The organism is Lewinella cohaerens DSM 23179 (genome assembly GCF_000379805.1).
In the GTDB taxonomy this organism is placed as follows: domain Bacteria; phylum Bacteroidota; class Bacteroidia; order Chitinophagales; family Saprospiraceae; genus Lewinella; species Lewinella cohaerens.
Map to the genome: position 1 here is coordinate 57672 of NZ_KB903536.1, position 162702 is coordinate 220373.

General features: G+C 45.6%; 97 protein-coding genes (1 of these 97 cut by a window edge). 51 read left to right on the forward strand and 46 right to left on the reverse strand.

Annotated elements, in window-relative coordinates; translation table 11 throughout:
- Both A3EU_RS0106930 and A3EU_RS0106935 read right to left on the reverse strand, forming a co-directional pair.
- Positions 1 to 389, reverse strand: partial view of a 30S ribosomal protein S16 gene (locus tag A3EU_RS0106930; RefSeq protein WP_020535410.1) — the 5' portion only. 187 nt of this gene lie to the left of the window's left edge; 389 of the gene's 576 nt are visible here — the first part of the coding sequence; its start codon is at positions 387 to 389; its stop codon lies beyond the left edge, outside the window.
- Positions 390 to 616: 227 nt separating this feature from the next.
- Complete coding sequence (locus A3EU_RS0106935; protein ID WP_169433324.1) at positions 617 to 1699, reverse strand: SH3 domain-containing protein; 1083 nt, start codon at positions 1697 to 1699, stop codon at positions 617 to 619.
- Positions 1700 to 1871: 172 nt separating this feature from the next.
- Between A3EU_RS0106935 and trmD the strand changes: the two genes are divergently transcribed.
- A complete protein-coding gene (gene trmD / locus A3EU_RS0106940) occupies positions 1872 to 2552 on the forward strand; it encodes a tRNA (guanosine(37)-N1)-methyltransferase TrmD (RefSeq protein WP_026211263.1) in 681 nt (226 codons plus the stop codon).
- 149 nt (positions 2553 to 2701) lie between these two features.
- On the opposite strand, the gene A3EU_RS0106945 is transcribed toward trmD, so the two are convergent.
- Positions 2702 to 3184 carry a DUF6495 family protein gene (locus A3EU_RS0106945; protein WP_020535413.1) on the reverse strand — a complete coding sequence of 161 codons (483 nt, stop codon included), beginning with the start codon at positions 3182 to 3184 and terminating at the stop codon, positions 2702 to 2704.
- Between the two features lie 798 nt (positions 3185 to 3982).
- On the opposite strand from A3EU_RS0106945, the gene A3EU_RS0106950 reads away from it, so the two are divergent.
- From A3EU_RS0106950 to A3EU_RS0107000, 11 genes are all read left to right on the forward strand, one after another.
- On the forward strand, positions 3983 to 4822 hold the full coding sequence (locus tag A3EU_RS0106950) for a TerC family protein (RefSeq protein ID WP_063824169.1): 840 nt from the start codon (positions 3983 to 3985) through the stop codon (positions 4820 to 4822).
- Positions 4822 to 6258: an ArnT family glycosyltransferase gene (locus A3EU_RS0106955; RefSeq protein WP_020535415.1), complete on the forward strand. Its 1437-nt coding sequence runs from the start codon at positions 4822 to 4824 to the stop codon at positions 6256 to 6258. Before A3EU_RS0106950 ends, A3EU_RS0106955 begins: the two co-directional genes overlap by 1 nt.
- Positions 6255 to 6662 carry a DoxX family protein gene (locus A3EU_RS0106960; RefSeq protein ID WP_245569339.1) on the forward strand — a complete coding sequence of 136 codons (408 nt, stop codon included), beginning with the start codon at positions 6255 to 6257 and terminating at the stop codon, positions 6660 to 6662. Before A3EU_RS0106955 ends, A3EU_RS0106960 begins: the two co-directional genes overlap by 4 nt.
- A gap of 30 nt (positions 6663 to 6692) precedes the next feature.
- Entirely contained in the window at positions 6693 to 7766 is a 1074-nt protein-coding gene (locus tag A3EU_RS0106965) for an FAD:protein FMN transferase (RefSeq protein ID WP_020535417.1), read from the forward strand.
- An 80-nt stretch (positions 7767 to 7846) separates the two neighbouring features.
- Complete coding sequence (locus tag A3EU_RS0106970) at positions 7847 to 8659, forward strand: 3'-5' exonuclease (RefSeq protein ID WP_020535418.1); 813 nt, start codon at positions 7847 to 7849, stop codon at positions 8657 to 8659.
- 9 nt (positions 8660 to 8668) lie between these two features.
- Positions 8669 to 9523, forward strand: coding sequence for an MbnP family protein (locus A3EU_RS35350; protein WP_020535419.1), 855 nt, complete (start codon positions 8669 to 8671; stop codon positions 9521 to 9523).
- Positions 9524 to 9624: 101 nt separating this feature from the next.
- Positions 9625 to 10386, forward strand: coding sequence for an MbnP family protein (locus A3EU_RS0106980; protein ID WP_020535420.1), 762 nt, complete (start codon positions 9625 to 9627; stop codon positions 10384 to 10386).
- Positions 10387 to 10866: 480 nt separating this feature from the next.
- Positions 10867 to 11805 carry a cytochrome-c peroxidase gene (locus tag A3EU_RS29645; protein ID WP_044085553.1) on the forward strand — a complete coding sequence of 313 codons (939 nt, stop codon included), beginning with the start codon at positions 10867 to 10869 and terminating at the stop codon, positions 11803 to 11805.
- Positions 11806 to 11812: 7 nt separating this feature from the next.
- A complete protein-coding gene (locus A3EU_RS0106990) occupies positions 11813 to 12940 on the forward strand; it encodes a cytochrome-c peroxidase (RefSeq protein WP_020535422.1) in 1128 nt (375 codons plus the stop codon).
- Between the two features lie 984 nt (positions 12941 to 13924).
- Entirely contained in the window at positions 13925 to 20680 is a 6756-nt protein-coding gene (locus tag A3EU_RS34190; protein WP_020535423.1) for an SdrD B-like domain-containing protein, read from the forward strand.
- A 192-nt stretch (positions 20681 to 20872) separates the two neighbouring features.
- Positions 20873 to 21877 carry an NAD(P)/FAD-dependent oxidoreductase gene (locus A3EU_RS0107000; protein WP_026211264.1) on the forward strand — a complete coding sequence of 335 codons (1005 nt, stop codon included), beginning with the start codon at positions 20873 to 20875 and terminating at the stop codon, positions 21875 to 21877.
- Positions 21878 to 22092: 215 nt separating this feature from the next.
- Here the strand turns inward: A3EU_RS0107000 and A3EU_RS0107005 are convergent, their stop codons facing one another.
- Together A3EU_RS0107005 and A3EU_RS0107010 are read right to left on the reverse strand one after the other, a co-directional pair.
- On the reverse strand, positions 22093 to 23319 hold the full coding sequence (locus A3EU_RS0107005) for a M20/M25/M40 family metallo-hydrolase (RefSeq protein WP_020535425.1): 1227 nt from the start codon (positions 23317 to 23319) through the stop codon (positions 22093 to 22095).
- Between the two features lie 88 nt (positions 23320 to 23407).
- Complete coding sequence (locus A3EU_RS0107010) at positions 23408 to 24154, reverse strand: LytR/AlgR family response regulator transcription factor (protein WP_020535426.1); 747 nt, start codon at positions 24152 to 24154, stop codon at positions 23408 to 23410.
- Between the two features lie 323 nt (positions 24155 to 24477).
- On the opposite strand from A3EU_RS0107010, the gene A3EU_RS32585 reads away from it, so the two are divergent.
- The 3 genes from A3EU_RS32585 (at position 24478) to A3EU_RS0107025 (ending at position 28329) form a co-directional block, all read left to right on the forward strand.
- Positions 24478 to 26340, forward strand: coding sequence for a sensor histidine kinase (locus A3EU_RS32585; protein ID WP_020535427.1), 1863 nt, complete (start codon positions 24478 to 24480; stop codon positions 26338 to 26340).
- 121 nt (positions 26341 to 26461) lie between these two features.
- Positions 26462 to 27808, forward strand: coding sequence for a WG repeat-containing protein (locus A3EU_RS0107020; RefSeq protein WP_083937296.1), 1347 nt, complete (start codon positions 26462 to 26464; stop codon positions 27806 to 27808).
- Positions 27809 to 27858: 50 nt separating this feature from the next.
- A complete protein-coding gene (locus A3EU_RS0107025; RefSeq protein ID WP_020535429.1) occupies positions 27859 to 28329 on the forward strand; it encodes a DinB family protein in 471 nt (156 codons plus the stop codon).
- 299 nt (positions 28330 to 28628) lie between these two features.
- Here A3EU_RS0107025 and A3EU_RS0107030 read toward each other — a convergent pair whose 3' ends face one another.
- The 3 genes from A3EU_RS0107030 to A3EU_RS0107040 form a co-directional block, all read right to left on the reverse strand.
- Entirely contained in the window at positions 28629 to 31946 is a 3318-nt protein-coding gene (locus tag A3EU_RS0107030; RefSeq protein WP_020535430.1) for a T9SS type A sorting domain-containing protein, read from the reverse strand.
- Positions 31947 to 32524: 578 nt separating this feature from the next.
- The gene (locus A3EU_RS0107035; protein WP_020535431.1) at positions 32525 to 35572 is read right to left on the reverse strand and encodes an aminotransferase class III-fold pyridoxal phosphate-dependent enzyme; all 3048 of its coding nucleotides are present in this window, start codon (positions 35570 to 35572) and stop codon (positions 32525 to 32527) included.
- Between the two features lie 133 nt (positions 35573 to 35705).
- The gene (locus tag A3EU_RS0107040) at positions 35706 to 36209 is read right to left on the reverse strand and encodes a hypothetical protein (RefSeq protein WP_020535432.1); all 504 of its coding nucleotides are present in this window, start codon (positions 36207 to 36209) and stop codon (positions 35706 to 35708) included.
- 639 nt (positions 36210 to 36848) lie between these two features.
- Here A3EU_RS0107040 and crtD point away from each other — a divergent pair.
- Complete coding sequence (crtD, locus tag A3EU_RS0107045; protein WP_020535433.1) at positions 36849 to 38312, forward strand: 1-hydroxycarotenoid 3,4-desaturase CrtD; 1464 nt, start codon at positions 36849 to 36851, stop codon at positions 38310 to 38312.
- Positions 38313 to 38715: 403 nt separating this feature from the next.
- On the opposite strand, the gene A3EU_RS0107055 is transcribed toward crtD, so the two are convergent.
- From A3EU_RS0107055 to A3EU_RS0107065, 3 genes are all read right to left on the reverse strand, one after another.
- Positions 38716 to 39225 (reverse strand): DOMON domain-containing protein, encoded by a 510-nt coding sequence (locus A3EU_RS0107055; RefSeq protein WP_020535435.1) that lies wholly within the window; start codon positions 39223 to 39225, stop codon positions 38716 to 38718.
- A 78-nt stretch (positions 39226 to 39303) separates the two neighbouring features.
- Complete coding sequence (locus A3EU_RS0107060) at positions 39304 to 41736, reverse strand: T9SS type A sorting domain-containing protein (protein ID WP_020535436.1); 2433 nt, start codon at positions 41734 to 41736, stop codon at positions 39304 to 39306.
- A gap of 200 nt (positions 41737 to 41936) precedes the next feature.
- Complete coding sequence (locus A3EU_RS0107065; RefSeq protein WP_020535437.1) at positions 41937 to 44792, reverse strand: T9SS type A sorting domain-containing protein; 2856 nt, start codon at positions 44790 to 44792, stop codon at positions 41937 to 41939.
- A gap of 164 nt (positions 44793 to 44956) precedes the next feature.
- On the opposite strand from A3EU_RS0107065, the gene A3EU_RS0107070 reads away from it, so the two are divergent.
- Positions 44957 to 46357, forward strand: coding sequence for a hypothetical protein (locus tag A3EU_RS0107070; RefSeq protein WP_020535438.1), 1401 nt, complete (start codon positions 44957 to 44959; stop codon positions 46355 to 46357).
- A gap of 10 nt (positions 46358 to 46367) precedes the next feature.
- Here the strand turns inward: A3EU_RS0107070 and A3EU_RS0107075 are convergent, their stop codons facing one another.
- A complete protein-coding gene (locus A3EU_RS0107075) occupies positions 46368 to 46961 on the reverse strand; it encodes a GNAT family N-acetyltransferase (protein WP_020535439.1) in 594 nt (197 codons plus the stop codon).
- 96 nt (positions 46962 to 47057) lie between these two features.
- On the opposite strand from A3EU_RS0107075, the gene A3EU_RS0107080 reads away from it, so the two are divergent.
- Together A3EU_RS0107080 and A3EU_RS0107085 are read left to right on the forward strand one after the other, a co-directional pair.
- Positions 47058 to 47735 carry an outer membrane beta-barrel protein gene (locus A3EU_RS0107080; protein WP_020535440.1) on the forward strand — a complete coding sequence of 226 codons (678 nt, stop codon included), beginning with the start codon at positions 47058 to 47060 and terminating at the stop codon, positions 47733 to 47735.
- Between the two features lie 390 nt (positions 47736 to 48125).
- Entirely contained in the window at positions 48126 to 50573 is a 2448-nt protein-coding gene (locus tag A3EU_RS0107085) for a TonB-dependent receptor (protein ID WP_020535441.1), read from the forward strand.
- Between the two features lie 47 nt (positions 50574 to 50620).
- On the opposite strand, the gene A3EU_RS0107090 is transcribed toward A3EU_RS0107085, so the two are convergent.
- Genes A3EU_RS0107090 through A3EU_RS0107105 form a run of 4 tightly spaced genes read right to left on the reverse strand, consistent with a single transcriptional unit; the run spans position 50621 to position 55151 of the window.
- Positions 50621 to 51418: a hypothetical protein gene (locus tag A3EU_RS0107090; protein WP_020535442.1), complete on the reverse strand. Its 798-nt coding sequence runs from the start codon at positions 51416 to 51418 to the stop codon at positions 50621 to 50623.
- A 43-nt stretch (positions 51419 to 51461) separates the two neighbouring features.
- Complete coding sequence (locus A3EU_RS0107095) at positions 51462 to 52010, reverse strand: hypothetical protein (protein ID WP_020535443.1); 549 nt, start codon at positions 52008 to 52010, stop codon at positions 51462 to 51464.
- Positions 52011 to 52012: 2 nt separating this feature from the next.
- Positions 52013 to 52918: a glycosyltransferase family 2 protein gene (locus A3EU_RS29660; RefSeq protein WP_020535444.1), complete on the reverse strand. Its 906-nt coding sequence runs from the start codon at positions 52916 to 52918 to the stop codon at positions 52013 to 52015.
- Between the two features lies 1 nt (position 52919).
- Positions 52920 to 55151: an ATP-binding protein gene (locus A3EU_RS0107105; protein WP_156825688.1), complete on the reverse strand. Its 2232-nt coding sequence runs from the start codon at positions 55149 to 55151 to the stop codon at positions 52920 to 52922.
- A 291-nt stretch (positions 55152 to 55442) separates the two neighbouring features.
- Here A3EU_RS0107105 and mqnE point away from each other — a divergent pair, with 291 nt between their 5' ends.
- Genes mqnE through msrA form a run of 4 tightly spaced genes read left to right on the forward strand, consistent with a single transcriptional unit; the run spans position 55443 to position 58727 of the window.
- Entirely contained in the window at positions 55443 to 56642 is a 1200-nt protein-coding gene (gene mqnE / locus A3EU_RS0107110; protein WP_020535446.1) for an aminofutalosine synthase MqnE, read from the forward strand.
- Positions 56643 to 56673: 31 nt separating this feature from the next.
- Positions 56674 to 57318, forward strand: a complete 645-nt coding sequence (locus tag A3EU_RS0107115; RefSeq protein ID WP_020535447.1) for a histidine phosphatase family protein — start codon at positions 56674 to 56676, stop codon at positions 57316 to 57318.
- Positions 57319 to 57353: 35 nt separating this feature from the next.
- Positions 57354 to 58142: a menaquinone biosynthetic enzyme MqnA/MqnD family protein gene (locus A3EU_RS29665; RefSeq protein ID WP_020535448.1), complete on the forward strand. Its 789-nt coding sequence runs from the start codon at positions 57354 to 57356 to the stop codon at positions 58140 to 58142.
- Between the two features lie 36 nt (positions 58143 to 58178).
- The gene (msrA, locus tag A3EU_RS0107125) at positions 58179 to 58727 is read left to right on the forward strand and encodes a peptide-methionine (S)-S-oxide reductase MsrA (protein ID WP_020535449.1); all 549 of its coding nucleotides are present in this window, start codon (positions 58179 to 58181) and stop codon (positions 58725 to 58727) included.
- Positions 58728 to 58803: 76 nt separating this feature from the next.
- Here msrA and A3EU_RS0107130 read toward each other — a convergent pair whose 3' ends face one another.
- Entirely contained in the window at positions 58804 to 60042 is a 1239-nt protein-coding gene (locus A3EU_RS0107130; RefSeq protein ID WP_020535450.1) for a serpin family protein, read from the reverse strand.
- A 600-nt stretch (positions 60043 to 60642) separates the two neighbouring features.
- On the opposite strand from A3EU_RS0107130, the gene A3EU_RS0107135 reads away from it, so the two are divergent.
- The 7 genes from A3EU_RS0107135 to cysN all read left to right on the forward strand — a co-directional run bounded on the left by A3EU_RS0107135 (position 60643) and on the right by cysN (position 72240).
- Positions 60643 to 61194, forward strand: coding sequence for a hypothetical protein (locus A3EU_RS0107135; RefSeq protein ID WP_020535451.1), 552 nt, complete (start codon positions 60643 to 60645; stop codon positions 61192 to 61194).
- Positions 61195 to 61342: 148 nt separating this feature from the next.
- Positions 61343 to 62293, forward strand: a complete 951-nt coding sequence (locus tag A3EU_RS0107140) for an SPFH domain-containing protein (protein WP_020535452.1) — start codon at positions 61343 to 61345, stop codon at positions 62291 to 62293.
- A 5540-nt stretch (positions 62294 to 67833) separates the two neighbouring features.
- Positions 67834 to 68895, forward strand: coding sequence for an isoaspartyl peptidase/L-asparaginase family protein (locus tag A3EU_RS0107150; protein ID WP_020535454.1), 1062 nt, complete (start codon positions 67834 to 67836; stop codon positions 68893 to 68895).
- Positions 68896 to 68975: 80 nt separating this feature from the next.
- Complete coding sequence (locus tag A3EU_RS29670; protein WP_020535455.1) at positions 68976 to 69233, forward strand: DUF2061 domain-containing protein; 258 nt, start codon at positions 68976 to 68978, stop codon at positions 69231 to 69233.
- Positions 69234 to 69839, forward strand: coding sequence for an adenylyl-sulfate kinase (gene cysC / locus A3EU_RS0107160; RefSeq protein ID WP_020535456.1), 606 nt, complete (start codon positions 69234 to 69236; stop codon positions 69837 to 69839).
- Between the two features lie 26 nt (positions 69840 to 69865).
- Entirely contained in the window at positions 69866 to 70774 is a 909-nt protein-coding gene (cysD, locus tag A3EU_RS0107165; RefSeq protein WP_020535457.1) for a sulfate adenylyltransferase subunit CysD, read from the forward strand.
- Positions 70775 to 70983: 209 nt separating this feature from the next.
- The gene (gene cysN, locus A3EU_RS0107170; protein ID WP_020535458.1) at positions 70984 to 72240 is read left to right on the forward strand and encodes a sulfate adenylyltransferase subunit CysN; all 1257 of its coding nucleotides are present in this window, start codon (positions 70984 to 70986) and stop codon (positions 72238 to 72240) included.
- 97 nt (positions 72241 to 72337) lie between these two features.
- Here the strand turns inward: cysN and A3EU_RS29675 are convergent, their stop codons facing one another.
- From A3EU_RS29675 to A3EU_RS0107190, 4 genes are all read right to left on the reverse strand, one after another.
- Complete coding sequence (locus A3EU_RS29675) at positions 72338 to 73675, reverse strand: Fic family protein (RefSeq protein WP_020535459.1); 1338 nt, start codon at positions 73673 to 73675, stop codon at positions 72338 to 72340.
- Between the two features lie 199 nt (positions 73676 to 73874).
- Positions 73875 to 75170, reverse strand: a complete 1296-nt coding sequence (locus tag A3EU_RS0107180; protein WP_020535460.1) for a cation:proton antiporter domain-containing protein — start codon at positions 75168 to 75170, stop codon at positions 73875 to 73877.
- Between the two features lie 10 nt (positions 75171 to 75180).
- Positions 75181 to 75918, reverse strand: a complete 738-nt coding sequence (locus A3EU_RS0107185; protein WP_020535461.1) for a hypothetical protein — start codon at positions 75916 to 75918, stop codon at positions 75181 to 75183.
- Positions 75919 to 75924: 6 nt separating this feature from the next.
- Positions 75925 to 78297 carry a P-loop NTPase family protein gene (locus tag A3EU_RS0107190; protein ID WP_020535462.1) on the reverse strand — a complete coding sequence of 791 codons (2373 nt, stop codon included), beginning with the start codon at positions 78295 to 78297 and terminating at the stop codon, positions 75925 to 75927.
- A 430-nt stretch (positions 78298 to 78727) separates the two neighbouring features.
- Here A3EU_RS0107190 and A3EU_RS29680 point away from each other — a divergent pair, with 430 nt between their 5' ends.
- The 3 genes from A3EU_RS29680 to A3EU_RS0107205 all read left to right on the forward strand — a co-directional run bounded on the left by A3EU_RS29680 (position 78728) and on the right by A3EU_RS0107205 (position 88523).
- Positions 78728 to 80311 carry an FMN-binding glutamate synthase family protein gene (locus A3EU_RS29680; RefSeq protein ID WP_020535463.1) on the forward strand — a complete coding sequence of 528 codons (1584 nt, stop codon included), beginning with the start codon at positions 78728 to 78730 and terminating at the stop codon, positions 80309 to 80311.
- A 1325-nt stretch (positions 80312 to 81636) separates the two neighbouring features.
- Positions 81637 to 87681 (forward strand): Ig-like domain-containing protein, encoded by a 6045-nt coding sequence (locus A3EU_RS0107200; RefSeq protein WP_425412657.1) that lies wholly within the window; start codon positions 81637 to 81639, stop codon positions 87679 to 87681.
- 278 nt (positions 87682 to 87959) lie between these two features.
- Complete coding sequence (locus A3EU_RS0107205) at positions 87960 to 88523, forward strand: hypothetical protein (protein WP_020535465.1); 564 nt, start codon at positions 87960 to 87962, stop codon at positions 88521 to 88523.
- A 42-nt stretch (positions 88524 to 88565) separates the two neighbouring features.
- On the opposite strand, the gene A3EU_RS0107210 is transcribed toward A3EU_RS0107205, so the two are convergent.
- The 8 genes from A3EU_RS0107210 to A3EU_RS0107245 all read right to left on the reverse strand — a co-directional run bounded on the left by A3EU_RS0107210 (position 88566) and on the right by A3EU_RS0107245 (position 95434).
- Positions 88566 to 89060, reverse strand: a complete 495-nt coding sequence (locus A3EU_RS0107210) for a hypothetical protein (RefSeq protein ID WP_020535466.1) — start codon at positions 89058 to 89060, stop codon at positions 88566 to 88568.
- Between the two features lie 81 nt (positions 89061 to 89141).
- Positions 89142 to 89363, reverse strand: coding sequence for an RNA-binding S4 domain-containing protein (locus A3EU_RS0107215; protein ID WP_020535467.1), 222 nt, complete (start codon positions 89361 to 89363; stop codon positions 89142 to 89144).
- A gap of 75 nt (positions 89364 to 89438) precedes the next feature.
- Entirely contained in the window at positions 89439 to 90485 is a 1047-nt protein-coding gene (locus tag A3EU_RS0107220) for a T9SS type A sorting domain-containing protein (RefSeq protein ID WP_020535468.1), read from the reverse strand.
- A gap of 44 nt (positions 90486 to 90529) precedes the next feature.
- Complete coding sequence (locus tag A3EU_RS0107225; RefSeq protein ID WP_020535469.1) at positions 90530 to 92008, reverse strand: zinc metalloprotease; 1479 nt, start codon at positions 92006 to 92008, stop codon at positions 90530 to 90532.
- A 116-nt stretch (positions 92009 to 92124) separates the two neighbouring features.
- Positions 92125 to 92691, reverse strand: a complete 567-nt coding sequence (locus A3EU_RS0107230) for a hypothetical protein (protein WP_020535470.1) — start codon at positions 92689 to 92691, stop codon at positions 92125 to 92127.
- 75 nt (positions 92692 to 92766) lie between these two features.
- A complete protein-coding gene (locus tag A3EU_RS0107235; protein WP_020535471.1) occupies positions 92767 to 94065 on the reverse strand; it encodes a serine hydrolase domain-containing protein in 1299 nt (432 codons plus the stop codon).
- A 63-nt stretch (positions 94066 to 94128) separates the two neighbouring features.
- Positions 94129 to 95175 carry a serine hydrolase domain-containing protein gene (locus A3EU_RS0107240; protein ID WP_020535472.1) on the reverse strand — a complete coding sequence of 349 codons (1047 nt, stop codon included), beginning with the start codon at positions 95173 to 95175 and terminating at the stop codon, positions 94129 to 94131.
- A gap of 49 nt (positions 95176 to 95224) precedes the next feature.
- A complete protein-coding gene (locus A3EU_RS0107245; protein ID WP_020535473.1) occupies positions 95225 to 95434 on the reverse strand; it encodes a hypothetical protein in 210 nt (69 codons plus the stop codon).
- Between the two features lie 613 nt (positions 95435 to 96047).
- Between A3EU_RS0107245 and A3EU_RS0107250 the strand changes: the two genes are divergently transcribed.
- The 8 genes from A3EU_RS0107250 (at position 96048) to A3EU_RS0107285 (ending at position 110711) form a co-directional block, all read left to right on the forward strand.
- Positions 96048 to 98435 carry a 3-hydroxyacyl-CoA dehydrogenase/enoyl-CoA hydratase family protein gene (locus A3EU_RS0107250; RefSeq protein ID WP_020535474.1) on the forward strand — a complete coding sequence of 796 codons (2388 nt, stop codon included), beginning with the start codon at positions 96048 to 96050 and terminating at the stop codon, positions 98433 to 98435.
- A 105-nt stretch (positions 98436 to 98540) separates the two neighbouring features.
- Positions 98541 to 98894 (forward strand): four helix bundle protein, encoded by a 354-nt coding sequence (locus A3EU_RS0107255; RefSeq protein ID WP_026211272.1) that lies wholly within the window; start codon positions 98541 to 98543, stop codon positions 98892 to 98894.
- 69 nt (positions 98895 to 98963) lie between these two features.
- Positions 98964 to 100136, forward strand: a complete 1173-nt coding sequence (locus A3EU_RS0107260) for a thiolase family protein (RefSeq protein WP_020535476.1) — start codon at positions 98964 to 98966, stop codon at positions 100134 to 100136.
- Positions 100137 to 100666: 530 nt separating this feature from the next.
- Positions 100667 to 101368: a sulfotransferase family protein gene (locus A3EU_RS0107265; protein ID WP_020535477.1), complete on the forward strand. Its 702-nt coding sequence runs from the start codon at positions 100667 to 100669 to the stop codon at positions 101366 to 101368.
- Between the two features lie 508 nt (positions 101369 to 101876).
- On the forward strand, positions 101877 to 105350 hold the full coding sequence (locus tag A3EU_RS0107270; RefSeq protein ID WP_020535478.1) for a T9SS type B sorting domain-containing protein: 3474 nt from the start codon (positions 101877 to 101879) through the stop codon (positions 105348 to 105350).
- Between the two features lie 373 nt (positions 105351 to 105723).
- Entirely contained in the window at positions 105724 to 106389 is a 666-nt protein-coding gene (locus tag A3EU_RS0107275) for a hypothetical protein (RefSeq protein ID WP_020535479.1), read from the forward strand.
- A 145-nt stretch (positions 106390 to 106534) separates the two neighbouring features.
- Positions 106535 to 107419 carry a mechanosensitive ion channel family protein gene (locus A3EU_RS29685; RefSeq protein WP_020535480.1) on the forward strand — a complete coding sequence of 295 codons (885 nt, stop codon included), beginning with the start codon at positions 106535 to 106537 and terminating at the stop codon, positions 107417 to 107419.
- 22 nt (positions 107420 to 107441) lie between these two features.
- Complete coding sequence (locus A3EU_RS0107285) at positions 107442 to 110711, forward strand: AsmA family protein (RefSeq protein ID WP_020535481.1); 3270 nt, start codon at positions 107442 to 107444, stop codon at positions 110709 to 110711.
- Positions 110712 to 111216: 505 nt separating this feature from the next.
- On the opposite strand, the gene A3EU_RS0107290 is transcribed toward A3EU_RS0107285, so the two are convergent.
- From A3EU_RS0107290 to A3EU_RS0107320, 6 genes are all read right to left on the reverse strand, one after another.
- Entirely contained in the window at positions 111217 to 113160 is a 1944-nt protein-coding gene (locus A3EU_RS0107290; RefSeq protein WP_020535482.1) for a glycoside hydrolase family 3 protein, read from the reverse strand.
- Positions 113161 to 113307: 147 nt separating this feature from the next.
- Positions 113308 to 119538, reverse strand: a complete 6231-nt coding sequence (locus tag A3EU_RS0107295; RefSeq protein ID WP_083937298.1) for a T9SS type B sorting domain-containing protein — start codon at positions 119536 to 119538, stop codon at positions 113308 to 113310.
- 12 nt (positions 119539 to 119550) lie between these two features.
- A complete protein-coding gene (locus A3EU_RS0107300) occupies positions 119551 to 120510 on the reverse strand; it encodes a PorP/SprF family type IX secretion system membrane protein (protein ID WP_020535484.1) in 960 nt (319 codons plus the stop codon).
- Between the two features lie 945 nt (positions 120511 to 121455).
- Positions 121456 to 123591: a T9SS type A sorting domain-containing protein gene (locus A3EU_RS0107310; RefSeq protein WP_020535486.1), complete on the reverse strand. Its 2136-nt coding sequence runs from the start codon at positions 123589 to 123591 to the stop codon at positions 121456 to 121458.
- Positions 123592 to 123780: 189 nt separating this feature from the next.
- Entirely contained in the window at positions 123781 to 127167 is a 3387-nt protein-coding gene (locus A3EU_RS32590) for a beta strand repeat-containing protein (protein WP_020535487.1), read from the reverse strand.
- Positions 127168 to 127206: 39 nt separating this feature from the next.
- A complete protein-coding gene (locus A3EU_RS0107320; protein WP_020535488.1) occupies positions 127207 to 127692 on the reverse strand; it encodes a T9SS type A sorting domain-containing protein in 486 nt (161 codons plus the stop codon).
- Positions 127693 to 128123: 431 nt separating this feature from the next.
- On the opposite strand from A3EU_RS0107320, the gene A3EU_RS0107325 reads away from it, so the two are divergent.
- Complete coding sequence (locus A3EU_RS0107325; RefSeq protein ID WP_169433326.1) at positions 128124 to 129992, forward strand: tetratricopeptide repeat protein; 1869 nt, start codon at positions 128124 to 128126, stop codon at positions 129990 to 129992.
- 258 nt (positions 129993 to 130250) lie between these two features.
- Here A3EU_RS0107325 and A3EU_RS0107330 read toward each other — a convergent pair whose 3' ends face one another.
- The 4 genes from A3EU_RS0107330 to A3EU_RS0107355 all read right to left on the reverse strand — a co-directional run bounded on the left by A3EU_RS0107330 (position 130251) and on the right by A3EU_RS0107355 (position 135237).
- The gene (locus tag A3EU_RS0107330) at positions 130251 to 130892 is read right to left on the reverse strand and encodes a DUF2202 domain-containing protein (RefSeq protein ID WP_020535490.1); all 642 of its coding nucleotides are present in this window, start codon (positions 130890 to 130892) and stop codon (positions 130251 to 130253) included.
- A gap of 242 nt (positions 130893 to 131134) precedes the next feature.
- Complete coding sequence (locus A3EU_RS0107335; RefSeq protein ID WP_020535491.1) at positions 131135 to 132766, reverse strand: S26 family signal peptidase; 1632 nt, start codon at positions 132764 to 132766, stop codon at positions 131135 to 131137.
- A 501-nt stretch (positions 132767 to 133267) separates the two neighbouring features.
- Entirely contained in the window at positions 133268 to 134296 is a 1029-nt protein-coding gene (locus A3EU_RS29700; protein WP_020535494.1) for a hypothetical protein, read from the reverse strand.
- 29 nt (positions 134297 to 134325) lie between these two features.
- A complete protein-coding gene (locus A3EU_RS0107355) occupies positions 134326 to 135237 on the reverse strand; it encodes a DUF5777 family beta-barrel protein (protein ID WP_020535495.1) in 912 nt (303 codons plus the stop codon).
- A 690-nt stretch (positions 135238 to 135927) separates the two neighbouring features.
- Here A3EU_RS0107355 and A3EU_RS0107365 point away from each other — a divergent pair.
- Together A3EU_RS0107365 and A3EU_RS0107370 are read left to right on the forward strand one after the other, a co-directional pair.
- A complete protein-coding gene (locus tag A3EU_RS0107365) occupies positions 135928 to 136341 on the forward strand; it encodes a BrxA/BrxB family bacilliredoxin (protein WP_026211273.1) in 414 nt (137 codons plus the stop codon).
- Positions 136342 to 136667: 326 nt separating this feature from the next.
- Positions 136668 to 137174: a GNAT family N-acetyltransferase gene (locus tag A3EU_RS0107370; protein ID WP_020535498.1), complete on the forward strand. Its 507-nt coding sequence runs from the start codon at positions 136668 to 136670 to the stop codon at positions 137172 to 137174.
- A gap of 74 nt (positions 137175 to 137248) precedes the next feature.
- On the opposite strand, the gene A3EU_RS0107375 is transcribed toward A3EU_RS0107370, so the two are convergent.
- From A3EU_RS0107375 to A3EU_RS0107385, 3 genes are read right to left on the reverse strand one after another with little or no spacing between them, the layout of a single operon-like run.
- Complete coding sequence (locus A3EU_RS0107375) at positions 137249 to 138175, reverse strand: bestrophin family protein (protein ID WP_020535499.1); 927 nt, start codon at positions 138173 to 138175, stop codon at positions 137249 to 137251.
- Positions 138176 to 138188: 13 nt separating this feature from the next.
- The gene (locus tag A3EU_RS0107380) at positions 138189 to 139859 is read right to left on the reverse strand and encodes a response regulator (protein WP_020535500.1); all 1671 of its coding nucleotides are present in this window, start codon (positions 139857 to 139859) and stop codon (positions 138189 to 138191) included.
- A gap of 31 nt (positions 139860 to 139890) precedes the next feature.
- Entirely contained in the window at positions 139891 to 141303 is a 1413-nt protein-coding gene (locus tag A3EU_RS0107385; RefSeq protein ID WP_020535501.1) for an ATP-binding protein, read from the reverse strand.
- A 298-nt stretch (positions 141304 to 141601) separates the two neighbouring features.
- On the opposite strand from A3EU_RS0107385, the gene A3EU_RS0107390 reads away from it, so the two are divergent.
- The 4 genes from A3EU_RS0107390 to A3EU_RS0107405 all read left to right on the forward strand — a co-directional run bounded on the left by A3EU_RS0107390 (position 141602) and on the right by A3EU_RS0107405 (position 145558).
- Complete coding sequence (locus A3EU_RS0107390; RefSeq protein WP_020535502.1) at positions 141602 to 142174, forward strand: phage tail protein; 573 nt, start codon at positions 141602 to 141604, stop codon at positions 142172 to 142174.
- Positions 142175 to 142247: 73 nt separating this feature from the next.
- The gene (locus A3EU_RS0107395) at positions 142248 to 142826 is read left to right on the forward strand and encodes a phage tail protein (RefSeq protein WP_020535503.1); all 579 of its coding nucleotides are present in this window, start codon (positions 142248 to 142250) and stop codon (positions 142824 to 142826) included.
- Positions 142827 to 143076: 250 nt separating this feature from the next.
- The gene (locus A3EU_RS0107400) at positions 143077 to 144330 is read left to right on the forward strand and encodes a T9SS type A sorting domain-containing protein (protein WP_020535504.1); all 1254 of its coding nucleotides are present in this window, start codon (positions 143077 to 143079) and stop codon (positions 144328 to 144330) included.
- A 55-nt stretch (positions 144331 to 144385) separates the two neighbouring features.
- Positions 144386 to 145558 (forward strand): trans-sulfuration enzyme family protein, encoded by a 1173-nt coding sequence (locus A3EU_RS0107405; RefSeq protein WP_020535505.1) that lies wholly within the window; start codon positions 144386 to 144388, stop codon positions 145556 to 145558.
- Here A3EU_RS0107405 and A3EU_RS29705 read toward each other — a convergent pair whose 3' ends face one another.
- Together A3EU_RS29705 and A3EU_RS29710 are read right to left on the reverse strand one after the other, a co-directional pair.
- A complete protein-coding gene (locus tag A3EU_RS29705) occupies positions 145559 to 147211 on the reverse strand; it encodes an aryl-sulfate sulfotransferase (protein WP_020535506.1) in 1653 nt (550 codons plus the stop codon).
- A gap of 400 nt (positions 147212 to 147611) precedes the next feature.
- Entirely contained in the window at positions 147612 to 148787 is a 1176-nt protein-coding gene (locus A3EU_RS29710; protein WP_020535507.1) for an exo-beta-N-acetylmuramidase NamZ family protein, read from the reverse strand.
- Positions 148788 to 148975: 188 nt separating this feature from the next.
- On the opposite strand from A3EU_RS29710, the gene A3EU_RS0107420 reads away from it, so the two are divergent.
- From A3EU_RS0107420 to A3EU_RS0107430, 3 genes are all read left to right on the forward strand, one after another.
- A complete protein-coding gene (locus A3EU_RS0107420) occupies positions 148976 to 149728 on the forward strand; it encodes a hypothetical protein (RefSeq protein WP_026211274.1) in 753 nt (250 codons plus the stop codon).
- 20 nt (positions 149729 to 149748) lie between these two features.
- Positions 149749 to 150231: a hypothetical protein gene (locus tag A3EU_RS0107425; RefSeq protein WP_020535509.1), complete on the forward strand. Its 483-nt coding sequence runs from the start codon at positions 149749 to 149751 to the stop codon at positions 150229 to 150231.
- Positions 150232 to 150302: 71 nt separating this feature from the next.
- Positions 150303 to 150899 (forward strand): LURP-one-related family protein, encoded by a 597-nt coding sequence (locus A3EU_RS0107430; RefSeq protein ID WP_020535510.1) that lies wholly within the window; start codon positions 150303 to 150305, stop codon positions 150897 to 150899.
- 334 nt (positions 150900 to 151233) lie between these two features.
- Here the strand turns inward: A3EU_RS0107430 and A3EU_RS0107435 are convergent, their stop codons facing one another.
- Together A3EU_RS0107435 and A3EU_RS0107440 are read right to left on the reverse strand one after the other, a co-directional pair.
- A complete protein-coding gene (locus tag A3EU_RS0107435) occupies positions 151234 to 152172 on the reverse strand; it encodes a dockerin type I domain-containing protein (RefSeq protein WP_020535511.1) in 939 nt (312 codons plus the stop codon).
- Positions 152173 to 152287: 115 nt separating this feature from the next.
- Positions 152288 to 162592, reverse strand: a complete 10305-nt coding sequence (locus tag A3EU_RS0107440; RefSeq protein WP_211213908.1) for an HYR domain-containing protein — start codon at positions 162590 to 162592, stop codon at positions 152288 to 152290.
- Positions 162593 to 162702: the final 110 nt, after the last annotated feature.

The following is a 162702-nucleotide window of genomic DNA, read 5'->3' on the forward strand; positions in this document are numbered from 1 at the left end:
GCGTGGAAGTTCTCGATTTCTGCAAGAGAAGCATCGCGGCGAGCAGCCACTTTTTCTTCTTTAGCGTCAATCCATTCTTGCCATTTCTTATCGGCTTCCTCTTGGGTAAGCGCACCTTTTTGTACACCACGCATCAAGTGCTTGCGGTACATTACACCTTTGAAACGAAGGATAGCGCGAACGGTATCCGTAGGCTGTGCACCCTTCATCAACCATTCGTAAGCCTCTTCACGATCGATATCGATGGTAGCAGGCTTAGTCATAGGGTTGTAAGTACCCAACTTAGAGATAAAACGGCCATCACGTGGTGAACGTGCGTCGGCAACTACGATGTGGTAGAAAGGGCGTTTTTTACGACCCTTACGCTGTAAGCGAATTTTAACTGGCATATTTAAATGTCCTGTTTTGTTGAATGATCCCCGTTTACCTTGTCCAGCAAGCTACGGGATTGCCAAATTTCCCACCCTTTTCCGAGCGGAGCCGCAAAGATACGCTTATTTCGTTACCCTGGTAACTTTTGCTTAGATTTATTCGTTCTCGCTGCGCTTGTAGAAGTGCTCGTTACACTCGCGAGGATGCAATTTCGATAAACGGGAATTGCGAGGCGATCACTAAGCTAACACCCGCCCCAACTTTCAAGAGTATCATCGGCTACGCGGTGCCACTCCCAGTTTCCCTCCTTTTGTTCAGACATTAAAAGGAAAAAACTTTCTGAACCGCCACAACATTCACTCGTGTTGGGCTGGTAGAAAATCAGGTCTGGCATCAAGTCGCCATTAAGATCCCCTTGCCAGAAGATTCGTGGATAATGATGAAAATAAGTTATTAATTCTTCATCAGGATAAGTAACAAACTCTGATGTAAATGATTGATCAGGATTTACCCGATAGTAATTTGAATTCTGATAATAACTTATTCCAAGAGAATAATCGATTTCATCCTCAGACGCATAAGTTCTTTTTGTCGGCTGGGCATGGCCGGAAAGTACGTATTTCCCACCGTCATTGGTATCAAAGATATTGAGTTGTTGGTAAGGATATATTTGTTGTCCCCACTCAGGGTAATTGCTTGATTCACTATGATAAGTCTTTTGAACTAATTCTTCTACCGCTGCAACGGGTTGATGAGTGCCAATGAAAAGAAACACATAGTCGTCAGATACTTCTAGGTCCATACTTACCAGCCCCTCTTCATCGTCCCAGTTGTAGTGTTCCTCCATTGTCATTGGCTCAAAATCTACTTGAGGGTTCACTTTCTTTAGGCGAAAGCCCCATTGCTCCTCCCCTGCCTTGGCAATGAGTGCATACCAATGAAGATCATTGTCATAATTGAGTGAACTGACTCGCATTCCAGGAATAACGATACGAAAATCACTATTTATCCCGTCTTCTGATGGTCTAAACAAATGGCCCCTTTTCAGATAAGGCGAGAATAAGTACCCTTGTTTTTGTTCATATCGAACAGGTAGCCAGTACCCGCTGATGTCTCCAATGGTATCCCTTTGTTCGTAATTGATTTCATCTTCCAACGCAGTGACCTGGGTATTAAAAGGAATCGCAGTTAAACGATCATACTCAAGTCCGGGGCCTTCCCGGAGCGTAAGTCCTGAAGTCGCCGTGACTGTAAAAAAAGCCTCGTCGTACTGTCCGAATAAAGAATGAGTGCTGATAATGATTATTGCCAATAGTGTGGTGCGCATGTTCTTGTGATTTAGTTGATGCACCAAAAATAGAGGCACATCTACCGCCAAACTACCCTTGATGAGTAAGTGTCGTAACTGGCTGAGCATTTGTAAACGCGTATTAGAAATTGACTGTCAAAAATTGTGAGTAAGAGAAAAAATGGTCAGCTTTGCGAAAAATCAGCCGTCCATGCGTATTGATATTATTTCCGTGATGCCCGAGTTATTGCGCAGTCCGTTTGAGCATTCGATCATGAAGCGTGCGCAAGACAAGGGCTTATTAGAAGTTGTCACCCATAATTTACGTGACTATGGCTTGGGCAAACACAAGCAAATTGACGACTACCAATTCGGGGGCGGCGCCGGAATGGTCATGATGTGTGAGCCATTGGCCAACTGCATTGATGACCTCATGAAGGAACGTACCTACGATGACATCATTTTTCTTACGCCTGATGGAGAACGGTATCGGCAGGCTATTGCCAATCACCTTTCTCTTAAAGAAAACCTCCTATTCATCTGTGGGCATTATAAAGGGATTGATGAACGTATCCGTGAACATTATGTGACCAGGGAAATAAGTATTGGTGACTACGTATTAAGTGGTGGCGAATTGGCTGCGGCAGTAGTGGTAGATTCTATAGGCCGGCTGCTCCCCGGAGTTTTAGGAGATGAGCAATCAGCACTGACCGATTCCTTTCAGGACGATCTACTAGCGCCCCCTGTATATACCCGTCCAGCTTCTTTTCGGGGGCAAGACATTCCAGATATCCTCCGCTCGGGAAACACCCCAAAAATTGAAGAGTGGCGCTATGAACAGGCATTGGCCCGTACCCAAGCCAGGCGGCCTGATTTACTGGATGAGGATTAGTTAGATGGTTTGTTTGTTAGATGGTTGACCTTTGACCTTTGAGCTTCCCTAAATCACGTTGACAGCGTTTTTTTTAACAAGACTAGGCGATACTAATTTGTCTGCTGAATTGATTTCTTAACAAGCCATCAACATGGTACAACACAATATTAGGCCTTTAGCGCCTCGATGGTTTGGAACCATTGTCCTTGGGGAGCAATAAGGGCACCGGTTTCCAGCATGCGGAAGATTTCCTTTTCTCTATCAGGTAGATAGGCTTTTTCGGCTGTATAAATTTTCAGTTGAACATCCGCTTTTTTAAAACTTTCCATAAGCTCTGCTGCGGGAAGGTCGCTCGTCAGATCATGGCTCGCCTGCCCTTCCATGTGTAAGCCATTGAGGATAATTTTGTCTTCGAGGCAATGAAAAGTCTTTAAATCATTGGGCGTCCGAAACTCAAGGTAGACGACCTGTTTGATAATTTTCTCAAAAACGATATCACTAAAAAGATTGAGAAGGTCTTCTGCTTTCGTTACCTCTTCTATTTTGAGTTTTTCCCAGTCTTGAGCAGTAATGGTGTTAGCAGCCAAAAACTGTACAAATTCACCCTCAAGGCCTTGTAATTCCTCCTTAGTAAGACGTCTAAACTTCATGCGTTTTTTTGCTTTTGGAGGGCAAAGATAAGGAAGAGGATGTTTAAATATGCTGAGTAAACAAACATGTTTGACATAGGTGCATAGCCCGCAAGGCGGGACCCACCCTATATCTGGTGAGTTCCAGTCCGAACACCGCACATCTTCTGCTAACCTTAGCGAAAGACACGCTTTCACACCCTCTCCTCAGTGAACTGAGAAGAGGCCTACAATGCGTTAAAAAAAACCGCTGATTTTCTCGCTGACCATGCGAGGGTAGATTCCTATGATTGGTAAACAGCATTGGTCGTGCTGCTTGTTGCAAAGATACGAAAACAAAACAATAATTGTCATTTTTTTAATTAAAAAACTTTTCAACGCTAAACAAGCATTCCTTCCACCTTTCTACAACTAGTACTTGCTCTTCAAAGAGATTCATCAACAGGATCATAAGCTCCTACTGCATTAACACCTGTCTCTGTCTGTGAGACAAAAGCTAATCATAGGTCAAATTAAACACTTTTTACTGGCAATATTCCCATCACCTAAATTGCACCAGGGGTGGTAGCCAGGCACGCTTTAGCGGGCAGACCGACGCCAGGAGGGCCGAGCGAGCAGCGAGTGGCGCACGACCCGACCCGGAGCGTTAGCGGAGGGGGTGCCCAAATAAACATTCCTCTTTTCCGAAAGTGTGTAACCAATTTCATGGTTCGTATTGAATTATCCCTGGCCTGATTCCAGAAACTCTTCAGAATATCGTAAACTTGCAGCTTTGTGCTGTTCTTAATCATTAATGACTACATTGCTATGGAACTCGTAATGCCCAATTTGGGAGATGCCAGTGTCTGGATGAGCTTTATCACACTGACTTTTCTAGAGATTGTACTTGGTATTGACAACATCATTTTCATTACTATTGCTGCCAATAAGCTTCCGGAAGAGGAACGCCCCAGGGCTACCAATATAGGCCTTGTTTTGGCTATGGTGATGAGAATTGTTTTATTGTTTGGCATTTCAGCCCTTGTAGCAATGAGTGCCTCGCTGTTTAGTATCCACACTGGCCTGATTGAAGCAGGTTTCACTGGCCAGAGCTTGATTTTAATTGCGGGTGGTGTATTTCTGTTGTATAAATCGACCAGTGAAATTCACCATAAACTGGAAGGGCACGAAGAGGAAAGTAGCGCTAAATCGGGCAAGTCAAACCTCACAAATGTAATCGTGCAGATTACCATCATCAATATTGTCTTCAGCTTTGACTCGATTCTTACTGCTGTAGGGATGACTAACGGGCTGTTTGGTGCGCTTGCAATTATGATTGCAGCCGTTGTGGTTTCCGTTCTTATTATGATGCTTTTTGCTACACCTGTGGGTAATTTCGTTAATCGCAACCCGACTATACAGATGCTTGGGCTCGCCTTTTTGATCCTTATTGGCTTTATGCTGATCGTGGAAGGCGCTCACCTGGCACACCTTTCTATTGCAGGTTCAGTGGTAGGAACGGTCCCTAAGGGATATCTCTACTTTGCAATTGCGTTCTCACTACTTGTAGAGTTTCTAAACATACGTTTGCGCAAAACAGGCGTAGACACGGTGCAACTCCACGGTGTAGAGGAGGATGCCGTCAAAGAAGGTATTCTCGAAGGCAAGGCCAAAGGATAATGCGACAAATTGATTGGTCTAAATGGGCGTTACCGGCATTGTTGCTTCTCGCTATTTTATTACGCTGGGGAACGTTCTTCCCTAGTGTGATCAATCATGATGAGACCACTTATTTCTTGATTGGCAAGGGGCTTTTAGAGGGCCAAACCTATTTGGTCGACAGCTATGACACCAAGCCTATTGGTATTTTTCTGGTTTACGCACTGATGAGTTTCCTGGGAGGAGGATCTATCTTTTTCTTGCGTTTGTTTACGGCCTTGGTGATAGGGTTGACCGCTTATTTGCTCTATCGCTTAGGAAAAAAAGCCAGTGGAAGTACAAAAGTGGCTTGGGCTGCGGGTATTAGCTACCTTTTACTCAGTTCCATTTTTAAATTCTACGGGATTTCGCCCAACACGGAATTGTTTTTCAATCCTTTCACCATAGGTGCTCTTCTCTTGGTTTGGGGAGAAGAAAGGAAAGTTTATCATTTTTTATTGGCGGGCTTATTGCTGGGTGTAGGTTTTATGATCAAGTATGTCATTGCAGCTGACGCTATGGCCATTGGACTATTTTTACTTTGGCAGGGTTGGCGAAAAGAACGCCTCTTCAAGAGTGTTTTCCAAGAATGCTTACCACTTACCTTAGTGTTCTTTCTTCCTTTAGTATTGACTTATGGCTACTATGCAAACCTTGGCCAAACGAAAGCCTTCTTGTTTTACACATTCGATGTAACCAGTCGGTACCCAGTAGAAGCTAGCTGGGGGGACCGGTTTGTATTTGCACTCGCATTTTTAGGTCGCTTTTTCCCGTTTACACTGCTGGCCATTTTTGCACTAAGGGAACCTCTTGCTAAAGATCGTATTTGGCAAGGTTTCTTAATGCTATGGCTAGCTTGCGTAACCGTTATGACCTTATTGCCAGGCAAAACGTTTGGGCATTACCAAATTCAAATGATGCCACCACTGGCTCTGTTGGCGGCTAGCTGGTTTGATCCAGAACGCAAACAACAAGCTTGGCTTCGGAAAATCCCTGCACTGTGGTCACGAGGTTTTCTCATCGCGACCTTCTTGGGCATCTCTGTTGGCCTATTTTCTTATTTCCAAAACAAGCTAGACGGCCCACGATTGGTAGCCGATATATTAAAGGAGCGGCTCGCTCCCGGAGAACTTGTTTATACGGGCAATTACCATCATATCGTTTACCATTTGTTAGGTCAAAAAAGCCTCACTCCTTATGTGCACTCTTCTCTACTATTTTATGAGCACCATGTTAATGCACTAGAGATTGACCTCTCCGAGGAAACACAGCATATTTTAGCTCAACAACCACGCTACATCTTATTAAGAACCGACCACCCTCATAATGTTTTAACTAATTCTATTTATAAACGTTATGAAATTACAGATACCCTACCGGATAAGGTCTGGTTGCTGGAACCACAAAATCACGAATGATGTCTAAAAGTCAAGCTACTGATATTTCTCTTCTTTTACTCCGCCTTGTTTTTGGTGGTTTTATGATAATCAATCATGGATGGGGTAAATTGATGAAATTATTGTCCGAAGGGCCCATCAAGTTTGGAGACCCCTTAGGAGTAGGAACTGAACTTTCACTCAGTCTTGCTGTTTTTTCAGAAGTAGCTTGCTCGGTTTTAATAATCATTGGCTTATTTACGCGTTGGGCATCTATCCCTGCTTTGTTTACCATGCTGGTAGCAGCCTTTGTTGTGCATGGTGGCGACACGATCCGTGACAAAGAATCTGCACTACTATTTGGCACTGCATATCTGGTCATTTTGCTTATGGGCCCTGGCCGATATTCACTAGATGGCTGGTGGGATCGTCGTCGAATGGTTTAGATTGAAACTCCCCCTAAGTTCTCCCCCTCTATGAAAACGATTAGCTACTTTTTTCTCATTCCTCTTGCCGTCTTGTTTGCCTGTCGCACTGACGACTCAATGCCTCTGACCAGTATACAGGTGATTCAAGGGGAAACTATGGGTACTTATTATAAAGTAAGTTACCTAGGCTCTGAAATTACAGGTTTAAAAACAAGTGTCGATTCTTTATTAGTGGCACTTAACATGGAAGTATCCACTTATATTCCAGACGCACTCATCTCTCGATTCAACCACGGAGATTTACATGCTATTGATGCTGAAACCCTACAGGGTGCTCCGCATTTTCTTGCTAACTTAGAGTTGGCACTAAAAATTGCAGAAGCTACCTCCGAGAATTTTAATCCAACGATTATGCCACTGGTCAATTACTGGGGCTTTGGATACACCTCTAAACATCCGGTGACAGCGATAGACAGTGCAAAGGTAGATTCCTTGATGACCTTTGTTGGCTTGGATAAAATTGATTACGACTCCATTATTGTCGCTCCTTCAGCCATCCAATTAGACAAAGAATATCCGGGAACTCAACTAGATTTTTCAGCCATTGCCAAAGGGTACGGTGTAGATTTAGTTGCTGCTTATCTTCGTCAACTTGGAATCAATAATTACTTTGTAGATATCGGCGGTGAAGTTGTGGCCAAAGGCAACAAGGGCAGCAATGACACCCCTTGGCGAGTAGGAATTGCAATACCTAAAGAAGATGCTGCCCCAACCGAAATGGATGTCGCAATACCTTTGATAGACCGTGCAGTCGCTACCTCAGGTAACTACCGAAATTACTATGAGGTAAATGGTCAAAAATTCAGCCACACAATCAATCCATTCACAGGCTACCCGGAACGCAGCAACCTGCTAAGTGCTTCTATTTTGGCAAAAGACTGCGCCACTGCTGACGGATTTGCTACGGCCTGTATGGTCTTAGGACTAGATGCCGCCTTTGAGTTGATCAACACGCAACCTGATTTAGAAGGTTATTTTATTTATAGCGACGATGAAGGCCTGTTGCATACTAAAGCGACAAAAGGTTTCACCTCCTTACTCCCGGAACAAGAGGCCTTTTAACTCGTGAATATATAGCCGTGACAGGCTCGCGGTATTCTTTCCAATTCTTTCTCTACCTTTGCCGGAAATCAAGCCCCTAAATGGATCTCCAACTCAGTAAAGACCTTGTTTTTTTTGATATTGAATCGACAGGTTTACACGTCATACGTGACCGCATTATTCAAATTGCGCTCATTAAATACTCCGGCAAAGGCAAACCACCTGAAGAAAGAACCTACCTGGTGAATCCGGGTATTCCTATTTCAGAAGAAGCGATGAATGTTCATGGCATCACTCCCAAGGACGTCGCACGCAAACCAAACTTCCCACAATTAGCTCAGGAGATTTTTGATTTTATCGGCAATGCTGACTTGGCAGGATACAACTCCAATCGCTTCGATGTGCCGATGCTGATGGAAGAATTTGACCGTGCAGGTTTGGAATTCAGTTTAGATCACCGTCGGTTGATCGACGTGCAACGCATTTTTTATAAAATGGAGCCACGTACACTATCTGCCGCGCTCCGTTTTTATTGCCAAAAAGAAATGGAGAACGCCCACGATGCTATGGCTGATGTTAAAGCCACCATTGATGTATTAATGGGGCAGCTTAGTATGTACGAAGGCAAAGATTATATTGACGGCGATGGTAATGTGACCCCCAACGCAATAGTTCCAGATATTAAGTCACTACACGACTTCACCAACGATACTCGTTTTGTCGACGCCACCCAAAAAATGAAGTACGATCAGCACGGAAATATCGTTTTTTCTTTTGGGAAATACAACGGACAAGTGGTAGCCGATGTCCTAAGGAAGGATAAAAATTACTACAACTGGATTGTTAATAAGGAATTCTCCAGCCAAGTAAAACAAATTGTAAAAAAAATCATGCGGGAAACGCAGCACAAATAGGCCTCACACATGCGGATCGTCCTCTTTCTTTTGATAGTGTTTTGTTTTACCGGATGTTATGAACCTACTCCGGGTTGTTTAGATACTCGTGCTACTAACTTCGACCTGGACGCCGATGAAGCTTGCCCTGATTGTTGCACCTTTCCCCAACTCCGAGTTCGTTTCAACAATGTTTGGACTTACCAAGACACCGTCATATCGTTGCGGCTTGACACTTTTTTCCATGATGTAAACGGCAACCCTTTCCGTCTCCAGAGAATTCGCTTTTATTGGTCTGATTTGCAATTAAATCTGAGTGATGGAACAGCATTAGAAATTACCGACTCCCTAGATATCAGTATTGCCAATGGCTCGGATACCAGCATGATCTACGTTCGGGACGACTACTTACTTGCGGATATTGATCGTGCTACCCGTAATATAACACTAGAATCTATCGAGACCAGTGGAGTGCTAGCAAGTTTAAGCGCCACCTTTGGCATTAAAGAGCCTGTCAATAGTGCAGTAACCACTTCTGTTTCCACCAGCCACCCTTTAGCCCCTCAATCAGGCCAGATGAACCTAGGCGCTACAGCTGGGTACATCTTTGCCAAGATTGAATATTTTCAGGATACGACCTCTATTGATACTATTCCACGAATCATCAATATCTTCGGTTCTGATTTTCTTAAGGAGCTTCAGCTAGACCTTCCAACCCCAACTACTTTCATTGAAGGCTTTGATCCTATACTTGTTATCGAAAACGATGTCTCTCGCTGGTTTNCAGGAATTGACGTCAGGCAAACAGACACCATTGCNCTAAAAAATCAATTTGTCGATAACCTTACACAATCCTTCACCTTTTTAGAAGTTTTAGCGCAGTAGCACCCTTAACTTTGATGGACTTTATTTGTTATAGTATATAGGAAGAATTCTAAATAATTCCTTCTCAATACTATTTATTGATTCCCTCAAAAGCCTTTACCATGCGTCAACTATTCTTACTTCTTTTATCAGCAAGCCTTGTTTTCTCTGCCTGTGACCCTGATGAAGAAGAAGCCCGCGGAAGCCTCGATTTAACCTTTAAAGCCACCTACCAGGATGAACCACTGGTAATGTTTGATCAGGTGTACACCTATCCCGATGGAAGCCCTTTAAAGTTTCAGCTTTTTAATTACTACGTTTCCGATATTACCTTGATCAAGGACGATAATTCCGAAGGGGTACTTTTATCTGAAGTTGAGCTTATTAATTATGAAGAGGTGTACGATAACGCTACAGCTGAACAAGGTATCCAGCTCAATTTTGACGATTTAGAACCCGGTGTATATACGGGTATCAAAATCGGCTTAGGCCTAACTGGAGAACTTAATGCCACCCAGCCTGGTGATTATGCAGCTGACCATCCATTAAGTCAAAATTTTTGGTCCTGGGCAAGAGGGTATGTTTTTGCCAAGATCGAAGCTCGTGCTGACCGTGATGGTGACGGCCAATTTTCTGACCCACTTACCTATCATATCGGGGAAGACGAATTGTTTACGACCCTAACCATGAGTAAGCCATTAATTATCCAGAAAGATAATCCGGCGAACATGACTTTTTCTGTAGATGTATACGACATCCTATCCCGAGACGGCAACTATTTGGATATCAGCGCCCAGGAAAATACACAGGACCACACCAACAATATTGCTATCTATGGTTGGTTATGGGAAAACCTCAACAACTCCTTCAAATTAAATAATTAATTTTATTTAATTTTGAAAACAAACAAAAAAAACTTAGTTTTGTTTCGTCTTGGTAGTTTGACAAACTACCAAGACGATCATAGGCAAGTAACTCCTCCTGTCAGAGGAACATTCATCGGAGTTTTTTTAGCGTATTGCATGGCTGTTCTGTTTCACAGAACAGATGATGACGCCTGCCCTTTTGCGAAGGATGCAGAAGGAGCAGTTCTGGCGGTCCGGTCAGCTGGGTGGGTCCCTCCCACAAGAGGGTGCTACGCCCCCTCCACTCCTGCCACTACAAACGCCCCCTCTCCAGGATTCCTTAAAGTTTTGTTTAGCTTACTTCAAATCAAGTGGCGTTTTTCTTCCCCGCATCTACATTTCCAATTTCAAACGCCGAGCTTTTCCTTGTTGTTAGGTGTTCTGATCGTTGGACTATTTAACGCTTGCACGTCAAAGCCTACTCCTTTTCCCACGCCTTCCCCTGAAGGCTTCGTTGAAATGGAAATCCCATCTGACAATCCACTTACCTACGAGGGGGTAACCTTAGGTAGAGCGCTCTTTTTCGACCCCATCCTTTCCCTCGATAGCACTATTAGTTGTGCCAGTTGTCATAACCCCGCATTGGCTTTTACCGACGGGAGAGCCATTAGCAATGGTATTGCCGGAAGAACTGGACAACGCTCAGCTCCCAGCCTCCTTAACATAGGCTATCATTACAAAGGCGTTTTTTGGGACGGCCGAAGCCCTAGCCTTGAAGAACAAGCACTTCATCCATTAAATGACAGCCTGGAGATGGGCAATCACTGGGAGATAATACAAGAGCGTCTACTGCTACACCCTGATTATTCGAAACTTTTCAGGCTTGCTTTTCCAGACGCCAGCATGAACAAAGCAACCACGGCTAAGGCACTCGCACAATTTCAGCGTACCCTAATTAGTACAGATAGTAAGTTTGACCGAGTACAAAGAGGTGAAACACAGTTTACACCACAAGAACAGAGAGGATGGACCATCTTCTTCGATGCAGGCTATCCCGATGTTCCAATGGCAGAATGTAGCCACTGCCATACTGACCCCCTGTTTACCAACCTTAATTTTGCAAACAATGGCTTGAATGAAAGCCTTTCTCTTGATGATTTCCCAGATGAAGGCCTTGGTCGAATTAGCGGAAACAAGTTTGATAATGGGAAATTCCGGGTTCCAACCTTAAGAAATATTCTCCTAACTGCTCCTTATATGCACGATGGAAGGCTCGAGTCCATCGAAGAGGTTATCCAACATTATAATGAAGGAGGTCTATATGCTGAAAATCTAGATCCTAATGTTAGACCTTTGCACCTTAGTGACAAAGATCAGCAAGATTTAATCGCATTTTTACAAACTTTGACCGACTCCTCTGCCTTAACTAATCCAATGTACTATCCTGCTAAAAAATAGCCCAACCATGAATCATACCTTTAAATTCCTTGTGCTAAGTGCCTTTTTCGCCTGCTGTTCTCTTATGGCTTCTTGCGATGATGACGAAATGCCTGATTGTGATGATTGTACCGACGAACTAATCACTGGTCCATACGCACCTACTTCTTATGAACTCGATTTCCCTTCTTTTCTTGGGCAACCTAATATTCCTTCCGACAATCCAATGACCGAGCAAGGTATCCTTCTTGGGAGAATGTTGTTCTTTGACCCTATCCTTTCTGCCGATAGCACAATGGGGTGTTTTAGTTGCCATTTCCCAGAGCAAAGCTTTACTGATGGGTTGGCTAAAAGCGTAGGTATCCAAGGCATTCCTACTCCGCGTAGTTCAATGAGCTTGGCCAATTTGGTATTTATGGAAAAAGATTTTTTCTGGGATGGCCGTTCTGCCAGCTTGGAAGATCAAGCATTCCTTCCCATCGAAGCACACGATGAATTAAACGACAGCTGGGAAAATGTTGAATTAAAACTACAACGCCACAATGATTACCCCTCTCTCTTTAGAGCTGCCTTTGGTATTGAACGTAAATCCGAAATCACACGTGACTTGGCCGTAAAAGCCTTAGCCCAATTTGAACGGACACTGATCAGCGGTAATAGTAAATACGACAAGGTTGTTTGGTTCAATGACCTTTCACAAGAATTTACCGAAGAAGAACAACAAGGTCTAGAGCTTTTTGAAGTAGAGACTGCGATAACTTTAGAACACCCAGGTTGTACACACTGCCACAGTGGGCCTAATTTCACCGATAATAAATTCCACAATAATGGATTGGATGATGTACCATCTTTAGCAGACTTTACAGATTTGGGAAGAGGAGCTGTTAATGGAGTTTTTTTTGATAACGGCACATTCCGCACCCCCTCCTTAAGAAACATTGCCCTCACTGCTCCTTATATGCATGATGGAAGGTTCGAAACCCTGGAACAAGTCTTAGATCACTATGCTCAAGGCGGACATGGTGTAGAAAACGAAGATCCCAACATCAGGCCTTTTGACCTCACCGAGGAAGAGAAACAAGCTTTAATAGCCTTTTTACACACCCTCACAGACACCTCGTTTATCAATAATCCAAATCACCAAAACCCATTTTAATACCTGACAAAAGCAAGGCCATTCTTTTTCTTAACAAAAAACGAGTTTTTTTCATTCAGAAACAGCGCCTCAAGAGGTTAAAATAGTTCACAATCAATCAATATAAAAACCTAACCAACAACAAGTTAAAACCCAAAATAGCATTAAAAAAAATCACAAATAACGTTTTTTGTCTTTGTCCTAGGCGTTATTTATCCTCATTATTGTAATGTCAAACAAAGGAAACGTTGATAAACGAATCAACTTTCAAACTTGGAAAAGTATTTGGGATATTAATTTGTGAGTAGTAAGTCAGATGAAAGGGATTAAATCTGACTTACTACACCAAATTCCAAATCAGACACCCACACTAAGAGAATACCAAAGATAAAAAACAGTTTCGACTGTTATATATTCGCAAATGTTCATGGGATTATAAGTATTTGAGTCGTATCACCTGGGGAGAGTGATGCGACTCACTTTTTCCCTCGCGAAACTTTTCTCCCCTTGATTTTGTTTGTTTTGTAGAGATCACAATAAAATAGATCTTTTTGCAGTTTTAATACTGCTTTCAGCAACTATTCCACACACTACATTATCTACTAAAAAACGCTCTTTGCTAAAAAAGCAAGGATGACACGAAACTATTTCGTGCGCTAAAATATATGGCTGCCAAGCCTTAAAAATCATGGGATTATAATTTGTTATTAGCAGGTCGTGTTGTCTTTGACAGCACGACTCTTTTGTTTTAATCCATATTATAATTTTTTTTATTGTGACAAATACGTTGAATAGTCGTCAAATTTTTTGTTAATTTGTGGCTACATGGAACAGCGTGAGTTGTCTCATCTTCCCCACCGTTATTTTTCCCTTACCTACTTGCCTCCGGCTTAGTCGGAGTTTTTGTGCTTACATTTTTAACTGGCAGTTGCGAACAGCTGCCCTTATCACTGATGTTACTCATCAGAAGGTTGGAGTATTTAAAAAATAAATCATTAATCTACCATGACTAAACAGCTACCCTGGAAACAAGCTTCATCAAGCTTACTGCCCATCTGGATGCTTCTTTTAGCGCTTTGCCTGGGCGGAAGCACTTCCCTGCACGCACAATTGCAAGTATCTTTTTCTGTTACCGACGCTTATTGTTTCGGGCTGCCCAACGGCAGTGTAACCGCTACTGCTAGTGGCGGAGTTCCCGAATACTCCTATCAATGGAGTAACGGCGATACTGGTGCTACTATTAATGGCCTTGCAGCTGGCACTTACTTTGTAACCGTAACAGACGCCGCTGCTCAATCTATCGTTAACAGTGTAGTTGTAAATCAGCCTACTCAGGTGACAGCAACACTCACCGCTGACGATCTTTGTAGTGATCCCTTTACAATTACTGCCAACCCCGTAGGAGGTATTCCACCTTATACTTACAATTGGAGTACTGGTGCCATGACTCAAACGATCACGAATGTGACCAGTGGGCAATATTGTGTAACCATCGTAGACAGTCACTTATGTGGCCCGGTTACTTGTATTACCGTCGACGTCAACCCGCCATCAGTAAGTGTTAATACTGGCAGTGTTACCTGTCCAGGAGGAAACGATGGCTCTCTTACTGCATTTCCATCCAATGGTCAACCTCCATATACTTATGCTTGGAGCAATGGTGCTAGCGGACAAACTATTTTCGGCCTAAGTGGTGGCTCGTACACTGTTACTCTTACAGATGCCAATGGGTGTACAGACACTGCAAGTGGTTTTGTCAATCAACCGCCTCCTATCGTTATTAACCTTACGGGTAATAACCCCAACTGTCTTGGAGATACCAATGGTAGCGTTACCTCTTCCATCAGTGGAGGCACTCCCCCTTATAGCCTTTCATGGAATACAGGAGCAAATACGCCAAACCTATTCAACCTAAGTGCTGGCACTTATATCCTAACTGTTGTTGATAACAATGGCTGTGTACAAACTGCCGCCATTAATTTAACCAACAACTCAAATCTTACCCTGGGAGGCCTTGGAACACCAGAAACCTGTCCAGATGCCGATGATGGATTTGCTACTGCCAATCCGCAAGGTGGAGTAATGCCTTACGTTTACCAATGGAGTAACGGTGCTACCCAACAAGTAGTAATGAATGCCGCTCCTGGTAATTACACAGTTACAGTTACTGATGCTGCTGGCTGTGTAGCTACAACCGTTGTGAATGTACCTGAAGCGCCTGCTTTTACAGTAGTTGCCGCAGGTAACAATCCTAATACTTGTGGTGTGAACAATGGTTCTGCTACAGCTATTATAACTCAAGGTACTGGCCCTTTCACTTTTATCTGGAATACAGGAGCTAACACTCAAACGATTAGCAACCTCGGAGCTGGCACTTATTCCGTAACAGTAAGCAACGGAAACGGCTGTCTTACATCGGCAAGTACCACCCTGGTAGCTCCTCCCGATGTATTTGTAAATATAACAGGTACGCAAATTTTATGTCCAGGCAGTACGGCTGGCACAGCCACGGCTTTTGTCACTGGCGGCACCGCTCCTTTCAACTTCAACTGGAGTACTGGCGCGACTGGCCCTACTGTTAGCGGACTAAGCGCTGGCAGTTATTCTGTCATCGTTACCGACGCTAATGGCTGTACGGATATTGCTTCTATTACCATCCTACAATCACCAGGTGTAACTTTCACCTTAACAGGAACAAATACTGTTTGTGGAGCTGGTAACACTGGCTCTGCTTTTGCTACACCTACCAGTGGTACGCCTCCCTTCTCTTTCCTTTGGAGTACTGGCGCAACTTCTGCTGGTATCAGCGGACTAACAGAAGGAACTTATACCGTTACGGTAACAGATGCTACTGGCTGTTCTGATACCCAATCTATTTTCATCAACGTTATTGATGATCTTGCTGTAACTGTTACCGGATCAGGCGTGCTTTGTGCAGGAGAGAATACAGGATCAGCTACTGCTATACCTACTGGAGGCGATGCACCTTATTCTTTTGCCTGGAGCAATGGTGCCAATACGCAAATGATCAATGACCTTACTGCTGGTCTTTACACCGTTGTCATTACGGATGCCAACGGATGTACAGCACAAAACTCTTTCACCGTTACTGCACCACCTGCGCTACAGGTTAGCATTCAGGCGACTAACCCGGAAAACTGTTTCGGAGCATCTGACGCTTCCCTTACTGCTACAGCAACGGGCGGTACTCCTGGCTATAGCTACGCATGGAGCACTGGTGAAACTGGTGCAACCATCACCGGGCTTCCAGCAGGAACTTATACCGTTACAGCTACAGATGTCAATGAATGTGAAGCTGTCGCAAGCATTACCATCACCGAGGCCCAGGAAATCGACGTTCTCATCACTGGTGAGACAATTGTTTGTGGAGCGGAAGATTCCGGTTTTGCCGGAACCATCGTTACCGGTGGTGTTGGCCCATTCACTTATAACTGGAGTACTGGTGCAACTACCGAAAACGTCACTAACCTTGTTAGTGGCACCTATTCTGTTACCGTAACAGACGCTAATGGTTGTACCGGAGAAGCAAGCATTACAATCACCGTTATCAGTGACTTTGGTGTCAACTTGATTCCTCGTGATGCGCTTTGCTTTGGAGATAACAACGGGAGTGTTTTAGCAATTACTTCTGGTGGTTCTATGCCATATACTTACCTATGGAGCAACGGACAAACATCAGACGAGATTACTGGTCTTGTTGCTGGCACCTACAGCGTAACTGTTACAGAAGCCAACGGCTGTGTAGTAGAAACGAATGTTACTGTAGGTCAACCTCAAGTACTCACTGCTGTAGCCAATGGCAATGACCCTGCCTGTCCTGGTGACAGCAATGGATCAGCTACTGTTACGGGCAATGGAGGTACTCCTCCTTATCTATACAATTGGAGTAATGGTGGTATCACAAGTACTATCAATAATTTAGCTGCTGGAGCCTATACGGTAACCGTCACCGACGCAAACCTTTGTACAACGGTAGCTAGTGTCACCCTTAGTGACCCACCAGCCCTCAACGTAAACGTTACAGCTCCTACCATTACTTGTGGCGGTACAGCTACCGGTACAGCTACCGCAATTGTAGCTGGAGGAACTGGCATGTACACTTATTTGTGGAGTGACGGTCAAACGACACAGTCGGCAGTCAACTTAATTGCTGGCTCCTATAGTTTAACCGTTACGGATGCCAATGGCTGTTCAGAAGTGGTTTCTGCTATCATCGTAAGTGAACTTCCTGCCATTAACATTGACTTCAATGTAACTAACCTTGAATGTACAACTGCCCCTGTAGGTGCAGTTACGGCAAGTGCGAGTAACGGCACAGCTCCTTATACTTTTACATGGAGTAACGGCCAGAATGGCCCTACCATTACCAACCTTACGGCAGGTACGTACACTGTGACCGTAACTGACGCCAGTGGCTGTGAGGCCATTCGCAGTGCTGAAGTTACCCAAACAGCAGGCTTTACGGCAGACGTCATTGGCACAATGGTAACTTGTTTTGGTGATAATGACGGCACAGCCAATGTTGTTACCACCGGGGGACAAGCTCCTTTCGCCTACAACTGGGACAATGGTGGAACAACACAAATGATCACCGATTTGGCTCCAGGCACATATTCTGTAACCGTGATTGATGCTAACGAATGTTCTGCAACAGCTAGTATCATCATTACAGAGCCTACTCTATTGGTAGCTAACGTCAACGGCGTAAACCTAGACTGTGCTGGTGATGCCGACGGTAGCGCAACAGCTACACCAAGTGGTGGAACAGCTCCTTACATTTACGCATGGAGTAATGGCCAAACCAGCCAAACCATCAGTGGTCTTTCTGGTGGCAATTACGATGTTACGGTTACTGATGCCAATGGCTGTCAGGCGACCAATAGCATCATGATCACAGAACCAACACCTTTGGTGGTAAATGTGACCCAAAACAGTGGAACCTGTAGCAATGTTAACCAAGGAATTTTGGTAGCGAATGTTTCTGGTGGCACAACTGCTTACACCTACCTATGGAGTAATGGTGCAACAACCGCTACTGTTTCCAACCTAGCCCCTGGCACCTACGGCGTAACCGTCACCGATGCTAATGGCTGTGAGCAAACAGCTTTTGCGGCTGTAACAACCTTCCCTGCACCTTCTTGTTCTGTGACGGAAGTACAAGCTTCTACGCTCGGAGACAATGGTATTTTGATGGTAGATGTTTCTAGTGGTACGGCTCCTTTTACCTATAGCTGGAGTAACGGTGCAACGACACAAACGATCACTGATCTGGCTCCTGGCACCTACGACGTAACCGTCACCGATGCCAATGGTTGTCAAACGACTTGTTCTGCTACGCTAGAAGCCCTAGCTGGTATAGGTAACTACGTATGGGAAGACATTGACCACGACGGTCAGCAAGACGATAACGAACCTGCTGTTCCCGGAGTAACAGTTAACCTTAAAGATGAAAACGGTGTAGTCATTGCTACGACTGTTACCAACGACGATGGCGAGTATTACTTCCTTGGTCTTGACCCAGGTAGCTACTCTATCCAATTCGTTATTCCTGACGGTTTCGACTATACGGCTTCTGACCAAGGAGATGACGCGCTAGACAGCGACATCGTGCCTGGCATGAACGGCATGACTGGTGTCTACGTTCTTGATCCCGGAGAGATTGACCTTACTGTTGATGGCGGTATCTACGTTCCACCTAATGGTGTAATTGGTGATCCTTGTCAGTGTCTTAACAACTCTACGAACGAAGATAATGGTCAATTTACAGAGACCTTTACCGTTTATAGTTACCCGAATGAAACCTGGACCATTATTGATGGTGCGGGGATGTACGAAGCAATCAATGGAGAACCTCCAGTAGCTCCTGTACTCATTACCTACCCACAGGTGATGACCGAAGTAGAGCCAGGTGTTTATGAATTCACCTTCCGTTTGGTAGATGAGATCACTTACTCTGTGGTTACCACTAATGACTTCGATACGCTATCTATCACCAATACTTGTGAGTACCCGACCCTAAACATCAACGAGTTGCCACCAACTACTTTGTGTTTGGCAGACCCTCCAATTGAGTTGGGAGCGAATCCGAATGTTCCGGGCAATATGATCTTTACCATTAATGGTGTAATCAGTACAACGATCGACCCTATCGCTCTCAGTACTGGAAGCTACGAATTGATATCCACCTTGATCCCGCTTGACCCAGAGGAATGTGAAGCTACTGTGATTACTCAGTTTGACATTACCGAAGACTGTTTGGCAACTGTTGGTGATCGCGTTTGGCTTGACCTCGACTGTGACGGTATTCAAGGCGGTGGAGAACCAGGTGTTCCTGGCGTAGAAGTGACTATCACTGGTACTGCCGAATTCCTGGATCCTAACGTAAACATGACCACCTTTACTGATGCTAATGGTAACTACAGCTTTACGGTGCCTCCTGGTAACTACAAGATTACCTTTGGTGCTGTACCTGGCTATGAGCCAACAGCTCCTAATCAAGGTGGTAACGACGAAGTGGACAGCGATGTGAATCCGGCAACTTTAATGACCGAATTTTTCCATCTCGATCCGTACGAAACGAACCTCAGCTTTGACTTTGGCCTTTGTCCTGAGTGTGTGAACATCACTCACCCTGGTGCAATTGGTTACGACCAGTACCTCTGTGCTCCTGGTAATGACCCTGAAGCTTTTGTTTCCCTATCAGAAGCTACTGGTGGTGATGGACCTATTGAGTATATGTGGATGTATACCAATGGTTTACCTGGTACTCCAATCCAGTATTGGACACCAATTGACAACTCCAACTCGCCAACCTACGATCCAGGACCGGTATTTTATACAACGTATTTTGCTCGTTGTGCACGAACAGAGAATTGTGGTCCTTTCCTTGAATCTAACATTCTTGTCGTTGAAGTTGGTGACGAAACAGAAGCCATCATCAATGGTCCTGGTTTAGTATGTTGGAATGAGCCAACAACTTTCGTTGCGGAAGACTTGGAGACGGGTTCTCAAGTTACCTGGAACTTCACCGGAGGTGCAACACCTGCAACCGTAAATGGCCCAAGTGCTACGGTTACCTGGAGCAATGTTGGTATTTTCCAAGTAGAGCTTATTGTAACCCACGAAGGTTGTACAGCCTACGCTTACAAGACCATTACCATCACTACTTCGCCTACAACTTGTAGCCAAGGATTAGTGATTGATACGGAAATAATGAACCCTGATGCAGGTGATGTTATGGTATCATGGGAAATGAACGCCAATATTCCTGGTTTGCAATACCACATAGAGCACTCCAATAATGGTGTAGATTTTGAACGGATTTCTACAGTTACAGAGCCTATGCGTCAGCTCAATGGCGTCCTGTTCTTCGAACATTACAGCCAAGCTCCTAAGCGTGGAATTAACTACTACCGCGTAGAAGTAGAAGACGAATTCAGTAATACGGTTTATTCCAATACGGAAGAAGTTGTTCTATTTACAGATTCCAAAATTGCCATGCTCTACCCTAACCCTGTAGAGGATGTACTGAATTTGGAAATCTTTGAAACATTCGATGCACAAGATGTTCTACTGGAAATCTTTGCCGTAAGCGGTAAGAAGATGGCAAGTATTGAAGTAACGAATGGTCAGCAACAACTGCAACTCGACTTCAGCGACTACCCAGCCGGTGCGTACCTTGTACGCCTGCGTCTTGGAGAAACAGATATCCGTACCATGAAAGTCATTAAGCGGAAATAATACCCTCTCTTCTTAGAAAGGAAAAGTGATTAAGCCGCCTCTGTAATTACGGAGGCGGCTTTTTTTATTACTAAACAGTAACAAAGATCACTCTAAAAGAAGAAGCTGACTATTAATTTTGCGCAATACTTACCGCTTCATTACAAAGAAAGGTCAAGTACTATGTACCTTTGCACCCCCAAAGTAGAAGGAATGATTAAGACAGACATACTTATTATTGGCGCTGGCCCCGTAGGTTTATTTACCGTATTTGAAGCTGGGCTACTGAAACTTAAATGCCATCTCGTTGATGCTTTACCTCAGGTAGGCGGGCAATTATCGGAGATTTATCCGAAAAAACCGATCTACGACATACCCGGCTTCCCCTCTATTTTAGCAGGTGAACTGGTGGACAATCTGATGGAGCAAATCGCTCCCTTCAAGCCAGGTTTCACCTTAGGCGAACGCGCCGAAAAGATTGAAAAAGTAGGCGATAAGATGTATCGGGTCACTACCAGCAGAGGTACACAAATCGAAGCACCAGTCATCACCATCGCTGGTGGGCTTGGCTCCTTTGAGCCCCGCAAGCCGCCTATGGACAACTTGGAACTGTTTGAAGACAAAGGTGTGGAATACATCATTCGTGACCCAGAACTTTACCGCGACAAGCGAGTAGTGATTGCCGGAGGTGGTGATTCTGCCCTAGATTGGACCATCTTTCTGGCAGATCTCGCGGAAGAAGTCACACTGATTCATCGCCGCACAGAATTTCGTGGAGCACTGGACAGTGTAGAGAAAGTACATGACCTTGCACAAGCAGGAAAAATTTCATTGCTCACCAATGCACAGGCAATAGGGTTACGTGGTAATGGTCAATTGACGGATGTGGTCATCAAGCATAAAGAGCAAGGAGAGTTGGTCAAAGCTACCGATCACTTTATCCCTTTATTTGGTTTATCACCAAAAATTGGCCCCATTGGAGACTGGGGGCTCACTGTTGAAAAGAATGCTATCGTCGTCAATACAGAGGACTACAGCACCGGGGTTCCGGGCATTTATGCCGTAGGTGATATCAATACTTATACGGGGAAATTGAAATTAATCCTTTGTGGTTTTCACGAAGGAACCCTCGCTGTACAATCAGCTTTTAAATACATTTACCCTGATCAGAAGCTGAGCTTTAAATACACGACGGTAAATGGCGTGAATGGGTTTTAGGAACGGTTCACAAATAAACCTACTCTCTTGAGTAATTCTTTTGCAGCTACTCTGCGTTACCAAAATACTCATTATGCTATGGCATAACTCCGTTTTTGGCACCTTCAATTAGCAACAAAATAACCGACTCTAGAAAGCAGGTTTATTTATGTACAGTTCCTTAGTTTTCTGATTACATCATTTTTTTACCACATAGGTGCTGTGGTAAAAAACGCTTAAAACGTTACTTCTACTTCCATTTCTTCCTCGCCTCGCAAGATTTTCACGTTCGTAGACTCGCCTTTTTTGAACTTGGCGAGGCCTTCCATGTAGTCGTAAATATCCTTTACTTCTACATCTCCGATTTGCATAATAACATCACCGCCTTTCAAGCCTGCTACCTGACCTGGGCGGCCCTCAATAGCGCTATCGATGCGCATTCCGGTGCCTCCGTAGACATAGTCAGGCATTACTCCCAGCGTTACCTTGAAACTAGCTGCAGAACGCCCATTGGCTTCATTTTTCGTTTCCGTAAACTCAAGGCGACCTTCGCTATCCAGTTTTTCGATCAAGGCTAGCATGTAATCACTGATAGACAATATCCCCGAATAATTGATTGTAGCAGGGTCATCAGCAGGTTTATGGTAGTCGCTGTGCTGACCAGAAAAGAAGTGCAGTACGGGAATATTTTGTAAGTAAAAAGAGGTATGATCAGAAGCACCTACTCCCGATTCAGTAGTCTTGATACTGATACCTCCCACTTTTACTTTCTCCAAAGCAGGGGTAAGCGATGGAGACGTTCCCACACCATTAACTACCATAACTTTCTCTTCATTCAACCGGCCCACCATATCCATATTCAGCATATAGTTGACCGTACCAAGATCAATGGTAGGAGAAGCTACCCACTTTTTGGAGCCTACCAGCCCCAGCTCTTCCCCGGAAAAGCCCATAAAAAGGTAATTATTATTTTCTGCGGCGCTGTTATCTTTCAAGCTACTTGCAATGTAAAGAAGGGCAGCAATCCCGCTAGCGTTATCATCAGCACCATTATGAATGGCAGGCTCACCAGCATGTAGAGAACCAAATTCCCCATACCCTAGGTGATCATAATGCGCTCCGATAACAACAGTATTTTCAGCACCATTATCAAGATATGCGACTACGTTGCGGCCAATTCTTTCTTCCCCGGTTTCTGCGTGAGGGTTAGACTTGTAGGTCAACTCAAACTCGTGGTACCAACTGCCGTTATCCCCTTTAGGCTCCAAACCTATTTGTGCAAACCGCCAGGCAATGTATTCGGCTGCCATAATCTCGCCTTTTAATCCTGTCTCCCGGCCTTCTAGGTAATCAGAAGCGAGGTAAACAACATCGACCTGAGCTTGCTGTAGTGGGATATTAACCTGAGCAGCAGCAGTCACCGCAATGGACATCGTAATTGTCCAAAAAATACCTTTAAGCATAGTTTCCTGTTTTTGTGGCCACAAAGATCAACCTTTCGTACAAAAAATGGAAATACGCTTAGTAATAATAGTTTCAAAAACTATTGAGCTAGCCCAGCTTAGAAATATATTCCATCACCAGGGCTTTACGTCGGACACTCACAGGAACCTTTGTTCCTTCACTCAAAAGCAGGTAGCCACCGTCCGTTTTGATAAAATCAGTAATAAACAATGGATTTACTAAATGAGACTGGTGTACCCGGAGAAAGCCATGTTCCTCCAATAAATCGGTGAAACTTTTTAAGGTTTTACCGACCAGAATAGGCTTTTGTTTGGAGAGGTGAAAATTGGTATAATTGCTTTCAGCTTCCAATCGAATAATCTCTTTGATTTCTACTAGCTGAATGCGATCTTGGGCATGCAGGGCCAACCTTTGAGGTAAAGAAGGGCCAGTTTTACCTGCCAGCTGCAATAATTGCCGTTGAGGTTGCTGCCTACCTAATTGCTGTTCGGCCTTCATTACCGCCTCTTTTAATAATTCAGGGTCTATAGGTTTCAATAAGTAGTCTATCGCTGCATACCGGAAGGCACGAATCGCTTGATCATTTAAGCCCGTAGTAAAAATGACATTCCCCGGCCATTCGCCCATAATATCCAGGAGGTCGAATCCGGTACCATCGGGGAGTTCAATGTCTAGAAAAAGAAGGTCGGGCTGTAGTTGCCTGAGGAGCTTAGCCCCCTGAACAACGGTATCGGCCGAAGCTAACACCTCCACTTCCGGACAGTGGGCTTGTAAATATTGCCGCAATTGCTTTTCTGCTGCTGGCTGGTCTTCAATTATTATTGCTGTCAACATAAGCGAAAGATAACAACTTTGAAAGTTAAGAAAGCCGTCTTTTCCCTAATATATGTGAGTAATTCCAACAAAATTAGCTTTCTTTCGTACACCATCATAATCAATCCATTTCCTTTATGGGCCTTCCTTTGAGGTCGTCATTAAATCGGCAAATTCTATCCTGGCTATTAATTGCGCTTGGCGCGCTCGGAAGTTATCTCCTTGCACGGCAATACTTGCCTGTCCTATTTTGGTTTTCAGGTCATTTACTTAGCCTCCTTAGTATACCTCTACTCGACAAGCCTCTTAAGGGCGAGGAGAAAAAATGGAAAAAAACAATCCCTGTGTTTATTGCTGGAGGCGCACTACTGGCCCTTCTTGTTGCAACACAATGGGTCACTCGGGCGTCTACAGGGTGGCGGGGCTTTCTCCACCTCACGGATTTACCGCTCACCGTATGGGGTAATATCCTATCCCTGATTCCTTTGACCCTCGGCATTTGGCTATTGAGCTTACGAAAAATCCAACTATTACAAGGGTATTTTCCAGATCGGCGGGTACGATTATTATTGTTGATAGGTGCTAGTTTGTCGATAGCTCTGGTGGCTTACCTTCTTCCATTAGAGATGCAATTCCTGCCTCTTTTCCTAAGCCTGATCATCTACCTTATCACACTCGACATTTACCTGGAAAACGACCGTACCAGTATGACCTGGTTATTGGTTTGGCTATTACTCATCAGTTTATTACTGGCTGCGTTTTCTTATCAACGCAGTCTTAGTATTGATCAACAAACCCATGAAGCTATTGCCCATGATATTGTTCGAACAGGAGCGCCTGATTCCACCCGACAATATCATCTAGAATTTCAATGGGATACCCTCTCCCCTACTTCTGCACCAGCCTTATTGCCCAATGAATTACGGAATATCCCCACAGGAACCGGCCAATTACACAGTACCAAAGAAAGAAATGACTGGGTTTACCGCCAGCAAAATGGACAAGACTATGTCATTGTGGGAAGGAAAGCAGCAGGTTTTCGCCCTCCCTTGGCTTTAACTTCAGTGCTCTTCCTGTTCGGGCTCACTTACTGCCTCTGTTTACGTGGTTTTACCTGGTGGTTGGGATATCCTTTTAAAAAATGGCTATTACCTCTTTTTGGGCCAAGCTCTCTCAAGGTAAGAGTACAGTTGTCTTTCTTTGTAATAGCACTGGTCGCACTCGTTCTCGTAGCTTGGTTTACCATTGACTTTTTCAAAGACCAACCAGAGTTTTTGAGCAGTTGGTTAGAACAGCTGCTGAGCTTGTATATTTTTCTTCTATTAATTGCGGGTGCGCTGGGAATAATTCTGGCCAACAGCATCAGTGACCCTATCGTACAAATAGGCAAAAAATTAGGAGATACCAGGCTGCAAAACAATGAACCTCTACAGTGGCCTCGCGAAGATGAAATAGGGAAATTGGTAGCTAATTACAATCAAATGATTGTCGATCTCGACAAGAGCGCTGCTAAATTGGCGGCAACAGAGAGAGAAAGCGCCTGGCGAGAGATGGCCAAGCAAGTTGCCCATGAAATAAAGAACCCGCTTACGCCAATGAAGCTTCAGTTGCAGCAGCTTTTACGCTTGGAGAAAGAAGATCCCGAAAGAGCACGGGAATGGAGTAAAAGGATTGCCGGTTCGATCATTGAACAGATCGACGGTCTGGCGCTTATCGCTACGGAATTTAGCAGCTTTGCCCGTCTTCCCGAAGCCAACGCTACCACTTTTGATCTCTCCACACTGGTGCAATCGGCCTACGATCTTCACTCGGCAGGTAAAACCAGCGGCCAACTTTCGCTAAACCTGCCTGAAGCACCAGCCATGATACATGCAGATAGAGATCAATTACTGAGGGTCCTCAACAACTTGATCAGAAATGCAGATCAGGCCCTTCACGACCAGCAAGCACCACATATTGATATCCGGTTGGAAGCTTTGGGTGATTTCCACCAATTAACGATAACAGATAACGGGACGGGGATCCCTCTACATATCCAATCAAAAATATTCCAACCCAACTTCACCACCAAATCGTCAGGTATGGGATTAGGACTAGCCATGTGCAAAGCCATCGTTGAGCAAGCCGAAGGGATGATTGATTTTGATACAAAAATTGGCGAAGGGACCGTTTTCAAAGTAACTTTACCTAAGGTTATTAATAGCTAAACTTCTACACTACCACATAGCATTCACTCCCCTATTCGGTGGCCGAAAACGGTGGTTGATAGAGATAAAGAAACAAAATCTTCTTTTCTATCTTTGAGACATCTTTGGTTAATTATTTGCTATGCACAATCTATATTTCCTAGCGGAAATGTTCTTATTCAGCCTATTATTACAACCAATAGTAGCGCTTTCTCAAGCAGGGAACTTCGGTCTCATTGATACAACAGGCCAAGTCGTTATTCCATTTGAGTATACTTCTCTCAGCCATCCATTCGATAACAGGGTCGTTGCTTATAAAGATGGTCTTACAGGTGTTTTTGATACGCAAGGAACACTCATCATTCCTTTCGACACTCCCCATATCTCCAGCTTTGACCAAAGCATGGCAATCTATTCTATTGGGCAAGAATGTGGCTACATAGACACCATTGGTACCATTAAAGTTCCGGTGGCCTATGATCGCTGCAACCCTTTTCTTGACAGCCTGGCCTGGGTAGGAAAAAACACGGACAAAGGCCTACGATATGGCGTAGTAAACAACCAAGGACAACTCGTCATCCCTTGCGTTTATGAGCAGGCTGGTTCACACTTATACATGAATGGGTTATTTAAGGTAAGCCAACAAAACAAGTATGGTCTAATTGATCGGAAAGGAAACCCAATAACGCCTATCAAGTATAGTGAAATAGGGACTTTCTCGGAAGGGCTACTTCGTGTACGAGAAAACGGCTTATTTGGTTTTATAGATAGTACAGGAGCAGAAGTCATCGCCTGTCAATTTCAGCGTGCAGGATATTTTAATCATGGTTTGGTCTATACACGCAACCAACAAGAGGAAGTGTATCGCAACCGACAACTAGAACCTGTAATAGATATTACGGGATGGAACCTCTTAACTGGTTTTTCCAAAAATGGGTTGGCCCAATTCAAAGAAAACGAGCTTATCGGTTTTCGCAATCGTGCAGGTGATGTGGTTATAGAGCCACAATATGATGTTGTTAGCATATTAGAAAACGGGCGCTCAAGGGTCGTAAAGAACGGTTATAACGGAGTGATCGACGCCAATAAAGATGTCGTCATTCCCATTGTCTACCATTCCATAAATTCCGATAGTGATGGCATTATCATCGCCCGTAAAGGTGATCATTATGGCGCATTGGATACCGTCGGGAAAGTAGTTATTCCGTTTACATTTGAGTATATCGAGAGGTTTCGAAATGGCCAAACATATTCCTTGGCTAAAAACAATGGTACATACGGTGTTATCAATAAACAAGGAGAAACTCTCATTTCATTTAGTTACAAAAACGTTCCCGACTTACGCTTTCCTCATGGACTCTGCCCTTTTGAAAAAGAGGGTAAAATGGGCTACCTTAATTTGCAAGGCGATGTCGTTATTCCTTTTGAATACCTTACAGCAAGGGCCTTTTCTGACTCTGGTGTAGCGGTTTGTAAAAAGGCTGATTAGCACCAACGTCCGTTAAACAATGATTACCTAACTAGATATTCCCGACAACAATGGCTTCACCAACCCAGCTTGCAAAACAATTTCGCGAAGTATACCTCAACGGCGACTGGATCGCAAGAACGAACCTAAAAGCCGAGGTGGAAGATATAGACTGGAAACTAGCTACTACTCCTGTGAAGAAGCTAAACACCATTGCTCTCCTTGTTTTTCACATGGATTATTATGTAGCAGGCCTGCTTCAGGTACTCGAAGGAGGTTCCCTCGATATTAGAGATAAATACAGTTTTGATGCCCCACCCATCCAATCCCAAAGCGAATGGGAGGCACTACTCAATAAGGTTTGGGAAAATGCCGAACAGTTTGCCACCAAAGTTGAGCAACTGACTGAGCAACAACTCCAAGCTCCGTTCGTGAAAGAAGAATACGGCACCTACGAACGTAATATAGATGCCATGATTGAACATGGGTATTATCATCTGGGGCAGATTGTGTTGCAGAAGAAGATGTTGTTGGATAAATGACAGTGGCCTTAAAATAAAGGAATTGGAAATCTCTATAAAATCACTTTGGACACACCAAGGAATTCAGAAGAGGTAAAGTCTATTTTTTGGGAGAAGAGAGCTTTAGTGAATTAAAAAACAACATTTACCCCCACCTTAAATCAAAATCTTCCTCACACCCAAATCCCCATACAAAAGCCGCTGAAGAACAATGATTCTTCAGCGGCTTTATTAAAAGTACACCCTGTAGCTTTTGCGGGCTTTAGTCCGCACAGACAGGAGTGTTCTAGCGGGCTAAAGCCCGCGAAACCTATATCCCTTTACTGCTTCACAATACGTACCAACCGCGCTACGCGGTCATCGAGGAAGCGTACAAAGTACACACCATCAGGGTAAGCATAAAGCGAAAGAGAACCAATATAGCGGCTATCGTACTGAGTCAGCTGTGACTGGTACAAGAGGCTACCTTTTCCGTCATACACCTGCACAGGTAAGAAAACGGTATTGGTCTCCAATCCAGGAAGTTCAATCTGGAAAACGCCCTCCGTTGGGTTCGGGTAAACCAAGATCGGAGTTCCTGAGATGGTGGTTAGATTATCGGTAGAGATAATCACATCTAGCATAATGTTTACATCCACAGAACAACCCAGTGCATCCTCAATCGTCAGCATGTAGTCACCAGCGCTCAGGTTGTCAAATAATGGCTGCCCCTGGGTATTATTACCCAATTGGTAGGTATAAGGTGGTACACCGTTCACAACCAATACTTCAATTTGCCCATCACTTGCACCTACTTCTGACTCTCCCATTACGGTAGCGGTAGAAAACTCTAGTGTACAGCTGGCAATAGTTGCCATTTCGGTGTAAGTACAGTCACCTGCCCCCAAGATTACGATCTCGTAATCACCAGCAGCTAAGCCTGTAAAGAAGTTCTCCTCTTGAAAAGTCATGCCACCATCGACACTGTATTCAAAAGGACCTACACCGCTAGAAGCGATAATCAAGATGGTACCATCTTCAACCCCTGGTGCCGAAGTTGGTGCTACTTCCACATCACCCGCAAGGGTACACGTGTAAGTGGCACAGAAATTATTGGTTTCGCTGAAGCCAAAATCACCATCACTGGTCAATAAGGGTAAGCCTTCTTCGTCGGTAATTTCGTAATTACCTTCTCCGTACTGACAGCAAATACCATCACCATAGGAATCATACATCGTAAAGACGTAACAGGCCTCGGGGTCAAGGCATAATCTTTCTATCTCCAGCGTAGACTCCTCATCATAAGGGCCGCCTTCGTAAAGGATTTCACCATTTTCGTTGGCCAATTCCCAGGTAGTTTCTTCGGGGTATTCATCCGTAAGAATATTCAACGTGGCCTGAACGCCATTCAGGAGTACCTCAAAATCACGGCTAAAGCCATCATTTTCTGGTCGCTGATCTGGCGAACCGTTAGGCATTGTGGCCGCTACATTCAGGGTGTTGACCCCATCAGCAGCAGTGGTAACCGTAAGGTTGATAATGGTGAACTCACCACTAGCCAGTACTCCTTCCCACATAATAGGGTCGAGTGCCGTGCCATTTAAAACTGGCGTAACCAACGAGTTCATTAAAGTATCGGTGCCCAGATTGGTAAGCACAAGCGTAACGGTAGTCTCGCTACCACAAGTAATTCCAGCATTGGTATTAATACCCGTTATAGCTGCATCAAGGCGTGGCAAATGGCTCACTACAACATCAAGTGTGTCATTCCGAGGTTGGTCATCACCTTCGGTATGTACAAATATTGTAAAAGGATAATCACCAATTACGGATAAGTCTTCGGTGGTAGCGAAGGTATGAGTATAGGTACTGTCAGGAAAAAGGGTGTACATCAGGGTATCAATCACAGCAGTATTGCCATTAAAAACATAGCCTACGCTAAAGTTCTCTAAAGTATCCAAGCCCTGATTGATGACCTCCATCTGGATAGCCTCCGTAGCCGTAAGTTCTGGAGCCGTTAGTGGGCTGCGCAACGCCAACGGGGTAAGGTCCGTCGTATCCTTGCGTAAATCAAAAGCGACAATACGGGTACGTGAACCATTGGGGCCAGCATATTCGGTGGTATACCAAAAGGTACGATCATTAATAGGATCAATCGACATGTGCGCATAATCACCAAAGCGAGTTCCTGAATTAATGGTGCTTTGCCCGTCTACGACATTATATTCCTCAAAGGTCATTTCTCCTAACGGGTCGTTTGCACGGCGGCCAGTAAAGCGGACGCCTACGTAAGTGTCTTCGCTACTCACGTTGTACGCCAAGCCAATATTACCGTCGCTATCCATGGCTATACCTCCCATAAAGCGGTGCAGACCATCATCTGGTGCCCAGGTCCCTTCCTGGTAAACGGCCCAATCTTCGCCTGGGTAACGACGAATTTCTGTCCAACGAATACCTGAAAGCTCATTACCATCAACATCAGTCATAAAATTCATCACCATGGTTTCGTAATCGCCGAAATTGCGGTAGATGGTCTGATTCATAATAACTTCCGGAATGCCGTCCAAGCCATTGCCACCCAACTGTGGGATACAGGCAAAACCACCACCTGCGGCAGCACAAGCGTAGGCGTCATAAGGAGCTGTCACAACACTGGTATTGGTAACCTCTGTCAGGTCAGGATCATCCCAATTGAGTTTGATGCTATACACCTCAATCGCGTCCTCCTCATTACCACTCCATGAAGAATCGTTAAGGGTAACAATCAATGGCTCATCACTAGGTTGATCTGGCCCCGTCCAATCAACAGGCGTAGCAACGGTAAATCCGGATTCTGTATTTCCGGTACCGGGTAATCCTATCCGCTGAATAGGAACCATAGCGGCACCATCCAGGATTGCTTGGCGATCAATAAAGTAAGCATGCAGCGTATTCGTTCCACCTTCATTGGTTGTTACCGAATAAGCGTTGCCCCAAATACCATACTTCGGGTAATCTGGAAAACTGGGGGTAGAAAAACTATAAGCATCCCACTCTCCTAGTGGATCATCCGTAGCAGAAATAGCCACTAAAAGGCGATTACCATTGGGAAATTCTGTAATCAACCAACGCTCTGCCTCTTGATCGTAAAGAACGATAGGGTCACCTGCCGATGAGAAACCAATACTGCTCCAAATGGTATTGGCAGCAAAAGAAGTGATAATATTCCCTTCCTTATCGTAAACACCTAACTGGGTGGCATTTACAGCCTGAAGGTAGTGGTTGCGCCCCACATCACCAGAAGGATCATGTGGCGAAGACCCTGTAACAAGGCCATTAATATTTACCAAAGGCTCTGCGAAGTTACCTCCTCCGGTAATACCGGTTTGCCGGACAAGGTCAGGCCCAATGTACTGTCTCTCCGGAAAGAGAACGGCTTGCTTGCCGCGCCCTTGAAAGTTCTTGGGTACCGAACGAGGCTTCTTACCCATTTTTCGACGTTCCGGGTCGGTTGCAGGCACCGGAATCAGCGTCCTGACTGCCGGGATATGCCCTAGATATTCCGCATAGGTCTGCTCTACAGTAGCGTCAATTTTTTGAGCAGAAGTGTTGTTTTGAGCGAGGGCTAAATTAGCCCACAAAAGTCCTGCCATCAGCAAGACCATACTAGTCTTAGTCATATAGTGAATAGTTGATAATATGTTGGCGTCGGGAGGTAACTGGCAATAGCTGGTTACAAACGCGAATCTAAAACAATTGTGCCGGGTCTTCGATATTCAAAAGAGCATTTGTCTTTTAGGGAACGGAATTTAAGGAGATTAGCACGTTTAAATGTATGAATATTGATTCTATTTGCGAATGAGCAGTGGCTCGTTAGGAGCTTCATACGCTGGGGATCGGTGCTCCTGATGAGAGCTGATCATACCAATGCGATCATACGGTTGAGCCAAAATTGCTGAATAGATAGGGCGTCCAAGACAGACTACAACCCGGGCTTTACGAACATATTATTTAAGTGGAGAACCCACCTCCTACCCTGAGAGCCGACCCCGCCAGCGGGAATTCCACCCCCGGCTCTGCGAGCCGACCCCGCCAGCGGGGTACATGGGCGGGCCGTGGCCCGTGAAGATTTGGAGCGCAAGGCGGAGCCTAAAGCTCGGCGGACGGAGGAGCAGGACCAAGGATGGGCGGACCGCAGGGACAGACAGCCTGGTGCCCAGGACCGAAAGGGACGAAGGCAGGGCCCATAACTGGCATTTTACACCTTCATTTTGTTCTCTTGAAGTACGACGCGCATATTCTCTAAAAGGAAATCTGCATTTTCTTGAGAAAAACACATGGGCGGTTTAATTTTCAACACATTATGTAAGGGACCATCGGTACTCATGAGGATACCTCGTTGGCGCATACGGTTGGCCAGGTAGCTCGCTTGGTGGGCTGCGGGAGCCTGTGTTTCCGGGTCTGTGATCAGCTCGATACCTTGAAAAAAGCCGGGACCGCGAACATCGCCAATGATCGGAAAGTCCTGCTGCAGCGCGAGTAAACCTTGCCGTAGATGAGTGCCCACCTGTTCTGCGTTGGTTTGGAGATTCTCTGTCTTGATGACCTCCAAGACGGCGCGACCGATAGCACAGGAAACGGGGTTGCCGCCGAAGGTGTTGAAAAATTCCATGCCATTGGCGAAAGCGGCCGCTACTGCTGGTGTGGTGACCACCGCCGCCAGCGGATGACCATTGCCAATGGGTTTGCCCAAGGTGACGATGTCTGGCACGACGCCTTGCAGCTGAAAGCCCCAGAAGTGCTGCCCTACCCTACCGAAACCTACCTGAACTTCGTCGGCTATACACAAGCCTCCGGCGGCGCGCACCATTTGGTAAGCTGCGGAGAGATAGCCTTGCGGCAAAACGATCTGCCCTCCACAACTGAGAATGCTTTCGGCGATGAAGCCGGCAATGTTACGCCCTTTCGATTGTACCTGCTGAATGGCTTCCTGAATATGATTGGCGTACAGCTGGCCCGCCGTGCGTGGATCACGATAGCGACCGCGAAAAGTATCTGGCATGGGTACGATATGCGTATGCGGAGGAGCCCCCTGGCCGCCTTGTCCATCAAATTTATAGCTACTGATATCGATACAAGCCCCAGTGTTGCCGTGGTAGCCGACCTCTACGGCGATCATATCCTGCTGCTGTGACCATATTTTGGCCATGCGCAGCGCCAACTCATTGGCTTCGCTACCAGAGTTGACGAAATGCACCACCGATAACCCTTCGGGCATCGTAGCGGCTAATTCTTGGGCAAACTGCACCAAATTGGGGTGTAAATAGCGGGTATTGGTATTCAGAACCGCTTGTTGGCGCTGCGCAGCACGTACGACCGTGGGATGCTCATGCCCTACATGGGCCACATTGTTGACGGTGTCGAGGTAACGGCGGGCATCGGTATCGTAGAGGTAAGTCCCAAAGCCGCGGACGATATGCAATGGTTGCTGATAGGAGATACTCAGGCTACGGCCCAACTTCTGCTGGCGAAGGGGTAATATTTCGTTGGCGGTCAAGGTCGTTTGTGGCCATTGTGGCAAATCTGGATAGAACAACTGTGGATCGGGGCAATTGCTCAGCCAGGTAGCCCTTTCGTCGGGGTAAGCGACGCCGGGAAAATCTTGTTCATTACCTAGCAAGTCGAGAATAATTTGAAAATGGAGATGCGGTGGCCAGTTGCCGTTTTCAGGGGCAGGGCCGATGGTAGCGATTTGTTGGCCAGCGACTACTGTTTGTCCGGTCTTGATATTTGCCAATGACGAACGGCTGAGGTGACCATAAAGGGTATAAAACGTGAGTGAATTACTGACTTTGTGTTCGAGGATAATGGTAGGGCCATAATCGCGTTCGCCAGCATTGTCGGCAGCACTAAAAACAGTGCCCGCTAAGGGCGCAAAGACGGGCGTTTCTGCATTACCCCAAACATCCAGGCCGAGATGAACGGTTCGCCACTGAGCGCCGCTGTTGCCCATGACTTGGTAAGCATCAGTCGTATAAAAAGGGCGAATTTCCGCATAGCCTCCAACTCCCAAATCGGCTTCGGCTTCCGCCAGCATCCGGTCTACTGTTTTAGCAAAAGGCTTGATGGTGAGGAAATTTTCGTTGTTGCCCAAATCCAGGCTGCCCACGCTTAAATCTAAAGGAATTGTAGACTTTCCTGCCCAGGTCATGACGGGAGCAAAGGAAGGAGAGGTGGCTAACCATTCATTGAATTTTTCCCTTTGCGGAACGGGCTCCCAGCCGCAAGCTTCCCGCAGACGATAATGGGCCAAGGCTGGCGGGATCTTTCGCCATTTTTGCAACACGTCCCAAGCGGGTTGGGCACTGACTTGCAAGTAGCTATTGTCTGGTTCTGCTTGCTGATTGTGGGCCGCCGAAGCGACGGTTATGAGCAAGCGGGCGGCAATCATATCGAAGAGCACCTCTACTTCTTCCTCCGAAAGCGGCTGTATATCGTGAAAGCCTTTGGTGAGTTGGCAGGCCGCTGTGAGTGGATCGGGCAGGCCCATCGCGCCGTAGGCGCAGGCGATAGCCAATTCGTTGACGAGGTGCGTATGGAGTGTATCCCCAAAGTCGATCACGCCACAGATGGCTGGATGCTCGCCGGCGTCATTGACCAAGAGGTTCTGCTCATGAGCATCATTGTAATTGACCGTAGTACGGAGTGATGCCAACTTGGGCTGGGTGATTTCTTCAAACCTGTCCCAAAAATAGCTGGCGATTTCTTGCTGTGCCGCTGTCGCAAAAAGGGGTAGGTATTGTTGAGAGAACAGCGTCTGGCTGGGGTCCCATTTATAAAAACGGTGTGCCTCGGTGTGATCGAAATCGGAGAGGGCGCGATTGAGCAGCCCGCAGGTAGCTCCCCATTGGTGGAGCAGTTCTGGGCTGCGAGGATTGATATCATCCAGTAAGCGCCCGCTCACCCAAGATTGAAGTCGGATAAAGTGAAGGTTGCCTTCCTCGCTCGTCACCTCCAGCAAGTGCTCACCTGATAGGCTGGGAATCATGTGTGGTACAGACCAAGGGAGCGGCTGTTTGTTGAGGTGCTCCAATATAGCGACCTGAAACTCTAGGGTCGCCCGTGCCGCTACGCTACGACTGATTTTGAGGGTATACTCCTCCCCCGCCGGAGTTTGCAGGTAGAAGTTGAGGTCGACCTCGCCGGCGAGGGGGCGGGTGGTGACGGTGAGACCGTAATGGGTTTTGACCAGGGAGGTGACTTCATCAAGATCACGAAAAGAATCGGAGGGCAGGTTCTTNGCCATAGGTTACTAGACATTCGTTGGAGAAGAAGAAGGGCAAAGGTAGGTAATGTGAAGAAAGCTATTCCATTGCGATCACATGATAACTACTTCAAGGGTCTTTTCCTTTTTATCCAGCGTGAGAATCGTAATCTTCCTATCTGTATTGGGCCAAATAAAATATTTCCGCTCGCCGTGAGGAAGAGTGATTTCCTGCAGTATGCTGATGAACGACGAAACCACCCATAACTCCCGCAATTGGAGGTTGTTCCGTAAGATGGTGATCTTCAGGGATTTTCTTTTCGTGATAATTAGGGAATACAAGTTCAGCGGATCTTAGCTTCTTACCCGACTCATCAAGGATTTCCAACCATTGTCGCTCTTCCTCATCGTCGGCAAAAACGACTCCAAAATGACCATCCTGTAGGGCAATGCCTTTGATGAACGATTTTTCACCAAGTCGAATACGATAGGTTAACATCGGTTGGAGGTTCACATCCACAATCGTGAGCAAGTGATCCATCAGCTTATCGTCCTTGCTCGTACGCTCTCCAGTTACGGACAAAAAGTAATAAGCTTCAGTTTTATTCTCTTTCTGGACATAGCCGACATTACCACTTGTAATTTCGGGAATGCCAGGAATGGTGAGGGTTTGTGTCAAGGCTAAAAAATTGGTTGCTGCCCAAAAAAATAGTGTGTAGAGAATTGGTAATATTTTTTCATCGCGAGCGCTTTTTCTTAGGTTAAAATTAAGTAAAACCTATTTGTCATTGGTTATCTATCTGAGGGTAAATTAAACAATATGCTGTGAAAAGAAAAGCTTCCAAAGAACCTATATCATAATTGGCCAAGCAACATTTCGATGACAAAAAACCGGATAACACACTGAAATACAACCAGATAAACCAACAACACTCAAGATCCCCTTGGGAGGGGACCCACCCGTTGCCTGAACGCCAGCCCAATTCACTACCGATAGGTAGCACAGAGCAAACCACCACCATTTACTCGCCAGACGAGTAACCTAATAATAAAAACAAAAAACCGCTGAAATTCCTATCTGACCTCGTAGCAAAAAGAAGTCTAAAAGACTACGGATAGGGATAAGTACCTTCGAGTATTAACTGACAATGGTCTATCAAGCCAGGAAATACCAATCAAAAGTATCAAAATAAAAAATAAAACACAAATAAATTTACACAAGTTTTTATTCCACTCCAAACTACTTATCCCAACTTCCCCTTAAACCACTCTCTCTTACTTTTGTTAGGCTATACATCATTCATCAAAAACAAAGCTTTTGCGTACTGTCATTATTGGAGCCGGTATTGCCGGACTCGCCGCCGCCGTCAGGCTTGCTGCTCAGGGACATGAAGTAGTTGTTTTTGAGTCGGAGGAAGGCCCTGGCGGGAAGCTCTCAGAGTTTCCCCTAGGCGATTACCGTTTTGACCTTGGGCCTTCTTTGTTTACTATGCCTCAGTATGTCGACGAGCTTTTTGAACTTGCGGGGGAAAAACCCAGAGATCATTTCTCCTACCAGCGTTTACCGATTGTTTGTAATTATTTCTGGGAAGATGGTACACGCATTCATGCTCATGCCGCAAAAGAAGACTTTGCAAAAGAAGTAGAAGAAGTACTTGATGTACCCGCAAACAGGATCACCAGAATATTAGCCGATGCTGAGAAGAAATACCATGTCTCAGGACGTACCTTTTTGGAAAAGAGCCTTCATAAACTGAGCACCTGGACCAACCTGGAGGTGTTGAAAGCCTTGTTCAAAATTCCTCAGCTGGATTTGTTCAGGTCGATGGATGCGGTGCACCGGCGACAACTTCAGCACCCTAAGTTGGTGCAGCTGTTCAATCGCTTTGCGACCTACAATGGCTCCAATCCCTACAAAGCGCCCGGATTATTGACGATCATCCCGCATTTTGAGCATCACTTTGGGGCTTACTTGCCCGATGGGGGGATGTATAGCATCAGTCAATCTGTCTATGATTTGGCTTGCCGTCAAGGGGTGAAGTTTCATTTTAATACCAAAGTAGACGAGATTTTAGTCTCGAATGGTTCAGCTAATGGTGTCCGCACTGGCAACGAAACGCATGCTTTCGATCAGGTTGTCAGTAATATGGATGTGTTCTTTACTTATCGGAAATTACTTCCGCAGCAGCGGCAACCTGAGCGTATCCTAGCGCAGCAAAAATCGACTTCGGCCCTAATTTTTTACTGGGGTATCAAAAAGACCTTTCCAGCGCTCAACTGTCACAACATCCTCTTTAGCGAAGATTATCCCGCCGAATTTGCGGCCATGGAAAGAGGAGAAATGTCTAATGATCCAACGGTTTATATCAATAAAACCAGCCACCTTGTTCCCGGTGATGCCCCAGAGGGTTGTGAAAACTGGTTTGTCATGATCAACGCGCCCTGTGATGCGGGCCAGGATTGGCAGCTCCTCCAACAGCAAACCAGAGAACGAACGATCGCCAAAATCAACAACATTCTCGGAGAAGATATCGAACCTCTGATCGAAGAAGAATGGGTAATGACACCACCGGTTATTCAAACCAAAACCGGCTCGCACCTAGGCTCACTTTACGGTACCAGCTCCAACAGCAAAATGGCAGCGTTCATGCGGCACCCCAACTTTAGTCACCGCATCAGCAACCTGTTTTTTGTTGGTGGCAGCGTTCACCCCGGTGGAGGGATTCCGTTGTGCTTGCTCTCCGCCAAGATCATGAGTGAGATGGTAGATAATAGCCACTAAAACACCAAAACACAGAACTCCACAAAAAAACAGGCGCATTTTAAGCCAGGTCATTTCTTATCACATAGGCAGATAGTTCTTTTAACACATAGTCATATAGAATTATCTCTCATTTGGTGGTATCATCCCTTAACACCACCCAGGTTTGGACAACAGCCAGACAAGAAACGAAGATGATTGCGACTCCGATCAAAATGGGAGACGGGAACAAAAACACCAGTGCAAAGGCTAAAAATGCCAGGGTAAATATCCACACCGATTTCGCGTAAAGGCCCATATAGCAAGTTTTTCAACCTAACAACAGTAGTAGCAAACGGTTTATTTTCCACTTTTAAAGCCATCATCTAACCTTTACACTTATCCAACCTTTACACCTTTACACCCATCCAACCCTTACACCCTGTTAAAGAGTAATCTCCAAATGCCGGCGCATGATCGAATGATGGCCGAAATCGTCCTCCATGCTATAGGAACAAATGAGCCACACTTTCTGCCCTTCACTAAGATCGTAGTGGAAGTCATCCTGAATACTGGTGTCAATTGAAAACTGGAAAGAGGTCCCTTTGGCATCTTCTACACCCTGATAGTTCTTTACAGCCACTTCGCCTCCTAGCATTTTTACAGGTTGAGGATTGCCAAAACCTACGACAAAAAATTCCTCCATATTAGTACCTGTTTCTTCTACGGCTCCCATTACAAGGTTGGAATTTACGACATCATTATTGGCATTAAAACCCAATCCGACCCAGCCCTGGTAAGGAGAATGCAACTTAAACGTCAGCAAGTCACCTTCGTAGGTCCATTCTACTTGCATACCTTCAATTACAAAGTAGTTGGCAGTGGGAGAGGGTACCGCAGATAGGCTTCCAAGCGCAAGTAATAGCAGACCTGCATTCATCAAAATTGATTTCATAGGAGATTCTTTGATTATAAGACTTGTTTTATAACACCTCCTATAAAACCAAAACTGTGCCAAATAACAATAATGAAGTTAATGCTTGATAATCCTTCGGGCTACAGTACTACCATTATGCATCAATTGTAAGTTGTAAACGCCCGCAGGCAAACGACCTACATCAAGGCTATTCCCTACCACATTTCCTGTTTGTAATAACTGCCCCTGAAGGTTGAACAAGCGATAACGCTTTGGCTCCAAGTCGCTAAACTGCCAGTAAAGACGGTCTTCTACCGGGTTAGGAAAAAGCTTTATGCCCTGAGCCCAAACCGGCTCTTCCGTTGCGACAGAGACATCATTGACCTGAATGCGAACATCCTGAGCGCCTAGGTCTACTTCCGTTCCATCAGTGAGATACGCTTTGATATTGCGAAACCGCAAAAAAGTCTCATCACTAGGGAGTAACTCCTGAGGAACATCTAACATCCTCAACTGCAACAAGAATAAAGTCTGAGGCTCAATATAAGCTTCTTCATCACGCAGAAAAAACGCATACTCTACCTCTCCGTTGAATTCTCCATTGGGGCTAAGCCATTTCATTTGCGTCTCCAGCCATCCGCTGTTCATTGTCGTAAAGTTGGCAAAATACAGTGGATCATATTCCAGCGTAAAGGCAATACCTCTTAGGTCATCTACATCCGTTTCCAGCTTGATACGCCCGAAAAAGGATTCTCCCGGACTCAGGTTTTCTAAACTCGTATTTGCGCCCGATCGCACGAAAGTGATATCATCTCCTAGCGGGTATTCAAAAACGGGCTGATATGCAGGGTGAGTAAAATGGTAATGATGAAAAATTTTATCGGCATCCTCCAGCGTACAACTCCCGTCTCCATTGGCATCAAGGTGCTTGGCGTCTACACCGTTGAATTGACTAAAACCCCAGCTATCGCCGCCTTGAGGCGTCCAATTGTAGGGGCCTACACGGTTGTTACCACTATTGGTTAAACCAAAACCCAGCGCCAGAATATCTTCATGGTTCGCAATACCATCAGCATTAAGGTCACCAGACCAGATACAATCTTCATTACAAACGGTCACTTGATTACACATTTCAGCAAACGAATTGTCATACATCATTTGTAAAGCAGCAACACCGTCATACATTTCATTGACATTGCCTAAATTATCAGCACCGGGCGTACGATGAAACGAATAGGCGATATCAACTGTAAACACTGCTCCTGAAGGGAATAAACCTGGACCATCAATATTGCCGAGCGCTCTGCGATCAAAAGAACCAAGATCCATGCTGTTTTCCGACCAGCCCCCTGCATCATTAGGATTATCAGGAAAAGCGAAATTGACCACCTCTGTGCTATTGGGGTTATAGCCATCTCCTCCCTGGGTGAGCGGAGTGCCATCTCTGAAACGATTGTTTAAAAAATTGGAATAGCCCGCGATTGTTTGCGGATCATCTGTTCCCGGATTCCCAGGTATAAAAGAGGGGTTATTCATGTACATAAACCCATCAAGCGGCTGACTCATGACGGTAATGGCCTGCACCGGTGCATTCTCCCCAGCATTGGGAATGTTATCACAATTGACATCATTGGGGAATTTGTTATAAACATAAAAGGTATTAAGAGCAGGAGCACTGCCTATATAATCATCCACAAAACAGCCCAAATCGAAATCGGTATAAAGACCCATTCTAAAATTCGTATAAGGATCATTTCCTCGGTTAATCACCTTAAAAGACGTGAAAATACTATTGCTCAACACTCGACTATCGGTGCAGTTAAAAGCCCAGGCCAAAAGCTGAATTTCGGCTTTCATTTGCACCAAACTTCCACTTTCGTATGGCTCATTACCTACGGTATTAAATACAGACCAGACGATTTGGTCAGGAACAATAGCTGATTGGGGCACGTAAGGATACTCTCCTTGTAATGGTTGATAGATACCGTCGGCATTGATATCGAAAAACGGCGCAAATCCCTGTGGAGAATTGGGTAGATCAAACCCATTCGTCGCAAAGAACTGTGCATTGCCCAGCCCCGGCCAACCAAGAATAGCGGACTGAGGGTTATCAATCACTCCATTGTCCTGAAAATCGGCAAGGTGCGCTTCGATTTGGTAACGATAGACCGACCATGCGCGGTCATAATTCCCACAAACATCAAAACTAACGGTACCGTCTTCGCTCACGGGGCCAGGATAGTAATCGTTGTTGCCAGCCGCCGCTCCAAAGGTAGCAATCGCTAATGTCAAATCACCATTGCTGTCTTCGGCTCCCAGCCACAAGCCTTGTGTAAAAATAGTGGCAAAGCCGCCATCAGGTCCTTCAATCCTGAATTGTGAATCTTCACCATCCCAAAATAAGCTACCAGAGGCCGGAATGAGGGTTCGGATATTATTTGCGTGGAGATAGGCCCCATTTGTCAGGGTTGGATTGTCACAGGCATTGGCCTGTAAAACAGCACACCAAAGGAGCATAAAAAAAGCAGAGATGGTAGTTCTTAACAACATAGCGCACAGTATTTAGATGATTTACTTTCTAAATTACTGGCCAATATCACACTACTCAAGCGCTACTTCACCAACCCTGCTTTTCACTGTGTGAGAGCGACTTATTACTTAAAAAGCGTTAGGATACTGTAACTGGTACAGTATCCCAAACGCTTATCCATACACGTATCAAAACGAATGATTTAGAGCTTGTTCATCTCTTAATGAACAATTAATTTCCCGGTGTTTAGCACACCTTTATTGTTTCTGATCTGGTAAAAGTAGATGCCTGCCAAGAGGTTTCCACGATCCAATTGATGCTTGCTGCCAATAAACTGTTCGTTGCGTACAGCTTTACCTGTAGCATCGAAAAGAACAAGCTCTAAAGCTCCGAGGTCGTCACCAACAACCTCCAAGGTCGTCATGGTCGTAAATGGATTCGGATATGCTTTGACGGCTGCCAGAGGTGACAACACCTCTCCCACTTCTACCATAATGAAGCCTTCGCCAATGGTATGAAAGGTAGTATTGGTAATAATTGCCGGATTGAAATCAAAGTAGATGGCCGCTGAATTTTCGATCCGTGTGTCGTTGGGCAAATCCTTCTGCTGCTCAATCGAGAACCTTACGTAACCATGTGATGCTGGCTCATTGGTCGTACTATCCGGCAAAGCGATATTATTGAACGTAAACCGGGCAATCCCCTCCCCTAGCAGCTCAAAATCATAAGGGTGACTGCTATTGCCAGGCTTTATCGTCGCAGGGTCGAGGTGCTCCGACAGTCGGTCTACAATCACAACCTGGTTGGCTTCCGCGGTTCCTGTATTCTGAAATTTGATCACATAGTCAATCCCGGTATTCGGTTTAACAAAATGGTCGGTATCGTAGCCAATGGGGTAAGCTTGCTTAATATTGGGATCATAAGCCGCTAATACCTCTGTACAAGTAAGAGCCACAAAATAATCTTCATCATCGGTTGGGTATTGATTGACATATCCCAGGCTTACTTCACCATTCTCTCCTGCACCACAAGCTTCAATGAAGGCACTTGGCATCGACATTCCGGGGTGGTTGGCAACCTGCGGGCTCTCTATTCGGTAAAAACTACCATCGGCCAACTGAGGAATGACAACCGACTCTCCTGGCGCCAACGGACCATAATTTTGCCCTTGCAACATGATCACATGGTCTTCTATAACCGTGTATTGAAGTGCTTCAAGCATGGCTTCTTCGCCTACATTTTCAATCTTCAATTCCACCTCATCATCATTACAGGTTGCTGACAAGTGAACACTTGCACCCGACCACAATGGGTTAACAGGCAAACAACTCGTATCTGGAAAAATGAGGGCTTCTACACAAAGGGATTGCCCCATCAATTCAATCGAACAACCCACTTGCACAGCAATGGAGAAACTTGTTGAGGTCAAAAAGTCCATATCACCAACCTCAAAAGAGTAGGTATTTTCTCCGATGAGGGTATAAGGCACCGTTGCACTCAATAAGGTCAGGCTATCCGCTAGAGTGACCTCTACGTAAACATCTTCGGCCAGTTCTGTTCCCTGATTGGCACAAAAGACATTTATCGTCGACTGCTCACACAAACGGAAACCATAGTTATTGACTTGCACCTCCATCAATGGGCACTGTTCGATACTCTGCACGGCAAAATCTACCTCGCTGCTGTCTACCACTGTTACCATCACATCATTGGTACAAGCCGTCCAGTAATCATTGGCCACAGTCAGTGACACCTCGTAATCATCAGGCGTAACTTCCATTCTGTATTGGCCATCAGCATCGGCAGCTGCGTAAAAGGTGCCAGTACTCCCCGCTGCTGAGACGATCCAGTTTTCCAAGCCTTGCTCAACTGTAGTAGGTATGCAGTCTTCATCGAGGTCGTATTTTACCTGGCCGTAAATGAAATTCGCCAAGGAATTCCCTTCCTCATCCGTTTTGATAATATACAAACTCTGGTCTTCCCCCATACCGTTAGCGCCACCGGCAATGATATAGCCGCCGTCGGGCGTCTGCTTAAGGTCCAGCCCATTATCACCAAATGCTCCTCCGTAAATTTGCTCCCACTCGACATTGCCGTTTTCATCCATTTTCACGAGATGTATGTCTTCTTCAGCTCCCTGGGTATTGCCCAGAAAAGCGAAACCATTATCGCTGGTACGAATCAAGGAAGTGGTATAACCAAAGGGATAGTCAGCAGCAGGTAATACCTGTTGCCAAATAGAGCTTCCCATGTCGTCAATCTTGAGTAAAACATAATCGTAGTCCATATTTCTACCCAGTAAAACAATGGTGCCATCAGCTGCATTTACGATGTGCTTTACTTGCATATCTGTATCCAAACTCCCCATCCACTGAAGATTACCATTCACATCTACCTTCCTGGCATCAGTTATGATCGGGTTATTGACTGTAAACCAATTTGACGATGCTATTGAAAAGAAGCCTCCATCGGCTGTCTCTACTAGCGAATAGTCATAAATATTATTTTCAGGTAAAGTTATTCCGACCGTTTTCCAAAGGACATCTCCTGCCTCCGTTATTTTCGAAATATAAGGACGCACATCACCAGTTGAGGTGCTTCCTTGTGATCCTACAAAAACGTAGTCTCCGTCGGTACTTTGTAGTAAATCCGTTATCGTTTCATTACCAAATAAATATCCCGGCGGACGATACGTCCACAAAACATTTCCGGTCGCATCAAACTTCCTAACGAAGACATCTTCCTCTGGCGGGCTTGTCCCTCCCAACCTCGCACCGTAGACGAAGTTATCATCCGTACTCCGAATAATACCTCCGCCAGCAAAGGGCACATCAATAAGGTTGGTGATGATACCGTCACTATCTGTAAATAAAAATTTCGGTGCATTTTCTACCGAAGCAGCAAACAAGTAACTGCCATCATCTTCTAAAAAAACCTGGTTGGCCGCAGAGTAAGAATAGTCTGCTACTCCTCCTGGAGGGAAGTAGATTCGCTCCCATCCCTGACCATCCAGAAGGGTTCCCAAAAACAGGAAAGGCAGTAGCAAAAGCACGTATTTGTTCATCTTATTTTTCATAGCTCACAAGGATTTGTTTTCGTTCTATACAAAGGTGCCACTCCTATACCCTGTTTTCAATTACGTTTTTATTAATTTGCATCAAAAAAATATAATAATATTTACTCAAATAGATCAAAATCAGTATTTTATGTTATTAATTTGTCTCAATTATTTTATACAAAATGCACAAAAGTCGTCTTTTTGAAGTGTTTTCCGCCCTGGATCAGCAAAACATCAAGGAATTGAAGAAGTTTGTTGCTTCACCTTTTGTTAATCAAAGGGAGCATGTCGTATTGCTGTATTCCTTTTTAGTGCGCGAAAAAAAGCGCGGCCAACAGTCTCCCGACCGAAGAGAAGCCTTTGCCTTCATCTGGCCCAATCTCCCCTACGATGACCACAAGCTGAGGCTAAGTATGAGTTTGCTGCTCAAAGCCATTGAACAATACCTCGTTTGGCAAAAAACCAACGAAGACCAGGTAAATGTAAAACTAAAACTTAGTCAAGCTTATCGGCAACTGGGCCTAAACCGCCATTTTGTAAAAACAATTACCGAAGTTCAATCGATGCAGCAAAGTCAGGCGCTCCGTCATGCTGAATACTACCAAAATCGCTACTCCTTTTATCTGGAGCAGTATCATTTCAATGCCGAACAAAACCGCATGGAAGGCTTACAGTTGGAAGAGGTACAGGAGAACCTAGATATTTCCTACCTGGCTTCCAAGTTGCGACAAAGTTGTTTGATCCTCTCTCATCAAGCCATTTACAAGAAAGAATATGATTTCGGGATGCTGAATGCCGTGATCAACTACATCGAAGATCATGCCTACCTTCAACACCCGGCCATTTCTATTTACTACCATGTCTACAAAGCGCTTACTACAGAGGGGGACAATGATCATTTCAGCCAGTTCAAAGCACTGATTTTTGCCCATCAGGAACAGTTCCCCAAAGATGAAATACGAGACTTGTTTTTGCTGGCCGCCAACTACTGTATCAAACAGCTGAATCGAGGCCGCCATCATTTTGCCAAAGAAGGATTGGAAATTTACAAGGAAGGATTAAAAAACGACATACTCTTGCGGAATGGGGTGCTTTCCAACTTCACCTATAGTAATATTGTAGCCAAGGCCATTGTTATCAAAGATTTCAAGTGGGCCGCACAGTTTGTCCAGGATTACAAACCCAGGTTGGAACCCAAACACCGGAAAAACAGCTACTCATTCAACCTGGCATGGCTAGAATATGAACAAAAAAACTACGACCAGGCATTGACCCTGCTCAATAAAACCAACTTCACCGATCTGTTGCTGAACATTGCTGCCAAGACGATTGCCATGAAAATTTATTACGAACTTGATGCTTTCGACTTGCTCTCTTCTCACCTTGATGCCATGCATATTTTCCTGCACCGGAAAAAGATATTGGCCAGCCATAAAAAGAACTACCTCAACACGATAAAATACCTCAGAAAGATCATCGATTTACCTCTTGCTGATAAGCAAAAGCGGCTTCAACTACAAGAAGAGATCAGGAGTGTAGCTATTATTGCTGAAAAAAAGTGGTTGTTACGGCAGCTGGAGTAAGAACCTGTACTTAAATCAAACTTGCAAAAACACGTGCTTTAATCTCCGGCCACTCTTCCTTTAAAATACTATAATAAACAGTGCTACGGCGGAAACCATCCGTCATCAAGGTGTGGCTCCTCAAGGTGCCTTCAAAGGTAGCACCAATACCTTCCATACCGCGACGGGATTGTTCATTGCGGCTATCAGCCTTGAACTCTACTCGCTCGAAACCCAGTGTTTCAAAGGCATAGCGCAGCATCAGGAACTTGTTCGCTCGATTTAGGCCAGTGCGTTGGAGTTCTTTGTCAATCCAGGTCCAGCCAATCTCTAAGCGAAGATTCGCATTGGAGATATTCCCAAAACTGGTGCTCCCCACATAGCGTTGGCTAGGTTTGTCATAAATTACAAAAGGGTAACGCTCTTCCAGTGCCCGACCAATCAGTGCGGCTCCCAAGTAAGCTTTCAGGCTTTCCTCGTCACCAAACCTGGAAGGAGAATACGTTAGCAAATCTGGCTGCTCCAAAGCAATGGGCAACAAATGAGGCAGGTGATCCTCTGTTAACGGTTCCAGGCGAACACGCTCATTTTCCAAAACAATTTCCGGTTCAAAATCGAATTCCATGGTACAGGTAAATTTGAGATGCTAAGAAAAGGTTAATTCCTGAATGTTTTACAGCACATCCGGTTAAATCATGATTTCCTTATAAAAACAAGACCTATGAAAAGCTTAACCTTCGTTTTTTGCCTGCTGACTACGGTATTTCTGCAAGCTCAGTCCACAGAAACGATCCCCCGCCTTCTAGTTGGAATAGAAGCTAACGCTCATCTTGAGGACGTAACCAATAGAAGTAACAACCTCGGCTTTGTAGGTATTGGTCTCAGTATTGAAAAGCCCATCGGACAGTTTTCGATAGGCACGGCCCTTATTCGGCAACGTTTTGGGCCGCAAACCTTTCGTCAATTTACTGGCGAGGTTAAGCCCAACGAGGGGCTAGNGCCAGATATTTACACTTTTAGGTACCAGCAAAAAAATATTTCTTTTTGGAATATCCCTCTACGTTTACAGTATCGATTGCCTTGTAATTGTGTTTACGTTCAGGCGGGCCTCCAAACCAGCATCAGCGACCTCAAGGGAACACCAGGAGATGTACCTTATACCAATCCCTCCTTTTTTGCACCTGGGCCTAGCCCTTACGCCTTGAACAGCATCAGCAAAATAAGCGTGGGCTACGAAATGGCAATTGGATTAAACTTCCACTTATCCGAAAACTGGAAACTGAATAGCCGCCTCAACTATACGTATTACGGTTACTTCAAGGATACCCCAGAAGCGTACCGTAGATTAGGGGACACTTTTATGGGGCTCAACATTGGCCTACAGCGAGCTATTTATTAAAACACTAAAAAAACTGATCATAGCGTATTACCTTTGCGCGGCTTTTAGGGGTGCTGGGTCACTGGACGAATGTGTCTATACCTGGCTGAGATCATACCCTTTGGTTTTAAGTGGGAAGTCAGAAATCGGAAGTCGGAAGTATTCAGCCCTTTACAGTGCCTATACAATTCCGAATTCCTACCTCCCAATTCCCACTTTGAAACCAGGAACCTGCCCGGATAATGCCGGGAAGGGAAACCTTGTGTAAATGTTGAATTGTAGGTGTAAACGTTATAAACCCTTACACCTTTACACCATTCAACTTTTACACCTGTTCAGGGTGTGAGGTAAGTAATCCCGCGTTCTACCCCGGAATAGCGGCTGTTCATTTACCCACAATTTTTTTTGATCATGTTTTTTATTTCATCTTTTCTACGGCGCGGCCTATCGCTCGCCCTTTTCCTTTTTTGTAATACGCTTTTGTTATTGGGCCAAACGTCCTTTACGGGTCAGGTGACTGATGATCGTGGAGAACCTTTGATTGGCGCCAACCTTTTTGTACCCGACCTGGATCGCGGTACAGCTACCGACGACCGTGGCTTTTTTGACTTGGGGCAGTTACCCAAACAGGATGTCAAGGTAGTGATCAGCTACGTTGGTTACCAAACAAGGCAACTCAACATTAATAGTAGTCAACGATCACCGATGACGATTACGTTGAAAGAAGACCCCGTCTTCACCGGCGAAGTGATCGTCTCCGCTACGCGTGCAGATGAGCGGACGCCTATGACCTATTCCACCGTTAACCGGGAAACACTCCAGCAAAACAACCTTGGGCAGGATGTGCCTTTTGTACTGCGTTGGACACCTTCGACGGTCGTCACTTCGGATGCAGGTACTGGTGTTGGCTATACAGGCATTTGGATTCGCGGCACCGACCCTACTCGTATCAACATCACCGTGAACGGCATTCCGCTCAATGATTCGGAAAGTCAGGGCGTATTTTGGGTGAATATGCCCGATTTTACTTCTTCTACCGAAGATGTACAAATTCAACGAGGCGTCGGTGCTTCCACCAATGGCGCAGGGGCTTTTGGTGCTACCATCAACCTCAACACTAGCAAGGTTTACAAAAAGGCTTACGCTTCTACAGACCTTACCGCTGGTAGTTTTGGTACCCTCAAGGGTAACCTTCGCTTTGGCACGGGATTGCTGGACAACGGCTTTACCGTCGACGGTCGGCTTTCCCGCATTACCTCCGATGGTTACATTGACCGAGCTTCGGCAGACCTTTCTTCCTGGTACCTCTCTGGTGCCTGGATTGGAGAACGTTCTTCGGTGCGCCTCAATGCTTTTAGTGGTAGCGAGGTCACCTACCAAGCATGGAATGGTGTAGATGCCGGCCTGGTTGATTTTCCCGAAACCCGCACTATCAATACCGCAGGCACCGAAAAAGAAGGCGAGCCTTACGACAACGAAGTCGACGATTATGGCCAAACTCACTTGCAACTACTCTTCAACCACGAACTCAATGAGCAGTGGTACCTCAACCTGGCAGGCCATTACACCCTGGGCCAGGGTTTCTTTGAGCAGTACAAGGCAGGGGAAGACTTTGCCGATTACGGCCTCTCTCCTATCGTGCTTGGTGGCGAAACGATCAATACTACTGATTTGATTCGCCGCCGTTGGTTGGACAACGATTTCTACGGTGCTACGTACAGCCTGCATTATAATGGCAGCGACCAGCGCCTGCGGGCGACCCTCGGTGGAGGCTACCACATTTACCAGGGCGCTCACTTTGGGGAGATCATCTGGGCACGCTACGCCGCGGAAAGTGAAATTCGTGACCGCTACTACGACAATGATGCCGAGAAGCGAGATTTCAATATTTTCGCCAAAGTCAACTACGCGCTAAATGATCGTTGGGACACCTATTTAGACCTCCAATTACGTACAGTGAGTTATGATTTCCTTGGCGTCAACAACGATGGCACCCAAGTAGATCAATCGGCGGATTTGAGCTTCTTCAATCCCAAAGTGGGTATCCAATACCGCCCCAATGAAAGCCAGAGTGCTTATGCCAGCTTTGCCGTAGCGCAGCGCGAACCTAACCGCAATGACTTTGTGGGCAGCACTGCCGAAAACCGCCCCGAAGCCGAAAAGCTCTACAACCTGGAAGCAGGCTGGGAACAAAACTGGACAAAAGCGACAGTGCAAGCCAACGTTTACTATATGTACTACCAGGATCAGCTGGTATTGAATGGCCAGATCAATGATGTGGGCGAGCTCTTGCGCACCAATGTTGACGAGAGCTACCGCCTGGGCCTTGAACTAGTAGCTGGCGGCGAAGTAGCGCCTAACCTGACCTTGCAGGGGAACGTAACACTGAGTCAAAACAGAGTGATCAGCTTTACCGAATTTGTAGATGATTACGATGCAGACTTCAACTGGATCGGCCAGCAGGGCATCAAACGTGAGGATACCGACTTGGCTTTCTCGCCTAATGTGTTGGGTGCCGCGGAGTTGCGCTACGACTTTCTGCCGCAGGCCGCACGCCATGACTTATCCTTGGCCTTGCGCGGAAAATATGTTGGCCGTCGCTACCTCGACAACAGTGCTGATGAAGCCAATAGCCTAAATCCGTATTTCTTTAGCGACTGGCAACTACAATACACGATTAAACCAAGTGGGCTACGGGCGATTCGACTGAATTTCCAGGTCTTGAATTGGCTGGATCAGTTGTATGAATCCAATGGCTGGTCGTACCGCTACTTTCTTGGTGGCGATGCCCAATTACTCCAAGGATTGTACCCTCAGGCTGGGCGCCAGCTGATGTTGGGATTGGGAATTGATTTTTAGCCCCTTTTCTATACGGCTCCGTAAGGCAGGAATCCTGCCTTACGGAGCTATTTTTCTCTAAAAACATATTCATAAACCCACTTGGATTCAAGCTCTCCGTTGATGGTTTCAGTCCTGTACAGAAGTAGTCCATTTTCATTCTGATAGGAATCTACTTTTACCACATCACCCCTTTTCAGACGAGCCTCTCCTCCTCTGTTATATCGCCGAGATTCCGACACAACAACAATCCCATTGTCCGTTTTCGTAGTAGATTGATCTATGACTTCAAATAACGCTTCCACACTACTTGTCCTGTTTCCTTCGCGGTCAAACCTTACTACCCTTTTATCCCCAACCAAAACCTTAATTCTTTTGATTTCACCATTCTTGTAGTACTTAAACAACGTATGCAACAACATTTCATCCTTATGAAATATTTGAGCTTTTTTTAAGCGCCCATCCTTTGTGAACTCATCTATGCTGTAACTATCCATTTCTTGTCCTTCAGCATCATAACTCGTAGTGATAGTTCTGTTTCCCTTGTGAACTATTTGGCTCGTTACTGCGATCGAATCATTGAATAAGGTTACCCGCTTAGTTGTAGTACTGTCGTTTAAATATTCAAAAAGGTATACTGTCTTTATCTCGTCTTCGAAAAAGGTACGGCGCAAGGGATACCCCAATACGTTAAACTCCTCTTGGCGGGATAATGTCTTGTCTACTGCTACCCCATCTTTAAGGACGACAAAAGTAGACTTGATAGCTACGTTATTCTGATAAGCAGCCTTGTTTTGATAAGGAATTTGCCCATAAATGACAAGGACACAAAACACTTGAATGAAAACAAAAAATAAGAGACGCATGATTCCTTGATTTGGTAAGCTGATAAATCTTGTATTTATTGAACTATATACTCCCTGGAAACTGACTAAACAAATAGGTAATCAACAACAACATTGGCAGAATAGAAAAATATACATAGTATTTCCTGGCACCCGTTTTTCGTACTTGAATGATCCACCGGATATGCAAAAGCAGCCAGCCGATGGTAATTGGAAATATAAAAATCAGCAAATAAATAGCAGCCGTCATTTTATTCCAATCGCCAGTATACCGCCTGGTCCAGAGCTGTGGTTTTAAACGATGGCTATTAATAAATATCTGCCAAGTTTCTTCTTGATCAAATGTTGAAACCTCACTATTGAGTTCATCAATAACGAAGTACGTTGCCTCTTGATCTCGACCTAAAGCACCAACAATGTGATCTTTGTAAAAATACCACTCATCTGGCATCGCTAAAGAAGTACCATCCTTGAGTACAATGGATGGGTCTGGGCCATCTATAAACTGGGTGGCATTTTTTGTCTCTCTCTGCCAATATCCTGCCATGAGCGCAAAGGCTTCATGCGCAAAACCAAAAGCAATTAAAAACAGGAGAACACGGTATTCTTTCATTTTTACTTCAAAAAAGGACGTTTTTGAGACTGATGAACTTCTTCCAACCAATAAATCTTGAGAAGGTCCAACAAGCGAAGATTAGGTTGATGCTGCTGCAATAATTGCTCTTCCCATAGGCTGCTTTTTCTTTTCAGGAAAGGCATTACCAACTGTAGTAATCCCGTACGATGCAAGCGTATCCACCATCGCAATGCTTGTGTTTGCAGAGTGGGGTTTTGCCGATGTAGCTGGTAGAGGTTTTGAATGGCAATACGTTGTTTCTCTAACCAGCGGTCTGCTTCATCGAGGCCAATATGAAGAACAGGGTTATCGACGTGCATAATTTCAATAGCTGCGGCCTGAAGTTGAAACCCAAAAAGCGTGTCTTCGTGGCCGTAGGTTGTAACCGTTTCATTAAAAGGAATAGTTTGCATCACAGCTTTAGGTACGACAAAATTGTTGGTCATAAAACCAGCATAGGGCTGCTGACGGCGTGTTTTCGCTGGCCGAACTTCTCGTTGTGTGCCGTACCACCAATGCAGGTGGAAGGACGCTGCCAAAGGCTTAGGCAAGTAAGTGCGCCCTCCGCAAAGTACCCGATCAGGCGCTAGTTGTGCTACATAAATTGCTAGAAAATCATCATGATCAATACCACTGTCACTGTCGAGAAAAAGTAGGTATTCATACTGAGCTTGTTGGCAAAGCAAGTTCCTTATTTTGGCGCGGCCTACATTGTGAGGAAGTTCCTGATAGTGTACGCCTGATAGTTGAGCCAAGCGACGGTTTTTGGCCAACCAATTGGCTGGAGAAGCATCATCAAGCAAGCGAATCTCCCAAGCTTGAGAGAGCTCACAAGCTTGCCGGTGTAAAGTGTGTACGAGTGCTCCTACATCATAAGCATAAACAGGAATCAGGATGCTAAGCATGTTAGGGAATAAAAAGATTAGGGTTCAACTGCGCCTTCGGTTCTGATTTGGGTAGGGTAAAACAGAAACAAGAACCATTATCATCGGCAGATTCATACCATATTTCCCCATCATAACTTTCTATGATCGTTTTGCAGATAGATAAGCCCAAGCCGGAGCCACTCTTGCTGCGGTTATGCAAACGGAAAAAAGGTTTGAAAATATTTTTTTGATGATCAACGGGAATTCCCATACCATTGTCACAAACGATGAATACCAACTGCTCTTCTCGGTCTTCTAATTTGATAGTAATCCGAGGTTCTCTATCAGGAGATTGGTATTTTATTGCGTTATGGACCAGGTTGAAAAAGATTTGTTCCACCTCGGTACGATTCGCCTTAAGCGTGGCTGGCGTGGTGAGGAGAACATCACCTCGGGCTTCTTCGATATCCGTTTTTAGTTGTTGTTTGACACTGCTAATGACTTCATCTAATGGGAAGCGACTAATTACGGTATCATTCCCCCCCAGATTGCTGTAATGAAGCAAGTCATCTAGCATTTTGCGCATCCGCTTGCCACTGGTTGCAGCTTCCTGGAGGTGTACCTGAGCCTGGGGTGGATTTTCGGCCAGTTCTATACTTGCCAACTGGGTAAAGCTGGTAATATTGCGGAGTGATTCTTTGAGGTCATGCCCTGTAGCGAAAGAAAATTGACTCAGTTTACTACTTGCAATGTTAAGTTTTTGATTGGAGCTGGCAAGTTCTATATTCTTCGACTCCATTTCTTGATTTACGACGATTACCTCTTTCTTAGCTTTGGTTTCCCTGTTTTTTGCGACAAATAAAAGGAGCGCAAGAATTGTAATAAGCCCTGCCGTTATTTTTAGCCAGAAGACCCATTTTTCAGAAAGTTCGAGTTTCTGCTTGGTAAGCTTATGTTCGTATTGTTGGGTGTTTAATTGGACGTCATAGATGGCTTGCAGGCCAACGTATTGTTTTTTGTGCTCTGTACTTTCAATTAATTTACTGAATTCTGTAAATTTTTTATAATGGTAAGCTGCTCCTTGATCATCTCCTAATTTACCGGCAGCTTTAGCCCTTACATCATGAGCATCACGGATATTTTCCAGAGGAATGTTATCATTTTTGTCTGCAATAGAAAGGGCTTCATCCGTATTAGCAATAGCATCAAAAAATCTACCTTCTTGGAAGAATAGTTCGGCTTGATGTGCTAAAACGCCAACTTTTACGTCTGGTTTTGGCAATGTAGTATTTAATAAATCCAAGGCCATCTTAAAATGATCTCTGGCCGCCTCTCTGGATTTCAACTGCAAATACGACTGGCCCATTACATCATAAATGTTAGGTAAGTAATAATTAAAGCCTCCTTTATCAGAAAATTCAACGCTCTTCTGCAAATAAATAAGCGCTTCGTTATAATTTGAATCACGTTCTTCAACGGTCCCCAATGTGTAATTAAGCACCAATAGGCGTCGATACTCTTCTTCGGGAGCAACCTCTATACCTCTCTTGAGTGTTTCCCGAGCTTTGTCAAATTGATAAATGGTATTATAAAAAGCACCAAGATTATTGTAGGTCGAAATCAGATCACGGGCAGTTATTCCTGGATAATTGAGTGCGAGTAGGCTATCTTTCAGATTACGAGCAAGAAGATAATTCTTAAGGGCTGCTGGGTAATCTTCTTCCTTATGGTAAACCTGCCCCAGGTTATGGCCGTTTTTAGCTACTTGTACCAAGTCACCGAGCTCGAGGGAAAGCTTTCTAGACGCTTCAAAATCGGTTGCTGCTGCTTCTAAATTTCGGTTGGCATAAAGGCGGGCCAAACCTCGTGCATTGTAAGCCCGTGCTCTCCCTTTGTTGTTTTTAAGCTGAAGGAATATTTCTAAACCTTTATTTATGTTTTCGAGCGCAGGTTCAAATTGTCCCGTAATATCATAAACCTCACCTAAGGAAACGTATGCATTTCCTTCCAGGTATTTATAATTTCCAAGCTTAGCTTGTTCAAGGGCTCGCTCTCCCACAAAAAATGCTGAATCTGCATTTACGTTAGCATACGCACCAGCAAGGGAAGAGAGGGTTTCAATCTTTACAGAATCATTCGTCGCATCCTTGTATTCTTGCAACAATTCAGGAACAGACCGACCTAGTGTTTGTGAAATGCCTAAAACCATCCAGCAAAGAAAAATGGTGGATAGTAATATTCGCCGGAATAATAGCGAGGTGTTGTGGATCAAAATCACTTCGTTTTGGGTTATGACTCTCTATTGGGTTGTTCCTGATTAGTGCTCATTTACAGGCTTGTAAGGGACTACATTTTTTGCCAAAGAGCAATAATAAGGGGCCAATAGGAATACATCATCAACTATTGCACAGTACCCGTAAAGCTAATGTTTTTTTTTGAAAGTTGACCCCGGATAAAACTTTACCTTTGTGGGCAACAATTGCAGCATTTCTTTGTTTTCAGTGTAAATTGAAAATTCAGAAACCAGCTACGCTTTAGCGACCGAAGAATAAAGTTTACCATTATGACCACGAGTACAGGAATAGCCACCTTGTTATCCGATCCTCAATTAGAAGGAAAATGGCGAGCAATCGCCCAAAAAGTAGCAGATCAGGAACGTATCACTCCTGAAGAGGGACAGCTATTGTTTGAAGAAGCATCATTAGGCTACTTAGGAGTACTGGCCAATACGATCAGAGAACGGCGACACGGCGACAAAACCTATTTTAATAGGAATTTTCATATTGAACCGACCAATGTCTGTTTATATACGTGTACTTTTTGTTCCTATTCACGCTTGATCAAGCAACGCTCTGATGGCTGGGAATATTCACTGGAAGAGATTTTAGATATCGTTAAAGGCTATGATGATCAACCTGTTACGGAAGTTCACATCGTAGGCGGTGTTTTACCGCAGTATGATATTGAGTTTTATTCCAACCTTTTCAAGGCTATTAGGGCACACCGTCCGGAGCTACATATCAAAGCCCTTACACCGGTAGAGTATCACTACATTTTCAAGAAAGGTAAGGTGAGCTATGAAGAAGGTATGCGCCTAATGAAAGAGGCTGGCCTTGATTCTATGCCCGGTGGAGGTGCTGAAATTTTTCATCCTGAGATTCGTGACGAAATAGCAGGAGGCAAATGTAGCGGAGAAGAATGGTTACGGATTCACGAAATATGGCACGAATTGGGGCAGCGTTCCAATGCAACCATGCTTTATGGCCATGTCGAAAAATATGAGCATCGAGTTGACCACCTTGAGCAACTCCGACAGTTACAGGATAAGACGGGCGGCTTTCAAACTTTTATCCCGCTAAAGTTTCGTAACCAAGGAAACCAGATGTCGCATATCGCGGAAAGTACCGTTGTTGAAGACTTACGCAATTACGCCATCAGCCGCATTTACTTGGACAATTTTGATCATATCAAAGCCTATTGGCCGATGATTGGAAGGGAGATCGCTCAGTTGTCTATGGCCTATGGTGTAGATGATATTGATGGAACCATTGATGACACTACGAAGATTTACTCAATGGCCGGTTCGGAAGAACAAACCCCCGCACTGAGTACGGAACAACTGGTGAAGCTCATTCGTGCGGTGGGCCGCAAGCCTATCGAACGAGATACACTTTATGGAGTAGTGAAAGACTATACCGATGAAGTGTTTGAAGATGACAAACAGTTTCGTGGATATGTGAGCCTGCCGGTAGTTAATAAATAATTTTTCTGACAATTTTAATGAACCCTCGACCATGGCAGACAAGACCATCTATATTCTTCGGCACGGACAAACGGATTACAACCTGCAGGGTATTGTACAAGGCGGTGGCGTTGATACTTCTTTGAATGCGACAGGCAGGAGTCAAGCTTTAGCCTTTTACAATAAGTACCAGCACCTTCCTTTTGCAAAAGTATTGACTTCAAGTTTGAAGCGTACCCACGAAACAATTGACCCTTTTCTTTCAAAAGGCCTGCAATGGGAGCAACATCCCGAAATCAACGAGATGGGCTGGGGAGACCACGAGGGGAAGGCTGCTACGGAACAAAGTAAAAAAGAGTACGACAGTGTCACTGGTGCTTGGCAGCGCGGAGACTATCATGCAGCGATGCCTAACGGTGAGTCTGCTTTGGAGTTACAACAACGCCTTGAGGTATTTGTGGCGCACTTACAGCAACGGACAGAAGAGCTTCTTCTTGTTTGCTCCCACGGCCGCGCAATGCGTGGGCTAATGTGTGTATTAAAAGCAGAGCCTTTAGCCAATATGAACGACTATTCTCATTCCAACACAGGCCTTTGGATTGCAAAACAGCAAGGCGACCGCTTTGAACTGACACTAGAGAATGATACCAGTCATTTATTGGTGAAGGAAGGGCAACAATGGCGAAGCAAGAGATAGTACGGAAGCACTTATCAGAAAAGGAAAATCAACAGATGAGAAAGATCAAGATCACTGCGGTAAGTTACCTGAATACCAAACCCTTGTTGTATGGTATACTCAATAGCCCTTTGGCAGATCAGGTAGATCTTTCTTTAGATATTCCTAGTGAGTGTGCCCGAAAACTTCGTGAGGGAGAAGTAGACTTAGCACTTACTCCTGTAGCTATCTTGCCAGAATTGAAGAACTGGCATTTGGTTTCGGATTATTGTATTGGAGCTGTAGGCGAAGTAAAGACCGTGAATATTTACAGCGAGGTTCCTATTGAAGAAATTACAGCTTTGTACCTCGATCATCATTCTCGTAGTTCGGTGGCATTGTCTCGGGTGTTATTGCGGGATCACTGGCGTATCACGCCTAAGTTGTTAGAAGCAAAAGAAGGCTATATCAATCAAATAAAAGGCAGTATCGCTGGCGTAGTTATTGGTGACCGAACGATTGGACTTGAGCGTAGTTTCCCTTATGTTTATGATCTCAGTTTGGCTTGGCAGTCACTCACCGATTTACCTTTTGTTTTTGCCGCCTGGGTAAGTACAAAAAGTTTGCCTGAAGCATTTAAGTTGGCCTTTAATGAAGCTCTAAAAGCAGGGATTGCAGCTATTCCCAAATTGAAATTACTACTCCCCTCTCCAGATCCTTCTTTTGATTTAGAAACCTATTTTACTTCTTACATCAGTTACAACCTGGATGAAGCTAAACGGGAAGCACTACATAAGTTTTTGGGCTATGTGGCAGCACTAGAGCCTTTCCACCCACAAATTTCTCGTTCTTCGCAACCAGTGTAGCGACTAAACTGTTTGGTAAGAAAACAACAAAGTATAATGAGCAATCAACTCGCTTTGGCAACCCTTGGAGGGGGCTGTTTCTGGTGTGTGGAAGCCATCTTTGAGCAAGTAGAAGGTGTACACGCCGTGATGTCAGGATACAGCGGTGGTGACAAAGCCACTGCGGATTACAAAACCGTTTGTTCGGGTACAACCAAACACGCAGAAGTTGTACAAGTGAGTTTTGATCCTTCGGTAACATCGTACCAGGAGATTTTGGAGATTTTCTTTACTACTCATGACCCTACAACTCCGAACCGGCAAGGAAACGATGTAGGGCCACAGTACCGATCAGTCGTTTTTTACCACGACGAAGCCCAAAAAGCAATAGCAGAAGAAACTAAAGCTGACTATGCACCGAAGGTTTGGGATTCACCCATTGTGACGGAAATCGCGCCTTTTGAAGAACTCTTTCCGGCAGAAGAATACCATCACGGTTATTATAGTAAGGTAGGAGAGCGAAATCCTTATTGCACTTTTGTTATTACTCCGAAAGTGAGTAAGTTCAGAAAGCTGTTTAGTCACAAAATGAAGGTAAAAAGCTAATAGTAGCGTTTTTTTAGTGGATGCTGAAGTATATTAGGCCACTTCAGCATCCAGCGATGCTCTCTAGGAAAGGTAATTAAGAAGGATCGGTGACCTTGCCCATAAAGAGGATGCTCTTCGTTTTATTATCATGAATAACGAAGACAAAAGGTTGATCTGCTCGGAATACGGGGATTATAGGTACAGAGGTATTGACAATAACAACCACCGTCACCGCTGCAGCTTCCGTTCCTTCTTCGTTGACTTCTACGAAAGCTTTATGGATAACATCATCAATTTTCACGCCGTCGCCATTGATCATTTGTGAGAAATCAGCTCTATCCGAAAAAGCTTCGTCCATGCCCATCATGCTCAGGACACTTTTTAGCTTGATCTCGTATTCCAGTTTGAATTTAGGCAAGAAGAGTTCAACATCACTAGGAGCCATTTGTGTCTGCCAGGTTTCCCAATTTTCCGGGCTGAACTCAGTGATGACCTCCTCTAAGTTATGGCCTTCCCGAGGAAGGAAAATACTCATCGAATAGATCGAATCTCCATAAGGCAAATCAATAGCCTGAAACAGTTCATTGCTAGTATAGCGGAACGACGACTCTCCTATGTGCATCATTTCGACATCTACAGGGCCGTTTGGACTCGTAAATTCAGCGAGTTGAGTATCTTCTGGATCAAACTCCGTTTGCCAACTTCCTTGAAAGTAAATTGCATTGATCAATAACATAACTACGTTTGAAGGGAGTTCACCAAGAGCACCCGTGATTAATCCTTCTGTATTGTTTTCTATCCATGCGTTTACTTCGTCGACGATTTCTGCCTCTCTGAAATCAACAGGAAGAACCTCGCTAGCATAATAGTCTGTATTAGTAGCTAAAAAAGCTGGTAATACAGGATAATCATTCTGGTGCCAGATGGAATTGGCTATTTTAAGTCGTGTTGCGGGATCTAGCTGCGGAAGCACATCAAGTAAAGTTTGATATGCTTCATTGATCTGAGACAAACTGATCGTCCCCGTTCGGAGTGCCGTTTGCATATCCGTGAGGGTTTGACCGTTGGCGCCATTCATGGTCATCGACAAAGCCGTAGAAATACTAAATGGAGAAATAAAAACATTAGCATCTTCCGTATCCTGCGCATGAATGGTTTTAAACAGGTCGATAGCAAAGTGCCCATTGGCTGCTGTTAGCTCACAAACACTCGGGTGATCGGCACAATCGAAATCAATTGGTGGGGTTGGATTAGGAGGTGTATTGTTTTTTTCGCATTGGAAACAAGCAATACTAAAGGTCACAAGAACAAGGAAGAATGCTAATGGTTTCATTGGATGGATACTTTTCTAGGGGAAGACAGCTCATGGTACTTGTAGGGTTGGGTGCTAGGTTGATAAAATTCATGAAACTCAAAATATCGAGAAGGTTTCGGGGGGGGGTAAATGCAGGGCTGTCGAATCTAGGAAGTTGCTATATGAAAAAGTCTTATTGTTAGACTTTTATATATGTTGAAAAAAATCGTTTAACTACCCTAAACGATACCTTTTTTACTATCTCTAGCAGAATCAACACCTTGCGATATATTATGATTTTCCAGATTCGACAGCCCTGGGGGGGTAAATGGAGTAAGAGTAACGGGGTAGGCGCATAGCCCGCACGGCGGGACCCACCCTATATCTGGTGAATTCCAGCCCGAACACCGCACATCTCCTGCTAACCTTAGCAAAAGACACGCTATCACACCCTCTCTTCAGTGAGCTGAAAAGAGGCCTACATTGCGTTAAAAAAACGATGAATTAACTCACTGACCAAGTGAGAGGTGTGTTCCTTCGATGTGTAAGTTGTATTTTGGTCACTAACTTACACGTCAAAGTTAGTAAAATCCATCAAACAAAACAAATTATTTGCAATAAAATAAACTACAAACAAAAATGACACTAGATGGCGATTTTATCCAGCCCGATTTTATTAGTAAAGAAGGTGGCGTCATCCATTTTCTCAAAGTTGACGAAAAGGAATGGGAACGGCAACGTTTTCAGGCAGAGCGTTGGGAGAATACGCTGGGCTGTGGTGGGTATGTTTTCATGATTTTTGGCACTTTGCTTTTGGCGATGCTGTTTTATGTATGGATATTTTTTGTTGGCCTAGCTTTAAGTATGGTTTTTATCTTTGCGAGAACTCGCCAGATAAAAAAGTACAATAGGCTAAAAGCCTACAAGGATATAACCTTTGTCATTTTTGATGATAGGGTTGTTCGATACACTTTGAGTAATTACCAGGTTTTCTACTTTTCAGAACTGAACCACATACGGTTTACGCCATATGGTATACATCTGTGGAAACCTACCTCCTGGCGGGAATGGCTCCATCCCAGCGTTTATGATGTTCAGAGTACCAAATTATTGGTCATTCCAAATGCTACTGAAAGTTATCCTGATATCGAACACTTTATTGAAGGTCTGAAAAGCACTTATAACGAATAGCATTTTATCGAATATTCCTGTTCATTCATCGCAAAACCATAACTGTAAGAACAAATTGCCGTATATTGGTATTATAAGTAAAAGAGCAATATTTGGCCCTTTCTACTTATCGTTTAATGTTTTAACAGTCATCAAAATCAATATTATAATGCTTCCAATAGTACCTATTGTCGCAGTCGTTTTCTTAATGATCTTACTGTCCGGCATCTTTACTGTCAAGCAACAATCTGCCGCTTTGATAGAACGGTTTGGCCGCTTTATGAGTGTCAAAAGCTCTGGACTTCAATTCAAGATACCCTTTGTAGACCGCGTAGCAGGCCGTGTGAGCCTCAAGATTCAACAGCTTGATGTTTTGGTGGAAACCAAAACCAAAGACAATGTTTTCGTAAAACTGAAAGTGAGTGTTCAGTTTGTGGTCTCCGCTGATAAAGTGTACGAAGCTTTTTACAAACTGGAGAACCCTTACGAGCAAATCAACGCCTACGTATTCGATGTCGTTCGTGCGGAAGTTCCCAAGTTGAAATTGGATGATGTTTTCGAACGCAAAGACGATATTGCGAATGCCATCAAAGGAGAATTGGCGGAAGCCATGGAAGGTTATGGCTATGGCATCGTAAAAGCACTGGTTACAGATATTGACCCCGACCATACTGTAAAGGACGCGATGAACCGTATCAACGCCGCTGAGCGCGAAAAGCTTGCCGCCGAATATGAAGGCGAAGCAGAGCGTATCCGGATCGTTGCTAAAGCAAAAGCTGAAGCAGAAAGCAAGCGCCTACAAGGACAAGGTATCGCCGATCAGCGTCGCGAGATTGCACGTGGCCTGGAGGAAAGTGTAGAAGTGCTAAACAAAGTAGGCATCAACTCCCAGGAGGCATCAGCCTTGATCGTTGTAACACAGCATTATGACACCCTACAGTCGATGGGCGAGAATGCCAATAGCAATCTGATTATGCTTCCTAATTCCCCCGCAGCTGGCAGTAATATGCTAGCTGAAATGACAGCCAGCTTTGTTGCTAGTCAACAAATTGGCGAGTCAATGAAAGAAAACAACGAGCAGCTAAAGTTGGAAAAACCTAAGCAGAAGCTGCACCGTTAAGATTTGAGAGTAGTTTTGAGTATATACTGAGCGTTGTCCTTTGGGGCAACGCTTTTTTTTGTGCTGCTACCATGAAATATCAGATAGAAAACGAGCCCCTTCTCACCTCCACAAAACCTTAAAAAACGACCACTTGCCCAGCTTTTTAACACTTGTTGGAAGTAGCTAAAAAAATAAAAAAATAATTTTAATACAACTGTAGTTTATTATCAAAAATACGTTGATATTTGTAGCTGCAAGTATGCAAATGAACATGTCTTATTTAACTTAAAAACCTGTATCACAGGTAGTTACTTTTCTTTTTTCCTTTTCTTATTTTTTACAAATTATAATCCTAATGGGCAAAATTGGCTTTCAATTTGTCAAGGCATTCCTACGCCTTGATGTGATGCTGATGGCTTTCCTTTTCGCCTTCAGCTCTCCTCTTTCCAGCCAGACCGGCTGTAACGGCCAACCTCTACAAGTAGGCTGTATTGCTAACGTAAATGTTACACTCAATGCCGACTGTGCAGCGAACGTAACACCAAGTATGGTACTTACTGGTAACTACCAGTGTGCTGACGAAATTGTAGTAACAATTGATGGTGGCAACACCAATGTACTAGCTGGTTGTGGTGCTCACACTTATATGGTGGTGGTAACAGACAACGGGCAGGAAGTTTACACTTGCTGGGGTAACATTTTCGCCGAAGACAAAACTGATCCGGTGGTAGTTTGTCCTGCAAATACAGATGAAGTTACCGTTGACCTTAGCGCTCAGATCATTTCTGGTGCATTGGCTGGTACTGATCCTGGTATTCAATTGGCCAACTACTCATGTTTCCTGGAGATTTTCCCTCCATTGGCGGGTAATCACTACTACGATCTTTATTCTTTCACCGTAAACAACCCTACCGGTCAAGGTATCTTTACATTTGACATGGGTACTGCTTGGGGCGACGGTACCATGGCCTTGTTCCAAGGTAACTTCAACCCTGCTAACCCTTGTGAGAATATCATTGCTCAAGCAGATGACCTCGTGAGTGGTAGCGGCTTTATTACTTCTTTCGATCCTACTATTCGTATGTCTGCTAGTTTGGTGGATGGTCAGACCTACACCTTGATAGTGAGCAGCTGGGCCAACAACCAGACCGGTAACTACGCAGTGGCAGTATTTGGAGAAAATGGTTCTATCAGTGGTGGGTTCCCTACCCAGGTTGCACCTGTAACTTTCGACTTGGTTTGTACAGATATCGATCAGATTCGTCTTCTTGCTCCTGCTACTTACGTGGTGAATGCAACAGGTGGTATTGTATCGATCCCTCCTGCATTAAGCACTATCTTGGGCCGCACTGGTTTCCCAACGGTAACGGACAACTGTGGAAATATCCTCGTAACTGTTTCTGACGTAGTTTCTTCAGCAGGTGATTGTGGTAACGTGACAATTACGCGTACTTTCCGTGCTGCTGATCGTTACAACTCAGGTTGTATTGGTACACCTCGTGTCGACATCTGCCAGCAGATTATCACTTTCCGTAAGCCTTTAGTTGCAGAAATCATTCTCCCCAACTTTACGGCAGTTATGGAATGTGACGAGACCTTCGCTACTGACGGTACTGTTGGTGGTCCTGATAACAACCCTGCGGCTAGCGTAACCGGTTATCCTTTTATTCGTACAGCATTCGGTTTTCACGACTTGAACAGTTCTTACTGTAACATTGGTGCTTCTTATTCTGACGAACCTCGCATCAACGTTTGTACAGGTTCTTACAAATACCGCCGTGAGTGGAATATCATCGACTGGTGTAACCCAGGTTCTAGCATTATCTACAACCAGTTCGTAAAAGTTGGTGACTTCACCGGCCCAATCATTTCTGGTGTACCTGCTGTGATTTCTGTGTCTACTTCTCCGTTTAACTGTATGGCCAACTTTTTAGTGCCAAACCCGCAGGTAACGGACGGTAATGGCTGTTCTACTGCCGCTGCTACGACTTATACAATTCTGGCAAATGGTACCACCTTCTTCCGTGGTGGAAATATTGGTGCTAACGTTGTCGTACAAGTACCTATCGGTAACCACACCGTTGAGCTATGTGCTGAAGATGGCTGTGGAAACGAAACTTGTGTTACCTACGACTTGGTTGTTCGTGACTTGATCGAACCTACTGCTTCTTGTGATGACCAGTTGAACGTTTCCATCGGCGGTGGTGATGTTGCTAATGGTATTACTGGTATCGCTCGCGTTTATGCGAATGATATTAACGAAGGTTCTAATGACAACTGTGGTCCTGTGACCCTGGAAGTACGTCGTAACTACTGGCGCAACAACACTTGTGACGCAAGTGCTAACCGTTGGAGTCCTTGGGGCAACTTTGTAGATTTCTACTGCTGTGATGTCAACAATGAAATCACNATTGAACTACGTGTAACGGATCAGTCTGGCAACCAAAACACTTGCTGGTTGGTCGTAACACCTGAAGATAAGCTAAATCCATACTGCTACGCACCTGCTAACGTAAGCTTGACTTGCGCTAACTTGCCACTGGCATTCCCTGGCGATATTGCTGCCGCTTACAACACGGAATTTGCTGCTACTTCTATCATGATGGATGCCATCTTTGGTGGAGCAAGCGGTACGGATAACTGTGCAGTGGATACTATCATAGAGCGTACTCCTAATATCCAGGTCAACGAATGTGGCTGGGGTTCTATCACCCGTCGTTTTGAGGCATGGCAAGTACGTCCTGCTGGCGACGCTAACGGTAATGGTGCCATTGATATCAACGAAGTATTCCGTTCAACGAACAGCTGTAGCCAGTTGATCACTATCACGGAAGTACACGATTTCGTTATCGACTTCCCTGAAGATACAGACGCTGACTGTGGTGATCCTGAGATTCCTACTATCATCACCTCTGCTGACGGTTGTGATGTATTGGCTATCAACATCGGTAACCCGGTTCGTTTTAGCTCAGTAGGTGACGAATGTTACAAATTAAGCATTACTTATGATGTTATCAACTGGTGTTTGTGGGATGGTGAATACACCGGCTACGTACTACCTCGCATGACGGAAGATGATGGCGAAGCATTGCCAATCGACCGCTCTGTTGAAGGTAACGAACGCCCTGTTGTTCGCTACTCAGATAGCAGCTTCTGTATCGACCGTCGTCACACTGACCGCAATGGTGACTCAAGCCTTGACAACTGTTTTGCGCCTACACTGCCAAACTACGGCCGTTACAAGTACACCCAGTTTATTAAAGTATACGACTCTACGGCACCAGTAGTAAGCGTAGGTAACTTCGGTGGCCCAACGGCATTGTGCCCAACCCTTACTGCTGGCCAATTTGGTAGCGTAACCGGTACTTGTGGTGCTCCTGTAAGCATTCCTTTCAGCGTAGCTGATGATTGCGAACTGTTCAACCAAAGCGGCAACTTGGTAGTAACCATCGTATCTGCTAACCTGGATGCATTCGCAGTAGATGCTAACCGTGATGGCTTTATCAAGTCTAACGAATTTGTAGCTGATGCTGATGCGCTTGGTAACATCACCAACAATGGTGACGGTACTTTCGTATTCACTGGTACTCTCCCAATCATCACTTCAGCAATGGGTGATAACATCCTGCACGCTTTCCGCGTATTGTTCCAGGATGGTTGTGGTAACCAGGTAAGCAAAATCATCGAATTTGATGTTATCGACTGCAAAGGCCCTGCTCCTATTTGTATCAACGGCTTGACCGTAACCCTGATGCCTCAAGAAGGTGGTGGTTGTGCAATGGCTATCTGGGCCAGCGACTTCGAAGCTTCTCCGATCTACGATTGTACTGGTCAAGGACCAGCTGTACACCCAACAACGGGTCTGCCACGCGTTACCAAGTACGCTATTTACCGTGCTGCTGATGTAGAAGCTAACCCCAACTTCGTTCCTAGCCCTGATGATACCGGATTGGTATTAACGGATGAAGACGAAGAGACTACTGTGGTATACGTTTACGCTTTCGACGAAGAAGGCAACTACGATTACTGCGAAACTTACATCTTGGTTCAGCAGCACACCAGCTGTAACCCTGCTGGTAACGGAACGATCCAAGGTGTTATCGCTACAGAAAGCGACGAAACAGTGCAAGGTGTAGAAGTAAATGTAAACGGTGGTACTCAAACAATGGTGACCAACGCTAACGGTACATTCACCTTTAGCCTTACTCAAGGTGGTGACTACTCTATTACTCCTTACTTGAATGCGAACCCAATGAACGGTGTTTCTACCTTCGACCTCGTGTTGATGGCTAAGCACATCCTTGGTGTACAAACGTTGAACAGCCCTTACAAAATGATTGCTGCCGACGTAAACCGTTCTGGTACCGTATCTACCCTGGATATGATCCAGTTGCGTAAACTGATCTTGAACATTGAAACAAGCTTCCCGAACAATACCAGCTGGCGCTTCATCCCGGTTACGTACAACTTCCCATTGCCTACGAACCCTTGGTTTGTAGCATTCCCGGAACTAAGTAACGTGAACAACTTGGTAGGAACGGTAACTGCAGATTTCGTAGCTGTCAAGATTGGTGACGTCAACGGTAGTGCACAAGCTAATGCATTGGCTGGTGATGATCGTACCGTGAACGGACAGTTCAATATGCTAGCTGAAAACCAGTCATTGAAGGCTGGCAACACCTATACGGTTGCATTCACAGCATTAGACATGGCTGCTATCACTGGATTTCAGGGAACCCTGAAATTACAAGGTGCTAGCCTGGTAGATGTAGAGTACGGTGTAGCAACAGCGGAAAACTTCGGTCTACGTTTTGCACAAGAAGGCTTCATCACTATGAGCTGGAACCGCTCTAACTACAATGAGGCAATTGCGAAAAAAGAAGTACTGTTTAGCTTGGTAATTCAGGCAACTACGGATGCTCAACTTAGCGATATCCTTACCGTAAATAGCCGCTACACTGCTGCTGAAGCTTACAGCAATGGCAACATCATGAACGTAGGTATTGATTTCACCAACGGAGCAGTTGCTATCCAAGGTTTCCAGTTGTACCAAAATATGCCTAACCCTTTCCAGGCTGAAACTCAAATCGGTTTCAACTTACCGAAAGAAGCAAAGGTTCAACTGACGATCTCTGACCTGACCGGTCGTGTACTTTACACCAACGCTGGATCAATTGCAGTGTTTGGCGCAGGTTACCAAACCATGACGGTGACCAAGCAAATGATTAATGGCGCTACGGGTGTATTGAACTACACTATCGAAGCTGGCGATTACCGCGCTACCAAGCAAATGGTAGTGGTAAAATAAAGGAAAAACCCTGTGCTTGTGGAGATGCATGATCGGTGCGCTCTACCAACATGGTCGATTTCTTATAAGAAGGCGATTTACTAATCGCTCTACTTAATGCCTTGCTAGCGCAAACGGCGGTATCCAACCAGGGTGCCGCCGTTTTGCATTTATGGCAGTCGCTCTGTGTACAATAACTTATCTTTGCCTTCATTCCATTGCCTTGGCGTCGCGACATGTGGCGTTCTTAATATCTCAAAACACTTTTTCCATGTTGAAAAATATCAGCACACTATGCTTTTTCGCGCTACTATTCTGGGCTTGTGAAGCTCCTACTGAAGCAACTAGCGATAGTTCCGAAACCAAGGAGAATCCGATAAATACCGAAGAAACTCCAGCGGAATACGCCATTGTAATCCACGGAGGAGCTGGGACAATCCTTCGCTCTGATTTGACGCCAGAGCAGGATGCCGCCTATCGGGAAGCGCTCAATAAAGCCCTGGATATTGGAGAAGAAATCCTAAAAAATGGCGGAACCTCTATCGATGCCGTAGAGCAAACGATCCACTTTATGGAAGATTCTCCGCTGTTTAACGCTGGAAAAGGTGCGGTATTTAACCACGAAGGCCACAATGAAATGGACGCATCACTGATGATGGGCAATGACCGTATGGCTGGAGCAGTCGGTGGAGTATCAAACATCAAACATCCCATTTCGGCTGCGCGGGCTGTGATGGAAAAATCTCCTCATGTTCTTCTTACTGGAAAGGGTGCAGAACAGTTTGCTGCTGACCAAAACCTGGAAATTGTAGATCCTTCCTATTTCTATACCCAACGCCGTTGGGATGCCTTGCAAAATGCACTTGCTCGCGAAAAGGAGGAAGGAGAAGCCCAGGTAGAACTAGACCATAATGAACGTAAAAAAGGCACCGTCGGCTGTGTTGCCCTGGACAAGGAAGGCAACATTGTAGCAGGTACCTCCACCGGAGGAATGACCAACAAGCGCTGGAACCGCCTAGGGGATTCACCAATCATCGGAGCAGGTACCTTTGCGGATAACGCTACCTGTGGCGTCAGTTGTACAGGGCATGGTGAGTTCTTTATCCGCTGGGCAGTCGCCTATGATGTAGCAGCCAGGATGGCCTATAAAGGAATTGATATTAACACCGCAGCCTCTGAGGTTATAAACGAAGAATTGGTAAAAGCAGGAGGCGAAGGTGGCCTGATCGCGCTGGATAAAATGGGAAATATCACCATGCCATTTAATTCAGAAGGAATGTACCGTGGCTATGCAAAACCAGGCGAAAGAGTAGTCGCTATTTATAAAGAATAGGGAATATTAAAAAATAAATCCCTCTAATTCCTATTATTTAAGTAGGAATTGTATTTTTGCCCAGCAAAACAAAGCAATCAATGACAGAAATACAGAGAGAGTCCCGCTTACGGAGCGTATTAAAGGCCTTAAGTTGGAGGGTGGTAGCAACAACAACCATCATTGCCATTGCTTTCTTTACCACTGGTGATATTGAGATGGCCCTCGAAATTGGGTTTATCGAATTTTTTATCAAATTTGCACTTTATTACCTGCATGAAAGAGCTTGGCAATTGGCTCCACGAGGCACTATTCGCAAGTTAGCAGGCAAAAAACAAGTAGAGACACTACAAAAGTAAATGGCAACGGAAAATATACATCCTATTTTTGACCGCCTACTCTCACGAGAAGAGCGGGAAAATCGTTTGCAACAACGGGCAAAAGTACTTTGGCTGACAGGTTTGTCTGGCTCTGGCAAAAGTACCATAGCTCAAGGCTTGGAGCAGCGCTTGTTTGCCGAAGGCTACTTCCCCCAAGTGTTGGATGGCGACAATATTCGCACCGGAATTAACAATAATCTGGGCTTTAGCCTTGAAGATCGTCAGGAAAATATCCGACGCATTGCAGAGGTCGCCAAATTGTACTTGGACTCTGGCATAATTGTTCTCTGCTCTTTTATTAGCCCCACTAGGGCTATTCGTAAACAGGCAGAGGAAATCATCGGAAAGGAAGACTTCTTGGAAATTTTCATCGATACACCTTTAGAGGTTTGTGAAGCACGGGATGTAAAAGGACTGTATGCCAAAGCCCGCCGTGGCGAAATCAAAGGATTTACAGGTATTGATTCTCCTTATGAGGCACCAGAGCGTGCATTTTTAACTGTTCCAACCAGAGATATGACGGTGGAAGCGGCTGTAGCACAAGTGTATGCAGCCTTATCCCCTGTTGTTTCTTTGCCCCAATAAAAACCAGCGACAAAAAACAATTATCTATGTCAAGTGGCTATCATGTCAATCATCTACGTGAATTAGAAGCGGAATCGATCTTCATTCTTCGTGAGGTGGCGGCACAATTTGAAAATCCGGTACTCCTGTTTAGTGGTGGTAAAGACAGTATTCTTATGGCCTATCTGGCGCGGAAAGCATTCTATCCCGCTCGGATTCCCTTCCCTTTATTGCACATTGATACAGGGCACAACTTCCCGGAGACCCTGGAGTTTCGTGATCAATTGGTAGAGGACTACGGTGCCCGTCTGATCGTAGGCTCTGTACAGGCCGCTATTGACAACAAGGAGTTGGTCGAAGAAAAAGGCTATAACGCTAGCCGGAACTATCTGCAAACCCACGTTCTTCTAGACTCTTTGGAGAAAGGAAAGTACGATGCCGCCCTGGGTGGTGGTCGCCGCGACGAGGAGAAGGCTCGCGCCAAAGAGCGTTTCTTTAGCCACCGCGATGAGTTTGGCCAATGGGATCCTAAAAACCAGCGCCCCGAGTTGTGGAACCTCTTCAACGGAAAGAAACAATACGGTGAGCACTTCCGAGTTTTCCCCATCAGTAACTGGACGGAACTAGATGTGTGGCAGTACTTGTCCATGGAAAATGTACCACTGCCGAGCTTGTATTTCGCGCATAAGCGTAAAGTAATTCGCCGCGACGGCACCCTCCTCGCCGATTGTGATTACATCCCAAAGAAACCTACCGAAACCGTCGAGGAAATGATGGTACGTTGCCGTACGATCGGTGACATGACCTGTACCGGTGTTTGGGAATCAGAAGCCACTACCGTGGAAGAAATCATTCAGGAAGTAGCTACTGCCCGCCAAACCGAACGGGGAGGACGAACGGATGACAAACGTTCCGAAACGGCAATGGAGGATCGTAAAAAGCAGGGTTATTTCTAAAGAGTTGGTCCGTGTAAGCGTTTCGGCCATCCAATTATCTCTTTTAACAATTGTCACACCAATTAGAAAAAGGGACGAAAAAATTATTCCTTTTCTGATATTTTTTGTGGTCAAACTAAAGCAAAAATCGTAAGTGACTGATAAGGAGCGTGATTTTTGTTTTCGATTGACTCCAAACACAAAAAATATCGGAGAATCAAATTAATGACATGTCAGAGCAACATACAGAGTTATTACGTTTTTCAACGGCGGGTAGTGTAGATGATGGAAAGTCTACCCTGATCGGTCGTTTACTTTACGATAGCAAATCTATTTTTGAAGACCAGTACGAGACGATCCGCGAAACGACAGCTCGTCGTGGAGAAGAGGGCGTCAATCTGGCACTACTCACTGATGGCCTGAAAGCCGAACGGGAGCAAGGGATTACCATTGATGTAGCCTACCGCTATTTTGCTACACCACGCCGTAAGTTTATCATCGCTGATACGCCTGGGCATATACAGTATACCCGCAACATGGTCACGGGAGCTTCTACGGCAAACGTAGCACTGATCCTCATTGATGCTCGCCACGGCATTGTAGAACAAACGCGCCGTCATGCATTCATCGCCAGCCTATTACAGATACCTCACCTGGTGGTGTGTATCAACAAGATGGACTTGGTCGATCACAGCGAAGAAGTGTACGAAAAGATCAAGGAGGAGTTCTCTGAATTCAGCTACAAACTGGATGTCAAAGATGTCCACTTTATTCCAATTTCAGCCCTCAACGGAGACAATGTAGTAGACAAATCAACCAACATGGATTGGTACGGTGGCTCTACCCTATTGTACTATCTAGAGAATGTCCACATTGGTAGTGATGACAACTTTATCGACTGCCGCTTCCCTGTACAGTTTGTAGTACGCCCCAATACGGACGAATTCCATGATTACCGCGGCTACGCTGGCCGGGTAGCTGGAGGTGTATTCAAAAAGGGCGACAAAGTGATGGTTCTTCCTTCTGGTTTCACTTCTGAAATTACGAAAATCGACACCTTTGATGGAGAGCTGGAAGAAGCCTTTCCTCCAATGTCAGTGACCCTACTGCTAAAGGACGATATTGACGTAAGCCGTGGAGACATGATCGTTCGGGAAAACAATATCCCGGAGGTGAGCCAGGACTTGGAACTAATGATTTGCTGGTTTCATGATAAGCCATTGCAAGCTCGGGGCAAATATGGTATCAAGCATACCACCCAGGATGCGCGTTGTGTGATTAAAGAAATTCGATACAAACTGGATATCAACACATTACACCGCAATGAAGAGGACACCGAGATTGGCATGAACGATATTGCTCGTATCGTTATTCGGACGACCAAGCCGCTGTTTACAGATATTTATCGTCGGAATCGCAACACAGGCAGCATCATCCTTATTGATGAGCAGACCAACGAAACGGTTGCTGCGGGGATGGTGATATAAAGGGAAGTGAGGTTTGGTGGTAATCTCTCCTTGTCAAGAGGCCATCAAACCTCACTGTACTGAGTAAAAAGTATATCGTACTTGGTATAAGCGAGGTTCAGTCCGCGTTATTGTTATCTATTTGATCCAATTGTTGCTGGATAAATGCAGTATGGCGGCGGATTTCAGCGTTTACGAAATCATGGATTTCTTTTTGGGAGAGGGTTTGATCGTAGTACTTTTCGATTTTCTGATCATCGCTACCTCTTTCAATAGAGAAGGTCGTATACTTGAATTTTATTGTTAAAATGGAATCGAAGTGAACACTCTTGAACTTCTTCTTATTGAGTTCCCTAAACAAAAACCTGATCTGAAGATCGCGTTTCGCTTCAAGGAGCTCTTTATGGAATTGAGCTGGTTCAAAATCAGTGACTAGTGTACCTGTACCATCAAAGGATAAAAAGCATTGTGTATTTAAATAGAATTCCCCAAGTCGTCGATTCTTTTGAATAAAGTACCTGAAAAGTGGCACCAAGCTATCGTTATAAACGGTTAATATAGTTTCGTCTGTTTTTTGAAGCTTCACATCTTCCCCAACTCCCTTCATCCGCTGCTCCAACAGTGCAATCTCTTTATCTACATCATCTGGTTCTTCAATGGACTCTCCTTTGGCTCCCTTGATCATTAGCTCCAATGAATCAACAAGATTACCTGCAATATATTCTACGAAAGGGGTAATCGTACCAGCATCAGCTAGTTGAAGCGCAGCGAAATAATTGGCCTTGTCTTCTGTTTTGATGATGACAGGAGGGTAGCCAAATTTTAGTAAGATGAAGTTCATCAATATTCGTGCAGTACGCCCATTTCCATCATCAAAAGGGTGAATACGAATGTACTTATAGTGGAATTCAGCAGCCAGTAATATTGGGCTTACGTCCTCTCTCTCCGCTTCTTTTCGGTACCATTCTATCAAGTCAGCCATCTTTGCTGGCGTTTCTTCCGGGCTGGCAAAGCGGAAAATTTCCCCCGTTTGGGTTTTTACGTGGTTAGGCTGCTTCTTGTAATCTCCTACACTGATTTTTTTCTTGGTTGGTTTACCATCAGCAGTGATGGCGTCAACCTCATAGGGCTCTTTTAAAATAAGCTTGTGGAGCTCACGTATAAAAGTTTCATTTAAAGGACGATCGTCTTTTACAACTTCCAAAATCCAAAGCACAGCCTCATTATGCCCGGTTATTTCAAGATGATCCTTGAGCGGTTTTCCTTGTGCGGTTATATTAAATAGGATAAGTGCTCTTGTCTCTCCATAAGAAAGGGTATTCCCCTCTAAATGATTAGAATGATAGTTCCAGTCCAATCTGAATTTTTGCATGATGCGTGACTCCTCGTCTTTACTCAGTGGCCTGAGTAAGTCTAGTTCTTTTTTTAAGGAGCGAGCTTCAGCAATTGCATCCATATTAATTCAGCAATTTGTTTTTGCGCAATACTAAGAACAGCACAAAAATAAATTGAGGTGTCGTTTTTCAAAAAGCTGGCTAAGCCAACCAAGTCGAGCTTGCCGAGTAGGCAGGCGTGTCAGCTTTTTGAAAAACCTCAAAGACGGCTCAATTTGTTTTTTGCGCAATATAACTTGTTGCAATTTAACCATTCATTACTTAATGCTTATCCGAATCCCCCTCTTCTTTTGCATATTCGGCAATAGTGGGAGCTTTCCATCTTTCGTAACCTACTGGTTCTTCCTTGGCTTTCTCAATGGCTTTACTGGTACGTTGTTTGTCACGAATCATAGCAAAGGTCATGATCAGGCTGGTACCAATAATAATATCTAAAAGGATACCTGGCTCAAAGCCCGGAATAATGGCAGCCTCAGGAATATCGTAAAATAAAAGAATGGTAATTAATCCCCGAGGGGCAATGTAGAGCTGAGGGAAAATATCTTTACCAATAAACATTCGTAAAAAGAAATAGCGAATCAGGTAGATAGTGGCTACTATTGCCAAACTAATAAGCGTGACTTCTAAATTGGCAATTGATGCCAGGGATATAGTCAGACCAAAAATAACGAAGAAAAACGTACGTACAACAAACGCCGATTCCATCGTCACCACATGAAGTCCCTCGTACATTTGTGAGGCTTTCTCCAAATGCAGCCATTGCCCCAACTTACCTCTGAAGAAAACTTTCATATTAGCAATCACCAATCCAAATACCAGGATGATAATAAGCGAAGAAAGGTGCATCTTCTTCCCTACCGCGTACAGTAAAAGCAACACTGCAATGAGCAAGAATAGCTTTGTATGACTACGGATGTTTTGGAAAATAAGAATGATTAAATAACTGGCAATCACCGCAATACCAATGGTAAGAAGCAGGTTTCCAGAAAAATCAAGAAAACCACTGCCATGACCACCTGCATCTAGGTTTCCCGTAAGGAAATAGAACATCATGATCCCCAAGATGTCAGAAAAGGTACTTTCATAGATGTGGAATTCCTTTTTATCCTCCCTCAAAGTTGCTACACTGGGAATAATAATAGCACTGGAAAGAATAGACAAAGGCGTCGCATATAGCCAGGCAGAGGCCATGTCCATCCCAGGAACAAACTGATGTAGGATAAGGGCCGCTACGTAAGCCGACACTAATAAACAGATCAAGGCGATAAATAAAGCCTTGAAAATGGGTAAGTATTTACCAGGTTTAAGCTCCAGCTCCAGGGCCGCCTCAAGGACAATCATTATTAGGCCGACGGTTCCTAGAACTTTCAAGACCGGGAGGAAATCCGGACGATCACCAAGGGCGGCATCCAACACAAATTGCAGAAGGATACCCAGTACAATCAGCATTAATACAGAAGGGATGCTGGTCTTACGGGCGGCTTCTCCGAAGAAGAAGGATAAAATCAGAATGAGCGAAGCCCCGATGATTAGTGTATAAGCAGATAATTCGTGCATAACAGATCGGCTATATTTTGGTGGTTCTAGCAGAAAAATCCTGCTCTTCCAGTCGTTGAATAAGGTCTTTAAGGTGTTTTTCGTCGTGTAGAGCGACCTCGACCAGCCAAGGCTGATCAGTAGGGTTGGTTGTTGTTACCAAAGGGCGATGTAGCCAATTCAAATAAGGCACGACCTGAAGCAATTCCTGCAACTGTTCCAGTTTAGCAGTATTGTTCTCTTCTTCAGGCACGTTTACTTTCAAGCTAAAAAAGCTGCTGTTCTTCTCTCCTATAAGTAAGGTATACCCATCTCTTAACAAGTCCTCGAAATTGAGAAAATGTAAGCCTTTATTGGTTTGTAAACGTAGCCCCAAACGTCCAATATAAGTAATGAGGCCACTGAAGTCTTGGTGATTCAGTCGGGTTCCTAATTTAAGATTATGATCAAAAAGCAGGATTCGTCCACTGAAGTAGTTACGCAATTGCCGGAGGCAAGCCAGTAGCAACAGTAGCACGATCAGGCCGTGAAAAAAAGGCTTGATGAGCATAAAATAACTGCCTATCACCAATACAACAATAGGCTCAAAAAGCAGCAAACCATATCGTACATAACGATCAATAATCAGCTGCCAGTCTGCTGGCGCACTGATCCGAATCAGGATGCGGTGAGCGAGCTGAAGAGCAAAATAAAACAATGCCAGTTGGATGCTGATACTCAGCAATCCCCCCCAACTGTAGTCGTAGTGAACTTGCCACAAATAATCCATAGTAGCTTAAAGGTATTGCTTGTTTTTTAATTGACGAATGACACCATTCGCCGCTGCTTCATTGATCTCCAACCATCCATCCAGATGCCTGGTGAGTAGCCCCACGCCCAGTAGCCGTAGTAATGCTTCTGCGTAACGAGGGCTAAAAGCTGGTCCAAAACGCTTGCGCAAGCGGTATTCTGTTGTACGTTTTTCGAGTAGTAGCGTACGCAGCAAGAGTGCTTGATCTGCTTCTATAAAATTGGGGAGCTGAAAAAAATTGGCTCCCATTTGATAAACTTGTTCTTCATTGCGGCGCTGAGTGTGATAAGCCCACAGGTTAAGTGCCTCACCAATATTACCCCCTGAAGCACGATAAACCCGGCTAACAGCCAGTTGAAAGGCACTAGGTTCCAGTGTTTCGCCTTCTTTCGTGACCAGCGACTTATGCGTTGCTCCGTGACGAATCAGGATAGCTTGTTGCACCTCTTCCTGGCTCATAATATCCAATTGAAGGGTAGCCTGAAAGTGCCTGCTTAATTCATGGTTGTTTTCCAGGTAATCACACAAAGGATTAGCTGCTGCTACCAAGTAGAATATTGAACCAGCATGGTGGTCCATGTGCCTTAACAGTGCTTTAGTATTTTGGTGAATGGTACAAGCAGGATCATGCCACAACTCGAGATCATCCAACCAAACAAGGGGTGGTTGCTCAAAGCGATATTTACTAATAAATTCCAAGGCAGCACCAAGGTCGAAGGTTGTTTCAAAAGTACGGCCTTGAAGGCTAATAAAGGAATTGGGAAGCAGGCGGATAGTTTCATTAGGGAAATAACGATTGCTCACCAAATCGCCAAAGAGCGACTTTCCAGAAAAACGATCACCACGTAAAAGGACAGCCCCCCTGTAGCCTTTTCGCCAATGCTTAACCAAGGTAGCTATCCGCTGTAATTCAGCTTTACGGCCAACCCAAAAAGATTCGCCAATGTAACCTTTGGTCAAGAAAATGCTGGTATAAGCCTGATTGTTGGCAGGTGGAGCATGATTTTCGATGTAACGCACCACTTTTTCTGAAACGCTAAGTGCATCTTCGGCTTGTACTGATGTCAGCCATCTGCGAATTCTCTTTCGTTGGTTCCTCCACCAGCGGGTCAGGTTCAGCAACAGCTGGTTTTGATTGTCACGAAACTGGTTAATCGTAGACTGTAGCGGAACTTCCAGAAAGAAATTCGACTCGTTGAAAACATTAGACAACTTAAAGTTTTCATCCAATCTGCTATGGATCAGCTCATGCAGCTTTTGTAGCTCTTTCTCCCGATCCGTTGTTTGAATCAGGAAACTTTGAAGCGGCTGACAAAGGTCTTCACTAACCATTCCTCTTTCCGGGCTTTCGCTATTCAGCAAAATGGCTCGGTTCCTGATATTGATCAGTGCCATTTTGAGGTTATTCCGGATGTTGGTCGTTAGCTCCCACACCTCATAGAGCAAAGGCAGTGTTTCGGAATCCAGCCAACGCGAAATATAACGTCGAAAATTGATTTCTTTAACCTGCAAAGCCGCGCCCGAAATAGCTACCGGCACCAAGGTTTCGCCAGCCAATGCCTCCAGGCCTTTTTCCAGAGAAAGATTGAAGCGCTTGCCTAGTTTTTGCTGAGATATTTGACTTTCCTGATTCTCCAGATACATAGGAATCCGGGTACGAGCTTCTGAAGCGTTTTCTTCAATATAAGTGTTGGCTTCCTGAGCAATTTCTTTCAACTGATCGATCTCCGCTACTACCGTATGGATATCATCCAGAATGATTTTTCTTATCTTCTGCAAGGCGGTACTATTCTGTCCTAGTAAATCCTGCTTGGCAGCGATATCCCGAATCTGGGTAGTGATGGTCCCAATTTGTTCTCGATAAACAGGCCATGGGAGTGCCTGGTGCTTCCAGGCATCCATCATTTTGGCCGCCATCTTCGGACTTGCAGTGAATTCGGCATCCAATTCTGGGAGCAAATTTTTCAATTCTGTTGCCGCATCTGTCAGGTTCTGATTACTTGCGTGCTGCCAGCGCTGCCAACTTTCTTCTTTAATTTCGGCATCTAGCGACAACATCTGTGCATGCAAGTGCTCAAAGGTCGTATTGCGCCATAGCAGTAGGAAAGATTTTCCCGCAGCCAGCCAACGATAGAAAAAGAGGTAGTCCTCTCGTTGAACTTCGACAGCCCCTTCTTTTGACGAAGAGAAAACTTGAGCACGCTGATCACCTAAGGTAATCAGGGCTTGGCACAATTGCTGCCCCAATGTGCTGAGGGCAATCGACTGTTGCTTAGGCTCTAGCTCTGTCCAAGACATTTGCGTAGCCTTCTCCAGGGTGGTGTAAAACTCTTCCAACGGCGATTGTACTTGCTCCATGGTGCCAAAGATGCTACTGTGTAAGCATATTTCCAAATGAAAAGTGTAAGTTAATTTTTCAGCAATGCCTATAGAGTAACTTCCAGGTATTGTGCGAAACTGCTATTGGTGTAAAACCCAACCTGTACGGTAGGTTTCAAGAAATATTTTACTCAATGCCCGTGATGTTGTCCTAGACTCCCATGATCCGTAAGGCCTCTAAAAAAGCGTTCAAACGGTGGCCTCCTCCCCTTATTAATTTTGCCAACATAACTCCGTAATGTTACTTAAGTTTTTACCTTAGTATTGCGCAGAAAATAAACTGCGATTTTTCTCAAGTTTTCCAAATAGTTAAAACGCTTAAAATGAAGCGCTTATTTAACTATTATGAAAAAAAATCGCTTTTTATTTTCGTGCTGTTCCTTAGAGCTGTTAATTCAAAAATGATCAAATGCGTAACGAATTCGTCGTCTTTGCCCTTCTCACCGTCTTGGGCAGTATTGCCTTGGGTTATTTCTTCCATCCCTACGGTTATGGGTTATTGCTATTTTTTGGTCCTATAGTGATGATTGGCTTCTACGACATGGTACAAGACAAGCACGCCATCATGCGCAATTTCCCGATCCTGGGACGCGGGCGTTACATCATGGAAGAATGGCGCCCCAAGCTGTACCAATACTTTATCGAATCAGATACCAACGGCCGCCCCATTAGCCGTACCATGCGTTCGGTCATTTACCAGCGAGCAAAAGATCAGAATGATACCACGCCCTTTGGCACCCAACTGGAAGTGTACGAAGAAGGCTACGAATGGATGAATCACTCTATTGCCCCATGTAACGCCGAAGAAATGGAGGAACCACGGGTACTCATTGGCAACAAAGAATGCCAGCAACCCTATTCTGCTTCTATCTTCAATGTTTCCGCAATGAGCTTCGGAAGTCTCAGTTCCGCAGCAATTGAAGCACTTAACGGAGGAGCAAAAATTGGCAACTTCGCACACAATACTGGTGAAGGTGGCGTAAGTTCCTACCACGAAACTTTTCAGGGTGACCTTATCTGGCAAGTAGGCACTGGCTATTTTGGTTGCCGCACAAAGGATGGTAATTTTGACCCTGAAAAATTCGCCCTACGTTCCCAAACGCCCAATATCAAAATGATAGAACTTAAACTATCACAAGGCGCGAAACCTGGTCATGGAGGGATTCTACCTGCGAAGAAAAACACACCCGAAATTGCTAAAATTCGCGGCGTAGAGCCGGGAACAGCTGTGCTTTCTCCTCCTTTCCACAAGGCCTTCTCTACCCCTAAGGGACTACTCAATCTGATCCAGCAAATGCGTGAGCTTAGTGGTGGAAAACCCGTTGGCTTCAAACTTTGTATTGGCCAACCCAGCGAGTTTATTGCCATCTGTAAAGCTATGGTCGAAACTGGCATCTATCCCGATTTTATCACCGTCGACGGTGGCGAAGGCGGCACCGGAGCAGCACCCATAGAATTTTCCGATTCCGTAGGGATGCCTTTCAAAGAAGGGCTCGCGTTTACCTACGACACACTCGTAGGTTTTGATCTCAAAAAACACATCGCCCTGCTGGCTTCAGGCAAGGTCTTAACTGGTTTCCACATCTTACGCGCAATGGCACTAGGAGCTGATGCCACCTACAGTGCCCGGGCTATGATGCTGGCCTTGGGCTGTATACAGGCGCTGGAATGTAACAAAAACAACTGCCCTACCGGCGTAGCTACCCAAGACCCCGAGCTGGTGGCTGGCCTCGTAGTCAGCGATAAGAAAAAGCGCGTAGCCAGTTTTCACCACAAAACCATCCACAGCGTACAAGAACTTCTCGGTGCCGCCGGTTTGACAAGCACAAAGCAGATAAATCGCCGGCATATCTTTCGGCGCACCAGCCTCAATGAGGTACGCCGTTATAGCCAAATCTTTCCGTATCTAACTACCGGAGTCCTACTCAACGAAAATACCGTACCTGAAAACTGGAAAGTAGAATGGGACCATGCTAATGCTGAGCATTTTTAATCTGCCTTTGCTGTAGAATCAAAAAATAATCGTACTTTTTGGATCGGATTTACAATTACCACTGAAACTTATTGCCAACAGTGGTATCAAAACTTCAAGGCTTAATCAACTGAGGTAACCCTCTGTACACTTTACTGAAGCTACTCGTAATATTTATCAAAACATCTATTACTATGAGTAAGTGTTCCTTTCTTCTACTGACTATTTTTTTATTTTCGCTGGCCTTGGCTCCCCGAGCTTTAAGCCAATGTATGGCAGAAGCCGGCACCATTACGGTTAATGATGACGGTGGCGGTACCAACCCTTTTGTCGTCTGCTTTGGCGAGGCTATTGATGTCACTTCTGACGGCAACTTTACGCTTCCTCCGAGTGGCCCTTTACCAGCGATGGTTTATCTTTTTTACTCCTGCCCTCCTACCGGCCCCGACCCGGCAGCAGACCCTTGCTGGACTTCGTGGTTTTGGACGGGTAGCGACATCCAAACAACCAACGACGGCGGTATTGTTGGCTCCGTAGGGATCAATACCTTTATCCTCGTCCCCACCGTTATCGACAACAACCAACCCCAACCCAATGGTCCCGGCATTGATGCTGATGGAGATTTGTGTTGGGACATCAACCCCGATGATACAGAAACCTTTACGTTCCTGAATGAAATCGAGATTACAGAACTAAATGTAGATGAATGTGCGGGAGAAGTCATTATCGAAATTATTGGGGGATATCCCGAGCTTTTTGCTGGCAATTACTCCCTTTCCAATACAGGTAACGGCTCAATTGGCCAGGCGGGTCCCGGCGGAGGAATTGTCACCATCTCCGGACTAATGCCCGGTGACTCTTACAGCTTTAACCTCGATGATGACGGCAATGGCTGCATGGCTACTTTCCCCGGTGGCGTTATCCCTGAAGCGGAAGAACTCATGCTCTTTTACGACCCCATTTGTGAAGGAGGCTCCGTTTCCCCAAGCCTCGTATTCCCTAGTGGCGGTGATTTTGACTTTGTCGTTCCACCCGGAGACGGTGCCAGTATAGACCCTTCTACCGGTGAAGTCAGTGATGTTTTGGATAATTATGAAATCATATACACCTGGATCGATGACTGTGGTGACCCGCAATCCATTACAGAAGAACTGGTATTAACTCCTCCCCCACCGCCACCTGTTGTTGATGCTTTTTATGAATTTTGTCCTGAAGACAATTCCACCATCTTTCCTGACGGTAGCGGAGATTTCTTCTCTCTTTATGATGATGAATTTGCAACAGATCCTATCTCAAACGGCAGTGGCTTCGACTTTTTGGATTACCTGGAACCCGGTGACCCAGAAATGGAGTTTTTCGTTTCTCAAACCATTGATGATTGTGAAAGTGAGTTGGTTCCTTTTTCAGTAATCATTTACGGTGACTCCCCTCCTATCATTGATCCCGAGTTCATCGTTTGTGAAGGAGACGAGGTCTTCCTGGAGCCCCAATCAGGCAACGACAACAACAATTCCGACTTCTACTTTTATTCAGACCCCGGGTTGAGTGATCTTTTGGCTAGCGGCGAGTCTTATACTTTCACGCCTACAGCAAGTACCACCATTTACATTACAGAATTAAACGAGATATGTGAATCGGTTCCTGAACCTGTAGAAATCACAGTCGACACACCGCCTGTAGCTACTGTAGCGGAGCCCGTTTGTTATGCCAACAATGCCCTTTACAGCATTCTAATCACAACCAATGCGGTAGATGTTATCCCCAGTTCCGGTTTAGCTATCAACAATAATGATGGCACCTTCTCGATTATCGATATTCCTTCCGGGAACTTCCTCGATCTTATTCTTGAAAATTCTACAGGCGACTGTAACAGTCTCTTGGAACTGCCCGACTTTGATTGTGGCTGTGCGGCACCTCCTGCTCCCGTCAGCAATGGTGATCTTACCATTTGTGCAGGAGAAATGATCCCTACTTTAAGTGTCAACGTGGGGGCTGGCCAAACCGTCGATTGGTACGACGCGCCTACCGATGGCAACCTATTACTAGCAGGCAACACCAGCTTTACACCTACTGCAGCTGGCACTTACTATGCAGAAACTCGCCTCATCGTAGACGGCTGTGTTAGTAGCACCCGAACTGCTGTAAGTCTGACCATCAACCCGGTTCCAAGCCTTACTTCCAGCATGGTTGATTGTGCACCAAGCCTACTTACCTACACCGTAACATTGGAAATTGCCAACGCTGCATCTATTACCGTTAACACAGGCATGGTCACCGACAACGGCGGTGGTAGTTTTACCGTTAGTAACATCCCCGTAGGAACAGACCTTTCGTTTACTGCATTCGGAACAGACATGAACTGTACTTTCGGGCCCGAAATGATAGCTTCACCTGTCTGCCCCTGTCCGGTGATCAACGATCCTGTTACCACGCAAAACATCACCATTTGTCCGAGTGACCCGGTGCCGACCTTAAATGTCACCGTAGACCCAGGGCAGACTGCCGACTGGTACGATCAAGCAAGTGGCGGCAACCTACTGGCAAGCAATACCCTAAGTTTTACACCACCAAGCACTGGCACCTTTTATGTAGAAGCCCGCGACCCTGTAAATGACTGTGTAAGTAATCGAATTTCCGTTACGATCAATACCAGTCCTGCACCTACTTATACCGTTCAGGGCACTAGCTGTGCAGCTGATTTACTCACCTATCAGGTACAGCTTACTACCGGAAGTAGCAACCAGTTGGTAACAAATGCAGGCATAGTCACAGACAATGGCGGTGGTAGCTTTACCGTTACCGGAATTCCTGCTGGCATGGACCTCACTGTGACCATTACGAATATGACTACAACTTGTAGCATCACCGATATTATTACCGCACCAGATTGTAATTGCGCCGNGGTAGCAGCACCAATGAGTGCCGGAGATGTGAGTATTTGTACAGGCACGCCCATCCCTACCTTAAATGTCAATGTCCTTGCTGGTGAAACCGTCGATTGGTACGATGCACCTGTTGGAGGGACGCTTTTAGCAAGTAATAACACGTCGTTTACGCCAACAATGGCAGGCACCTACTACGCCGAAACCAGGGTATTAGCCGATGGCTGTGTGAGTGCTGTACGTACAGCAGTTACCTTGACCATCAACCCAACGCCGGTATTCAACAGTTTTGATACTATTTGCGCACCCGACTTACTAACCTATACCGTAACACTGAGTATCACTGATGCTGCTTCGCTAACGACCAACGCCGGAGATATAACCGATATGGGGGGAGGCAACTTTACCATCAGTAATATTCCTGCCGGAACAAACCTTACGTACACCGCCTTCAATAGCGACGCCTCTTGTTCGCTAGGGCCTAATATCATAGGGGCGCCATCTTGTCCATGCCCTACGATAACAGCTCCTGTACCTGACCCGGTAGCAAGCATTTGCCCTGGTGATCCCATTCCAACCCTTAGTGTTACCGCCGAGGCGGGACTGACGGCCGATTGGTACGACGATCCCGTAGGTGGAAGCCTATTGGCCAGTGGCACCTTGACGTTCACACCAGCCACCGCTGGCACCTACTACGCAGAAGCTCGTGATCCCGTAAATAATTGTATCAGTGAAAGGGTTGCCCTGACCATCATTACGAATCCAACACCTAATTTTTCTGTTATAGATGCCGTCTGTGCCTTGGATTTATTGAGCTACCAAGTCACCTTACAAGTAAACAATGCCGACGAGCTCATCGTCAATACCGGGATGATCACCGACAATGGAGGTGGCAGCTATACCGTCACAGGCATTCCTTCGGGTACCAACCTAATGCTTACGCTCAACAATACCCTTACTGGCTGTTCGGCCAACGGCAATGTACCCGCACTCGATTGTACTTGCGGCACGGTAAACCCTCCGATGAGCAGTGGTAACATCAGTATCTGTGATGGAGAACCTATTCCTGATTTGACTGTAACCGTCTTGGCTGGCCAAACCGTCGACTGGTACGATGCCCCAAGTGATGGCAACTTGCTCTTGGCGGGGAGTACCACCTTTGCGGCAACCGTTTCCGGTACATACTATGCCGAAACCAGGGTTGTGATTGATGACTGCGTGAGCTTTGCAAGAACTCCGGTCATGCTCACGATTAACCCCAGCCCTACCATAGTCGATTTCTCCGCCAGCTGTGCGCCCAATCTATTGACGTATGAAGTAGTGATTTCAACCACCAATACAGCTAGTTTACAAACTGATTTTGGAACCATCGTAAACAATGGCGGCGGTAATTATACGATTTCGGGTATTCCAGCGGGAACAGACGTAACCTTTTCCGCTTTCAACGCAGACATGAGCTGTAGTGCAGGCCCACAAACCGTAACTGCACCTGATTGTAGTTGCCCAATGATCACTCCTCCCGTCTCTGGTGGTGACCTTGCCATCTGCGCAGGAGCACCGATACCAAACTTGAGCGTAACGGTCGGCGCGAATGAGACGGCCGATTGGTACGATGCCGCTATCGGAGGCAACCTGCTGGCCTCAGCAAGCTTGAATTTCCTACCTCCTGCTCCAGGAACCTATTTTGCGGAAGCAAGAAACACCATCAATAACTGTGTCAGTGCAAGGGTAGCTGTTTCGTTTACCGAAAACCCGATTCCATCCTTTACACTTTTGGATACCATTTGTGCACCAAATTTACTTACGTATCAAGTCGAGCTTCAGGTCAGTAATGCCGACCAGGTCAGCCCTAGTTTAGGTAACCTTGTCGATAATGGTGGTGGCAGTTATACCATCACAGATATTCCAAGTGGGCTGGCCTTAAATTTTACACTCAACAATACCACTACAGGCTGTAGCCTCTCTGCCAGTACGATGGCTCCCAATTGTAGTTGTCCTACGCTAGATCCACCGATGAGCAATGGTAACGTTGCCATTTGTGATGGCGATCCTTTACCGACCCTTACCGTAATGGTGGCTGCCGGCCAAACGGTAGATTGGTACACTGCTGGTAGTGGAGGAATGCTGCTTTTGGCTGACAATACCAGCTTTACACCTACCTCACCAGGCACCTATTTTGCTGAGGCCCGTGATCCTGTAAACAACTGTGTGAGTGATAGCCGCACCGCCATTACTATTATCGTCAATCCTACACCAGTGCTTGACGCCAGTGATGCCGTTTGTGCACCAGATTTATTAACTTATACCGTGACTTTAGCCTTGACCAATACGGCCACCATTCAGGTCAACGAGGGGATCGTCACCAACCTGGGAGGTGGAAATTTCACCATCAATGGTATTCCTGCTGGCGTAGACTTCACCTATACAGCCTTTAATACCGGCATGAGTTGCTCCCTTGGGCCACTGATGATTACCGCACCCGATTGTTCTTGCCCGATGGTGGCTCCACCGACTACCGGAAACGACCCAATGATTTGTGCAGGTGACCCCATCCCTACCCTATCCGTAATGGTAGCAAACGGGTTTACCGTCGACTGGTACGATGCCCCAACCGGCGGAAATCAGTTACTAATGGGTAGCGTGACCTACACCCCTACTGCTGTAGGAACCTACTACGCTGAAGCTCGGGATATCGTTAATAATTGTGTCAGTGGACGAATTGCCATTACGATCATCGAAAATAGCGTAGCGCCCCCAGTTAGTGCTGGCGACGAAGCTATCTGTGCAGGTGAGCCCCTACCCGCTTTGAGCGCAATACCAGCGGCAGGCGAAACCATCGACTGGTACGACGCTCCAACCGGTGGAAATTTACTCCTGATGGGAAGTACCACGTATCAACCTACTCTTGCGGGAACCTACTACGCCGAAGCTCGCAGCACGACCAATGGCTGTACCAGCAATGCACGTATTGCCGTGACTTTAATGATTTTTGACCTTCCGATTCCTTCCGTAAGCAGTAGCAACGACCCAGGGTGTGACGACAACGATGGCAGTATTACCCTCGCTGCCAGTGGAGGCTTGATGCCCTACCAATACCAAATCAACAACGGCACACTCCAGGATGATCCCACTTTCGGTGGATTAGGCGTAGGCAATTATGACCTCCAAGTTGTTGATGCCAATGGATGTAGCGATAACCTGACACAAGCTTTAAGCCCTCCGGCTGCGATTGAAGCTACCATAGCGGCCAACGGCCTGATCACTTGTGCTTCCGCTGAAGTTTTATTAGACGCTGCTGGTTCGACCACTGGTGCATCTATTACTTATGCTTGGGAAGATCCTACTGGTAGCCCTTTACCTGAAACGGGCCTTAATGCTGCCGCCCTTGCTCCTGGCAACTACACCTTGGTAGTTACCGATACGGAGACCAATTGTAGCAATACCGCCACCGTCAATGTACAAGCGGATTTGCAAGCTCCCAACCTTCAGACCGGAGACGATGGCCTGATCACTTGCGAAGCAGAGAGCGCTACGCTTTCCGCCAGTAGCAGCACGCCCAATGTCAGCTATACCTGGGAAGCGCTCAGCGGAGGAGAGATTTCAGGAGCAACCAACCTGGCTAGCATTACCGCTTTAGCTGCGGGTTTCTACCAGGTAACGGTGTTCAATCCCGAGAATGGTTGTTCGCAAGTAGATGTCATTGAAGTAACAGAGATTATCAACACCGCTATTGATGTAGAGGTTGCCTTTGAGCCACCTAGCTGCCTTGGTGATGAAAATGGCAGTATATTATTGACCCCAGCAGTTCCTGGCCAAGTGTTGCTATTTGCTCCTGAAGGAGAAGCCTTTAGTTTAAACAGCACATTTTTCAACCTCGGCGCGGGTGTTTATAATTTCACGGTGCAAGACGAATTTGGCTGTGAGGTGGGTACAAGTGTAACCTTACCCAATGGCAACGACCTCACCGTAGAGCTTGGTGAAGACATCTATCTAAAACTTGGAGAAGTGGCCCAGTTTGACCCCATCTCCAGCACTCCAGAAACCTTGTTGGCCGGTATAGCATGGACCAACCCCCAATTGCTGGATTGCGACACTTGTCTTCAGGCTTCTACGCTAAGTGACTTGGTCAACACCACTCCCTTTCAGCTGACTATCACCGATAGTCTAGGCTGTACCGCCACCGATAACATCCGCGTATTTATCGACCGGACAAGGCATGTTTATATCCCAAATATCTTCTCGCCCAACAATGATGGCAGCAATGATATCCTCTTCGTAAGTGGTGGTGCGGATATTGAAAGCATCAGGTCTTTCTCGATATTCAACCGCTGGGGAGAGCTTGTCTTTGAAGAAAATGACTTTCTACCGAATACGCCATCCTCAGGTTGGGATGGTAAAACGCGCAATGGGCAACCACTCAATCCCGCCGTTTTCGTCTACATGATCGAAATTCGATTTACGGACGGAGAGACGGAGTTATTTAGTGGAGATGTTATATTGATGAAGTAAGGATTGTGAAACCCACAAGATTCCATTTTATTTCCTAGCTTTTTGGCCAGCGCGAATAAAATGGAATCTCGTGGGTCTCTAATTTTTCATGAAAAATACCTCGGAGAGGTGGAATATTGGTAGAAAAAGATAAAACAAACGATGAAACGACCTCGGATGAGGTCGCATAATGACAAGAAGTATTTTTTTGATTCTTCCTACCCAAAATAGAGCGTTAAAAACCGTCATATTACCGTAATCTTGGATTGAATACCCCAATCAAATATCAAGCTAAAAAAATGAGAATTGCAAACATTATTTTTTCAGCATTGATCGTCCTAACCTTAGTTCTTGGTCATTCCTGTGAAGATAATAATGGTACAAAAATTGAAGGCCAAGAAAAATCTGTTAATCAGGATAAAGAGCTACTTAGCAAAAAGCAAATTCCTGATAGTACAGCGAAAATGACGCTGAGGGATTATCAGACAACCCAAGATTACTATTATTGGAATGCAGACATATCTGATACCGCAAACTATATGTGTAGTATCAGGTTTAGAAAAGAATACTTAGAATATTGGTTTCACGGCCAATGTGTGTTGACCTTTTTTACATATCTAAAAGAAAATGATGAGGTTGAAATGCTATGGTCTTATAAGGAGGATTGCATCATAGATTTACCTTTTGATATTCGCCCTATCCATGGCGTTCCTTCCCCAAAGCCATTTTCAGCATTTGCAAAATACAGCTTAGTAGCACCTGATAAAATCAAAGTAGACTACATTTATGATAGCTGGGTTAAACAAGTGAACAGGATAACAGGCGATTCAATCTTTCCTGTAAATTTCTTTTTAGAGCGTTAACATCAGAAAATTATGAATAAGTGGCTGGTTAAACTCCTATTCTTATCTTTGGAATGACCGCAAAGAAGCCTTTAACAACATCATTTCAATACTTTCTTTCACCTCTAGTCCATTATTATGCTCTATGGGGATGGAAGAAGGTACAAGTGTTTCCTCCGACCCATCAGACATTTTCGCACTAATTTTATAAGTAAATGTACTGTTACTTCCCCCTTGGCGATGAGTACGTAAGAGCTTAAGTTTTTCTATATCTGCGACAGGCAAGGAAATAGGCCTGTGCCAATACAACGGACTGGTTTCCACCACAATACGCATATTACCCAGTCGAATGATCGTAGTATTCAAGTAAATAGCCAGGCAGAAATAAAGTAAAAACAAGCCACCTATAAAAAAGGGCAAGGGAAATAATTTCAATAAAAATGGACCTTCATCTATCAAAGTGACAACATAAATACTACCTGCCAAAATACAGATACCCAAAATAGCTGCTACGAACAAATGTAGCCAATTGAACCACTTGAATTGAATTTGTTTCATAGCAAATCCAGCTTAATCATTTTTAGTTTCGTTTGCGTATTGTGTGAAAGGCCGCCCCAAGGCTAGGCCCTAAAGATGCTCTTAAACGATTATAGTTATTGTTATCTCTTCAAGTTCAACAATATCTCCTGGTCTTAATTTCTTTCTTTTTCTGAATTCTTGTTCGCCATTTACAGTGACCAAGCCATCTTCAACGATCATTTTTGCATGGCCTCCGCTTTGAGCTATTTGCTTTATTTTCAATAAATTTATTAATTCAATAAACTCATCTGTTGGCCTTATTTTGAATGTATCTTTTTCCATTATTTATTTTTTATTAGCTGAACTTCCAGCATTTTGCCGGAAGTTCAGCTAAACCACTTAGTAGCGGGTATAATCTTATTTTTGTAAAACAAATGGCTTCAATACCAACTTGTTATCCACTTTTATTTTCACAAAGTAATAACCATTGGCAATCGTTGGGTCTAGATTAAATTGAAACGCATTTTTTCCAGCTTCTCTTTGTTGTGTCGGCATCAATTCCGCAATTACTTGGCCATACACGTTTAGCACGGAAATAGCAATTTCTGAAGCATTTTCCAATGCTACCTCAAGGTTCAATTCACTTGCTGTAGGGTTAGGAAATATATTAGCATTTAAACTTGACTGTAGAACATTTTCATTGTCAGAAATCACACCTTCAAAAAAAGACATAACAGGAAGTAAATTTGCGGTGAGCATTTCAAAGTCAGTTACCAGTGTGATGTCAAAAAAATACGTTAGTACTTTAGATGTTCCATTGTCATAATAAGCTGCCGAAATACTATCTGCTAACACATAGTCAGCATCTCCCATTCTGTAAACTGGGGTAGCATCATCAACCAAGGACACACCGTCTGCATACCATAAGGTAGGAAACTGCCAAGTCAAATCATTCAATCCTGGAATTACCGTATTAGCATCAGGAAGCATCATGGGTACGCCTACTTCTCCATCGTCATTAAATGATTCTACATCAAACGAGGTTACGCCCATATAGTCATAGGCAAATTCTCCAGCGGAAAAGGTAACAGGTGCTAGTCCGTAACGGTCGAAAAAGAAATCATTACCAACTAACCATAAGTTTCCACCTCCATTGAGGTAGCTTTTCAGCGAAGCATTGTCCTCTTCGATTCCGTTCCAAAACAATAACTCGGCCCCATCACTTGAAGTATGCCATATTACTAAATCAAAATTATTCATGTATAAATCCGAAGGGCCGGCTGCACTGTCTACCGCATTGTAATAGGTAGCATCGTAGTCTATTGCTTCTAAGCCTGCATAAAAATATTCAGCATTGCCAAATTCGTCAGCAGAATCATCAACAAAAAGTACAGAAACCTGTCCAAACAAGTTGGTGAAACTCATTGCGACAAAAAGCAAAAACAACGTAAATCTTGTTTTCATAAAAATGTATTATTGGTTAAATAAGAGGTTGTATTTTTCAGGTATTATGGGAAATAGATCAGTTTATTCAGTTGGATTCCTCCAGCGATAGTAACGATGAATATACCTTGGGGAATCATTGGTACATCTAAGCGGTACATCCCTTTTCCTGATGATAAATTTATAGCTTTTGAAAACATTTCTTTCCCTTCAAGACTATAAATCTTCAAGTCAACCCCTTGTAAGTCAGCGAGCTGATATTCAAGGGTAAGTTTTCCTGGAGTCGAAAACATATTCAGGGTGTTTTCAGGATTTTCAGCCAGAACAGAAGACGTTATATCCACCGTGAATTCTTGAGTCGTGGATGGCGGCGAACAAAAGTATAATTCATTCCATGTTAGAACTCTCCAGTAATAGTTCAAACCCGACAACCAGGGGTGGCTGATGGAAGTAGCGTTTTGAGTAGTGATCACTCCTTGAGGGTCTAAATCAAAATCAGGAGAACGGTCATACTCGATATAATAATACTGAGCGCCAGGCACGACCTCCCAAGAAAAGTCCAGGGTATTACTCGTAATGTTCACCATTCCAGCTGGAGCAATGAGCTCCGCTAATGACGCCAATGAATCAGCTGTTGGAGTGTAACCGGGGTGAAGATATTCACGAGATGGATGTTCCAAGTCGAGTTGCATAATCGCTATCTGTTCTTCTGAAAATACTTGCCGGCAGCTATTGCTGAAGTAGGACATGATCAACCTTTCGTCAGGATTGACTAAAACATTATCAGGATCTGTCGCTCCACCTGCGTAGTCGCAAGACTGTGTCCAATCAATACCAAAATTATAATCTGGGGGAGTGTCGCACAATAAATCTCCTGCTTCAGCACAATTAGAGCCGTCCATTTTTTCAGTTAAGGTGACGCCATTCGAAGCAATTTCCGGGCTTGGATTACCATGAATCGCAACATCCCAAGCCTGGCCATCCCATCCGAAGTGTGGATGCAACAAGGCAAATAAATGGCCAATTTCATGCGCTAAGGTCTTATTTCCGGACACGAAAACACTCTTTTGAAGTAAAACCCAATCCCTGTTGGCATCATAAAGTCCTACCACATTACTTGCGCCAACCGAATTAACAACGAATACATTCAGCGCGGAATCTCGCCTTTCGTTCTGCATAGCCAATTGATTGATGGCGAAATTGTTATCCATGAAAACACCATCATGATCAACAAAATTAATTCCATTACTTGGCAAATAAAAAGAGATTCCTGTAGTAGCATACAAATCATTTAGTTCACACAACACCTCCAAAGCAGTGGCTACTTTTGCTCGCCCTACCCCATTGTCTCTTGCTACCAAATGTAGCGCAATAGGAATTTTGTATTCATTGGTGGTGAATGTACTCAAGTCATTTGATGACAAATGCGCTAAATACTTGGGCAGCCAGGTAGATTGATCCTCATCGGAGATTCCACAATCTTGGCTAAAAAGAGGGAGCAGAAAAAGAGAGCCGACAATAAATAAAATTGCTTTGTAAAACATTGATAGTTGTTTTATTGCACAATACTTGACGGCCCAATATATTGAGAATATACCTGCTATTCTAGCTCATTGCAGTTAATAGACTTGTTCTGCCCCAAGGGCTGGAATCAGCCAACTCAATCCGGAACATCCAGTAACCCTAACTCCTGGGTATCGTCTACAAGACCCACTCGCAATGTTTTGGTAGTAGCATTGGCGCTACCAGCAGCACCTCCAAAATCAGAAGCCGTCAGTTCCCATTCGGCATCCACCACAGCATACGATTGATTGTAAATGATCGTATTGAGCTGACCAGCAATCAAGTACCCCGACCATGGGTCAGACCGCCGCCCCTGCCAGACTAATTCCCGGAAATTCGCTCCGTCACTGGCGATGGCATATTCGTCTCTATCAATACTCAGCTCCATGAAGTCGGTAGGCCAGTTCACCCGCATCATCAAAGCAGCTAATCCGCCCGCGTCGCTTCCGGAAAATCGAAAACGGTACAGGGTGTTGCGCTGCAAATGAAGTACTTTATTACTGAGGTCATCCTCCGAAGTGATCCGCAAAACCCCACCCGGTAGGCCACTGGTGATCTCAAAAATAAACGTAGGTGGTGTCCGATCCTGCGCGGGAATGGTGACTGCACACCTTGAAAACAAACCCAGTGCGAGGAACGCCAATAAGTAAATACGGATTTTCATAGCTGTTTTTTTAGTGTTTATTTATAATTATAGTCCTCCTAAGCAGGATTTTTGATTTCTAACTTACTCTTTTTTCTATTCTTTTTCAACCTCCCAAAGTTGTTTATACAATGCACCACGAAACTTATCATTCAATTCATAACCAGGGGGACGTACTTCATTGTTTTGCGACATAATGACTCCTACAAAATTACGTTTAGGGTCTGCCCAAAAATAAGTACACTCATACCCTCCTCCAATCCAAAGCCCGGCCTCACCTTGTTCTTTTACTCTCATGGAATCACCGCTGATCCAAAGGTTATAACCATTGTATCCATAAGGACTATCTGTTTGGGTGTGAGGAGCATAAATATCTTCAACGGTTTCTTTTTCTAAGAACTGGTAGCCATTCAGCTTGCCTCTTTGCAACAACATTCTTACAAAATCTGCGTACCCATCCGNCGTTGCAACCATTCCTTCTCCGCCTAAATACAATTCGTGATTCAAGGCATAATCCGGTACATCGGGTCCAAAAATATCTAACTCTCCTCTTTTGGCTTCTCGCAAAATGGAATCCCTGCCTGTAAACTTTGGTAATAGTTTTTCCTGATCAGGAAGCCTGTATTGCAAACCTTCAATATTCATCGGACCAGTCACTCGCTCAGCTACTAATTGCTTTAGATTTTTACCAGTTGCCCTTTCTGCAACTATACCTAAAACTGTTGTGTTTGTGCCATAAAAATAATCAGTTCCAGAATGTTGGACTAATGGCAATTTTGCTATCCTCTCGATAAAGTCATCAGCGTTTTTTGCCATTGGTAAATTTTGTTCCGCAAAAAGGGAATCCAAACAAGGAAAACCTGTGGTCGCATAATAAAATCCCGCTTCATGATTAATGAGATGGAGGATCGTCATAACAGAATCATTTGGCACAAATTGAATAGGGCATATATCATTTCTATTTCCCCATTCATATTCTGCTAGGCTTTTCCCTTCCTTTGAAACGGCAACTGGCAGGTTTTTAAACTCAGGAATATATTTTGAGACAGGCTCATTTATTTTTAGAATTCCATCTTCAATCAAGTCCAAAACAACAGAAATGGTTACGATTTTGCTCATCGACCAGATCCGAATCCATGTATTTCCATCGACCTTGGTATCAGGCAATAGATTTTCATTCACAGAACTATGCTCATAAATAACATTCCCCTCCAAATCTTCTAACCTTGCATAAACAAATGGGTAAAAATTTTCCTCCACAAAATGATTCAACACCTTATCTAATTCAATTGGGTCTGTAATCTTTAAGGCTGCTGTATTGCCTTCATTTTGGCAAGAATGAATGATGACAATGAAAAAAAGCAAACAAATAAGATGGCTAACTTGTAGTTGCATAGTTCTTTATTTATTGGGCTTGCGAGGGCTTAGCTTAATGGCATTGGTACCACAATATACCTATCATTTTTTCATTAATTCTCGTATTAACTTTATCATTGTTTTAAACGAAATATCAGGATGCGCGACCTGATTTACGGTTCCAGCAACATATATATCTTCTTTGGGGCTATAATAAGCCAATGCACCTGAAAGCCCTGAATGACCTATAAAATAGGGCACAGCACCTGTTGGATTAAAAAGCCACGGCAGTTTAAATAAATGAATACCTGTTCCTGACTTCATTGGAAAAAATATCTTGTTCCATTCTTGCAATTCATCAATGTATTCTGACGGGAATAACTTGCCTCTAAAAAATGATTCGATAAACAGGAGCATATCAGCTGATGTTGAGACGATTCCTCCGTCAGCACCGAAAGACATCATTGCTTTGGGTATGTTCAACTCGTAAGTTTTATAGTAAAGCCCCTTAGGCCTCTTGTCGGCAAAGTCAAGATACAGGTATGTGTTTGACAAACCGAGCGGACTTACAATAAAATCGTGACAGCATGCTGAATACGGTTTATTTGTGATGACTTCTATGATTTTACCCAGCAACTGAAAATTTGAATCAGCGTAATGAGCTTTGTTCTTTTTACCCGGAGGAAAAAGCGGTTTCATTGCTTTGGTTCTTTCAATAGCTTGTTGAAAAGTCCAAAATTGGTCGTTACCGTTTTTGAGGTCGCCTTCCAAGCTTTTCCCATCTGTTCCCTTACCTTGAAAATAATCAGGAAGCCCGGAAGTATGGGCCATTAGGTGCTTAATTGTTAATTCGTCCGAGTAGTCTTTTCCTTTATAAACGTGTAAGCCATTCAGAATTGATGCCTCTAAATACTTGCTGACTTTGTCTTCAATATTCAGTTTGCCTTCTGACCTCAAGCGTAGAATAATTGCAGTAGTAAATAATTTTGTCGTGCTGGCAATAAAGTAAGGTTGGTCTTTAGATAAATCCCCTGAAGCCCCAACCCAAGTCAAACTATCATTTTTTACGGCAAACGATGTCCCAAACACCTTCTTCCCGTCAACTGTTTTGTCTAAGACCGCTTGTAATAATTTTTCTTTTCCAGTCATGATTTTGTTGTTGTTCCTATATCCAAAGGATGGCAATATTGTTATTGAGCTAGCTTACAATTAGTAGTAAGGCTACTCGGCGTGCAGCGAGAGTAGCCTTAAGACCTAGGCATTGTTCGCCATTTTGTATCAATACACTTCCCGTAAACCCAATGTCCTCCAGGTAAGCTTCTGCTGAAACGTAGTCGGCAGCCAAATCTGGCTGGATAGCACTGTCATCATCCGTACATGCACTCATAGCTGCCACGAACAATATCATAATTGATAATCTGATTTTTTTCACAAGAGTTGTCATTGTTATTTCTTTTATAAATGAAATGATGACTCAAAATTCAGATTATTCAATCGACCAATCATCCCAAATTATAATACGGGACGAAAACATGAAATTCGGAACCTTTTACGATTGTTGTTTGCTGTTGGGTGGTTTGTATATACCCGTTGCTAAGTGGTTTCGGCTTACACATAAGCCCCTCCTAGTGAACGAAAATTCAACGTTAGTAGTCTGCGCAACTCTGACTTGTATGACTTGGTGTCATTGAGAAAATCGATTATTCCGTCTTTGAATTTTGAATAGGTATCGTAGTAAATAGAGCTTATAGCTTTTTTGCGCATAAACTTCCATCAATAATGCCAAACTGGTTATTTTTCATCATCACTACATTATTTCACACCTCACCGAACTATTCCCTCCCTTCACACCTTACATAATTAGCGAAAATTCGCTAAATTGCGCAACGAACGAAACGGCTCCCGTTTCAAAGGAAGGATTTAAGAGCATATTGGGGCATATTGCCAACTGATTTTCAATAAGTTCTAAGTATCTTCCCTTAAAGTCTACAATTACCAAATACATAAATCAATACCCATCAATGAGTAGAAGAATCCGCAAAGCAGCTGTACTTGGCTCCGGTGTTATGGGCTCCGGCATTGCCTGCCATTTTGCCAACATCGGTCTGGAAGTCCTGCTGCTGGACATCGTGCCCAGAGACTTGAGTGATGACGAAAAAAGCAAGCCTCAGGCTCGCAACCGCATCGTAAATGGTGCCTTGATGAAAGCCATCAAAAGCAAACCGGCCCCACTGTATGACAAGGCCTTCGCCAGCCGTATCCAGACCGGCAACTTTGAAGACGATTTTGAAAAAATCGGCGATTGCGACTGGGTCATCGAAGTGGTCATCGAGCGCCTCGATATTAAGAAACAAATTTTTGAGAAAGTCGACAAGTACCGCAAGGCCGGTTCTTTGGTGACCTCCAACACTTCTGGTATTCCGATTCACATGATGACGGATGGCCGCAGTGACGATTTCAAAGCTCACTTCTGTGGTACACACTTCTTTAACCCGCCGCGTTACCTGCGCCTGTTTGAGATCATCCCTACGCCGGACACGAGTAAAGAGGTCATCGACTTCTTTATGCACTACGGTGATGTTTTCCTAGGTAAGCAGACCGTTCTGGCCAAAGACACGCCGGCCTTTATTGGCAACCGGATTGGTGTTTACGCGATGGCAAAAATCTACCAACTCACTACGGACCTCGGGCTCCCGATCAGTACCGTAGATAAGCTGACCGGCCCTGCTGTTGGGCGACCAAAGACGGGCACTTACCGACTGGGCGACCTCGTAGGCCATGACACCAGTGTAAACGTCATCAAAGGCATCAAAGACAACTGCCCCGACGATGAGCAGGCTGCTACCTTTGAGGTGCCAAAGTATATGCAGTTTCTGGTGGAGAACAAGTTTCTCGGTAATAAAACTGGCCAAGGATTCTACAAAAAGATCAAAGGTGAAGATGGGAAGCGCCAAATTCTGGAGCTTAACCTGGAAACACTGGAATATGAAGAGGCCACCAAGATGGATCTTCCCAGCCTGAAAGCAGGCAAGCAGATCGAGGACCTGACCAAGCGCATCCAATACCTCTTCAAGGCAGAAGACAAAGGCGGAGAATTGGTTCGCCGCAGTTTGGCGGGCTTATTCGCCTACGTCTCGAACCGTATTCCTGAAATCTCGGACACCCTCTACAGCATAGATGATGCCATGACGGCGGGTTACGCCTGGGAAATCGGTCCATTTCAATACTGGGATGCTGTAGGTATCGAAGCAGGCATCGAAGCCGCTGAAGCGGAAGGCCAAACCGTTGCCCAATGGGTGAAAGATATGCTTGCTGCTGGCCACAGTAGCTTCTACAAGCGCGAAGGCGGGCAACTCAAATACTACGACATTACCCAAAAGGCATACGTCGTGAAGCCTGGCACCGAGTCCTTTATCATTCTGGACAACTACCGTGACCAAGCTCCTGTTTTCAAAAACAGTGAAGTTATCCTTCATGACATTGGTGATGGCGTGCTGAACCTGGAATTCATCAGCGCTCACAACTCTATTGGCGAAGGTGTACTGCGGGGCATCAACGAGGCCATCCAAATTGCCGAAGATGGGGATTGGAAAGGCTTGGTGATCGGCAATAACGCGACCAACTTCAGCGTAGGTGCCAACTTGATGATGATCGGTATGCTGGCTTACCAGCAGGAATACGATCAGCTGAATATGGCCATCAACCTGTTTCAACAAACGACTATGCGTTGTCGCTACAGCAGCATTCCGGTGGTAGCAGCTACCCAGGGCTACGTCTTTGGTGGCGGCTGTGAAACCCTCATGCACTGTGATGGCGCCGTAATGGCTGCTGAATCTTACATTGGCTTGGTGGAAGTAGGCGTAGGCCTGATTCCCGGCGGTGGCGGCACCAAGGAGTTTGCGCTCCGTGCCAGCGATCAGTTCTTTGAAGGCGATGTGCAGATTCCTACCTTGATTGACAAGTTCAAAACCATCGCTATGGCATCGGTGGCTACTTCAGCTTACGAAGCTTACAACATGGGCTACGCCCTTGAAAGCCGTGACGAAGTGGCACTGAACAAAGATCGTAATATCGCACTGGCGAAGCACAAAGTCCTGGACCTTGCGCGTAGCTACACACAGCCATTGATTCGGCAAGATATCACAGTGCTCGGTCGTACTGGCCTGGCAGCTCTCTACGCTGCAGCCAACGAGCTACAGCTCGGTAAATACGCCAGCGCACACGATATCACTATCGCCAAGAAAGTGGCTTTCGTCCTTTGTGGCGGCGACCTTACCGGCGTACAAAAAGTGAGCGAACAATACCTATTGGATGTCGAAAGAGAAGCCTTCTTGAGCCTTTGCGGCGAACAGAAGACACTCGAACGCATTCAGCACATGTTGCAAACGAATAAGCCGTTGAGAAATTAAAGGGTATTTGGTACTGGGTACTGGGTATCAGGTATAGAGTAAAGAGATTGTCCTTGCGGACTTTAGGTAAAGGGATTTTATACACGATCACATTTTTTTGAACTTATGCATGATTTTAGAAAATTGAATATTTGGAACGACGCTATGGATTTAGCCGTAAACGTCTATCAACTAACCAATGAACTTCCTTCTGAGGAAATCTATAACCTGAGTCATCAGATCAAAAAATCAGTGGTGTCTATCCCTTCTAATATTGCAGAAGGAGCGGGTCGGAATTCAAACAATGAATTCAATCAGTTTTTAGGCTTTGCCACTGGCTCATCCTATGAACTCGAAACCCAAGTGCTACTCAGTGAACGCTTGAACTTTCTTAGCAAGGAAGAAGTCAATCCTATCATTGAAGAGTTACACTCCTTGCAAAAACGCATTTACAATTTTAAAAAATTCATTAAAAAATAGGAGAGACAGAGCGTACAGTGGAATCTTAATCCCTCTACCCTCTACCTCTCTTCCATATACGCGAAAGCCATGGAAGCATATATCATAAAAGGTTACCGTTCCGCCGTTGGCAGGGCCAAGAAGGGCGGTTTTAAAAACTATCGTTCGGATGATCTGGCGGTAGATGTGATTAAAAAATTGATGGCAGATACGCCAGAGCTGGACCCACGTTTGGTAGACGACCTGATTGTAGGTTGTGCCAACCCTGAAGGGGAGCAAGGCTTGCAGATTGGTCGCCAGATTTCGGTACGTGCTTTGGGGAAAGAAGTCCCAGGAGTGACGGTCAATCGTTATTGTGCTTCTGGTTTGGAGACCATTGCTATGGCTACGGCTAAGATCAAGGCAGGGATGGGCCATATCTTCATCGCTGGTGGTGCCGAGAGCATGAGCAGTATTCCGATGACCGGGTATAAGCTGGCTCCTAGCTACCAAGTGGCAAGTACTACACCTGACTACCTGGTGAGTATGGGAATCACGGCAGAGGCCGTCTCCAATAAATACAACATCAGTCGTGAGAAGGCCGATGAGTTTGCTTACAACTCGCACGTTAAAGCAGCTGCCGCTATTGATGCGGGCAAGTTTGATGACGAGATCGTTCCCGTGGAGGTGCCTGACGTTTTTGTAAAAGACGGCAAGCGGGTGGAAAGCTCGCATACGGTAGCCATGGACGAAGGCGTACGTCGCAGCACCACGGTAGAAGCACTCGCAAAACTACGTCCGGTGTTTGCACAAGGTGGCGTTGTGACCGCAGGTAATTCTTCTCAAACCAGTGACGGTGTAGCCTTCACCATCGTGATGAGCGAAGAAATGGTCAAACAACTGGGGCTAGACCCTGTTGCTCGCTTGGTCAACTGTGCTGTAGGTGGTGTTGATCCGCTATACATGGGTATTGGTCCTTGTGTAGCTATCCCAAAGGTATTGAAGCAGGCAGGAATGAAGCTCAGCGACATTCAAGCAATAGAACTCAACGAAGCTTTTGCAGCCCAGTCTTTGGCTGTTATCCAGGAAGCAGGCCTCAATCCGGATATCGTCAATGTAAACGGTGGCGCTATTGCATTGGGTCACCCGCTGGGTTGTACCGGTGCTAAGTTGTCCATTCAATTGATCAACGAAATGCGCCGTAGCAATCAACGTTATGGCATGGTGACTGCCTGTGTAGGTGGCGGTCAGGGTATTGCGGGGATTATTGAGCGGTTCAAATAGGGGTTAGGTGGTTTGATGGTTAGGTGGTTAGATGGTTGATGGGGAATATGCCTCGCAGGGATGCCTTCGGCAAAATCCCTAAAAGACTGGTGAATTTACCTAAAACAACTACGCGCATCGAGCCTCCCTTACCCTGCGAAACACAACCCGAAACAATGCCATTTTGATAATGGGAAGGGACGGGGATGGGGCCAAGAGCCGGTTTGATGGTTGATGGTTGATGGTTGATGGAAATTAGCCGCCACAGGCGATGCTACTCATCGATCTAGTCAGCAATCGATTCTGCCAGCGGGGATCCAGCCTCGACGCTGCGAGTCGGTTCCGCCAGCGGAGCCCACCTCCGACCATGCGGGCCACCTCCTCCCGAGCGGAGGATATGGGCGGGCCGTGGCCCGTGAGGAAAGGGTTAATGATTTTCTAAAATAGAAAGGCTTGAGTTGGGCGTTTGTCCACTCAAGCCTTTTGTTTTTTTGATGCTCTGTAAGACTATTTTTTCTAACTTCACTTCCTGAACTCATATTGAAATCTTTATGGCCTCCAACCCTCCAATATTCATAGCTTCTCCGGTGCAACGGTGTGGGACTACACTGATCCAGCGGTTACTCTCCTCCTCTTCAGACACGCTCATTTTTGGAGAGTCGGTAGCTAATGATGTCCATATTTATGCCAGTCTTTATCAGAACAAGCAATTGATGATCGGTGGGCCGCATAATGCCTGGCGCGACCAGCAACTGGCTCAGGTACTGGAGGGCGATGTAAATGCCTGGATACCTGATTTGCTGCCCGCCCGGGATGCTTATTTGGCCAGTTACAGAAAAGCCTTATTGGATTATTGCGACTTCCTGCAACAGTATGTCGAAACGCAAGGCCGTAGCGGATGGGGTTGTAAATTGCCAGGCTGGCCGATCCCGCAATTGGATTACTTACAAGGACTGATTCCTGGTACTAAGGTCATTTACATTCACCGAGATTTAGAAGCTTGTGTGGTTTCTGCCCGCAGCATCAATATGTGTCTTGATGAGCCAAGCACCCAGCAATTTCGCCAAATGTATGCTTTCCAACATGCGGAAGCAGAACGCCGTCTACAGCGCGAAGCAGTAATGTGGATTGATTATAAAGAATTGGTAGAACACCCCGACAAGGTTATTGCACAATTGGTAGCCTTTACCGGTATCGATGGGATTGATGCCGGGGTGATGGCGCATAAAATCGGGAATTATCCCGCCACGTAGAGACGCGATGCATCGCGTCTCCACATGCCGAATGCAACCTCTACGCTAGTTGTGTTTGCGGGATGTTTTTTGTTTGGGTGAGGTTTGACCTCCTCCACCCTTCGGGCACCTCCTCCGAAGGAGGACACACCACGGTGGAGGGCGAAGGGCAGGGCCCGGAGCCCATATCAGCCAGGGATGGCAGTGGAATGCGCACAGCGTAGCGAGCACATTATAACCCCGACCGTCAGGTACGGGGGGATGCCAACTTATTTTTCGCCAAGCCCTTGACAATTTTTTAGCCCTCCAATTCGTTTAGCTAGCGCAACTATCAAAAATGACCAGTTAGGTTTCCTGCCTTACCAAGTCCATAAAAATTAGAGGTACTGTTTTATCAGTAGTTTGTACCTTTGTCTTCACCCTTCAGAAGAGCCGGATTCCGGTAATAATTACACTTTTGCTATTCTTGATCATTGATCTCGGAATATGGTTTTCCATTTTCCACATTCTCATTTAGCACCACTAGCGTATGAACCGTATTTTACTACTTTTAGCCTTTTCTCTTTTTGTTGTTACCAGCCAAGCCCAAATTGGGATACAGGTCGTTGTAGACAGCGGGATGGCCAGTTCTGAATGTACCGACGGCCCATTTGGAGGAGCACCAGACCCTTTGTTTGCCGTTGCTGCCGAGGGTGGAGCATACAGCTACTACCCCGACATTGGCGTTTGCTACAACACGCTGCCAGACACCATTTACCAAGCCAATTTCCCCTGCCCTGCGGCTGTGCCAATGACCGTGGAAATTTGTCTGCAAGTAACCGAAAATGACGCGATTCTTCAACCCCCTTTAGGTTGTGATATCCAGGAGAGCTGCACGGAAACCATCTGTGACTTTTTTGTTGTTCCGATGGTGGGCAATACTGCTAATTATTCTTTGTCTATCAATGTCCCTGGTTCTTCAAGTGGGTCGGTCGACTTCAGTATACAGACCGATGGTTTTGCCTTTCCTGACAATGACCTTATTTGTAATGCTGTTGACCTGGGCACCATCGTTTATGGAGATACCCTTGGCGACATGACGGTGGGCAACTATGCCAACCTCTGCGCTACGGACATTGGAGAAATCAACCCACAGAGTTTGGGCTACTACTTTACGAACCAGGCCGGTGTATGGTTTAAGTTCAACACAGGGCCCAACCCTAGTGGTTTATTTGTGGTACAGGGGCTCAGCGACCCCAATAATGTCGGCGAACCCATTGATTTAGAGATGGGTGTTTTTCTTACCGACAACAATGCTTGCGACGGCAATTTGGTCGCGCTTTCCGGCTATAATTTCACCAGTAATGGCTTTGACCATGAGTTCAGAATGCCTTGCCCGGAACCCAATCGAGATTATTACATCTGGGTAGATGGTGCCAACAACGGTGGTGACTACCGGGGTATCTTCGGCCTACAGGTGTGGGATGCGGGGGTTCCTGATGGTGGCGATTTGCGCTGTGATGTGATGGATTTGGGTATTGTGCCCGAAGGCGGGAGTGTAAGTACTCCTGAACCTATTGCTAATTTTTGCGCTACGGATGTTCAAGATCCTTTTCTTCCTACTTTCGTAAGTCAGCATTCCGTCTGGCTTAGCTTTACGGCACCGCCATCTGGCCACGTTATTATTGAGGGCATTTCAGATACCGTCAAACAACCTATCGGTATTCAACTGGCTTTGTACCGCTCGTTTAACAATACCTGTAGTGGCTTTTTCAGCTACGTTACCAGCCAATTTACGCCTGCCGATTTAGATGAGACGATGGAGGTCACCTGCCTTTATCCAGGAAGGGTTTACTATATTTTGATCGACGGATCAGGAAGTGCCTCCAGGGGGATTTTTGAACTAAGCGTAACGGACGCCGGCGATATTACGCCTGTCAACAATCAGACCATCACCCTCTGTGCAGGAGAAACGCTGGAAGTGGGCCCCAATGACTATACGACCACAGGATTGTACTATGACACCCTACAGGTTTTCCAAGGCTGTGATAGTATTGTCATCAGTGATTTGACGGTACTTGAAGAATTGGTGCTTACCGTGGAACAAACCCAACCAGCCATAGGCATTGATGGTACAGACGGTGTAGGAATTGCTTCTGCAACGGGCGGACTAGGTGACTACACCTTTACCTGGTGTACTGGCGAAACGGGGCCAATGGCCACCAACCTCGTCGCCGGGGAGCAATGCTGTGTGCAAGTGACCGATGAAAATGGCTGTATGGATGAAGTATGTTTCACCGTAGAGTTTACCACGGCGATCATTCCTATATTTATGAATGACACCCTCCTGTGTAATGGCGATACAGATGGATTGATCACTTTCTCTGCAATTAACGGCGTTATTCCCTACGACTACGCCTGGAGTAACATGGCAGGAACCCTGACGGGAAGTGGCCAGATACTGACCGAAGGAGGAAGTGCGGACATTCCGGACTTGCCCGCAGGCAGTTATGAGATCATCTTGAATGATAACTTTTTCGACACGACCTTTACTGTTCTTGTGGTACAACCCGATGAACTACAGATCGCATTGCAAGACGCGGTGGATGCTTCTTGTTTTGCTTTTTGCGACGGCAGTATCAGCACGCTTGTCAGTGGAGGCACCATGCCCTATACCTACAACTGGACCAACGGAGTAAGCAATAACGAACTGGCCACTGGATTGTGTACCGGCAGCTACGAGCTAGAAGTCGTTGATGCCAACGGTTGTATTGCCACCTTAAACACCAACATAGACCAACCCGCAGAATTTATAGCTACGGCCAGTATGGTGCAGGAAGTATCCTGTTTTGCTGGTGCAGACGGTGTTGCACAAGTCGTAGACAACGGTAACTCTGTTGCATGGAACTGGACGAGCGGCAGCATGACTCAAATTGCAGACCAACTACCCGCTGGTACCTATACCGTGGAAGTCACCAATGGCGATGGATGTCGTGACACTACTGATGTGACCATCACAGAGCCGCTAGCACCCTTGACGGTAGCGATTGAAGAACTTGCCCCTGTCAGCTGTTTCGACAGTCAGGACGGGCAGCTTGGTGCCTTGGTCAATGGGCCTTTTGCGACCTTGGCTTACAACTGGAGCAACGCTGCCATCACCCAAAACATCAGCAACCTGGACATTGGCACCTATGACCTTTTGGTGACCAATGAAAAAGGCTGTGAGGCCATGGCAACCTATACCCTGGATCAGCCCACCGAAGTAGTGGCGGAATCTTTCGCTATTGATATCAACTGTGTAGATGGCCCTAATGCGGGCGTCATCACGGTAGAGAACGTGAGTGGTGGAACCCCTGGCTATACTTATGGCCTGGATGGCGGCAATTTTGGTGCAGTGCCCCTATTTGAGGGGTTGACTGCCGGCACCTATGAAGTTATCGTTCGCGATGCAGCAGGGTGTGAATTGCCTTTATTGACTAACATTTTCCCGCCACCACCTATTTCTGTCGCCTTACTTGGAGACAGTATCGTGAAGCTGGGTGATGAGCTTACACTTACTGCGCAGAGTAGCAGCTTTGATGTGCTCTACTCTTGGTCGCACGCGGATACCTTGAGTGGTAATACTGCACTGCTTCAACCAATGGAATCCTGGGTATACGAGGTCAGTGTTTTTGATACGCTTACCTTTTGTTCTGCCACAGATTATCTACGTGTTTTTGTAGATAGCAAGCCGAGGATATTTGTTCCAAACATCTTTTCTCCAAACGGCGATGGTAGCAACGATACCTTCATTCCCTATGCTGGTAACGACGTGGTGAGCTTCAAAAGCCTGCGCATCTTCGCCCGAAACGGTCAACTGATTTATGAGCAAGCCGACCTCCTCCCCGGCGATACGAGTCGTGGCTGGGATGGTACCTTCCGGGGTGAGTCCTTGAACCCTGACGTCTTTGTTTTCTTCATGGAAGTAGAATTTTTCGACGGCAGGGTGGAGATCGTCAAGGGGGATGTGACGTTGATTAGGTAAGGGGGTATTGGTTTGATGGTTGATTGTTAGATTGTTAGATGGTTGTTTGGTTTCGCTAGTAGCTTCAAACATGTCCGAACCTAGTATTTCCTACAGGTTGAATTCACGAATGTCAGCCGTAGCAAAACACGCCTAAACATCCTCGTGCACCAAGCCTCCCTTCCCCAACGAAACACAACCCGAAACAATGCCATTTTGACAATGGGAAGGGCCGGGGATGGGGCTAAGGGCAGGTTAGATGGTTAAAAATCAAAATCTGACATCTTAAATTTCATCAAACCTGAAATTTATGGGTAGAGGCTATTCATTGAAGTATGTATATATTAAGTCCTCAATACATTGATATTTCGCAAAAAAATAAAGCACAAAATCTATGAAACGCGCGCTCTTTTTTCCGACTAAAGTTCTAGGAATCTCTTTGAGTCTGTTTTTTGCCTTTGCCCTTCTATTTCTCTGTTACTCCTGTCAGTCAGAAGGATGGGGAGGGAATAGTAATGAAGGCCAAAGCAATTTGAATCCATCAGAATATGTTAATGAAGAATTCCGGTGGAGGATAATAAAGCCACAAAATTCTAAATTTGAGGATATGAAAAAATCTCTTCGTGACATTAACGAAGGAAAAGAATTATTAGAAGAGGAAAATGCTGGTGCAATAACTACGGATAAATCAGAGCTTTTGGTCACCATAAGAAGAAGTGAATTAGGTAAAATTCAGGTAAGCAAAATAAATCACAACGAAGATTTATCATTGACATGGGATGATTACTTGAATACCTATCGTGACTTTGTTTATAAAAACTATTCTCAACTTGGCTTTACGGTTGACAGTAGCTCACAACTTTCGCAAATTGATAGTGTGTATTTTAACACCTTAACCTTTGCACTTGTAGAACCACAGTCTGGCGTCAAAATGACGCATCATATCTATAAAAAATACTACCCCGAAAAGAAGGCGGAATTCGTAATCAATGTTACATACGACCATGGCCAAGATAAATACCTTCTCTTGAGAGCCCTGGGGCAATCTGAATTTTATTGAGAATAACATATTACCTATTTTCAATCGTACTTAAATGACCTTATATTCCTTATATGGTTCAAAAACCTACCAAACATCTACTATAAAAGGAGCGTTATGATAACGTCTTTCCGACATTGTTTTCAAACATGAATTACCAACTTATATGCAATTTGTAGAAGATTTAAAGAACGTTATTTACGAGTATTATGAATTACTGGTAAATTATTTACCCAGAATCGTATTGGCGTTCTTGGTGCTTATTATCGCACTGGCGATTGCTAGCCGGGCGAAGCGAGCCATGCGGACTCGCCTTAACAAGACCATGGATGACCCCTTACTGGCCGATTTCTTGTCCCAAATCCTGAAGGTCTGCTTGATCATTGTGGCTTTTCTGCTTTTCCTGAGTATCATAGGCCTTAGTGGTGCTGCCGGTGGACTCTTAGCTGGTGCCGGGGTTTCTGCCTTCATTATTGGCTTTGCCTTTAAGGATATTGGTGAGAACTTTCTGGCGGGTATCATCATGGCTTTTGATCGCCCATTCCGGATCGGTGATGTGGTCGAAATTGGTGGTAAGACAGGTAAAATCATTGGTCTGACCTTGCGCGATACGCATGTAAAAACCTTTGATGGTAAAGACGTATATATACCCAACGGGATGATTGTCCGCAACCCTATTGTCAACCTTACCATTGATGGTTTTCTGCGGCACGATTTTTCCGTCCGCCTTGCTTCTGATTCTGATATGGATAAGGTGATCGCTTTTGTAAGAGGTATCCTTGAACAGGTAGATGGCGTATTGCAGGATGATCGGGCACCCAACGTTTTCATTTCCGATTACGAACCTAGCGGCATGACGCTCACCGTGCAATACTGGTTTAACACCAATGATCCTAATGTCTCCTCTTTGGCGCTCAAGACCCAGGTGATTCAGCGATCTGTTCGTGGGTTAAAGGATGCAGGCTACCACCTTCCTGCGGATGTCCGTGAAATTAAAATCACGCACGACGTAGGCGACAAAGACGTCGTCATCCCAGCTGCCGGAGCGTAATAAATATTGCGCAGAAAATAAAATGCTAATCCGTATCCTAAAAGGTTTGCTGTTAACTGCTGTAGTACTTCTGGTACTACTAGCAGCAGCCTTGGGGTATCTTTTTCAGCATCCGGAAATCATTACCCAAAAGGTAGAAGACTGGTACGAAAGCAACTACACGGGCGATTTGCAATTGGGCAAATTGACCCTGAGTTCCTGGCGAGAATGGCCAAATGCAACCCTACACATTCATGATCTTAGCCTGACCGACACCACCCAAGCTTACTCCGCTGCCCCTACCCTACTGATCGAAGAATTTGCAGCAAAAATTTCGCTAGCCCAGGTTTTCCAACGAGAGGTAATCCTCGAAAGACTGACTATAAAAGGGGGGCATTTCAGGAGCCTCACCAGTAAGGGTGGAGAAACAAACACCAATATCTTGCAGGCCTTGTATCCCACTACGTCCAACTGGCACAATAGCGGCATATTACGTCTAAGGCATCCTCAACGTTTGGCCTTAGCCATAAATAACTTTGAACTGGAGCTGAACAATGCGTTGAAAAACAAGCAATTCGCCGGTTACATTGAAAACACAGCTGCTCAGATAACCTTATCTGACACCTTGATAACTTCGGATATGGTTATTGATGTCTGTGTGAAGGGCTTGGGGTTCAACCTCGACAAAGGCAGCTATCTGGAGAATACGGCAGTCGGTGCTCATTTACAGTTACAATATGATCGCCAATTATCGACCATTGAGATTCCACAGTTTCCGCTACAGCTTAATGATCAGACTTTCTCTGCTGAAACATGTATGGACCTGGGCCAAGAAGGCGTGTTTTTCTTATCCCTGATTAATGAACAAACCGACTTTCAGGTAACTAAAGCGCTATTGCCGCTTCATTTGCAAAACAAGCTAGCCCCTTACCAAATTTTCCGTCCCCTTGCCACTGCTATTTCCTTACGAGGAGAATTTGTTGAGGATGACAATCCATGGGTACACATTGACTTTACTGTTCCAGACAATACCGTACTCGTTGATGGAGCATTGGCTTTTGAAAAAGTCAATGGATCAGGAAGCTTTGTAAATCGCATTTCGGAAGACCCCACGGTCGCCAAGAGCGAGGATAGAAGAAACCTGAAACTCTCTTTACAAGATCTTCATTGCGAATACCTGGGCGCACAACTTTACTTAGAGAACTCTTCCTTCCAAAGCACCCCTCAAGTCCCTACTACCCTTGATCTTCAACTACACGCTAAGGGGCGACTCGACGATTTGAATGCGATCTTAGGCAACGAAAACTTTTTCTTTGTAGGTGGCCACTTTGACGCTCACCTAAAGATGGAAGGGGCCGCAGAAAACTTAGCAGATGTTTTAAAGCGCACAGAGGGTGAGCTGTTTATGCAAAATACCAAAGTACACTACCTCCCTGCTGAGGTAACTGTTCCGCTTACCGAACTAGATGTAATCCTGAGCCCGGAACACGCATCGGTGCCAAGTATACGAATACCATTGGCCGAAGGTCAGGAGATAAAAATAAGTGGACTGGTCAAAAATTTCAGCGCTCTTATTTTTGAAGATAAAAAAGAAAAAGTCGAAAGTGACCTTGAAATCTATTCTAGTGATTTAAACCTCGATAACTTCCTTGACCTGATTGCTAGTTTACAAGAGACTACGAAGGTAGATTCTTCTCAAGTCCGTATTTCGGAAACCGTAAAAGGGATTTACGCTACATTCCATCCCCGTTTAAGCCTATTTCTTGAGCAGTTTACCTATCAAACATGGCAAGCTCATGGTATTCGATCTCAGCTGAGTTTTGTAAATGACCATGTATTAAAAGTTGACAGTACCGTCTTGTACAGTGCCCAAAGTCAACTAATGCTCAATGGGACTTTCAGTATACCAGACAGCACCCAATCCTCGCGGATAAATGTTGCCATCGAAGCACAAGGAGACACAGAAGACTTCAACAGAACTTTCGCTAACGATACTTTCCTTTTCCAAGAAGGAGACTATCATTTCCAAGGCAAGCTCAATGGTAAAATCAAGGATTGGCGCGACTTGCTATACGCTACCCGTGGCCATTTACAAGTTCAAGAAACAGGCATATTTTTCGTCCCACAGGCCTTAAATTTCCACATAGCGCTTATTGATCTTGATGTAGCTCAGCATGATATCACACTAAACACATTGCAGCTCACCTTGCCCTCTGGTGGTAGCTTGGCACTAAATGGCAAGGTCGACAACTTCATGGATATCCTCGCCGAAAAGGAAAGCCCACTGGTGCAGTCATTTATCGGCCTCCAGGCCTCCTATCTTGACTATGGCGATTTTAGCGGCCTTTTTTCTTCTTTGCAAAAAAGCGAAACAGACACAGCAAACACCAGTAGTAACGAGATAAAAAAGAGTCTTTTCAACCTCTACCATAAGTTCCACCCAGAGCTGGATGTCCAAATTGATTCCTTCCAGCATAAAGACGTTTTGGTCACTGACCTAAGAAGTAAGGTCGCTTTTGAAGGTAGTCGTAAATTGCAATTTGCGGATATGACTTTTGAATACAGAGACAGTCCCGTACAATTGAATGCGAGCCTGCGCCTGAACCAAGACACGATCACCCCTGTGGACTTGAGCCTGACCACCGCCTATTTTGACTTGGGTACACTTGTAGAAACCTATGATTATTTCGGGCTGGCGGCGTTACAGTCCGCAGAGAAGATAGCAGGAAAGGTCTCTTTGAATGCACACCTAAAAGGGCAATTACACGATGCGACGGGGCTGGACCCCAAAAGTCTTTTGGGTGCAGTACAGTTCACATTGCACGAAGCCGAATTGGTTAATTTTGAGCCTATTCAAAAAATCGGGGAGCAATTTTTCCGTACGGAACGCTTTGAAAGTATTCGTTTTGCTCCTGTGACCGATACGCTATACATCACCCAGGAAGTCATTCACATTCCCAGGATGGAAATTCAATCAACAGCTTTTAATCTCTTTCTTGAGGGGCACCTTAATTATGACAACAACACCAACCTGTGGATCTCTGTGCCTTGGCGGAATTTTAATGCCTGGGAAGAAGGGAATGTCATTCCTCCCAAAACGGGATACTATCGATCTGGCGCAAAATTGTATGTCGAAGTAAAAGGCAATGACGACAATGGAATCGACTACAGGTTTCGACTCCGTAAAAAGAAGCTCTATCAACACCAAGGCATTCTGCCGCTTTACCGCCAAGACCTCAGATATGAGCGCCAACGGCGGCGGCTAATCAGGAAGGAAAACCGGGCTGCGAGGAGAAAGGAGTCTAAGGTGTAAGGGTTGGGTGGGTGTAAAAGTGTAAGAGTTAATCTGTCCCTTCGGAGCAGCCCGTAAGTAAAGTAGTCATGTAGGTCAGCTAGATCCGACTGGGCTGAAGCCCAATTTACTGTTTTCCGACAACACGATTTTATCTAAGACCGGGCTACGTTCCACCTCACTGCGTTGAACTTTGAGGACTAAAAAGGAGAGAGTGTTCAAAATTGTGTGTCTCGCGCAGAGCCGCAGAGTTTTTTTATTACTGGTTATCAAGTAGATACATTTCGGCAATTATTCATCAGACACACATTAATGAACATTCTCTAAAAGGACGATCACCTGGTTGGTCTTCTGACTAGCGTAAAGGAGACTAATGCTGATGACTGGCGGGAGACCAGCGGGATATAATCCCGACCAAGAAGGTAGGGACAAATAATTTGGCTCCGTAAGCCTAAAACTTTTACACTTTTACACCCTTACACTTTTCCAACCATCCAACCACCTCAACTCCTAAACCACCCAACCCTTACTCATACCCCAACCCATGCCCAAACGGAAACAGCGGATCCTTTGAATCATAGGGCATATCTTCCAATTGCTGCACGACCGCTTCCTGGGAAGATGGCAGCTCAAAGGGCAGTTTACCTTCTGGCTTAAACTGACCAAATATCAATTCAGCGATCACCTCATCGCTGCTATCGAAATCTGCAATGATTGCTTGGCTGGCCGCTGCAATTTCGGTAATGATCGCGGGGCGATCCAAGTTCATGATGGTAATGGTGGGCTTGGCCGCTGTCAATTTAAGGATCGGTGCCAGCTCCTCGGGGGTAAAGTAAAGCCGGCCTTGATGGAAAAACTGTTCCAGCATATACTCATCGCGTTCCTCAAAGGGCGCATATAACTTTTGGATGATGAAATCTGCTTGCTCTGGGCTGCTTACGACGGTAGCAAATTGACTGACGGCAGCCTTCTCAAAATTGGAGAGGTAGACCTTGGGTTGATTGCGCAGCGGGAGGGTTTTTGCTTCATTTTTGAGGAGCACCAACGACCGCTGCTGGGCGATACGGCCCTGCTTTTGGATATCTTCGTGGCCCACCATCCAGAGGTCGCCCATTCTTACGAAGGGGTTATCAAAAAGACCCAAGCGGAATTTATCTCTTAATACCCGGCGCACAGATTGATCAAGGCGCTCCATCGAGAGGGTGCCTTCATTCACCAATGCTACCACCAGCTCCGGACAGGATTCGCCGCCTAGCATATCACAACCCGCTTCAAAAATCTTTGCTACTCGCTGCTTTTCAGTCAAATTTTCTACGCCATAGGCTGCCGCGGGTTTCGCCTTATTGCCGGTTACCAAGCCCCAATCGGTACAGATCACTCCCTCAAAGCTATACTGTTCCCTCAGTAGGCCCGTGATAATGTCTTTATTGTAACCAAAACCTACGTCCTCACTGGTTTGCCCAACCGGTACGCCGTAATACGGCATTATTTGAGCCGTCTTGGCAGGAAAGGCTCCTTCTGTAAACGGGATAAGGTGATAATCAAAATTATTACCCGGGTACACTTGATCGGCACCGTAAGGGAAATGAGCATCTTCTCCATCTTTTTGTGGACCAGCACCAGCAAAATGCTTGGTCATACAAGCCACACTCTCATGATTGAGGCTATCGCCCTGAAAACCGAGAATGTAAGCTTTTGTCAGCTTTGCGCTCAGCTGGGCATCCTCACCAAAAGTGCCATTAATGCGGCCCCAGCGAGGCTCTGTTGCTAAATCAGCCATCGGTGACAATGCCAGCCGAATACCTACCGTACGATACTCGCGCCGAGCTACCTCTCCAAACTCCCGCATCAAAACGGTATCACCTATAGCAGCAAAACCCAAAGGAGATACCCACTGGGAGAAAAAGGGTGTAGCTAAGTGAGCACCAGGGTTGTCAGAGGTCGAATGACGCGGATCACTGGCTACCGTCACAGGAATACCCAAACGGGTACACTCCGCCATCACCTGCATGTTATTGCTCCAAGTAGCCAGAGCTTCAGCCGAAGGCGATTGAAAAATATTAAAGTGGTTCATGTGCTTGCGCACAACTTGCGTGGAATTACTTTCAAGAAAGAACGTGATCGGCTCGCTGAAGATGGGAATCTCATTGTGGTAGCCATCTTCATTCATACCAGCCATGTTAATAAACAACAAACCTGCTTTTTCTTCGAGATTCATCTGAGCGAGCAAGTCCTCAATCCTTAATTCAATATCCGCTCGCTTGTCTTCATAAGTATCCAACTGGCCATTCTTATTCAAATCGCGATAGCTGTGCCCATCCTTGGTGAGAATGAGTGCCCTTTCTTCCAGCTGGGCAAAGTTTCTATTGGAGACCCATTTCCATTTGGCATAAAAAAAGGCGATGGTTAAAATCACCAACAAAACCAGTACCAACAAAAGGCGTTTAAAAAAACGAAAAAACTGCTTCATGTTATCAAATTAGACCTGCACGAAGATAATAGCCTATTAGGATTTTTTTGTAAAAAAACAATCCCGAGCTCGCTCAATAGCGAACCCGGGATTATTATTGCTAGTGAATTACTAGTCTTATGTCTACTTAGAAGGTCAGCGACCTTTCTAGCGGATAACCGTAATGTCTCCACGGACAATCTCGCCACGACTGATATTCAGGCGCAAGACGTAGTAGTAAGTTCCTTCAGGAACCTCGGTACCGTCCATGTTCAAGCCTGACCAATCGTTGTTGTAAGGCTTAGCTTCGTAAATGATATCACCCCAGCGGTTGAAGATAACGATTTCATTATCAGGGAAGTCATCCGCAGGATTGAACAGCAGGATATCAAAGACCAGCTGGTCGTTGGCACCGTCACCGTTCGGGGTAATAGTATTCGGAATGAAGTTTTCCTCACTTGGCAATGCCGTAATCATCAAGGTACTGGTATCACAAAGGTCTGGACAATCGGTGCTACAAATTTGGTACGTTACCGTTGTAACGCCAAACTCCGTAGGCTGTAGGTTAAGTACAAAGTCTCCTTGTGCCAAAGCTGTTGTATCAAACGTACCGAAGGCAGGGCCTGTAAGAATGGTAAGCTCAAAGTTGGTCGTACCACCGAGTTGATCATTTGTCAACAAGTTCACTGTACCAGTACTTACACCTGCTTCCAGTGTCATTGCATCCGGGCTAGCAACTGGTGTCGTTGCACGCGTAATCGTAACATCATCGCTACTAAACTCAGGGCAACCAGGCGCAGACAATGTCCAAGTAAACACGTTAGCACCTTCAATCATATCGCTCACCATGGTCAATGGCTCCGTGATCATATCGATAGTAGCACCACTTGCGGTTGTCCAAACTCCTTGGGTATTGGCAGGCAAGTTACCACTCAGGTCAGCCATATCGTCACACGCGGCAGCGTCAGCACCAGCAGCAGCATCGGCAGGGAATTCGAAGGTTACAGCAACAACTTCTGAAACAGCGTCACAGCCATTTTCCGTATTGGTTACCGTCAACTGGTAGGTACCCGCATTCTCAACCGTAGGTGTCGGGCCATCCGTATCACCAGTCAATGGCGTACTTCCAGCATCAACAATCATCCATTCGTAGAGGATCGTCGCACTTGGAGGCGTAGAACCTGTACCGTCTAGCATAACCGGCTCTCCACAACCCGCAACCATATCCATTCCGGCATCGGCTACAGGGGTGTTAGGATCTGCAATCACCTCATAGTTCATCTCCGCTTCACAACCCGGCACCGGGGTATCTACGGTTACCATCAGGGTATAAGTCCCCACAGCGGTAGCACTAACAGCAAACGGAGCGTCAACGGTAAAGGTACCGTCAGCAGAACTCCAGTCTACGCTGGCAAAGGTGAATGTTCCATCATCAGCTGATGAGGCATCAATCACTACAGGGTCACCATCACAACCTAGAAGGTCTAATGACAATACAGGCAATTCAGGTAAAGTTAATTCCGTAGCTGGAATAACTTCTACGCTGGCTGAACCATCACAACCATTGGCTGCAGAGGTAAGAGTCAATGTATAAGTTCCTAAGGCTGTTGCGTCCACGGTTAGTCCATCCTCTCCGGTGAGAATTCCGCCGTCCAAATCCCAAACGATAGAAGTGAAGTCATCAGTCATTCCTGATGCAGTAGCATCGATCTCTACAAATTCTGTAGGACAATCGAAGGCTTCAGGAGTAGCAATCGTTACGGTAGGTGGGGTAATGTCACCATCAACAGTTACGGAAGCAGAATCAGAACAGCCATTAAGCGTACTCGTAACAGTAACCGTGTAGGTTCCAGGAGCACTAGCAGTCGTAGTAGCTTGATCTGTAGGCATTGGATCAGTAGGATCCCCTACCCAGCTTACGATAAAGTCTGTTGTTCCCATCACTTCTACGGTCAACTCGCGGGTTGGTTCCTGACAAGTAATCGGTTCTACATCTGCGATACTCAGTATAGGGGTAGCAATATCCTCGCCTACGATTACAAGCGTATCGGCAGTACAGCCATTACTCTCGTCTGTTACCGTAAATATGTAGGTACCAGGTGTGCTGGTCGTTGTTTGAATATCCGTAGGCATATCTGGTCCGTCACCGTCCTGGTTTTCCCAGAGGTAGGTAAAGTCTTGGCCCGTAGAAGAACCTGCACCACTCAACTGTACGCTGGTAGCTGCACAGTTAATCGTCAGTGTATCACTTGTTACGTTTACGTTTGGCGCTAGCGTATCAACAGAAACCACAAAGTCAGCCTCACCAGTACAGCCACTCAGGTCGCTTACTGCAGTAAGGGTGTAAACACCCGCAGCACTCACCGTAAGGGATAAACCATCAGGGCTAGGATTAGCACTATCCATTGCTTCAGCAGGATCAGACTCCCATTCGCGGAGCGTAAAGTTGGCAGCACCTTGAATGGTCGCCGTAACCGTGATCGTAGGGTCATCACAGGTGATCACAGGTTCCAGATCACTAAGAATAACCATTGGTGTTTCAAATTGCTCCATCACAGTGATGGAATCAACAGCTGTACAGCCGTTTGCAGGGTTGGTTACTTTTAGGTAATAAACACCTCCGTTGCTCACCACAAGGGTATCAGCCGTTGCATTTTCAATTTCACCGGCAGGGCCTTGAACATCCAAACACCACTGGTAGTCCAATGTATCATTAGGCGTAGCCATCAGGGTGATCATAGGAATATTACAACTTACTTCCAAACCTGCAGGGTCCGTTAAGATTTCCGCTACAGGAGGAGCTGTCTGGTCTTCGATGACCACAAAAGCGACAGCCTCACAGAGGTTTGCCNGATTCGTAACCGTGATGGTGTAAGTACCAGGTGTCAGTGCTTCTGGCTGTAAAGTGCTAGAGGTTGGCGCCTGAATAGTACCGCCAAGCGTAGCTTCCCACACAAAAGTGAAGGTTGGATCGTTGGGCGTCAACTCTGCATTGAGGATAATGCTGGTTGTATTACAATCAATCGCACCTGGCTCATCGATGGTCACACCAGGAGCATTGGTATTAGGAATAATTTCTGCGAAAGCAGTATCTCTACAGCCTGTCGTTTCGTTAAATACCTCTAGGGCATATACCCCAATTTCGGTTACACTTACCGTAAGGCCATTGCCCAGGTCGGTGCCAAAGGTGCCATCAGACTCATTATATTCATACCAGAAATAAGATACAATCTGCCCATCAGCATCGGTACAAGAAGCGCTGAAAACGATAGGCGTACCGTCACAGTTTTGTTCTTGTACGTTCAAGCCACCATTCTCTTCCATTACACAAGCACCGGGCGTGACACGGCCATCAGCAATGGTAATCACATCATTCGGATCATCAATGCTGTTACAACAGCCACTTACTGCATCACATACCGTTAGGCGGTAAGTGCCAGGCAAGGTAGCCTCGTGCGTTGGGCCAGTGCCTACGGTAACAAAACCATCAGGAGGGCCCATGTTGTATTCCCAAACGTAAGTGAGGTTATCACCAATACTGGTGCCACCATTTAAGGTGATGCTTTCTGTATTACATGTAAATTCTTCTGATACAGGGTCTATGATAGCCTCTGGCAAAGTCGGAGCTGTTACCATAACTGTATCCGTAGCACTACAGCCTGAGACTTGGTCGATAACTTCCAATATTACTGTCCCCGGAGAATCTCCAAAGAAACAAGAGGTATTTCCATCCGGAGAACCACCCACGCTATTGTAGTACCAATTGGTGGTAAAACCAGGGCCACCAGAGGAGGTACAAAGCTGTACCAAACCAGCATTACAATCCAACTGGCGAGTTTCATCACCATTTATCACTGCTTCAGGAACGATACCGTCTGAAACAATAAATACGGTATCTGTCAGGGAAACGCCAGAGCTGTTGTCAAAGACCGTAATAATGGTCATCCCTTCACAAACATCATCCAGAATAAGTGGCGTAAACTGGTCGAAGGCAGGATTTTCTGTCTGCCAGGTCGTACCAATAAAGCCTTGTCCATCATGTTCTGCAACAGTAATCACAATGGTACCGTCACAAGCTCCTGGACAAGAAGGCGGGGTGATTTCCATATTCGTGATCACAATTTGATCTTCTACACAAATTTCACCGTTGGTGATAACAATGCTACCTTGCCCGTTGGAGGTTTGCACCACAGGAGCGGGTTCGTTCTGAATTGTTACATCGTAGCAATCTTCAGGATCACCGATGAGTTGAAAACACACCTCAAAGGCAACATCTCCATCAGGAATAGCAAGCGGTAGTGGGCCAGGGTAGGAACCATTAAGTGTTCCAACAGGGTTGCCAGTCAATGCGAGGCCGGGCCAGTTGATCGCCGTAGCACTTACAAATTCCAGTGCTGTAGGATCCCAGTTGATATTGAAATCTGCTGCGGTAATATTGTCAAATGACTCCACCGTAAAGTCCATACAAACGGTATCCAACCAGCCACCAGCCGTGGTTACAGCTGTAAGGCCAAAACCTTCAGGGAACAAGACACAAAGGTCACCAGGATTCACCAACAGGCCAATGTTATCACCATTTGAAGTAGACGTTACCGCCGTTTCCGGGAATGGAAGGCCTACCGTCGTCAGTTCGTCACAATCACCAGGGCTGGCTGTAGGTGCTGTATCAAAACAAATTTCGAACAATAAAGTGTTGTCTGCCAAGGTAATTGGTGTAGCACCATTGTCAATAGAGAAGCCCATAGACGAAAGACCAATAGGCGTAAACGTTGGGTTAGCTCCTCCAATGGCAGGATTTATGTTAATACTACCGTTGTGCAACCAGATATTTTCGTCCCAGGCCATGGTAAACTGCATGTTCAATACATCGGTGAAGTTGCTTACCGTTACCGATGAACATCCAGAGCCTGCCAAAGGAGCATCAATGCTGCTGAAATCAACGACCACACTCTCGGGCTGATTGACCTGTACGACACAGTTCATTGGGTTGATCCCGATATTAACACCATTGGAAACACCGATACCCGGTGTAATAATTTGTACAGGGCTGTCACCTCCTACACCAATGACACGGAAACATACCTCGTATATTTCTTCCATATCATCCATGTTCTGCGCTGGGCCAGCGGTAAAGGCCCATTCTAAGCCAAGGATACCGTTGTCAGCGTTAGTACTGATGAAATCAACAGGCGTAAGTCCAGCAAGGTTGCCGAAGGTATTAACTTCAATAAACTCCAGGATATTGGGGTTCCAGCTCATCAGGTACTCCAAACGGCGAACAGCCTCAAAGTTATCACCAGCGGCAAACTGCACACAGACGATATCGTTGACGTTAACCGGAGGGCCACAATCAATATTTACGATAATACCTTCAGGGTCACAATCATTGACCAATACGGTGCCAGGGTTAAGCGTCGCAGGTACTACTGAATTTTCGTTGGGGTTGGCAGGGTCTTCGTTATTGACCTGAATAGGCGTTGGATCATCCGAGAAGGTGATCACTGATGCCGTTTCACAAGCTCCCAAGATGGTGAAACATGCGGTAAACATCGTCGTACCATCCACCACCGTTACACTTGGAGGATCAGGGATGGTGTAACTCCAGGCTACTGTAATAGCACCTTCTGCACCAATATCACCAGGCAAACCGTAAGCCGCGAGGGTATTAGAGGTAATTTCCGTATTCGGAGATAAGTTTTCAAACTGCAGGAAGGCAGGGTCAAAGTTGACCGTAAACTGGATACCATTCAAAGCATCCCAGCCATCAACGGTAAAGTCGACACATACCAGGTCTCCTTCGTTGCCGGTAACATCTGCGGCCGTAACATTGAATTCACGTACACATAGGGTAACTTCCCCATCTTGACGGAGAAGGCCAATATTGCTACACCCCGTACTGTTACGCGTAACATTAGGTGTTGGGAAAGGATTGATACCGATGGTCGTTTGCTCGCCGTAAGCACCAATGGCTTCGAAACAAAGCTCAAAAAGCACATCGACATCATCGGCCAGAGTTGTACCCAGGTTACTGATGTCCAAACAATCACCGTTACCGGTTTCCCAGGTGCCAAAATTAATGACACCAGGAGTTGAATTATCAAATAATGCAGGCCCGAGGTTACCGTCGGCTTGCATATCAGCATTAAAGTTTTGTGCACCAGTAAAGTTCAGCACAGCAGGGTCGTAACCAAAATCAAAATCCAGCGAGTTGATGTTGGTAAAATCCTGCGACGTAACGGCTACACAAAAGGACTCACCCGTACAAGCACTGGCGTTGTCCACAATGATGGTTGGCTGTGCTAATAAGGCTGCCAAAGGGGCAAGGACCATTATTAGCAGAGTATATAATTTACGCATTGGAATATTTTTCTTTGGGAAGAACGATAAAAGGTTAAACATGACGAATTTGGCTTAACGATCAAAAGAATAAGACACCTGCAATTCGTGGGTATTACCTACGGAAGGGCCAAAGGAGCTGAAGGAATAGTCGTAACCATAACCGATTTTCAGGTTATTGTAAAAGCCGACATTGTCCCCCAGGTTGAAGCCTGCTTCAAAGTGGAAATCACCGGAAGAAGAAGCACCCGTACCAATCCATAAGGCGGCGGGCGTCTGATAACGGAAGTTAAGGTCCGCATTGATGGGTGCACCATCAACGTACTTAATCCAAAGAGAAGGTTCAATAAATCCGTCATTACGGAAGAAGTGGTACAAACCTACCATTCCATAAAAGTGCTGCACACGCTGCACAGCAAACTCACCATCGTCGTTCTTAAAGGTGAGGTCAATACCAGCTACTTGTGGTACAGAAACACCAGCATAGAACATGTCACCGTCCATCTTGCCACTCAGCATCTGGTAGAAGTAGATACCTGCACCTACATCAGGAAACATTTCTGTCTGGTTGTTCATTCCCAATACATCATTGGGGTCACGGAGGTTGATTTCATTAGCGTTGACCCGGTATTGTACCAAGCCACCAGAAATAGCAACGGCTAAACCGCTGTATTCAGGATCGCCGGAAATCACGGCTCCGATACGACCATAAATACCGGTAAACCCAGTAGGGCCGGTTTGGTCATTCATAATATAACCACCCGTAAGCAAAGAAGCCCCCGAACCATCTCCAATAAAGGAGAAGCGGATGGCTTGCGTTTGGGGGTTACCAGCGATACCGTTCCACTGCGAGCGATAACTGGCTCCAAGGGTTATCGGTTGCCCGTAAGCGAGAAAATCGCTTTCGACAGCTGCCGGATTAAGAATCGTCGCGTTTTCGCGGTATTGCGTAAAGAGGGAAAGTTGCTGCGCGCTGAGGATACCTACTGAAAAAAGTAGACAGAAACCCAACGCCAACTGGCGAAAGCTCATCATGGGATCAGTTTTTGAGACCTGCAAATTTACCAAAATATATGTTCATCCATCATAGCATAGATGTTAAAACCCAAAAGGGCTACATCAACACTATAGATTGGTTATAAAATCAAATGTTGTTCGTAAATAGGGCAAAAAGCTGTTTAAGAACACTTTAGGTATTCCAACCGATGTTCTATACTATCTATTTTACCTACCATTTTGCAAGCTGGAATTGGGGTTGCCGTCCCCGGCGGGAGTAGTTCTATCCGTTTTCGCTTATTACTAAGCGACACAATCAAAATTAAGCTATCTATAAAACAAGGCCAAAATTAGGCCGAACTTTTGGATGTGTTGCGCTATAAGGCATATTTTTTTGCTTTAATTAGCAAAAGGTAGGATTTAAGCGGGGTATGGTGTGCTGAGTGGCCAGTGTGGTTGTTTTTTTTGGATCATTGATTGTTGATGGTTGTTTGTTAGATGGTTGGTTACCTCGCACTCCGCACTCCGCACTTCCGACCTCTGACTTCCCACTTCCCACTTTGAGGATGGTTGATGGTTCGATGGTTAGATGGTTTGGCTGGTTGGATGGTCAACCCAAAACGGCCACATGTATAACGCCTCCCTTCCCCTGCGGCACACATCCCGAAACAAGGCCATTTTCAAAAATGGGAAGGGCCGGGGATGGGGCCAATGTTTTTTGGGCGCTACCCCTCAGCGGGGTCGGGTCATTCGCCACGCGCTGCCGCTTGGCCCTGCGGGCGCCCCGGTGCCCGGTGCTGGCTACTACCCCTAGCGCGGTGGTCTCGAGTGGGGGCAGTCTGACCTCATCCAAGGTCGTTTCTTCGTTTGGTTATTCTTTTATACAAACCTACCACCTCTTCAAATTTTTTCATCTTGAGTCTATTCTTGGTCCTATGGTCAAGACAACTCTCTGAAAAACAATCCTCTTTAAGACTCGTCTTCCTAATTCCGAATTACTTTTTGAACATGCTGGTTATCACCTTCCGCTACCAGTAAGAAATACACGCCAGCAGGGTAGCTGGAAAAATCAAGCGGCTCGCCTGACCAACTCCGATGATCAATCATCTCTCCGATGGCATTGGTGATCGTAATGGATACATTTTCTGAATCAACTCCGGCAAGATACAGGTACGAAGACACCGGATTAGGATAAACAGAAACAACAGAAGACCGCTCGTAATAAACGGTAACCATATTGGAATACGTGAAGCTGCCATCTTCATCTACCTGCTTAATCCGGTAATAATTTAAACCGGGAGAAGGTCGTCTATGGTCAAAGAAATAATACTGTTCTTCTTCTGAAAAAGCTTCGCCCTGAATTCTTGCGGCAAAGGCAAACGTCTTTCCATCCGTACTGTGTTCTACATCGAAGTAATCATTCGCTAACTGATGAACAACACTCCATTCCAGCAGTACACTTTCTTCTTTCTGAATAGCTGCTAGCGGCCTACCCCAAGTCACAGGCAACAGCGCCACACAAGTATTTTCTACCTCTGCACGGGTATTGCAATCGCTGTCGTTGTCTGAAATTATCGCAATACTCCCCGGCGTATCTAAAAACTGACAGATAGACAGCGCCGCACAAGTCGTTAATTGATCATTAAAACGAATAAAGAGTATCGAAATGGAAAGCGGGTCAATAGCTACAAGGCCCGTAATGTCAGCCAACACCTCATTGGTCTGAATCATCAGGTTCCCTCCTATTGTAGTCAAGCCGCTGAGACCATCTAGCTCAAGTAAGGCTTCATTGTTGTTAATCGTCAAAGCTCCGCCGATACTCAATAGGTTTTCTAATCCATCCAGGTTCGGCAATTGCTCATTTCCTACGATAAACATATTACCATCAATCGTAGTGAGCCCATTAAGCCCCATGATATCGGTAAGAAGCGCATTGTCCTGAATTGTAAAATCCCCACCTACTGTCTCCAGGTTTTCTATCCCCGTCATGTTGGGCAATATGGCATTGCCTGTCAGCAAAAACCGCCCACCGATGCTTGTTAGGTTGCTTAGTTTGCTAATATCTGTTAAGACTACGTTGCGTTCTAATATAAAAACTTCGCCAATGGTCATCAGGTCATCCAAGCCATCAAGGGATTCCAGGCTGGGGTTAATGTATATCTGGAGCTCCTCTCCTACTGTCTCCAGGTTTTCCACGCCGGTAAGGTCTTCTAAGACATCATTATTACCCACCAAAAAATTCTCGCCAATAGTCGTCAGCATGGTCAAGCCATCAAGATTGAGCAGCCCTTCATTATAGGTAACATCAAGGTCTCCACCAATGGTAACAAGATGATGCAAACCTTGTAAGCTCACTAGATTTTCGCCTGTACGAATGATTACATCTCCTGGTATATTAGTAATGCCTGCCAAGCCGCCAATGTCATTGAGCGCATCGGTAGCAATAATATTAATGCTCTGACCTACACTTTCTAAATTATACAAAGCATCGAGGTTGAGTAAAGCAGGTACATTTTGCAGGATCAGCGAACCACCAATCTGCGTAATATTATGCAGCCCACTGAGTTGGGTTAAGGCCAGGTTTTGAAAAATTTGCAGATTCCCATTGACTTCCGTGAGTAAACTCAGCGCCGATAGGTCATCCAAAAGGTCAAAACCGTAGAGAATGAGGTCATCCCCTATCGATGCTAACTGATCCAAGCCGTCTAGGCTTTCCAACAAGTCGATAAATTGCCAATTCAAATCCCCCCCGATGCTCGTCAAACTACCGAGTGCAGTGACATCCTCCAGCGCAGAGAGGTTATAGATGTAAAAATCGCCTTCAATTTCTTCCAGGTTATCCAAGCCCGTCAAATCAGTCAAGTCCGAATTATTGGTGATTTGAAGATCGCCTTTGATGGTAACAACGGGAGCTAATCCGTTGAGGTTAACGATCTGCTCGCCTGCGGCTTCGGCAATGATCACATCTCCGCCAATCACACTACAGCCAGGATAGTTGGCCGCAAAGTTATCGATTTGAAGTTGAGTAGAAAAGGTAACCCCACCAGGTAAACAGTCCTGTGAATGCAGTAAAACAGAACATAGAAAGAGTGCTAAAAACGGTATCGTTTTGGTCAACATGGGAAAGAGGTATAGGATGATGAAAAAGTAAAAACCGGGGTAATTTCAGAGACTAAACACAGCCTAATAGAACACGGATTTAACAGGATCACCACGGCTTATCAAAAAAAACTGTGTCGATCTGTTAAATCCGTTCGATCTATGGGATATCCTATCTAATTCAGCAGGATAGAGCCACCAATATTAGACTTACAGCCGATCTTTCTTCGGACGTACCGGCTGGTAGTTTTCGTAGCCTTTACGGACACATTTCACCTCCCAATCAAACTGGTAGGTACCTGTTCCCTGGAATAGCTCCTTTACCGTAAATCCGGTAGCCGTTTTTTCGATAACAGCTAGTCCTTTACAATCAGCAGATAGTGGTGTGAGCATCACTGTCATGGTTTCATGGTTGGCCACCAAGCCAAAGTGGTCAGGAAAGGTGATCGTTGCTATTCCGTTCACCAATTCAGCAGTGCCTCTTTCGTAAGCGGCTGCCTCGGGGCCTTCAACACAAGCGTACCAAATTTCCTTGTCTTCCTGTTCAGGGTGATCGATGCGGAAATTTTTAACATCAGCAAAAATCACCCCTTGGTTCAAGCCTGTCGTGTACATTCCTGCTCTTTCGCTATTGAATGAGCTTACTACAGAAACCTTACCTAAGTTCGAGCTGTTGCTTTCTGTACCAATCAAGACATTATCGCTAACACTTCCACTTAGTACAATCTGACCACCTTCTTCACCGCTTACGGTGACTGCCGCATTACCGCTGGCATCAAAAAGCGTCACCAAGCCCTGATCTGTATTCCCTGGGTCGCGGCCAATACTGGCAACAGCATCACTGCTTGCACCAAAGAAAGTACCGATTCCACCAAAAGAACTGGCGCCAAAGATGATTGAATTGTCTCCATCGGGCTGGTTCATTACCAGGCTAGCGCTGGATGAAAACGAAGAAAGTGCAACCGTTTCCTCATTACCCGAATTATACAAACTCAAGGTTGCTCCACCTGAAGTCGTATTAAATTCGCCCATTATTCCGGCATCGCTACGAAGGTTCAGCATACCACCAGCGGAGTTGGTTCCCAGACTTGCCAACAGGTCGTTACTACCGCCTTGGCCGTTGCCACGGTAAACATAGACGTTGCCGCCATTAGTTGCCGAAAACAAGTCAATAGTAGCATTCCCGTTCGATTTGCGAATGGTCATATCGTCTTTTACCTCCAAGGTGGACAGTATTGTTTCAGAAAAACCAATGGCCACATCATCAAGGCTGTAGATGTTGTTATTTCCAAATTCAGTCCACAAGGAACTGCCGCCGCCCAGGCCGCTAAGGTCAACTTGTCCACCGCCATTGCTGAGCAATAAATTGTTGCCGTTGAGGCTGATGGTTTGTAGCTCGTTCGTAGGCGAATGATCATTGTCATCCACATCTAGCGGTAGATTGATGGTGTTTCCACCAGAAATCATCAAGTCGTTGGTGTTGGGGTCAAATTGAATGGTCTGCAATTCGTTGGTAGGGTCGGCATCCGCATCTTCCGTACCATCTTGCAAAGCTGCGAGGTTGACCTGGTTGCCATTTTCTATGGAAAGCGTCGTACCATTCAATTGCAAGTCTTGCAGTTCATTCGTAGGGTTCGCATCGGCATCCTCTGTGCCATCTTGAAGGCCCGCTAAATCTACTTGGTTACCGTCTTCAATAAAGAGTGTGGTGCCCTGCAGGTCCAAGGTTTGATTATCACTGCCTACGCCACCTTCCAGGGAGCTTAGGTCTACTTGGCCACCATCGGTCAGGCTTAACATATTTGTGCCTTCATTGAATTGGAGCGTCTGCAATTCGTTATTGGGGTCTGCATCGGCGTCTTCGGTGCCGTCTTGCAAAGCCGCAAGATTTACCTGGTTACCATTTTCTATGGAAAGCGTAGTGCCGTTCAGCTCCAAGTCTTGCAGTTCATTCGCAGGGTTGGCATCAGCATCTTCCGTACCGTCTTGGAGACCAGCAAGGTCTACCTGATTGCCACCTTCGATAGAAAGCGTGGTGCCTTGAAGCTCTAAGGTTTGATCATCGCTTCCTGCTCCGCCTTCCAGGGAACTTAGGTCTACTTGGCCTCCATCCGTCAGGCTCAGCATGTTTGTACCTTCATTAAACTCGATCGTCTGCAATTCGTTATTAGGGTCGGCATCGGCGTCTTCGGTGCCGTCTTGCAAAGCCGCAAGGTCTACCGCATTACCCTCTTCGATGGATAGTGTAGTGCCATTCAACGCTAAGTTCTGAATCTCATTCAGTGGGTCGGCATCGGCATCGGCCTGCCCGGCGGGGATGTTGATGGTATTACCATCCGAAATGGTCAGTTCATTGGTATTGGGATCAAAAGAGATCGTTTGTAGCTCATTGGCGGGGTTGGCATCAGCGTCTTCCGTACCATCTTGGAGGCCAGCAAGGTCTACCTGATTGCCGCCTTCAATCGAAAGTGTGGTGCCTTGAAGCTCCAAGGTTTGATCATCGCTTCCTGCGCCGCCTTCCAGAGAGCTCAGGTCTACCTGGCCGCCATCGGTCAGGCTCAGCGTGTTTGTACCTTCATTAAATTGCAGCGTTTGCAGCTCGTTATTGGGGTCTGCATCCGCATCTTCAGTGCCGTCTTGCAAAGCTGCAAGGTCTACCGCATTGCCATCTTCGATGGATAGTGTAGTACCATTCAATTCCAAGTCTTGCAATTCGTTTTGTGGATCAGCATCGGCGTCTGCCTGCCCTGCAGGGATGTTGATGGTATTACCATCCGAGATGGTCAGTTCATTGGTATTGGGGTCAAAGGAGATCGTTTGTAGTTCATTCGCAGGGTTGGCATCGGCATCTTCGGTGCCGTCTTGGAGGCCAGCTAAATCTACCTGATTACCGCCTTCAATAGAAAGCGTGGTGCCTTGTAGGTCCAAGGTTTGATCATCGTTGCCTGCGCCGCCTTCCAAAGAGCTTAGGTCTACCTCGCCGCCATTGGTCAGGCTCAGTACATTAGTGCCTTCATTAAACTGTAGTGTTTGTAATTCATTTTGCGGATCCGCATCGGCATCGGCCTGCCCTGCAGGGATATTGATAGTATTACCATCCGAGATGGTCAGTTCATTGGTATTGGGGTTAAAGGAGATGGTTTGTAGCTCATTTTCAGGGTTGGCGTCGGCATCGTCTTTGTCTTCAACAGTCATAGCGTGTACCGCTAAAGGCACAGGAAGGATAGGCGAATTCCCCATATACAGGTAGTTATCGCCTCCTTCTACGTCCATTTCTACTTTCAACCAATAGGAACCGCTGCCCCAATTGATTTCTTCCAAGTCGCCAAAAAGGACGTCTCCATTACCAATATTTAAGGAAAAAATGCCCACCGGGGACGTAAACGTCAGGTGGCGTTCAGCGTACTGGACTTCACCAGCTCCGGTACCGCTACCGTTATCAAGTACGATCGATATTTTAAGGCCCAGGTCGGTATTAGCGTACGGTTGTTGATTGATCCCTCTGGCTACGCCCTGGTATTTAAACAGGGTGGGTGCTTGTGCAAACAAGAAAGCCGTAAAACACAAAAGAAGGGTTACTAAAAGTGATTTTTTCATTTTCTTTAATTAATGGGTTAATAAATGAATTAGGGGTTATTAAAGCTTGATGAGTTTGGTGGTTTCAAATACCGCTTGACCATCCTGTTCTACGATCAGGAAATAAGCTCCTGCGGGGAGGTCATGTAGATCGACGGTCGTACGCAAGTTGTTCAAAGTAAGCTGCTGTACCTGCCGACCGTAGAGATCATAGAGAAAAGCCTCTAAGGGTTTTTCCTGATCTTTGGTAATGGTAAATTGGTTGGTAAAAGGATTAGGACCTACACTAACCGTCAATGAATTCTCCTCCACCTCTGCGGTGGGTACCAGGTCAAAATAGGTTTGCAAAAAACCTTGAGACAAATGTTGGTTTTCGGCAGAAATTGTTTCCGTAGCCAGCTCTCCAAAACTGGAATGCAGGGACACGCCTTGTACACTCAGGGAATAGTAATTGGCTCCACTTATCAAAGTGGCCGGCTCTATCGATTGCCCCGAAAGGAAGGCATTCCAACAAATGAGTAATAGGATAATACAGATGCTTCTCATAAAATTGATTTTGAACAAGATTACGGGCATCGCATCACTAAAGGCGAAAAAAGAGGGGTGTCAAAAGGTAAGCTACCCTTTAAACAGAGGTATACAACAGGTAAGTTTACGGTGCATTTACGACCATAAACACCTGATTATCAACACACGGACCCCAACAAGCCAATTACCTCCTATTTAAGCGTCTGGAGGTGTCCTAATAAATATTTATTTTCGCATTGTTAGAGCTTGCTTTGGACGGTTTCGTAGCGAGAATCAAGGAATTAGGGTTTTGGCGAAGCTGCAAAATTCGAGTTTAGCGGGCTAAATGAGTATTTCGCAGCGAAGTCAGGTTCGTAAAGCCTTAATTCGCAGCAGGAACAAGTCCTAAACATGCTCTTAGTTTCATCCTCCTTACCAGCTCTTGATTACCTATGCTATTTATTCGTTTTTTGAGTACGTTATTGATTGTATTTTTTTTGGTGCCTTCTCCCCTATCTGCCCAGACCACCGCAGAATGGAAAGCTCAATTAAAATCCGAGGATAAACAACAACAGATTGGTGCGCTTCACCAACTGGTTATTTTGTACCAAAACATCAATTTAGACACGGCCCTACTATACAGTTATGAGGCGCTTAGGCTTTCTCAGGAAGTAGCTGATGACAGCTTGGTGGGGGTAAGTCATTCGCGTTTAAGCACCAGCTTTTATCATCTTAGGCAAATGGATTCGTTATTGGTACACGCTAAAGCAGCAGAAAAAATAGGCGCACGCCTAACCCTGAATAAAATGCACGCCTTCTCTTTAAAAATGCAAGGTATTGGCTACAATCATCAGGGAAACTTTGCGAAGGCTACAGAAAGCAACCAAAAAGCATTAGAAGTTTACCAAACGATGAAAGACTCGGTAGGTATCGCAGCAACCTATTCTAACCTGGGCCGAATTTATCAGCAAAGCACCCAATATGATGAAGCCTTACGCTACTTTATCAAAGCGGAAAAGCTTTTTGAGCAGTCGAAAGATATAAATGGCCAAAGCATTACAGCTGCCCAGATTGGCGACTTGTTTCTGGATATGGAGGCGCCTACAAAAGCCATCAATTATCTAAAAAAGGCCCTTGAGCTCACTTCCCGTGACAGCTTGCCCATCCAGTATGGCGACCTCTTAAACTCCATAGGTTCAATTTACCATCAAGAAAAGACTCAACTTGATAGTGCCGAATTCTGCTTCCTGGAAAGCCTCCAGTTATTTGAAGAAGTTGGTGATCAGCAGGGTGTTGCTATTTCTAATAACAACCTGGGAAATATCTATCGAGATAAACAAGAATGGCAGAAAGCCTTTTCGCATTATCATACTTCTCGTCGTATCAACTTGCAAAGTCAATGGCTACCAGGCATTGCTGAAAATGCTAAAAACCTGGGAATTTATCACCAAATGAATGAGCAGCAAGACTCCGCTATTCACTATTTTTTAATCGCTTATGACATTAGCGAAGAAATAGAACTGGCCTTCAAAGAGGAGGCCATCTTAGAGAGCATATACCGCTATTACAAGCAAAACGAACAACCCGCTCAAGCGCTTTTCTACTTTGAGAAACTGACGGCACTGATAGAGGAAACGAAAGGAGAATCGGTACAAAAAGAAATTGCTACCCTAGAAACCAAGTATGAGACAGAGAAAAAAGCATTGCGCATCAAAAGTTTGGAACTACAGTCTAGTTTAGCACAATCCAAAGCCAGAGCACTGATCATAGGCTTGGTTAGCTTGGCGATCCTCTTTGTATTAGGTATTATTGGTGTCTTCTATCGTAGGCGGAAAGAGCAGCAACTATTTGCGCTCAAACAAAAAATGCATGAGCAAGAAAAGAAAGAACTAGACCAAGAACTAACTTACAAAACCAAGCAACTGACCTCGCACGCGCTACACATGGTGCAAAAAAACAAGGTGCTACAAGAGCTCAAGCGAGGAATTACCGATCTGGTAGGCGTTACTGCGGATGCTCAAAACAAAAAGGCTTTACGTTCGCTGGTTCGTCGTATTGATTTCAACATCCAGTCTGATGAAGACTGGGATACCTTCAAGTTGTATTTTGAACAAACCAATCAGAACTTTTATCAAAATCTGGCGAAAATAAACAAAGACTTGACGGGCACAGAATTGAAGCTCTGCTCTCTCATCAAATTGAACCTCAACATCAAGGAAACCGCTTCCGTTCTTAATATCGAACCGACCAGTGTGAAGACGGCTCGCCATCGCCTACGCAAGAAACTCAACCTGGAACAAGGGCAGGACCTGACTTCGTTTATCCGGCAGGTAGCTTAACATGAGTCATCCCGAATTTTGATTGTCATCAAAATCCGGGATGACCAACTGTAAAACCTATAGTTAAAGAACAACCCCCATGATTTCTATTAGTGAAGTCATGGGAGTTACTACAAATAATCAGATAAATCACTCTTTTCAGGGTATTTAATGACTCTTTCTAAGTTAAAGTCAGGCTGGATTTTGGCCTTAGCCAAAATTTGGGATGACTCACGTTAAATAGGACGGAGAAAACTCGTAGAAATGAACAGAAATTCCTTACCAAGCTCCAGTTTCCATTGGACTATTGATGATAGCATCTAATTCTGCCTGGCTCAGATATTGTGCGGTGTATGTTCCTCCACTGGAAATTATTTGGCTGTAAAACGACCTCATGTGATTTCTACTACCTTTAGTTAAGTTGGCATACACAAGACTGATGTCTTCATTATCGACTTTGATCATCCAATTATTTAGATCGAAGATATCTAAATCTTCAATTGTCGCACCAACTTTAAAGGCTTCTAATGTGCTGACATTTCCTTGGGAAACCAATTGGTCGTATAAGTCCTGTATTATCGGATTACTAAAAACACCAATGACATTGTTGTCTACCGGATCGGCTAAATCATACTTGGTCAATAGCGTTAAAACTGCATTCGTATGTTTCAATTCACTGGCAGCAATATTTTGAAAAATATTTACTCCCCATTTATTATAAAGCGTAGTATATACATCGTGAGCCAGTTTCTCCTCCTCCCTCATTATAAAGAGGCTCTCTATTTCATCTGAATTTAAGGCCTCTTGAGGGAGGTTGTTTATTTGTGAAGTAATATTGTATGGCTGGACGGTTGCTTCTTCATCCTTACAACTGAAAAGTGCTAAGGCTAAAGCAAAAGTGATAATTATGATCTTTTTCATTTTCCTATATTTTTAATCGGTTATACAGTTCAAAAATATAGGTTGTTAATTCTAATTTCTGTGATGTTTGTTACACTATTCAGTATTATTGACGATGACGTTTTGGGGAGCATTAATTGACGAAATTCACAGGAAAACGCTCCCTCCTATGCCTTTTATTTAAAAGCGCGAAGCGTACCGTATTCCAATACGAGACGCTTCGCCGACACCAAAATATATATAACCTCTAGGTCAACGCCAGCTTATCGCTTGTCCGCGCTACTAAACACGCGGCTCCAGTTGACACCTTTGGCGATGCTGCCTTCTTTCAAGCTGAACCAGATGAAGAGTGGCTTGCCCACAATGTGGTCATCGGGTACAAAGCCCCATACTCTACTATCTTCAGAGTTGTGGCGGTTGTCACCCATCATCCAGTAGTAGTTCATTTTGAAAGTATACTCGGTAGCAGGCTCTCCATTGATCAGGATCTGACCATTGGCAAATGACAAATCGTTCTCTTCGTACACCCCAATAATCCGGCGAAACATATTGATGTTCTGCATATTGATCGGAACGGTTACGCCTTTCTTAGGTATCCAAATCGGACCATAGTTATCTACCGTCCAAGGGCCATAGTTTTTGCTATCGTGTGGGTATAGCCGATCAGGGTTGTAGCCACGGCTAGCGTCGGTAGGAAACTGGTAATTCTCAATTTTGATATTAGGGTCCATGCCCTGAACGTTCGCTTTTTGTTCGGCTGACATAAAGATGTATCGAACATTAGGAGCACGCTCATCGCGGATATTGTCTTCTTCTGAGATCCCCCAATCAGCGAAAGGTTGCTCATTGATGGTAGGCGAAGGGAAAGTAACGACATACAGAAACTGCATATTGGTAGGGTTCTCTGCTGGCTTCCCATTAATATGCACCTGCCGGTCGATAACCTGAAGGGTATCCCCTGGCAAACCGACACACCGCTTGATGTAGTGATCGCGCTTATCCAAGGGGCGCGTTACTAAATCTTTAGCACCAGACTTAATGATCTGGTCATAACGGGGGTTAGCATCTCTAACCATGCCATAGCGCACATCATCTACCGTCCAGGTGCGGTCGGGGAAAATGTAGACACTATCACCGGCCGGTAAATTGAAAACCACAGGAGAGTTGTGTTCAATCTCTTCCAGTGCTGGTAAGCGTACTGGCTTCAGGCTGGGCTTTTCCCAGTATGATTCGCCGCCAAACTTGGGAACAACATTGTGCAACAGCGGGATCATCGCCACCGTCTTAGGCGTACGGATACCGTAATGTGCTTTGCTCACAAAAAGGAAATCACCTACCATTAAGGAACCTTCCATCGAAGAGGTAGGAATTACGTAAGCCTCAATCAGGAATAAACGAATCAGTGCTGCCGCAAAAACCGCAAAAATAATGGCTTCCGCCCATTCGCGGCTTTGTCCTTTTTTATAGGGATTCTCGCGCATCAACTTTTCGTACTGGCGCTTGCTACCTTTCTCTTGTGCTTCGGCCAATTTAGTGGCGTAAGCTTTCTCGGCAGGAATAGTTGGCCCGAGGTACTTCTCTTCTGGTCGTGTACCAAGGAAAAAGAAGTAAAAAGGCGCTGCGACCACTGCCAGGAAGCTATCCAAAAACCGGTACTTCCCGAAAGAGCGAACCATATCTACCGCTAAACCGGAATAAATGAATACATTCACAATTGGCACCAACATCCACACTGCCCACCAGGCAGGGCGACCGACCAGCTTGCTCCAAACCACAAAATTGAGCCCAGGCACCAGCCCTNTCCAGCCAGCCTCACCGGCTTTCTCAAATACTTTGTACAAGCTCACACTCAGGAGCACGTAACCAATGATCATCATCCAGGCAAACCAAGACATATGGTTGTTATTTTTCTATTTGCAGCTTTTTAAGCTGTAAGTTATTATCGAAGGGCAAAAGAAAGGCAAATTCATGAATCTGCCTTTCTTTTGCGCCAGCTTTTTGCATTAGTAGCGACCGTAAGTTGTTTATTACAGTACTCGTTGCAAAAAATCAAAAGGCAAAGATAGAAATTTGAACCACCAAAGACACCAAAGGATGCTTTTTTTGAACCATATAAGAGATTACAAGGGCATATAAGAGGAGCGTACCGACGTAGATTTCATCTACGTTGAACGGGGTATTCAATAAGTTAAATTCACGAATTTAACGCTCGCGCCATTAACGCCCCACTCACCTAAAACAGCAATGGACGCGCAGGCCTTTAGGCCGGAGCGCGGGCCCCGGAGGGGGCTGGACGAAGGATAGAAGCGGTTCCGCCCCTAAGGAGCGGAAAGAGCGGATAGCCTGGTGCCGTATTGGCGGCTGCGAAGCAACGCTAATAATGGCACGGCCCAAAATCAATTCATGCCTTTGCTTACAAAAGCCCGTAAATCTTCTACTTGTTGGTTGCTCATGCGCTCTTGGGTATAGTGGGGCATGTAGGCGCGTTTGCCCGGTGAGGGGCTCGTACCGTAGCGCAACACCTGATAAGACGAATAACGGGAATACGTGGGGAAATGCTTTTCAAGAAAATTAAAACTATACGTACTCTCATCCAGATTGAAGAAAGAATAGCGGCGTTCGCTGTGGCAGTGCAGACAACTTTGCTCGTAAACAAGGGCACCATTCATGGGATCGCCTTCTTCTCCGTAGCCCGCTACACGGTCGGTAGGAGGAACAAGGAAGGTAGCCGGAGAGTGATCCATAAAATAAGAATTCAGTAAGGCGGCAGCGGCTTTCTTATCTCCCTTGCCCATTGTTGCAGCCTCTATTGACGAAAGACTTTTGGCGGGCAATGACAAATCACCCATTTTCAAATCTATGGTCCACAAGTAGGCCAGGATAGACTCCATCTCCCAGTCTTCCAGCTCGCGCCCTTGGGCACATTCGGTAGCGCACAAAGCTATTGCTCCACGCAGATCGTTGCGAGCAGGACGCACCAGGTCACCGTATTTTTTTTCGTAATCACCATTGTAGTAAGTCTTCCGATTTACCACACCATACAAGGTGGTGCCAGGAAGGAAGGGGATGTTATTCTCGGCGACGTAAGCCAAGCGAGCTTCCGGGTCGGCATAGCGTAAATCGGGGTCTTCTTTCACCGTATTATGGCAAGACGTACACACAAAATGCTTGCTCTGCCGCCGGGTTTTGCCGTCACCGTCAGGGTAAGGAACGAAGCCCTCGTGTACCAACTGCCTTCCAATCTCCGCAGAAATATCGCCTACATCCATGTTGACACGGTGCTCCGCAGGAGCTGCGCCCAAGGCATCCAGTACTTCAGCGACTGAAGTATCCGAACTGATCTCAATGGGCTTATCCTGGGGCTGAAAACCAGCCAACAAGCTTAGAAGAAGTAGTGGCGTGAGAAAGATTATAAGGCTGCGCATAAGTCAAGCTAGTTTTTGGGGTTGCCGTACTAAAGATTAAACCAACGAGAGATCGTGAATCCCAACCGAAACTGGCCTTCCGTCCAGTCGGTAGTCGTATAAGGAATAAAGTCGGTCTCCATCAAGGCTGTTGCATTGGTAAGGTTGACCTGAAAAATATGGCCACTGGTTTCAAACTCAAAACCTACGCCAATGGCTGGAAAGTAGCCCGTTCCACTCTTGCGGCTATCAATCAAAGGAAACACGGCATCGGCCAATAGGCCAAACGTGCGCGTCACCTGCACACGCCCACCAGTACTGATGCTAAACATCCCGTTTTTATCTTCAAAAGGAACCAGGTTGCGGTGTGTATAACCGGGACTCACCTGCAAAGAGAAGCCGTCACTAAATTTCCTTGCCAGTATCAATTGAATGTGAGAAGCTATCCGGTGATTAAAATTCGGGAAGCTTGCTATCGAAGCTTCATTACCTGCCCCTTCCAGTTTTTCCTGGGTGGAAAGAGAAACCATACCCATCACTGTAGCAGAAAGCGGAGCTCCTCCATTTTCTTCTTGTTTTGTAAGGCGTAGTTTTCCTACACCATTCAGCAATTGGCGCAAGCCAGGAAAGCCTTCAACGGAAACACCCGCACCTTTAGAACGATAGAGGCCCACCGTCAGGCCATCCGTAACACCATATTCGCCACCAATACTTACATCACTAGCAGTCTCCAGGCCATAAAAAGTAGCAAAACCACCATTATCGCCGCCAATATCACCAAACCGGTGGCTGATTCTAATATCCAACCGACCTTTGGGCAAGGTCTCTGGCGAATGGATATTCACTACGCGCGAGTCTTTAAACGTGCGGTAAACTTGATCCTGGGCCGTAAGAGGGGTATTCCCCAACAGGATCATAAAAGCCAAAATAAAGAGGGGGCCCATTGTTCCGTTCTGTGTCATCGTGTTATCTTTTCGGGTATATTCTTATTCGGGAAAACCAGCGTCCAGCCAGCATTCGATAATAGTTAGTTCTTCTGATGTAAGATTGATTGGGCGGCTACTCGGCGCAAAATTGGGAGGCATACCCGTTGTAGGATCTCCCCGCTGAATAAGTACACGCTGCCGGAAGGTATTGTCCTGCAAATAAGGCAACAGCCCACTGTAGCTATCAAAACGCCCCGGCGAACTGTCCAGGTGGCAACCACTATACGCACAACTTGCGTCGATGATTTCCTTTATGTCAACGGTATAAGTAGGTTCTTCTACTCCGCAATCAGCCATGATAGGTTCCGGCAACTGATCAGAAGCGCAACTCCCNAGCCAGAACACAGCTAACAAAAGTACAATACACCAAGACTGTCGGCAAATCACTGTATTTTCAGAGATTTTCATAATAGTATTCCGGTTTACTCAACTAAATGAAGCCACCAATTGTAGTATCAGCAGTTCATTTGTCAATTTCGTTTTCAAGTGGACACAAAGAAAAGGTAAAGACAGCAAATTTTTTATCCGCTGGATTACTTTCTCTGCACTAGTGGTGTTTAATCCACTAATACTGCTTAATCACAGAATATGTTGCGGTTTTTGGATTTTTTTTTGTCCGTAACCACAGACTATTTTAAATTTGTAACTACAAAATCTTTATCAAATATGTATCCAGTAGAATTAACTACCCCAATGGCTCAAGACTTGACCAATTTTGGTTTTCAGAGTCTGTCAACGGCGGAAGATGTTGATAACGCATTGAGTAAGACTCCCGGTACTACCTTACTGGTTGTAAACTCTGTTTGCGGTTGTGCTGCCGCCAATGCTCGGCCAGGCGCCAAAATGGCTGCCCAAAATGACAAGGCTCCCGACAACATGGTTACCGTGTTTGCCGGTGTAGATAACGCTGCTACTGCCAAAGCACGCGAACACCTGCTGCCCTACCCTCCTTCTTCGCCAGCGATCGCGCTGTTCAAAGATGGCAAGCTCGTACACTTCCTCGAAAGACACCACATCGAGGGCCGTTCCGCTGAGATTATCGCTCAGAACCTCAAAATGGCTTTTGATCGTTATTGTTAGATTAATACAGCTTCGTAAGCTTAAAATCCGAGGGTAGTATTCCTACTATCTTCGGATTTTTTTTGCCTTTTTTCTTTGGGGCCGCAGCGGCGCTGCGCGCGCTACCGCTTGTTCCGTTCTTAGTGCTTGCTGCGCTACGCACTACCACTTCACCAGCTCGTCCTTGCGCCCTCCGGGCACCGCGCTCCGGCCTAAAGGCCTACGCGAAAATGACTGTTTAGGTGGATGGATTCGCTAATTCATGAAAATAGGGCAAATTCATGAAAGGCCTATTCATAAAGGCAAATTCATGAATTTGCCCTTTGGTGGTTCAAAAAAAATCGACCATGATTCAAACACCCCGATTAATCCTGCGGGAACTCACCACCGATGACGCCCCCTTTATGCTGGAGCTGCTCAACTCCCCCGGCTGGCTTACCTACATCGGCGACCGTAATGTACACAATATCGAAGATGCCAAAAAGTACATAACCGAAAGGAACATCCCCAATTATCAGAAATACAATTTTGGCTTCTATGCCGTTGTACGTGTTGAGGATCAGGCCGTCATTGGCACTTGCGGCATGGCCCATCGCGATTTTCTCGATGATCCCGACATTGGCTTTGCTTTGCTTCCCCAATACACCGGCAAAGGCTATGCATTGGAAGCGGCTCAGGCCGTGATGAATTATGCGCAACAAAAATTGGGTATAAAGAAGGTGCTCGCCTTCACGCTACCCATCAACGAGCCATCAATCCGGCTGTTGAAAAAAATTGGCCTCCACAATGCCGGTACTTTCAACCTTCCTGATGATCCGGAGGACTTATTGCTATTTGAAAAAGAAATAGAATAGGTTTCCACATTATGCCTGGATTAGTTTCATCACATAGATACTGTGGTAAAAATGCACTTGAATTAGTTTAATCCCTAAAACACCTTCTCGTACAATTCCCGTTCGTGGGTAGCTATAGGTTTGCGATTCTCTAAGATTTCAAAGACATTCTTTTTGATCGTATGAGCGATATCACCGGTAGGTAAATCATTGCAATCCAAGCCAAAAGGGTCTTCAATTTCTTCCCCAAGCAGCTCTACCCCCAGCAGGGCAAAAAAGAGAAACATCGCCAGCGGCACGGCCATCATGTGAAAACTCGTCACCAAAGCAAAAGGCAACAAAAGGGCATAAGCACTGATGAAAATTTTCAGATACACCGCGTAGGAAAAAGGAATAGGTGTCTTCTTAATTCGCTCGCAAGCGCCCAGGATATCCAGAAACGACTGATGCTGGATTTTGATATTAATATAATCCCCTTCATTAATTGTCCCCTCGCGGTGGTCAGCAGCAATCTTTTTAAAAATCTGCTGAGAAATATAATTCGGAATGTGATCTTTCTTTTCGTAAACTTCACGCTCCTCTTTGGGCAAAAAAATCAGTTTATCCAGCTCTGTCCCTTCCCGCAGGTGATCTACCAGTGCAATGCAAAAATTACTAACGTGGCTCGCCATCCAGTGTCGCGTGTCCTCTTCCTCTTCAGGATACATGCTATCGACGTAGATCGCAAAGTTTCGGGTATTGTTCACCAAAGCGCCCCATTGCTTGCGGGCTTCCCACCAACGGTCATAGGCGGAATTGGTACGAAAGACCAGGAAAATACTCAAAATAACACCTAGGAGTGAGAAAATACTGGTATTGAGCTGCACATATTCCCCCCAGTTCATTTTTTCAATCACCAAGCAGGCCACCAGCGAGTATACGCCCATTATTCCCACCGCCCGCACAATACGGGTCATGGTCCAACTTTTGAATAAGTGACTGACATCTCCCAGCCAGTTCTGATTTGTTTTATAAAGGATCATTAGTCGTTAAATTTTAAATTTCTGCCAAGTATTCATGGACAAACTTGATGGCCATAGCCCCTTCCCCTACTGCCGAAGCTACCCTGTTCATTGCGCCAGACCGGACGTCTCCTGCCGCAAAAATACCGGCTTGGCAAGTCTCCAACAGCAAGGGTTCGCGTTCTAATTTCCAAAAATCATTGTAATCAGACCTGGTTCTTAAATCCCGGCCTGTGAGTAAAAACTTCTTATTATCCGACAGCAGATCAGCTGGCAACCAATCAGTAGCTGGCTTTGCGCCAATAAACACAAACAAAGCATCGGCATGGACTTCACGGGTGCTCTCCTCCTGGCGGTTATGTAACACCAATGACTCCAAGTGCTCGCCGCCACATGCTTTTACGATTTCTGTGTGCCCTACCACCTCTATGTTTTCAATCTGGTTGATTTGCTCAATGAGATAATGCGACATCGAGGAAGATAAATCTGGCCGACGAATGAGTATGGTTACCTTTTTTGCAAATTTTGACAGATAGACAGCACCCTGGCCGGCAGAATTCCCGCCACCGACGACAAAGACCTCTTTGTTTCGACAACTCGTAGCCTCCGTAATTGCTGCACCATAATAAACCCCAGCTCCATTGAAGCGACTTGCACCTTCAGCCGGGAGGTGCCTGTATTCTACGCCCGTTGCCAGGACAACACTTTTGGCGACAATGGTTTTGCCATCGCCCATTTCCAAGTGCTTGTAATTTCCCTCAATTTTGATATTTTTGACCACCTGTGGGGAAAGAAACTCTACCCCAAAACGAGTGGCCTGCGTAATGGCCCGCCGCGCCAAATCTGCGCCACTCAGTCCACTAGGAAAGCCGAGATAATTCTCTATCCTAGAACTCGTCCCTGCCTGACCACCTGGCGCGCGACGCTCAATAAGCAGGGTCTTCAGTCCTTCAGATCCGCCGTAAACGGCAGCAGCTAAACCTGCTGGCCCTGCTCCAATGATAGCGACATCATACAGCTCAGAATCCGCGACCACCCGCATACCCAAGGCCTCCGCCAGAACTGTCACCGATGGGTTAGCCAGGGCTTTGCCATCTTCCAAAATGACTACTGGCAAATCTTTTCCACTTAGCTGATTGGTCAACAAAACCTCTGAAGCTTTCATATCTACATCCACATCCAGCCAGCGGTAAGGTAGTAATTGCCCTGAAAGGAAATCTTTGATCGCATGCGACTGTGGAGCATATTGATACCCCACGACCTTGATACCACTGAAAGCTGGTCTGTAGGCGCTTCGCCAATCTTCCAACAAGTCATCTAACACTGGGTACAAGCGCTCTTCTGGTGGATTCCAGGGCTTCACCAGATAGTAATCCAGCTGTACATCATTAATGGCCTTGATGGCGGCATTAGTGTCTGAGTACGCGGTCAGAAGTACGCGTTTTGCTTTCGGAAAAATAGCTTTTGCCTTTTCCAGAAATTCCACACCAAGCATTTCAGGCATTCTTTGATCCGATAGGAAAAGAGCTACTTCTTCTCCTTTATTTTTCATTTCATCGAGTGCTTCCAGTGCTTGGTTAGCCGACTGGGTACTGATTATTCGGTAATCCTGTCGATACCGATTCCTCAAATCACGCTTTATAGAACGCAAAACCTGCGGATCATCATCGACGGAAATGATGATAGGTTGTTTTTTATCTGCCATGAGTCTTAGTATTTTCGTGCTGTTCCCAAGCTTATTGTTTTAGCGGTAAGCACACAGAGAAAGTAGTCTTACCTGGCACCGAGCTTACGTCGATAGTTCCTTTATGTTTTTCGATAATCCGGTAAGAGACTTCCAGCCCAAGGCCTGTACCCTCTCCGACCCCTTTTGTTGTAAAAAACGGATCAAAAATATGATTCATCACCTCTTCCGGAATACCGTGCCCGCTATCCGTTATTTCAACAATAGCATTATCACGCCTACGAAAAGTTTTGATATGCAAATGCCCGCTTTGAGGCATAGCATCAATAGCATTATCAATAATATTGGTCCACACCTGATTAAGTTCTCCCGGAAATATTTCCACCATTGGTAAATCCAGGTCCAGGTCTTTGTCCAGCACTATTTGCTTTTGTTTCAATTTGTGCTTCAGCATCATCAGGGTACTCTTAATTCCCTCGTGGATATTGCGAGCTTCTATACCCGACGTTTGATCCATGTGGGTATAGGATTTTATGGAACTCACCAATTCCGCTATACGTCCGGAAGCTTCTTTGATTTCCACTACAATTTTTTCTGTACTAAAAACACGCTGTGCCCATCGTAAAACGGGGCCAAGTGCTTCAGGCGCTAAAACATCAGCAATTTGATCTAAGTCTTCTTCCGAAACAGCAAATTCCACAAAAGTATCTGCAAGGTCTTCCGCCTGCTGCACCTCGTGATCTTCCAGCCAATCGATCAGGTCATCTTTGCGGCTTTCTTGCTCCATCAAAGACAAATCCTCGAAATGCCCAAGCTGAGCGATCTTTGGGAAGATGATCTCATTGATCCGGTCTGTTTCCTCTGGGGTAACCTTCATCGTGATCACCTCCTTGAAGTCTTCCGGAGAATTGTGCAGCTGCGAGTAAAGTTCTTCTACACTACGGACAATAGCAGAGGCAGGGTTGTTCAACTCGTGGGCCAGGCCTGCCGACAGCTTTCCCAAACTCATGAGTTTTTCACTCTGTAGCCTCGTCTGAGTAAAATCTCGAATACGATTAGACATTGCCCCTACCAGGCGCTGAACCATCGCGTAGCTGACATTAACCATCTCGATAAAATGATCTTTGTGCAAACGCAAACCTGTTAATCCCTCAAGTACCGTTCCGTGGGCCTTAATTATTTTCATCCGGGAAAAAGGTAGTAAACCTGTGATACAAGGAGCTTCTTGCACTCCTAAATCTCGAAACTCTCCTCCTTGGGGCATCTGGATTTTGTAAGCTCCTGTTAATATCAAAAACATGTATTCGGCCTCCATGCCAGGAGTAAACATTTCTTCTCCTTCTTCATAGCAGATGTACTCACTTTTGTCGACAATCCATTGCAAATCAGAGGGTGATAAACCACTTAAGGTTTCGATCTGAGCAATTTGCTTCAGCAAATCGGGTGTTTTCTCTAGAATTTTCATGAAAATAAGGAGTGGAGGTTTAAAAACAGATGGCAACTACCAGAAAGAAACAAGGGAATGTACCTAACGGTTTAAAACACCTTATACCTGCCATCAAAATCCAAAAAATACTTTATCCATTGATAAAATATCTTCGCTACAACTTTTGTTCTTTTATCAGGATAATTACTATATTGGCATTGTAAATAGGATTGCTCCTGTTTTTCTCCCCTTAAATAAGCTTTTACACAACACCCCTGGTGAAGTCATTGCACTTCACCATTGTAAGATATTTCTTTAACCTATAAACCATATTCATATGGAACCGATGATTGGTGAAATCCGCATGTTTGGCGGTAATTTTGCACCCCGTAGTTGGGCTTTCTGTGAAGGACAGTTGCTAGCTATTTCTCAAAATCAAGCTTTATTTTCGATCCTAGGCACTACCTACGGTGGCGATGGACGGACGACTTTCGCACTGCCTGACCTACGCGGCCGTACAGCTATTGGCCCTGGTACAGGTCCTGGTCTTTCTACTTACCGTCTTGGACAAAGAGCTGGTGTAGAAACCGTAACACTCAACACCAACCAGATTCCTGCTCACAACCACGTTGCCCAAGCGACTATTGCTGGTAACGTCAATGTTGCTTCTAATACAGAAACTGCCAACTCTGGTGAAGCGGCAGGAAATGTACTCGGAGAAGCAGGTGCTAACATTTACAACAATTCTCCGGCAGAACCTTCTGAAGTACTCGGCGGTGTAAGTCACAATTTGTCTGCTAGTGTTCAAGTTGGCATGAACGGAGGTAGCCAATCGCATGAAAACAGGTCACCTTACTTGGCTGTATATTATATTATTGCGCTACAAGGTATCTTCCCGTCAAGAAACTAAATTATTTCTCTTAACCTGGCCAAAACTATACCTCTGCAAAGAGCGTATATTTTGTCACTAAAAGCTATATATCATGGCTCAACAAGGCTTTTTAGGAGAAATCCGCATATTTGCCGGAAATTTTGCTCCTCGTAGCTGGGCACTCTGTGAAGGACAGTTACTGTCTATCGCACAGAATACTGCCCTTTTTTCCATCTTAGGCACCATTTACGGTGGCGATGGGCGAACCACTTTTGCACTTCCTGACCTCAGGGGTAGACGTCCTATTTCATCAGGAACCGGACCTGGTTTATCGACCTACCGGGAAGGTGTACGGGCTGGACAAGAAACTGTAACACTTAATATACTACAGATTCCCGCTCATAACCATAATGCCCAAGGGACCATTGCTGGTAATGTCAATATTGCTTCCAATACGGAAACTGCCAACTCTGGTGAAGCGGCAGGAAATGTACTCGGAGAAGCAGGTGCTAACATTTACAACAATGCTGCGGCAGAACCTTCCGAATTACTCGGCGGTGTAAGCCACAATTTGTCTGCTAGTGTTCAAATGGGCAATACCGGCGGTAACCTAGATCACGAAAATCGGATGCCTTTCCTGGCAATAAATTATATTATTTCTACCCAAGGGACTTTCCCTTCTAGAAACTAATTAATCCTTACCGTAATATCTGACCATTGAACCGGGAGGCTGTACAGCCTCCCGGTTTCATCCTCTCCTTTAGGGCTGCTTTGATCAGCTCATCTTGCATTCGCATTCCTCCCCTTAAATAGATTTCAACAATGTCCTTTGTTCCACTATCCGGAGCAAGGACTTACTGCGTTTTGTATCCTCCTTGCAGCGTCGCTAGCGAGAAGGGAGACGTATGCCTGTAACCTTTTTAACCTAAAACTATATTCAAATGAAAAATTTATTTCTTGTAATTTCTTTTTTAGCCTTAACCTCAAATCTAATTGGTCAAACCGTTGCAATTAGTGGATGGAATTCGGACACCCCTGATGGCTTCACACTTGTTGCCTTGGTTGATATCCCTCCTACTATAAATATCTTTTTAACAGATAGAGCTTATAGTAATACTACAAACACTTTTCCTGATATTGGTTCTGTTAACGAAAACAATGTCCAAGTAACTTGGACTGGAACGTGGCAGAAAGGTACACTCATAAGAATGGTAGAAAGTTCACCTGATGTATTTACGATTACTATAAGTGACAATGGTCCTTCTGGAGTTGGCATCATCCTTACCGACGGTAGTTTTGGCTTAACTGGTTCCGATGGTCTTTCGATTTACACATCCGCAAATACATCTGATCCAGGAGCAAACATTGATGAAATATTTGGATATATTGAAGGTGATGGAACTAGTGACCCCAACCCAGTACTTGATGTAGATTGCCCTTGCTCTACAGATTTTATCTCTCTCGAATTCAACAATTCAAATGTTGATGGAGGTAATTTCACTCCTGGACTACGAGATAGTGAGGTTACCCTAGCAAACTTTAACAATACTAGTAACTGGACGACTTCCAGCTCTAACATTCCCGGAGATCTAACGGAGTTCAGTGATTTAGATTTTGGCAGTTTACCTGTGTCATTTCTCCCCGTAGAGTTCACCTCCTTCACTGCCGAAACCGACCGCGCAGGTGTACTCCTCAAATGGCAAACCGCCAAGGAAGAAAACAACGGCTATTTTCAAATAGAACGCAGCATTGATGGCCGCAACTTCTCTAGCTTGGGGAAAATCGATGGCAATGGCACCACCAATAATTTCTCGAATTACACCTTCCTTGACGAAAAGCCTGCTGCTGGCATCAACTACTACCGCCTCAAGCAGGTTGACTACGACGGTGCATTTGAGTACAGTGATATTGCCAGCGCACAATTTGGAGATGGCTCGGCTACGGTGGTGGTTTATCCCAACCCATTTAGTGATCAACTCACCTTAAGTTTACCTACTGGCAGCGGCATCAACGACCAGGTATCCAACCCTATTTTAAAAATCACGAACCTTCACGGTCAGGTGATTAAGCAAGAAGCCATCGTATCCGCTCCTAATTATTCTCTGAGTTTAGGTGATTTAGCCGCAGGTACTTACATCCTCCAAGTTTATCAGGATGGGCTAGTGAGTACAACCCAACGGTTGGTTAAGTTATAAATCAAGAGAACACAACTGTTTGTACCTTTGGGCCGTCACTAAAAGTGCGAACCACATGTCTAACGAAAAAGGATTCTCTACCAAGGCCGTTCGCGGCCAAATGGATACGACCCACTACCGGGAGCATAGTACCCCACTGTTCCTTACTTCCAGCTTTACTTTCCCCAGTGCCGAGCAGATGCGCGACACCTTTGCAGGTGAAGAGGAAGGGATCATCTATTCCCGCTATAACAATCCGAGTGTCGACGAATTCATTCACAAGATGTGTTTACTGGAAGGTGCAGAAGCTGGTTTTGCTACGGCATCGGGTATGTCAGCGGTCTTTAGTGCACTGATGGCACTGGTACGTTCTGGTGACCACATCCTCGCTACGCGGGCAGTTTTTGGATCTACGCACCAGATTCTTACCAGCCTGATGCCGCGTTGGGGCGTAAGTTACAGCTACGTTGAGCCCGACGAGCCCCAAAACTGGGACGCTGCCGTGCAAGAGAATACCCGTATACTCCTACTGGAAACGCCCTCCAATCCGGGACTGGCGCTGGTGGATCTGGAAGCCGCCGGGAAGTTTGCCGAGAAGCACCAGCTCATCCTGATGGTCGACAACTGTTTTGCCACACCTTATTTACAAAGGCCCATAGAGTTCGGTGCCCATCTGGTGATGCACTCCGCTACGAAATGGATCGACGGGCAGGGGCGCTCGCTCGGTGGGGTCATTTTGGGTAACCAAGCCTTGATGGATGAGGTCATCTTCTTCTGTCGCCATACGGGGCCGGCGCTTTCTCCTTTCAATGCCTGGCTGATGTCCAAGAGTCTGGAAACACTCACCGTACGGATGGATGCCCACTGTCGGCAAGCCCTCGCCCTGGCGGAATGGTTGCAACAGCAGTCTGGCGTAGCCGCAGTAAGCTACCCGTTTCTCCCTTCGCACCCCCAGCATGAGCTCGCTAAAAAGCAAATGCGATTAGGTGGCGGTATTGTCACCTGTACCCTCGCCGGAGGGATGGACGCGGCTTTGGCGCTGGTCAACAAGCTGGAAGTGTGCAGCCGCTCTTCCAATTTGGGGGACACCCGTACCATTGTTACGCATCCTACTTCGACAACGCACTCCAAGCTTACGGAGGCGGAAAGGCAAGCTGTGGGGATCACCCCAGGGTTGCTACGTATCAGCGTCGGCCTGGAGAATATTGAGGATATTATTGGGGATTTTAAGCAGGCTTTGGGTCACTAATTACCTCACCACCACCTTACTTACCGACACACCATTGATTTGTACAATGTACATCCCTGCATGCCAGTCTGCCGCAGACAAATAACAGCGGCCACCGCTTTCTTTGCTTTGGTAGACGGTACGGCCCAGCAGGTCCAGCAGGCGTAGCTCAATCATCATGCCACCTTCCCATTCGATGGTCAGCTGGCCATTGGTGGGGTTGGGGTAGATTTCCAATTGGTAATTCGTCATCAATTCATTGGTAGGGAGGATAAAATCACAGAAGGTAGAATCTGGTGATTGCTCTATCCAAACCTCCCCTGTCAAGTCACGATCGGTGAAGGCTCCATAATCCAGCGGATAGCGCGTCATCCGAAAAGTGAGGTTATTATTGATTTCCAGGATATCTCCTTGTGTCGCGGGTTGGCCTCCCGCTAGAGGCACCAGGTACTCCCAAACCACTTCATTTCCTGGCGATAGCTCAAAGGCGTAGCCATGACGGCCATCCATGATCAGGGCATTGCCATTGGGCAAAAACTGAATGCTCGACAAGCCCGTAGAATACAATTGGGTGGGCTCTGGGTGCTGAAGTACCACATCAAATTCACTTGGGCCCCAGGTACTGCCTGTCATAGGATATTCGCCGGCGTACATATCGAAATTCAAGCTCAGCACATTAGCCGTAGAAAAATCAGCACCGACACGATTGTTGAACAATGCCATTTTTCCATAGTAAGGGTGCGTGACAGGTAAAAGGTCGTCTATTATGTGTACGTCATGTTGATAGAATAGCTTTTGGTCTGCTTCTGTGCCTTGTTGGTAAGCAGCAGGATTGCCCCAACGGTACATCAGGTCTCCGCCACGGCCGCTCAAGCCACCGTTGGAGGTTGCTGCCTGTTCCGTTGATGTAGAATGATCGATGATCCAAAACTCGTGAAAGGTAGGTACTGATAGGATAACCTGATTATTGAGTGGATCAAAATCAATAGAATTGGTGTGCATCCAGTCGGCGCCACTATCATTGGTTTCCCAATTGACATTAACGCGTTCCGGGCGACTCCCTACAGCATCAAAATTCGACAACTCGGGTACAATGTCCTGCACGAGGTGGTCCCAAACGTGCCATTCCCAGACGATCTCATCCGTGGTGGGGTCTACTTCTATCACATAATCAGGCCATAGTTCGCCGTCACTCAGCAGGAAGGGGCTACGACCAATGGCCATCGCTTCTTCCATCGTTTTCTTTTCCCAAACGATCATGAGGATTGTCCCTTGGGGTGTCATGGCGATATCATGGTGGAGGCGGTTGTTTTCGTCGTTGCGTTCAAAGCTCCATAGTAGCTCATTATCCCAGGAGCGTATCTCTACAATGGCGCCACCGCCACCTGCCCAAATAGGGTTGCCTGCAACAGAAGCTTGCCGTTTGGTCTTCACCAGGCGACCATCGTCCAAGAGGTAGGCCGTATTGCCAGGGCGCCAATCCGGTTCATCCTCCCACACGTGTACCACCTCTCCACAATTGTCGATGAGATAGACATTCGGTTGATTATGTGGGTAGATCAAATTGTAGCCAGCAAAGGTCTCCGTAGGCTGGTAAGAAAGTAAGCCTACGGTATTTTGTGCACCCAGCGTGAGGCTGAACACCAACAGGAAAAAGAAGTACAGTTTTTTCATAACATCGTCCACTTTTAGCAAACCTAAAACTAAGAAGGATATCGTGACTTAACAAGCATTCTTTCTTTTTCTCTCTTGCGATGGGCGATATTGTCAGCCAGCATTCTTGTAGGGGTGGCGGGGTGCGGGGTGCGGGGTGCGGGGTGCGGGGTGCGGGGTGCGGGGTGCGGAAAATAATTCCGACTTTGCCATAGGCATCCCTTCGGGGGCCACTTCTGACTTTAAATACGGTGCGCAGGCCAGCAGGCCGAAGCTCGGTGCCGGGACGGCGCAAGGACAAGGGGCAGCAGTGGTACCGGAGGTAGGAACGAATGACCCGGTGCCGATCCCGTCCCGACTTTTCTAATCGGGACGGGAGATGGCATGGCCCATAAAAATCAATAAATGCTTCCCCTGTCATTTAGTACAACAAATACGGTGCTACCTGCTGTTGCCAATTCCCCGTATTGGTCCAATGGTTTAGATTTTGCAAAATACTTTCCGGTTGTTGTTGTAAGCCTTGGACAAGCTCCTCATTGCCTAACAACAGTGCCAAATGCCCCGTGCCTGAAGGATTGGCGTGAGTGGGATAAGTATGCTCTTTGATGTGGTGGGCATAAAGCTGCCAGAGGGTAGCGATGATGGCCAAACCCGTTGTCACAGGGCGATACGTTTCGGGATCAGTCACCTTGAGGAGGGCTCCATTGCAGGACTCTCCTTGGTAACGTCCTTCTATCGGTGTGTAGGCTACGCGCTCAAAAACAAGGCCAGGCAAGTGTAATTTCTGCAAATGTGTCACCAGAAAAGAAGCGTCCACCCAAGGAGCCCCAAATTGCTGAAAAGGGAAAGGGGTGCCCCTTCCTTCGTTGAGGTTGAGACCTTCCATAAAACACAGGGCCGGATACGTCAATAATGTTTTGGGGTTATTGATGGCCGGTGATGGTGCCACAAATGGCATTTGCGTATCTGAAAAAAAGAAGTCGCGCTGCCAGCCTTTGCAAGGAACGATCTCCAAGTCGAGGTTTTGCATATTGCGGGTAGCTTGCCAATATCGGGCCAACTCCCCCACCGTGAGGGAATGCCGAATAGGCATGGACCAACGGCCTATAAAAGAGCTCAATGCTTCTTCGTCGAGCAGTGGCCCTTCGGCCAAGGCCAGCTGACCGCTTAATGGGTTGATACGATCCAGTACCACCAGTTTTTTGCCCTGTGCACAACAAGCCTCCATCAGGTGAGAAAGCGTCCAGATATAAGTATAAAAACGCACTCCGATATCCGGCAAATCAAAAAAAACGGCATCTACTTCCTCCAATTCAGGGCCAAAACCGGGGCCGTAAAGGCTATTGACTTTCAAGCCCGTGAGATGATCCAACTGGTGACGCTGCGCTTCTCCATCTACGCCTTGGGCCGACAATCCGTGCTCGGGTGAGTATAAACATTGCAGGTTATATTGCTGATTGAGCAACGCGGTTCTTGTTGGCTGGCCTTCCAGCGTCAGGGCGGCATCATTGGTAACCAAGCCCCAGCGGGATGATTTAACCAAAGGGAAATTTGCGTCTAGCAAATGATCAATACCATTGTGTACAAGCTCCTTCATTGGTCAATATTACTAAAAATGAACGGTGATTGTCGTGATATTTCTATTGGGATAACAAAAAGTCGTACAATAATCAGACCTTAGTGAACGTCAATCCAATATAAACCATCCTTTACCTTACTATGCCTTACCGCCTTTTATCATTTGCCTTCATGGCATTGCTCTGCACGTCCCTATCTGCACAACAAATGAGTGGTATTTTTCGTGGCTCCGATGCCGCGATGGAATACGCTGAACAGCTAAATTGGGAGGAGTTTGTAGCCAACAACAACAGCCTCAACGCCAAGGGGTTTCGCCTCACTAATATAGAAACGACCGGCCAGGGCGAAGATCGCCGCTACTGGGGCATCTATACCGAGAGTTCGTTACCGGATACCTTGATCAAGACCAATAGTTGGGCTGATTTTGTTAAAGCAAAACGCGCGATGGCTGCAGCGGGCTTTCTCCTTAGCAACGTTCAGGCCTACGCCATCAGCGAACTAGATGCGCACTACATTGGCGTTTGGTATAAAAATGAAACCGATACTCCACACAAAATCTGGAAGCTGGACAGCCCTGAAAGTCTGCGCACCAGAACGGAGGACATGGCTAAACAACAGTTTTATCTTCAGGAAGTAGAAGTTTACCTGACCCCCAGTGGCACGGCCAACTACCTCGCCATTTATCACTACTCCCTCATTCCGGTACGCAATTACGTCTATATCAATTCCGACGAAGATACTTTCAATAAAGACCTGTGGCAGCGCCAACGCAGCAAAGTACGCCTTGTAGATTTTGAGCGTTTCAACGCCAAGGAGGGTAGTTACTTCCTGGGCGTTTACCAACCAGGCACCTACGATAGCCAGTTCATTCTACAGCAACGTCGAGATGATTTTAATGGCACTTGGGAACAGCTCGAAAAGAGCAAATTGAAGCTAGTGAGCTGGGAGATTAGAGATTAGGTGCTTGTAAAGCATTAAAAATGAACGTACTAAATATCCATACAAGGGAAATAAACAAGCCCAAAGGGGAGATCTTGAACTTGTTCGCTACACTTTCTCAAAAAGACGATAAAATGTGGCCCTGGGAAAAGTGGCCTCCTATGAAATTCAAAAATGGATTAACCATAAACTCCGAAGGTGGGCATGGACCAATAAGATACATTGTGGTCGACTATAACCCCGAGGAGTTTGTTGAGTTTGAGTTTCAAAAACCCAATGGTTTCAACGGAAGGCACAAATTCGAAATAGTGACCTTGAGTGAATCTAAGACGGAAATCAAGCACACGATTAAAATGAAAACTAAAGGGCTGGGAACACTTGCTTGGGTTTTCGCCATCAGGTGGCTACATGATGCATTACTTGAAGATGCTTTTGATAAAATCGAGAATCAACTGTGCAATATTCAAAAGAAATCAGAATGGAATCCGTGGGTTAAATCACTCAGAAGGCTGCTTGCAGCTTAAAGATTGTTTAGTACCATTTCAAGCCGTAACTTTAGCTAAGAAAAATCAACTCGTACCACTAAACCCAGACAATGCAAGTACTTAAATTCCCACTCAAGTTCACCTTTAAGATCACTACTTTATCTAATGATTTTACGGCAACCGACGCCGGCGGTAATATCGTAGCTTATGTAAGGCAAAAGATGTTTAAATTCAAGGAAGACATCCAGATCTTTAGTGACGAAAGCAGAACCAAACTCAACTATAGCATCAAGGCTGATCAATGGATAGATTTCTCAGCGGCCTATAGTTTCTTTGACCAAGGTGGACAAGAATTTGGTAAAATAGCCCGTAAAGGATGGCGGTCGATATGGAAAGCAGAGTACGAAATCATTGACCAGCACCAACAAATCCAATACCACGTCAGGGAAGAGAGTGGTTGGATCAAAGTGATGGATTCTATGCTGGGTGAAATTCCAATTCTAGGAATGCTTACCGGCTATTTTTTCAACCCCTCCTATCTCGTTACCAATAAAAGCGGGCAAGCGATTGTCAGGCTATCCAAGCAGGCTTCCTTTTGGGGCAAAGAGTTTCTTCTCGAAAAAATAGGGCCCATGGATAACGATGATGATGATCGCATCATGCTGGGCTTGATGATGATGATTCTGTTGGAACGTAGGCGAGGGTAAGGGTGCAGCACTGTGCCATTCGTATAAATACATTCATGCATTTACACTGCGTTCGTGGAATAACTCCAACTAGTGCCCTGTCAAACTTAAAACGCTCATTTTAGGGGTCGGCGAAATTACTGATCCTACATTTTGCGAAATGACATTTCAATATGGGCCGTAGCTGCGCTGCGCTGGCTACCGGTTCTTCCGTTCCTAGTGCTTCACTTTGCTACGCACTACCACTACACCACCTCGTCCTTAGTCCCTCCGGGCCTCGGGCTTAAAGGCTCCGCCTTACGCACTTGGTGATCCGAGAAAACCCTAGCTTGAACTAAAACCAGTGCAGCAAGCACTAATTCCCCTGCGCACTGCCATTCACATCGCCCATTTTGATGCCGATAAAGTCGCCCGAAATAACGTCGTTTTCTTCTAAATCATCGAAAATAATCATTTCTGGAAAAGTCTCCTGCCAAGGGTTGGTCGGAGCAGGAAACAAGTAGGCCGCTGGTACAAATCGCCAGGAGGGCGCATTCGGAAAACTGCCATAAACCCCTAAGATCAATTTCCGAATCTGGATAATATCAAGAATGGTGATCGTCCCAGACTGATTGACATCGGCGGCAACCATGCGGTAAGGACTGCCTAATGGCTGGGTACCCAAAATATGCTTGGTCATTAATACCACATCAAAAGTACTCACGCCATTCAATGGGTTATCATCACGTGAAGGGGTAACCACTAGGCTGTCGGCAAAAGAAAAGAAGGGATAAAGAAAGCGCCCATCTCCATTGGTGGCAAAACTTTCCTGGATGGTTCCCGTAATATCAATCTGTACATTTGCTACAGGTTCGTCATTTTCCGTCCGGATATTGCCTATAATAGGATCACCCTGTGGATAGCATTCTATCGCTACCCCCATCTGAATCAATAGATAGGTTTCACATACTTGCACGGCGCCTGTGCCGTCCTGAAGAAATACCTGAACGACAGTAGTTTCTTCACCATCAGGATATTCGTACCAGAAAGTATCGCGCCCGGTAAACTCCGGCGTAAACCCTTCGCCAGCCGCCGCTATTTCATCTGTACTATAAATGGCCAGACTTACCGGGCCAGGGCAGGTCGCTAAATCGCTGGTGATAAAATGACTGGCTGGAATCGGCCACCTGCATTCCCCCGTTTCCGTTGGGTAAGGCGTATAAGTAACAGGCGCACAAGTGAGGGTTGGACAGTCTTGTGCATGGAGCATACTCACCAGCAAAATCGCGGCAATCAGTAGAGAGAAACGTGTCATAGGATTATGTTTAAAGTAAAGAGAAAGCTTCAATTTTTAAATATAACACATTTTAAAAAAGAACACCCCAGACTTTGACCAAAGCCTGGGGTATTCCACTTCGTTTCACAATTCTTTACTTCACCACAATCATCGTTTTACTCGCCTGATAATCACCGGCTTGCAAGGTGTAGCTCAACACACCGGTATAGCCTTGTAATTGTTGCTTGGTGAGTTTGAAATCATGGTAGCCTTCAGTACAGTCTTTCTTTAGCAGCAAGATAATTCGTCCGCTAACATCTTGCACCGTAAGTGTAGCTTCCAATGCTTCCGGCAGGTAGAATCCTATCATCGACTCACCCTGGAAAGGGTTCGGCGTATTCTGGTACAGCGCAAACTCTGCTCTCGGCCAGCTACTGTCCACAAATTGGAGGCCCAAATCATGTATCATATCGACGCGGTAAGACTCTGCTACCGTATAGCGACTACTGATTTGTAAGCCATCACTCAGGCGTTGATCAGACATCGCGCGTACCACCAAGCTAAAGAGCACATCCGTTGGCAACAAGTCCGGATGACCTTCTCTTTGGTTCCAAGACATAGTCACCCATCCATTTTCAGCATCCTGCAAACCAAAGTTCGCCGCAGAAGTCAGCGTGTGCTCAATGGTGATGAGTTCCAAGTCTTCCAGCTGTAGCGTCCCTTGAAAACCGCTCATGCCTGTCGCCGTTCCTGCCATCACTGCAATGGTGTAAACATTTCCTTGCAGCAAATCGGCATTTTCGATTTCCAATTGCAGCTCTTCCTCCAGGGTACGATCATCGCTACTCAGCGCATTCGCCTGCGCACTGCCATTCACATCACCGATTTTTACGGCTACGAAGTCGGCATCATTGATGATAGTACTGATATTGTTGATGCTGATCAACTCTGGGAAGACCTCCATCCAAGGGTTAGTAGGCTCTGGGAAAACGTAATCCTGATCGACAAATCGCCAACTGGTGTTGTTAGGAAACTCGGTCGTGATATTCAGTATCAACTTACGCAACTGGATCAAATCCAAAGTCGTAATCGTACCCGAATGGTTTACATCTGCCGCAATCCGCTTGTAAAGACTGTTCAGCGGCTGTACCGCCAAAATATGCTTACTGATCAGGATAATATCGAAGGTAGAAACGCCATTCAGCGGATTCGCATTGGAGTACGGTGTCACCGAATAATCCTGCCCAGCTTCGAGACTAACAAAAGCGTAGGCGCCATCATTTCCGGTCGTCATCGTAGAGGTGTTACCTCCACTCAAATTCACCTCTATAGTAGCTACGGGTTCCGCATCTTCTGTCATTATCACCCCGGCAATCGTCGCATTTTCACCGCTTGAACAGGATGGGTCGCCTAACTGTACCAATACGTAGGTTTCACAATATTCAAAATTACCAGCCGCATCAATCGCATAGATGTAGAGTACTGTCGTTTCTTCATCAGCAGAGGTGAGTACAAGGCCAGTACGAGCAGGGTCAGGCACAAAGCCTTCTCCAGCTGCTTCTACCTCCGTTGCCCGGTAAATAGCATATTGCAGCGGGCCGGAACAATCCTCTACCGGACTGCCCAGGTAGTCAGTTGCCCAAATAGCCGCCGCACAATCGCCCTCGGGGGTAGGCATCAACGTTACTGTCAATCCGTTCAAACAGATCGGGGCCGTAGCCACACAATCATTGACCTGGAAGGTGGTGTAATGGCTCACCGTATTGCCACAACCATCCGTCAGTACCACCCGTAATGCGTGTATACCGATAGGATGAACACCGCTGTAAGTAAGGCTTCCTGCACCATCATAAACCGACTGATCGGTAACAATGATATCCGTAAAGAACTCATTCGACTCTATCACCCCATTTCCGTTGGCATCTACAGCATTGTTATCGGTTTCCACCGAAATAATTTGTAAGCCGTTGAGGCCACAATCATCGGTGATACTGAGGCTTAGCGTTACCAAAGTATCACAAGCGGGCGTTGCGCAGAACTCCAAGGCACCACTGTCTTCGATGACCGGAGCCGTGTTGTCGTATACTTTTACAAACTGATAATACTTCCAGTGGCCACGATCCAGCAACTCACGAATATTACCGTTGGTATCATCGTTGTCTGTATCAATTACAGCTTGACTGTTTTCGCCTCGACGATAGACCCAGAAGGCCTCGCCAGGTTCATTGTCATTGTCTTCATCACGCGAAAGGTTTGCCGCTGGTACTTCACCGTCCCACACGCACCAGTTGATGATGGTGTAAGGAATGCGCAGTTTGTAGCATTCGTCTGCCGAAGCTGGGTAGATTTCCGGCTCACCGATATTTACGACCAGTACATCGCAACCGTTAGCGAAGACTTCTACCTCATCCCAACTTACCGTTCCGTCCGTGCAAGCAGCATCACCATCCGCAGGGAACGAAATCGCATAATCATGAACTTCCTCTATCGTGATGATTTGACTACAAGTATTCACAGAAGACAGTACTTCATCAATGTCTATAGCACCATTACCGTTGGCATCTCCGTTCCATTGCCATGCCGCAAAACGACGTGTAATGGTTCCCCATCCACAATCGTTGATCTGGATATTCGGGGCACGTTCTACCAGCGTATCAACGCTACAATTGTCAATACCCGTTGGGCCACCAAAGAGGTCATTCATCATCAGTGATGTTGCGGCAAAATCATTTGCGTAAGCATCTTCTATATCACCGCTAAAGAGCAATGGCCATTCCACACAAGTGACCGTCTGATCCAGAGGAGCCGTACAGAACGGAGCCAGTTTGTCTTCGATCAACACCTCCAACCAACAGGTATTGGTATTGCCTTGCAAGTCCGTCACCAGTAGTTCCAGCAGTACTGTTTCATTGAGGTCACAGCAGCTGAAGAATTGCTCCTCGTCCCATGGAGAGAAGTAATCAGTCACTTCGCTACAATCCTCTGGATCGCGTGTAAACTCACGACGTATCGCCAAGCTTACTGGTCCACAGGCATCGTGGCTACCTTCGTCTAAATCTTCGGCAGTGATGCGAGCAACTCCTTGGCCGCCCAAGCTGATTTGCAATAGATCATCACAAGCGGCTGTAGGTTCGATCAGGTCTTCTACCGTCACATCATAACTACAAGTGGTACGGCGATTACATTCATCGCTGACGCGATAAGTAATCGTATAAGTACCAGGGGCCAAGTTGCTCAAGGTGTAAGTGCCATTCTCAAAAGTAAGTGCTCCTCCACTGACCGAAACGGTGTAAGTGGTATTGGAACAACCATCATTCATCATCAAGGGCGCAGGAATAGGATAGTAAGCCGTGCAGGTAAGCGGACTGGTACTGATAATCAAATCATCAGGACAAGCCACCTGTGGGTCTTCCTGGTCCAGTACACGAATTAACTGTATGTGCTCGCGAGGGTTCTCCCCTACTACGACAGGCAAACAGGTATTACGCACCTTCCAGGTACGCAAGATTTCGTAGCTGCCTGCACAGATATTGTAAACTTCATCCGTATACAAGTAAGATGCACTACAGTTATTGACACCGAAGACATCCGTACTTCCGTCCAACGTTGGGTAACCCGTAGAATCCGGATGGGTCAACATTGGATTCGCGGCTACGTCCGAACAACTAAGCGCTGCAAGGCTCACCCCATCACGATCTGCGGGGAAGACAATTTCTTCCAGATCGAAAGTCTCCACCACGATATGCTGCACACAACTGGTGCTATTGCCTGAGGCATCTGCTACCGTCCAGGTACGATCAATAATCAGGATCGTGTCGGCACAAGTGCCGTTTTCCTGCACCAAATCCTGGTAAGAGATATCTGCTCCGCCCAATGCACAGGAAAGTAATACGGGCTCACCTGTGAATTCAGGCGTTGTCAACTCAATACAACTCAGCGTTGTATCTGCCGGGCATTCAAAGGTCGGTGCCTCGTAGAAGCCTACATTGACGTAACCCCAACAACATACATTGTTGACCAAATCACAAATTTCCACCACTACCGTTTGACCAATATGTTCATCGGTTACGAAAGGTGAAGACAGTAAAGGATTACCTTCAGGAGCATCCAGCAAGGTCAGCTCGTAGTTTTCATAACAGTAATAATTGTTACCCGTAAGAATCATCTCTGCCGTGATTTCCTGTGTACAATCAGGACCAAGCGACACGTTGATCTGCTCAATACAAGCCATCGACGGATCTACGGGAATGTACTCCAACACCGTAACCGTGTAAGTACAGGTCACCGGATTACCCGCAGCATCCGTAACCACGACGGTCACCATCGTTTCTCCGATGGGCAACAGGGTATTGAACGGCGGTGTGGCCACTATGGTATACTCTCCACAGTTATCGGTTATATCCAAATCCAGCGGCGTATAAGCAGACTCACATTCTCCGGGGCCAAGTTGAATAATCACATCGTCTGGACAAACTACCATTGGAGGTTCTTCGTCATTGACGGTAACCTGGAAACCACATTCGGTGACATTACCAGCCGCGTCGGTGAGCGTATAGTTTACGCTCGTTGTCCCAACGGGGAAGTTAAACGTCGTCAGGGCGCCCCAGTTGCTTACTGCTAACTGACCATTGCTCAACAATACACCGTCTTCCGAAACGATCATTTGCTGAATCGTACCGTCAGGGCAATTATCGAAGAAAATCGGATGACGCCATTCAATCAAAGCACTGCATTCGCCAGGATCGTTGGCTATTGTAATATCAGGCTGGTCGTAGCTTGTTTGCAAACGTAGTTCAAGTGACCATCCTTCCAAGGTGATCGGATCTTGATTCAGACTACCATTGTGCCCCAAACGCAAGGTCCAAGTGCCATTGGCAGTTTGTCCAACGAATTGCTCCAAGCTATTTACAGGTGATAATTCTTCGCCAGCTCCCAATAAATTACAAGCTGAAAGAATCGAAGGAATGGAATCACTATCGAAAGTAATATCCCAACCTGGTGCGGTACCACAGATGGCACTCGCCAGATCAATTTCTGTACCGTTCGGGCTTATCAGACTTACGTCTAAATTACCAAATGCGTTGGTCGTTCCGGCAAAGTGAAGGTTCACATCCGCCAGAAGGCCAAAGTCGGTGACCAATAAAGTGCTTTCTATACAATCGCCGGCGAAAAATTGTCCGCCATTGAAGTTATTGTAAACCAGAGCTTCGCCTTCCGCACCACAACGTGGGAATTCGTTATCGCCAACTGTTACCGTAAAGGTACAGCTGATGGTATTTGGTAATTGTGACTGCAGGGAAGTCAAACCACCGTTATCGGTAGGCTGTGGCAATTGAGGGTTGAGGCTACCGATGGTAGTGTTACCACAAACGGCTGCTGCCACAAAATCGTCCGCCGTATTGGTATCCCAAACGAAGGTACGTATCGCACCACTGAGGGCACCATTGACCTGTCCACTCCAGTCGGCACTACTAACCGTCGCTAAAGTACCCAAGCCTACAGGATTGAAGTTTCCAAGTACGGCAACATCAAGCACCGTTCCGCTGTGACTAATCACATAGGCTGCTCCTTCTCCAGGAGTAAGGTTGATCGCTCCGGCAACATTAAAGAAGCCGTTGACTTGATCGTCTGTTCCGTCACCAAAGTGAATGGTGATCACTTCGCCTGGTGCCAATACCGTGAAGCGAGGTAAAGCTATACTTTCGCTACCTCCCGCATGATGACGTTCGATGCCGAGACAACTCACATCCATGCTGGCAGGGCCAAAGTTGGTAATTTCGAGAAAATCACCGTCAGGTGTGCCACTGGTAATAAAGGCAGGAACAGGTTCCGTGCCTCCTACCGTCGCTTGCAGATCATGCGTCATTTCGGTGATCAGCAGCAGTGGTTGGTCTTGCGCGAGGTATTCCACCGTAGTGGTACCCAGCATAAAGAACTCGCCACTGGCATCAGCCAGACCGTCTGTGATTGTGTTCCCCATTCCATCTACCAAACGGTAAACAGTAGATAGGTTTTCATCACAATTATCCTGGAAGCGAGGCGAGATATTGCTGACAAACGCGCCACATTCGCTCGGGCTCACATTAACGGTCATATCCGCTGGGCAACCATCGCCGATAATGGCAGTAGGATCATCGTTGTCGTTGATAATCACTTTCCGGGTACATACGGTGGTATTTCCAGCTGGGTCAGTAGCCGTAAACTCAAGGATCGTTGTCCCTACGGGGAACATATCACCACTCGTCAGGCCAGTGTTGTCTGTTTGGGTTACCACTACGCCAATGCCACAGTTGTCTATGGCTTCCGGCAAACTGAAGTTGGCAAAATTGCTACATAAGCCAGGCAAGCTGGTCAGCACCACATTTGGTGCAGGACAATTGAGGAAGGTTGGCGGTGTTTCGTCGATCAAAGTCAACACAACACCACAGGTATCCGTATTACCGTTGATATCGACGACGGTCAAGACCACCGTGATCATATCGCCATCTGCTGTTCCGAAGAGCAACCCAGCGGCTGGCACTTGGAAGACAGTGTCAATTGGCGCACAGTTATCGATGGTCATTTCGGCCATCAGGTCAGGAATGATTCCTACACAGAGGTTTTCATCAGCAGGAATATCGCGATCTTCCGGACATACAATCTGTGGAGCGGTATCATCAACGAGATTGACTTCATTGGTACAAATGCTGAAGTTGCCATACTCATCCGTCACTCGTAAGTACACCGTGATGGGCGACATCAGTAAGTCATCCAAGCCAAAGGTCAATTCATCGGTATAAGTTGTGTTGTCCAAGCTGATTTCGTAAATCAGATCGGCAGGGTCAGTACAGTTATCGGTACTTCCCGCATCAAGGCGATCGGGTGTAAGCACGTATTCACAATTGCTACCCACCGGAACCGTAATATCCTGACAAAGGATCGCTGGTACTTCCTTGTCGTTGACACGAATAAAGAAGGAGCAAGTATCGGAATAGCCCAACATAGGCAAGGAAGGCACACTGGTACGAATCAGTACTTCCGTAAGTCCGACATTGTACATCAGACCACTAGGTTGTCCAGCGATCCATGTGTCCAGAGCGGTATCCATTGCACCATCGCCAAGTAGTTTGAATTCAATCAAGCTATCAGGCACACCAGCACAGGTGACAATCTCCGCAGGTGGGAAATTGACTGCCGCTTGGCACCAACCCAGGTCATTGTCTACAATGATGGTATCCGTCACCGCTGGGCAAATGATGCCTACGAAGCAATCAAGTGTTACTGGTGTTTCTTCCTCATCGTTGGTAGGATCACCATCACCATCTAAATCAGGGTCACTACCATCTTGTGAGTCATCATTGGCGATGGTTCCGAAAGGAGAAATAGAATTACCAAAAACCGTATTCAGGTATGGCCCAGGAAAACCACCAGGGGCAACCTTCACCGTAATGTAAATCGCTCCTTCTTCATTAGGAATCAGGATATCACCAGGCTCAATGAGGTTCAATTCATCGATACCATTGTAGTTGATATTTACCGCAAATTCTTCACTTTCAATACCGATCAGCATCCAGTCGGTGGCACCGGCAAAGGTTTGAGCGAGGTTATCGTAAACGCCCAACACTTCCAGGTTGACATCTCCAAAGTTTTGAACACGCACTTCGTAGGTAATTTCGAAATAACCGTCGGCACGTAAAGTAGGCCCTTCACTAACTCGTTTGGCAACACCAAGGAAAGGATTTTCCTCAAAATCTACCACGGTAGGAGAGAATTCATTAGGGTTATTGTCTCCGTTGGGGTCAGGCTGAGTACCATCGACCGAAGCATCAAAATACGTCATTCCATCGGGGGCGATACCACTTAAAGTTGCATTATTGAAAAACGGCCCAAGGTCACCACCACAGTTTGTGATATGTAAACTGAGGTTGACGGAACCATCTTCGCCGGGTTCCAAGATGTCCGTTCCCGTCAATAACTCAATATCATTGACCCCATCGTAAAAGTCATTATTGGTATCAAATTCTCCAGAAGTGAGAAACGTAACTTCAATTTCACAAGTTTCCGGGAAAGTAGCTCTCAGGTTATCCTGCAAACGCAAGCCTGTAAAGTTGACCGTTCCGAAGTTTTGGATATTAAACTCGTAGGTAACATCGTAGCTACCATCTGGATTAATTTGTGCAAAAATCAAGTCTTTCGCTACACCTAGATTAACTACTTCTTCAAACGTTACAGGCGTACCACTTTCTTCATCAGGCACTCCGTTGCCATCAGGGTCAGGGTCTACGCCCCAATTGGAGGTATCTGTGATGTGGGTACCATCACCTTGTACGGCATCGGCCTCTGCATAATTGACAAAAGGACCGTTGTTGATGCCACAAGCACCAACGGTAATGGTCAATAGAATAGAACCTTTATCCTCTGCTTGTAAAACATCTGACCCTAGTAGTAAATTGACATCAGTGAGTCCGTTGAAGTTCACATTAACCAAATAATCATCACTGGTGATAATCACGTTGGTAATAGCACAAGGAGCAGGGAAGGTCTCGAAAAGATTATCGGTCACTTGTAGACTATCTAGATCAACGGTACCAAAGTTCTCTACATTGAATTCGTAAGTAATTGTCGCAGACCCATCAGGATTATTCACCAGGCTCACTACTCGCTTCGCTACACCGAGAGAAGAAATTTGAGTAATAATTAGGTCGGCTTCGGTGGTAATATCGTTGCCACATTCATCCGTTACCGTAAAGGTTACCGGAATAACACCGCCTGTCGCACACAAGGCTGCTGCCTCTGCTAGGTCGAGATCATTGGTCCAGGTCAGGTTGCCACAATCATCCGTTGCGGTAGCATTGCCATTAGCATCCAGCCATTCCAGTAATTCGGGAGTCAGAATATCACCATCCATACAAGTGATCGTAAGGTCTTCTGCTTCCATTGTAATCACAGGGTCAGTCGTATCTTCGATGATGAAGTTAGCATCGGTACTTGCGGTATTACCACACAAATCACTTACTGTGAAGCGATAGGTATAGGTAACCGTTTCTCCACACATTTCCACGGTTTGCAATAGCTCGTTGGTCCAGGTCAATTCTAGGTCAGTGCTACAACTTCCGTTGTCCGTAGCAATAGCTCCACCAACCGTAGCTAGCCAATTTGCTAACTCCATAGCATTACCACTGCCATCACATTCTACTGTTTCATCCATTGCCATCGTTGTAATTAACGGTGGGCTAGCATCTTCAGCATAATTAAAGAATTGTTGACAAACAGTTTCGTTACCCGCCAAATCGGTAATCGTATAGGTTCTGGTTACGATCTTCATACCGTCATCCGGACAAACAGAATTGCCATTTCCTTGATCCACGGCATTGATTACAAAATTGGCGATCATAGCCGCATCGGCACAATCATCCGTCACTGTTCCGCCCAGAGCCATGAACTCGGTAATGTTGGTCGCCGCAAGTGGCAAAGGATCGTCACAGCTCAGGTCAACATCCGCTGGACAAGAAATCACCGCAGGCAAATCCTGAACCGTAATATTTACGGTATACACATTGCTACAACCGTTGGGGTTGTTCAGCGTATAGGTCACGGAGTAAATCCCCAAGGTATTGAAACTAAAGGTTGCCCCCGTTCCATTGCCGTTGTCGGTAACTCCTGTTCCAGTAAACTGTCCTCCCGTTTCAGTGGGTGTCAGCATCACCACTTCATCAAGACAAGGGAATAGATCGCTTACGGTAAAGCTTGCGTCCTGAGCCGTACCATCACTCACCGTAATTTGTACTTCGTAAATTTCCTCACAAGTGCCCGTCGGTGTTGTTCCACACACCTCGTAGGTAATGGTTTCGGTAAGTCGAAGAACGACTGTTCCTATTCCAGTTATCTGAATTTGTCCTGTTGTTGCGTTAAGCAAACTAGCCGGGCCACTTTGTACACTAAACACCCTTGTTACCGCATCTGTATAAACCGGGCTATTCACCACCGGATTGTAGATATGAGTCATCGGATCATCTCCGTCTGACCAACACACCTGGTCTTGAATATCGAAGCTTGGCTGAGGCTGCTCACTGATCAAAATGTAAGCGGTAGCTTCGTCTGTACAGGTGGCGTCAGCACCCGAAAAGGCACTTACGGTATAAGTGATTTCATAGCAACCAGGTTCTTGGTAAACCAAAGCTTGACCGCTAATCACAGCGTTACCGGTAGCCGTGCCTAAAGTGAATGTTCCACCTGGTGTAGTTCCAGGAGTAAACAAGCTACTCAGTGAAATACTTCCACCCGGCTGCACCAGGCAAGCTAAATGAACATCATTCAATGCCGCGCTTACCGGACCAAATACTTCTATCGTCTGTGATTCTACTGCGGTACAGCCACTGCCATTGCTCACCGTGTAGGTGATCGTGTAAAGACCTGCGCCCGTACTTGGTGTAAAGTTGTAATTAGGATGTGTGCCGCTGACACCGTTGCCGGTGAACACACCATTGGCTTCGCCAGTCACTAAGATATCCAGATCAACAACAGCATCATCGGTACACAGCGGGCCGAAGGTTGTCCAACTCGCGTCTACCGATTCGTTGGTTTCTGTGA

Excerpts from the sequence above, each read along its gene's own strand:
- A3EU_RS0106935 (WP_169433324.1), bottom strand. The coding sequence starts at position 1,699 with ATGCGCACCACACTATTGGCAATAATCATTATCAGCACTCATTCTTTA.
- trmD (WP_026211263.1), top strand. The coding sequence starts at position 1,872 with ATGCGTATTGATATTATTTCCGTGATGCCCGAGTTATTGCGCAGTCCG.
- A3EU_RS0106945 (WP_020535413.1), bottom strand. The coding sequence starts at position 3,184 with ATGAAGTTTAGACGTCTTACTAAGGAGGAATTACAAGGCCTTGAGGGT.
- A3EU_RS0106950 (WP_063824169.1), top strand. The coding sequence starts at position 3,983 with ATGCCCAATTTGGGAGATGCCAGTGTCTGGATGAGCTTTATCACACTG.
- A3EU_RS0106955 (WP_020535415.1), top strand. The coding sequence starts at position 4,822 with ATGCGACAAATTGATTGGTCTAAATGGGCGTTACCGGCATTGTTGCTT.
- A3EU_RS0106960 (WP_245569339.1), top strand. The coding sequence starts at position 6,255 with ATGATGTCTAAAAGTCAAGCTACTGATATTTCTCTTCTTTTACTCCGC.
- A3EU_RS0106965 (WP_020535417.1), top strand. The coding sequence starts at position 6,693 with ATGAAAACGATTAGCTACTTTTTTCTCATTCCTCTTGCCGTCTTGTTT.
- A3EU_RS0106970 (WP_020535418.1), top strand. The coding sequence starts at position 7,847 with ATGGATCTCCAACTCAGTAAAGACCTTGTTTTTTTTGATATTGAATCG.
- A3EU_RS0106980 (WP_020535420.1), top strand. The coding sequence starts at position 9,625 with ATGCGTCAACTATTCTTACTTCTTTTATCAGCAAGCCTTGTTTTCTCT.
- A3EU_RS29645 (WP_044085553.1), top strand. The coding sequence starts at position 10,867 with ATGGAAATCCCATCTGACAATCCACTTACCTACGAGGGGGTAACCTTA.
- A3EU_RS0106990 (WP_020535422.1), top strand. The coding sequence starts at position 11,813 with ATGAATCATACCTTTAAATTCCTTGTGCTAAGTGCCTTTTTCGCCTGC.
- A3EU_RS34190 (WP_020535423.1), top strand. The coding sequence starts at position 13,925 with ATGACTAAACAGCTACCCTGGAAACAAGCTTCATCAAGCTTACTGCCC.
- A3EU_RS0107000 (WP_026211264.1), top strand. The coding sequence starts at position 20,873 with ATGATTAAGACAGACATACTTATTATTGGCGCTGGCCCCGTAGGTTTA.
- A3EU_RS0107005 (WP_020535425.1), bottom strand. The coding sequence starts at position 23,319 with ATGCTTAAAGGTATTTTTTGGACAATTACGATGTCCATTGCGGTGACT.
- A3EU_RS0107010 (WP_020535426.1), bottom strand. The coding sequence starts at position 24,154 with ATGTTGACAGCAATAATAATTGAAGACCAGCCAGCAGCAGAAAAGCAA.
- A3EU_RS0107020 (WP_083937296.1), top strand. The coding sequence starts at position 26,462 with ATGCACAATCTATATTTCCTAGCGGAAATGTTCTTATTCAGCCTATTA.
- A3EU_RS0107025 (WP_020535429.1), top strand. The coding sequence starts at position 27,859 with ATGGCTTCACCAACCCAGCTTGCAAAACAATTTCGCGAAGTATACCTC.
- A3EU_RS0107030 (WP_020535430.1), bottom strand. The coding sequence starts at position 31,946 with ATGACTAAGACTAGTATGGTCTTGCTGATGGCAGGACTTTTGTGGGCT.
- A3EU_RS0107055 (WP_020535435.1), bottom strand. The coding sequence starts at position 39,225 with ATGAAATCAATTTTGATGAATGCAGGTCTGCTATTACTTGCGCTTGGA.
- A3EU_RS0107060 (WP_020535436.1), bottom strand. The coding sequence starts at position 41,736 with ATGTTGTTAAGAACTACCATCTCTGCTTTTTTTATGCTCCTTTGGTGT.
- A3EU_RS0107065 (WP_020535437.1), bottom strand. The coding sequence starts at position 44,792 with ATGAAAAATAAGATGAACAAATACGTGCTTTTGCTACTGCCTTTCCTG.
- A3EU_RS0107070 (WP_020535438.1), top strand. The coding sequence starts at position 44,957 with ATGCACAAAAGTCGTCTTTTTGAAGTGTTTTCCGCCCTGGATCAGCAA.
- A3EU_RS0107075 (WP_020535439.1), bottom strand. The coding sequence starts at position 46,961 with ATGGAATTCGATTTTGAACCGGAAATTGTTTTGGAAAATGAGCGTGTT.
- A3EU_RS0107085 (WP_020535441.1), top strand. The coding sequence starts at position 48,126 with ATGTTTTTTATTTCATCTTTTCTACGGCGCGGCCTATCGCTCGCCCTT.
- A3EU_RS0107090 (WP_020535442.1), bottom strand. The coding sequence starts at position 51,418 with ATGCGTCTCTTATTTTTTGTTTTCATTCAAGTGTTTTGTGTCCTTGTC.
- A3EU_RS0107095 (WP_020535443.1), bottom strand. The coding sequence starts at position 52,010 with ATGAAAGAATACCGTGTTCTCCTGTTTTTAATTGCTTTTGGTTTTGCG.
- A3EU_RS29660 (WP_020535444.1), bottom strand. The coding sequence starts at position 52,918 with ATGCTTAGCATCCTGATTCCTGTTTATGCTTATGATGTAGGAGCACTC.
- mqnE (WP_020535446.1), top strand. The coding sequence starts at position 55,443 with ATGACCACGAGTACAGGAATAGCCACCTTGTTATCCGATCCTCAATTA.
- A3EU_RS0107115 (WP_020535447.1), top strand. The coding sequence starts at position 56,674 with ATGGCAGACAAGACCATCTATATTCTTCGGCACGGACAAACGGATTAC.
- A3EU_RS29665 (WP_020535448.1), top strand. The coding sequence starts at position 57,354 with ATGAGAAAGATCAAGATCACTGCGGTAAGTTACCTGAATACCAAACCC.
- msrA (WP_020535449.1), top strand. The coding sequence starts at position 58,179 with ATGAGCAATCAACTCGCTTTGGCAACCCTTGGAGGGGGCTGTTTCTGG.
- A3EU_RS0107130 (WP_020535450.1), bottom strand. The coding sequence starts at position 60,042 with ATGAAACCATTAGCATTCTTCCTTGTTCTTGTGACCTTTAGTATTGCT.
- A3EU_RS0107135 (WP_020535451.1), top strand. The coding sequence starts at position 60,643 with ATGACACTAGATGGCGATTTTATCCAGCCCGATTTTATTAGTAAAGAA.
- A3EU_RS0107140 (WP_020535452.1), top strand. The coding sequence starts at position 61,343 with ATGCTTCCAATAGTACCTATTGTCGCAGTCGTTTTCTTAATGATCTTA.
- A3EU_RS0107150 (WP_020535454.1), top strand. The coding sequence starts at position 67,834 with ATGTTGAAAAATATCAGCACACTATGCTTTTTCGCGCTACTATTCTGG.
- A3EU_RS29670 (WP_020535455.1), top strand. The coding sequence starts at position 68,976 with ATGACAGAAATACAGAGAGAGTCCCGCTTACGGAGCGTATTAAAGGCC.
- cysC (WP_020535456.1), top strand. The coding sequence starts at position 69,234 with ATGGCAACGGAAAATATACATCCTATTTTTGACCGCCTACTCTCACGA.
- cysD (WP_020535457.1), top strand. The coding sequence starts at position 69,866 with ATGTCAAGTGGCTATCATGTCAATCATCTACGTGAATTAGAAGCGGAA.
- cysN (WP_020535458.1), top strand. The coding sequence starts at position 70,984 with ATGTCAGAGCAACATACAGAGTTATTACGTTTTTCAACGGCGGGTAGT.
- A3EU_RS29675 (WP_020535459.1), bottom strand. The coding sequence starts at position 73,675 with ATGGATGCAATTGCTGAAGCTCGCTCCTTAAAAAAAGAACTAGACTTA.
- A3EU_RS0107180 (WP_020535460.1), bottom strand. The coding sequence starts at position 75,170 with ATGCACGAATTATCTGCTTATACACTAATCATCGGGGCTTCGCTCATT.
- A3EU_RS0107185 (WP_020535461.1), bottom strand. The coding sequence starts at position 75,918 with ATGGATTATTTGTGGCAAGTTCACTACGACTACAGTTGGGGGGGATTG.
- A3EU_RS0107190 (WP_020535462.1), bottom strand. The coding sequence starts at position 78,297 with ATGGAGCAAGTACAATCGCCGTTGGAAGAGTTTTACACCACCCTGGAG.
- A3EU_RS29680 (WP_020535463.1), top strand. The coding sequence starts at position 78,728 with ATGCGTAACGAATTCGTCGTCTTTGCCCTTCTCACCGTCTTGGGCAGT.
- A3EU_RS0107205 (WP_020535465.1), top strand. The coding sequence starts at position 87,960 with ATGAGAATTGCAAACATTATTTTTTCAGCATTGATCGTCCTAACCTTA.
- A3EU_RS0107210 (WP_020535466.1), bottom strand. The coding sequence starts at position 89,060 with ATGAAACAAATTCAATTCAAGTGGTTCAATTGGCTACATTTGTTCGTA.
- A3EU_RS0107215 (WP_020535467.1), bottom strand. The coding sequence starts at position 89,363 with ATGGAAAAAGATACATTCAAAATAAGGCCAACAGATGAGTTTATTGAA.
- A3EU_RS0107220 (WP_020535468.1), bottom strand. The coding sequence starts at position 90,485 with ATGAAAACAAGATTTACGTTGTTTTTGCTTTTTGTCGCAATGAGTTTC.
- A3EU_RS0107225 (WP_020535469.1), bottom strand. The coding sequence starts at position 92,008 with ATGTTTTACAAAGCAATTTTATTTATTGTCGGCTCTCTTTTTCTGCTC.
- A3EU_RS0107230 (WP_020535470.1), bottom strand. The coding sequence starts at position 92,691 with ATGAAAATCCGTATTTACTTATTGGCGTTCCTCGCACTGGGTTTGTTT.
- A3EU_RS0107240 (WP_020535472.1), bottom strand. The coding sequence starts at position 95,175 with ATGACTGGAAAAGAAAAATTATTACAAGCGGTCTTAGACAAAACAGTT.
- A3EU_RS0107245 (WP_020535473.1), bottom strand. The coding sequence starts at position 95,434 with ATGATATTGTTCGTGGCAGCTATGAGTGCATGTACGGATGATGACAGT.
- A3EU_RS0107250 (WP_020535474.1), top strand. The coding sequence starts at position 96,048 with ATGAGTAGAAGAATCCGCAAAGCAGCTGTACTTGGCTCCGGTGTTATG.
- A3EU_RS0107255 (WP_026211272.1), top strand. The coding sequence starts at position 98,541 with ATGCATGATTTTAGAAAATTGAATATTTGGAACGACGCTATGGATTTA.
- A3EU_RS0107260 (WP_020535476.1), top strand. The coding sequence starts at position 98,964 with ATGGAAGCATATATCATAAAAGGTTACCGTTCCGCCGTTGGCAGGGCC.
- A3EU_RS0107265 (WP_020535477.1), top strand. The coding sequence starts at position 100,667 with ATGGCCTCCAACCCTCCAATATTCATAGCTTCTCCGGTGCAACGGTGT.
- A3EU_RS0107270 (WP_020535478.1), top strand. The coding sequence starts at position 101,877 with ATGAACCGTATTTTACTACTTTTAGCCTTTTCTCTTTTTGTTGTTACC.
- A3EU_RS0107275 (WP_020535479.1), top strand. The coding sequence starts at position 105,724 with ATGAAACGCGCGCTCTTTTTTCCGACTAAAGTTCTAGGAATCTCTTTG.
- A3EU_RS29685 (WP_020535480.1), top strand. The coding sequence starts at position 106,535 with ATGCAATTTGTAGAAGATTTAAAGAACGTTATTTACGAGTATTATGAA.
- A3EU_RS0107285 (WP_020535481.1), top strand. The coding sequence starts at position 107,442 with ATGCTAATCCGTATCCTAAAAGGTTTGCTGTTAACTGCTGTAGTACTT.
- A3EU_RS0107290 (WP_020535482.1), bottom strand. The coding sequence starts at position 113,160 with ATGAAGCAGTTTTTTCGTTTTTTTAAACGCCTTTTGTTGGTACTGGTT.
- A3EU_RS0107300 (WP_020535484.1), bottom strand. The coding sequence starts at position 120,510 with ATGATGAGCTTTCGCCAGTTGGCGTTGGGTTTCTGTCTACTTTTTTCA.
- A3EU_RS0107310 (WP_020535486.1), bottom strand. The coding sequence starts at position 123,591 with ATGTTGACCAAAACGATACCGTTTTTAGCACTCTTTCTATGTTCTGTT.
- A3EU_RS32590 (WP_020535487.1), bottom strand. The coding sequence starts at position 127,167 with ATGAAAAAATCACTTTTAGTAACCCTTCTTTTGTGTTTTACGGCTTTC.
- A3EU_RS0107320 (WP_020535488.1), bottom strand. The coding sequence starts at position 127,692 with ATGAGAAGCATCTGTATTATCCTATTACTCATTTGTTGGAATGCCTTC.
- A3EU_RS0107330 (WP_020535490.1), bottom strand. The coding sequence starts at position 130,892 with ATGAAAAAGATCATAATTATCACTTTTGCTTTAGCCTTAGCACTTTTC.
- A3EU_RS29700 (WP_020535494.1), bottom strand. The coding sequence starts at position 134,296 with ATGCGCAGCCTTATAATCTTTCTCACGCCACTACTTCTTCTAAGCTTG.
- A3EU_RS0107355 (WP_020535495.1), bottom strand. The coding sequence starts at position 135,237 with ATGACACAGAACGGAACAATGGGCCCCCTCTTTATTTTGGCTTTTATG.
- A3EU_RS0107365 (WP_026211273.1), top strand. The coding sequence starts at position 135,928 with ATGTATCCAGTAGAATTAACTACCCCAATGGCTCAAGACTTGACCAAT.
- A3EU_RS0107370 (WP_020535498.1), top strand. The coding sequence starts at position 136,668 with ATGATTCAAACACCCCGATTAATCCTGCGGGAACTCACCACCGATGAC.
- A3EU_RS0107375 (WP_020535499.1), bottom strand. The coding sequence starts at position 138,175 with ATGATCCTTTATAAAACAAATCAGAACTGGCTGGGAGATGTCAGTCAC.
- A3EU_RS0107380 (WP_020535500.1), bottom strand. The coding sequence starts at position 139,859 with ATGGCAGATAAAAAACAACCTATCATCATTTCCGTCGATGATGATCCG.
- A3EU_RS0107385 (WP_020535501.1), bottom strand. The coding sequence starts at position 141,303 with ATGAAAATTCTAGAGAAAACACCCGATTTGCTGAAGCAAATTGCTCAG.
- A3EU_RS0107390 (WP_020535502.1), top strand. The coding sequence starts at position 141,602 with ATGGAACCGATGATTGGTGAAATCCGCATGTTTGGCGGTAATTTTGCA.
- A3EU_RS0107395 (WP_020535503.1), top strand. The coding sequence starts at position 142,248 with ATGGCTCAACAAGGCTTTTTAGGAGAAATCCGCATATTTGCCGGAAAT.
- A3EU_RS0107400 (WP_020535504.1), top strand. The coding sequence starts at position 143,077 with ATGAAAAATTTATTTCTTGTAATTTCTTTTTTAGCCTTAACCTCAAAT.
- A3EU_RS0107405 (WP_020535505.1), top strand. The coding sequence starts at position 144,386 with ATGTCTAACGAAAAAGGATTCTCTACCAAGGCCGTTCGCGGCCAAATG.
- A3EU_RS29705 (WP_020535506.1), bottom strand. The coding sequence starts at position 147,211 with ATGAAAAAACTGTACTTCTTTTTCCTGTTGGTGTTCAGCCTCACGCTG.
- A3EU_RS29710 (WP_020535507.1), bottom strand. The coding sequence starts at position 148,787 with ATGAAGGAGCTTGTACACAATGGTATTGATCATTTGCTAGACGCAAAT.
- A3EU_RS0107420 (WP_026211274.1), top strand. The coding sequence starts at position 148,976 with ATGAGTGGTATTTTTCGTGGCTCCGATGCCGCGATGGAATACGCTGAA.
- A3EU_RS0107425 (WP_020535509.1), top strand. The coding sequence starts at position 149,749 with ATGAACGTACTAAATATCCATACAAGGGAAATAAACAAGCCCAAAGGG.
- A3EU_RS0107430 (WP_020535510.1), top strand. The coding sequence starts at position 150,303 with ATGCAAGTACTTAAATTCCCACTCAAGTTCACCTTTAAGATCACTACT.
- A3EU_RS0107435 (WP_020535511.1), bottom strand. The coding sequence starts at position 152,172 with ATGACACGTTTCTCTCTACTGATTGCCGCGATTTTGCTGGTGAGTATG.